Source organism: Caulobacter sp. GW821-FHT05F04, from assembly GCF_059419665.1.
On record NZ_JBWKSF010000004.1, the window covers coordinates 106884 to 333580 of the forward strand.

The following is a 226697-nucleotide window of genomic DNA, read 5'->3' on the forward strand; positions in this document are numbered from 1 at the left end:
CCAGGTGGTGATGCTCTCGCCGACCAGCGGCAGGGCGCCGAACAGGTTGGTGATCACGACGGCGCCGTGGAACGACATCTGGCCCCAGGGCAGGACGTAGCCCATGAAGGCGGTCGCCATCATCAGCAGGTAGATCACGCAGCCCAGCAGCCACAGCACTTCACGCGGCGCCTTGTAGGAGCCGTAGTAGAGGCCGCGGAGCATGTGGATGTAGACGGCGATGAAGAACATCGACGCGCCGTTGGCGTGCATGTAGCGGATCAGCCAGCCGTAGTTCACGTCGCGCATGATGTGCTCGACCGACGCGAAGGCGCCCGAGGCGCTCGGCGTGTAGTGCATCACCAGGATGATGCCGGTGATCAGCTGGGAGGCCAGGCACAGCGACAGGATGCCGCCGAAGGTCCACCAGTAGTTCAGGTTCCGCGGCGTGGGATAGTCGACGAACGAGTCATAGCCCAGGCGGATGATCGGCAGACGAGCGTCGAGCCAGCGCTCGATACCGGTCTTGGGTTGATAGGTCGAATGTCCGCTCATCTCGCTTAACCGATCTTGACCTTGGTGTCGGTGAGGAAGGCGTATTCCGGAACCACCAGGTTCAGGGGCGCGGGGCCCTTACGGATACGACCCGAGGTGTCATAGACCGAGCCGTGGCACGGGCAGAACCAGCCGCCGTACTCGCCGCCGCCGAAGGTCGGGACGCAGCCGAGGTGGGTGCAGTTGCCGCCGACGATCAGCCACTGGGCCTTGCCCGGCTTGACGCGCGAGGCGTCCGTGGCCGGGTCCTTCATCGACGCGTTGTCGTCAGCGACGGCCTTGGCGATCTCGGCCTTGGTGCGATTGCGCACGAAGAGCGGCTTGCCGCGCCACTTGATGACGACCTGCTGGCCCTCGGCGACCTTGGTCAGGTCGAACTCGGTCGAGGCCAGGGCCCGCGTGTCGGCGGACGGGTTCATCTGGTCGATGAACGGCCACACCAGAGTCGCTGCGCCGCCGGCGGCGGCCGCGATCGCGGCGATGTGAATGAAGTCGCGCCGGGAGGGATCGCTCCCGTGTTCCGGCTCGGTCGTTGCGCCCACGGCGGTGTCGGCCACCTACGTCACCCTCTAATTCCGCCGGTCCGCGAAAAGCGGTCCGACTTGGAGAAGCGCCTTTCAGCGCCATATCTTGCTCGACCCGCAAGCGGATCTCCGCCACAAGGCAGCGGTCGGATCGTCGTATCGGACGCGCGGACCGAGTCCGCAAGCCCTTTCGATTCCCGGCAAAGCCCCTGCTGCCCTTGTGGTTGGTTCGCTTATTATGCGTATCGCACTTTTTCAACCAGGCATTCCCCAAAACGTCGGTGCGGCCATCCGGCTCTCGGCCTGTTTCGGGGTCGGGCTCGACGTGATCGAGCCCTGTAGTTTTCCCTTGGATGACAAGAGCTTGAAGCGCGCGGCGCTGGATTATGGGCCGCTGACGCACCTCACGCGCCACGACAGCTGGGAGGCTTTCCTTAAGGCGCCGGAGCGCGTTGACGGGCGCCTGCTGCTCTTCACGACCAAGGGCGCCACGCCCTTCCACAGGTTTTCGTTCGAACCCGGAGACACGCTGCTGTTCGGCAACGAGAGTCGCGGCGCGCCCGAGGACGTCCACGCGGCGGCGCAGGGCCGCATCGTCATCCCGATCCGGGCGGAGACGCGCTCGATGAACCTGGCGACGACGGCGGCGATGGCGCTGGGCGAGGCCCTACGGCAGACGAGCGGGTTTCCGGGAGATCAGTGATCCCCGAAATCCACGTCCCGCCGCGCGGCGACGATCGTCACGATGAAGCCGGCCAGCACATCCAGCAGCACCATCAGGGTGATCAGGAAGAAGGTCGAGGTCGCGAAGGCCGGAAAGAGCAGGAACTCGACCAGGCACAGAATGAACAGCACCATCGACAGCGAGTGGTTGATGATCGCGATCTTGCGGCTGGTCGTCGATTTCAGCAGTTCGACGAACAGCACCACCAGCGAAGCGGCCAGCAGCAGGTCGCCCAGGCTGACGCCCCACTCGGCGCGCGAGGTCATGTGGATGGTGAACAGCCGGTCGGTCATGCGGACGCTGGCGTCCGCGGCCTTGAAGCCGCCCGTCAGGGTCAGGGCGATCAGATTGTAGATGATGACCGGCAAGGCCAGCAGCGGAACCGCAGCGAACATCGAACTTCCCCCTACGGCGGATGCAAGCCGCCGTCTTGGTTAAGGCGTAGCCGGAATCTGGCCGGGGGTGAAGCGGCCTCGCCCGCTAAGCTTAAGCTTCGTCCACGCCTTGGGGATCGCGGGCCCGCGACTGCAGCCACATCACGCCCAGCAGGTCGGAGATCGAGGCCTTGAGGCGGCCGAAGTTGGTGTATTTCGACACCCCGCTCTCGCGGTGACGATGGTTCACCGGCTGGAAGCTCACCTCATAGCCCTCGCGCAGCATCAGGGCCGGGATGTAGCGGTGGATGTGATCGAAGTACGGCAGGCGCAGGAAGGCCTCGCGACGGAAGGCCTTCAGCCCGCAGCCGGTGTCGTTGGCGGTGTCCTTCAGGAGACGCTTGCGCACGCCGTTGCCGAACTTGGAGGCGAAGCGCTTGGCGCTCGAGTCCTGGCGCTTGACCCGCTCGCCGCCGACCAGGGCCAGGGTCTGGGGACCAGCCTGCAGGGTCTTGGCCAGGCGCGGGGCGTCGGCCGGATCGTTCTGGCCGTCGCCGTCCAGGGTGACGATGATCGGACCGCGCGCGGCCAGGATGCCGGTGCGCACGGCGCGGCTCTGGCCGGAGTTCTTGCGATGGCCCAGCACCCGCAGTTGCGGGATCTCGGCCTTCAGCGCGACCAGGCGGGCCTTGGTGTCGTCGCGGCTGGCGTCGTCGACGAAGATCATCTCGTAGTTTTCGCCGGCGAAAGCGGTCGCAATCTCGTGCGCCAGCTTCGGAGCGGCCTCGCCTTCGTCGAAGACAGGCACGACGACGGAAAAATCGGGGGTGGCGTTCATCGGCTTCTAATAGCGGAAAAATTCGTCAAGGCCTTTCCTTTTCAAAAGCCTACCTTTGAAAAGGACAAAAAGGCCTTGATTCAAAAGGTTAGAGCGCGATTGCCGCCGAAACCGGCCTCCACTTTCGGCTATCGCGCTCTTGCGAAAGGATCGTGCTAAACGTGGCCGCATGACGCTTGAATCTCGCCTGGATGACTGGAGCCGCGGGTGGCGTGGCCCTGTGTTCGCCGCGCTTGTCGCCCTGATCGCCGGCCTGCCCGGCCTGTTCGCCATGCCGCCGCTGGACCGAGACGAGTCCCGCTTCGCCCAGGCCACCTCCCAGATGCTGGAGACGGGCGACTACGTGGTCATCAAGTTTCAGGACCAGCCGCGCTTCAAGAAGCCTGTCGGCATCCACTGGCTGCAGGCGCTCAGCGTCAAGGCGTTCTCGGACGCGGAGGACCGACGCATCTGGGCCTATCGCATCCCGTCCCTGCTGGGGGCGATGCTGGCGGCGGCGGCCTGCGCCTGGGGCGCGGCGGCGCTGTTCGACCCGCGCACCGGCCTGCTGGCCGGCTCGATCCTGGGGGCGACCTTCCTGCTGTCGTCCGAGGCGTTCATCGCCAAGACCGACGCGGCCCTGTGCGGAACCACCACCCTGGCCATGGCCGCCCTGGCCCGCGTCTACGCCGCCCAGTTGAGGGGCGAGAAGGCCGGAAAATGGACCAAGCTGGCCTTCTGGCTGGGCCTGTCGATCGCGGCGCTGATCAAGGGTCCGGTCGGCCTGCTGGTGGCGATCTTCGCCCTGGTCGGCCTGGCCCTTTGGGACCGCAAGGCGGCCTGGATGAAGGACCTGGGCTGGACCTGGGGCCTGATCCTGTTCGCGGCCATCTGTCTGCCGTGGGCGATGATGATCACCGTCGCGACCGACGGCGCCTTCTGGGGCGCGGCCGTAGGGGGCGATCTGGCGCCCAAGCTGGCCGGCGGCCAGGAGGGTCACGCAGGTCCGTTCGGCTACCACGCCCTGCTGGCCCCGTTGCTGTCGTTCCCGGCCACCCTGCTGCTGCCGGCCGGCCTGGCCGTGGCCTGGATCAAGCGCGACGAGCCGGGCGTGCGCTTCGCCGTCTGCTGGCTGGTCCCGACCTGGCTGATGTTCGAGATCCTGCCGACCAAGCTGGTTCACTATGAACTGCCGGCCTATGGCGCCCTGGCCATGCTGATGGCCGCCGCCGTGCGCGAGCCGCTGGGCAATCTGGTCCGCTGGATCGGCGGCGGGCTGTCGGTGCTGATGGGCGCGCTGCTGGCCGCTGTCGCCCTCTATGGCCAGATGCAATTCGGCGCGGGCGGAGATCTGGCCTGGACGGCGGTGGCCGCCGGCCTCGCTCTCGCCGCCGGGATCGCCGGCGCGGTGCTGCTCCTGCGCCGCCACTCGGCCCGCGCCCTGGTCACGGCAGGGGTGTTGGGCATTGGCGCGCACGTCGCCCTGACCGCCGGTCTGATCCCACGCCTGGAGCCGCTGTTCCTGTCCAAGGACGTCGCCGACGCCCTGGACCGCACGAAGCTGTCGCCCCGCTCGGGCGCGGCCGGCCCGGTGGCCGTGACCGGCTATGCCGAGCCCAGCCTGATCTTCCAACTGGGCACGGCCACCGAACTGACCAACGGCGAGGGCGCGGCCCAGGCGGTCGTCGAAGGCCGCCCCGCCGTGGTCGAGGGGCGCGAGGAGAAACCCTTCCGCGACACCCTGGCCGGCCTTGGCCTGACTCCCCATCCCGTCGCCACGGTCGAGGGGCTGAACTATTCCGACGGCGACCAGGAACGCCTGACCATCTACCGCGGCGAGCCCCAGGCTCCTGCTCCTGAAGACGAGGTCCAACCGTGAGCCGCTTCATCCAGATCGTCGAGGTCGGGCCGCGCGACGGCCTGCAAAACGAGAAGCTGTCCCTGTCGGTCGACGAGAAGCTGGACCTGATCCGCAAACTGGAGGCCGCCGGCGCCAAGCGCACCGAGGTGGTGTCGTTCGTGAATCCCAACCGCGTGCCGCAGATGGCGGGCGCGGAAGAGATCATGGCGGCTCTGCCGGCCGACCTCGAGCACTCGCGGATCGGCCTGGTGCTGAACATGCGCGGCTGGGAGCGCTGTGTCGCCGCCCAGTGCGACGAGGCCAATGTCGTGGTCTGCGCCTCCGACGGCTTCGGTCTGGCCAACCAGGGCGCGACGGTGCGCCAGCAAATCGATGCGCTGGCCGCCATCGCCGAGCGCCAGGCGGTCGAGGGCGGCCCGCCGATCACCGCGACCATCTCGGTGGCCTTCGGCTGCCCGTTCGACGGCGAGGTGTCCGAAGACCAGGTCGTGGCCATCGTCCGCGAGGCCGCCGCCCTGGGCGTAGCCGAGATCGCCATCGCCGACACCATCGGCGTCGCCGATCCCTGGACCGTCCGCAAGCGCATCGAGGCCGCGCGCGCCGCCGCGCCGGACACGCGCCTGCGGATGCACTTCCACGACACCCGCAACACGGGCCTGGCGAACGCCTATGCCAGCGTCGAGGCTGGGATCGACGTGCTGGACGCCTCGGTCGGCGGCCTGGGCGGCTGTCCGTTCGCGCCGAACGCCACGGGCAATATCGGAACCGAGGATCTGGTCTACATGCTGGAACGGGCCGGCTTCGAGACGGGTTACGATCTGGCGGCCCTGATCGAGATCGGCCGCGAGATCAGCGCCAAGCTGGGCAAGGCCCCCGCCTCGTCCCTGGCCCGCGCCGGAGGCTTCCCCGCATGATCCGCCTCGCCGCCCTGCTGACCCTGGGCCTGGCCGCCTGCGCCGCCGCGCCCGTCGACGACGGTCCCGCCGCCCGCTGCGACGTGACGATCAAGTTCGGCAGCTACGGCATGGGGATCGATCAGTCGCTGGCCGCGACGGTTGCCGGCAGGGTCAAGACCGACCCCGACATCGCCCGCTCCGAACGCAAGCCCTGGGGCCGCGAGGGCGAGTTCGACCAGTGCCTGACGGTGAAGACGGGCCGCGACGCGACGGCGGCGTACCACCGCTACAAGGCTCTGCTGCCGGCGAAGAGTCTGAAAGCTCCGACGTCGATCGAGGGGCCGGATGGGCTGCGGTTCGAGACGATCGGACCGATGTAAAGAACGCCCCTGCTTAGAGAGAGGCGTTCGAACCCTAGATCGGCCGTCCCGTCAGCTTCCACAGCAGCGGCCGGCACACGGACATCAGCATGATCGCCGGGGCCAGCAGCACCGCCGCCGCGAACAGCTGCAGGCTGTCGGCGCGCTTGATGAAGTAGCGGGTCAGGCCGACGCCCTTGTGGAACTCGACCTTCAGCGGGTGTTCCTGGCTGGTGTGGCCCAGGTGGATGACCTGAGCGTCGGGCTGGAACAGCACCTGGCCGCCCGAGCGGCGCGCGCGCCAGCACAGGTCGATGTCCTCGACGTGCAGGAAGTAGCCCTCGTCGAAGCCGCCCAGAGCCTCGAAGTCGCCGCGGCGCATGGCGAAGCATGCGCCCGAGATGGTCGGCATTGGCACGGGCGCGCACGGCAGCGGCTCGTTCTCGCGATGAATCTCGAAGCTGGCCAGCTGCGGATGACGACGCGTGAACTGGCCAAAGCTGAGCACGGTGGTCATCGGCGTGACCTCGCCGCGGCGGCCGCCGCGCTGCTCGGAGCCGTCGACGTTCAGCACCCGCGCGCCGACCACGGTCGGGGTCGGCTGGCCCTTGAAGGCCGTCACGAGGGCGGACACGCAGCCCGCCTGCAGATTGGCGTCGGGATTCAGGAAGACGATGTACTCGCCGCCCGCCGTCGAGGCGCCCATGTTGGCGCCGCGGGCGAAACCGATATTGCCGTGGCCCTGCTTGAGCACGACGCGCGGCTCGGTCAGGGCCAGCGAACGCAGCATGTCCTCGTCGCGCCCGTCTGACCCGTTGTCGACGATGACGAACTCATCGACCAGCGGCTCGGCCAGGACATGCCTGATGCTCTGGGCCAGCGCCTCTCCCGTCCGATAGACGACCATGACTACGGATACGTTCGGACGGGCCGGACGCGCACCAACGGCAAGGGTCGAGACGGACGGGAGGATGCTATTCATCAGGCGGTCGCAGCCTCTGGAGCGGGTTTGGCGAGCCCCAATCTGGCGGCTTCTTGGACGCGGGCGATGTCGGGCGGGGTGGCGTCGGCCTTCAGCACGCGGAGGGCTTCCTCCAGCGGCAGGATATTCTGACCTTCACCGCCAAGGCGACGAAGGGCCAGTTGACCCGTCTCGGCTTCCTTACGACCCACCACTGCGATCACGGGCACCTTGGCGAGGCTGTGCTCGCGAATCTTGTAATTGATCTTCTCATTACGCAGATCCACTTCCGCGCGCATCCCCAAGCTGGTCAATTTCTCGACGACCTCACGGGCATAGTCATCGGCGTCGGATGTGATCGTGGCCACGACAACCTGCGTCGGCGCGAGCCAAACAGGCAGGGCGCCCGCGAAGTTTTCCAACAAGATGCCGATGAAACGCTCGAAGGACCCCAAGATTGCCCGGTGAAGCATCACCGGACGCTTCTTCGAACCATCCTCCGAAACGTATTCGGCGTCCAATCGTTCCGGCAAAACAAAATCAAGTTGCAGCGTGCCGCACTGCCAGACACGGCCAATGGCGTCCTTCAACGAGAACTCTAGTTTCGGGCCGTAGAAGGCGCCTTCACCTGGTTGCAGCACCAAGGTCTCGCCCGCTGCCTCGGCGGCGGCCGACAGGGCCGCCTCGGCCTTGTCCCAGACCTCGTCCGAGCCGGCGCGCAAGTCCGGACGCGTCGAGAACTTGGTGTCGGCCAGCGTCATGCCCAGGTCGCTATAGACGCTGCGCAACAGTTCGATGAAGCGGGCGCTTTCCTCCGTGACCTGCTCTTCGCGGCAGAAGATGTGGGCGTCGTCCTGCGTGAAGGCGCGCACGCGCATGATGCCGTGCATGGCGCCCGAAGGCTCGTAACGGTGGCAGGCCCCGAACTCGGCCATGCGCAGCGGCAACTCGCGATAAGACTTCTGCCCGACGTTGAAGATCTGGATGTGGCCGGGACAGTTCATCGGCTTGACCGCCAGGATCTCGCCCTCGGCGCTCTCGCACATGAACATCGCGTGGCCGAACTTCTCGGCGTGGCCCGACTTCTCCCACAGGCTCTTGTCGAGGATCTGCGGCGTCTTCACTTCCTTGTAGCCGGCCGCGTCGAGGCGACGGCGCATATAGTCCTCGAGCACGCGGTACAGGGCCCAGCCCTTGGCGTGCCAGAACACCATGCCCTTGCCCTCTTCCTGGATATGGAAGAGGTCCATCGTCTTGCCCAGCTTGCGGTGATCGCGGCGCTCGGCTTCCTCGATGCGCTTCAGATAGGCTTCGAGGTCGGCTTCCGACGCCCAGGCCGTGCCATAGATGCGCTGCAGCTGAGCGTTGTTCTGGTCGCCGCGCCAATAGGCGCCGGCCAGCTTCGTCAGCTTGAAGGCCTTGCCGACGTGTTTCGTCGACGGCAGGTGGGGGCCCCGGCACAGGTCCTTCCACTTGTCGCCCTGGTGATAGACCGTGATCGTGTCGCTGGCCGGCAGGTCGCGGATGATCTGGGCCTTGTAGCTTTCGCCCATGGCCTCGAAGTCGGCGATGGCGGCGTCGCGATCGACCTCTTCACGACGGATCTTCTCGTCGCGATCGACGATCTCCTTCATGCGCTTTTCGATCGTTTCCAGATCGTCCAGGCTGAACGGCTCGTCGCGCGCGAAGTCGTAGTAGAAGCCGTCCTCGACGTTCGGGCCGATCGTGACCTGCGTGCCGGGGAACAGCTCCTGCACCGCCTCGGCCAGCACGTGGGCCGTGTCGTGGCGAATGGTGTCGAGGACCTCGGGCGCCTCGCGCGTCAGGATCTCGAACTTGCGCTCACCCGCCAACAGGTCGGGCGTCAGCGGGCGGTCGAGGTCAAGCACCTGGCCGTCCAGCTTGATCAGCAGGGCCTTCTTTTCCAGCGACTTGGAGATGGCGGCGGCGACGTCGCGCCCGCTCGAGCCATCGGGGTACTGACGGACGGAGCCGTCGGGAAAAACCAGATCGATCATTCTTCACATATCCACTTGCGTGGCTGGCGTCCCGGCGGCGGCGGGTCATACCCCGAGCCACCTAACGGATTGCAGCGGCAAATCCGTCGCAACGCCAACCAGGACCCCTTGAGCGGGCCATGATCCTTGAGGGCGGCGGCCGCATACTCCGAACAGCTCGGCGCGAAGCGGCACTGCCGCCCGATGAGGGGCGAGAGCGTCAACTTGTAGGCGCGAAGGCCAAGGTCGACGATGCGGTCGTAGAAGGTCATGCCGGCGCGCGACTTTGTTGCAGTGCGGTTACACACTCCCCGGAGAGAGGGATCAAGCCGCGCCGGCGGTGCTAGTTCGCGTTTCGGAGACAGCTGTGGCCTTCCGGACAGCCTCGACGGTCGCCTCGAACGCCAGCAGCGTCGAGGCGTGACGGGCGGGATAGTCCTTGACCGGCTCCAGCACAGCGAGCTCCGCGAACCGGCCCGCGGGAGGCGAACCGTTCATCTTCAGCATAGCGGCAAGAGAGTCGCGCGCCAACTCGATGTCGGAAAGTTCCGCACCGATGACATTCGCGCCCAGGATCGCGGCGGCGGCCTGGCCCAGGGCGCAGGCCGAGACCTCCTGGGCGTAGTCGACCACCTTGCCGTCCTCGACCACCACGTCGACGACGATCCGGCTGCCGCACAGCTTGGCGTGCTTCTCGGCGCTGGCGTCGGGCGCGGGCAGGCGTCCGGCTCGCGGCATGTTGGCCACGAGCGTCAGGATTCTGGCGCTGTAGAGGTCGTCGATCATTGGAAACTCAAGATGGGGTCTTCTGGCGCTCGGACCAGATGGCCTCGGCGCGATCACGGACGGCTTCGCCCATCTGCGTGAAAGCGGCCCGCAGTTTGCGGCGCTCCTCGCGGCTGACGAACCGCAGCAGCAAGCCCATGAACAGCTCGCCGTTCGAGAAGGTCGAGTTGCTCGGACCCATGCTCTCGATCTCGAGATAGCGGATGGCCGTGACGAACCCGCCGATCCGGCTGGAGCGCCAATGCAACTGCTCGTACGGCACCCAGTCCTGGACCACCGGCGTGATCACCGTGGCCGGCTGGCCGGGCAGGTGCTGCTCCAGGGTGAGATTCGTACCGATCTTCAGCTGCCCCTCGGCCTTGCGGTAGAGCGGGTTCCATGTCTCCCAGGACTCGAATTCCGAGACGATCTCCCAGACGATCTCGGCGGGGGCCTGGACCCCGATACGGTGCTCTACGGCGCGCTTCATCGGCTCGCTAACCCTTAGTCCTTCATTCGCCAGGTGGCGCCCGACGGGCCGTCCATCACCACCACACCCAGGGCGTCGATCTCGGCGCGGATGGCGTCGGCGGCGGCCCAGTCCTTGGCGGCGCGGGCGGCCAGACGCTTGGCCAGCAGGTCTTCGACCTGAGCTTTCAGCTCGTCGGAGGCGTCGCCCTCGAACCAGCTGTCCGGGTCGGCCTGCAGGAAGCCCAGCAGGGCGCCGGCTTCGATCAGGCGAGCCTTGTTGGCGGCGATGGCGACCGTGTCACCGGCCGTCACGGCCTTCTCGATCAGGCTGGAGACCTCGAAGAAGGCGGACGTGGCCAGCGGCGTGTTGAGGTCGTCCATCAGGGCGGCGACCACCTCTTCCGGGGCTTCCATGGCCTGGTCCAGCGGCACGTCCTTGGCGCGGCGCAGGGCGCCGTACAGGCGGTCCAGCGACTTCTTGGACTGTTCCAGCAGCTCCGGCGTCCAGTCCAGCGGCTGGCGATAGTGGGCCGAGAGCAGCGCCCAGCGGATCACCTCGCCCGGGACGTTCTTCAGCAGCTCGTGCGGAATGACGACATTCCCCAGGCTCTTGGACATCTTCTCGCCGGCCATGTCGAGAAAGCCGTTGTGCATCCAGTAGTTGGCCAGCACCGGCGTCTTGTGGGCGCAACGGCTCTGGGCGACCTCGTTCTCGTGGTGCGGGAAGGCCAGGTCGATGCCGCCGGCGTGGATGTCGATGGTGTCGCCCAGCGTCTTCTCGATCATGGCCGAGCACTCGATGTGCCAGCCCGGACGGCCCGCGCCCCAGGGGCTTTGCCACTCGGGCTCGTTCTCCTTGGACGGCTTCCACAGCACGAAGTCGGCCGGGTGGCGCTTGTACGGCGCGACCTCGACGCGGGCGCCGGCGATCATCTCGTCCAGCGGACGGCCCGACAACTGGCCGTAGTCGGGGAAGCTCTGGGTGTCGAACAGCACGTGGCCGTCGGCGGCGTACGCCGAGCCGTTGTCGACCAGTTTGCCGATCATCTCGACGATCGCGCCGATATGGTCGGTGGCGCGCGGCTCCAGGTTCGGACGCAGCGCGCCCAGGGCGTCGGCGTCGGCGTGATAGGCGGCCAGGTAGCGCTCGGTGATCACCGAGATATCGACGCCTTCCTCGGCGGCCTTCTTGTTTATCTTGTCGTCCACGTCCGTGACGTTGCGGGCATAGACCACCGCGTCCTCGCCATAGAGGCTGCGCAGGACGCGATAGAGCACGTCGAACACCACCACGGGACGGAAATTGCCGATGTGGGCGTGGTTCCAGACCGTCGGACCGCACACGTACATCGTCACCCGCTGGGGATCGGCGGGAACGAAGTCGCGCTTCTCGCGCGCCAGGGTGTCATGGATCTTCAGGGTCATTGGGTCGCGGCAACCTAACGTAACGGAGGTGTTGCCCCCGAAAGGGGCCGGCCCCATATATCTTCCTGATACGGTAAGGGCCATGTCGCGATGCGTCTAAATCGCTCCCCGCGCCGTATATGAAACGGGTGGCACGCGTAATTCCGGAGCGACAGGCGCTTCGGCGCAACTCAGCCCGTGGAAAGACCTCTGAAAAACATGGACGCTTTGTCCCGCGAGCGAACCCTGATCGGCTCTGAAACCGGTCTTGATCTTGAACCCGCCCAGCGCCCGACCCGAGACGAGGCCATGGCCGCCGTCCGGACCCTGCTGGCCTGGGCCGGCGACAATCCGGACCGTGAAGGCCTGCTCGATACGCCCCAGCGCGTGGTCGACGCCTATGGCGAGTGGTTCGCCGGCTATCACGGCGATCCGGCCAAGGAGCTTTCGCGCACCTTCGAGGACGTCCAGGGCTACGACGACATGGTCATGCTGCGCGGCATCGACGTGCAGAGCCACTGCGAGCACCACATGGCGCCGTTCCTGGGCAAGGCCTGGGTGGCGTACATGCCGACCGGCAAGGTCGTCGGCCTGTCCAAGCTGGCCCGTCTGGTCGAGATTTTCGCCAAGCGTCTCCAGACCCAGGAGACCATGACCATGCAGGTCGCCGACGCGATCGAGGACCACCTCTCGGCCGCCGGTGTCGCCGTGCTGATCGACGCCGAGCACCAGTGCATGAGCACCCGCGGCGTCCACCACCATGACGTCTCGACGATCACCACCCAGTTCCGCGGCGTGTTCAAGACCGACAAGGTCCTGCAGCAGCGGTTCATGGACCTGGTGACGCGGAAGTAAAAAACGAGACCTCCTCCCCCGTTCAGGGGAGGAGATCCGTTAAGTCTAGGCCGCGCGCCAGATCCCCTCGCGCAGCCGCGCCACGCAGGCGTCCACCGGGCGGTGGACCAGCGTCACCAGCACGAAGCTGATCAGCATCAGAAGATACCAGGCGCCCATCTTCTCGATCGGCACCAGATGCCAGCCCTGGGCCTGGTTGGGATAGATCCAGGCTCCGGCGAAGGTGCCCAGGTTCTCGGCGAACCAGATGAACAGCGACACCAGGACAAGGCCCATCAGCATCGGCATGCGGCGGGCGATGTGGTCCGGCGTGAACACGAACCAGGTCCGGCCGAACAGGATCGCCGACAGGGCGAACAGCCCCATCCGGAAGTCGACGATGTAGTGGTGGCTGAAGAAGTTGGCGTAGATCAGCACCGCCAGGATGTGGGTGCTCCAGAACGGCGGATAACGCACGAAGGTGATGTCGAAGAGCCGCCAGATCCGCGCGATGTAGCTGCCGACGCAGGCGTACATGAAGCCGGTGAACAGCGGCACGCCGCCGATCCTCAAGAGGCTGGGCTCGGGATAGATCCACGAGCCGTGGGCGGTCTTGAACAGCTCCATGATCGTGCCGACGACGTGGAACATGAAGATGACCAGCGCCTCGTCCCAGCGCTCCAGCTTCAGGGCCAGCAGCATCGCCTGGATGGCGACGGCGGCGATCACCAGAAAGTCGTAGCGCGCCAGCGGCGCGTGCTCCGGCCAGAACAGATGGGTTCCCACCATCAGCGCCAGCATCAGGCCGCCGAACAGGCAGGCCCAGGCCTGCTTCAGCCCGAACAGCAGGAACTCGTAGGCATAGCCGTTCCAGCGCGACTGGCGCGCCCACGGCCTCGCTTTCACGTCCAGCGCCGCCACGCCGGCCTTGATGCGGTCTTTCAGGTTCATCGCGTCCCCCGGAGCGCGACGCCGCGCTCCAGCTTTCCAAAAAGCCTGCTCAGGCAGGCTTTGCGGGGCGGGAAACTAGCGCACGGCCTCGCCCTGCGCCATATGTGGCGCCATGAGCACCGACCTGTTCCCCCAAGCCCACAGCAAGCACGATCTGGAGCGCGGAACCGCTCTGGCCCCACGCTTCAACGCCGACGGCCTGGTCGTGGCGGTGGCCCAGCACGCCGACAGCGGCGAGATCCTGATGCTGGCCTGGATGAACGCCGAGGCGCTGAAGCTGACGGTCGAGACCCGCATCGCCCACTATTTCAGCCGCTCGCGGGGCGAGCTCTGGAAGAAGGGCGAGACCAGCGGCCAGTTGCAGGACGTCGTCGAGCTGCGGGTCGACTGCGACCAGGATGCGGTGCTGCTGAAGGTGCGCCCGCGCGGCGACGGCGGCGCCTGCCACGTCGGCTTCCGCTCGTGCTTCTATCGCGTGCTGGAAGACGGCAAGCTGATCGAGCGGGAAACACCGATCCATGACCACGCCTGAGGCCCTGATCGCCTTCACCCTGGCCGCGGGCCTGCTGACCCTGACGCCGGGCCTCGACACCGCGCTGGTGATCCGCACCGCCGCCGCCGAGGGGCCGCGCCGCGCGACCGGGGCGGCGATCGGGATCGGCCTGGGCTGCTTTATCTGGGGGGCGGCGGCCTCGTTCGGGGTCGGCGCCCTGCTGACCGCCTCGCAAGCCGCCTATACGGTCCTCAAGTGGGTCGGCGCCGCCTATCTGGCCTGGACCGGGATCCGCATGATCCTCAAGCCTCGCGACCAGTTCGAGCCCGGCGAGATGAAGGCCATCGACGCCGGCCCGATCGCGGCCCTGCGGCGCGGGCTCTTGACCAACCTGCTCAACCCCAAGGTCGGGATCTTCTACGTGTCGTTCCTGCCGCAGTTCATCCCGGCCGGCGTCGACCCGGCGCGGTTCGGCCTGCTGCTGGCGGGCATCCACGTGGCGCTGGGCCTGCTGTGGTTCGCCGCCCTGATCGCCGCGACAGTGCCGATCGCCGGTCTGCTGCGCGCGCAGGTGGTGGTGCGTTGGCTGGACCGGGTGACCGGCGGCGTGTTCGTGGCGTTCGGCCTGCGCCTGGCGCTGGAGCGGCGGTAGGTGATTGCTCCTCCCCCTTCATGGGGGAGGAGCCGGCGGAGCCGACGGAGGGGGCCGCGCAGGCGCCCTGCGGGTCGGCCCCCATCCACCACTGCGTGGTCCCCCTTCCCCATAAAGGGGAAGGAGAAGCTCATCACGCTTCCTTCAGCGCCTCGACGCCGCCGCCAGCGGCGGGCGTCACGACGAAGCGCTTGAGCACGCTGGTCTCGTATTTCGGCTCCAGGATGGTCGAGACCGCCACCAGGTCGCCCGTCGCCTTGCCGTGTTCCAGGGTCAGCAACACGAAGCCCTTGGCGCTGGCGTGACTGTAGCGGACTTCCTTGTTGCGCTGGACGAAGGCTTCGCCGATGGGGGCGCCGGGCATCAGGTCGCCATAGCCGGGCGAGGTGATCGAGGTCGCGCCGAACTCGACGGCCACCCGCTTGTCGCCGCCGTCGTTCCACAGCTCGTTGGCCCAGAACATGTGGCTGTCGCCGGCCAGAACGATCGGCCGGGCCTGGGCGGCGGTGAAGATGTCGTAGACCCGCTGGCGATCGGCCGGATAACCGTCCCAGGCGTCCAGGTTCGACGGAATCTCGTAGGCCGACATCGCCACCGACTGGGCGACGCGCTTCCTGGCGTAGTCGGGCAGTTGGGCGACCAGGGCCCCGAACTTCTCCTCGCCCATCGTCTTCTGCAGGTTGGGCGTGGCGACGCGGGCCATGACCACCTGGTTGCCCAGCACCTGCCAGGCCGTGCCGGCCTTGACCGAGGCGCCGACCTGACCGGCCAGCCATCGCTCCTGATCCTGGCCCATCATCCGGCGCGAGGGATCCTTCCACTTGGCGACGAAGGCGGCGACATCGGGCTTGCCGTCGACGACCGGCAGGTCGGTCTCGTAGTCGAGCTGCTGGCTGCGCGCGGTCAGGCGCGTCTCGGTCATCAGCAAGGTGACGACGTCGCCGAACTGGAAGCCGCGCCAGGCCGCTTCGGGCAAGGCGCCCGCCGAAGGCTCACGGATCGGCATCCATTCATAGTAAGCCTTCAGGGCGGCGGCCTTGCGGGTCGCCCAGTCACCCTCGGTCTTGGGGGTATGGTTCTCGGCCCCGCCGATCCAGCTGTCGTTGGCGGTCTCGTGGTCGTCCCAGACGACGATCCACGGCGCGCGGGCGTGGGCCGCCTGCAGCATCGGGTCGGTCTTGTAGATACGGTGCCGGCGCCGATAGTCGTCCAGGGTAACGATCTCGTGCGGCGGGTCGGGCATGCGCGTCTTGGCGGTCGGCGAGTTCATGCCGTAGTCGCCGGGCGCGGCGCCGTACTCGTAGATGTAGTCGCCCAGGTGCAGCACCGCGTCGACGCGCGGTAGCTTGGCGATCGCGTCATAGGCGTTGAAATAGCCGTTCGGATAGAGGCTGCACGAGGCCACCGCCAGGACCACGTCCTTGGTCGCGCCGGTCGGCAGCGTGCGGGTGCGGCCGACCACCGCCTCGCCGACCGGTTGGCCCGCGCGGCTGGCGCGGAAGCGGTAGTGGTACTCGGTCCCCGGCTTCAGCCCGGTCACGTCGACCTTGACCGTGTGGTCGCGTCCGGCGTCGGTGGTGGCGTGACCCTGACGGACGATGGTCTTGAAGGCCGGATCGCTCGCCACGTCCCAGCGCACGCCGACCGGCAGCTTGGCGCCCGGCGCGGTCACCCGCGTCCACAGGATCACGCGGTCCTGCAGCGGATCGCCCGAGGCCACGCCGTGGTCGAAGCTGACCGGGCCATCGTGCAGGCCCTTGACGGTGGCGGCCGCGGCCTCGCCGGCGGCGGCGCCCGACAGGCCCAGCAGGCCCAGAACCTTACGACGATCGATCTGCATGGGACGGCCCTCCGGTCAGCGTACGAAACAATGGAAAACGGGGAGCTGTCGAGCTCCCCCTCAAATCCGATCTTCCCGGCGAAAGCCGGGACCCAGATCCCAAGGTGTTTGGGCTGATTGGAAGAGCGTTGAGCTCCTGGAACCTGCCCCAGCACTCCTCCATCTGGGCCCCGGCTTTCGCCGGGGAAACGGTGGTAAGGTTAGTGACGGAACGTGACGCCAACACCCATGAAGCGCGGCTTGCCGGCGATGAAGGTCGGGATGCCGAAGCTGTCGCCGGTGTTGCCGGCGTCCTTCAGGTACTTCTGGTCGGTGAGGTTCTCGACGAAGGCCTCGACCTTCCAGCGGTCGTCGGCGGCGCCGAAGCCGACGCGAACGTTCAGCAGGCCGTAGGCGTTCTGGTACTCGTCGACCCGGGTGTCGGGGAACAGGCCCGCCGACTGCAGGTCCGAGCGGTCGTTGTCGTCGTCGAAGAACATCTTCGAGCGCCAGGTATAGGTCGGGGTGAAGGTCAGCTTGCCGCCCAAGGCCTCGTGGCTGAACGCCGCGCCCACCGAGAAGGTGCTGTCCGGCGACAGGCGGAAGTGGTTGCCCTCGCGCAGGCCGGTCTTCAGGCGGGCGTGGTTGTAGCCGTAGGTCGCGAACAGGGTCCAGTAATCGTCGGCCTGGACGCGGGCCTCGCCCTCGAAGCCGTAGGCCTTGGCCTTACCGGCGTTCAGGGTCACGACCTGCGCGCCCTGGCGGAAGCTGGTGGCGAAGTTGTCGTAGTCGTAGTGGAACACCGCGCCCGAGAGGAACACGCGGCCGCCGGCCAGCTTGGCCTTGGCGCCGCCCTCGACGCTGTTGACCTCTTCGGCGTCGACCACGTTGAAGCGGGCCGAACCCAGGGGCGTAGCGGGGGCGCTGGTCGAGATCACGTCCGGGCGACGGCCGCGGGCGTAGGACGCGTAGAAGCTCAGGTCGTCCGAAGCCGCATAGCGACCGACCAGGCGCCAGGTCAGGCCGCTGTCGTCGATCTTCTTGCTGAAGCGGTCGCCGTTGTTCGCCGTCGGCTGGGTGATCAGGCCGACCATCGGCAGGGCCGGATTGTTCACCGCGTTCGGCTGGGCGGCCAGGAACAGGTTGGTCGGGGTCGGGGCGGCCAGCAGGACGCCCAGGATCGAACGGCCGTTGTCGACGCTCGAGGTGTAGGCGGCCTCGCGGTCTTCGCTGGTGTAGCGGATGCCGGCCGTGATCTCGAACTTGTCGGTCAGCTTGAACGTGCCATCGGCATAGACGTCGTAGGCGGTGTTCTCGCTGTAGTTGGCGAAGGTCTCGCGGTGGATCGGCTTCAGGTTCGAGACGATCCCCGGCGCGATGGCGCTCGGAATGCCGAAGCCCAGCTGCAGCACCTGCGCCAGATAGGCCGGGTTGGTCAGCACGGCCAGAGGCTGCGGGTTCGGACGGCTGATGCCCAGGGGCGTGTTCCCGGCCAGCAGCGCGAGCACCAGACGCTCGTCATACTGTCCAGGAATCCGCCACGAGCCGGTCTCGTGGAAGTAGTTGCCGCCGACGAAGCCCGAGAAACGGCCGCCGTCGTCATAGCGCAGGCGCAGTTCCTGGCTCTGCTGACGGCCCTTGGCGTCCTCGGCGAAGGTCAGGATCGGCAGGCTCGTGCCGTCCGGATCGAACACTTCGTTCGAGTGGAAGGCGCGCGTGGCCGTGATCGACGACAGGGTCAGGCTGTCGCTGAGCTTGTACTCGGCCAGGGCGGTCAGGCCGTAGACCTTGCGGTCCAGGCCCAGCGGCTTGCCGCCTTCGAAGCCGGCGCCCGGCGACAGGGTCGTGGCCGAGGCCACGCCGGTGTCGCCCAGCACCGCGCCGGTGACCGGGTTGGTCGGGTTGAAGGTGTGGCTCTTGAACGAGGTGCCGGTGGTGTCGTCGACCTGGTAGTTGCCGATCAGGTCGAGTTTCAGATTGCCCGGCTCCAGGTGATAGGCGACGCGCACGGCCTGGGTGTCGGTCGAGTTGTAGGGGTCGCCGCCGGCCGCGTCATCGACATAGCCGTCGACCTGGCGGGTGCGGGCGGCGATGCGCAGCGCGCTGCCGTCGCCGAACGCGAAATTGACCATGGCGTCGCCGGTGAAATAGCCGCCGGTGCCGCCCTCGGCCTTCAGCGCCCAATCGGTCTTGGCCGGGTTGGCCTTGTTCTGCACCAGGTTCACCGCCCCGATCAGGGCGCCGCGGCCGAACAGGGTCGACTGCGGGCCCTTGGCGACTTCGACCCGCTCCATGTCGAACAGCTCGACATACGAGCCGCGCGAGCGCGAGATCGACACGCCGTCCTGATAGATCGACACCCGCGCCTCGTCGGCGGACGAGCCGGAGTCGGAGGTGATGCCGCGCATCACGAAGCCGGAGTTGTTGTTCGACTGGTTCTGAACCAGGAAGCCGGGGGTGAAGGCCGACAGCTCCTCGAACGACTTGACGCCGATGGCTTCAAGGAACTTGCCCGAATAGGCGGTGACCGCGATCGGCACCTCCACCGGGTCCTGGGCGCGCTTCTGGGCGGTGATGACCAGTTCGCCCAGCTGGGTGGCCTGATCGTTGTTGGCCGGCGCCGGCGCCTCATCGGCGGCCATGGCCGGAGCGGCGATGGCCAGGGCCAGGAGGCTGGCGGTCAACAGCGTGGTGGTGCGGAAAGCGTGCATCGATTATCCCCTCGGCGCCATACTAGACCTGGGCCGTAGGCATGGGCCATGTCGGCTACGCGACGAGCGTGTGACGGAGCGATGAAACCCCGGTGGATAGAGTCGAAGACCAGCTGGATGACGACGCCCTGGACGCCGATGCTCCCGAAGCGGGCGCCGGCGAGACGCTGACCGCCGAGTTGCCCGACAGCCTGGCCGGCCAGCGCCTGGACAAGGTGTTGGCCCCGCTGTTCCCCGACCTGTCGCGCGCCCGCCTGCAGGCCCTGATCGGCGAAGGCCGCCTCTCCCTGGACGGCCAGCCGATCACCGACGCCTCGCGCAAGGCCAGGGCCGGGACCTACGTGCTGTCGGTGCCGCCGCCCGCCCCGGCCGATCCTGAGCCGCAGGCCCTTCCGCTCTCCATCCTCTACGAGGACGAGCACCTGATCGTGGTCGACAAGGCCGCCGGCATGGCCGTGCATCCGGCGCCCGGCACGCCGGACGGCACCCTGGTCAACGCCCTGCTGCACCATTGCGGCGACAGCCTGTCGGGCATCGGCGGCGTGGCGCGGCCGGGCATCGTCCACCGCCTCGACAAGGACACCTCCGGCGTCATGGTCGCCGCCAAGAGCGACGTGGCGCACCAGGGCCTGTCGAAGCTGTTCGCCACCCACGACATCGACCGGCTTTACGTCGCCCTGACGCGGGGCGCGCCGTCGCCGGCCCACGGCACGATCGACACCCTGCTGGGCCGCTCGCTCGGCGACCGCAAGAAGATGGCCGTGCTGAAGTCCGGCGGTCGCCGGGCGATCACCCACTACCGGGTGGAGGCCGCGTTCGGGCTACAAGACAAACCGCTGGCCGCCCGCGTAGCGTGCCGCCTGGAAACCGGCCGCACCCATCAGATCCGCGTCCACATGGCCAGCAAGGGTTCGCCGTGCCTGGGCGATCCCGTCTATGGCGCCAGCCAGGCGGCGGAACCGGTCCGCGAGCAGGTCGCGGCGGCGGGCCTGAAGCGCCAGGCCCTGCACGCGGCGGTGCTGGGCTTCGTCCATCCCGTGACCGGTCAGACCCTGCGCTTCGAGACGCCCCTGCCCCCTGACATGGCCGCGCTGGAGGCGGGACTGGAAACGCTCTGACCCCGGCCCATATTCACAAGGCGGGTTAAACTTGCGCCCTGGCAACAAAAGCGCCCTAATTGCGCTGGCTTACCGGTCTAGTTCTTGGGCGGTCCAGTTTATCGGCCGGGTCATGTTGGAGCGTCCCATGCGGCATCATCTCGCGATTATCGCCCTGACCGCCGCGAGCTTGAGCGCCGCCGTTCTCGCGGGCCCTGCTTTCGCGAGCGAGGACGACGAGGTCATCGCCACCGCCCAGGCCAAGCCCTCGGCCCAGGCCCTGACCGCCACGGCTCCGGCCGCTCCGGCGGCGCCGGCGCCGGTCAGGCAGCTGACTACCCAGGAACAGATCGCCGCCTTCATCGCCGCCAATCCCGGCCCCGAGGTCGACGACGGCCCGCGCGGCCTGCTGCCCGCCGACCGCGACGAGAACGGCAAGCGCAAGGTTCATGGCGAGATGGGCGTATCCGTCGGCACCGGCGGCTATCGCAGCGTCTACGCCTCGGGCCTGTTCCCGGTCGGCGAGAACACCACGGTCGGGGTCGCCGTCTCCAAGACCGACTTCGGCAAGCATGGCGGCGGCTGGTACGATCCCTACTATGGCGGCGGCTATGGTCCCGGTTATGGCTACGGCGGCGGCTATGGCTACGGCCCAGGATATGGCCGCACGCGCGGCGGCGAGAGCCAGTCGGTCGCCCTGTCGATCATGACGGGCAACCGCCGCGGCGGCTCCGACACCCCGGACGGCTGCGCGCCCGGCTTCCGCGATGGGAGCCGCTATGTCGAGCCGCTTTGGGTCGAGGGCATGCGCGACGGAAGCCATCCCTGCGCCGCCGCCGACAGGCGCTGAGCGGGCAGGCGCCAAACGGCCTAGAAACCGTCGAAAGCCTTATCGCCGTTCGCGGATGTTTAACGGCTTGGCCGCCATGGTGCCGGCCTCGGGCGTCTGAGGCAGATTGATGCAGCCGGAAATCATCGCATACCACCATCCCGCGACGGGGACGGTGACCTATCTGATCGTCGATCCCGCCACCTATCTCTGCGCCATTGTCGATCCGGTCCTGGACTTCGATCCCGTCACCGAGGCGGTGGACGCCAGCTTCATCAACCGGATCATCGCCGAAATCCGCGCCCGCGACCTGGGCCCGACCTGGATCCTGGAGACCGGCCTTCACGCCGGCCACCTGTCGGCCGCCGGTCATCTGAAATACGAAACCGGCGCGTCGATCTGCATCGGCGCCAAGGTCGTCGACAGCCTCAAGCGCCTGGCTCCCAAGTTCGGCGAGACCATGGTCGACCTGGACGGCTGGGACTTCGACAAGCTGGCCCAGGACGGCGACAGCTTCCCGATGGGCGGCGTGGAGTTCACGCCGATCGCCCTGACCGGCCGTCTGCCTGGCGCGGTCGCCTATCTGATGGGCGACGTGCTGTTCACCGGCGACCTGATGCTGGCCCCCGCCGAGGGCGCCGGCCGCTGCGACATCCCCGGCGCCGACGCCGGCAAGGCCTGGGACGACGCCCGCAAGTTCCTCAAGCTGCCGCCGCGCACCCGCATCCTGCCCGGCGTCTGCGCCGGCGAGGTCCGCGAGTCGACCGTGGCCGAGGAAAAGGCCGCCAATATCCAGCTGAACGACAAGATCGACCGGCTCGACTTCATCGCCCTGCGCACCGCCGCCGACGCCATCCTGCCCGACCCGGTGCTGGCCTCGGCCGCCCTGCGCGTGGCCATCCGCTCGGGCAAGCTGCCGTCCGAACCGGAAAGCGGCCCGCGCTTCCCGCCGGTGGATATCTCCAAGCTCTAGGCTTTCGTTTCGTGACGGACCCGCGCGGAAAAACCATCGCCGTTTTCCGCTGCACTCAGATGATTCCGCGACCGAAAGGCAGAGAGCCTGTCCGCTTCGGATGTCCCATCCGAAACGGATAAACAGGCTCTCTTTCAAGAGTTTGGCGCATGGTGGCCGCCGAAACCGGCAACCACTTTCGGCTGTCATGCTCCAGGCGGAAAAAAGCTGGGAAGAAGGGCTTGCGTCCCAGCGGCGACGCCGCTAGGTATCGCGCCCTCGACCTCGGGCGGTTCCAAAAACCGCTCGGAACGGCGGCCTGGAGAGGTGGCAGAGTGGTCGAATGTACCGCACTCGAAATGCGGCGTGCCTGGAAGGGCACCGTGGGTTCGAATCCCACCCTCTCCGCCAGCCACCATCGTTTCCGCATAAAATACAGCACGCTCTTCGGAGCGCCCGTTGCGTTGGCCAAAATTTGGTGCGCGCGGATGATTTCGTCATCTGCGACCCGCCCAGCGGAGACGCTGGAAAGTCGGGCTAGGGACCGCCGCCGTGAGCGGAGCAAGGGCCCGCTGGAGTCGGACGCCTGACCGCGTGAAAAGGCTCTATGCGAACTGGTCGGCTCGACAGCCTGAATGTCCAGTTTCTGGAGGTGCGCCGATGGAAGGCGTCAGTTCAAGGTCATGCACGGGCATCAGCACAGGTCCGCCCCAGATCCCGGTAAATTCGCGCGCCTGTGCTCTATCTGCCATCCCAGCCGGCGATTTAATTGAGGTCGATCTTGGCGCAGACAAGCTTCAGGTCGAGGTAGTCCTCCAGTCCATATCGCGACCCCTCCCGTCCCATGCCGGACTCCTTGACGCCGCCGAATGGTGCGATCTCGGTCGAGATCAGACCGGTATTCAGGCCCACCATGCCGCACTCCAGGGCTTCGCTTAGTCGGACGCCTCGCGACATGTCCTTGGTGAAGACGTAGGCGGCGAGCCCGGTCGAGGTGTCGTTTGCCATTCGGACGGCCTCGCTCTCCGTCTCGAACCGCGTGATCGCCGCCAGCGGCCCGAACGTCTCCTCGCGGTTCACCAGGGCGTCCAGCCGCACGCCGACGAGCACGGTCGGCTGGAAGAACAACGCACCCACGGCCGCCGACTGGCCGCCGGTCAGGATGCGCGCGCCGCCTTCAACCGCATCGGCGATGTGAGCGCGGACCTTGGCGACGGCGCGCACATCGATGAGGGGCCCCTGGTCGAATTCACCTGTCAGGCCGGCGCCAAGGCGGAGCCCGCCGACACGCTCGGCCAGGGCGGAGGCAAAGCGATCGTGGATGCCCGCCTGGACGAAAAACCGGTTGGCGCAGACACAGGTCTGGCCCGTATTGCGGAACTTCGAGGCGACCGCGCCCTCCACCGCAGCCTCGATATCGGCGTCGTCGAAGACGATGAAAGGCGCATTGCCGCCGAGTTCCAGCGACACCCGTTTGACCGTCGCCATGCATCGTGCAGCGAGCATCTTCCCGACCGCCGTCGATCCCGTGAAGGTGAACTTGCGGACGCGAGGGTCGCCGGTCAGCACCTCGCCGATCGGGGCGGCCTCGCCCGTGATCACGTTGAACACGCCGGGCGGGACGCCCGCTTCCTCGGCGAGCTTCGCAAGCGCGAGCGCCGACAGGGGGGTGAGCTCCGAAGGCTTGAGAACCATCGCGCAGCCAACCGCCAGGGCCGGCCCGGCCTTTCGCGTGATCATCGCCAGAGGGAAGTTCCAGGGCGTGATCGCCGCCACCACCCCCACGGGCCGCCGCAGCACCGTGAGCCTTTTGTCCGCGGCGTGCGGGGTCAGGACATCGCCGTTCACGCGACGCGCCTCCTCGGCGAACCATTCGAGGAAGCCCGCGGCGTAGGCGACCTCGCCTCGGGCCTCCGCCAACGGCTTGCCCTGCTCGCCGGTCATGATCCGGGCCAGATCCTCGGCGTGCGCCAGCATGAGTTGGGACCAGCGGCGAAGGACCTCGCCGCGCGCCTTGCCGGTGAGCGCCTGCCAGCCGGGCATCGCATCCCGGGCGGCGGTCACGGCGTCCATCGCTTCAGCTGCGCCGAGGTTGGGGACGTCGCCGACGACCAAGCCGTCCGCGGGGTTCTCGACCAGGATTCGGCTCTCGGCTCCAACCCACGCGCCGCCGATGAACGCCTCGCTACGGACCAGGTCGGCACGCTGCAGACCAGGAATTCGGCTGACATTCCGCACGTTCACACTCACCCCCATGTCCTGGAACATCTCCACCGTCCGGATGCTCTCCCCGGCGTGCATCGCCGCGAGGTCACTCGGCGGCGAGGCGCGTCGGCCGGATCGGCGGCTTGGGAGCCTCCAAGCCGGTCTCGGCCAGGCAGTTACGGCGCAAGGTCTCCAAGTCGGGACCGTAGTTGAACACGCCCTGCTCGGCGGGACGCGCGGCGTGCATCCGGGATCTGAGCGCGGAGGTCGCGCTCGCGTCCAGTCCGCCGTCCGCGATCACCACGCCATAGCGGCGGGCGCCCTCGACTGTGACGAGGCCTTGCGTCACTTCCAGCGCCACAAGGGACGGATCGCGATCCAGGGGATCGCCCCAGCCGCCACCACCCCAGGTGATGAAATGTAGGCGGTCGCCGGCCTCGACCGGCACGTCCTCGACCTTGTTGCCGACGACGGTAGTCGTACCATCGGCCTTTTCCAGGAGCTTGCGCGCGCGAGCTCCCGGTTCGCCGCCGTTCACGCCCCAGGGCGGGATGAACCAGCGATCATCGTGGATGGCGATCGTGCCGGGCTCCAGGAACCGGTAGGTCATGTGGATGCCGTTGCCGCCTCGATGAAGACCGGGGCCGCCGGAGTCGGCCACGGTCTCGTAGCGTTCGATGACGAGCGGGAAGTAGCGCTCCAGGAACTCGTTGGGCACGTTGGTGAAGCCCGGCCAGAGCGAGTGGCCGTCCGGGCCGTCGCCGATGGGCCGGCCGGGGATGCCGCCGAACCCGATCTGGAAGAGCTGGAACCACTGCCCCTTGGCGTCGAAGCCCGAATAGAAGAGGTGCGGCGAGGACGAGAAGCCCGCCGCGGTCAGGAACTCGGGCGTCTTCTGGCCGAGCAGCCCTCCCAGAATGTCGAAGATGCGGCCGAGCGCGTGAGTGCGGCCTGAAAGCGCCGCGGGGAAGGCGGGCTTCAGCAGCGAGCCTTCCGGGATATGCACCTCGATCAGGTCGTAGAAGCCGTCATTGAACAGGATCTGCGGGTCGAAGACCATGATCATGTAGATGCCGAAGAACATGCGCAGCATGTTCTCGTTGAGGAAGAAGTTGATCGAGGCCTGGCTCTGGGGATCGGTGCCGGAGAAGTCGAGCACGACCTTCTCGCCCACGCGCTGCATGGTGCAACGGATCTTGTAGGGGCCATAGCCGAGGCCGTCGTCGCAGACATAATCCTCGAAGCTGACCGTCTCCTCGCTGACCGAGGTCAGGATCAGCTGCTTCATGGCTCGGTAGTTGCGGGCCAGCAGCTCTTCGGTGGCGGATACATAGACGTCGTCGCCGAAACGCTCGGCGAGTTCGATCACGCGGCGCGAGGCCACGCGGCAGGCCGCGATCAGGGCGTTGAGATCCGCCGCGCACCAATCGGGTTTGCGGGTCTGGTGCATGACCAGACGGATCAGGTCCTCGTTATAGACCCCGGCCTTCCAGATCTTCACCGGCGGGATGCGCACGCCCTCCTCGAAGATGGAGCGGGCGTCGATGGGCATGGAGCCCACCACCTTGCCACCGATGTCGGACTGGTGGCCGAACATCGACGTGTAGGCGATCAGCCGGCCGTCCTTGAACACCGGCAGCAGCACCAGCCAGTCGTTGGAATGACTGATCGCGCCGCCGACCGAATAGGGGTCGGAGAGGAAGATCATGTCTCCGTCCTCGACCGTGCCCTCGAAGCCTTCGAGAAACGGGCCGATGTAGGAGCCGAACTGGCCCACGACCATGCGACCCTTGTGATCGGCGATCAGGGGGAAAGCGTCGCCTTGCTCGCGAATGCCGGGCGACATGGCCGTGCGCACCAGCGTGGCGTCCATCTCGACACGGGCGTTGCGCAGGGCGTTCTCGATGACCTCAAGGGTCACCGGGTCGATGGCGATCTTTTCGAACGGCGTCGAATTGCTCTGGATGATCGTGGCGGGCATGGTCTGCTCCTCAAGCCAGAGTGATCAGGATGTTGCCGATGGCGTCGACCGTGCCGACGCAGCCGAGCTCGATCAGGGTGGTGGAGTCCATCTCGGTGACGATCGCCGGCCCCGGAATCACGTCGCCTTTGCAGAGCTTGGCGCGCTCATAGATCACGGCCGGGTGCATCCGCCCGTCGATCCAGAGCTCATGGTCGCGGATCTTGGCGGCGATGGGGTCGCCAGTGCCCTGAGGCGGCTCGGCCGCCGGAAGATCGAGAGCGGTCCCCAGCGCCACGGCCCGCAGGTTCACCAGTTCGTGCGGGGTATCCATCTTGAAGGTGAAGAGTCGCTGGTGCTCCTCATCGAACCTCGAGGTCACGCCGGCGAGGCCATCGCGCCGCAAGGTCTCCGGATCAATGGCGAGCGGCACCTCGAAGGCCTGCCCCTCGTAGCGGACGTCGATCTCGAAGAGCGCGGTGATCTCGGCCTCGGGCAGGCCGTCCGCCATGAGTTCTTCACGGGTCTGACGCGCCATCTCCTCGAGCAGGGCGATGACTTCTTCCGCCGTGGTCTGGTCGAATCGCCGCGAGAACGAGCGGGCGGTCTCGGTGCGCATCCGGGTGGTCGCGTCGCCAAGCGCGCAGAGCACCCCCGGGGAAACCGGCGAGATCGCCGGCCAGCTGCCCATCAGGCGGGCCACGGCGTTGACGTGCAAGGGACCCGCGCCGCCAAAGCCCATGAGGGCGAAATCGCGCGGATCGTAGCCCTGCTGGACCGAGATCATGCGCAGAGCGCCGAACATGTTCTCGTTGACGATGTCGATGATGCCGCGCGCGGCCTCGTAGAGCCCGATGCCAAGCGCGTCGGCGATCGTCTGCACGGCGCGGACCGAGCCTTCGCGGTCGAGCTTGAAGGTCCCGCCGAGCAGCGCTTCGGGCAAATAGCCCAGAACAACATTGGCGTCGGTCACGGTCGGAAGGGTCCCGCCCTTGCCATAGGCCACCGGGCCCGGCACGGCGCCGGCCGACTGCGGGCCGACGCGAAGGGCCTTGGTCAGCTCGGGAACATAGGCGATGGAGCCGCCGCCGGCGCCGACGGTCTTCACGTCCAGAGCCGAGGCGCGGACCGAGAGGTGGCCGACCTCCGTCGTGCGGACGCGGCGCGCGTCCAGGTTCTCGATCAGGGCGACGTCCGTCGACGTCCCGCCGACATCCAGGGTGAGGATGTTGTGGATGCCAGCCTTCTTGCCGACCCAGAGCGCGCCGGTGACACCGCCCGCTGGGCCCGACATCAGGAGCGAGACCGGATGGTGCTCGGACTTCTCCGACGACATCAGGCCGCCGTCCGAGCGCAGCAGGGAGAGCTTTCCGGCCACGCCCGCGTCGCGCAGCTTCGTGCGCAGATTGCGGACATAGCGTCCGACGATGGGCCGGACGCTGGCGTTCGCCACCGTGGTGAGCGTGCGTTCGTATTCCTGCATCTCGGGCAGGACCTCGTGGCTCAGCGAGACCGGGACATCGCCCATGATCTCGGCCGCCAGCTCGCCGACGCGCCTTTCGTGGGCGCCGTTCAGGTAGGCGTTCATCAGGGAGACCGTGATCGCTTCCACGCCCTGGGCCTTGAGGCCTTCGAGCACCGTTCGTATTTCGGCGTCGTCGATGGGTTCGAGCTCGACGCCCTGGGCGTCCATGCGGCCGCCGATCTCGAAGGTGTCAACGAGGGCCGCGAGCGGCGAGGGTTTGTTCCACACCACCCAGCCAGCCAGGCCGCCCGGTACGAAGCTGCGGGCGATCTGCATGATCTGACGGTAGCCTCGGGTGACGATCAGGCCGACGCGCGCGCCCTTGCCTTCCAGAACCGCGTTGGTGGCAACGGTCGTGCCGTGCAGGAACACCTCGATGTCGGCCGGCGCGACGCCCGCGGCCTCGCAGATGGCGGTCACGCCATTCAGGATTCCGATGGAGCTGTCGGCGGGCGTGGACGGCGTCTTGTGCCGCCAGAACGCGCCAGTCCGCTCCTCAAGCAACAGCAGGTCCGTGAAGGTCCCGCCGACATCAACACCCAATCGATACGCCATTCTGATCTGCTCCCGAGGGCGGGGTCGCCCCTGCCCCTTCGATCTGTCGGTTCGACGCCTCAGAGCGCCTTGAGATAGAGGTCCACGGCGTCCTGGTGACTGACGTCGCGGGGGTTGTTCACGAGTAGGCGCGAGACCTTCATGGCGTCGGTCGCCATGCGCTCGATGTCCTGGCGCTGGACGCCGACCTGGGTCAGGCTCTGTTCCATGGGCATGTCGGCGACCAGCTGGGCCATGGCGGCGACGAAGCCCGCGGCGGCGGACTCGGTGGTGGCGCCTACGGCTCGCGGAGCGACCACGCGGCACAGTTCGGCGTAATGCGCCTGGGCGGCCTGTTGATTGAAAGCCAGCACCGGCGACAGCACCAGCGCGTTGCTCAGGCCATGCGGCACGTGGAAAAGGCCGCCGATGGGATAGGCGAGCGCATGGACCGCCCCCACCGGCGCGTTGGCGAAGGCCATGCCGGCCAGCAGCGAGCCCTGCAGCATGGCGCGGCGGGCGTCGACATCGCGCCCGTCGGCCACGGCGGCGCGGATCGAGCCCGACAGCAGTTCCAGCGCCTTCAGCGCCAGGCTGTCGGAGACCGGATTCTTCTTGATGCGGCTGGTATAGCCCTCGATGGCGTGGACCATGGCGTCGATGCCGGTCATCGCCGTGATGCGGGGCGGAAGGCCGAACGTCAGGGTCGCGTCCAGGACCGCGATGTCGGGATAGAGCAGACGGGAAACGACGCCGACCTTCTGGTCGTCCGGCGTGGTGACGATGGCGATGGAGGTGACTTCCGAGCCGGTGCCCGCGGTGGTCGGAACCTGGATCAGCGGCAGGCGCGGGCCGCGCGCCCGTTCCACGCCATAGGCCTGCGTCAGGGTCTGGCCGCCGGGGCCCGCCAGCAGGGCGACCAGCTTGGCGGTGTCCATCGAGCTGCCGCCGCCGAGACCTATCACGCCGTCGGTGTCGCGAGCCCTGGCGAACCGCGCGGCGGCCTCGATCGAGGCTTCTGGCGGGTCGGCGAGCACATCGCGGAACAGCTCGACGGGCAAACCCGCAGCCTTGAAGCTGTCAAGCGCGTCGTCCAGGACGCCAAGCTCAAACAGTCCGCGGTCGGTGACGATCAGTGGCCGCTTGATCCCGAGCTCGGCGGCGAGCTGGCCGAGCCTGCCGCTGACGCCGTCCTCACAGAGGATGCGTGGGGTGGTCTCGAAGGTGAAGCCGGTCACGCCTGTCCCCCCCACTTGCGTTCGAAGGCCCAGACCTCCTCGAAGCCGATCAGGCCGCAGAACTCCTTGAAGTCGAACATCGGGGTCGCCGGGTCGGCGCTGACGCCCGTGGTCTGCAGTTTGACGAGCGCCGCCTCCATCGCGGCGGCGCCGACCAGACTCGTCATCGAGGGGTAGATGGCGAAGGCGTAGCCAATGTCCTTCAGCACCTGGGCCGGCAGGATCGGGGTGACACCTCCATCGGCCATGTTCGCCATCATCGGCGCGTCGATGGTCTCGCAGGCCCGGCGCATCTCCTCTTCGCTTTGAGGCGCCTCGAAGAAGATGACGTCGGCGCCGGCCTTCCGGTAGGCCTCGGCCCGCTTCAGGGCCTTGTCCATGCCCTCGCTAGCCCGCGCGTCGGTGCGGGCGATGATCAGACAGTTCTGCTTGTCCTCGCGGGCATCCACGGCGACCCGGATCTTGTCGACCATGTCCTCGAGCGAGATCACCCGCTTGAAGGGGGTGTGGCCGCACTTCTTGGGAAATTCCTGATCTTCCAGCTGGATCGCCGTGACGCCGGCGGCCTCGTAGCCGCGCACGGTGTGATGCACGTTGAGCAGGCCGCCGTAGCCCGTGTCGGCGTCGGCGATGACCGCGCCGTTCGACGAACGGACCACGGTCGCCATGCGGTCGAGCATCTGGCTGTAGGTGGCGATGCCCGCGTCGGGCAGACCATAGGCCGAGGCCGTCAGCCAGTAGCCCGTGCCATAGACCACCTCGAAGCCAACCTTCCGGCAGATGGCGGCGGTAATCATGTCCTGCACGCCCGGCGCGACAAAGAATTCCTTACGGTCGAGCTTCCGCCGGATGATGGGATCGGCCATCTGACAACCTTGCAACGGCGCCGCGCGAAGTCCGCGACGTCCCGAGACTTAGGCCAGTGGCCGGAATTCGCGCGGACGGAGGCGAGACTATCCGCGATGCGGACAGCCCCGATGCGCGCGCGCCGCGATCACTCGTCCGCATAGAGCCAGGAGCAGCGCTTTCTCTGCGCGTCTTCGAAGGCGGCGATGGATTGGCCCCGCGTCCGCGAGATCGTGGCGACTTCGTCCCAACCGTTCAGCAGAGCCTCCCGCCGCCAGCCGTCCACCCGGAAGGCGATGACCCCGCCGTCGGCGGTGCGGATCTCTTGGTGTTCAAGGTCCGCGTCCAGCGTTTCTCTCGCCGCGGCGCGGGCCGTCAGATCGGCGCGCTGTTCGGGCGTGACCACCACGGGCAGCAGGCCGTTCTTGAAGCAGTTCGAATAGAAGATGTCGCCGAAGCTGTCGGCGATGACGCACCTCACACCGAGATCGGCCAGGGCCCAGACCGCATGTTCGCGGCTGGAGCCGCAGCCGAAGTTCGATCCGGCGACGATGATCTGGGCGCCCCGGAAGGCGGGCTGATTGAGCGGGAAGTCGGCCTTCTCGGTCTTGCCGTCATCCTCGTAGCGCCGCTCGAAGAAGGCGTATCGGCCCAGGCCGGTCTTGCTGGTCAGCAGCAGGTAGCGGGCCGGGAAGATGATGTCGGTGTCGATATCGCGCTCGAGCAGGGGCGCGGCGATCGAGGCGATGCTGACGAACGGCTCCATGGTCAGCCGATCTCGCGCACGTCGACGATATGCCCGGCGATCGCCGCAGCCGCGACCATCATCGGGCTCATCAGGTGCGTGCGCGCGCCCGGGCCTTGCCGGCCCTCGAAGTTGCGATTGGAGGTCGAGGCGCTGCGCTGGCCCGGCGCGAGGCGGTCGTTGTTCATGGCCACGCAAAGCGAGCAGCCGGCGTCGCGCCATTCGAAGCCGGCTTGGCGGAAGATGAGGTCCAGCCCCTCGGCCTCGGCCTGGCGCTTGATCGTGCTTGAGCCCGGGACGACCAGGGCTGTGACGTGCTGAGCCACGCGCTTTCCCGCCACGATCTCGGCGGCCGCCCGAAGGTCCTCGAGGCGGCTGTTCGTGCACGATCCGATGAAGGCGTAGTCGATGGAAATGTCCTGCAGCGCGGTATCGGGCGTCAGGCCCATATAGGCGAGCGACTTCAGGACGCCTTCTCGCTCCGGCTCGCTGGCGGCGCTGTCAGGATTGGGGGTCCGGCCCGTGACCGGCAGCACCATGTCCGGGCTGACGCCCCAGGTGACTTGCGGCGCCAGCGCGCCGGCGTCGATCTCCAGCACCCGGTCGAAGCGCGCGCCCGCGTCACTGGAAAGCGTGCGCCAATAGGCGACGGCCTCGTCCCAGAGGTGGCCCTTGGGCGCGAAGGGACGACCTTCAACGAAGGCGAAGGTGGTCTCGTCGGGCGCGACCATGCCGATCCGGGAGCCCGCCTCGATCGTCATGTTGCAAAGGGTCATGCGCGCGGCCATCGACATGGCCGAGATGGCGGAGCCCATGTACTCGATCGCATAGCCGGACGCGCCGCCCGCGCCGATGCGGCCCACCGCGGCCATGGCCAGGTCCTTGGCCGAGACGCCCGGACCGAACGCTCCGGTGGTCCTCAGCGCCATATTGCGCGACTTGGACTGGCGAAGCGTCTGGGTGGCCAGCACACATTCGATCTCGGAGGTGCCGACGCCGAAGGCCAGCGTCCCGAAGGCGCCATGCGTGGCCGTGTGGCTGTCGCCGCAGACCAGCGTCATGCCCGGCTGAGTGAACCCCTGCTCGGGCCCGACGACGTGGACGATCCCCTGGCGTGGGCTCTTGGAGCCATAGAGGGTGATCCCGTGCGCGTTCGCATTGTTCTCCAGCAGTGCGATCTGGGAGCGCGCGAGAGGATCGGCGACTGGCTTGTCGCGATCCTTGGTCGGGATGGCGTGGTCGACCGTGGCGAGTTGCGCCATGGGCCGACGAACGCTCGCGCCGCGCGCTTCCAGGCCGGCGAAGGCCACGGGGCTGGAGACCTCATGGAGGATCTGGCGGTCGATATAGAGCAGGCAGACGCCATCTCCCTCGTCGGCCACGACGTGGTCGTCCCAGAGCTTGTCGTAGAGCGTCCTTGCCAGCGCCGACATTCAGGTCTCTCCCATCAGCGCGATCGCCTCGCGCTCGGTGACCACCTCGCCGTACTTGGCCCGCAGGTCGAACAGGTTGGCCTCGTGCGGCGCGCGGTGACGGTCGCCGCAGGCGTCGCTGACGACGAAGGGCGCGAACCCATGCTGCATGGCGTCCAATGCCGTGGCGCGGACGCAGCCGGACGTGGAAAATCCGGTGATGAGCAGGCAGTCGACCTTCATGGTCGTCAGGGTTGCCGCGAGCGACATGCCGAAAAACGCCGAGGCGTACTGCTTTGAGACGACGGTTTCGGTCGGCAGCGGCTGAAGGCTGGCCGGGAAGGCGCCCGCGGCCGAACCACGGTCAAACAGCTTCAGCGCCGGAACCTTACGGTAGAACAGGCCGCCGTCGGCCCCGCCCGGCTGGTAGACGACGTTGGTGAAGATGACCGGCACGCCCGCGCCGCGAGCCGCGGCGACCAACCGTTCATTGCTGGCCAGCGCTGTCTCGAAGGCCGGGTCGTGGAGCGGCGATCCAGGCGCCAGATAGGCGACGACCACGTCGACGATCAGCAGCGCGGGACGCTCGCCGAAAGGCAAGGCGCCGTCGAAGGCGACGGCGTAGTTCGCATCTAGGTCGTCATGCCCGGTCATGGCCGCCGCCCGTCCGATCAGAACGGCAGGTCGGCGGCGGAGACCACCTGGGCCTGGCGGGGGAACACCTTGTCCATGAGCGTCTCGTGGATCTGCGGATCGGCGTCGGCGCAGCCGTCGCGGACCACCAGCAGGCGATAGTCCTGGTCGGCGGCGGCGCGGACCGTGGACAGCACCACCCCGCCCGTGGCCACGCCCAGCAGGACCAGGGTGTCGATGTCCCGCGCGTTGAGGATCGGCTGCAGTTCGGTGCCGTAGAAGGCGCCGACGCGGTGCTTGACCACCACGAACTCGGTGTCGAGCGGCGCCAAGCGCGGGTCGATTTCGCTGGCCGGATCGGTCAGCTGCATGCGGCCGGCCTTCTTGATCGCGCTGAACATCTGGTTGCGGTCGCTGACTTCCGGATGCCCAGGGCGAAACGCGACGCGGATGAAGATCACGGGAAGGTTGGCGGCCCGCGCGCGCGCCAGCACGTCGGCCGCGGTGGCGACCAGTTCATTGTTGTTGGGCAGGGCGCCGATGATGCCCGGCTGGAAGTCCATGAACAGGACGGCGGTCCTGGGGCTAAGCTCTGACATTGATTTCCTGAATATTTTTAAGTCACGGTTGCCGGCGGTCGCCCCGCGCCCCTATGCGGTCGTCGATTCGACGTCCTCGATGACGGCCGCATAGGACTGGGCGTTCATCCGCCGCTCCAGAGCCTCCCGCTCCTGGTGGACGGCGCGCAGGACGATATCGAGGAACCGGGCGCGCCAGTGGTCGCGCGCGGCGCGGGCGGCGTCGTCGGGCGCGTAGGCGTCCAGAGCCGCTCGACTCACGGGCTGGTTGGTCTCCAGCAGACGCTCCAGGCTGTCGATGCGATCGCGCATGACAGCGACCTCACCCGCCAGCGCCATCGTCATCGAGAGCACCTTGTCGATGCCGGGGTCGGCGAAATAGCGCGGCCGCTCCCCCTTAGCGCCTTGTTGCAAGTTCATAGAAAAACTCCCGAGATCTAATGGACGCGGCGTCTATTTCTGGACGCCCCAGATGTACCAGGCCCCGCCGCCGCCAAAGTCGCCGCCCTGGAACACCTTGGTGCGCTGGGCGTCGGCGGATTCGTAGGCGCTGGGCTGCAGGCCCTCGAACGCCTTGGCGCCTTCGAAGCCGGTTTCCTCGGCCATGTCGGCCGGAACGATTTCGTGGCTGGCGCCCCAGAAGGGCTCGTTATTGTTGCGGGTGTCCCAGTCGAGCATGAAGGCGTCGAAGGGCTCCAGTTGGCGGTAGGGCGGGGTCTCGGTGTGGGCCACGACCCCGCCGGGCGACAACAGGCGGTTGGTCTCGCGCATGATGTTGCGGATCGCCACGTGGCTGGTCTCGTGCACCAGGATGTGGCTGACGATCAGGTCGAAATAGCCGTCCGGGAAGTTCATCTTCTCGGCGTTCTGCTGACTGTAGTGGACGGGCTTGCCCAGCGACTCGGCGCGGGCATGCGCGTAGCGAAGCATCGGCGCGCCGACGTCGACGCCGTAGACTTCGGCGTCCGGGTAGGCGTCGACGTACGAGAGGGTCGAGTGACCCACGCCGCAGCCCATGTCGAGGATCCGGCGCGGCTTCAGGTCGGGGAACCTGGCCTTGACGAAGTTGGCGGTGCTGTCGCCGATGTCGGAGTTCAGCGGCCCCATGCGGCCCATCACATAGACATAGACCGCGCGGTCGTAGACGGCGCCGTTGGCGATGTCCTCCTCGGCGAACTCGGTGTGGTAGCCGCCCGGCATGCAGTGGATGTCGACCAGACGGTGATAGCGCGGCGCCTCGAGCGTCGGATCCAGGGTCAGCGAGCCCTTCGAGCCCGAGGCGTTCCTGAAGGCGTCGATCAGGGACGGCAGCTGGCGTTCGACCGGGACCTGCGCCGCCTTCCACATCATTTCCTGACTGTTGCGCTGCATCGCGCTCCAGAACTGGTAGTAGGGTTCGCCCGCCATGGCGTGTTGGACTTCGCGATAAGTCTCCGGCTCGCGGCCCTTGGCCTGCTTAAATTGCGGCTGGGCGCGCACCTGATAGGCCGCCTTGATGCCGAGGCTGACCGTCGACGCCAGGTGGAATTTCAACGACTTCACGAACTCTTGCCGCGAATATTCCTCCGACGTGGTTTCGGGCAAAACCGCGTGAGCAAACTGTTCGGTCAGTTCTCCGGTCACAGCCATATTCGTCACTCCAACATCAGTCATTGCGGAAGGCCAACGGCGTGTGGGCTTGAGGAAGCAAGGCCTGCGACTTGATGAGCCCACGCCGGCGATTTAGCGACGACCGCTCGACGCCGAGCAATGCCGGACCGCGAAACTGTCCGGACCTCGGATAAATCTGCGAACGACATTGTGGTTAGGGGCCGCGCGAACAGGCTGCCTGGCATGGCGCCTCGGGGGCGCTCCACGGCGCGCGCGCCCTTCAAAGCCAGGATGGAGACCGGAGAATGGCTCACAGCGAATCCCATGATTCAGCGACAAGACGGGTCGACGCCGAGGACAGGATGTCCCGCGGCCCGCTCACCATGGTGTGGTTCTCGCTTTGCAGCGCGATCTTCTACCTGCTGCTGGGCGCGACCCTGGCCACGACCTTTGGAACGCGCGACGCCCTGATCGGGACGTTTCTCGGCGTCGTGGCCCTGAGCGGTCTGGGCTACATCTTCTCGCGCTTCGCGATCCGAAGCGGCGAGAGCTGTTACCTGCTTTCGCGCAGGATATTTGGAACGCTGGGAGCCTCCCTCGCCACCCTGATCTTCGCGGTGATCGCCATCTACTACGCGGTGTTCGAGAGCGCGGTGGTGGCGGCCGCGGCGGTCAAGGTGTTCAGCGCGATCAATTACTTACAGGCCTGCGCGATCATCGCCGTCTACAGCGTCGCGCTGGCGGTCGGCAGCATCCAGAAGTGGCTGGACAAGCTGAACGCCGTCCTGCTGCCGATCTACGTCATCGGCCTGATCGCCGTCGTGGCCATGTCGATCCATCGCTTCGGCTACTCGCATGCCTGGCTGAACATCCCGGCCGCCAATCCCACGCCGGCGGGCTGGTGGTACTGCTTCATCGCCGTGTTCGGCATGCAGCTGCTGATGATGATCACGCTGGACATCGGCCGGTTCGGCAAGATCGAGGACATCGAGCACCACTCCAGGATCACCTTCGGCTTCCCGTTCTATGTGGTCACCTTCCTCGTAAACATTAGCGTCGGCATCTATCTGGCCGCCAGCGCCAACATGGCCGTGGTTTCCGAGACGGCGGTGATCGACGTCTGCCTGACGGTGCTGGGCGGGCCGCTGGGCCTGCTGTTCATCTGGGTGACCCAGACCCGGATCAACACCGCGAACTTCTTCCTCTCGTCGAGCAATCTGCAGGCCTTCCTCCGCGACGCCTTGCGCCTACGCGCGCCCCGGCTGATCTGCACGCTGCTGGTGGGCGCGGTCGTGTTCGCCTTCACCGCGGCGAGCGAAGTGCTGAAGTACATACTGATCGCCGTGAACTATCAGGCGGTGATCCTGACGGCGTGGGTGGGCGTGGCCCTGGCCTACATCACCTCAAGCGCGATCTCGCCGACGGACACGCCCGAGGCCGTGGAAACCCGGACCTTCATCCCGCGAGGCCTCGTCGCCTGGTTCGCCGGCGCGGCCGTCGGCCTGACGATGATGGCTAGCGGCGGGATAGTCGCCAGCTTCTCTTCGCCGGTGACGCTCGCGATCACCTTCGGCCTCTATCGCCTGCTGGGCCGGGCCGGGAGCCAGGCCCAGTTGGTCAGCGAACGCACCTGACAAGGAAAACCCCCGAGCGCGCGCGGGCTCGGGGGTTTTGGAAGAACGCTTAAAGGCGTCGCCAGCCTCAGGTCACCCGGCCAGGCGCGGGCGGTTGCTGCAGCTCCAGCACGATGCCGTCCGGGTCGAGGAACTTCACGGCCTTACCGTCCGAATAGTGCTGCCCCTCCTCCACCGCCACGGTGATCACGTCGCTAAGGAAGATGACGCCGCGCTCCTTCAACCTGGCGACCGCCCCCTCGATGTCGTCGACCTCGAAGCCGATACGGGCGATGCCGCGGCCGCGCGAGGAGGCGTCGGTCGGCTCGCCCAGCGGCTGCAGAACCTCGATCAGCTCGAAGATCTTGCCCTTAGGACCAACGCCGATGAGCGCGATGTTGAGCCTCATGTCGGTGTCGGGCATGCCGCACACCTTGCCGAGATAAGTTCCGCCCCAGGCGTCCGAACGGCTGACGAGCGCCAGACCGAGAACGTCGCGATAGAAGTCGATCGAGCGATCGATGTCGCTCACGAACAGGGTCGTGTGATGCAGGTCGGTGATCATGGCTCAGCTCTTCGACTCGTCGTCTTCGGAACGCACCCAGCTGGCGCGGAAGCGGCTCTGCCGGCCTCGGCCCGCGGGCGCGCGAGGCACCTCGGCGTCGGGCTCGTCGCCGCCCCAGCGAACGCCCTGCGGCGAGGCGCGATAGGCCTGGTAAGCGGCCGACGCCTCCTGTTCGGCCGCATAGGGATGCTCGTTCCAGGGGATGTGGGCGGCCGGTTCGTCCCAGGGAGTCTCGGCGATGTAGCGCTCGCAAAAACAGCGTCCTTGCGGGTACTCGCGCGTCGGCCATGGATAGCCCATGGGACCGTCGGTGTGGCACAGGATGAGGGCGCCGCTGCGCGAGACGAAAGGCGCGTGGTACCATTCCTGCGGGTGGGAGACGACGCTGCCGGCGCCCATCTGGCCTTCGTTGACCAGCAGGATGTCGCCGCTCAGAACGATAATCTCCTCCCAGCATTCGTGGTGAACGTGCTCTAGGTCCGCGATCGCCTGCGGCGAGATGTACTGGAAGCGCAGGAACCCGCCGGGTCCGCCGTCGAAGCCCTCGCCGCTCGGGCCCGGCACGGCGTCAGGCGCGCGCAGGGACTTGTGCATCACCCCGTGCGACCCCGGCACGCTGTTCACCCACTCGATCTTGTCGGTCTGGATCACGCGGTTGCGCGTCACCGGGTACGCGTAGGCCGGCATGTTCGGGTTCCAGAACGCCAGGACCAGGGCGCCGGAGACGGTGCTGATCTCCCCGCCGCCGCAGAGTTGCGGGGCGTGGATGTAACCGCTGACGCCGACCGACGACCCGTTCAGCGCCAGGTCGCCCCGCAGCACGAAGAACTCCAGCGAGGCCGCCTTGCCGTCCGTGCGGGTGCGAAAGCCCGACGGCAGTTCGCAGACATAGGTGCGCGAGCCGCTGTGGGCGTCCATGCTCATGAGCGAGCCGCGCATGCCTGCGATGAGGTCGGGCGCGTCGAGCGCTTCGCGCTCGAGCGACAGGAAGTTGTAGAAGGCCGGCTCGTCGCGGCGATAGTGCGCCGACCTGCTCATTGGCCGCCCTCGGCCCGGCGCACGCTATCGGCCAGCGCCACCGGATAGCCCGGGTTGGGGATGCAGATGCAGAGGTGGCGAAACGGCTTGTCGCCCAACACCTTCCACTTGATATGCGCCCCGCGCGGCAAGAGGTAGATGCAGCCGGGCTTGGCGACGACCGTGCCGGTGATCGTCATCATCGGCGCCAGGTGATAGGTGACCTCGCACTCGCCCGAAGTCACATAGTGCAGTTCGTCGTGGAACATCGCCCAGCTGATGTCGTGGCCCGGCAGGAACTCCTCGAAATTCACCTGGGTGGCGGGTTCGTCGATGCCGACATTGATCGCCTTGTTCATCACCCCGTCGAGCATGGGGAACGAGAACAGCGGCGCCTTTTCCAGGTCGCTTTCGTCGACCTGATACATGCGAAAGCGCGAGTAGGCGATGGCGCTCGAGGCCGTGTAGCCGAGCGTGTTTTCCGGCGCGTCGTCTTGTTTGGACATCTCAATGCTCCTCGGGAAACGGGAGCGTTGAGACTAGGTCGGCCGGGCTGGCGGGCGGCGCGGAAAGGGGCGGCTGATCACCTGCCGGAGACGAGCCGCGATCCACCCAGGTCGATGCCGAACTCCATCAGGTAGGCCGACGAAACGGTCACGGGGCCCAGCAGCGCCGCGGCGCCTCCGGCCAGGGTCAAGTCGGCGTTCGCCTCGCGGATGCGATGGATCACGTCTTCATTGTGCCACTCGAGGGTGACGTCGGGCTGATCGGCGAATTGGCGCACGCCGTAGACGCGCAGGAACTTGCGCAGCGGGGTCGTTTCAAGATCGACCTCCTCGCCCGGACGAACGACCATCTCGATCTCGCGGCGACCGCCGCGCGCCACCCAGCCGCCGACCGGCGCGCGTGACGGCCACACGAGGCGGGCGACGCCCGCGGGCACGCGGCCGATCTCGATATGGGCGTGCTCGCCGACCCAGCCGCTCAGGTGCGCGTGCCGCACGATCTGGCGCGAGTTGAAGTAGGCGGCGGCGAACCAGGTGCCTTCTCCAGCCGGCCCATCGCACGGGATGGCGATGTTGGCCTCCAGGAACGAGCGCTCACGGACCGTGCTGGTCTCGCTGTAGAGCGAGCACCACACGAGATAGATGAAGGCTCGGTCGGCGATGGCCGTCAGGGGCGCGGGCAGCAGCTTCGCCGCGCGGCCCGGTTCCAGCTCGCAGACCGCGGCGAGCGAGGTCTGGCCGCAGGCGCGTTTGATCAGAGGCTGGCTCACAGGCGTTCTCCGCCCTCAAGACCGTAGACGACGCCGAACGACCAGGCCTCGCCTCTTACCGCGCCCGACCAGCCCATGCCTTCGCCGAAGGTGGCGCTGCCCACGCCCGTCCAGAGGTCGGCGGTTCGTGGATCAAGGGCGGGTACGAACCACAGGCCGCGATCGATGGAGTCGCCGGGCGTCGTCACGTCGCCATAGCGGATCCTGTTGACCCAGCGCAGCAGACCGGCGGGCGTCCTGGCCTCCGGCCGTTCGAGGGTGATGTCGAGGTCGACGATGGGCCGGCCGCCGATGGTCCGGGCCGTCGCCGCGCAATGCCGGCCGGGCGCGCCGCCCTCGTAGTTTGGGCAGGCCGCGTGAAACCGGGTCATCTCGACGTCGGCGACGGCCACGCCCCGGTCGCTCTTGGCGCCCGAGAGCATGAGGTAGGGATAGTGGAACGCCGTCGCCGGCTCGCCCCTCGCCTCGCAGCCATAGCCGATCGCGACCTCTGTCCAGAGCGCCCTCTGAGGCTCAAGCGGCTCCTTGGCCCAGAGGTCGAGGTCGATGGAGTCGGCGAACAGCAGGACCGCCGGGCCCGTGCGCGGACAGGTCGGATCGACGATCAGCGCCTCGAGACCTTCCGGAGGCTCGAAAAGCAGCACAAGCAAGTCCTGGCCAATCTGCATCGTTATGCCTCGCTCGACAGGTGACGCCTAAGCCTGGCCCAGCCAGACCGATCGACCAACGGCGTCGCGATAGGCCTTGATGGTCAGCAGCACGATGATCCCGGCCACGACCGTCGCGACGGTGTTGACCGCCATCAGGCCCAGGCCGACGCCCTTCGGTCCGTGGAAGAAGGTGTCGGACAAGAAACCGACCGCGAAGGCGCCGCCGCCGAGTGAGACCAGGCCGGTGACGAGAGTAAAGAGGCCCGTGACCTGGCCCCGCAACTCATTGGGCGTGATCTCGTTGAGCCCCGCCAGCGCCGCGACGTAGGACCAGGTCCCGGGGATCGTGACCAGGATGAAGCCGAGATAGGCCAGCGGCGCCGTCGGCCCCACGCACATCAGCGCCCCGCAGGTCAGCACGACCACCGCCTGGAACGCGATCACCAGCAGGGGGCCGTCCCGGCGGCCACGCTTGCGCAGCCAATTCAGCACCCACCCGGCGCTCAGGCTGCTGAAGACACCGATCGGCAGAAAGCCGACCCCGAAGGCGACGCTGACTTCGCTGGCGCTCCAGCCATAGCGCCGGATGAAATGCGTCGGCAGCCAGGCGAGCTGGGCATAGACCGTGATCATGATCAGGGCCGCTCCGCTGATCACCGCCAGATACGAGAGACGGTTCTTCATGAGGGTCGCCTTCAGGGACACCGTAGCCCCGGTTGCGACCTCGCCCTTTTCCCGACGAACGGGCTCGCGCACCGTCGCCAGGGCCAGAATGGCCAGCAGCAGGCCGGGCACGCCCACGAGGACGAACACGATCTCCCAGTTCTTCATCCCCGCGAGGACCGTCCAGCCTAGTCCCTTCACGAACCCGGAAAGGTGCAGCGCCACGGCGCCCAGAAGATAGGCCAGGCCGATGCCGAGCGTGCTGCCCAGCATGAAGACGCTGAAGGCGCGCCCCCGGCGCTCGGGTGGGAAATAGTCGGCGATCAGCGACGCCGCGGAGGGCGAAACGCTGGCCTCGCCGATCCCCACGAACACGCGGGCGATGAAGAAGCTCATGAAATCGCGAGCGTAGGCGCACAGGATGGTGGCCACGCTCCACACGCAGATGCCCGCGGCCAGCAGCGTGCGCCGGCTGTAGCGGTCGACGAACCAGCCGAGCGGTATGGCGAACAGGCTGTAGGAGACGCCGAAGGCCGCGCCTTGCAGCAGGCCCATCTGGGTGTCCGTCAGACCGAGATCGGTCTGGATCGGGATGACCAGGATGCCGATGGCGATGCGGTCCAGGATCGCGAACGCGTAGGCGAACGCCAGGATGGCGACCACGTACCAGGCGCGGACGGGCGAGGGCCAGGGCGCCGCGCCGTGGGGGGCGCTCTCGGTGGTCATCACGCGTTCCCGCCGATGAGTTCCGGGTTCGGCAGGATCACGACCTTGCCGTCGCGCGCCGAGCCGCTCTCCATCTCGTGGCGCATGGCGTCCTTGAAATCATGGAGCGGATAGGTCGCCGCGATCTTGGCGACGAGCGCGCCGTCGGCGGACCAGTTGGCGAGGGCTGTCATCATCTTTTGCTTGTCGTCAGCCGACAGGTCCGCCTCGAAATACGGGGTGCAGAACCCTCGCAACGTCAGGTCTCGCATCAGGAAGAGATCGCCAGCCACCTGGCAAGGTTGACCCGACATCATGCCATAGACCGCGAGCACGCCGCCGATATCGAGGCTCTCGGCCATGCGGTTCGTCGCCGTTCCGGCCACCGCGTCGATCCCATAGCGAATCTTCGCGCCGCCGGTGGCGGCCGAGACGCGGTCCCGCAGGTCGTCGCCGTCGAGCAGCACCTGGTCGGCGCCCAGCGCCAGCAGGTCGGGAATGAGTTCTTCACGCCGGACGACATTGACGGTCTTCAGGCCCAATTGCTTGGCGATGCTGATGTTGAACCGGCCGCAACTGGAGTTCGCCGCGTTCTGAAGGACCCACTCGCCGGGCTTCAGGTCCATCACCCGCGTCATCATCACATAGCTGGTCGCGCCATTGATCGGCATCAGCGACATCTGCACGGGATCGCCGTGATTGACGGCCTTGGTCAGCTTCTCGGTCTTGACCTTGACGTACTGGCTGAAGGTGCCGCCGCGGCGGGGAAGAAAGACGCGATCCCCGATCTCGAAGCCGCCGTCGACGCCGATTTGGGCAATGCGCCCACAGGCTTCGATGCCGGCCATGGCCGGCGGCGGGGGCGCCCACTGGGGCAGGCGCCCTTCCATGTAGAAGAGGTCCGCCATGTGGATCGGCGAAGCCTCGATCTGCACGATCGCCTCGTCGGCCTGAGGGTCACCGAGATCGATCGTGTCGAGTTCCGCGACCTCGAGAGGGGCGCCGTTGCGCTTATAAACGACCGCCAAGGTTTTCATTGGGAAACTCGCGAACTCTAAGGAAGCACGGTTGGGTTCAGCCCCGGGGCGCCCGCCAGCGGGCGTCCCTGGGGCTAGAGGACTAGTAGTTGAACTTGATCCGAGCCATCACAATGCGTGGGTCGGCGGGATAGCCGGCCACGGACGGCGAGGTTGCGTTGGCGACTTGCAGGACGGCGGCATAGTACTTCTTGTTCGCCAGGTTCTTCCCCTCGACCGAAAAGGTCCAACGGCCATCCGGCGTCTGGTAGGCGAACGAACCATTGAGCAAGCCTTGCGCGCCGGTCTTTTCAAGGTCGACGGTGTTCGACACGTTATTCCAGTAGCCGGACATGTAGGTCCAGCCGCCGTTGAGACGGATCGTGCCCCGGATGTCCAGTTCAGGCGTGTAGGTGAAGCCGGCCGAGGCCTGGGTCGGGATCAGCGCCTTGATCTCCCGATCCTGGCAATTGACGATCTTGGTGAAGGCGTCACTGCAAGAGAACGGCGCGGTGTACTTGCCGTTCTGGTGCGAGAAGGACCCGTAGAGCTCAAGTTCGCCGTTGGGCCGATAGTTGGCCTCGAGCTCGATCCCCTGGACACGCGCGCCCGTCGCGTTCGACGTGAACGTGTTGACCGTTCCCGGGAAATAGACTGGCAGCTGCAGGCCATTGTATTCGGCCCGGAACAGCGCTCCGTTCAAGCGGAAGCGGTTGTCGGGCGTCTGGTACTTGAAGCCGGCTTCGTAGCTTTTGACCTTTTCCGGATCATAGGCGATCGGGCCGCCCTCGACGCTCGTGCCCGTATTGGTGTTCGGCGCGATGGCGTTGTAGCCGCCGCTCTTGAACCCCTTGGTGAAGGACACGTAGGTCATGAACGACGGCTGGATCTGCCATTCCAGACCGATCTTCGGCGTCCAGGCCTTCCAGTCCTGCTTCGCCGCTTGGCCGTAAGGCCGTTGCGTGTAGTAGGCCTGCGTGAACTTGGTCTGCTCGTAGGTGTAGCGAAGCCCGCCCGTCAGACCGACCGTGTCGGTGATCTTAAAGGTCCCCTGAGCATAGGCCGCCGCGGCGTCCGTCTTGCGATACAGGTTCTTGGGCGGCGAGGTTATGGGCTCGAAGTCGTTGGCGTTCTCGTTGAAGTAGTAGACCCCGACCACGCCCTTGAACCGCTCGGTGTCGTAGCTGGCGTTGAACTCCTGGCTCCACGTCTTGTCGTGAATATCGAAGTCGATCAGGATCGGGACCGTGTTCGTCACCATCACCAGCGGAATGATCAGCCGGTTATCCAGGCGGCGATAGCTGCTGATGGAGTTCAGGGTCCAGTCACCGGCTTCGTAGCTGGCCTGCACTCCGACGCCCCAGGACGTCAGGTTGCCGTAGTGCCTGCCAGTGATCTCGGTGGTGAAGGGATCGCGGTCGGGCTTGGCGAGCGGAAAGGTGACGCCGGGGTAGTTGGTGAGGTTAACGCCCGTCAGGGCGTGGGACTTGTCCTTCGTATAGTCAGCGGTCGCCGTGATGGTGAACCTGTCGGTGGGCGTGTAATGCAGCTTTCCGCGCGTCGAGATGAGGTTGCGGTTGTTCAGCTTGTCCCCGGTGATCGTATTCTCCACGAGCCCGTCGCGGCGGCGATAAAGGCCGCTGATCGAGGCGGTGAGATTTTGCGCCAACGGACCCGCGACGTAGGCGCGGGCGTCAAGGGTGTTGAAGCTGCCGTAGGCGATGTCGCCGGACGCCTCCAGCGCCGCGCCGGGCGTCTTGGTGATGATGTTGATTGCGCCGCCCGAGGCGTTGCGGCCGTAGAGGGTGCCCTGCGGCCCCCGCAGCACTTCCACCCGATCCACGTCGGAGAAGTCGAACAGCGCGCCATTGGTGCGCGGCATGTAGACGCCGTCCACATAGATCGCCACCGCCGGATCGGCCAGGATGCCGGAGTTGTCCTGACCAGCGCCGCGAATGTAGATCCGGGCGGCGTTGGACACGGCGGTCGGCGGCGAAATCAAGGTGTTGGGAATGCTGGTGCTGAGGTCGCGAACACTCGAGATCTGACGCCTCTCGAGGCCTTGGGCGGTCAGGGCGGTCACGGCCACGGGCGAGCGCTGAAGGTTCTCGGATGTACGCTGCGCGGTGACGATGATTTCTTCCAGGGCGCTATGATCATCTGACTGATCCTGAGCCCAGGCTCCAGACGCCGTAAGCAGCGCCCCCGCCGAAACCGACACGAAGATTGCCAAACCAGTACAAACCGAGTATTTACACCCATTGATCTTAGCCATGATCCTACAATCCCCTTATATCTGGCTTATATTGATGCGTTTTTATTGATCCGTAACTTAAAACACGAGATGTATATGGCGTACGCCAGCGCCAACTAATGATCTCATCACGCAGAATATGTGCGGGTTTTTGGATTGGAACCTGAGATGAGGTAAATGATCGTCTATCGGATACGCCCCGGATCCATAGACAGAAATCGCAAGAACCACGCCCGCGAGACGAAGCTCAATGAGTGTAAAAGCCCCAAAGAATCCACAACCTCTCCTTGCTTTAAGCTCGCCGGAGCACTCAAGGCATCTAGATTCCGGGTACGATTTTCCTTGCCTTAGCCTTTGGCGTCCGGGGCGGGGCGAACCGGGCTCGAGCCTTCGCTGACCGCGAACATGTCGGCGGCCTCGGCGGCCGTGACCGCCGCGAAGCCACTCGCGCCGGCTAGGCAGGTGAGCATCCGGCGCAGGGACGCGATCCGGAACGGCTGGCCGGCGACATAGGGCGTCAGGGTGAATCCGAGCATCCGACCGCCGAAACGCTCAGCGTCCTTCGAAAGATAGGCCTGCGCGGCCAGAACCTGGTCGACCCATTGGTCCTCGGTCTGACGTCGGTCGCTCAGAAGCGTGCGATCGTCCAGTTCGTTGGAGATCGGCAACGATAGGATCGCGCCCGACGGCGTCGTCATCGGCAACGGAACCTCGTCGGGCTCCCAATCCAGGCAGACCTCGAAGCCCGCGCCGGCAAGCAGTTCCAGCGTGGAGAACGACTGCTGGCGCGCCGGGCTCATCCATGTCCTGGGCGCAAGCCCCGCCCGGGCGAAGGCAGCCTTGGTCTCCTCGATCCAGGCCTTCTCGGTCTCGCGGTCCAGGCCGCCCCAGTGGATGTGGTCGGTGTCGACCCCGTAGGCGGCGATCTCGTGGCCGTCCTGCAGGATCGCCTCGATGAGCGGCCTCACCCTCGGCAGCAACACGGCGTTGATCGGAAAGGTCGCCTTGAGGCCGTGCGTCCTCAGGGCGTCGAGGATGCGGAAGACTCCGACGCGGTTGCCGTAGTCGCGGGTCGTGTAGTGGCGCAGGTCCGGATAGGGCGTGACCATCGCGCCCGGGTGTTTGAACGGCTTGCCCGATGGATTGAGCATATGGTGCTCGATCGGCACGACGATGACGCCCAGCACCGAAGATCCACCCGGCCAGGCGACCCTCGGCCGCGCGCTCGCCGGCCGCCAGTCGTACAGCGACTGGTCCATGCCGTAGGCGCGGTGCGGATAGTTCAGATAGTCGTCAGGCATCGGCATGGGTCAGCCCTCCGCTGGGCCGAAGCCGGTCCCGCCGGTCGCCAGGCCCCTGGCCTGGATGTCGGCGACCGTCTGGTCCCAATACTGCTCACGATAGGCTTGGGCGATCTCGGCGGCGGTCGCGAACCAGACGTCGGAGCCGTGGCCGGCGATGTGGCTCAGCGCCTCTTCGAACGCGCCAATACGGTGCGGCTGGCTGACCAGATAGGCATGCAGCGGAATGCACATCACCGTGCCGCTGCGCTCGCCCTCCTCCAGCAGTTGGTCGAAGTGCCGCTTTAGCACCTCGGCGTAGCGCCAGGGATCCATGGTGAGCGCGCCATAGGCGATGACGTCGTTGACCTCCAGCGAATAGGGCATCGAGATCAGGCGCCCGCCTTTGGTCTTCAGCGGCTGCGGCTGGTCATCCTGGAAGAGATCGCAGGTGTACCAGAAGTCGTATTCCGCCAGCAGGTCGAAGGTCCGCTCGGTATGGGTGAGCGCCGGCGCCAGATAGCCCCGGATCCGCTGCCCGGTAGCGTTCTGGATCGAGCGGATCGAGTCCTCGATGATGGCCCGCTCCTGAACCTCGTCCATGCCATAGGCGTAGCGGGTGTTGTAGATGCCGTGGGAGAAGAACTCCCAGTTGCGCGCAACACAGGCCTCGATGATTTCCGGATGATGGTCGATGAGCGCGGTCGACAGGGAGATCGAGCCGCGCAGGCCAAATCGGTCCATCAGATCCATCAGCCGCCAGTGTCCGACGCGGTTGCCCCAGTCGCGCTGGGAGTAGCCTACGACATCGGGCGATGGCTTGGGCCAGCCCGGTCGCGATGGATTCTTCGGCGGATCGAACTCGTAGAACTCGATGTTGGGTGCGATCCAGAACGCCAGCTTCTTGCCGCCTGGCCACACGATCTTGGGACGGTCCCGGTAAGGCCAGTAGTCGTAAAGGTTCGGATCGGCGCGCATGGAAATCAGCGCTCCGCGGCCGCGCGATAGAGTTCCAACTTGAGGCCGGGATCGTAGCGATCTCCGAGGGCGGCCATCTCATCGATGCCCAGACGCTCGTTCAGCCCCTTGAAGTCGAGCATGCTGCGCAGCATCGGTTGGGTGGAGCCGCTCTCGCGCAGACTCTTCAGGAAGACCTCGGCCTGATGCACCAGATTGCGCACCAGGGCGCCCGGCGAGATGACCAGCTTGAAGCCCATTTCGGAGAGTTGGTCCAGGGTGAAGGGCGGCGTGGCCCCCCCCTCCACCATGTTGGCGATCAGCGGCACGCCGGGCAGCGCCTTCACGATGGCCCTCATCTCCGCCTCGGTGCGCGGCGCCTCGACGAAAATGACGTCGGCTCCCGTCTCGCGGTAGCGCACCGCCCGTGCGATCGCCTCCTCGAAGCCGATCACGGAGATGGCGTCGGTCCGCGCGATCACCAGGGTCTCGGAGGACTCGCGCGCGTCGAGCACCGCAGCCAGCTTGCCGCACATCTCGTCCGCGGAGATCACCGTCTTACCGGCCAAATGGCCGCAACGTTTGGGGAAGGACTGGTCCTCGATCTGCATCGCCGAGGCCCCGGCGCGTTCCAGCAGTTTGATCGTGCGGCGGGCGCTGATCGAACCGCCGAAGCCGGTATCGGCGTCGACGATGATCGGCAGGGACACCCGTTCGCGAATCCGCGCCGTTACGTCGACCACGTGGTCGAGGCTGACGAGCCCGATGTCGGGCCTACCCAGTTGGGTGTAGGAGATCGCCGCGCCCGAAAGATAGACCGCCTCGAATCCGGCACGCTCGATCATCAGGGCCGAAAGCGGGTCGTAGGCCCCGGGGGCGAGCAGGGCTTCACTCCCGGCCAGCCTCTGCGACAGGGTTTTATTCATCGTCGGACTCCGGCGCCGCCAGACGGCGCTTTAGGTGCGGCAATAGCCCGCCGTCGCGGATCATCGCCATGATATGGCTGGGGAGAGGCTCGAGCTCGTAGGTCTTGCCTGTCGTTAGGTTATCGACGGCGCCTTCCTCCAGGCGGATCTCCAACTGATCGCCTGGCGAGATTTCCGCCGCCTGTTCGAACACCACCGCCGGGACGCCGAGATTGATGGCGTTGCGGAAGAAGATTCGCGCGAATGACGTCGCCAGCACCGCCGAGACGCCGAGCAGCTTGAGCGACACCGCCGCCTGCTCCCGCGAGGAGCCCATCCCGAAATTGGCGCCGGCGACCACCACGTCGCCCGGACGCACGGTGGCGGCGAAGGACGGGTCGAGCGCCTCCAGGCAATGGCGGGCGAGGTCCTCGGCGCTCGATTTCATGTAGGCGCCGGGCGCCAGGAGGTCGGTGTCGACGTTGTCGCCGAAAACGAAGGCGCGACCCATTACGCCGCTCCCTGTTCGAGAAGCGCGCGCGGATCGCTGATCGCGCCGGCGACCGCGGCGGCGGCCACCGAATAGGGCGAACCCAGGAAGACCTTCGCGCCCGACGAGCCCATGCGGCCCTGGAAGTTGCGATTGGTCGAGGAGATGCAGACCTCGCCCTGAGCTAGCACGCCGGCCCCGTATCCCGCGCAGGCGCCGCAGCCGGACGGCATCAGCGTGGCGCCCGCTTCCATCAGCACGGAGAGCGTACCGTCGGCGGCGGCCAGGGTGGTGGTCTTCGATGAGGCCGGCGCCACGAGCAGCCGCACGCCGGGCGCGATCCTGCGGCCCTTGAGCACGGCCGCGGCCATGCGCAGGTCTTCGATCTTCGCCCCCACGCAGGCCCCGATATAGGCCTGGTCGATCTTCTGGCCGGCCAGTTGGCCGACGTCGAAGGTGTTGGCCGGCGAATGCGGCGCGGCGATCTGCGGGGCGAGCGCCGAGGCGTCGAAGACGTGGGTCTCGGCAAACACGGCGCCGGGATCGGAGGCGAGCGCCAGGGCGGCGGCTTCGTCCTCCACCGGACGCCCGCGCTCGCGCAGATAGGCGAAGGTGACAGCGTCGGGCGCGACGACGCCCGTCTCGGCCCCGAGCTCGGCGGCCATGTTCGACAGCACCATCCGTTCCGGCATGCCCATGGCCTCGACGGCGCTCCCGGCGTATTCGATGGCGCGGAAGGCGTTGTCGAGGCCGAGCGCCTTGCAGAGGCTCAGCATGACGTCCTTGGCCGAGAGTCCGCGCGGCAAATGGCCGTTCAGGATCACGCGCACTGTCTCGGGGCATTGCAGCCAGGTCTCGCCGGTGGCCACGACGCCCGCCATGTCGGTCGCGCCATAACCGGCCGCATAGGCCCCGAAGGCGCCGGCCGTCGGCGTGTGACTGTCGCCGCCCGCGATAAACGCTCCGGGGCGGATTAGGCCATGATCGGGCAGCACAAGGTGGCTGATGCCGACCATGTCGAAGAAATTGCGCACGCCATAGTCGCGGACAAACTCACGGGTGACGCGCAGAATCTCTGCGGTCTCGGCGTCGACGGCGGGAACATAGTGGTCGGCGACGATGACCACCTTGTCGGGGTCCCAGAGCCCGACGCCCAGCTCTTCGAGCATCGGACGCCAGCGGCGCGGGCCGGAGGAGTCGTGAGCGAAGGCCAGGTCGACCTTGGCGGTCACCATCTGACCAGGCCTGACGCTGCTCAGGCCGGCGGCGCGCGCGATGATCTTCTCGACCATCGTCATCGCGGCCGGGCTCGCCGCATCCCCGATCGCACCAGACAATAGCCTCTCCCCGCTCCTTCGCATCACGAGGTCCATACTAGGCGGCGGCGCGGACCCGCATGGGGCGAAGCTATAGCCTTATCCGCTGTGCGACCAAGGCGGTCTCTGAACTGGCGATCCGGCCGGGCTAGGCGGAGTTGGAGCGTGAGCACAAACTGACAGCGGCCGATCCCAAAGTCCGGCCAGAGGAGCATCCATGTCCGCCGCCCTTGGGCAAAGCCAGAAGACGTTTCGCTGGGAAGATCCACTCGACCTCGCCGCGCGGCTCACCGACGAAGAACGGATGATCTGGGAGACAGCGCGGCAGTACGCCCGCGAAAAGCTCATGCCCCGAGTCGTCGACGCCTATGCCGACGAGCGCTTCGATCGCGAGATTCTCAGGGAGATGGGCGCGCTCGGTTTCCTCGGCCCGACCCTGCCCGAGGAGTACGGCGGCGCCGGCGTCAGCCACGTCGCCTACGGGCTCATCGCTCGCGAAATCGAGGCCGCTGACTCCGGCTATCGGTCGGCGATGAGCGTGCAATCCTCACTGGTCATGTATCCGATCCATGCGTTCGGCTCCGAGGCGCAGAAGCGGAAGTTCCTGCCGGCCATGGCGGCGGGCGAGGTGGTGGGGTGCTTCGGCTTGACCGAACCCGACGGCGGCTCCGATCCGGCCTCCATGCGCACGGTCGCCAAGAAGGTCGACGGCGGCTACGTGCTCAATGGCGCGAAGATGTGGATCACCAACAGCCCCATCTGCGACGTGGCCATCGTTTGGGCCAAGCTCGACGGCGTGATCCGCGGCTTCCTGGTCGAGCGGAGCGCCGAGGGCTTCAATACGCCGACGATCCGCAACAAGCTGTCCTTGCGCGCCTCCGTCACCGGAGAGATCGCGCTGGCCGACGTGTTCGTACCCGAGAACATGATCCTGCCGGGCGTGTCGGGCCTGCGGGGGCCGTTCTCCTGCCTCAACAAGGCGCGCTACGGCATCGCCTGGGGCGCGATGGGCGCGGCCGAGTTCTGCCTCCATGCCAGCCGCGACTATGTCGCGAGCCGCTCGCTGTTCGGGCGCTCGCTCGCGTCGCGTCAGCTCGTCCAGAAGAAGCTAGCCGACATACAGACCGAGATCGCGCTCGGCTTCGAGGGAGCCCTTGCGCTGGGCCGGCTGCTTGACGAGGGTGCCTGGGTTCCCGAGGCGATCTCGATGATGAAGCGCAACAACTGCGGCAAGGCGCTCGACATCGCCCGTGTCGCCCGCGACATGCACGGCGGCAACGGGATTTCCGGCGAGTATCATGTCATGCGGCACGCCGCGAACCTCGAGACGGTGAACACCTACGAGGGTGCCCACGACGTCCACGCCCTGATCCTGGGCCGCGCCATCACCGGCGAGAGCGCCTTCTAGGGGCGCAAGCAAGGAGTTGAACCAATGACGGATCTTGCCTTCGAACCGACCATGGTGTGCGAGCACAAAACCGCGCGCGAACTTTACGAAGCCGTGAAGGCCAACCCCGCCCGAGCGCGGTTCGGCTTCGGCCAAAAGCTGGCGATCATGAACATCGACTTCCAGCAGGCCTATACGCGGCCTGATCTGTTTCCAAAGAGCGCTTACGTCACCGACCCGAGACAGATCGAACACACCAACCGCATATCGGCCCTCGCGCGGTCGAAGGGCATGCCGGTGATCTGGAGCCACGTCGCCTATAAGCCCGACGCGGGCGACGCGGGCGTCTGGGGCACGCGAACCGATACGCCAGATTCTCTGCAGAACATCAAATACGAGAGCGAACGCCATCTGTTCGATCCGCGGGTGGAGATCGACGAAGCGCGCGACCTCGTGTTCACCAAGCGGATGCCGTCGGCCTTCTTTGAAACGCCGCTGGCCAGCTACCTCGTCTGGCACAGGGTCGACACCGTCGTGATCACCGGCGGCTCGACCTCGGGCTGTGTGCGGGCGACGGCGGTGGACTCGCTCTCCCACGGCTACCGCACCATCGTTCCCGAGCAGTGCGTCGCCGACAAGCACGAGAGCTACCACTTCGCCAACCTGACCGACCTTCAGCTCAAATACGCCGATGTGGTTGATGTCGATGAGGTCGAAGCCTGGCTTTCCGCGCGGTAGTCAGATCGCGCCCTTCGACGCTAGGCCGTCGAGCGCGTCTTCCGAAAACCCCAGGCGTTCGGAAAGGACGGCGCGAGTGTCGGCGCCGAGGGCGGGCGGCGCCAGGCGATACTCCAGCGGCGTCCGTGAAAGCCTGATCGGCGAGGCCACGGTGCGGATCGGCGCATCGAGGTCGTCGCGAGTCTGCTCGACCACTGCGTTGCGCGCGATCGCCTGAGGTTCGGCGAAGGCCTGGGCGACCGAATTAATCGGGCCGCAGGGCACGCCGGCGCGATCGAGCAGCTTCGCCCATTCCGTCGTCGTGCGCCTGCGCAGGTGCGGCCGCAGGACATCGACGAGCTCGGATCTGTTCCTGACGCGCAAGGCGTTGGTCTGGAACCTCCGATCGGTCGCCAGCCCGTCGTCGCACAAGGCCGCGAAGGCGCGAAACTGAGCATCGTTACCGATCGCCAGCACCAAGGCGCCGTCGGCGGTTTCGAACACCTGGTAGGGAACCAGATTGGGGTGCGCATTGCCCAGCCGCCCGGGCGATCGCCCTGAAACAAGATAGTTCGACGCTTGGTTGGCGAGCATGCTCAACTGGACATCGAACAGGGCCAGATCGATGTGCTGACCCTGCCCGGTTGCGCGCACGTGCAATAGGGCCGCCAGGATCGCGGTCGCCGCGTACATGCCGGTGAACAGGTCGACGACGGCGACGCCGGTCTTCATGGGCTCGTCGCCCGGCGCGCCGGCGGGTTGGCCCGTGATGGACATCAACCCCCCCATGGCCTGGATCATGGCGTCGTAGCCGGCCCGGCCCGCCTCGGGGCCCGTCTGGCCAAAGCCGGTGATCGAACAGTAGATCAGCCGGGGATTCAGTTTGGCGAGACTGGCGTAGTCGAGCCCATGACGGCCCAGATCGCCCACCTTGAAGTTTTCGACGAAGATGTCGGCCCGCGTCGCCAGCGCGCGGACGATGTCACGGCCTTCTTGGGTCGCCAGGTTCGCGGTGACCGACCTCTTGTTGCGGTTGGCCGCCGTGAAATAGGCCGCGTCGCCGCCCCCGCCGTCCTTGTCGTCGCCGTCAAGGAACGGCGGTCCCCATGCGCGGGTGTCATCTCCGGCTCCGGGCCGCTCGATCTTGATCACCTCGGCGCCGAGATCGGCGAGGGTCTGGGTCGCCCACGGCCCCGCGAGCACGCGCGTGAGATCCAGCACCATTACGCCCGCAAGAGGTCCCAAAAGCCCGCTCCCCGAATTCTGCTGAAGACATTAGAGTCAAGAGGCAAGCCGACGAGGGCGCTCGCGTGCATTACCCGAACGGCGGATAGCCAGGCTCGGACCGCATCATTTCACGACGCCGATAGGCCGAAGCCGGCGCGGGGGCGCGAGATTGCTCAGCGCCCGCCCCGCCGCTTGCGACATGGCGTTGAGCACGGCGGCCGGGCTCAACGCCATCGCATAGCCCAGATCTTCCAACACCGCGGCCGTCACACCGTCGTCCTGGTCGAACCCGAAATCGTAGATCATCGGGACGCGGCCGGCGAAGTGCGCCGCCACCCGCTGCACTGACACCCGATCCACCAGAATCATGTCTGCGCCGGCTTCGAGATAGGCTTCCAGCCGGTCAAACGCCGCAGCCAGGCCTTCGACGCCCGCAGCCTGGGTGCGGACGATAATCAAGGCGTCCACGCGGGTGTCGACAGCCGCCTTGAGCTTGCCGATCATGTCCGCCGGCCGAACGACGACCTCGCCGGCCCCCTCCTGCACGCTGCCGGGGCTGACGGCGTCCGAGATGTGGATCGCCGAGGCGCCCGCGCGCTCGAACAGCTTTACCGTCCGGATCACATTGAGCGCGTTGCCGTAGCCGGCCTGGACGTCGACGATCAAAGGCAGATCGACGACTTCACGGATGGACCGCGTGAGATCGACCACCTCTCCGAACGCGACCTGATCCTCGTCGGGACGACCGTACCGGGCCATGGCCACCGTACGGGGCGAGAGAGAAAGCGCGGCGGCCCCGGCTTCGGCGGCCACGCGGGCGCTGAAGGCATCCCAACAGCCAGGCACCGCCAGCAGATCGCCGCCCCCTCGCGCGCGCGCGGCCACCAGGGCTTCGAAGTTCGACACGTGAGCCTTTATGGCCATGCTCGTCAGTTCCCTCGCAAGTCCAACGGGAAATAGCTGTGTGAGCATAGGGAGAGCCTTCGAAACCGTCACGCGATGGCGTGTCAAAGCCTGCGGCGGGCGCCTGCGACTTAGTCGGCTTAGCCGCCAGTCGGTCTCTTGAGCGAGCAAAACCTCTTGCTCGATTGTGTTGAAGTTTTAATTTTATCGCCAGGCGGATAAATGTGCCTAAGCGGTACGCGAGCGTGGATTCCGGCACAAAGTTTCGAAGGTGTTCTGGGGAGAGTTCACCAAATGGAAAAAGGCGTTCCAATTCGGTCCGTTACGCGAAGCTTAGCCGTCCTGCGGGCGATCAACCGCGCCGGCTCCTTGTCGATGATGGATATCGCCGTTCAGTCGAAGGTGCCCTATCCGACCGCCTGCCGAATTGTGCAGACTTTGTTGCACGAGGGCATGATCGAACGGGAACCCGCCCGAAAGCACTATCGCCCCACGGCGCTCGTTCAGACGCTAGCCAGCGGCTACCAGGACTTCAGCCGGGTCACCTCGATCGCGCGCCCCCATATCGTTGCGCTTACCAAGAAACACCTTTGGCCGATGTTGATCGCCACCCGCGTCGGGCAATCCATGATGGTGCGCGACAGTACCCATGCCCTGACATCGCTGAGCTTCAACAACTATCATCCTGGAGACACCTTTCCTCTGCTTGAGTGCGCTTCCGGGCGCGCCTACATGGCGTTCGCCACCGATGAGGAGAGGGCTGGCATTCTGGAGAGCATCGACGAGGTCGGGCCTGGAATTGATCCGCATACCCTCTCGCTTTTCCAGTCGGGTATCCTGTTCGAAGAGATCCGCGAGGCGGGCTATGCGACGCGCGCCAGGAACCGCTTCACCTCCACGCCTGGCAAGACCTCCTCGGTCGCTGCGCCCATCTTCGAAGACGGCGTGGTCTGTGGCGCATTGACGCTGGTGTTCTTCTCTTCCGCGATCAAGATGGACGAGGCTGTCGGCCGTTACGCCGACGATCTGGTCGCCGCCGCCCGGATGATCAGCGCTGAACTGCGGGACGTTCAAGGCCGCGCGGCCGCCTGAAGCCATACGATAGGCCGCGCCGGCGCGGCCGTTCAGCTCACCCGCGCTCAGGATTGCGCCACCGATGACGCCAACGGTCATCGCCTGCGCGAGCCGCCAGTTCTGAACGGTGGCGAGCCGCGCGCGCGGCGCTCGTCCGACCCGACAGGATCGTTCAAGCGCGGGCTCGCACGAATGTCGAAACTCGCGGCCGTCCCCCGATCCGCCGCAGGAGCGCGACCGTGTCCGAGTACCTGACCATCACCGTCCCCGATGGCGACTTCCAGGCCCTGGTGGTGCGCCCCAGCACGGCGCCCGCGCCGGCTATCGTCCTCATTCAGGAGATCTTCGGCGTCAATGACGGCATCCGGCAGATCGCCGGCGAGCTGGCCGCCCAGGGCTATATCGTCGTCGCTCCCGACCTGTTCTGGCGCTTCGAACCCGGCCTGGCGATGTCGGAGGCCTCGCCCGAGAACTCGGAGAAGGCGTTCGGCTTCTACAATCGCTTCGACTTCGACAAGGGCGTCGAGGACGTGGTCGCCACCATCAAGGCCGCGCGGACGCTGGACGGCGCCAACGGCAAGGTCGGCGTGACCGGCTACTGCCTGGGCGGACTGATGACGTTCCGGGCCATGGCGGCCAGCGACGCGGATGTGGGCGTCGTCTACTACGGCGGCGGGACCGACAACTACGTGGCCGAGGGCGCGCGGATCAAGAAGCCGCTGCTGATGCACCTGGCCGGCGACGACGAATATATCGGCAAGGAGGCCCAGGCGAAGATCCACGACGCCCTGGACGGGCACCCGCGCATCCAGATCCACACCTATCCCGGTCGCAACCACGCCTTCGCGCGGCCCGGCGGCGACCACTATGACGACGCCGACGCCAAGCTCGCCAACGCCCGCTCGGCGGCCTTCTTCAAGGCCCACCTGTTCTAGCTAGGGCAACTGGCGGCGGACAGCTTCGCCGACGCGCTCGGCGTCGGGACCCAGCACGACGTGGACAACCTTGTCGCCAACCCGGATCACGCCGCGCGCGCCCAGGGCCTTCAGAGCCGGCTCGCTGACCGCGCCCTGGTCGGCGACGACCAGGCGCAGGCGGCTGGAGCAGGTCCCGACACTTTTCAGGTTCGCGGGCCCGCCCAGAGCGCTCAGCAGCTTCTCGGCCTTGCGGTCGTCGTCGATGCTGGGCGGCGCCAAGGGCGCGGGCTTGGCGGCGGCGACGGGCTTGGCGAGCGCGGCAGCCCCCCCGATACCTCGGCCTAGGGCGGCGCGGATCTCGCCGGCGACGCCGTCGGCGATCGGGCCCAGCACGACCTGCAGCGCCTTGTCGGACGGCCGCACCACACCGCGCGCGCCGAGCGCCTTCAGGGCCGGTTCGCTGACCGCGCCCTGGTCGACGACGATCAGGCGCAGGCGAGTGGTGCAGGCGTCGACGCTGGTCAGGTTGTCCGCGCCGCCCAAGGCCGCCACGAAGTCCGCGCCCCGGCCGCCGCCGGTGGTGACGGTCTCGACGGCGACGGCCTCCTCGTCCTCGCGCCCCGGAGTCTTGAGGTCGAAGCGGAGGATCGCGAAGCGGAAGACGCCATAATAGATCGCGCCATAGACCAGGCCGACCGGGATCAGCAGCAGCGGGTGCGTGGCCTTGTTGAAGTTCAGCACATAGTCGAACAGGCCCGCCGAGAAGCCGAAGCCCAGCTTCACGTCGAGAATGTTCATCAGGGCCATCGACAGGCCTGTCAGCACCGCGTGGATCGCGAACAGCGCCGGGGCCAGGAACATGAAGCTGAACTCGATCGGTTCGGTCACCCCGGTCAGGAACGAGGTCAGGGCCAGCGAGCCCAGCATGCCGGCGACGGCCTTGCGCCGCTCGGGCTTGGCGGTGTGCAGCATGGCCAGGCACGCGGCCGGCAGGCCGAACATCATCACCGGGAAGAAGCCGCTCATGAACGCGCCGGCGGTCTTGTCGCCGGCGGCGAAGCGGTTGAGGTCGCCAGTGACGCCATTGAAGTCGCCCAGGATGAACCAGACCACGTTGTTGAGGATATGGTGCAGGCCCGTGACGATCAGCAGGCGGTTGAACAGGCCGAAGACGAACAGGCCGACATTGCCCGACGCCGTGACCAGATGGCTCAGCCCGTCGACGCCGGCCTCCAGAGCGCCCCAGCACGAGCCGAAGATCAGGGCCAGGATCACGCCCGCCAGGCCGGCCACGATCGGCACGAACCGACGGCCGCCGAAAAAGGCCAGGTACTCCGGCAGCTTGATGTCACTGTAGCGGTTGTAGAGCCAGCCGCTGATCACGCCCGACAGGATGCCGACGGGGATCGACAGCTTGCCGATCTCCTTGGCCTTCCAGGCCGCCACCGTTAGGTCCTTGGCTTCGGCGACCACCTTGGCCGTGACCTCGGGCGGAACGACCAGCAGGGCGTCGACGCCCTTGGTGGCGATCACGTAGCAGACAACGCCGGCCAGGCCCGCCGCGCCGTGGTTCTCCCTGGCCAGGCCGACGGCGACGCCGATGGCGAAGATCAGGCCCAGGCTGCCGAAGATCGCGCCGCCGGCGGCGCTGAAGACGTTGGCGATGTTCAGCGAGACGCCGTGGGTCATGACGGCCAGGCCTGGCGCGCCCAGCAGGTCGGTCTGGCCGATGCGCAGCAGCAGCGCCGCCACCGGCAGCACCGCGATCGGCAGCATCAGGGCCCGGCCCAGGGGCTGAAGAATCTCGAGCGGAGACTTCATCGGGTTCAGGCTCCGAAGGATTTCACGAGGGCGCGGACCGCCTCGGACGAGGTCTGGTCCAGGGCCTGGGCCGCGAGGCTGCGGCAAGCTTCAAGAGAAAGGCCACGGACCCGGGCCTTCACCTCGGGCGCGATCGAGGCCGTGGTCGAAAGCTCGGTCACGCCCAGGCCCAGCAGGATCGGGGTGGCGGCGACGTCGGAGGCCAGCCCGCCGCAGACGCCGACCCAGCGATGATGCTTGGCCGCGCCCTTGCAGGTCTGGTCGATCATCCGCAGCACCGCCGGATGCAGGGCGTCGATGCGGGCGGCCAGCTCGGGATTGCCCCGGTCCATGGCCAGCACATACTGGGTCAGGTCGTTGGTGCCGATCGACAGGAAGTCGGCCTCGGCGGCGAGCAGGTCGGCGGTCACGGCCGCGGCCGGGGTCTCGATCATCACCCCCAGCTCGACCTTGTCGGTGACGCCCATCTCGCGCTTGGCCTCGTCCAGCATGGCGCGGACGGCGCGCAGCTCGTCCAGGCTGGCGATCATCGGGACCATGATCTTGCACTGACCGAGTGGCCGAACGCGCAAGATGGCCCGCAGCTGAGTCTTCAGCAGATGCGGCCGCCAAAGACTGACGCGGACGCCGCGCAGGCCCAGGGCGGGATTCTCCTCGGCCGGGATCGGCAGATAGGGCGCGGCCTTGTCGCCGCCGACATCCAGGGTGCGGATGATCAGCGGCTTGCCGTCCAGGGCCGAGGCGATGGCCTGGTACTGGCGGGCCTGCTCGTCCTCGTCGGGCGGGGTGTCGCGGTCGAGAAACAGGAACTCGGTGCGCAGCAGGCCGCAGCCTTCCGCGCCATTGGCCACGGCGGCCAGGGCGTCGTTCAGCGAGCCGGTATTCGCGAACACCTCGATGCGGACGCCGTCCCGGGTGACACAAGGGTCGTGGGCGGCGGCCCGGGCGGCGGCGCGGCGTTCCTGGCGCTGGGCCAAGGCGGTCTGGGCCGCTTCCAGGGCCGGCGCGTCGGGCGCGACCCGCAGGGTCCCGCTGTCGGCGTCGAGGATCAGCGTCGCGCCGTCCTTGACCTTGAGCAGCGCGCCGCCCAGGGCGACCATCGCCGGGATGCCCATGGCGGCGGCCAGGATGGCGACGTGCGAGGTCGGACCGCCGCGCGCGGTGGCGAAGCCGGCCACAGCGGCGGGATCGACGCCCATCAGCTGCGAGGGCAGCAGTTCGTCGGCCAGCAGGATCGAGCCGGGCGGCAGGACCGCGCCCTCGTCCTCTTCGCCGGCCCCTTCCAAAACAAGGAGGGCGCGCAGCACCTGGCGTTCCAGATCCACGAGGTCGTCGACGCGTTCGGCCAGGCGGCGGTCGCCCAGACCGCGCAGGGCCTCGACATAGCCGCCGACTGCCTTGCGCCAGGCAAAGCCGGCGCTCTTGCCCTCCCCGATCAGGCGGCGAGCCCCGGCGGAGAGTTCGGGATCATCCAGGAAGGCCAGGTGGGCACCGAGAATGGCCTTGCGGGCCTTGTCCCCCTTGGCGGCATTGGCTTCGATCCTGGCGCGGACGGTGTCGAGGGCGGCGGCCAGGCCGGCCTCTTCATGGGCGACGCCCTCGCCGGCTTCGCGCACGACGATGTCGGTCGAAGCCAACCGAACGGCCTTGCCGATGGCCAGTCCCGGCGCGGCCAGCACGCCCTTCAGCACGCCGTCACGCGGCAGTTCGGCGGGCGCCACAGGCGCCTCGATCACAACGGGCGCCGCGCTCTCGGCCGGAGCCGGTCCGCCCTCGCCCATGCCGCCGCCGATCAGCTCGGCCACCGCCTGGATCGCCGCCTCGGCGTCGTGGCCCGAAGCCACCACTTGGATGGTGTCGCCGTGGCGGATGGCCAGGGACATGACACCGACCGGGCTCTTGGCGCTGGCGCGGCGGTTGACCGCCACGAGGGCGACCTCGGCCTCGAACTTGCGGGCGGTCTCGGCGATGCGAGCGGCCGGACGGGCGTGGACGCCGTGGACAAGGGGAACAATGACCGCGCGCGCGACCTCGCCGTCGCTCACCAGGCCGGCGGCGGCGTTTCCGCCGATCGGCGCCAGCTCCATCAGGAAGTCGCCGACCGACACCTCGCGATCCTGGTCGCGGCGGACGATCTCGAAGGCGTCCGGATTGGTGATCACCACCGGGGTGATCAGGCTTCGGGCGCGCTGGGCCAGGAGGTCGATGTCGAAGCCCAGCAGCTTGTCGCCGGCCTTCACGCCCTGGCCTTCCTTGACGAAGACGCTGAAGCCTTCGCCGTTCAGGGCCACGGTCTCCAGGCCCACGTGCATCAGGATCTCGGCCCCGTTGGCGGCGCGCAGGGTCACGGCGTGGCGGGCGCGGTGGACGGTGGCGACCACCGCGTCGCAGGGCGCGTGCAGGGTCGAGCCGAACGGATCGATGGCCAGGCCGTCGCCCAGCATCCGCTCGGCGAACACCGCGTCGGGAGTCTCGTCGAGCGGCGCGATCCAGCCCTTGAGCGGCGCGGAGAGTACGAGGTTGGACACGGGGCGCTACTCTGTCTGGAACGCTTATTGGGACTTCAGGGTCACGCGCTCGATCACCCAGAAGGGATCGAGGGTCTTCGAGGTGAAGGTCAGGCACAAGTCCGTCTGGCCCGCGCGGGCCGGCAAGCGGGCGGTGACCGTCGACAGGCCCGGATTCCTGGCGGCGTCGCCCAGCGGGATGGCGGCGATGCGCTCGCCCGTACAGCCTAACCGCACCTCCAGCTCTCCGCCTGGCGTGGCGGGCGGGTGGAGCGGAATGTTGTCGCGGTCCTTGCCGACCTGGAAGTTGAACGGGATCTGGGTGATCCGCGCGGTCAGCACCGCGCCCTTGTCCAGCCTGGCGCCTTCCCAGATCCAGCAGGGGTTGAAGATGTCGACATACATCATCGGCCGCTTGTCGAAGGCGGCGGGCGCGTCGTCGATCAGCGTCAAGGGCACCTTCTCGGTGCAGGCCTTCAGCTGGCCACTGACGCGAGTGTCCAGCAGGGCCGGCGTGATGGTCCAGGACCGCGCGCGGCCCAGGGCCTGGCCTTCGACGAAGGTCTGGGCCTTCACCGTCGCGCCGCTGGTCAGCGCCAGGGCGCCCGCATAGACGCTGGAGGCCGCCGTCGGGGCCTTGCCGTCGGTGGTGTAGCGGATCTCGCCGACGCCCAAGCCGGTCGAGAGGGCCAACTGGGTCTTGCCGTCCACGCCTTCCGACGGCGAGCCTTGCGGCTCGAACGGCACGGTGTTGGCGGCGACGCCCAGGATCTTCAGACGCGCCATCTCGGCCGGCAACCGGCGGGCGAAGTCGTCCCAGTTCGCGTCCGCTTCAGACGACCAGCCGCGCTCGGCCAGGGCCACGGCGCGCGGGAAGGCCATCAGCTCCATGCGGGTGTCGGTCTGCATGTGCTCGGTCCAGACATTGGCCTGGACGCCCAGGATGTGCTCGCGCTCGTCCGGGGTCAGCTGGGCCGGGGCCGGATCGAAGGCGTAGACGTCCTTCAGGCTGGAGACGTGGCCGCGACCGGTCGGCTCTTCAGGCGACTGGCTCTGGCGGTTGTCGAGATAGAGCACCGGATGCGGCGACAGCACCGTGTCATGGCCCTGCTTGGCGGCGGCGATGGCGCCGTCGATGCCGCGCCACGACATGACCGTGGCGTTGGGGGCGAGACCCCCTTCCAGGATCTCGTCCCAGCCGATCAGGCGGCGGCCGCGCTTGTTCAGCGACTTGCCGACCCGCTGGATGAACCAGCTCTGCAGTTCATGTTCGTCCTTGAGCCCCAGTTCCTTGATCTTGGCCTGGACCTTCGGGCTGGCCTTCCACTGGTCCTTGACCGCCTCGTCGCCGCCAACGTGGATGAAGGTCGACGGGAAGATGTCCATCACCTCGTTCAGCACGCCGTCGAGAAAGGCGAAGGTCGCGTCGTCGGTGTTGTAGAGCCAGGGGAACACGCCCCAATCCCCCATCCGCGAGGCGTCCGGCGCGGCCGTGCCGAGCGAGGGGTAGGCGACGATCGGCGCCAGGGCGTGGCCCGGGGTCTCGATCTCCGGCACCACGGTGATGTTGCGGGCGGCGGCGTAGGCCACCAGCTCGCGGGCCTGATCCTGGGTGTAGAAGCCCCCGTACTTCGGATAGCCGCGCGCCGCGCCCGGATCGGTGCGCCAGGCGCCGATCTCCGTCAGCTTCGGATACTTCTTGATCTCCAGCCGCCAGCCCTGGTCGTCGACCAGGTGCCAGTGGAAGGTATTGAGCTTGTGGGCCGCCATGGCGTCGATGACCGCCTTCAGGGTGTCCAGCGACTGGACGTGGCGGGCGCTGTCGACCATCAGGCCGCGCCAGGCGAAGCGCGGGGCGTCCTCGATCGACGCGGCGGGCACGGCGACCGGCCCCTTGGCCGCGTCCGGCGTCGCCAGCTGCCACAGCGACATGGCGCCGTAGAACAGGCCCGCGCGCTTGGCGGCGGCGATGGTCACGGCGTTGGGCGAGATGTCCAGTTTGTAGGTCTCGCCCGCGGGTCCTTCGCGGGTCAGGACGATGGCGGCTTCACCGGCGGCGGGCGGCCCCTCGACCACGCCGGGCTTGAAGCCGCGAGAGCGCTGGATCAGGTCGGCGAGTTGGGTGGCGACACCCTTGGCCTCGACATCACCCTTGGCCACGTGGATGCGGGTGGCGGCGGAAAGCTTGAAGGCCCCTTCGGCGCGGACCGCCTTGGCAGGCGCGGGGGTCAGGGTCAGGCCGGCGGAGTCGGCCATGGCGCTCGTCGCGAGCGCGGCGGCCAGAACAACCGCCGAAACGGCGATGGTGCGCAGCGGAGTCTTGGTCACGCGGCCTCGCAGGGAAACAGGCGGCAAAAAGCGGGCGGGACAGCGAGACTGCCCCGCCCCAGCTCCATGCTTGCAGTCAGGAGGGGTTGGATCAATGCGCCGTGGCTGGCGGAGGCCCCGTGAGGAGCCTCCGCCGCCGAGCGTCCTAGAAGGCGACGTTCAGCGTGGCCTGCAGCTTGCGGCCGGTGCGGTAGACGCCGCGCGGCAGGGCCGTGGTGTTGGCGTAGGCGTAGTACTCGCTGTCCAGCAGGTTCTGGCCCGAGACCGACATGGTGATGTTCTGGTTGATCGCGTAGCCGACCGTCGCATCCAGAGTCTTGGACGCCTTGACGAACATGTCGTCGCCGCGGTCGACGCCCGTGAAGTACTTCGAGCGCCAGTTGAACGTCGCCCGGGCCGAGAACGGACCATGTTCGTAGAAGGGGCTGACGTTGATCTGGTTCTTCGAATTGTACGGCAGCGGCGCGCCGCCCTGGCCGGAGCCGTCGGCGTAGGTGTAGTTGGCCAGCAGGCCGAAGCCGTAGGCGAAGTTCTGCTGGTAGGCGACCGCCAGGCCCTTCACTTCGGCCGAGCCCGCGTTGAACGGACGGCTGATCTGATAGGTCGTGACCTTGCCTTGCGACTGGTTGAAGTACGATTCCGGCTGCGTGCGGGTCAGGATGTAGTTCGAGATGTCCTTGTAGAACACTTCGGCCGACAGGATCGCTTGCGGCTGGAAGTACCACTCGGCCGAGGCGTTGACGTTGCTCGACTTGTAGGGCTCCAGGCTCGGATTGCCGCCGCCGCCCGTCAGGATGCCGTCCGACAGCCAGAAGTAGTTGGTCATGTCGGCGTAGTTCGGGCGGGCGATCACCTGGGCGGCCGCGAAGCGGAACACCAGGTCCTCGCGGGCGTCGACGATGATGTTCACGCTGGGCAGGACGTTGTCGTAGCTCTTCTTCGTCGTCGCCCAGGTCCAGTCGGCGGCGGCGTTGCAGGCCGCGCCGGGCTTGCAGACATAGCCGGCGCTGTTGACCGAGGTCTTCACGTAGCGGACGCCAAAGTTGCCGCGGACGTTGTCGGCCTTGAAATTGGCCTGGGCGTACAGCGCGTCGATGTTCTCCTCGATGTTCCAGTTGCCGGCCGTGAACTCGGCGGCGGCGAAGATCGACGGCTTGGGCATCGAAGCGCCTGGAGCCAGCCACTTGCCGCTGTCGACGTACGACACCATCGACCGGCCATCGATGCGGAAGCGGTTCGCCATCTGCTCGCCAACGCCGTCGAAGCCCTTCAGGTAGTTGCTGGGCACGGTCGACGGGTCGAACAGCGAGGCCGGGGCGGCGACACCGGTGATGGCGATGCCCGAATACTGCTGACCGGTCAGGTGCTCACGACGCTTGTAGCCGACCTGGACGCGCTGGATGACGCCGTCGAAGTCCTTGCCCAGGTCGAGCTGGGCGTACTTCTCTTCGTCGCTGGTCGGCTTGCTGACCAGGTTGCCGCTCCAGCCCGGATCGGTCGCGAAGGCCGACGGATTGCCCATGACGTTGGTCGTGTAGGTCAGGCTGCCGGGGCTCTTGGGCGCGCCGGAGATGTCGACGGTGTAGTTGGCCCAGTTCAGGAACTCGAGGAAGACTTGGCGCTTGGTGCCGCCGTCGGCGGTGGACTTGCCGATCTCGCCCGACAGATCCCAGCCGTCGGCCTTGTACTGGCCCTTCAGGTGGTAGGTGTCGGACTTCAGCTCGGCTTCGCGGTACTGCACGTCCAGCACGCTCAGCGCGTTGTTGAACGAGGCCTTGGTGACGACGCCGTTATTGACGGTCAGGCCCGTCAGGGCGCCCAGGCTGTTCCAGGTGTTGCCCTGGAAGGCGTACATCGACTGGTTGGTGTTGTCGTAGTCGGCCTTGATCTTCATCCAGTTGAAGTCGAACGACAGAGCGTCGGTCGGCTTCCACTGCAGGGCCGTGGTGTAGGTGGTGCGGGTGCGGTCCTGCTCGAAGTACGAGGCGCCGAAGGCGTTCGGGCTGCGGGCCGTCAGGTTCGAGGTCAGGGTCGTGGCGCACGAGCCGGTGCAGCCCTTGGTCCGCGAGTCCACCGGGTTGTCCGGATTGCCGCCGGCCCACTGATTGGCGGCCATGGTGCCGTAGCTTTCGACGCCGTCGCGACGCAGCTGGTCCTTGGCGCGCTGGACCGAGAAGCTGGCTCCGAAGGTCTGGGCGTCGTTCTTCCAGCTCAGCAGCAGCGAGCCCTGGGCGTCGCCCTTCTTGGAGCGGTCGGTGTAGAGATAGCTCACCGCGCCGGCGACGAGGCCGGCCTTCAGGTCCAGCGGCTTGCGGGTGTTGACGATGACCGTGCCGCCGATGCTGCCTTCGTCGATGCGCGCCTCGGGCGACTTGAAGACCTCGACCTTGCCGACGATCTGCGGCGCCAGAAGGGCGTAGTTGAACGTGCGGCCCGGAGAATCCAGGATGAACCAGTCGGCGGACGCCACGGTCTGGCCGTTGAGCAGGGTGCGGTTCAGCGCCGGGTCGGTGCCCAGGATGCTGACCTTCTCGCCTTGACCGAAGGCGCGGTCGACGGTGACGCCGGGCACGATGGTCAGGGCTTCGGCGACGTTGGAGCTTGGAAACTTGCCCACGTCCTCGGCGGTGACGACGTCGACGATGGCGTTGGCGCGGCGCTTGGACTCGATGGACTGCAGCAGCGAGGCGCGGATGCCGGTGACGACCACCTCTTCCACGGCGGTGTTGTCTTGCGCCAGGGCAGGCGCCGCGGCCATGACGGACATGGCGCTCACCGATACGGCCAGCACGGATTTGCGGAAATTAGACATAACTCGGCTTCTCCCCATTTTTGCCGGGCCTACTGGACCGGAGCCGAACCCCAAGCCCAATATGATACCAATTTTCCGGGAGGTTCCGCAGAAAGTGGTACTTCTCAGGCCTCAGGAGAGAACTGTGACGGAAATTTTGCGGATGACAAGGCCAAAAAGAAACCAATTGCAGACCACGTTCTTATTGGTATGAAAATGGTCATATGCTATCGAGAACGGGTATCGGGGCGCCGTCGGTTTGCGCGACGACTGGCGAGGGAGGCTGTAAATGACGTTTGCTGAACGGATCGGGCGGCTCGACGCTAGGAACGATCACGCTCCGCTCTACAAGCAACTGCAGCGCGCCCTCCGCGAGGCCATCCAGACGAAGGTGCTGGCGCCTGACGACGCCCTGCCCGCCGAGCGTGATCTGGCCGACGAATTCAGCATCTCGCGCATCACCGTCCGCAAGGCGCTGGACGGTCTGGTCAGCGAGGGCCTGCTGACGCGCCGCCAGGGCGCGGGCACCTTCGTCGCCGCGCGCGTGGAAAAGAGCTTCTCCAAGCTCACCTCGTTCACCGAGGACATGATCTCGCGCGGGCGCGTGCCGCGCAGCGAATGGATCAGCCGCGCCGAGGGCCACGTCACGCCCGAGGAGTCGCTGACCCTGGGCCTGTCGCCCGGCACGCCGGTCTATCGTTTCGCCCGCATCCGCTTCGCCGACGGCGCGCCGATGGCCGTGGAGTACACCACCATCGCCGCCTTCGCCCTGCCCTCCACCGAGGTGGTCGGCGTCTCGCTGTACGAGGCGCTGGAGAGCACCGGCCACCGGCCCGTGCGGGCACTGCAGCGCCTGCGCGCGGTGCTGTTCCAGGCCGAGCAGGCCGACCTGCTGGGCGTGCCCGTCAAGGACGCCGGCCTGCTGATCGAGCGGCGCGGCTTCCTGCGCGACGGCCGGGCGGTGGAAGTCACGCAATCCTACTATCGCGGCGATGCGTACGATTTCGTCGCGGAACTGAATGCACTGTCGTGAGCGCCAGTCCCGAGTGTCTTGAGTCTGAGGAGCAGAGCTTGGAGGCGACCGTCTTGACCCGTCCTGAGACCCCCGCGCCCACACGGCCGGCACCCCAGAATCTCGCGCCAGAGTCCACGCGCATGTTCCTGGAAGCCGGCCAGGCCTCGGAAGTCGCCGCGATCCAGCTGGCCGCCAACGCCAGCAAGATCGAGGCCCTGGCCGAGCGTCTGCGCGCCAACCCGCCGCGCGTCGTCGTCACCTGCGCCCGGGGCAGCAGCGACCACGCCGCGACCTTCGCCCGCTACCTGATCGAGACCAAGGCCGGGGTGCTGACCTCGTCGGCCGGTCTGTCGGTCAGCTCGGTCTATGACGCCTCGCCCAACCTGGAAGGCGCGCTGGTTCTGGCCATTTCGCAGTCGGGCAAGAGCCCTGACCTGCTGGCGGCCGTGAAGGCGGCCAAGGCCGCCGGCGCCTATGCGGTGGCCCTGGTCAATGTCGTCGACTCGCCTCTGGCCGAACTGGCCGACGAGGTGATCCCGCTGCATGCCGGCCCCGAGCTCAGCGTCGCGGCCACCAAGTCCTATATCGCCGCCCTCGTGGCCATCACCCAGCTGATCGCCGCCTGGACCCAGGACGATGAGCTGACGCAGGCGCTGGCGACCCTGCCGGCCGCCCTGGCCGAGGCCTGGACCCTGGACTGGTCGCCAGCCGTCGAACGCCTGAAGCTGGCCCGGAATCTCTACGTCCTGGGCCGCGGCGTCGGTTTCGCGGTCGCCCTAGAGGCCGCCCTGAAGTTCAAGGAGACCTGCGGCCTGCACGCCGAGGCCTTCAGCGCCGCCGAGGTTCTGCACGGCCCAATGGCGCTGGTGAAGGCGGGCTTCCCGGCCCTGGTCTTCGCCCAGAACGACGAGAGTCGAGCGAGCGTCGACGAGATGGCCGAAGGCCTGCGCGAGCGCGGCGCCGACGTGCTGCTGGCGGCCCCCGGCGAGGATGGCGCGGACGTCCTGCCGACGCTGTCGAACCACCCGGTGCTCGAGCCGATCCTGATGATCCAGAGCTTCTACCGAATGGCCAATGCGCTTTCGGTCGCGCGCGGCTACGATCCCGACAGCCCGCCCCACCTCAACAAGGTCACTGAAACCGTCTGATGCTGGCTGCACTTGTAAATGGCCGCGTCCTGACGGAAGCCGGCGTCGTCGATGGCAAGGCCGTTCTGATCGAGAGCGGCATGATCGCGGGCGTCGTCGACACCGGCGCGGTTCCGGCCGGCGCTCAAGCCCACGACCTGTCCGGCGGCCTGCTGGTTCCTGGCTATATCGACACCCAGGTCAATGGCGGCGGCGGCGTGCTGTTCAACGACTCGCCTACGTCCGAAGCCATAGCCGCGATCGGCGCGGCCCACAGGGCCTATGGTACGACCGGCTTCCTGCCGACCCTGATCAGCGACGACCTCTCGGTGGTCGACCAGGCCATGCGGGCGACCGAGCAAGCCATCACGCAAGGCGTGCCCGGCGTGCTAGGCGTCCACATCGAGGGTCCGTTCCTCAGCCCCAAGCGCAAGGGCATCCACGACGAGGGCAAGTTCCGCGTCATCGACGAAGAAGCCCTGGCGCTGCTGACCTCGCTGAAGGTCGGCAAGACTCTGGTCACCCTGGCCCCAGAGCGCACCACGCCCGAAATGATCCAGCGCCTGGCCGACGCCGGCGTGCGCGTCGCCGCCGGCCACACCAATGCGCTCCACAAGACCATGCGCCAGGCCCTGGACCACGGCCTGACCGGCTTCACGCACCTGTTCAACGCCATGTCGCCGCTGACCAGCCGCGAGCCGGGCGCGGTGGGCGCGGCTCTGGAGAGCCAGACGGCGTGGGCCGGCATCATCGTCGACGGCCGCCACGTCGACCCGGTGACCCTGAAGATCGCCCTGCGCACCCGGCCTCTCGACCGCTTCATGCTGGTGACCGACGCCATGCCGACGGTGGGCATGACCGACAAGCGCTTCGTCCTGCAGGGCCGCGAGATCGTGGTGCGCGACGGCGTCTGCGTCGACGAGAACGGCACCCTGGCGGGCTCCGACCTCGACATGGCCGGCGCGGTGCGCAACGCCGTCGCGCTGCTGGGCGTCAGCCTGGAGGACGCCGTGATGATGGCCTCGGCCGCCCCCGCGGCGTTCCTGGGCCTGGGGACCCAGCGCGGCCGGATCGCCCAGGGCTTCGCGGCCGACTTCTGCCTGCTCGACGACGCGCTCAACGTCACGGCGACCTGGATCGACGGGGTCGCCGGGTAGCCTCTCTTGGCCGGCCATCCCGCAACGAAAAAGGCCGCCGGTCACCCGGCGGCCTTTCCCGTTCACGCCTCGCGGCGTGACTACATCTTGTAACGGACCCCGAACATGATGGTCCGGCCGAAGTGGTTGTATTCGTAGTTCCGGTCGGCCGCGAGGTCGGTGAAGCGGTCGCGGTACTCGTCCGTCAGGTTCACGCCTTCCAGCGAAACCTCGAAGTTGTCGTTGAGGCGATAGCGCATCGAGGCGTCGACATTGACCGAGCTGTTGTAGCCCTCGAACACATTGCCGGTGTCGCTGGCCGCGTCGATATAGCCACTGCGATAGGCGACCGAGGCGCGAGCGCTGAACTTGTCGGCCTCGTAGTAGAGCGTCGCGTTGAAGGCGCGCTTCGACAGGTCGAACAGGCTCGACGACTCATCACGCGCAACGAGTTGCGGGAAGGAAAGCTGTGCGTTCGTCGTCGGATTCCGAGGGTCGGCGACGGTGGCTGCGCCATTGACCCGATAGTTGACGTTGGAATCGACCAAGGTCACGTTGGCGATGCCGCCGAACTTCGACCAGAAGCCGGGCAGGAACGAGAAGGGTCCCTGGATCGCGAACTCTACGCCCTTCAGCGAAGCGCCCTTCCCGTCGATCGTCGTGCCAATCGTCCAGGGCCGCGCTTCGGGATTGGCGGCGGCGGGCGAGCTGGCCAGGATCAGCGACAGCGGCAAGCCGGTCGACGCGTAGGTGCCCTGGACGGACGTCGAGAGCGGGAAGCTCGCGATGTCCTTCTTGAACAGCGCGACCGAGAAGATCGACTCGCGGGCGAAATACCATTCCACCGCGGCGTCATAGGCCTTGGCGCGATAGGGCTTCAGCTGAGGATTGCCGGTGGTGATGCGGTAGTTGAAACCGTCCACCGACCCGCCGGGCGTCAGGGCGCCGAGGTTGGGACGCGTCATCACCTTGGCGGCCGAGGCGCGGACGATGACCTTGTCCATCGGATAGAGCACCAAGTTGGCCGCGGGCAGCCAGTCCTTATAGGTGCGATCGACGGTCAGGTTCTGGCCGCTGTTGAGGCCGGTCGAGGACTGCTCGGTCTTCACGTACCGCACGCCGGCGTTCAGCGCGTAGTCGAGGTCGCCGATCCGGCTCTTCACGTCCATCTGGACGAAGGCGCCGGTGTCCTTCTCGGTCACGGCGCGGGTATTGCCGGCCTGCTGGATCAGAGGGCGGTTGTAGAGATTGACCAGGGCCGTCGCCGCATCGAGGTTCGGAGCCGCCCAGCTGGTCGTCGTGCCGGCCGGCGCCTCCGCGCCGCTCAGGGTGAAGTTCGTGGTCAGCGCCGAGGTGACCGGCGCGCCGTAGGTCCCGGCCGCGCAGGTGAAGGCGGCGCAGTAGGTCGAGTCGCGCGCGCCCTCGCGCAGGTTCAGGTCGAACTGGCGGAACGACGCGCCGCCCTTTAGCGTGATCGAGTCGCTCATCGCCCAGTCGCCGTTCAGGCCGAAGGTCTTGAACTTATTGGTGTTGTTCGACGGACGGTCGCGGAATTCCGCGAACTGGAAATTCGTCGGATCGCTGATGCTGGCGCCGAACGCCAGCACCGGCTTCTTCATGTTGGTATAGTCATAGCTGTAGCCGGTGGCGTCCCGGTCGTCGAAGATGATCGTCGTCTCATACGGGATGTCGGCGTCCGACTTCGAGAAGCCGGCCAGACCCTGGATCTTGAACTTGTCCGAGAACTCGTGGGTCAGGTTCGCGCCGAGTTGGTAGAAGGTGGTGTCCAGCTTGCGCTCATAGTGCTCCAGGCGCACCCAGGCGTTGTCGAACGTGCCCTTGATCATGTTGTTGTTGCTGTCCAGCGTGTAGTCGCGGACGTTGATCGAGCGCTCGTTGGAGCGGAACAGGACCTCGGCCCACTTCTCGTTGCGGGTGGCCTTGTACTTCGAATACAGGCCGTCGACCGACAACTTGGTGCGGTCGGTCGGCGCATACTGGAAGCTGCCGGTCAGCCCCAGGCGCTCACGATCATGGGTGACCTGGCCGTAGCGCGGAATACGGGGGTGGAAGGCCAGCGCCGCTTCGTTACAGGCCGCGCTCGGAACGTAGGAGCCGCCGCTGTTTTGCGTGGTGAAGCAGTTGGTCGAACCCACGCGGTTGAAGCGGGCCTGGGCCCAGCGCACGGTGTTGTTGGTCGACTCAATCTGTTCCTGCTGGGAATAGGCGGCCGAGATCGACGCGCCCCACACGCCGCTCGGGTGACGATAGTTGACCAGGCCGGCCAGGCGCGGACCGAGATCCTTGCTCAGGCTGTTGTATTGACCCTGCGCGCTGAGCGCGAGCGTGAAGCCGTCCTTGCCGGCCAGCGGGTTGCCGGTGTTCAGGTCGACGACCGCGCCCAGGGAGCCTTCGTCGAGCGAAGCCTCGGCGGTCTTGTGGACGACCAGCGAGCTGAACAGCTCTGAAGCGAAGACGTTGAAGTCGAAGCCGCGCTCGCGGTTGGCGCTGGCGCCGTCCGAGGTGGTGGCGACCGCTTCCATGCCGTTGACCCGCACGCGGGTGAAGCGCGAGCCCAGGCCGCGCACGGTGATGGCGCGGCCTTCGCCGCCGTCGCGAACGATCGAGATGCCGGGAACGCGCTGCAGCGACTCGGCGAGGTTCTGATCGGGGAACTTTGCGATGTCCTCGGCGACGATGACGTCGACCGACGAGACCGAGTCGCGCTTGGCGTTGAGCGCCGCATCCAGCGATTTGCGGAAGCCGGTGACCACGATAGCCTCGACTTGATCATCGGCAGGGGCCGGAGCGGGCGCTTCCTGGGCCGACGCGGCGCCGGCGAAAACCATCGCCAGGGCCAGGGCGCTAGCGGACACGCCGTAGTGCAGGGCGCGCACGCGCCCCGTGGTATTCTTGGACATAGAACCTCCTCCCGATGAGACCATTTGGAGACGGCGTCGCCGCCGCCCTAGGCCTTCGTTTCAGCTCCGCGTCCTTCCCACGAAGCCGCACCCCGGCCTTAGATCTTGGTTTTTGCTACCGGTGTCATAGACAGACACTCGTTTCTGACACCGGTATCAGAGGACTAACAAAGCGATTGGCGGCCGACAAGGCCACAAAGCGGACACAACTCACGAGACCTAGCGCCGTTGCGTTTCCGACACATGGCGGCGGCGGGTCAGGCCGGGTCAGACCTCGTCGGGACGGTGGTGACTGACCTGATAGAGGCCTTCCAGCATCGCCGCGCGCTGATCCGCCGGCAGCTGGGCGCCCATGGCCCGCAGCAGCTTCAAGGCATTGAGGTGGACGTCGACCGCATCCCAGCGCCAGACCTCGGCTTCCGCCAGGCTGTCGGCCAGGGTGCACAGGGACACCGCCGCCTTGTCGACTCCGCTGTCGGAGACGAAATGACCAACGTCGATGATCCGTGAGCTGAGCAGGTAAAGCGCATCGAACGGCTCGCTCTCGCGGTCTTCGGCGGCCTTGCCGAAGCGACGCTCGATCTCGGCCAGCGTTTCGTCCAACGCGGCCAGCGAGGCCTCGCGCAGGCTCTCGACTCCCGCCTCGGCGGCGATGACGGCGTCCTGGGCCAGGATGCCGCCCCGCTCCTTGATCATGCTGGCGAGGCGGTTGGGGGGACGGAATTTACGGACGGTCATATCTGCACCTTCGCTGGGCGCATCAGGTTGGCGATTTCGTCATCCGACATGTTGGGCGTCTGCGCATCGCCCACCTCGGCCGGGAGGTCATCCTTCCGCCGTCCATCCGTCCCTGGCGGGGGTCCCTCGTGCTTGAAACGGCGATCAGGTCCTATGTAGCTGTCGCATTCGATGAACTGCCGCTCCTCGCGAGCGACCCAGACGATACGCTCCAGCAGCACCTTGGGCGTGATCGGCTTGGCCACGACGTAGTTCGACCCCGCGTCGCGCAGCTTGAAGATCTGCGAGGTGCGGGTGTGGCCGGTGACCAGGATGACCGGGACGTAGCGGTTGGTCTCGCCAGCGTCCTTGCGCAGCCATTCGATGAACTCGATGCCGTCGGTGACGGGCATCTGCACGTCGCTGATGATCAGGTCGAAGGTCTTGGTTCGGATCAAGGTCTGCGCGTCCGCGACACTCTCGGCCCGGAGCAGCTGTTTGACGCCAAAGCCCGAGACCACCTGCGACAATATGTCCAACGAGGGACCGTTGTCATCCAAGACCAGAACCGTGGCCTTTTCGAGATTGATCCGCGTCGAGGGAAGGAGCGGGTCGGCCATCGCGCGCCTAGAAGAAGTCGAGCTCGCCGGGGTCGGCGCGTTCGCCCTGCCGCTCCTCGGCGCGCAGCCTCACGACCATGTCGGACAGACCCAGCCCCCTCAGCAGCGGCTCGATCGAGACGTTCCATTCGCCGGAGGCGTGCTGGCCGATGCGCTCGAGCACCTCGGACAGGCCGTGCAGGCGCTGGCTCAGCTCGTCCAGCGACTGCAGACGCGTCAGATTCTCCAGCGTCGCCCCGCCCCTGGCGAGGTCGCCGGCCAGGTGTTCGCAGTCCCGGCACAGGGTCGCGGCCGAAGCCAGTTCCACCGCCAGACGACGCGACAGCTCTCCGACCGGCAGGTGCTCGGTCGGTGCGGTCGTCGGCGTCTGAAGCGGCAGCGCGGTCATCAGGCTCAGAACAGATCCACGTCGCCGCTGGCCACCGACGGCATCGGCGGCGGAACGGGACGGCGGACATCCTGCGGCGCGTTGTCGACGGCCACCAGACGCTGGCGCACCCGACCCGAGGTCGGCCAGAACTCGACGCGACGGGCCGAGACCCCGCCAGTGCTGGACGAGACGATCGGGATGCCTTCGTCGCGCAGGAAGCGTTCGGCGAAGGCGGCGTTGCTGGCGCCGACGTCCGAGAGGCCGTCGAACAGCTTGGCCCCGCCGAAGATCTTGGCTTCCATCCGCTCGCGGCGGGCGCCCTTCTTCAGCAGATCGTTGATCAGCACTTCCATGGCGTAGGCGCCGTAGCGGACAGCGTCGCCGCCGGTGCGGCCATCGCCCGAATCCGGCAGCAGGAAGTGGTTCATGCCACCGACACCGGCTTGCGGATCGCGGATGCATGCGGCGATGCACGAGCCCAGCACGGTGGTCATCACCACCTGCGGGTCGCCCGTCACATGGCTTTCGCCCTGGGTCACATGAACCTTGACCGCCCGTTCCGGGTCGTCGTGATGGGAGAATTGCGTCATGTCAGCTGCCCGAACACCTGTTCGATCTTCTCTTTCAAGCCTTGAACCGTAAACGGCTTGACGCAGTAGTTGTTGACGCCGAACTGCACGGCGCGCTGGACCAGTTCGCGGTCGGCGCGGCCCGTCAGCATGACGAAGGCGGTCTGGCGGATCGGCGGGTGCGAGCGCACCGCGCGCAACAGCGCCAGGCCATCCATCTTCGGCATGTTGAAGTCCGAGATGACGAGGTTGGCGGGCTTGGCCAGGAGGTTCTTGAGAGCCTCCTCGCCATCCGGCGCCTCACGGATGTCCTTGAAGCCGATCTGCTGCAACGCATTGCGGATCAGAGCCCGCATGGTGAGCTGGTCGTCGACCACGAGTACGGAGATGGTGCTAGCTTGCGGCATGGTTCATCGCCTCGCGGAGGCCAGATCGAGGATGGATTGGCCCATGTGGGACAGGGAGACCTGCTTCTCCACAGCGCCAATTTCGAAAGCGGAGCGCGGCATGCCGTAGACGACGCACGAAGCTTCGTCCTGGCCCAGCGTCTTGGCGCCGGCCTTGCGCATGGCCAGAAGGCCCTGGGCGCCGTCGCGGCCCATGCCGGTCAGGATAGCCCCGACCGCCTTGTCGCCGACGGCGTTGGCCACCGAGTTGAACAACACGTCCACCGACGGGCGGTGGCCGCTGACCGGGTCGCCCTGGACCAGGCGGCAACGCAGGCCGGCCGAGCGAACGACCGTGAGATGCGCCGCGCCGCCGGGAGCGACATAGACCTTGCCAGGCTCCAGCAGGGCGCCGTCGACAGCCTCCTGCACCTTGGCCCCGCTGGCGCGATCCAGGCGCGCGGCGAAGCTGGCGGTGAAGGTCGCCGGCATGTGCTGAGTGATGACCGTCGGCGGGCAGGTCTCGGGGAACAGCGTCAGGATCGACAGCAGGGCTTCCACCCCGCCGGTCGACGAACCGATCGCCACGATGTCGCCCGACGGCACGAAGTCCTTGCGCCGCACGGGCGCGGCCGCCGGGGCCGCGCCGGCGTTGGTGCGAACCGAGGCGCGGGCGGCGATCTTCACCTTGGTGACGATCTCGGCCAGGGCTTCCTGGGTGCCGGTGGCGTCGGCGGGCTTGCCCACGCAGTCCACCGCGCCCAGTTCCAGGGCCCGCAGCGTCATCTCGGCGCCGGCCTGGGTCAGGGTCGAGACCATGACCACCGGCATCGGCCGCAGGCGCATGATCTTCTCGAGGAACTCGATGCCGTTCATGTTCGGCATCTCGATGTCGAGCGTGACGACGTCGGGGTTCAGGGCCTTGATCATGCCCCGCGCCTCGAACGGGTCGCCGGCGCCGCCGACCACCTCGATCTCCGGGTCGCGGGAGAGGGCCGCCGTGATCAGGCTCCGCATGGTGGCGGAGTCGTCGACGACAAGAACGCGAATCTTCGGCATCAGCGGCCCACCTTCCTATAGGCGGTCAGGCCGCAGCTTTCGAACGCGGTGACATTGGAGCCCACACGCTCGGAATGGCCGACATAGAGACGGCCGCCAGGCGCGACGAGCGGCGCGAAGCGGCTCCAAACACGTTCTTGGGTAGGTTCATCGAAATAGATCACGACATTCCGGCAGAAGATGGCGTCAAATGGCCCCTTCATAGGCCATGACGGACCGTTGAGATTTAGTTCCCGGAACGCGACCAGGCTGCGGGCCGCGTCGCAAACGCGCCAGGCGCGCCGATCCGAGGCGTCGCGCTCGAAGAACTGGCTGCGCGCCGAGGCTGGAATCCCTTCCAGCAGCGATTCGTCGTAGACGGCCTCGCGGCCGATCGCCAGCACGTTGGTGTCGATGTCCGTGCCCAGGATCCGGATGTCCAGATCGGCCGCGTTCGGCCATACCGACAGCACCGTGAAGGCCATCGAATAGGGCTCCTGGCCCGACGAGCTGGCGGCCGACCACAGACGCAGCCGCCCCCCGGCGCGCACCTTGTCGACGACAGGTTCCAGCACGTTGGCGCGCAGGTCGTCGAAGTGATGCGGCTCGCGGAAGAAACGCGTGACGTTGGTCGTCAGCGCGCGGAGCATCTCCTGGCTCTCGTCTTGGCCCTTGTCGCTGGCGACGAAGGCGCAGTACTCGGTGAACGTCCGCAGACCCAGGGTCCGCAAGCGCTTGGCCAGGCGCGAATAGACCAGCGTCGCCTTGCTGTCGGGCAAGCTGATGCCGGCCAGATCGTACAGCAGCGCGGCGATGCGCTTGAAATCCTGATTGGTGAACGCGAACTCGCCATCGACGATGGCTTCGCGGCGCTCTGAGGTGGAAGCGAAATTCGTCATCAGGCGGCCAGGGCCTCCCGTTCGGGCAGGATGCGGTCCAAGGAGATCTCGCTGATCATGCGGCCCTCGATCGAGATGATGCCGCGGACGAAGTTGCGGACGGTGTCGCAGGCCATGTCCGGGGTCGGCTGGATCATGTCGTCGTTGATCGACAGGATGTCAGACACCGCGTCGACCAGCAGGCCGACGGTGCGGTCGCCCGCCTTGACCACGATGAAGACGCTGCGGACGGTCGGCTCGATCACCGGCATGCCCAGGCGGCAGGCCAGGTCCATGATCGGCAGCACCGCGCCGCGCAGATTGATCACGCCGCGCATGAAGCCGGGCGACTGCGGGAGCACCGTGGCCGGGCTCCAGCCGCGGATCTCGCGGACCGCCATGATGTCGACGCAGTACTCCTGGTCGCCCACGCGGAAGGAAATCAGTTCCCGGCGGTCAATGCCTATGGCGGTGGCATGGTCGGTCATGACTTACTCCGCCGCGATGAGGGTGGGTTCTGTGGGGCGAGGCGCGCCGCCTTCACGGCGGCGCATGGCGATCGTCGCGTCGACGTCCAGGATCAGGGCCACGCGGCCGTCGCCCAGGATGGTCGCGGCGGCGACGCCCTCGACCTGCTGGTAGTTCTGCTCCAGCGACTTGATGACGACCTGGCGCTGGCCATGGATGGCGTCGGCCACCAGGGCCGCGCGCGAGCCGTCCTCGCCCTCGACCAGCAGCACGACGCCGTCGGTCGGGTTGGGGCTATGGTCGCGGTAGCCGAGCGTCAGGCCGACGTCGATCAGCGGCACGAAGCTGTCGCGGACGGCCAGCACCGAGCCGACCGGGCCCAGCGGGCGAACTTCTTCCGGCTTCGGACGCAGGCTCTCGACGATGGCGGCCAGCGGCACGACCAGGGTCTCGCCGGCGACGTCGACCACCATGCCGTCCAGAACGGCCAGGGTCAGCGGCAGGCTCAGCGTGAAGGTCGACCCCTGGCCGGGGCGCGAGGTGATCGAGATGCGGCCGCCCAGAGCCTGGACCGAGCGCTTGACCACGTCCATGCCGACGCCGCGGCCCGACACGTCCGAAATCTTGTCGGCGGTCGAGAAGCCCGGGAGGAAGATCAGGTTGTCAATCTCTTCGTCGGTCAAGGTCACGTCGGGGGCGATCAGGCCCTTCTTGACGGCGATCGACAGCACCCGCTCGCGATTGATGCCCTTGCCGTCGTCCGAGACCTCGATGACGATCCGGCCGCTGCGGTGCAGCGCGGCCAGGCGCACGACGCCTTCGGCGTTCTTGCCGGCCGCCTTGCGCTCCTCGGGGCTTTCCAGCCCGTGGTCGATGGCGTTGCGCAGCATGTGGGTGATCGGGTCGGACAGACGCTCGATGACCGTCTTGTCGACCTCGGTGTTTTCGCCGTCCATGACCAGACGGGCCTGCTTGCCCGTCATGTTGGCGACTTCGCGGACCAGGCGCGGCATGCGCTGGAACACCGACTTCACCGGCTGGGCGCGGATGGCCATGACGCTGTCCTGGATCTCGCGGGTGAGCTGTTCCAGCTCATCCAGACCCATGGCTAGGTTGGAGGACGGAGCGATGCCATATTCGCCGACGCGTTGCGCCAGCATGGCCTGGTTGATGACCAGTTCGCCGACGAGATCGATCAGGCGGTCGATGCGCTCGGGATCGACGCGGATGACTGACTGGCCCGGACCCGGGACCTCGACCTGGGTGGCCTTCGGCGTCGGGGCGGCCGGCTTGGCGGCCTCGACCACCGGCGCGGGGGGCGGCGCGACGGGCGCGACCTCGGCGACGGGCGCCAAAGCCGCTTCGGGGGCTTGAATTTCGATGGCGGCCGGAGCGGCGGGCTCGACGGCCATTTCGGGGATGGTCTCGGCGACCGTCAGCAGCGAGGCCAGGGCGTCCTCGACCGCGGCTTCGCCACGGGTGATTTCCAGGTCGCAGTCACCGTCGACGAACTCGAAGACTTCGCGGATCGCGGTCTCGTCGTCCTCGGTTTCGAGGCGGACGCTCCAGGTCACGAAGGCGGCTTCCGGATCCAGATCTTCCAGCGCCGGCAGGGCGCGATCGTCCAGCGTCGCCTTGATCGGACCCAGGCGGTTGAGCTCGCGCAGCAGCAGCGCCGTCTCGTTGGCCTTGCGGTAGAGGTCCGACTTCGGACGGATCGACACCGTCCAGACGTTGGCGGGGATCAGATCGGCGTCGGCGGCCTGCGCCTCGACCGAGATGGTCTGGGGCACGAAGACGAAGCCAAGGTCGTCGTCATCCATGGCGTCTTCGGCGGCGACGACAGAAACAGTGGTGGGCGGGGCCGGAGCGGCCTCCTCGACCGGCGCCGGGGCGGCGGCGGCCGGCGCCGGAGCCGGAGCGGCGTTCGGGTCGGTCCAGGTTTCCAGCTCGGCGGCCATGGCGGCCGAGGCGGCCATGTCGACATCACCCAGGCCGCGCGCGGCGCTGACGTGGTCGGCCAGGATGTCGGAGGCGCGCAGCATGACGGCGGCCAGATCGACCGTGTTAGGCACCGAGCCGGCGCGCACGGCGTCCAGCAGGGTCTCGAACACGTGGGCGAAGCGCACCAACGGCTCGAGGCCGAAGGCGCCGGCGCCGCCCTTGATCGAGTGGACGGCGCGGAACACGGCGTTGACCGTTTCGCTGTCGCCGGCCCCTTCCTGCATGGCCAGGAGACCGCCCTCGAGGTCGGCGAGAAGCTCCTCGCATTCCTGGAAGAAGGTAACCTTGATGGCCTCTAGCTCGTCCATGTCCCGTACGTCCTAATTCGCGTCTAGCAACGGGTAGTCAAAATTCGGCACGCGGTACTTGAGCCTGACTCAGGCGGCCCCGGACCTAGGCGGCGACGCGGCGGATGGCGTCGACCAGCTTTTCCGGGTTGAACGGCTTGACGATCCAGCCCGTCGCGCCGGCTTCGCGAGCCCGCTGCTTCTTGGCCGGGTCGCTTTCCGTGGTCAGGACCAGGATCGGGATGGCGCGATAGTCGTCATCGACCCGCACCGCCTCGATGAAGCCGAAGCCGTCCAGCTTGGGCATGTTGATGTCCGTGATGATCACGTCGGGGCGATGGGCGGAGAGAACCTCCAGGCCATGTTCGCCGTCGACCGCTTCGACCACGTTGAAGCCGGCGCCAGCTAGAGCCATGCGCAGCATGTCCCGCATGGTGCGGGAGTCGTCGACCGTGAGAATCGTACGGGTCACGATTCAGCTCCTTGGAATTCCGCCGAGAGGAGCACCCTTTCGGCGCCGAAAAGACGGGTGGTTTCGACAAAGGCCTCGGAAGGCCCCTTGATGGAAAAGGCTTGACCGTCCTGGTCCCACGCCTTGCGGGCGGCCAGCAGAACCTGCAGGCACAGACCGCCGAGGCGACGGACCTGATCGGCTTCCACGATGATCGCCGCGCCGCGGCGTTCCAGGAAGGCGGCCTTCAGAGGGGCCGCGGCCTTCAGATCCAGGGTTTCAGGCAGCGCGATCGCGGCGGCCATTAGAATTCCTCCCAACCATCCGTAGTGGGGGCCTGGGCGACAGCCGCCGAACCATTGCTCCGGCCCGGACGGGCGAAGGTGTTCAGGCGGGCCTGCTGCTCGGCCACCGGGTTGCGCGCCGGAGCGTGCTGGGCCGCATCGGCCATGGCCGGGCGGGTGTAGTTCGAAGCGCCGTTCCCCACTTGGAAGCGGGCCATCAGGCGGACCAGTTCACCGGTCTCGCCTTTCAGCGAGTGCGTCGCGGCGGTCGATTGCTCGACCATGGCGGCGTTCTGCTGCGTGACCTGATCCATCTGGTTCACGGCCGTGTTGACTTCGTTCAGACCAGTCGCCTGCTCCGCGGCCGAAGCCGCGATTTCGGTGACCAGGGCGTCGATCTCGCCGACCTTCGCCACGATCCGTTGCAGCGCCTCGCCCGTCTGGCCGACCAGGCTGACGCCTTGGCTGACCTGCTGGGTCGAGCTGGAGATCAAGGCCTTGATCTCCTTGGCCGCTTCGGCCGAGCGCTGGGCCAGGGCCCGGACTTCCTGGGCGACGACCGCGAAGCCGCGGCCCGCTTCGCCCGCCCGCGCGGCTTCGACGCCGGCGTTCAGGGCCAGGAGGTTGGTCTGGAAGGCGATCTCGTCGATCACGCCGATAATCTGGCTGATCTGCTTGGACGAGTTTTCGATCTCGCCCATGGCCGACACTGCCTGATGCACGACTTGGCCGCTATGCGTCGCTTCGCCACGCGTCGTTGAGACCACGTCCGAAGCCTGGCGGGCGCCCGAGGCCGTGCGGCGCACGGTGGCGGTCAGCTCGTCCAGCGCGGCGGCGGTCTCTTCCAGGCTGGCGGCCTGTTGTTCGGTGCGGCGCGACAGGTCGTCCGAGGCGTGGGCGATCTCGTCGGCGCCGGTGCGCAGGCCGTCGGTCGAGGCGGCGATGACTTTCATCGTCTCCTGCAGCGAGCCCATGGCGCCGTTGAAGTCGTCCTTCAGCTTGCGGTAGTCGCCAGGGAAGTCGGCGGTCACGCGGAAGGTCAGGTCGCCCGAGGCCAGCTTCTCCAGGCCCTGGGCCAGGTTGCTGACGACGGTCGAGGCTTCCTGGGCGGCGGCCGCCGCGGCGGCTTCCTTGGCGCGGCGTTCGTCGGCCGTGAGGGCGGCGGACTTTTCCTGCTCGGCGCGCAATGTGTCGAGGTGCAGTTGGTTGTCGCGGAAGACCTTCAGCGCCGTGACGATGGCGCCCAGTTCGTCGCCGCGCGTCAGCTTCTCGAGGTCGATGCTGTTGTCGCCTTTCGACAGCTTGTCGGTGGCGCCGGCGATGTCGTTGATCGACTTGCGGGTCGTCATGACGGTGAACCACGCCAGACCGCCGACGGCGGCCAGGGTGATCAGCGACATCACGATCGTGATGCTCATCGCGGCGGTCGCCTCGGCCTGGCGCTTGGCGCTCTCGGCTTCGACGCGCTTGTTGGCGGCGCCGACGACCTGGTCGAGCGTGCCTGTCATCTTGGCGTACTGTTCTTCGAACGGGGCGATGAAGCCCACGGCCATGTTGAAGTCGACGCCGATCATGCCGCTGACCGTGTCGATGGCGCTGCGGCACTCATCGAGTTGCTTGATCAGTTCGGCGATCTTGGGTTGTTCGGCCGCCGGCAGCTTGGCCTTGAGGGCGGCCAGTTCCTTCTTGATCGAGTCGGTCTCGGTCAACACGGCGGCCATGCGAGCGTCGTTCTTGCCGACGTCGATGTTGCCAGCCTTGTGGGTCATGACGGTGTAGAGCTCACCGTTGACGTTTGAAATACGCTTGGAGATCTTCTGGATCTCCAAGTTTTCGCGCATGTCGCTTTCAACGACCTGTTTCAGAGCGGCCGACTGGCTCTTCTGAACAACAATGGCGCCACCCGCCATCAGGGCCAGCATCAGCAAAGCGAATGCCGGCGCGAAGCCGATCTTTATAATCAACGGTAAATCGACGAGACGAATCCGTTTCATCGCGAGGTTCCCTCCAACCGGCGCGCCGTGCCCACGGACCGCCAACATGAGAGGGGATAATCCCCATAGAGTCCTAACAGACTCTGACTTGGTTAAAGCCAATTCGACATAATAGTTCGAGGTGGTGTCGGACGGGTCGTTTCGTCGCAGGCTCCCACGCGCGGAATCTATAAAGACGGGAGCACCTAGCGGGCGTCGCGCGGCACCCCTCTGATGGTTACCTGACAGTAAACTTCCAATATTCTTCGCCGACTCAGATTCTCTTAACTTGAACCTGCGAAAAAGCCCCTGCGTCCGGTTGGCGCAGCGTCCACAGGACGGGACATATTTACTAGGAGCAGCGGGATGAAATATCCGATCGCTATTGCCGCGGGAATCGCTGGCAGCTTTTTCGTCGCTCAGGCCGCTTCGGCCGCCGGTGGCTTCGAAGACCAAATGGGCCGTTGCCTGCAGCAGTTCGCGAACACCCGCGACGCCGCTCAGGTGATGCTGGAATGCACCGCCGACGCCGGCAAGCTGTCGGACTGCAAGGTCGTCGACAACAGCGCCGCCGGCAAGGGTTTCGACAAGGCCGCCATGTGCATCGCCGAAAAGCTCCCCATGGGCGCCAAGACGGGCACCGTGAAGGTCCCGTTCCGCTTCCCGGGCGGCGCGTAAGCATCAATCCCTTCCGGGGAACACATAGCGCCCTCGCCGACACCGTCGGCGGGGGCGTTCTGCTGTTCGCAGGTCAAGATTCGCACCTGACCCGCTCCTTTACTCAAAACTCTTCCCATTTTTCTTTGAGCGCCGCGGCCGCATTGCCCCGCGCCGCTGGGGCGGAGACGGCCGGCTGGCGGCCGGGGCGGCTGAGAGGGCGGGCGACAGGCGGAGCGCGCGTCGGCGTGGGCGTCGCCGGCGCGGCGGCCTTCTGGCGCGCCGAGATCGAGAACGTCGCCACCTGCTTGACCAACTCCAGCGTCTGACCCTTGAGGGAATGGGTCGCGGCCGTCGTCTGCTCCACCATGGCGGCGTTCTGCTGAGTGACCTGGTCCATCTGATTGACGGCCGTGTTCACCTCGTTAAGCCCCTGAGCCTGCTCCTGGGCCGAGCTGGCGATCTCCACGATCAGGGCGTCGATTTCGGCCACCTTGTCGACGATGCCGCGAAGGGCCTCGCCCGTCTGGCCGACCAGACCCACGCCGCGATCGACCTGGGCGGTCGAGCTGGCGATCAAGGTCTTGATCTCCTTGGCCGCGTCGGCGGATCGCTGGGCCAAGGCGCGGACCTCCTGCGCCACGACGGCGAAGCCGCGACCGGCCTCGCCCGCGCGCGCCGCCTCGACTCCGGCGTTGAGCGCCAACAGGTTGGTCTGGAAGGCGATCTCGTCGATCACCCCGATGATGTTGCCGATCGAGCGCGAGCTGGTTTCGATCTCGCCCATGGCGGCCACGGCCTGGTCGACGACGATGCCGGACTTCTCGGCCTCGGCCTTGGCGCCGATCACCACGTCCTGCGCCTGCTTGGCGCCGGCCGCCGAGCGACGGACGGTCGAGGTGATCTCGTCCAGAGCCGCCGCCGTCTCTTCCAGGCTGGCGGCCTGTTGTTCGGTGCGCCGCGACAGGTCGTCAGCGGCTTCGCCGATCTCGTCGGCGCCCGAGCGGATTCCGTCGGTGGCGTCGGCCACGCGGCTCATCGCCCGCTCCAGGATGCCGACGGCGTTGTTGAAGTCGTCCTTCAGCTTCTGGAACTCCGGCGCTACCTCGGCCGACAGGCGGCCGACCAGGTCGCCCTGAGCCAGGCGGTCGAGCGCGTCGCCCAGCGCCTGGACCACCGCGTTCTGGCTGGCCTCGTTGGCCAGGCGCACCGCCTCCAGGCGCTGGCGCTCGGCCTCGATGGTCTCCAGATAGATCGAGATGGCGAAATCCATGTCCAGCATGACCGCCTTCATCAGCGCGCTCACCGCGTCGCCGGCCTTTGTCGGGTCGCCCTTGGCCATGAAGCCCTTGGGCCACTGGTCGTTGATCGTGGCGCGGATCAGATGCTCGCTGACCACCGCGTAACCGCCGATGTACCAGCGCGGCTCCAGGCCGATGCGGGCGTGGGTCTGGCCGATAGCGCGCACGGCCTTGACGTAGGTGTCATCGAACTCGGCCCGTGCGATCACGTCCCAGTGCGCCTGCTGGCGGCTCGAGGCGGACTGAATGTGGCCCTCGTCGCCGAAGAACTTGCGGGTCTCGGGCGTCGCGCGGACATTGGCGTAGAAGGCGTCCAGGGCGGGGCCGATATTGGCGCGGACGACGGGCTGAAGCGCGCGGAGGGAGGCCCGCGCCCTATCGTCCAGACCCATGAACGCCGCTCGTTCGCTGATCGCGTGATCTTGGCTCATGGTCGTCCCCGTTTCGTAATCCGGAGACAACCTCGTCCAGTATACTTAATGCCGGCTTAAATATTCTCCGTATGCGAAGCGGCAGGATGACGCACGACACTCAAAGGTCGTGAACACACCTTTGAGTAGCAGCGCCTTCAAAGACATTTGCGTGCACTGGAAAAAGCCGCCTCCCCGCGGCGTGGCGCCACGGCTCTACCAAAAATCAGGCGCGACATCCCGCCGCAGCCCTACCCGCCGCGCTTCAAGGTCTCGCGGGCGATGACCAACTGCTGGATCTGGCTGGTGCCCTCGTAGATGCGGAAGATCCGGACGTCGCGGTACAGCCGTTCGATTCCGTAGTCGGCGACATAGCCCGCGCCGCCGAACACCTGCACGGCCCGGTCGGCCACCCGGCCGACCATCTCCGAGGCGAAGAGTTTCGAGGCCGCCGCCTCCAGGGTGACGCCGACGCCGGTGTCGCGCTTGCGGGCCGTCTCGAGGACCAGGGCCCGGGCCGCCAGGGCTTCGGTCTTGCTGTCGGCGATCATCGCCTGGATCAGCTGGAAGCTGGCGATCGGCTGGCCGAACTGCTTGCGCTCGCTGGCATAGGCCACGCAGTCGGCGATCAGCCGCTCGGCCACGCCCACGCAGACGGCGGCGATGTGCAGGCGGCCGCGGTCCAGCACCTGCATGGCGACCTTGAAGCCCTCGCCTTCCTCGCCGAGCCGGTTCCAGGCCGGGACGCGGACGTTGTCGAAAGTGACGTCGTGAATGTGCGCGCCCTGCTGGCCCATCTTCTTCTCGGGCTTGCTGACCGAAAGGCCTGGCAAGTCGCGCGGAACCAGGAAGGCCGAAACCCCGCCCCCGCCCTTCACGTCGGGATTGGTGCGGGCCATCACCGTGAACAGCGAGGCCTTGCCGGCGTTGGTGATGTAGCGCTTGGCGCCGTTCAGGACGTAGCCGTCGCCGTCCAGCGTGGCGCGGGTCTGCACCGCGGCGCTGTCGGAGCCGGCTTCCGGCTCGGTCAAGGCGAAGGAGGTGATGATCTCGCCCGACGCGATGCCCGGCAGCCACTTGGCCTTCTGGTCGTCGGTTCCGAACATCACCAGGCCCTGGCTGCCGATGCCGACATTGGTGCCGAACACCGAGCGGAACGCCGGCGAGGCGCGGCCCAGCTCGACGGCCACCAGCGCCTCTTCCTCCATGTTGAGGCCTAGGCCGCCGAATTCTTCGGGGATCGACAGGCCGAAGAGACCCAGGCCCTTCATTTCCTCGACGACGTCGGCGGGCACCGCGTCGTCCTCGGCGACCTTGGCCTCGATCGGGCGCAGGCGCTCGGCCACGAAGCGAGCCACCGTCTCGATCAGCTGCTCGCGGGTTTCCAGATCGAGGGCCATGCGCTTCTCTCCCATGCGTCAAACGCTTGTTTTGACGCGGACTGTAGCGATGGCCCTCGAGATTGGAAATCCCTTACCGCGCGGCCTTTTCAGCCTGGGCCAGCACGCTCTTGCGCATGCCGTAGGCCAAGTAGACCACCGCCCCGATGATGTGGGCGAACAGGAAGTAGATCTGGGTCTTGGCCGGCAGGCTGTAGAACAGATAGAGGCACCCCAGGATGCCGGCCGGGGCCACGATCTGCCAGGCCGGGGTCGAGAACACGCGCGGGCGGTTCGGCTCGCGACGGCGCAGCACGATCACCGACAGGCCCACGGCGATGAACGCCGCCAGGGTGCCGGCATTGGCCAGCTCGGCGATGTCCTTCAGCGACAGGAAGCCCGACAGCACCGCCGACAGGGCGCCGGTCAGCAGGGTCATGACCACCGGCGTGCCGGTCTTGGCGTTGACCTTCGACAGGGCGCGCGGCAGCAGGCCGTCGCGGGCCATGACGAAGAAGATCCGGCTCTGGCCGTACATGAAGGCCAGGATCACGGTCGGCAGGGCCACGACGGCGGCCAGGGCCACCAGCTGGGCCATCTTGCCGTGCTGCAGGCTCTCCAGGATGAAGACCAGCGGCGCCTCGCTCTTGGAGAAGATCTCGGTGCGCGACGCGCCGATCGAGGCGGCGGCGACGATCATGTAGATGGCCGTGCACGCGGCCATCGAGCCGACGATGCCGATGGTCAGGTCGCGCTTGGGGTTCTTGGTCTCCTCGGCGGCGGTCGAGACCGCGTCGAAGCCGTAGAAGGCGAAGAAGATCAGGCTGGCGGCGGCCATGACGCCAATCTTGGCCGAGTCCGGCGCGGCCCCGGCGGGCACATGGGCCGAGAAGCCGTTGGGCATGAACGGGGTGAAGTGGCTGGCGTCGAAGGCCGGCAGGCACAGGACCACGAAGATGACCAGAGCGATGATCTTCACGAAGACCAGGACCATGTTGACCGTGGCGCTCTCGCGGGTGCCCAGGGCCAGCAGGCCCGCCACCGCCATCGAGATGATCACGGCCGGCAGGTTGACGACGCCGCCGGCGTGCGGTCCGGCCAGCAGGTAGTCGGGAAAGCCCGCCATCTTGAACAGGCCATGGGCGTGGGCCGACCAGCCGACGGCGACCGCCGCGCAGACCAGGGTGTATTCGAGGATCAGGCTCCAGCCGACGAACCAGGCGACCGGCTCGCCCATGGCCGCGTAGCTGTAGGTGTAGGCGCTGCCCGCCGCCGGCATCAGGGTCGACAGCTCGGCGTAGCACAGCGCGGCGCAGGCGCAGACCGCCCCGGCGATCAGGAACGACAGGATCACGCCCGGCCCGGCCAGGCCCGCGCCGACACCGGTCAGGGTGTAGATGCCGGTGCCGACGATGGCCCCGACGCCCAGAGCGACCAGGTGGTACCAGCTGAGGGTCTTCTTCAGCTGATGGCTGTCCGCGTGGCCCGCGGTGATGGTGTCGATCGCCTTGCGACGCGTCCAGATGCTCAAAATCAGGTCCCTCCGACTCTTGGCCGGGACCATGGAGCGGGTTTCGTGCTCCGCCAAGGCCTGATCTTTAGAAGAATATTCTCGTCAGGGCGTAGGCCAGGACGGCGACGGCGACGGTGACCGTCGCCAGCATGACCGCCAGCTTCGGCTCGACCTCCAGCAAGGCCTTGGGCCCCAGCTTGGCCGAAATGGCCCCGACGCCGGCCAGCAGCAGGAAGCCGGAGCAGGCCGCCATGGTCGTGACCAGGGCGGGCGGGATCAGGCCCAGGCCCCGGCAGGCGGCAAGAGCCGCGAAGCCTAAAACAAAAAGCGGCGGCGCCTTGAGACCGCCGACCACGCCGCCTTCCCGGGTGCGGGTCAGCATCAGGCCGATCAGGATGACCGCCGGGCCCAGCCAGACGATGCGGGCCAGCTTGGCCAGGGCGGCGGTGCTGGCCGTCTCGGGCGAAACCGAAGCCCCGGCGCCGGCCACCTGGGCGACGTCGTGGATCGAGAGGCCGAAGAACACGCCCGACTGGTGGGCGCTCAGGCCCAGGGCGTGGGCGATCGGCGGATAGGCCAGCATGGCCACGGTCGACAGCAGGTTGACGCCGACGATGACCAGCGCCGTCGTGCGCTGGTTGGCCGGACTGGCCGGCGCGGCCTGTGACGCCGCCAGAGCGGCCGAGGCCCCGCAGATCGAGCAGGCGGCGGCCGCGATCAGGGCCTCGGCGAACGGCAGGCCCAGCGCGGTCCCCGCCAGCGCCCCGACGCCCAGCCCGCCCAGCACCACCGCGCCGCTGGCGACGATGGCCGGACCGCCCAGGGCGGCGAACTCGCTCCAGCTGATCTGGGCGCCCATCATGGCCACGCCGAGCCGCAGGCCGGGCTTGGCGAAGACGTCGAGCCCCGCGCCCAGCTGGGCCTGCAGGCCCAGGGCGCCGAGCATCATGCCCAGCACCACCGCGACCAGCGGCGCCGGGGCGTGCAGGTTCGTGGCCAGCAGCTTGGCCAGGATCGCCAGCAGCAGGCCGGCGACCAGGCCGGGCCCCAGCTTGCCGGCGCTCAGGCGCAGGGCGGCGGTCGTCATCCGCGGACGGTCTCGCCGGAGATCTGGCCCGAGATCGGCGCTTGAGCCGCGAAATGCGCGTCGGCCTTGGCGCAGCGGCTGGACAGCCGCTCGTTCAGCCGGCGCACCGTCTGGCTGCCGGTGCGCTCGAAGGCGAACGGCAGCAGACCGTGGACGAGGCAGGCCAGGCCCGCGCCCAGCAGGGTGAAGCCGAAGCTCCAGGCCACACCCATGTGCTGGCCATAGCTTTCGCCGACCGACTTGGGATGACGCGTGAAGGACAGGTCCATGGGAGCCCCGTTGCTGTGCCGAGGCGACCTAGGATGGCGAGGATTCGAAGAAAGACATGGTTTGAAAGGTTACCCGTTCCACGATACGGAGAATTTCATTCTCCAAAACAGGGGATCGCGAGATGATTGATCTCGATCAAGTCGACCGACGCCTCCTGGCCATCCTGCAGGAGGACGCCACCGTCGCCATCGCCGAGCTGGCCGAGCGGGTCGGCCTGAGCCAGACCCCGTGCTGGAAGCGGATCAAGCGCCTGCAGGACGCCGGCGTCATCACCGCCCGCGTCGCCCTGCTGGACCGCGCGGCCCTGGACCTCGCCCTGACCGTCTTCGTGGCGGTCAAGACCGGCCGCCACGACGAGGCCTGGCTGACCCAGTTCGCGGCCGGCGCCAGTTCCCTGCCCGAGGTCGTCGAGTTCTACCGGATGAGCGGCGAGGTCGACTATCTGCTCAAGGTCGTGGTCAAGGACATCGCCGCCTATGACCGCTTCTACAAGCGCCTGATCGCCACCGCCCCGCTGACCGACGTCTCGTCCAGCTTCGCCATGGAGCAGATCAAGTTCACGACGGCGCTGCCGATCTGCCCGAGCTAGGCTCACGGCTTCGCCGCTTCACGCGGCGCGGCCGCTGAAGGCGTGTGGGGAGGCGACGGAGCGGCCGGGCGAACCCGGAGACCGTGAGGGTTTGTTTGCGTTTCGGCTCGCTTGACCGCTCCGCCAGGCTGTTCTTGCCCGTGAGGATGGGGGGCGTGAGCGTCTTTCAGCTCGGGACCCCACTAGCCCCCGGACGGGCGCGGACCAAGTCGATCGGCTACATCCGTCTCGACCCCGACGATCCACGATAGGCGGCTTGTACGATCACCACCCTGTCGCTCCGCTGTCGGCTTTGGCCCCGGACGGCTCCGTCACCCGTACGCGCTCCTAAAGAGTAAGCCGCACGACCTGACGACACCGCCGGGAACCGCCAGCGGCCCCGCTCAACCTACCCCCGCCGCCGTATTGGGCCGGATCCAAACGCCCTCCCCCGCGACGGGGACAGCTCTGAGTATCGGGGCGGATTCAACGCCGATGACGCAGGGGCGCGAAAAAGTGAGAAGTTGTTGATTTCGTGGGGTTCTATGTCGCCAACACCGGGGATACAGCGCCCTCAATCCCCGCGAGGGCGCATTTTGAAACCCTCTCTCTTTGAGAGAGGGAGGGGCCCACGCCCGCGGCGTGGGAGGGTGAGAGGTTACACCCTCTCCGGACAAGGCGCTGACGAAACGCGCGGCGGAACGGTCCAGGCTTCCCCGGCCACCAGTGAAACCTCTCACCCTCCCACCGCTACGCGGCGGGCCCCTCCCTCTCTCCATGAGAGAGGGTTTCCGGTGCGCGCCCTCTTCCCGTCCAAGACGCCTTCCGCCCCGGAAGAGCGCCCGCCTTACATCTCACGGCGAGACGATCGCAGGGCTGTCCAGGTCACTCAAGGCCGACGCTCCGCGTCGCCGCGCGCGGTCGCCAGAGGCGAGCCTTGACTGACCTGGACAGCCCTGCACGCTGCAGCCTCCAAGAGATTTAAGGCGGGCTCCCGGCGCGGGGCGTCGGGTCGCGACGTATTGGATAATTTCCTCAGCTAGCCGAGGCGAGCCGAGCAGAGATTGCAGGCAAAGATTGACTGCACCCACCTCTAACGCATCCTATATCGTAGGGGGTGCCATGGCTTTTCGGATCGTGACCAACAACGCAGTTGTCGCGGAGTTTATCCGCGACATCCAAGCGGCAGCCGACACTGACAAAGAGGCACTAGGGTTTCTGCCTGCTGCTGCATATAGAGAAGCGGTCCATAAGGGCGAAATAACTGTCGCTCTCCATGATGCTACACATGGCCCACAATATGCTGGACATATCTGGGTCAGTGGCACCTACCCGCACGCGCGTGTCGTCCAGCTTTTCGTTTCCAGAGAATTTAGAGGTCAGAAACTCTCCACTCGCCTACTGCGCTCCATTGTTCAGACTGCTGAAGCGCTTGGCTATTTGACCATCAAAGCTAACGTCGCGGCCGATCTAGACGCTAACAAGATCTATCAGCATCACGGTTTTGAGACTGTACGGACAAAGCCCGGCGGACGAGCACGCAGTCGCCAGATAAATATTAGAGTTAAAGACTTAGCAACACCCACGCTATTTAATTTTCATCCGGCCTCAAACACCTTCATTTCCGACACAGATACTACACCAGATTCCCAACCGCTATACCTTCTTGATTTGAATGTATTCTTTGATGCGACGCGCAAGCGGCGGGCGACGCCAGCTGCCCAGAGAATTCTCGCTGCGGCGTTCAACAGTGGGGTACGTCTTGCCGTCACGACGGAGTTCATCAAGGAACTACAGCGAACATCAATTGGTAAAGATGACCCAGTCCTAAGTTTTGCTAAGCAGCTACCGTCAGTTCTGGGACCATCAAAGGCGGAGATTGAAAGTCTCGCAGCGCGTTTATCAGAAATAGTTTTTCCGGAGAAAACCCGAGACGGCAAGCTTTCAAAAAATGATACGTCGGATCTCAATCATCTTTCTGAAGCAATATTGGTCGGCGCTGTCGGCTTCATAACCGGTGAGCGTGCGATTGTACGAGCACATGCATCACTTCTGGAACACTATAGACTTAGTGTATGGTCCACCGAAGACTTCGCTACCCTGGTGACACCCGCATTTTCAGATTTGCCGGGGACCAGCCATGCCGAACATGACCTCTCATTCAAAGAAGAAATGCTCTCGAACGAGACGAGGGCGTTTCTTATCGCTCATGGAGCGTCAGAAGAAGCGATTGGCGCCTTCAGCCGCCGAGATGCAGCCGACAAGCGCTTTCGCTACATAGCCGCTAGAGAATCAACCTCGCTCGTAGCGTTTGCAGCTTACAGATCGTCTGTCGGGCCGAACGATCAAGCAGGCCTCTTACTCGTCGCTGACCCGCGCCATTCCGCGACCCCAACTGCCGTTGATTTTCTAGTAGAGCACGCAGTGCGCGCGTCGGTTCAATCTCGACCTTCACGCATTGAACTGCCGCACATCAGTGGTCAGTCGGTGGTACGAAAAGGTGCCGTAGCAAATGGTTTTCTCGCCTCAGGATCGCGGGCTGATAGTCCCCTAAGAAAAATCTCAATTGGAACAGTGATCATACCCTCGCGATGGGCGGCCATGCGTGGTCGAGTTGAGAACAGTACTGGAATAACTCTTCCAATCGATTGTCCAAAATTCGAGAATGACGAACAAGAGATATCAATCGCGCTCGATGGTAGAGATGCGACTGTCTCGCTGGCTGCCCTTGAATCGATGTTGGCACCGGGCCTGCTTCTACTGCCAGATCGTCCAGTTGCCATTGTGCCAATTAGGCGCGTCTGGGCCGAGGATCTCGTTGGCGGAGCTCAATTGGCGTTACTGCCAAGGCCGGAAGCCGCGTTCAGATCTCGGCGTGTCTACTTTGCTTCGGTTGCCAATCAGCACAACCTCGTAAGAGGGCGGCCCATCATTCTCTATGAATCGGGAAAGAAGGGAGGAAGCGGAACGGCGATAGCTGTGGCGCGGGTATCAAAAGCCGAGGTGCTTTCGAAGGCTCACGCCCCAGAAGCTCTCCTTCGAGCAGCCGTCGTACGCGGCGCTCAACTAAATAAGCTTGTTAAGGGTGCGACCGTTCTTGCCGTATGGTTCGATAATATCATGCGCTTCGAGAATCCGGTGTCATTCAAACGCATGGAGGCCTTCGGCATGGACGACAAAACTAAGCTTGTTAAAAGCCACATGTTGAAGTTCGAAACTGCGGTGCAAATTCTTGATGCCGGAACCCCCAATGCGCGATGAAGATCCGATCATGCTCTCCGTTTCGCCGGGGTATGCGCGGTCAATCCTCGCTGGCGTCAAAGGCGTCGAGCTGCGTCGACGCGCCCCTCGGATTAGTCGCGGCACTAGGGCCTGGCTCTATTCGACGCTCCCGGTCGGCCAAGTGGTAGCAGTGCTTACCATCGATGAGGTTGTTGAAGCTCCGATCGCCGAACTGTGGTGTCGCTACGGTCCTCACGCCGCGATTAAGAAGGAAGACTTCGACGCCTATTTCGCAGGTCTCTCCCACGGGGCAGCACTCATCATTCGTGATGTTCAGGCACTCAAGGAGCCGGTCTCATTGAACGAAATGCGCGAGGGCGGGGCTTTTCAGCCGCCACAGTTTTATCGCCGCGTTCGCGCTGGCGCTCCCGAAGCGCGTCTATCGAAAAGCGAGCTGCATCCAGTAATGCGGCTAGCTGTCGGCTAGCCCCCCCCTACTCCGGCCACAAATCCTGCACATCGCCCTTGCGGTTCAGCATGTGCGTGGCCCGCTTGATCAGCATCAGCAGGCGCTCTTTCCGGCCGTCCTTGTCGTAGGTCAGGGTCGTGCGCGCCAGGCCCTCCAGCATGAAGCGCGCCAGGTCGCGGCTGGCCTGGAAGCGGGGGCCGGCGCCGGCGTGGAGGATCTTCAGGAAGTGGTCGCCGGCCTGGGCGCGGTCGAACTCGGCCTGGGCGGGGGCCAGCAGGGCGTGGATGGCCGGGTCGGTGCGGCCGGCGTCCTCCAGCTCGCCGAAGGCCAGGAACGGCACGCTGTGCAGCAGGTCCCAGTAGCTGTCGATCGCGTGCTCGGTGACGTCGGCCCCGGCGGGCAGGTTCTCGGCGGCGGCGCGGAATAGGGTCGAGCGCTCGGCCTGGATGTGGGCCACGGCGGCCTCGACCAGGGCCTCGCGGGTGGGGAAGTGATAGAGCATCGCCCCGCGCGTCAGGCCGGCGGCGTCGGCGATCACCGGGTTGGTGGCGGCGTGGTAGCCGATCTCGGCGATCAGGCGCATCGCCTGGTCCAGAATCCGCGCGCGGGTCTTCTGGGATTTCGGCGTGTCCTTGGCGAGGCGGGCGGCGTCCATGCCGGTGATCTAGTCGCCGCGATGCTGCACCGCAACAGGCTTGCCGCGCTCCGGCAACCCCAAGCGGCGAAAGGGATTGCTTATCGGTCCAGAATTTTGACAATCACGTCGAAACTGCGCATTTCGCGGGCAGACGGCGGACCGCCGCGAGGGCGCGGCGCCTTAACGCGCGGTAAATCCGCCGCGGCCCCATTTCATCAAAGCGACATGCAATCAGCTTAATCGCCTGCCGTTGGCCGCCATCTTCCGATCCGGGGACGGAGTGATCTCGCGGCGCCACACGGGGGTTCGACCATGAGCGCCGACGTCGCCGTTCGCCGCTACCGCTCCATCTTCATCAGCGACCTGCACCTGGGCACGCGCGGCTGCCAGGCCGAGCTGCTGCTGGACTTCATCCGCCACGTCGAGTGCGACAAGCTGTATCTGGTCGGCGACATCATCGACGGCTGGAAGCTGCGCAGCGGCTGGTACTGGCCCCAGGCCCACAACGACGTGGTCCAGAAGATCCTGCGGATGGCGCGAAAGGGGACGGAGGTGATCTACGTCCCCGGCAATCACGACGACCGGATCCGCGATTTCTGCGGCGTCCACTTCGGCGGGGTGATCGTGGCCCGCGACGTGATCCACGAGGCCGCCGACGGCAAACGCTATCTGGTTGTCCACGGCGACGAGTTCGACGGCATCGTCCAGCACGCCAAGTGGCTCGCCTTCCTCGGGGATTGGTCCTATAGAACCATCCTCATGCTGAACACTCTGGTGAATCGCCTGCGGCGTCGCCTGGGGTTCGGCTATTGGAGTCTGTCGGCGTTTCTGAAGGTCAAGGTGAAGAACGCGTTGCAGTTCATCGAGAACTTCGAGGCCGCCGTGGCCGACGAAGCGCGACGTCGGGGGGTGGACGGCGTGATCTGTGGTCACATCCACAAGGCCGAGATGCGCGACATCGACGGCGTCCGCTACATCAACGACGGCGACTGGGTCGAAAGCTGCACGGCCCTGGCCGAGCACGCCGACGGCCATCTCGAGATCCTGGAATGGGCCAAGCTGCGCTCGTGGTCGGTGATCGACCGCGCCCGTTCGATCGCGCCTCAAGCCGCTGAAGCCGCCGACGAGCCGTTGCCGGAGCCCGCCGCCGCCTGATGCGAATTCTGCTTGCGACCGACGCTTGGGAGCCTCAAGTCAACGGGGTGGTCCGGACCCTGACCCGGGTGGTCGAGGAACTGCGCGCCATGGGCCACGAGGTCGATGTCGTCAGCCCCGAACAGTTCCCGACCTTCCCGCTGCCGACCTATCCCGAGATCAAGCTGGCGATCGGCGCCTACGAGCCGGTGCAGGAGCGCTTCAAGCAGTTCGAGCCCGAGGCGATCCACATCGCCACCGAGGGTCCGATCGGCCTGGCCGCGCGCCGCATCTGCCTGGAGTGGAAGCTGCCGTTCACGACCAGCTATCACACCAAGTTCCCGGAATATGTCTCGGCCCGCCTGCCGCTGCCGCTGGCGGCCGGCTACACCTACATGCGCTGGTTCCACAAGCCGTCGGGCCGCCTGATGGTGGCCACCCCGACCATGCGCGACGAGCTGGCCAAGCACGGCTTCCGCAACCTGTCGCCCTGGTCGCGCGGGGTGGACACCGACATCTTCAAGCCGCGCGTCGAGGGCGATCCCGACCCGTTCGAGGGCCTGCCGCGCCCGATCTTCCTCAATGTCGGCCGGGTGGCCGTCGAGAAGAACATCGAGGCCTTCGCCAGCCTGGACCTGCCGGGCACCAAGGTCGTCATCGGCGACGGCCCGCAGCGCGAGGAGCTGGCCGAGAAATATCCCGAGGTGAAGTTCCTGGGCGCCAAGTTCGGCGACGAGCTAGCCCGCTATTTCGGCGGGGCGGACGTGTTCTGCTTCCCGTCCCTGACCGACACCTTCGGCCTGGTGATCCTGGAGGCCATGGCCGCCGGCGTGCCGGTGGCGGCCTTCTCGGCCCCGGGCCCGGTCGACATCATCCCCGGCTCCAACGCCGGCGTGCTGGCGCCCGGCCAGACCGACGGCCTCAAGGAAGCCTGCCTGGCCTGCCTGGACCTGGACCGCGCGGTGGTCCGCAAGTTCGCCGAGAAGTTCTCGTGGCGCTCGTGCGCCGAGGAGTTCTTCCGCAACCTGCAGCCTTATCCGGAGCCGGAGAAGACCCGCTTCTGGCGGCGGCTGCGGCGCCTGGCGCGGTTGCGCAAGAAGACGGCCGCCTAGAGCAGCCGTCCCTGCAGCCACAGGATGGCCGGATAGGTCGCCAGCCAGGTCCAGAAGAACCGGTTGAGGCCGAACAGGCAGGCATTGGCCAGGTGGAAGGTCGCCGCGATCGCCAGGCCGGCGATCAGGGCGGGCTTCCACAGCAGGGTCAGCGGGAAGGCCAGCTCGAAGCCCATCACCGCCCAGGACATGACCCGCAGCAACTGGGGCCGCTCGGCGAAGCGGCGCAGATTCTGGGAGACTGGATAGGCGGAAAACTGAAAAACGTCGCGCAGCGCCCGGCCCGAGCGCCAGTCGGGATTGACGATCTTGACCCCGCCCGAGATGAAATAGCTGAGCATCAGCTGCGCCCCGAGATAGCCGAACGACAGGTCCTTGAGGGCCGGCGTGGGCAGCAGGCGGGTCAGGACCAGGCACCACAGCGCCAGGAGGCCCATGCGGTCGCTGCCGCCGTTATAGGGGCCCTGGAAGCGCTCGAGGATGAGCAGCGACACCAACGCCAGCCCGACCAGCGGCCAGGGCGCGGCGATCCCGCCGGCCACGAAGACGCAGAGCAGGATCCGGATGGCGAACAGCGGCCGCTCGCCGGGCAGGCCGCGCAGGTGCTCAAGGCTCTGCTGGATCAGGGCCAGCGCCAGCAGGATCTCGGTCAGGCGGACGGCGGTCTCCAGGCTCATCGGACGTCGATGTCCTTGAGCAGCCGAGGCGCGGGCTGGACCATCACCTCCTCGGTCAGCGCCTCGCCCTCGCGGCTGACGAAGACCAGGCGAAAGCACAGCCACGGCCGCGCGGGATCCTGGGGCTCGACGGCCAGGTCGGCGGCGATGCGCTTGAACAGTTCGGCCTCGCTATGGGCCGGCGTGCGGTCCTCGGCCAGTCGCTCGGCGCAGCTCATCACGAACAGGGTCTGGTTCCAGCGCGGATTCCAGACCAGGCGCTTGACCATGGTCGCCAGCGACACGTGCTCGGGCCGGGGCCGGAACGCGCGCCAGACGCCGGTCGCATCACCGGGCGAGGCCAGCAGGGCGTATTCGACGCGCGGCGCCGGCGCGATCACGTCGAAGAAGTTCCACGACGGGATCAGGGCGGGGAGGAGGAGCTTGAGGGGATCAGGCAGGATCGGGATCGTCGGGCTCCTAGCCCGCGGGGCGCGGCTGTGCCGCGCGGATCTTCTGGAGCAGGTCCTTCAACTGTTCCTCCGACAGGGCGCCCCGGATCAGGTAGCCGTTTATCACCAGGCCCGGCGTGCCTTGCAGCGTCAGCAGGGCGGCCTCGCGTTCATTGCGCGCGAGGATGGCGTCGATATCGCGGCCGTGGGCCTTCAGGTCATTCGCGAGCCTGGCCCAGTCGACGCCGGCCTGCTTGGCGACGGTGTCGACCATGCCCTTGTCGCTCAGCCGCGTGGGCGAGAGCATGAAGGCGCGATGCACCGCGTCGTACCGGCCTTGATAGGTCGCCGCCAGCGCCACGCGCGCCGCGTGCTCGGACACGTCGCCGAAGATCGGCCATTCCTTGTGGACCACGGCCAGGCGCCGGTCCGCCTTCAGGGCGTTGGCCAGCACCGGCTCCATGCGCTTGCAGTAGCCGCAGTTGTAGTCGGCGTACATCACGATGATGACGTCCGGATCCGTCGCCCCGGCGCGCGGCGCGCCCGGCTCGCGCAGGAGGTCCTTGAACCCGTACTCGGCGGCGCCGGCCGGCGCGGAAAAGGCGAAAGCGACGAGAGCGGCGGCCAAGGCGATGGCGTGACGGAAAAGCATAGGTAACTCCGGGGAAACGGTCGGTCGGCCGACCTACCCCTCCAGCCCGTCCTTCTTGCGCTTGGTGTGCTTGAGGATGACCTTGTCGATCCGCGAGCCGTCCATGTCGACGATCTCCAGGTCGAAGGCGCCGAGTTCGAGATGTTCGCCCTCGACCGGCAGGCGGCCCAGGCGGTCGAGGATCAGGCCGGCCACGGTGTGGTAGCCGCCCTCGGCCTCGAAGTTCTCGCCCAGGTGATCGTTCAGCTCCTGGATGTCGAGACGGGCGTCGATCAGCCAGCTGCCGTCCTCGCGACGGATGAAGCGTTTCTCGTCGTCCTCGTGGTCCTCGGGGAAGTCGCCGGCGATCATTTCCAGCAGGTCCAGGGGCGTGATCGCGCCCTGCAGCGAGCCGAACTCGTCGACGACCAGGGCCATATGCAGGCTGGTCTGTTTGAAGACCGCCAGGGCCTTGAGCAGCGACATGGTCTCCGGGATGGCGATCGGCTGCTGGACGTGGGCCTTGAGGTCGAGGGGTTCGTTCGACAGGCAGGCGTCCAGCAGGTCCTTCTTCAGCACCACGCCGACCCCGCCGTCGAGATCGTCGTCGGTGGCCACCAGGATGCGCGAGTGGGCGCTGGCGCGAATCTCGGTCAGCACCTGCTCGGGGCTGTCGGCCAGCGACACCCAGAACAGGTCGCGGCGCGGGGTCATGGCCACGCGGACGGGGCGGTCGCCCAGGCGCAGCACCTCATTGATCATCGCCCGCTCCTCGGGCTCGATCAGGCCGGCGTCGGCGCCCTCGGCCAGGACGGCTTCCATCTCCTCGGTGGTGACGCCGTTGTTGCGCTCGTCGCGCACGCCCATCAGCTTCAGCACGGCGGCCGTGGACACGGTCAGCAGGGTCACGAACGGGCGCAGCACCATGGCCACGATGGCCAGGAACGGCGACATGCGGCGGGCGATCACGTCCGGGAACATCAGGGCCAGGCGCTTGGGCACCAGTTCGCCCAGGATCACCGACACATAGGTCAGGCCGATGACCACGACCGTGGTGGCCAAGCCTTCTGAATATTTGGCGATCGGCGGGAAGCCTTCCAGCCAGTGGTCCAGCGCGCTGGCGATGGTGGCCTGGCCGTAGGCGCCGGCGAAGATGCCGATCAGGGTGATGCCGACCTGGACCGCCGACAGGAACCGCGTGGGGTGCTCGGCCATCTCCAGGGCCAGCTTCGCGCCCCGATCCCCCCGCTCGGCGAAGCCTTGCAGACGCGCCTTGCGGGCCGAGACGACGGCCAGTTCGGACATGGAAAAGACCCCGTTCAACAGAACGAGGAGGAAGACGACGGCGAGCGCGACGAGGATCATGGCCCTGCAGGGTCAAGGACGCGGGCCCGGACGGCGACCGCGGCGCGGGCATGGGGAGGCCCGGCGCGGTCCACTATACAAAGAAAAACGCCGCGGCCCATAGAGCCGCGGCGTCTAGCTCGGTCTAAGTGACCAACTGCCCGCTTACGAAGCCGGACGGTTCATCGTGGTCTTGTTGGCCACGACGGCCTTCTGGGCATCGTGCTGGCCCGGAGGCAGCGGGATCAGACCACGGCCTTGCAGATAGCCGCCACGGCCCGTCGCGGCGTCCGAGGTGAACTCCTTCAGGAAGTCTTCCAGGCCCGGGGTGACGCCGATGTTGGCCTTCTTCACGTAGATGAAGAGGGTGCGCGACAGCGGGTACGAGCCGTCCGAGATGGTCTGAGCCGAGGGACGCACGCCGTTGACGCTGGCACCCTTGATCTTGTCCATGTTCTCTTCGAGGTACGACCAGCCGAAGACGCCCAGCGAGCCCGGGGTCTTGGTCAGGGTGCCGACGATGGCGTTGTCGTTCTCGCCGGCGTCGATCCAGCCGTCGTTACGCAGCGGGTCGACCTGGGCCTTGAACTTCTTCTCGTTGTCCGAGCGGATCGCGTCCAGGGTCGGATACTTGCGGGCGCCGGCCTCGATGGCCAGTTCGACGAAGGCGTCGCGGGTGCCCGAGGTCGGCGGCGGGCCGTACACCTGGATGCGGTTGCCCGGCAGGCCACCGGCCACGTCATCCCAGTTCTTGTTCGGGTTCGGGATGAACTGGCCGTTCTTATAGACGAGCTTCGAGAGACCCATGTAGAGGTTCTCGGTCTTGAAGTTGTAGTCGGCGCCATCCTTGTCGGTGGCGACGACGATGCCGTCGAAGCCGATCTTGATCGCGATGATGTCCTTGACGCCCTTGGCGGCGCAGGCGTCGAACTCGGCCTTCTTCATCGGACGCGAGGCGTTGGCGATGTCCGGGAAGCCTTCACCATTGCCCGAGCAGAACAGCTTGATGCCGCCGCCGGTGCCGAGGCTTTCGATCTTCGGAGCCTTCTTGCCCGACTTCTTGGCGTAGTTCTCGGCGGCGCGGGTGGCGAACGGGAACACGGTCGACGAACCGGCGGCCCACACATAGTCGCGGGCGGCGTGGGCGGGGGCGGCGGCCAGACCCGACAGGGCGACGGCGGCGGCCGCGCAGGACAGGAGCTTCTTCATGGTCAGTTCCTAAAGGAATGAAGCAAGGAGATCGGGCGGACCCGGGAGGATCCGCCCGCGAACAGGTCGGTCTTAGAAGTCCAGCTGAGCGCGCAGCTGGAACTGCTTCACGTCGTAGTCCTGGTTCAGGCCGATGTTGTCCGACTTGCCGTCGGTGTAGTTGGCCTGGAAGCGGACGTACGAGACCGGGTAGTAGTTCACGCCCAGGGTCCAGCCCGTGTACTTGCCGGCTTGCGACACGGCCGGCTTGACGTTCAGGGTGTCGTAGGCGTCGCCCAGGTCGGCGTAGTCGTAGCGCACGGCCAGTTCCAGGCCGCCCGTGCCGCCGGCCGTGACCGGGTTCAGGATCTTCGGACGCTTCACTTCACCGGCGGCGGCGTCGTAGTTGCGCATCTCACCGGTCGGCCAGAAGCTGACGAAGGCGTAGCCCACCTTCACCTTCGGATCCTTGCCGACCGCGGCGCCGCCCACGCGGGTGACGTCGATGTTCGAATACTCGCCCTGGACCGAGAACGGACCGTGGATGTACATGCCCTCGACGGCCAGGGTCTTGTCCCGGTTGCCGATGCCGCCCGTGGTGTAGAACGTGGCGCCGTTGCTGTAGGCGGTCGTCGTGCGGCCGGTGTAGGCGAAGGCGTTCTCGTCGCCGCGGTTGCGGTAGCGATACGACAGGGCGACGTGCAGCTTGTCGGTGTCGGTGTTGATCGGGGCGAAGTGACCGCGCGCCGTCAGGCCGAAGCGCTCCTTGCTGTCGGCGCCGGCGATCGCGACGTCGCTGGAATTGATGCTGTTGCCTTGGACGGCGAACGTGGCCGAATAGTTGAAGCCCTGGTACTTGGCGACCGCGCTGAGCAGGTAGCTGTCGACGCCGAAGTCACCGTAGGGACCACGGTCCATGAAGGTGGTGAAGCGGGTCGAGGTCAGGTTTTCGAGACCGGCGGCCTTGATGTTGCCGAACAGCAGCGAAACTTGTTCGCTCGGCTTGTACTCGATGACGACGTCGTCCCACGAGGCCGCGCCGCCGTTCACCCAGCCGCCTTCGGCCTTGTAGGCGAAGTAGTTGTTCAGCTTGCCTTCGACGCCCAGGAACACCTGACGACCGCGCCAGTTGCTGGTCTTGTAGTCGCCGCCGGGGCCATCACGGCTGACGTCCTGGTTGACGTAGTCGAGCAGGATGCGACCGCGAAACTTGAACATCGTGTCGTCGTTCGAGAATTGCGGAGCGCCGCTCCACTTGTAAGCCATATCCTGGGCTTGGGCCGCGACGCCCGGGCTCAGAGCAAGCGCGACGCCCAGCGCCGAACCGGCGACCAGCGAGGTCTTGATGCTCATTGTGATTTTCCCCTTGAAGTGCCCTTGCTCTCTCGCCCGATGAAGGACGGGATCAGGACAATCGCGGGCTTACCGGGGCCACATGACAGTTCCGCCGCCAATTTGTGACAGAGACGCAACAACTGTTGTTCAATTGTTAAACTGTGTCACCTCAGCAACATGGCGAAATCACGGGAACAAAGAGGAAGATCCGTCCACCAACGAAGCGGGCGCGGCCTGAAAAGCCGGATCCGGCCTGCTTCTTCGGGGCGTTCGGAAGGGCGGCTCGTCGCTGAGCCGCCCTTCGTGATGTCGGCCAGGGTCAGGGCGCCGTTGACGATGAAGCTGCTGTCGCTCTTCACGGCGACGTTCTGGACCAGGCGTTCCACTGGTTGGTGAACGGCGCGCCCGCCGATTTCTTGGCGGGTTCCTTGAAGCAGGACAGGCTCTACAGCAGCCGCGTACGGATCACTTGCGACAGCAGGTCGATGATCGACACCGCCACGACGATGACCAGCACGATGCAGCCGGTCTGGTCGAACTGGAAGGCGTTGATCGAGTCGAACAGGATCTGGCCGATGCCGCCCGCGCCGATGATGCCCAGCACGGTGGCCGCGCGGGCGCTCGATTCAAAGCGGTACAGGGCATAGCTGGTCCACAGCGGCGCCACCTGAGGGATCACGCCCCAGACGATCTCCTGCAGCTTCACCGCGCCCGTGGCGCGCACGCCCTCGACCGGGGCCTTGTCGATCGACTCGACGGCCTCGGCGAACAGCTTGGCCAGCACGCCGCCGGTGTTGAACATGATCGACATCACGCCGGCGAACGGCCCCAGGCCCACGGCGGTGATGAAGATCAGGGCCACGACCAGGTCGGGGATCGAGCGGATCAGGTCCAGCAGGCGACGAACCGGCTGCTGGATCCAGACCGGGGCGATGTTGCGCGCGCCCAGCAGGCCCAGCGGGATGGCCGCGACGATCGCCAGGGCCGTGCCCCACAGCGCCATCTGGATGGTCTGCCACATCTTGCCGATGAACAGGCCCCACTCCATCGACATGAAGAGCTTGGGATCGGTGAACGGCTTGAAGAACAGCTTGGCGAAGGCGCTGGTCCGCTCGGTGTCGGTGAACAGCTGCGGGAACTTGTCGATCTCGGCCGGCTTGAAGCTGACGATCAGCAGCAGGATCACCCCGCCCCATAGCAGGGTGTCGAAGGCCATGGCCGAGGCCGAGCGCTTGGGCGGCGCCGGGATGCCGCCTGCACTCGGATGGGGCGCGCTGATAGCGGCGTCGCTCATCGAGGACCTCAGTTGGCCGGCGTCGCGGCGAGGCCCGCCTTGCCCTCGGCCGCGACGCGTTCGGCCTTGACGCCCTCCAGCGTCTTCTGGGCCGCGGCGATCTTGGCCTGGTCGCCGGACTCGCGGGCCAGGCCCAGCTGCTCGGTGGCTTCCATTTCGCGCACCACCAGCAGGTGGGTGTCATCCGCCGGCTTGAACCCGCCGATCGACAGCTTCTTCAGATAGCCGCGCTGCTGCTGGGCGGCCGGCGTGTCGCCCTGGGCGTAGGTCAGGAAGAACTGGCGCAGCTTTTCCTTCACGACCGGATCGAGATCCTTGCGCCAGACGATCGGGTCTTCCGGCAGGGTCGGCGATTCCCAGATCACGCGGATCCGGTCGGTGACGCCCTCGCCGCGCGCCCTGGAGAGATTGATGGCGGTCGAGTTGTTGGTCGCCGCGTCCAGCTTGCCGTTGGCCACCGCGAACAGGTTGGCCTGGTGGTTGGCGCTGATCACGGTCTTGAAGCACTCCTCGGGCTTCTTGTTGGCCGGGATGAACACATAGGTCATCGGCGCCAGAGTGCCCGAGGTCGACTTCTTGTCGCCGATGCCGAAGTTCAGCGACTTGTCGCACTTCAGCAGGTCCTGGATCGTCTGGATCTTGCTGGCGGCCGGGACGATGATCACCGACTTGTAGCCGTCGGTGCCCGACGGATCGAACGTGCGGGCGAAGACCTCGCCGTTCGAGCGGCGCACGGCTTCCAGGCCCGACTGGTTCGAGAACCAGCCCACATCCGTCTGCTTGGCGCCCATGGCCACGATCAGCGACGAGTAGTTGGACGAGAAGAACGGCTTCACCTTGAGGCCGGTCTGCTTCTCCATGTCGGCCAGGATCGGCTTCCAGTAGCCTTCCATGTTCTGGGCGGACTCGGTCGACAGGATCGAGAAGGTGATCGTGTCCTTGGCGGCCGGAGTGTCGGACTTCTGGCCGCACGAGGCCAGGGCCAGGGCCGAGAAACCGGCGGCGATCACGAGAGCCGAGCGGCGGCTGATCATTGGGGAGCTCCTTCCCAGAATACGTCCTCGAATTCCGGGCCGTAGATATCGATGAGTTTTTCACGCTTCAGGCCGGAGGCCGGGCCGTCATAGACCTTCTGGCCGGCCTTCAGGGCCACGACCCGGTCGCAGTAGCGCAGGGCGTAGTCCACCTGGTGCAGGGTGACGACAACGGTCAGGCCGTCGCTTTGATTGAGATCACGCAGGATCTCCATGACCTTGCGCGCCGAGACGGGATCCAGCGAGGCGACCGGCTCGTCGGCGAGAATGATCTTGGCCTTCTGGACCAGCGCCCGGGCGATGGCGCCGCGCTGCTGCTGGCCGCCCGACAGGGTGTTGGCGCGCTGACCGGCGTAGTCGGCCACGCCGACGCGGGCGAGCGCGGCCATCGCCGCCTCGCGAGTCTCGCGCGGCCAGGCGCCGAACAGGCCCTGGAGGAACGGGATGCGCCCCAGCGAGCCCAGCGCCACGTTGCTGAACAGCGACAGGCGGCCGACCAGGTTGAACTGCTGGGCGATGAAGCCGATGCGGATGCGCGCCTTGCGCACCTCGCCCGACACGCGGCCCTTGGCCTGCACCGGACCGCCGAAAGCCTCGATCTGGCCGCCCTCTTCGCCTTCTCTAGGGGCATCGATGGTCTGCAGGCCGTCGATGGAGCGAAGGAGCGTGGATTTCCCCGAGCCCGAAGGCCCGATAAGCGCGATCATCTCGCCCCGAATGACGTCGAGGGAGACGGTGTCCAGCGCGCGGCGAGACCCGAAGGTCTTGGAGGCGGCGCGGATCGAGAGAACAGGGTCCGACGTCATGGTCGGGGCGAATCCTTAACGTGGTTTCGGTGCTTGGGAAATGCGTTCTCCGGTTTGGGGCAGGTAAGCAATGGATTTGTGACGGCCCGTGGATCAATCCGTCCCGAAACGGGGCCGCAAAAGGGACTTTACATCCCCGACCATTGCCCCTATTTCGCTCGCTCCGGCGGACCCGAAGTCCTCATAAGCGCTGCTAACGCCGGCCTGGGTTTAACTTCTGCAGGGGTCTACGTGAATTGCACACGTACCATACTCCCCTGGACCTGGTCCGTGAGCGGTCACCGGAACGTCCTGTCGCACTCGTGCGACCGAACGCGGTGTCGGTAGCGGCGCGCTGGTTCCAGTCCGAATTTAAAGGCGACGTCTTTTACGCGGTGAAGGCCAACCCTTCGCCGTGGGTGATCCGCGAGCTGGCTCAGTCCGGCGTGCGGTCGTTCGACGTCGCGTCGCTGAACGAGATCGAACTCGTGGCCAACGAGGCCCCGGGCTCGCGCATGGCCTTCATGCATCCGGTCAAGAGCCGGGTGGCCATCTCGGCCGCCTATTTCGACCACGGCGTGAAGACCTTCTCGTTCGACACCCACGAAGAGCTGGCCAAGATCCTGGACGCCACCGGCCAGGCCAAGGACCTCAACCTGATCGTCCGCATGGGCGTGCAGGCCGAGGGCGCGGCCTACAGCCTGTCGGGCAAGTTCGGCGTCGAGCCGCACAACGCCCCGGGCCTGCTGCTGGCCGCGCGCCGCGCGACCCAGGACCTGATGGGCCTCAGCTTCCACGTCGGCAGCCAGTGCATGCGGCCCACCGCCTATCAGGCGTCGATGGCCCAGGCCTCGCGCGCCCTGGTCCGCGCCGGCGTGCTGGCCGATGTCGTCGATGTCGGCGGCGGCTTCCCGTCGATCTATCCGGGCATGGTTCCGCCGGATCTCTCCGAGTACCTGGCGGCCATCGACCGCGGCTTCGCCGAGATGATGGTCCACGAGAGCACCAAGCTCTGGTGCGAGCCGGGCCGCGCCCTGGTGGCCGAAGCCTCGTCGCTGCTGGTCAAGGTCGAGCTGAAGAAGGGCGACGCGCTGTATCTGAACGATGGGTCGTATGGCTCGCTGTTCGACGCCGCGCACATGAAGTGGCCCTTCCCGGTCAAGCTGTACCGCAAGAACGGCGAAGTCGTGGAAGAGGGCCTCAAGCCCTTCCGCTTCTACGGCCCGACCTGCGACAGCGTCGACTACATGCCCGGCCCGTTCTACCTGCCGGAAAGCGTCGACGAGGGCGACTATATCGAGATCGGCATGCTGGGCGCCTATGGCGTGGCCATGTCGACCCGCTTCAACGGCTTCGGCGAGACCGAGACCGCGGAGGTTCAGGACGCGCCGATGGCCTCGATGTACGGCCTGGCCAAGCGCTCGATCCCGGCGGTCCGCCAGGAGAACGAAGAGCGCAAGATCGTCCGCTTCTCCCGCCCCAAGGGCGCGGCCGGCAAGCGCAAGCGCCGTCGCTAGGCGCGGACGCCGCAACGATCCGGAGGCCAGGGCTTGTCCCTGGCCTCTTTCGTTTCGGCCTGACTTTTCAGCCTGGGATTGCGGCTGGACTTTTCCACGCGCGTCCGACACACGAACCGCTCGAATCCGGCGGAGCAGGCATGACCACGATTTCGGAATCCGAGCACGCGACCGACGCCCCATCGGGCCGCCAGCCGCGTCCGGTCATCATCCTGGCCACCCTGCTGCTGACCGCTCTGCTGCTGGTGGGCTCGACCCTGGTCCGGGGCGCGGGCCCCAGCGACAGCGTGGTCTACAACACCGTCTGGGTTCACGAGTTCATCGAGGCCCTGCGCCGGGGCGACCTGCCGCCGCGCTGGCTGCCCGGCGCCTTCCAGGGCCTGGGCGCGCCGTCGTTCTACTACTACCCGCCGATGGCCTTCTACGTGGCCGCCGCGGTCGACTTCGTCACCCTGCACAAGCTGAACGCCCTGCAGGTGACGGCCTGGGCGAACTTCCTGCTGCTGCTGGCCTCGGGCGGCGGCATGTTCGCCTGGCTGCGCGGCCGCGCCGGCGACCGCTGGGCCCTGATCGGCGCGGTCGCCTACATGCTGGCGCCCTATCACACGATCGACTTCTACTTCCGGGGCGCCTTCGCCGAGGTCACCGCCTATGCCGTCCTGCCCTGGCTGCTGCTGGGGCTGGAGCGCGCCGCCTCGCACGGCCGGGGGATCGCGCTCCTGGCCCTGAGCTACGCGGCCCTGATCCTGTCGCACCTGCCTAGCGCCCTGCTGGTCACACTGATCATCATTCCGGCGGTCGTCGGCTGGCGGGTGTGGACCGCCGCGCCGGCCGACCGGATCGCCGTCGCCGCGCGCTGCCTGGCCGGCGGCGTGCTGGGCCTGGCCCTGGCGGCCGTCTATCTGGGCCCGGCCCTGCTGATGCAGAAGGACGCCCAGCTGGTCTGGCTGTGGGGCGGCGACACCGACGGCTGGAGCCTGCTGGCCTTCAGCCGCTGGCCGGCCGGCGGCTTCATGACCAAGATCGCCCTGTCCAGCTGGTGCGCCGGCGCGGCCGGCCTGGCCGCCCTGCTGGCGGCGATCGACGCCCCGCGGCGCCGCACGGCCGTTCCGGCGATGCTGTTCGGCGCGGTGGCGGTGCTGGCCACCGTCCTCCACGCCCTGCCCTGGGTGTGGAAGGTCCAGCCGCTGTCGCAGGTGCAGTTCGCCTATCGCATCATCGTGGTCAGCGAGGCCGCCGCCGTGGCCGCCGTCTGTCTGGCCGCCGTGTCCGGCCGCCCCCGTCGCCTGGCGGCGCTGATGGTGGTCCCGGCCGTGCTGGCGGGTTGGCTGCTGGTCCTGGCCTGGCCCGGCCTGCGCGCCGTCACCACCATTCCCGTCGACCCGGGGGGCGAGACCCTGATCGCCGCCGGCCGCGCGCCCAACGAGCACCTGCCCGCCGGCTACGCCGTCTATCCCGCCTTCGACGACCACGACCTGCTGAACGCCTTCCCCGCCGCGCCGCTGGTGGCGTTGGCGGACGGCGGCGGCAAGGTGCTGGCCGCCAGCGGCTTCCCGGACGGCAGCGTGGCCATGGACCTCGACCTGCCGGCCCCGACCACCGTGACGGTCAAGCGCTTCTACTTCCCCAGCTGGCGCGCCGAGCGCGTCGACGGCCGCCAGAAGACGCCGCTCCAGGCCCAGCCGATCGGCGCGACGCGTTTCGTGTCGTTCCAGGCCCAGGCCGGCCGCCACGTCTATCGCATCCGCCAGGTCGCGACGCCGATCGAGCGCGCCAGCAACGCCGTGACCCTGGCCGCGCTGCTGGTCGTCGCCGGCCTGCTGGCCGCGCCGGCCGTGACGCGTCGGCGACGTGAGCGGCAGGAAAAGACGGAAACCGCGATTGGGACTCGATAATCGTCGCAAACCTTCTATATAGCGCGCCCTTGCAACCAATCCCCTCGCCGGTCGCTCCGTCCCGGCGTGCTCGCGGGTCACGACGGGCGCTCACCTTCAGAGGACCCTCTGTCATGAACGCTCCCGTTCCCAACAACACCAAGGCCGAACTGCTGCAGAACGTCGTCGAGCACATCGACATCACGTCGTTCGACGCCCGTCCGATCATCGACTCCATGCGCAAGATGTCGTTCTCGAGCCGCGACACCGCGCGCGCCGCCGACATCTTCAACATGGCCCTGGAAGACAAGGGCTGCTCGCCCTGGCTGATCCTGGCCGGTTCGACCTCGGCCGGCGGCTGCATGCACGTCTACCGCGACATGGTGAAGAACGGCATGATCGACGCCGTGGTCGCCACCGGCGCCTCGATCGTCGACATGGACTTCTTCGAGGCCCTGGGCTTCAAGCACTATCAGGCCGCCGGCCCGGTCGACGACAACGTGCTGCGCGACAACTACATCGACCGCATCTACGACACCTATATCGACGAAGAAGAGCTGCAGAACTGCGATCACACGATCCTGGAGATCTGCAACCGCCTGGAGCCGCGCGCCTATTCCTCGCGCGAGTTCATCTGGGAAATGGGCAAGTGGCTGTCGGAAGGCAACGCCAAGAAGCAAGGCTCGCTGATCCAGACCGCCTATGAAGAAGGCGTGCCGATCTTCTGCCCGGCCTTCGTCGACAGCTCGGCGGGCTTTGGCCTGGTCAAGCACCAGAAGGAGCGCATCGCCGCCAAGCAGCCCTATCTGATGATCGACGCGGTCGCGGACTTCCGCGAACTGACCGACATCAAGATCGCGGCCGGCACCACGGGCCTGTTCATGGTCGGCGGCGGCGTGCCCAAGAACTTCGCCCAGGACACCGTCGTCTGCGCCGAGATCCTCGGCGTCGAGGCCGACATGCACAAGTACGCCGTCCAGATCACGGTCGCCGACGTCCGCGACGGCGCCTGCTCGTCGTCGACGCTGAAGGAAGCCGCTTCGTGGGGCAAGGTGAACACCACCTACGAACAGATGGTCTTCGCCGAAGCCACCACGGTGGTGCCGCTGATCGCCTCGGACGCCTATCACCGCGAAGCCTGGAAGGGCCGCGAAAAGCCGCGCTGGAACAAGCTGTTCGGCAAGTGAGCTTGAACGACTCTCACTGAAAATGCAGGGTCCCCGGAATTGCTCCGGGGGCCCTTTTTCATATGCGCGTTCTGGTCCTTGCCGCCGCCCTGCTCGTTACCGGCTGCGCCACGCTCGGCGGCGACACCGCCCCGGCGGGCCGCTACCTGGCCAAGGCCCAGTTCGACGCGCGCGACCACCTGGCCCCGCCGCCCGCCAAGGGCTCGCCGGCGGCGGCAAGAGACCGCCAGATCTTCCTGGCCACCCGCAAGCTGGAAGGCACGCCGCGCTGGTCGATCGCGAAGGCCGACAATGTCGAGGAACGGGTCCTGGAAGGCTATGCCTGCGCGCTGGGCTACACCCCGACCCGTGAGAGCAATCCCAAGCTGGCCGCCATGCTGCTGCGGGTGAGCCACGACGTCCGCAAGGCGGTGTCGGGACCCAAGCTCAAGTATCGGCGGCCCCGTCCCTACCTGTCCGAGAACGGTCCGATCTGCGTGAAGCGCGGCCTGGGCCTGGCGATCGCCCCCGACTATCCGTCCGGCCACGCGACCTGGGGCTGGACCGTCGGCCTGCTGCTGGCCGAGGCCGCGCCCGACCGCTCGCAGGCGATCCTGGCTCGCGCCAAGGCCTTCGGCGAAAGCCGCATCGTCTGCGGCGTCCACAACGCCAGTTCGGTCGAGGCCGGGCAGGCGAACGCCGAGACCCTGTTCGCCGCGCTCTGGAGCTCGGAGGCGTTCAAGGCCGACCTCGCGGGGGTGCGCGCGGAACTGGACGCCGCCCGCGCCAAGGGCTCGCCGCCCGAACCCGCGCGCTGCACGGCCGAGGCCAACCTGCTGAGCGCGCCGCTGTACTGAGGCGCGTCACGCCGTCACGGTTGCGCGCGCGCGCGCGGCCCTCTACCTGTTGGCCATGGCTCACGGCTCTCCTTGCGGACACGATCACCATAATCACGGCGTCGCCGGCGCGAGCCTCGCGGCCGAGCTTGAGGCGGCCGAGGCCCGTTGCGTGGCCGCCGAGCAGCGCCTGACCCCGCCCCGTCGCCGGGTGCTGGAGCTGCTGCTGGAAGCCGGCCAGCCGGTGAAGGCCTATGACCTGATCTCGACCTTCGGGGGCGACGGCCCGCCGGCCAAGCCGCCGACGGTCTATCGCGCCCTCGACTTCCTGGAAAAGCAGGGCTTCGCTCACCGGATCGAGAGCCTCAACGCCTATGTCGCCTGCCGCAAGGAGGCCGACGGCCACGCCGCCGCCTTCCTGATCTGCGACTGCTGCGGCGCGACCCGCGAGATCGAGCCCCAGGCCAGCGCCGAGATCATCGCCGCCGGGGTCACGGCCGGCTACGCCCTGACCGCCGTGACCATCGAGGCCCACGGCCTCTGCGCCGATTGCCGGACCTGACGAAACACCGCTAGGCTCGAACGGCTGTTCAACACCGTGCGAGAGACGCCATGACGACCGTTGAGACCCTCCCCGGCGTCGAGATCTGGCGGGGAGGCGTCAACACCTGGGACTGCGACGAGATGGGGCACATGAACGTGCGCCACTACGTGGTCCGCGCCCAGGAGGGCCTGATCGGCCTGGCCGCCGAGCTGGGCATGCCCCAGGCCTTCTCGCCCCACGCCAACGCCACGCTGCTGGTCAAGGAGCACCACATCCGCTTCCTGCGCGAAGCTCACGCCGGCGCGCCGCTGACCATGCTGGGCGGGGTGATCGAGATGGGCGAGACCGAGGCCAGGCTCCTCCAGCTTCTGATCCACCCGGCCTCGGGCGAACTGGCCGCGACCTTCCAGACCACCGTGGTCCACGCCACTCCGCGCGAAGGCCAGCCCTTCCCCTGGCCCAAGATCGCCCATCAGCGCGCCGAGGCGCTGAAGGTCGAGCTTCCCGAGAAGGCCCGCGCGCGCAGCATCGACCTGTCGCCGTTCGCCCCGACCGCCAGCCTGGAGCGCGCCGACGCCCTGGGCCTCACCCGGATCGGCCTGGGCGGCCTGCTACCATCCGATTGCGACGTGTACGGACGAATGCGCGCCGAGCAGTTCATCGGCCGGGTCTCCGACGGCATCGGCGCGTTCATCCACCCGTTCCGCGACGTCGTGGTCGACCATGCCGAGCCCAAGCCCACGCGCTATGGGGGCGCGGTCCTGGAATACCGGATCGCCTACCTGGCCTGGCCCCGGCCCGGCGACCGCGTCGAGATCCGCTCGGGCCTGATCGGCACGGACGCACGCACCATGCGCATGGCTCACTGGATGCTGGACCCGGCGACGGGACAGCCCTGGGGCACGTCCGAGGCGGTGGCGATCACCTTCGACCTGGACGCCCGCAAGGTGGTGCCGGTGACCGACGCGGCGCGGGTGGCGTTGAGCAAGCATGAGGTGGAGGGGTTGGCGCTGTAGGGTGGCCCGCCCTCGTCCTTCGACAAGCTCAGGATGAGGGCTAGTTCAGCGTCGCATTAGAAACCTCATCCTGAGCCTGCTGAAGGACGAGGTTTCGGCCCCTATCCCGTCGCCATGTCGAACAGCGCGTCCCGCACCACGTCCGGGCGCTCCATCGGCAGGAAGTGGCTGGTCCCCGCCACGACCTCGATCTTCACGTTCCGGCCCCGCCGCGCGAAGCCGTCGCCGGCCATGCAGGTCGAGTGCTTCTCGGCCTTGAGGATTCGCACCGGAACCTTGACCCGCCGCACCGCCCGCCACGGGTCATGGGCCTGGGCCGCGTAGTTCGAGGCTTCCCACGCCGGGGCGCAGGCCAGTTCGACCTTGCCGTCCTGGCGCTGGACGAAGCCACCGGCGACATAGTCGGCCAGCATGGTCTCCGGCCAGGTCTTGAAAGCCCCTCGGCCCTTGTAGCCGGCGAACACCTGCTCGCGGTCGTCGAACACGGCCCGGCGGCGCAGGGCCGACTGGACCAGGGGCATGTGCTTCCAGAGGCGGCCCGAGGTCCAGGGCGCCTTGGCGTAGAGGGTGGCCAGCCACGGCATGATCACCGGGTCCAGCAGGACCAGGCCCTTGACCCGGTTCGGACGCTCGGCGGCGGCCAGCAGGCTGACCGTGCCGCCCATCGAGTGGCCGGCCAGCACCACCGGCGGGCCGTCCAGGACATCGAGCAGCCCGGTCAGGTCGTCGCGCAGGTCGCGCCAGGAGCGGCGGCCCTCGGGATTGGCGGGCAGGGTGGTGTCGCCGTGACCGCGCTGGTCGATGGCCAGGATCCGCAGGCCCGCGCCCAGCGGCGACAGCAGCACGCGATAGGTCTGGGCGTTGAAGCCGTTGGCGTGGACGAACACCACGTCGATCGGCTTGTCCTGTGGACCGAACTCCAGGGCCGCGATCTCGCCGCCGGGTACGGCCACGGAGCGCTTGCGAGGTTCGCGAAAGACGGCCGCGTCCATCGGCGTGGCTCCCTTGGAGTTACGAGCGTTAAGGTAGGCTGGCGGAGACCCCGCGTCCATGGAGCCTTGCGATATGAATAAACTCGCCACCATCGGCTACGAAACCGACACGCAGGGCGGCATGATCGCGCGGCTGAAGGCGGCCGATGTCGAGCTGGTCGTCGACGTCCGCGCCGTGGCCAGCTCGCGCAAGGCGGGCTTCTCAAAGACCCTGCTGGGGAGCAGCCTCAAGGACCAGGGCGTCGACTACCTGCACTTGAGGCCGCTGGGCACGCCCAAGCCCGGCCGCGAGGCGGCTCGGGCCGGACGCACCGACGAGATGCGCGCCATCTTCAACGCCCACCTGGAGGAGCCGGAGGCCGTGCTGGCCCTGGCCCAGGCGACCGAACTGGCGAAGACGAAACGGATCGCCCTGCTCTGCTACGAGGACGATCCGAACTGCTGCCACCGGCGGATCGTGGCGGAGCGCATCCGCGAGCAGCTGAAGTGCGAGGTCATCGACCTCTGAACTTCAACGCCCCTTCCCTTGTCATCCCGGCCGCAGCGAAGCGGAGAGCCGGGACCCAGGGGGTGCGTGAACGCCGCGCCGGCCGCCCCTGGGTCCCGGACAGCCTCTACGAGGCTTCCGGGATGACAAGGTTTTGACGTTGTTTCGACCTTACGCCTGGGTCACCTGCCACTCGCCGCGCGCGTCCTTGCAGGCGCTGTAGCGCTGGCTGGACGCGCGCTGACCGCCGCCCGACACCGAGGCGTCGATCACGCGGCAGCTGGCGACCTGCTGGCCGTACGGACGCACCAGCGATGCGGCGGCATAGCCGACGCCGTAGCCGCCGCGGCCGACCAGCACCCAGCCGCCCGTCGGGACCACGCCCAGGGCGTCGAAGCTCTCGCCCGCCGCGATCTTGCCGACCACCTTGGCCTTGGTCGACGGACCCGCGCGCAGGTTGGCCGTGGAACTGGCGACATAGGCGCCGCCGGCGGCTTCAAAGCTGGGCAGGCTCTGGACGCCGGCCGAATAGCGCAGGTCGCGGCCGTCGATCGGCGGACCGTAGCTGGACGAGACCACCGCGATGCGGCCCGAATTGCCGGTGCGGCTGTTGGACCAGGTCTGGGCGACGCCGGTCTCCAGCGCCTTCTTGGTCGCCTGCTCGGCCAGGGCCGCGTCGGTCGACTGCATGCGGCAGCCGATATAGCCGCCCGCGGCCGCGCCGGCGGCGGCGCCGACCAGCGTGCCCAGGGTCTTGTTCTTGCCGCCGAGCTTGTTGCCCAGCAGGGCGCCGGCCGCCGCGCCGATCAGGGCGCCACCTTCCTGCTTGCCGCCCGAGCCTTCGCAGGCGAACAGGCCGCTGAGGCCGCGCGACTGGGCCAGAACCGGGACGGGGGCCGCCACCAGGCTGGACGCCGTGGCGGCGATGGCCAGGGCGGTGAACATTTTGCGGGTCGTCATGGCGAGATCCTCTTCCGTCAGGTCAGTGTTGTCGTCGTCTCCCGCCCGGTCGATAGTGTGATCAACGACACGAAACGTTTCTTCGGGAGAGAGCCGGGCATGAGTGGCCACGATCATGACGAGTATAGCTGTTTCAAGGTCGAGATCGAGGCCGGCGTCGCGCACATCCAATTGAAGCGCCCCGAAGCCATGAACACCATGACACGGCCCTTCTGGAACGAGCTTCCCGCGATTGTAAAAGATATTGATGACAACGCGCGCGCCCGCTGCATCGTCATCTCCTCGACCGGCAAGCACTTCAGCGCCGGCATGGACCTTTCGGTGTTCACGGACGACGAGGGCGTCACCGCCCGCCACGACGCCGACCGCTGGGTGGCCGCCGAGAGCTTCCGCCGTTTCGTGCATGTGCTGCAGGACAGCTTCAGCTGCCTGGACAGGGCCCGGATGCCGGTGATCATCGCCATCCAGGGCGGCTGCATCGGCGGGGCGGTCGATTTCGTCAGCGCCTGCGACATCCGCTACGCCAGCGCCGACGCCTTCTTCCAGATCCAGGAGATCAACATCGGCATGACCGCCGACGTCGGCACCTTCCCGCGCCTGTGCAAGCTGATCCCCGAGGGCTGGGTGCGCGAGCTGGCCTATACCGGCCGCCGCCTGCCGGCCCAGCGCGCCCGTGACATCGGCCTCGTCAACGAGGTGCTCGATACGCACGAGGAGGTCGTCGCCCACGCCCTGGCCACCGCTCGCGAGATCGCCGGCAAGTCGCCGCTCGCCGTGGCCGGCAGCAAGGTGATGATCAACTACGCCCGCGACCACTCGATCGCCGACAGCCTGGACTACATCGCCACCTGGCAGACCGGCATGTTCTCCGGTCCGCACATGGCCGAGGCCTTCACGGCCAAGGCCCAGAAGCGTGACGCGGTCTATCCGGACCTGCTGCCGCTGAAGAAGAAGATGTAGGACTACACCGTCATCCCGCGCTCTATGCGCGGGATGACGGAGCTTATCGAGCCCCTACCCCGCGTACGTAAACACCATCGGCGTATCCGCCGCCGGCAGGCAGCTACGGTCCACCGGCCTGGTCGGGTCCTGGAAGAAGCTCCGGATCATCTTGCGCGTACAGGGGCTGGCGCGGCTGACCCCGTGGGTGGCGTTGGTGACGATCACGACCTGCGAGCCCTCGTAGCCCTTGGCGGCGGCCTTGGTCAGTTCGGGCGGGCAGCCGGGGTCGATCTCGGCGGCCAGGAACAGGGTCGGGATGGCGGTCTTGACCGGCTCCTGCTCGGCCTTGGAGATCGGGCCGACGTCGATCGCCTTGCAGACATCATGGATGCGCTGCATCGACGCCACCATCAGGCGGGCGACCGGATCGTTCCGCGTGCCGTCAGCGACGGCGGCGCGGCTCTCGAACGGGATCTCCTCCTTGCACAGGTGGGTCATGAACTGGCCCTCGCTGTAGTAGTCGCGGCTCTCGACGAAGTCGGCGACCGGCGCGACGTCGCCCTGGATGATCTTCCAAAGGTCGCGCGGCAGCACGCCGGCGGTGAAGTAGCTGGCGTCCATCAGCCAGCCGCCCAGGTCGTCGGCGGCGTAGGTCTTGCCGTTGATCGTCTGGGGGCCGGCCAGCCAGCGCTCGGCCACCACGGCCAGCTTGGCCTTCAGGTCCGGATAGCGCCTGGCGCATTCGGCCACGACCGCGCACTTGGCCATGACGATGTCGATCGAGCTGGAGACCATGGCCGGACCGCCGACGGTCCAGTCGGCCTCGGGCGGCCAGGGCGAGTCCTGGACCACCGCGCGCACGCCTTGCGGCGCATGGGCCTGGATGGCGGCCTCGATGCGCGTGCCGTACGAGCCGCCAAACAGGTCGATCTGCTTGAAGCCCAAGAGCTCGCGGAGGTCCTGGACGTCCTTGGCCACCTCGACGGCGTTGTAGCGCGCGATGTTCACGCCCTTGGCCTGGAAGGCCTTCAGGCAGGCGACAATGCCTTGCGCGTCCTGGTCGGTCGGCGGGCCGGCGTCGGTCAGGTACGCGCCCGGGCAGTCGAGATTGGGGACGGACAGGCCGCCGCCGCGCTGGTCGATGAACACCCAGTCCTGGTCGAGCGCGACGAACTCGCGCGAGGCCTTGCTGCTCAGCAGGCGCGGCAGGCCCTTCAGGGCCGAGCCGCCCGGCCCGCCGTGCAGATAGATCACCGGCGGCAGGCCGGCCTTGGGCTCGCTGGCGTGGACGACGGCGAAGGCGACCTTGATGCGGCGGCTCCTGGGATCGCCGCGCGTCTCGTCGACGATCAGGTCGCCGCAGTCGACCTTCAGGCCGCTGGCCTTGTAGTCGCCGACGCAGGCGGTCTTCTCGACCTTGGGCGCGGCGGCGTGGGCGCTCGCGCCCAGCCAGGTCAAGGCCAGAGCGCCGGCGGCGGCGATCCAGGACAAACGCGACATGAAGGCTCCTGCGACTTTTCGTGCATCAACACCAAGGTTAATGCTCGCCGCAAGGCTTCAATGCGCGGCCGCCCGCTAGAACCTGTAGGAAACCGTCAGCACCGCCGAGGGCTGGGTCGGGTCGAAAACGATCGGGCTCTTCTTGGCGTCGCCGGTCAGCTTGGTGATCGAGCCGGTCGCGCCCAGACTGACCCGGTCGGTCAGGCGATAGCTGGCGGTCAGCGAAGCCGAGACGTCCTTGATCCCGCCGCCGGGGCGATAGGCCGGCAGGCCCGAGGCCGTCGCCTGGCTGGCGCTGACGCCGAAATAGCTGCGCGTATAGGCGCCGTCGGCCCAGGTGGTCGAAACGCTGGGGATCACGGTCAGCCGGTCGGACGGCCGCAGCGGCATGGCCAGGATCGCGTCGACCAGGGCGCCGTCGAGGCCGCCCGACAGCACCTTGGTCGCGCCCAGGCTGGCCATGACCCTGCCGGCCTTCACGTCGGCGGAGATCCGCGCTCCGGCGCCGCCCGACGCCCGGCCGATGCCGGCTGGCGCGTCGCGACGGCGGTAGCCTGGCACGAAGGTCACCCCGGCCCCGACATCCACCGCGTCGCCGTCGATCAGGTTGGCGCCGATCCCCCGGCGCGAACTGGCGAAGAAGCGGCCGTACTTCAGATCGATCAACGGGAACGGCAGAACGCGGTAGTCCTCGGCGCCCTGGTAGGCCGGCGCGTAGATCAACGCGCCGCCGACGATCGTCCGGTCGGGCGCGCGATCCTGGGCGCTGACCTCGGTGGCGAGGCCCGCGGCGGTGAGCACGCAGAGCAGAGCGATTGGCGTCAGAGCGTGGGTCATACTTGCCTCCATATTCAGAATACCATGTCCGATCATCGACACAGGTACGGCCGCAACGCGGAGGCAGATGTTTAGGCGCCGCGAAAGCCGGGCGGCAGCTCGGCGTCGGTCAGGTCCGCGCCGTCGAGGCGGGCGCGGCTGAAGTCGGCCTCAAGGAACCGGGCCCGAGGCGCGCTGACGCCCTTCAGATTGGCCCCGCGCAGCACGGCGCGGGTCAGGTCGGTGCGGATGACCCGGTCCTCGGCGATCTTCAGCGGGCCGAGCTTGGCGCCGGTGAGATCCGCGCGGGTCAGCTGGGCGTCGACCAGACGCGCGCCGCGCAGATCGGCTCCGCGCAGCTTGGCGCCCCGCAGGTCCGCGCCGGCCAGGTTCGCCCCCTGCAGGTGGGCGCCGTCCAGGTCCATGCCGAAGAACACCGCTCTGGGCGCGAACAGGCCGGACAGACGGCGATCCTTCAGGCGGCGCAGGGGACGGAAATCGACCTCGGCGGCCTTGGCCGCCTTGCCTTCGCGGCCGTCGGACTTGCAGAACAGCTCGTGGGATTCCAGCACCTCGTTGAGGGGCAGGTCGTCGACATAGATGATCGGCGGCGGGGCCCGCAGCACCTCGGTCATGTCGGCGTCGGTCAGGTCCGCGCCGCTGACGTCGACGCCCACCATGATGGCCCGGCGCAGCGAGACCTTGGACATCTCGGCATTGTGCAGATTGGCGCCCGACAGGTCCGCGCCGTCCATGACCGCATTGGTCAGCTTGGCGCCCTGCAGGGTGACGTTCGAGAGGTCGGCGTCGGTGAAATCGGCCTGGCGCGCGAAGGCGCCCGACATCTGCGCTCCATTGAGGTTGGCGCCCTGCAGCATGGCGTAGTCCAGCTCGCCCGGCCGCTTGGAATGCTCCAGGATCCGCAGGCCCTTCTCGTCGTCCTGCACGGCGGTGACGCCCTCGCGCAGATCGCAGCTGGACAGATTGGCCCCGCCCAGATTGGCCCCGCGCAGGCAGGCCCCGCGCATGTCGCAGCGGGAAAGATCGGCGTCGCGCAGGTCGGAGTCGCGCAGGTCGGTCCCATACAGCGTGGCGCGGGTCAGCTTGGCGCGGCGCAACGAAGCCCCGCCCAGCAACGCCCCGGTCAGGTCGGCCTCCGAGAGATCGACCCCGTCCAGCTCGTAGTTGTTCAGGTTGACGTACTGCAGCACCGCCCGGCGGCCCTTGGGCAGCCCCTTCATGTAGCGCGCATGGGCCTCCAGCACCTCGCGCACCGCGGAGGCGTGCAGGTTGCGGATCAGGCTCGGTCGTGACGACGCGACGGCGGGCATGGGGCGAAGAGCGCTCTCTGGCGGATACGCGGGGAACTGGGAACCGTCGCCCAAACTGCCAGATCAGCTTTAAGCCATCGTTTAGAGCGCGGTAAATTGTCGCGGCGCTGCGCGGACTCTACAGCCACTTCTTCCGGCGGAACCACAGCAGCGGCGCGGCGGCGGCAAAGATCATCATGCCGATGGCCATCGGATAGCCCTCCATCCACTTCAGCTCGGGCATGTGCTCGAAGTTCATGCCGTAGATCCCGGCCACCAGGGTCGGGGGCAGGAACATCACCGAGAACACCGAGAACACCTTGAAGATCGAGTTCTGTTCGATGTTGATCAGGCCCAGGGCCGCGTCGAGCAGGAAGGTGATGTTGCTGGCCACGTAGCTGGAGTGGTCGGTGATCGACTGGACGTCGCGCTGCAGCGATTTCAGGTGATCGCGCAGCTCCTTGGAGCCTTCGAACTGGTCGGCCAGGGCCGCGAAGCTGAGCAGGCGGGCCAGGCTGACCAGGCTGTCGCGCGCCTTGGAATTGACGTTCTGGGCCCGGCCCAAACGGTTGAGGATGCTCTCGAACGCCGCGCCGCGCGGGCGGCTGAAGATGGCCCGCGACTGCACCTCGACCTCGGCGGCGGTGCGCTCGAGGATGTCGGCGGTGCGGTCGACGATGGCGTCCAGCAGGCCCAGGAAGGTCTGCAGGCCGTTGGGGCACAGGCTGGGCTGGCGCTCGGCCTGGGCGGCGAACACCGAGAAGGCCTTGGGCTCGACATAGCGGATGGTGATCAGGCGCGCGCCGGCCAGCACGAAGGTGACGGGGGCGGCGGTCGGCAGGTCGCCGTCGGCGTTGACCAGCACCGTGGCGGTCATGAACGTGCCGCCGTCCTCCTGGTAGAGGCGCGAGGAGGCCTCGATCTCGGCCATCTCCTCGCGCGTGGGCAGCAAGAGGCCGATCGACTGCTCGACGGCGACTTCCTCGGCGCGGGTGGGGTCGACCAGCTCGATCCAGACGGCGTCGGCCGGCACCCGCCAGTCGGGCGACAGACCGCCGGACTCGAAGCCCGGAGCGCCGTGACGGAGGATTCTAAGCATGACGCCGCCTCTAATGCCGGTCGGGTGTGCCCCGGCCGGCGCTCTAGGTCAACGCGCTCCCGATCAGCGCGGGGCGTTCTGCTTGTTGCTCGTGTCGCTCGACGAACCACCGCCGGCGGCGGCCTCGATCAGGGCGGCGATACGATCGGTCGAATCGGCGGCCTGGCCAATGATGTCCAGCGGCGAAGAGCGAACCGAGTTGGCGACCTGGTTGGCGGCCTGCTTGGCGGCCGAGACCACGGCGTTCTGGGCCATGGCGATCTTGGCGGTGGCCATGGCGATCTTGGTCGCCTGGGCGTCCTGATAGATGAAGCCGTTGGTCGGATAGACGCTGGTGCCGAGGTCGCGGATCGGGTCGTACCAGACCTTGACCTGCGTCCAGTCGCCGTTGGGCGAGACGTCGACGACGGTGACGTCCTTTTCGATCTGGCCGCGATCGCCTTCGATGATCGACCAGTTGGCGTGGGTGACCTGGATGACCCGGTCGGTGAGCACCTGGCTGACGAAGGCCACGTGGCCGAGGTTCATGCGGGCGGTAGGCTTGAAGGAGAGAACCGAGCCGATCTTCGGGACCGAGCCCGTGTCGTACTTGCCGGCGGCTTGCGACCACCACGTGCGGGCGTCGCCGAAGATCTGGATACCCGACATCAGACGGGCGAACGGTACGCACTGCCAGTAGCCGTCAGCATTGGCCGCTACCGGCGCAAAGCTGATCATGGCGGCAGCGAGCAGGGAACCCAGAAGGGCCCTGGTCCGTTTCGTCATGCTGTGGGTACTCCCCCGCGTCACTGGGCTAAGGGATAACCCTGCCAGAGACTGGTGAAAAGAGTGTTTATGCCGCGCCCGCGAGCGCCAAGCGGCGCTGTTTGCGGTTCGCGGCCAGAGACTTCATCCACTCCCGGCACGGGCTCTCTATGAAATGGTAGGAGATCGCCGACAGCGGGATCAGCGCGCCGACAATCAAGATCCAGACCAGGGGCGGCATCTTGTCACCATCGATATTGAAAATCTTGGTCGCCGCATTGATCGCCAGGATCTTCCACGGGATGCAGATCATGTAGGTCGAGTAGCTGATCTCGCCAAGATAGACGAACACTGACTGTCCAGCAAACTCGTAACCGGTCTTTGCGACGGTCGCGAGCATGAAAATAAGCCCCCCCAGAAGCATCACGATCACCAGATCGGGTGCGGAAAACTGGATCGCCGCGAACGTGGCCATGCCCAATAAAGCGGCGCCATAGCCGCCGAGTCGGGCGGGGAATCGGTCCGAACGCCACAGCGCGTGCAGGGCGCAGCCGAAGGCGAAGCACGGCACGATGCGCAAAGCGCCCCATTCGATGGTGGCGTCGGTCAGCGGAAAGCCGGCCAGGGCCTGGAAGGCCGGATAGAGCCCGGCGATCACCGCCAGGGCGCCCAGCACGGCGACCACGGGCCGCTCGCGCAGCTTCCAGGCCGCGAAGGCGAAGGCCGGAAAGCTCAGATAGGCGAACCACTCGGCCGAGATCGACCACGAGGCGTGGTTCCAACCGGCCACCGGCGCGAAGCCCCAGGCATGGACCAGCAGCAGGTTCGCCGGCAGCGATTTCCAGGACAGGATGTTCGGATCGACGTTCAGGCCCGCCATGGTCCCGACGAACGCCATGACGCCGACGCCGACCAGGGTGGCCAGGTGCAGCGGATAGACCCGCGCCAGCCGGTTCCACAGGAAGTCGCCATAGCGGAACCGTCCCTCCCCGAAGCCGCGCAGATAGACGTGACACAGGATGAAGCCCGACAGGATGAAGAAAGCCTCGACCCCCAGATAGCCCTTCCGCGCGATCGCCGGCGTGAAAGCGACGTCCAGCTTGGGCCAATAGTGGAACAGCACCACCCAGAAGGCGGCGAAGAACCGCAGCGCGGTCAGGGGCTTTATATTCGCGGCGTCCTGCATCGACGACGTCCCTTAAGGACCTGCCCTTCCGCCCCCACGGGGTGGAAAGATCAGCGTTACCCGCCTATCTCGCTGTGTTACATGTATGCATACGCGAAACGACGGCCTGGCCGATAACCTTAGAGAGGACCGATGAACGAACTCCTTAACCTGGTCGCCGACCCGGCCGCCTGGGCCGCGCTGGTGACCCTGGTGGTCATGGAAGTGGTTCTGGGGATCGACAACCTCGTCTTCATTTCGATCCTATCGAACAAGCTGCCGCCCGAGCACCGCACGCGGGTCCGCCGCATCGGCATCTCGCTGGCGCTGATCATGCGCCTGGTCCTGCTGTCGACCATCGCCTTCATCGTCGGCCTGACCGCGCCGGTCTTCGACCTGGGGATCACCGGTCCCGTCGGCTCGCACGGCGAGCCCGGTTTCGAGACCGCTTTCTCATGGCGCGACCTGATCCTGATCGCCGGCGGCGTGTTCCTGATCTGGAAGGCGACCAAGGAGATCCACCACAGCGTCGATCCGGACAGGAGCGACGACGTGCTGGAGAAGGACAAAGTCACCGTCGTGATCTCCAACGTCGGCGCGGCGATCTTCCAGATCATCCTGTTGGACCTGGTGTTCTCGATCGACTCGATCCTGACCGCCGTCGGCATGACCGATCACCTGCCGATCATGATCACCGCCGTGATCATCGCCGTGGCCGCGATGCTGCTGGCCGCCGACCCGCTGGGCAACTTCATCAACGACAACCCGACCGTGGTCATGCTGGCCCTGGGCTTCCTGCTGATGATCGGCACCGTGCTGATCGCCGAAGGCTTCGGCGCCCACGTGCCGAAGGGCTACATCTATACGGCCATGGCCTTCTCGGCCGGGGTCGAGGGCCTGAACATGCTGTCGCGCAAGCGCGGGGCGAAGAAGGACCACTAGGCGGCGCCCGCCTCCTCTACTTCCCGCCTCGGGAGCGTGATAGGTCGGCCACCCCGGCTTATCACGCTCTCAGGGCCCGATGACCTCGCAGACCTTCGTCCCCCAGGCCTTCTCTGACGCCGAGCGCCGCCTGACCCTGACGGCGCTGATGATCGTGTTCCTGCTGAGCGCGCTGGACCAGACCATCGTCTCCACGGCCATGCCGCGGATCATCTCCGAGCTGAACGGCCTCAATCTCTATTCGTGGGTGACGACGGCCTATCTGCTGACCTCGACGGTGATGGTGCCGATCTGGGGCAAGCTGGGCGACATCTTCGGCCGCAAGCCCGTGCTGATCACCGGTATCTCGATCTTCCTGGCCGGCTCGTGGCTGTCGGGCCTGGCGGGCGAGTTCGGGACCATCCTGGGCATGCCGGGCATGGTGCAGCTGATCGTGTTCCGCGCCCTGCAGGGCATCGGCGGCGGCGCGCTGTTCACCACCGCCTTCGCCATCATCGCCGACCTCTATCCGCCGCGCGAACGGGGCAAGTTCGCTGGCGTCTTCGGCTCGGTGTTCGGTCTGGCCAGCGTGCTGGGGCCGATCATCGGCGGCTATTTCACCGACCATGGCACGGTGCAGATCGGGACCCATACGGTCGCCGGCTGGCGCTGGGTGTTCTACGTCAACCTGCCGCTGTCCCTGCTGTCGCTGTTCATGGTCATCGTGAAGATGCCGCCGCTGGAGCATCGCCGGGCCGGCAAGATCGACTTCCTGGGCGCGGCCCTGCTGATCGCCGCCTTCGTGCCGCTGCTGCTGGCGCTCAGCCTGGGCGGCCACAGCTTCGCCTGGCGCTCGCCGCGGAGCCTCTCCCTCTTCGCCCTGGCCGCCGTGTCGCTGGCCGCCTTCGTGATCGCCGAGACCAAGGTCTCCAACCCGATCCTGCCGATGCACCTGTTCCAGAACAAGGTGTTCACCACGGCCAACCTGGCCGGCTTCCTGATCTCCATGGCCTTCATGGGCGTGGTGATGTTCCTGCCGCTGTTCCTGCAGCTGGGCCGGGGCGTGCCGGCCACGGTCAGCGGCATGACCATGCTGCCGCTGATGGCCGGCCTGATCGTCAGCAGCACCATCGCGGGCCAACTGGTCTCCAGGACCGGCCAGTACAAGCCCTACATGCTAGGCGGCGCGGTCATCCTGCTGGTCGCGGTGTTCCTGCTGCACGACCTGTCGAGGATCCACAGCCTGCCGCTGCTGTGCGGACTGCTGGCCTGCGTCGGCTTGGGCCTGGGTCCCGGCCAGAGTCTGTTCAATATCGCCACCCAGAACGCCGTCGACCCGCGCGACATCGGCGTGGCCACCAGCTCCAACCAGTTCTTCCGCCAGATCGGCTCGACCGTCGGCGCGGCCCTGGCCGGGACCATGCTGACCGCGCGCCTGGCCGGCCTGCCCGGCGGGGGCCTCGACCTCGGCAAGCTGGAAGGCATGGCGGTGAAGGCCGCCGCCAGCGGTCAGGCGGCCCACGCCGATCCGGTGCTGCAAGGCGCGCTGATCAACGCCGTCAGCGGGGTGATGGTCGCGGCGCTGTTCGTGGTCCTGGCGGGCCTGGTGACGATCCTGTTCATCCCCGCCCTGCCCCTGCGCTCGCACCAGCCGGCGTCGGGCGCGCCGACACTGGATAAAGCCGAGCCGACGAACAGCTAGAGAAAGCCGCCTACAGGAACGAGTAAGGATCGATATCGATCACCACGCGCACCGAGTTCGGGACCTTGGCCCGCGCGCGCCAGGCGGCCATGAACCCCTGCAGGTCGACATTGCGCTCGGCCCTGACCAGGAACCGCTTGCGGCGGCGACCGCGCACCAGGGCCAGCGGCGCGTCGGCGGGGCCGAACACCTCGACCCCCTCGGCGTTGGGGATCACCGCGGCCAGGGCCTCGACATAGGCGTCCAGGGCCGCGGCGTCCGGGCCCGAGGCGATCACCGCCGCCAGGCGGCCGTAGGGCGGCAGGCCGGCGTCCTGACGCATCGCCATCTCGGCCTCGACGAAGGCGTCGCGGTCCTGGGCCTTCAGGGCCTGCATCACCGCGTGCTCGGGCGAGTAGGTCTGCAGCAGCGCCCGCCCCGGCTTCTCGTGACGCCCGGCCCGACCCGCCGCCTGGGCCAGCAGCTGGAAGGTCCGCTCCCCGGCCCGCAGGTCGCCGCCCCGTAGGGAGAGGTCCGCGTCGACCACGCCCACCAGGGTCAGGTTCGGGAAGTTGTGACCCTTGGCCGCCGCCTGGGTGGCCACCAGAATGTCGATCTCGCCCGCCGCCATGGTCGCCACCAGGGTCTTGGCCGCCTCGGCGTCCATCACCGTGTCGGACGAGAACACCGCGATCCGCGCGTCGGGGAAGATGTGCCGCGCCTCCTCCTCGACCCGCTCGACGCCGGGACCGATCGACACCAGCGAGTCCTTGGCCCCGCAGTGCGGGCAGGCCTCGGGCTTCTTCATCGAGAAGCCGGTCAGGTGGCAGACCAGCCGCCCGGTGTAGCGGTGCTCGACCAGCCAGCTGTCGGTGTCGGGCGACTTCATCTTCTCGCCGCAGGCCTTGCACAGGACGAGCGGCGCATAGCCCCGCCGGTTCAGGAACAGCATGGCCTGCTCGCCGCGCTGCAGCGTCACGGCCATGGCCTTGATCAGCGGCGGCGACAGCCAGCGCCCGGGCTCCGGCGGCGTCTGGCGCATGTCGATCAGGTCGATATCGGGCAGTTGGGCCGCCCCGTGGCGCGCCGACAGCCGCAGCCAGCGGTAACGGCCGGCCTGGGCGTTGAACAGGCTTTCCAGCGACGGCGTCGCCGAGGCCAGCAGCACGCTGGCGCCCTCGATCTTGGCGCGGGCCACGGCCAGGTCGCGGGCCTGGTAGATGAAGCCCTCTTCCTGCTTGAACGAGCTGTCGTGCTCCTCGTCGACCACGATCAGGCGCAGCTTGCGGAACGGCAGGAACAGGGCCGAGCGGGCCCCGACCACGATGCGGGCGTTACCGCTGGCCACCGCCTCCCAGACCTGTCGGCGGCGCGGCGGCGACACGCCGGAGTGCCACTCGGCCGGCAGGGCGCCGAAGCGCTGCTCGAAGCGAGCCAGCACGGCCTGGGTCAGGGCGATCTCGGGCAGCAGCACCAGGATCTGGGCCTCGGGATCCTCCAGCGCCGCCGCGACGGCCTCCAGATAGACCTCGGTCTTGCCCGAACCGGTGACCCCGTCCAGCAGCGCCGCCTGGAAGCCGCCGGCGTCCAGCATCTCTTTCATCACCGCGACGCAGGCGGCCTGGCCGGGGTTCAACGTTCGCGGCGGCAGGGAGAGGTCCGGCTGCGGCAGGCCGCGCTCGGGTTCCACATAGTCGACCGCGAGCACGCCCTCGTCGACGAGGCCCTTCACGACGCCCGCCGAGACGCCGGCGGCCGAGGCCAGCGCCGTACCGGAGAGCTTCACGCCCTCGGCGGCGGCCAGCACCTTCAGGCGCGCCGGCGTCATGCGGGCGGGCTGGGCGCCGGACAGGACCAGCACCTTGTCGGGCTTGGGCGGCGGATGGCGCAGGCCGCGCAGGGCCATGGCCAGCGGCCAGCCGGGCAGGTCGACCGAATAGCGCGCCGCCCACTCGACGAAGGCCAGCACGCCCGGCGGCAGCGGCGGATCGTCGACCCGCCCCTGAATCAGCTTCAGCGGCCGATTGCCGCCCGTCCCGTCGCGCAGGGCGACCACCACGCCGCGAATCACGCGCGGGCCCAAGGGCACGGCCACATGGTCGCCGATGCTCAGATCGAGTCCGTCCGGCTCGGCGTAGTCGAAGGCCTCCGGCAACGGCATCGGCAGCAGAACGGAAGCGATACGGGACATGGCGTGATGCTTCTGCCGTGAAACCGTCCCCAGGTCGAGAGCGGCCGTCGAGTCGTCATCAAGCGGACATTAACCGTCTTGCCCGCTTCATCTGGACGGAGTGCTTTTTACCGGTGGGGACGACGATGAGCGACGCGACGAACGCCAGCAGGAAAACGGTCGACGCCGAGAGCGTCCGCGACTTCCTGCGCGTCCAGCCGGAATTCCTGCGCCACGACGAAGACCTGCTGGGCGAGCTGGGCCTGCGGGTCGACGCCGCCAATGTCGTCGACTTCGGTCCGCGCGCCCTGGCCCGGGCCGCCGCCGCCCACAGGCGCGAGGCCACCGTCCGCCAGGCGATCGAGGCCAACGCCCGCGCCAACTATTCGGCCCAGGCCCAGACCCACGCCGCGGTCATCGACCTGCTGGACGCCCGCAACCACTCCGATCTCGCCCGCCGCGTCGACGAGATGACCCAGCTGCGCTTCGGCCTGGCCGCCGGCGTCATCGCCCTGGAAGGCCCGCATCGCGTGCCGGCCGGCTGGCATGTCCTGGCCGAGGGTCAGGTCGACATGATCCTGGGCGAGGCGCCGATCGCCCGCATGGGCTTCTTCGCCCCGGCCCTGCCGCTGTTCGGCGACAAGGCCGAGACCATCCGCAGCATGGCCCTGGTCCGCATGGCGATCTGGGAGCCCCGCCGCGAGGCCCTGGTCGCGTTCGGCTCGACCGACCCGGAAGGCTTCACCCCCGACATGGGCACGGAGCTGGTCAACTTCCTGGCCCGCGTGGTCGAGCGCACCGCCGAACGCTGGCCCGTGTTGTGACCTCGGGCGTCGGGAGCGCTCGCCAGGCCTACGCCGCCTGGCTGGACTACCTGACGCTGGAGCGCCGGGCCTCGCCGCGCACGGTGCGCGCCTATGGCGACAACGTCCTGGCCTATCTGAACTTCCTGGAGCGCCATCGGGGTGAGGCGGTCAGCCTGTCGGCCATGGGCGAGATCTCGGCCGCCGACCTGCGCGGTTATCTGGCCTTCCGCCGCCAAGGTGAAGACGCTCTGGCTCCGCGTTCGATTTCGCAGGCCCTGTCGTCGATCCGCGCCTTTCATCGCTATCTGGACCAGCGCCACGGCGTGGCCAACGCCGCCGTCGAGCTGGTGCGCGGCCCGCGCCTGAAGATCGGCCTGCCCCGGCCCGTCTCCGAGGACCAGGCCCGCGACCTTATCACGCAGGCCGCCGACGACACCGAGCGCGATCCCTGGGAGACCGTCCGTGACGAGGCGGTTCTGACCCTGCTGTGGGGCTGCGGCCTGCGGATCAGCGAGGCGCTTTCGCTGACTTTCGCACAGGCTCCGCTGGGGCAGGCCATCCGCATCACCGGCAAGGGCGGCAAGACCCGGATCGTGCCGGTGCTGGACGCCGTCCGCACCGCCGTCGACGTCTATCTGGACGAGCTGCCGTTCGTGCTGACCGCCGACGAGCCGCTGTTCCGGGCCAAGCGCGGCGGGCCGCTGTCGCCGCGCCACGTCCAGGCCCTGGTCCAGACCCTGCGCGGACGTCTTGGCCTCTCCGACAGAGTGACGCCGCACGCCTTCCGCCACGCCTTCGCCACCCACCTGCTGGGCGCGGGCGCGGACCTGCGGGCCATCCAGGACCTGCTGGGCCACGCCTCGCTGTCGACGACGCAGCGCTACACCCAGGTCGACGCCGCCGGCCTGCTGGCCGCCTACGCGGCCGCCCATCCGAAGGCCTGAGCGTCCGCGACAAGTGCGGCGGAACGTCGCGAAAAGCGATCCGGGTTTAGCATTAACCGCGATTTTACGGGACTGACGGCCTTCTAGACGTGAAACCGCGCGCTCCCCCGGGCGAGAGCCGTACCGCCATGAGGCTCCGATGAAGTTCGACGATCTGAAGATCTCCACCAAGGTGGCCCTGCCCGCCGTCATCCTGACCCTGATCGCCCTGGTGATCGTGGGCCTTGGCGCCATCCAGGCCCGCAAGATCGAGGCCAACACCAAGATCCTGGTGGAACAGCGCGCGCCCGCCGAACTGAGCATCGCGCGGTTCAGCCGTCGCGTCGCGACGATGGGCTACTCGGCCTATCGCACGATCGCCTATGAAGGCGGCTCGATCGAGGGCAAGACCGCCAGCGCGGATCTGGACGCGGCCTACAAGGAAGCCACCGCGTTGCTGGCTGGCGTGAAGCAAGCCGAGCCCGACACGGCCAAGGCCGTTGACGGCTACAAGGCGCGCCTCGACAAGATCTACGCCAGCGCCCGCAGCGGCGCGGACCTCGGACAGCAGGACATGGACGACGCGGCCAAGATGGTGATGGTCGAGATCGACCCGCAGATCACCAAGCTGACCGCGGACGTCAACGCCTACACCAACGCCCACACCGCCGAGACCAAGAAGATGGTCGAGAAGGCTTCCAAGGAAGCCGCCGCCGGCACCGTGTTCTCGATCCTGTTCGGCCTGATCGCCGCCGGCGCCGCTCTTGCGCTGGCGCTGTGGATCGGCGCCAAGAAGATCGCCGCCCCGTTGGCCGCCACCGCCAAGACCATGGAAGTGCTGGCCCAGGGCAGCGTCGACGTCGACGTCAAGGGCGCCGAGCGCAAGGACGAGGTCGGCGCCATGGCCCGCTCTGTCCAGGTGTTCAAGGACAACGCCGTGGCCCTGCGCACCGCCGAGGCCGCCCAGCACCGCGCCAACGCGGAGACGGAAGCCGAGCGCCGCCGCAACCTGGAGATCGCCGAGGCCGCCGCCAAGGAGCAGGCCTTCGTCATGGAAGCCATCGCTGGCGGCCTGGCCCGCCTGTCGGACGGCGACCTGACCTACCGCCTCGATCAGCAGTTCCCCGAGGCCTACAAGCGGCTGCAGAACGACTTCAACGGCGCCATCGCCCAGCTGGAAGAGGCCATGGGCACCATCGTCCACGCCGCCAACGGCATCGGCGCGGGCTCGGACGAGATCGCCTCGGCCGCCGACGACCTGTCGCGCCGCAGCGAGCAGCAGGCCGCCAGCCTGGAAGAAACCGCCGCCGCCCTCGACGAGATCACCGCCACGGTGAAGCGCTCGTCGGCCGGCGCCCAGGAAGCCTCCAAGGTGGTCGGCTCGACCCGTTCGGACGCCGAGCGCTCCAGCATCGTGGTCCGCAACGCCGTCGAGGCCATGAACCAGATCGAGAAGTCCTCGCAATCGATCAGCCAGATCATCGGGGTGATCGACGAGATCGCCTTCCAGACCAACCTCCTGGCCCTGAACGCCGGCGTCGAAGCCGCCCGCGCGGGTGAAGCCGGCCGCGGCTTCGCGGTCGTCGCCCAGGAAGTTCGCGCCCTGGCCCAGCGCTCGGCCGACGCCGCCAAGGAGATCAAGACCCTGATCTCGACCTCATCGCAGCAGGTCAACCAAGGCGTCTCTATGGTCGGCCAGACCGGCGAGGCCCTGCAGGCCATCGTCGGCAAGGTCGGCGAGATCGACGCCCTGGTCAGCGAGATCGCGGCCTCGGGCCAGGAACAGGCCACCGGCCTCAACCAGGTCAACGCCGCCGTCAACCAGATGGACCAGACCGTCCAGCAGAACGCCGCCATGGTCGAGCAGTCGACCGCCGCCTCGCACGCCCTGAAGGGCGAGGCCGGCAATCTGATGCAGATGATCAGCCGCTTCCGCGTCAATGGCGCGGTGGCGAACACCGCCAGCAGCTCGGCTCGCCCGACGCACCGCCCGGCCGCCCCGGCGCCGCGCGCGGCGGCTCCGGCCCCGAGCCGAGGCCCGGCCCTGGCCAGCACGGCCAGCCGTCCCGGAGTCAACCCGGTCGCCTCCGTCCAGGCCAAGCTGGCCAAGGCCGTCGGCGCCAGCGAGGACTGGGAAGAGTTCTGATCCCGCGCCCGCGCGGCACACCAGGTTCAGTAAGCGTAAGCGCCCGCCCCTCGGGCGTTCCTCCCCTCGAAAACGCGTACAGCCCCGCCGGTCCGCCGGCGGGGTTTTTTCTTGAGGGCGCCCTCGAATCTAACGCGCGGGCGTCCGCTGGGCGATCAGGACGGGCACGGGGCAGCCGTCGACCAAGCGAACCACGGCGCGCTCGGCATGGGCCTTGGGCATCTTCGACAGCGGCTGGACCTCCGGGGTGTCGGGATGGCCGGCGTTGGTCAGTCCGTCGCGATCACAGCTCGTCATCTGTGGGTTGCGCACGAAGTCCGGCCGGGACCGTCGCGGCGGCTTCATCTTGGATGACGGCGATGCGAAGCGTCTGGCGCCCGCCTCATCGGCGGCCTTCGGGCCAGCGGCTTGGGGAGCCGCATCCTCAACTGATCCACGCGCGGGTCCGTATCGGACGGCTTTGGCCGAAATAGATAATCCGTATGGCCGGCCACAGGGGCGGCCTCCGGTATAACCACGGCAGTGGCCACAGCTGGCGCGGCCTGCAGCAGGACGGCGAGGGTCATCACGGACAAAAGCATGGCGGGGCTCCGTTGCCGAAACCCCGCCACTCTACGTCCGATTGACGGACGCGGTCATCAACTATCGTAAAGGGCTGTTACGCCTGCCTGGTCAGGCCTGCATCGTCCAGCCTTCGACGCCCATGGCGGCCTGGCGGATCGCCTCCGAACGGGTCGGGTGCGGGTGGCAGGTGCGGGCGATGTCTTCCGAGGCGCCGCCGAACTCCATGGTCACGCAGACCTCGGCGATCATGTCGCCGACATTGGGGCCGACGGCGTGGGCGCCCAGGATGCGGTCGGTCTTGGCGTCGGCCAGGATCTTCACGAAGCCGTCGGTCTCGTGGTTGATCTTGGCGCGGCTGTTGGCCAGGAACGGGAACTTGCCGACCTTGTAGGCGATCCCGGCGGCCTTCAGGTCTTCCTCGGTCTTGCCGACCGTGGCGACTTCGGGGCTCGTATAGATGACGCCCGGGATGATGTCGTAGTTGACGTGGCCGGCCTTGCCCGCGATCAGCTCGATGCAGGCCACGCCCTCGTCCTCGGCCTTGTGGGCCAGCATCGGACCCGAGGTCACGTCGCCGACCACCCAGATGCCGGCGACGCCGGTCTTGAAGTGGTCGTTGGCGATCATGCCGCGCTTGTCCGGCGTGATGCCGACCGTTTCCAGGCCCAGGCCTTGGGTGAACGGACGGCGGCCGATGGCGACCAGCACATAGTCGGCCTCGATCGTCGCGGCCGCGCCGCCGGCGACCGGCTCGTGGGTCAGCTTGACGCCCTTGGCCGAGGCGACGGCGCCCGTGACCTTGGCGCCCAGCGAGAACTTGAAGCCTTGCTTGGTCAGGATCTTCTGGAAGGCGTTGGCCACTTCGGTGTCCGTGCCCGGCAGGATGCGGTCCAGGTACTCGACGACGGTGACTTCGGCGCCCAGGCGCTTCCACACCGAGCCCAACTCCAGGCCGATGACGCCGGCGCCGACGACGATCAGCGACTTGGGCACTTCCGGCAACGACAGGGCGCCAGTCGAGTCGACGATACGCTTGTTATCGATCGTCACGCCCGGCAGCGGGGTCGGCTCCGAGCCGGTGGCGATGACGATGTTCTTGGTCTCGAGCACGGTTTCCGAGCCGTCCTCGGCCTTCACGACCACCTTGCCAGCGCCGTCGATGCGGCCCCAGCCCTTCACGTAGTCGACCTTGTTCTTCTTCATCAGGAACTCGACGCCCTTGGTCAGGGCTTCGACGCTCTCGGCCTTCTGGGCCATCATCTGCGGCAGGTTCAGCTTCGGCTTGACCTCGATGCCCAGCTTGGCGAACTCGGGACCGGTCGCGGCGGCGTACATTTCCGAGGCGTGCAGCAGCGCCTTCGAGGGCATGCAGCCGACGTTCAGGCAGGTGCCGCCCAGCTTGCCGCGCGACTCGACGATCGCGGTCTTCAAGCCGAGCTGACCCGCGCGGATCGCGGCGTTGTAGCCGCCGGGACCGCCACCGATGATGACGACGTCGTATTGAGCCATGGGTCTATCGCCTCGAGGACGCGCCGGAGAACGGCGCCGGACAAATATGGGGCCTCGCCGGCCAATTGTCAGACCTCTGGAGGCGCGTGTTCCTTAGAGGCATGCGGCCCAAAACGGAACCCGCTTTCGACGCCCGCGGCCTTGAAAACCAAGGAGAATGGCCGACTTGTCCAAACCCGGCGCGACGACCCGCCGCGGGGACCGCCACAAGCTTGACATCAGCTCGCCTGGAGAGCGCCACGGCTCGGTGGCGTCATACCAGCATGACCCTTCGCGCCCGTCTCATCGCCGCCCTCGCCACCGTCACGCTCAGCGCCGCGGCGCCCCTCGCCGCCTCGGCGTCTGGCTTGGACCAGATCCCGGTCGCCAGCGGCAAGGCCGGCGACACGCTGGCGGTGTTCTATTCGGGCGACGGCGGCTGGGCGGCCCTGGATCAGGGCGTGACCCAATATCTGGCCGACAACGGCGTGCCGACGCTGGGCGTCAATTCGCTGAGCTATTTCACCACCAAGCGCTCGCCCGCCGGCGCCGCCGCCGACCTGGCCCAGGCCCTGCGATCGTACGAGCGCCTGTGGGGCCGCTCGAAGGTGACGCTGATCGGCTATTCGTTCGGGGCCGACGCCCTGCCGGCGATCATCCCGCAACTGCCCGCCGACGTCCGCGGCCACATCGGCCATCTGGTGCTGATCGGCGCGGGCCCGCACGGCGACCTGCAGTTCCACCCCGCCAGTTGGCTCAACATCGCCACGCCGGACTCGTTTCCGGTCAGCCCGGCCATCGCCGCGCTGAACGGCCTGAAGATCACCTGCGTCTACGGCGACCAGGAAAAGGCCGATATCTGCGCCAGCCTGCCCGACGCCGAGGTCACCAAGGTCCGCCTGCGCGGCGACCACCACTTCAACCGCGACTACGCCACGCTCGGCGCGGCGGTGCTGAAGGCCAGCCGCTAGAGCGGCGCGGGCAGTCCATACTTCGCCGCAAGCCACCGCGTGATCGGGCGGGCGTCGCTGAGGAAACTCAGGCCGTTGGCCGACTGGATCTCGCCGTGCGGGCCGGCGTCGGGCGAGGCCTCGCCAAGGATCAGGGTGGGGGCGTTCTGGTGCTCTTCGCCCAGGCGCTCGACCAGGGCCGGGCGCGGGCGAGGGTAGTCGACGCGGACAATGTCGAGGACGTCGCGCAGTCGCGGATAGGCGGCCAGGTAACCTTCCATCATCGCGCAGTCTGGGCAGAAGCGTTGCTGGCCCTCTTTGTCGAAGCCCATCGGCAGCAGATAGAGGGTGTCCTTGGCCATGACGGTCTCCCGGAAAGCAAAACGGCCCCGACGCATAGCGCGCGGGGCCTCTTTGAGTAGCGCGCACCAGGCGGCGAAACCGCACACACTTTCGCCTGGCGCGCTTGAAGCGAAGAAGCCCGCCGGTAAGGGCGGGCTTCTCAAAGTCTCTTAGAGGTCCAGCAGCAGGCGCTGCGGGTCTTCCAGGGCTTCCTTGACCTTGACCAGGAAGGTCACGGCGCCGGCGCCGTCGACGACCCGGTGGTCGTAGGACAGGGCCAGGTACATCATCGGACGGACCTCGATCTTGCCGCCCACGACCATGGCGCGTTCCTTGATCGCGTGCATGCCGAGGATGCCCGACTGCGGCGCGTTCAAGATCGGCGTCGACATCAGCGAACCGTAGATGCCGCCGTTGGTGATCGTGAAGGTGCCGCCCTGCATGTCCTCGATGGACAGCTGGCCGTCGCGGGCCTTCTTGCCCAGGACGCCGATGGCCTTTTCGATCTCGGCCAGGTTCAGCGCGTCGGCGTCACGGACGACCGGAACCACCAGACCCTTGTCGGTGCCGACGGCGACGCCGATGTCGTAGTGGTTCTTGTAGACGATGTCCGTGCCGTCGATCTCGGCGTTGACGTCCGGGATCGCCTTCAGCGCGGCCACCACGGCCTTGGTGAAGAAGGACATGAAGCCCAGCTTCACGCCGTGGCGCTTTTCGAAGATGTCCTTGTATTGGGCGCGCAGGGCCATCACCGCGCTCATGTCGACCTCGTTGAAGGTCGTCAGCATGGCGGCGGTGTTCTGGGCTTCCTTCAGGCGACGGGCGATCGTCTGACGCAGGCGCGTCATCTTCACGCGTTCTTCGCGCTCGTGCAGGGCGCGTGGCGCGGCCGGAGCGGCGGCCGGGGCCGGAGCCGCGGCGCGGGCTTCCAGAGCGGCCAGGGCGTCGCCCTTGGTCACGCGACCGTCCTTGCCGGTGCCCGCGACCTTCGACAGGTCAAGGCCCGCCTCGGCGGCGATCCGGGCCGGCGCCGGGCTGACCGGGGCGGCGGTCGGGGCGGCGGCGACCGGAGCGGGCGCCGGAGCCGGGGTCGGCGCGGGGGCCGGAGCCGGAGCGGCGGCCTTCGGAGCCGGGGCGGCGGCCGGAGCGGCCGACGCGGTCGCGCCTTCGGTCACCACGCCCAGGACCGTGCCCGGAACGACCGTCGCGCCTTCTTCGGCGCCGATGGCCGACAGCACGCCGTCGGCGGGCGAGGCCACTTCGAGGCTGACCTTGTCGGTTTCCAGCTCGACGAGGATCTCGTCCTTCTTCACGGCCTCCCCGGCCTTCTTGGTCCAGCGGGCGACCGTCGCTTCCGTGACGGATTCGCCGAGGGCGGGGGTCATGATGTCGGCCATGGGGCTTTCCAGGTCTCTCTTGTTTGGTCCGGCGAAATTAAAGACGAAGTCCGACGCTTAAGCGAAGGCCTCGTTGAGGAACGTCTCGAGTTCTTTCAGGTGGCGGCTCATCAGGCCCGCGGCGGTGGACGCCGAGGCCGGGCGACCCACATAGCGGGCGCGCTTGGCCTTGATGTCCAGCTTGTCGAGCGTCAGCTCCAGCCACGGATCGACGAAGGTCCAGCCGCCCATGTTCTTGGGCTCTTCCTGGCACCAGACCAGGTCGGCGTTCTTGAAGCGGCTCAGCACGTTCATCAGCGACCGCATCGGCCACGGATAGAACTGCTCCAGACGCAGCAGATAGACGTCGTCGCGGCCGGTCTTGGCGCGATGGTCCACGAGGTCGAAATAGACCTTGCCCGAGCAGATGACGACACGCTTGATCTGGTCGTCGCTCTTCAGCGTGACGCCGCCGACGTCGCAGCCGGCTTCCGCGCCGTCCACCATCACGCGGTGGAAGGCCGAACCTTCGGCGAAGTCGTCCAGGTTCGAGACGGCGCGCTTGTGGCGCAGCAGGCTCTTGGGGGCCATCACGATCAGCGGCTTGCGGAACTCGCGGTTCATCTGGCGACGCAGGGCGTGGAAGTAGTTGGCCGGCGTCGTGCAGTTGACGACCTGCATGTTGTCTTCCGCGCACGACTGCAGGAAGCGCTCCAGGCGGGCCGAGCTGTGCTCGGGGCCTTGGCCTTCATAGCCGTGCGGCAGCAGCATGACGAGGCCGCTCATCCGCAGCCACTTGCGTTCGCCCGAGCTGATGAACTGGTCGATGACGACCTGGGCGCCGTTCACGAAGTCGCCGAACTGGCCTTCCCACAGGGTCAGGGTGTTCGGGTCGGCCAGCGAGAAGCCGTATTCGAAGCCCAGCACCGCCTCTTCCGACAGGGCCGAGTCGATCACTTCATAGTGGGCCTGGCCGGCGCGGATGTTGTTCAGCGGCGTGTAGTGCTCCTCGGTCGTCTGGTCGATGACGTCCGAGTGGCGCTGGGTGAAGGTGCCGCGCACCGAGTCCTGGCCCGACAGGCGGACCGGGAAGCCCTCGTCGAGCAGGGTGGCGAAGGCCAGGTGCTCGGCGGTGCCCCAATCGATGCCCTCGCCCTTCTCGATCGCTTCACGGCGATTGTCGATGGCGCGCTTGACGGTCTTGTGGGCGTTGATGCGATCCGGGATCGTGGTGATCTGGCGGCCGATTTCCAGCAGGCGGGTCTTGGGGAAGGCGGTCTTGCCGCGACGCTCTTCGTCGCCCGGCAGCGCCAGGCCCTTCCACTTGCCGTCCAGCCAGTCGGCCTTGTTGGCCTTGTAGGTCTTGCCGGCGTCGAACTCGGCGTCGAGGAACTTCTCGAACTCGCTGACCCAGGCGTCCGACTCGGCTTGGCTGATCACGCCTTCGCCGATCAGGCGGTTGGCGTAGAGCTCGCGGGTCGGCGGGTGGCCCTTGATCTTGGCGTACATGATCGGCGACGTCATGGTCGGATCGTCGCCTTCGTTGTGACCGAAGCGACGGTAGCAGACCATGTCGATGACCACGTCCTTGCCGAACTTCTGGCGGTACTCGGTCGAGACCTTGGCGGCGAAGACGACGGCTTCCGGATCATCGCCGTTCACGTGGAAGATCGGGGCTTCGACCATCAGCGCCATGTCGCTGGGATAAGGCGAGCTGCGCGAGTAGCGCGGGCTGGTCGTGAAGCCGATCTGGTTGTTGACGATGAAGTGGATGGTGCCGCCCGTGCGGTAGCCCTTCAGGCCCGACAGGGTGAAGCACTCGGCCACCACGCCCTGGCCGGCGAAGGCCGCGTCGCCGTGCAGCAGCAGCGGCAACACGTGGCCACGACCGGCGTCCGGCTGTTCGCGCAGGGTGAAGGCCTGCTTGGCGCGGGCCTTGCCGATCACGACCGGGTTGACGATTTCCAGGTGCGACGGGTTGGCGGTCAGCGACAGGTGGACCTTGTTGTCGTCGAACTCACGGTCCGACGAGGCGCCCATGTGATACTTCACGTCGCCCGAGCCCTCGACGTCCGAGGGGACCGACGAGCCGCCTTGGAACTCGTGGAAGATGACGTGGTAGGGCTTGCCCATCACGGCGGCCAGCACGTTCAGGCGACCGCGGTGCGGCATGCCCAGGACGATGTCCTTCACGCCCAGGGCGCCGCCGCGCTTGATGATCTGCTCCATGGCCGGGACCATGGATTCGCCGCCGTCCAGGCCGAAGCGCTTGGTGCCGGGGAAGCGCTTGTGCAGGAACTTCTCGAAACCCTCGGTCTCGATCAGCTTCTTCAGGATGGCGACCTTGCCCTCCTTGGAGAACACGATCTCCTTGTCGCGGCCCTCGATGCGCTCCTGCAGCCAGGCCTTCTCGTGCGGATCCGAGATGTGCATGTACTGCACGCCGACATTGCCGCAGTAGGTGCGGCGCAGGATCTCGAGCATCTCGCGGATGGTCGAGGTTTCCATGCCCATGACGAAGTCGAGGAAGATCGGCCGGTCGTAGTCGGCGTCCGAGAAGCCGTAGGTGGCCGGATCCAGTTCCGGGGCGGGCTTCGGCGGCTCCAGGCCCAGCGGGTCGAGATTGGCGGCCAGGTGACCGCGCATCCGGTAGGCCCGGATCATCATGATGGCGCGTAGGCTGTCCAGCGTGGCGGCGCGGACGGCCTCGGCGGAGGCGCCGGGGGCCTTGCCCTCGACGGCCTTGGCGATCTTGGCTTCGACGGCGGGGGCGACGCTGGCCCACTGGCCGTCCAGGGCCGACAGCCAGTCGGGACGGACGGACGGCACCTTCTTGGGCGTCCAGGTCGGGTCCTGCGCGGCGCGCTTAACCTGGTCGGCCTGCTCGGCGAGGCTGGCGAAGAAGGCGTTCCACGAAGGTTCGACCGATCCAGGGTTCTCCGCCCACTGGGCGTAGAGATCCTCCACGAACGCCGCGTTGGCGCCGTAGAGGAAGCTGGTCTCGGTCAAGACCTGGTTGATGATGCCTGCGTCGTCCGCCATCGTTCTTCGCCTTAGATCCGGATGCTCTACGGGAGCGCTACCGCATAGCCCGTAAATATAGTCTCTCAATCGCCCGGGCGCCCGTCGAACGGCGGGGCCCAGGTGATTTTTTCGGATCGTCGACTGGCGGTCGCAAAAAACCTGGGCCCCGCGCGAGGCGGGGTTTCGGTGTCTAGTTAGCCCTTCAGGACTTCCAGCAGGGTCTCGCCCAGCTTGGCCGGCGAAGGCGAGACGCGGATGCCCGCTTCTTCCATCGCCGCGATCTTGTCCTCGGCGCCGCCCTTGCCGCCCGAAACGATGGCGCCGGCGTGACCCATGTGACGGCCGGGAGGGGCCGTGCGACCGGCGATGAAGCCGACCATGGGCTTGCTGCGGCCGCGCTTGGCTTCGTCCTTCAGGAACTGGGCCGCTTCTTCCTCGGCCGCGCCGCCGATTTCACCGATCATGACGATCGACTTGGTGGCTTCGTCGGCCAGGAACAGTTCCAGCACGTCGATGAACTCGGTGCCCTTGACCGGGTCGCCGCCGATGCCGACGGCCGTGGTCTGGCCCAGGCCCGCATTGGTGGTCTGGAACACGGCTTCATAGGTCAGGGTGCCCGAACGCGACACGACGCCGACCGAGCCCGCCGAGAAGATGCCGCCCGGCATGATGCCGATCTTGCACTGGTTCGGCGTCAGGACGCCCGGGCAGTTCGGGCCGATCAGGCGCGAACGCGAGCCTTGCAGCGCCTTCTTGACCTTGACCATGTCCAGCACCGGGATGCCTTCGGTGATGCAGATGATCAGCGGGATCTCGGCTTCGATGGCTTCCAGGATCGAGTCGGCCGCGAAGGGCGGCGGGACGTAGATCACCGAGGCGTCGGCGCCGGTGGCTTCCTTGGCTTCGCCGACCGTGTCGAACACCGGCAGGCCGATGTGGGTCTGGCCGCCCTTGCCCGGCGTGACGCCGCCGACCATCTTGGTGCCGTAGGCGATGGCCTGTTCGGAGTGGAACGTGCCCTGGGCGCCGGTGATGCCCTGGCAGATGACCTTGGTTTCAGAACCGATGAGGATCGACATTTAGCGAGCACCCTTCACGGCCGCGACGATCTTTTCGGCGCCGTCAGACAGGTCGTTGGCGGCGATGACGTTCAGGCCGCTTTCCGAGATGATTTTCTTACCGAGTTCGACGTTGGTGCCTTCCAGGCGGACAACGAGCGGAACCTGCAGGCCGACTTCCTTCACGGCGGCGATGACGCCTTCCGCGATGATGTCGCAGCGCATGATGCCGCCGAAGATGTTGACCAGGATGCCCTTCACGGCCGGATCGGCGGTGATGATCTTGAAGGCCGCGGTGACCTTCTCCTTGCTGGCGCCGCCGCCGACATCCAGGAAGTTGGCCGGCTCGGCGCCGTACAGCTTGATGATGTCCATGGTGGCCATGGCCAGGCCCGCGCCGTTGACCATGCAGCCGATTTCGCCGTCCAGGGCGATATAGGCCAGGTCGTACTTGCTGGCTTCGATTTCCTTGGGGTCTTCTTCGCTCTCGTCGCGCAGCGCTTTGATGTCCGGGTGACGGAACAGGCTGTTGCCGTCGAACGACAGCTTGGCGTCCAGGACGCGCAGGTGATCATCCGCCGTCACGATCAGCGGGTTGATCTCCAGCATGGCCATGTCCTTGGCCATGAACGCCGTATAGAGCTGGGTCAGCAGCGAAGCCGCTTCCTTGGCCAGACCGCCGGTCAGGCCCAGGGCCTTGGCCAGGGCGCGCTGGTGGGTCGGCCACACGCCCGTCGCCGGGTCGATGGTGAAGGTGTGGATCTTCTCGGGGGTCGAGTGAGCGACGTCCTCGATGTCCATGCCGCCTTCGGTCGAGGCGACCACCGAGACCTTGCTCGAGGCGCGGTCGACGAGAAGCGACAGGTAGAATTCCTTGGCGATCGCCGCGCCTTCTTCGATGTAGAGGCGGTTGACCTGCTTGCCCTTGGGGCCGGTCTGGTGGGTCACCAGCACGCGGCCGAGCATTTCCTGGGCGTTCGTGCGGACCTCTTCGACCGACTTGACGACGCGGACGCCGCCCTTGGCGTCGGGGCCCAGGCCCTCGAACTTGCCCTTGCCGCGGCCACCGGCGTGGATCTGGCTCTTCACGACGAAGACCGGCGTGCCGAGCTTTTCGGCGGCGGCGGCGGCTTCATCCGGAGTGAAGGCGGCGAAGCCGCGCGGCACGGGAGCGCCGAACTCGGCGAGTACGGCTTTGGCTTGATGTTCGTGGATGTTCATGAGGGCCCGGTCTCGACGACGGCTTTCTGAAATGTGGCCGGGTTATAGGAGCGCTATTTCGCAGGCGCAACCGCACGAAGACGATAAGGTGAGGGCTTGCGTGCTTATCTTGTCCGACGAGACACCCGCGCCGGGCATCTGGGCGCTCAGGGCACGGGAAGCCCTTGACCCCGCGTAGCTGTTACCGGTCACAAAATCTCGCGCCGGAACAGTTGTCCCCCGGTGTCATGGATCGCGTCAGCCGTTGGCGCCCAGATCAAGGCGAGATCATCGCGGGATCACCGCTGGCGGCCGGGGTCCTTGAAGAAGATCAGGATCAGCGACAGCACCGCGACCGCGTCACGATCCTTCGAGCCCTTGGGCGGCAGGTAGGCGGTCGGCTGCATGGCGGCCAGGTCCACCCCGCCGATGTCGACCCCGTCGCGACTGAACACGTAGCCGATCGTCGCCCCGCCGCCGATCGGCAGGCCGCCGACCTGTTCCGTGCGCGCCCGGATGTTCAGGCCGCCGAAGCGCAGCTCGGCGGCGCGCTGCGGCTGCTGGAGGTTCTTGAGAAGGCCGCCGCCCTTGGCGCTGGCCAGGGCGAAGGTCGCGTCGGCCCCCGCGCCGGGGCCCGAGAGCGTGCAGAAGAACTGCAGCTTGTCGCGGTCGAAGGTGATCCAGCCCAGGCCCAGCCGGCTCTGGCCGCCGCCGCAGGCCACCTCGACCGGGCCCAGGCCCGGGCCGTTGACCGTCATCTCGACGCTGGCCTTGCCGCCCTCGAAGACGCCGGTCACCGAGCTCTTGCTGCTCTTGACCGTGGCGTCGCCGTCGTACTCGCCCAGCTGGAAGCCGGGCCGGAACAGGCTGGGCCCCTTCTTGCCCGACAACTTGACCTTCTCGGTCCCGGCCGGCGGCGCGGCCTGGGCCGGGGCGGTCGCCGCGAGCGCGACAGCGAGTGAAAGGGCGATAGCGAAAGACTTCATGGCAAGTTCCCCCCGAGCGCCGGCTAGGCGACCCGGCGCAGCTTGCCACAGATCGGCGTTATCTCAACCTCTGGGCGCGGCGGGAATCGGCGCGGGAGGCTTCGCGCCCGGCCGGGCCACGGCGTACATCTCCCAGGCGATCTGCTTCATCAGGGCCTGGCGGTCGTCGCCGACCTGGTAGAGGTCGCCGTGCGTCTTGTCCTTCAGGTAGCGGAAGTCGGTCTTGGCCCCGAGCCCCTTCATCACCGCTTCCAGCCTGCGGGCTGAACCGTCCAGATAGAAGGTGTCGGCCGTGCCGACGATTAGGCGGACCTTGCCGTCCAGGTCGGGCTTCAGCGCCGGCCAGTTCGCCTTCAGCCGCGCGGCGATGTCGTAGTGCTGGCTCCAGTAGGCGACGACGGCGGGATCGACCGCGCCGGTCGCCCGGTCGAACATCGGCAGCGGCCGGCCAGCCGGACCGCGCGGCGAGAACACCCAGTCGAACGAGCCGAACTGGCCGCCGTACTCGCCTAGAACCTCTTCCAGCGCGACCATGTCCTTCAGCGTCGCCAGCACCTTGTCGTGGTCGCGGGCGATGGGACGCAAGGAGCCGTCCGGCTTGTAGTAGACGTTGGCGTTGGGGGCGTAGAGGTCCACGCCCGTGAAGTCGTGGAAATCGCTGGGGTCCGGCGAGGTCGACCAGGTTCCGCCGAACACCTTCGGATAGCGGGTCTGCAGCCACAGGGTCGCCCAGCCGCCCGAGGAGTGGCCGTTGAGGAAACGACTCGTAGGCTTGGCGTCCATGCGCCAGTGCTTTTCCAGGTCCGGGATCAGCTCCTCGGTCAGGGCCTTGCCCCAGGGACCGTTGTTGAGGCTGTCGGCGAACTCGTGGGTGCCGGTGGCGCTGCTCTCGTCCAGATAGACCCAGATCATCGGCGGGGCCTCGCCCTTGGCCATCAGGTCGTACATGCGGGTCGCCTGGCTGACCAGGTGCTCGTTCGAGCCGCCAAAGCCGTGGGTGTAGTAGGCCGTCGGATAGCGATCCTTGCCGGTCTCGTAGCCGGGCGGGGTCAGGATCCAGCCCTTCATGGTGATCGGCCGGCCGAAGAAGCCGCTGAGCGCCGGGCTGACGAAGTTCACCGGCGCGATGTGCGGCTTGGCCGCGGCGAGGCGCGCCGCGGCGTCCTTGGGCGCACTGGCCGGCAGGTTGAAGGGATCGTAGGCCGGCTCGACCTTGTCCAGGACGAGCCTGGTCCCGGCGGCCAGCGGCAGGGTCACGGTGGTGACCGGACTGACCAGGTCGCCGCCGCCCCGGCCGCCGTAGTTGTAGCTGTGGTTCTGGTCGAGCACGGCCTGGACCGCGTACTCGCCCGGCGGCAGCTTGGAGAACACTTGCGGGGCGGCGACGCCGTCCAGGTCGATCTCGACCGTGGCGCCGGCCCCGACCGTGCCGACCTCGCGCGCGGCGACCTGGCCCTGGCCTTCGAACGGATTGGCCTCGACGCTCTCGATCACGCCGTCCCTGGCGCCGGCCTTGGCCGTGGCCAGGGGCTGGGCGAAGACCAGCAGGCGGCCCGAGACCGGTCCCTGGATCTGGGCTCCCACCTGGACCTGCAGGATCGGATGGCCGTCGGCCGCCCAGGCCTGAGCGCCACTCACCGCCAGCAGCATCGCCGCCGTTACGATCCCACCCCTGATCATCGCCCGCATGGTCGCTCCCCCCAAAACTTGGCCCCAAAAAACTGGGCGAGAGATTGGCCATGCCGGCGCAAGGCTGGCAAGCCTAGCCGTTCGCGCCCACGGACGCCGACCCGCGCCGCTCCAGCTTGCCCCAGCCGACCCGGCCGCCGCGAATGGCCATGACCACCGACTTGACCACGACATAGTACATCAGCTGGCGATAGCCGAACCGCTGCACCGGCAGGAAGGGCAGGTCGGCCCAGGGCGCGCGCTTCTCCAGGGCCATGCCCAGGGCGCCGGCCGAAAGGTCGACGGCGATGAAGATCGCCCAGTAGGTCAGGCCCAGCAGCATGTCGTCCGGGCGCCATTCCACGGGGTGGGCGACCGCGCCATAGAGACCGCTGATCAGACTCCAGATGACGGCGAAGTCGACCAGCGGCGCGGCCACGGCCAGGATGATCTGGAACAGCCAGATCTGCGGCAGGGCCACGAAGCCCAGCACCGGAGTCTTGGTGCTGAACATCGCCTTGCGGTGCTTCCACACGCACTGCAGCGTGCCGAACGACCAGCGGAAGCGCTGCTTCAGCAGGCCGCCGACGGTGTCCGGGGCCTCGGTATAGGCGCGGGCCTCGGGATCGAAGGCGACCTTCCAGCCGGCGCGCTGGCAGGCGATGGTCAGGTCCTGGTCCTCGGCCAGGGTGTCGGACGGATAGCCGCCCAGCGCGTCGAGCACGCTCTTGCGCCACGCCCCGACGGCGCCGGGCACCACGGTGACCGCGCCCAGGGCCGACAGCGCCCGGCGCTCCAGATTCTGGGCGGTGACATATTCCAGCGCCTGCCAGCGGGTGACGATATTGACCCGGTTGCCGACGATGGCGTTGCCGGCCACCGCGCCGATGTCCGGATCCTGGAACCAGCGGGCCAGGCGGCCGATGGTCTCGGGCGGGAACAGGGTGTCGGCGTCCAGGGCGACGACATATTCGCCCTTGGCCACGGCCAGGCCGCGATTGACCGCCCGCGCCTTGCCGCCGTTCTCGAACGACAGCAGCGTCACGCGCGGATCATCGGCGAAATGGTCGCGCACCTCCTGAGCCGTGCGGTCCTTGGAGCCGTCGTCGAGAACCAGCACTTCGAGGTTCTTCCAGTCGCTCTCCAGGATCCGCGCCACCGAGGCGGCGATCACCTTCTCCTCGTTGAAGCAGGGGATCAGCACCGAGACCAGCGGACCGTTCTGGCTATCGAGATCGGCCGGCTCCTCGTGGGTCCAGAAGCGGTGGACCAGGGCGAGACTGGCCAGGAACACCAGCCGCGCGACGCCCAGGAAGATCGCCGTGATGAACAGCCAGGTCATCGTGGCCTGGGCCCAGCGGAAGAAGTCGAAGCCCAGGCGGTCCAGGAACAGATCGGCCGCCGTGCGCGAGGTTGGCGGCATCACCTGTTGCGCGTTCATGCCGGCCAGTTCGCCGATGGTGACCAGGCGGTAGCCGCGGGCCCGGATCTGGTCGATCAGCCCCGGCAGGGCCGCCACGGTGCGGCTGCGGTCGCCGCCGGCGTCGTGCAGCAGCACCACCTGGCCCGGACGATCGCCCGGGTTGTCGAGGCGCTCCAGCGTGCGGTCGATGATCGTCTGCGGGCTGGGCTTCTGCCAGTCGTCCGGGTCGATGCGCAGGCCCACGGTCATGTAGCCCAGGGTCTGGGCGATCACGAGCGGGGCCACTTCGTGCGGGGTCGAGGGCTCGGCGTCGCCGAAGAACGGCGGGCGGAAGAGACGCATCGAGCGGCCGGTCAGCACCTCGAACAGGCGCTGGGTGGCGTTCAGCTCGACCTGCACCTGCGGCAGCGGCGTCTCGGCGATGTTGGGGTGGGTCCAGCTGTGGCCGCCGACATTGTGTCCCTCGGCCACCTCGCGCTCCACCAGGTCGGGACGGCGCTGCATGTTCTGGCCGATCACGAAGAAGGTCGCGGGCGCGTTCTTCTGCTTGAGGATGTCCAGGATCTTCGGCGTCCAGCGGCCATCGGGGCCGTCGTCGAAGGTCAGGGCCACCAGACCTTTCTTCTGGCCATAGCGCTCGATCACATAGCTGCTGGGAATGACGTCGTAGCTCTCGCCCGAAACCAGGCCGGTGTCGGGATCGAACTCCAGGCTGCGCTTGCCGGGCGTGGGCAACTGGGCCACGCGCAGCACCTCGCCGCCGCCGTCGAAGTCGACGCCCTGGCCGTTGGCCAGGGTGGTGAGGCCGCTGGCCGAGGCCTTGCCGTAGGGTTTGCCCAGTAGCGACCAGACGCCCGGATCCTCCATGCCCATCCGCCACAGGCCGTAGCCGCGCGGCTTCCAGGCGTCGGACACCTTGATCTGGTTGAACAGGGTGACGGCGTCCAGGAACCAGACGACGTGCTCGTCGCCGTTGTCGTCGGTGTACTGATAGGTGGGGTTCAGGGCGTTATCGTCCATGCGGATCGTCGCCCCGGCGTCCTGGGCGTTGCGCATGGCCTCGTGGAACGTGGTCGGCGCGCCGGACGACCGCGAGCCGTCCTTGTTCAGCGTCCAGTCATAGCCGTAGGCGCCCAGGGCCAGCACCACGCGGTTTGGGTCGAGACGGGCGAAGCGCTTTTCCAGCTCGGTCTCGTACCAGTCCTGGCCGGCGTTGGGGCCGGGATCGCCGAGCGCGTAGTGCTCGTCATAGGCCATCAGCACCAGGGTGTCGGAGGCCTGCTCCAGACGCTTCAGAGGCCAGCCTTCCCCGTCGAACGGGGCGGTGACCCAGACCTCGCGGCCGGTCGCCGCCAGGGCGGCGCGGGCCTCGTTCAGGAACAGCGGATAGGCGTTGAGGCCCTTGGCGGAGAGCGCCTCGAAGTCGAAGACGTAACCGCCGTAGCCATGCTGGTCGGCCAGGACCTTCAGATTGTTGATCAGCTTGGCGCGGGCGGCCGGGTCGGTCAGCAGCGCATCGGCCAGCGGACCGTCGAAGGCGGCGTTGGCCGAGTTGTGGACCAGCGGCAGGACGGCCGGTTTATTCGGCGCATTGGCGATCCGCGCCACGCCCTCGGCGTCGTCGACCAGGCTGATGTCGCCCTTGGCGCCGTTGATCGCCACCCACTGCGGCGAGACCACGTCCAGCTTGTCGATGTTGCGACGCAGGGACTCGCGGCTGTCCTCGTCCCAGGCGACGTAGAAGCCGACCGACAGCGGATGGGCGGCGTCGCTGGGCCCGGCCTCGCCTTTCACGGCGGGAGGCCGGGGCACGCGGCGCCACGACTTCACGACCTTGGTCTTGCGCGGGGTTTCCTGGTGCAGCGACGTCAGGACGTGCGGGTCCTTCAGCGGCGCCTTGGGCAGCCGCGGGGCGAAGGCCAGGGTGGCGACGAAGCCGGCCACGATCGCGGCGACCAGCGAGATGACGACGCCGAGCACCAGCTTGGCCCGGCGCTCCCGCTTGCCGGAGGGGTCGTGAAAGATGTGGCGGTCTTCGGGAGTCATGCTGGCGCTCTGGTTTCGCGCCCTTTGATACCCGAAATTGACCGAACCGTGGCGCTATACCGTGATGCGGCTAGCGACCGCGCCCTACTCCACCCAATCCCGGTCCAGGCGGCGCGAGGCCAGGAAGAACAGCAGGGCCGCCAGCAGGTAGAAGCCCATGCCGGTATAGATCGCCCAGCGCAGGGATTCCGCCCCGAAGGTCGGCTTCAGGAAGTCGGCCATGGCGCCGAAATAATAGACCCCGACGGCGATGCCCAGCAGGTTGTTGATCAGCAGGAACAGGGCCGAAGCCGTCGTCCGCATGGGCGCGGGCGCCAGGTGCTGCACGGCCGCCGTGACGGGACCCAGCCAGGCCAGGTTCAGGCCCGTGGGGACCAGGAAGATCACGAAGGCCAGGGCCAGGGACGCGGTCCCGCCCAAACCGCCGACCAGCGATCCGCTGTTCATGGCCAGCAGGAAGCAGGGGACCGAGATCAGGAAGGCCACGGCCGGGGTCAGCGGGTAGCCGGCCTTGGACTTGGCGCCCAGGCGGTCGGCCATCACGCCGCCCATCCAGATGCCGACCACGCCGCCCAGGAAGGCGATGCCCGAATAGTACCAGGCGGTCTGGGACAGGGTCAGGCCCAGGCTGCGCATGAAGAACGACGGCAGCCAGGCGGCGACGCCATAGCCGCAGACCGACGACGCCGCCGCGCCCAGGGCCAGCAGCCAGAAGCTGGGCTTGGCCGCCAGCAGACGGGCCACCTCGCCCAGCGGCGCGGCCGGAGCCGGCGCGACCGGCGGCGCGTTCGGCGCGCGATCGGCGCCGCCGCGCGGCGGGTCGCGGACGACGAGGCGGAAGATCGGGGCCAGCACCACCCCCATCGCGCCGACGACGATGAAGGCCGTGCGCCAGCCGTAGTGCACGGCCAGCAGACCGCCGACCAGGGTTCCGGCCGCCGTGCCCAGCGGGATGCCGAACGCGTAGGCCGCCAGGGCCCGGGCGCGCTGGTGCTTGGGGAAATAGTCCGAGATCAGCGAATAGGCCGGAGCCACGCCGCCCGCCTCGCCGATGCCCACGCCCATACGGGCCAGGAAGAGATGCGAGAAACTGCCGACCACGCCGCACAGGGCAGTGAAGCCGCTCCACAGGGTCAGGGCGGCCGTCATGATCCAGACGCGGCTGAAGCGGTCCGCCAGCCAGGCGATCGGGATGGCCAGGGTCGTGTAGAGCAGGGCGAAGGCCAGGCCGCCCATCAGGCCGAACTGGGCGTCGGTCAGGCCGAACTCGTCCTTGATCGGCTTGGCCAGGATGCCGAGGATCTGCCGGTCCAGGAAGTTGAAGGTGTAGGCCAGGATCAGCATCGCCAGGACCACGTAGCGATAGCCCGAGCCCTGCTGCGTCTTCGCTTCCGTCTGCTGCTGCTCGCTCATCGCCGCCCCTACGCCACTGCCTGTGTCTACATAAAGAAAGGGCGGGACTTGTTGCAGCAAGTCCCGCCCGAGCTAAGTCGCCTAGATAATTAGAACGCCACCTCGATCGAGCCGGCGACGGTGCGCGGCGGGCCGTAGAAGCCGATCACCGAGTTGTTGTAGGTCGGCGCCCCGAAGTTGTAGCCGCCGGTGCGGTACTTCTCGTTGGTCAGGTTCTTGCCGGTCAGGGCCAGCTTGTACTTGCCGCCCGGAGCGGTCCAGATCGCCGTCAGGTCCACCAGGGTGAAGGCCTTCTGGTCGAGGGCCGGCAGCGGCTGTTCGAACTGCTGGTACTTGTCGCGGTAGCTGACCATCGGGGTGATGGCGATGTCGCCGCCGGCCAGGTCCGCGCGCCAGGTCAGGCTGACATTGCCCGTCCATTGCGGCGTGTTCTGGAAGCCGTAGAGGTCGGCGACGTTGATCACCTGGCCGGTGGCCAGGACCGTCGACGGGTTCAACGGGTTCGGCGCGCCGGCCGGCACGAAGCGGCTGAAGGTGTCGTACTTGGCGTGGATGTAGCCGAGCGCGACATTGCCGGTCAGGTGCTGGTTGAACTTGGCGCTGGCTTCGAACTCGGCGCCGTACAGGGTCGAGGCGCCGGCGTTGTCGACCGAGCTGGCGATGCCCGAGGGCACCACGACCTGGGTCGTGACCTGCTGGTTGGTATATTTCGACAGGAAGATCGCCGACGAGAACGAGACGCGGCGATCCAGGGCGTAGCCCTTCAGGCCGGCTTCGTAGGTCTTCACGACTTCGGGCAGGTAGCCCTGGGTCGTCTGCGGGGTGATGAACGCGTCGCCGCGCATGTCCCAGCCGCCCGACTTGTAGCCCTTCGAGAACGAAGCGTAGGTGTTCAGGTCGTCGCTGAGCTCGTACGAGACCGAGATGCGGGGCGTGAACTGCTCGAACGTGCGGGCGGCGTCATAGTTGGTGCGCACCTGCAGGATCGGACGGTTCGTGCCGCCCTGGTACGGCGACGGCGTGGCGCCGAGATAGAAGAAGCGGAACACGTTGGCGCGCTTGTGGTCGCGGGTGGCGCGGGCGCCCAGCGAAACCTTCAGGCGGTCGGTCAGGTTGGCGCTGAAGTCGAAGAACGCCGCGAAGCTCTGGGTGTTGACCTTGCCGCCGTCGGCGATCGAGACGCCCAGGTTGCCGGCGATGGTGTCGAACTCGCCCGAAGCCTGGCTGTTCATGTAGTACAGGCCAAAGACGCCCTGAACGTTCTCGTCCGCATAGACGGCCTGCAGTTCCTGCGAGAACGAACGGTCGTCATAGGTGGCCGGCACGTCCAGGGTCGGCAGCGGGGTGCCGTCGAAGTCGATCAGGGTCTGGGTATGACCCTTGCGGTTGGCGGTGATCGACTTGAACGTCAGGTTCTGGGTGGCGTCCCACTGGCCGGTCAGCGACAGGCCTTCGGTCTTGACGCGGTTCTTGTCGCCCAGGCCGGCTTGCGTGTCGTAGATGCCGAGGATCGGATAGGCGCCGACGGTCGGCAGGGTCTCGCGGTGACCATGACGCGGGTTCGACTTGTCCACGACCTTGTCATAGGCCAGGCGGAAGAACAGGTCCTCGGTCGGCTTGTACTCGGCGCTCAGGCGGTAGGCCTGGACGTCCTTGTCGTATTGGTCGGCGCCCGTGGTCAGGTTCTTGCCATAGCCGTCGCGCTTGTAGAGGGCGTAGGCGCCGCCGACCGACAGGCCGCCGCCGACCGGCGTCTGGCCGGAGACCATCAAGTCGGTCTGGTTGTAGCTGCCATAGGTCGCGCGGACCTTGGCGCCGGCCTCGTCGCCCAGGCGCCTGGTCACGTACTTGATGGCGCCGCCGATGGTGTTGCGGCCGTACAGCGTGCCCTGCGGGCCGCGCAGCACTTCGATGCGCTCGATGTCGAAGATGTCCAGAACCGCGCCCTGCGGGCGATAGATGTAGACGTCGTCGACATAGAGGCCGACGCCGGGCTCATAGCCCCACAGCGGATCCTGCTGGCCGACGCCGCGGATGTAGCTGATCAGGGTCGAGTTCGAGCCACGGGCGGTTTGCACCGTGATGTTCGGGGTCGTCTGCGAGAGCACGGTGATGTCCGTGCCGCCCGAGCGTTCCAGCTTCTCGGCCGAGAAGGCCGACACGGCCACCGGCACGTCCTTGAGGTTTTCCTCGCGACGACGGGCGGTGACGACCACCTCGTCGACCGAGACGTTGCCGCTTGCCGCCGGAGCCTCTTGCGCCGACGCGACGCCCGCGATCGTGCTCCACGCCGCGCCAGCCAACAGCGCGGCCTTCCACATCGAAGTCATGGGGTTCCCTCCCTTGCGTTCCGCCCGTCCGAGCCGGATCCGTCTTATGCGGACGCGTGCTCGGGGTTCGCCATTTCATCGAACAGCGAATTGCAGGCACCATCACCCGAACCGGCGCCGGACGCCAGTACTTTTTCATCAGGTGATGAAAAAAGGATCGGGGACGGATGATGCCTCCCCGCACGTGGGGGAGGATCTTGCTAGAGGGCCTTGGCGATCACCGCCTCGAAGCCGGCCGCGCAGTACGAGAACAGGCGCCGGCGAACCGCTTCCAGGTCGCTGGAACGGCACTCGCCTTCCGACAGCGAGTCGATGCGTCCCGTCTCGGACAGCGACAGCATCATCGAGCCGGTCAGGAACTGGTAGCACCAGTAAAGGTCGCGATAGGCCGCCTCCGGCCGGACGATCTTCAGCGTCTCGACCAACTGGTGAACGACCGGATCGAAGAAGCGGGTCATGGTCTCGCCGCCCCAGGCCGGGGTGTTGTTCACCTGGGCGACCAGGACGAAGTAGCTCTTCCAGCCGGCCCCGCCCTCTCGCGAGATGCGCAGCAGCGGATCGATGAACGCCTCGATCACCCCCTCGACCGTCATGGACCCCGCGTCGTGCGCCGCCACATAGGCGTTCATCGACGCCTCGCGGGCCTGGTTCAGGATCTCGGCGCGGCGCAGGAACACCGCGTCGAACAGCTCGCGCTTGGCGCCGAAATAATAGTGGATCAGCGCCGTGTCGACGCCGGCCTCGGCCGCCACCTGGCGCGTCGTCACCCCGTGGAAGCCGTGACGGGCGAACAGCCCCTCGGCGGCGTCGAGGATGGTTTCCTTGAGATCCAGTCCCTTGGCCTTGGACGGACGGCCCCGCCCGCTGGCGCGGGTCTTGGTTGCGGTCATGAAAGTCGAGGTCCGCCGTGGTTGCGCTCCGTCCTCGGATAGGCGCATCCCGGCGGACCTGGCAAGGGACCCTTGTTATCCAAGCTTGCTCTCTAGGCCTGGGCGAACACCCCGTGGAAGGTCACCGGCAAGGCCACGGGCGCCCGCCAGAGGGTCAGCCCAGGAACACGGTCCAGAGCAGGCGGCCGGGGATGAAGGCGAAGAGGCCGGCCAGCAGCAGGCCGCCGGTGAACATGCCGGTCATGGCCCGGCGGTGGGCGGCGACCCTGCCGCGCTTGACGGCGTAGACGGCGCCCGGCAGGCCGACGATGGTCCAGCCCGACAGCAGGTGGATGAAGCTGAAGGCGCCGTGGTTGAGCTCGCGGATGAACAGCGAACTGACCGCCGTGGTCCCCATGGCCAGCACCCAGGTCCAGCCCAGCAGCTTGTGCAGGCCCGTGCCCTTCACCCGCATCATCAGCGCGACGCCGATGACCAGGGCGGTCAGGGCCGAGAGCAGGTGCAGCCTGATGACGGCGGGCGCTGCCGCGATCCGCGACAGGTCGGGCGCGTGGGGATGAAACGGAATGCGCGCGGCATAGCCCGCGAGGTCGGTGAACATGCCAGTAGCCGCGACGCCGACCACGCCAACCGCCAGCACGACGCCCACGGCGGCGTTTCTCAGGGTGTCGTTGCGAAGCGCCGCCAGAGCGATTGACTTGCCGTTCTCATCCATCTTCCTTCACTCCCGGTTCGGTCCGGCGGGTTCGTCTCGCCGTCGAAAGCCTTGTTGGAGTGGGCGTTCTCTTGTCTCAATCGCCGTTGCGCCAATCGCCGCCGTCCCTTCGTGAGCGGCTGGAGGACGCCGTTCACGCTTCGCGAATGGCGCTGACTTCACGCGAGGCGGTGCGCGGCTATCTGGTGTCGGGCGGGGCCGGCGTGTTCCTGGCGCTGATCGGCGCCCTGGGCTCGGGCCAGGCGCCGCTGCTCACGCGACTGGTCTACTGGGTCGGACTGTGCGTCGCCGGCGCGGTCGTGGGCACGGGCGTCACCCAGGTGATCGGCCGCGACGGCCGCGCAGACGGCGCCCCCTGGCTTTACGGAGCCCTGACCGTCATCGCCATCACCCTGCCGTTCACGGCCTTTGTGTGGTTCGTCAGCGAGAGCGTGTTCCAGCGCGGGATCCGGATGGAGACCCTGCCCCGCTACCTGGTCCCGGTGTTCATCGTCACCGCGGCGATGACGGCCCTGAACTTCCTGGTCCAGCGCGACCCCGCCCAGACCCACGCGGCGCCGACGGGCGCCCCGGCCCCGCGCTTCCTGGACCGCCTGCCGGCCAAGCTGCGCGGCGCCGAGCTGTTCGCCGTCGAAGCCGAGGACCATTATCTGCGCCTGCACACCTCGCGCGGCCAGGACCTGATCCTGATGCGCCTGTCCGACGCCGTGGCCGAACTGGAGGGCATCGAGGGGGCCCAGACCCACCGCTCGTGGTGGGTGGCCAAGGCGGCGGTCGAGGTCGCCCGGCGCGGCGACGGCCGGGCGACCCTGCGACTGAAGGGCGACGTCGAGGCGCCCGTCAGCCGCGCCTACGCCAAGGCCCTGCGCGAAGCCGGCTGGTTCTGATCAGCCCGCCTTCGCCTAGCCGAAGTGGATGTCGACGCCGCCCGCACCAGTCCCGACGGTCAGGCCGGTGACGCCCACCAGACGGATCAGGCCGTCGCCGGTGTTGACCCCGACCGTGGCGTCCTGGTGGTAGATGTAGGTGTCGCCGTTCCACTCGAAGACACCCGTGCCGTTGGCCGACACCTGGCTGGAAGCGTTGATCAGCGCCTGTTCCAGGGTGGTGGCGGAGCCGGCGCTGATGCCGGTGGTCACCGCCGGGATCACCGTCCCCAGATCGACGTGGTCCACGCCCTTCTCGAAGTCGGTGAGGGTGGCGAAGGTCGTCACCTTGTTGTTCGCGACGCTAAGGTTCGAGAAGCGCGGCGCGGAGACGCCGTTCTCGTACAGCTTGAAGACGTCCGAGCCCGCGCCCAGGGTGAAGGTCGATACGGACGCCCCAAGCAGGTCGGCGGCCACGCTGTCATTGTAGGCCGACAGCACGACGGTATTCGGGACGCCGCCCGAGCCGCCGATCCCAAGGACGTCGATCCCCGCCGAGCTGGAGGCGTCCAGGTTGTGGGTCGTGAGGTTGTAGCCGCCCTCGCTGCCGATGAAGTTGGCGGTCAGGTGGCCGGTCCCGACAACGACGACCTTGCCGTTGGAGTAAGGCCCGTCGACGGTCTGGGAGTTGATGAGGGCCAGCGTGCTGTCGCTCTGGACGTGCACGACCAGCGCCCCGTCATTGCCGGTGACCACCAGCTGGGTCGGCGTGGCGTTGCTGCTGGTGACGTTGTTCAGATAGGCGTTCACGACAGGGGCCCCGACCTGCGCCGAGGACATGCCGGTGATCACCAGGTCGACGTGGTAGTTGACCTTCAGCGTGCCGCCGGTGACCCCGTCCATCTTCAGCGCCACGTTCTGGGCGAGGTTGTCGATCCGCGTCGAGATCGACGACTTCAGGGTGACGTCCTGCAGGCCTGTGTAGTTCGTGGCCACCAGCGGCATGACCGTGGTCGCGCCCAGGGTCGGCGAGGTGAATGACAGCTTGAAGTTCTCGAGCACCAGGTGCTCGACATTGGTGATCTGGGTCTTGTCGAACAGGTCGGTGTCGGCGCCCATCACCAGGGTGTCGTCGCCCGCCCCGCCGTCAATGATCGCGCCGTTGATCATCTTGCCGACGGTGATCAGGTCGTTGCCGGCGCCGCCGCTGATCTTGCCGTTCGGCGCGCCGCCCAGAACGTCGACCGCGGCGTTCAGCTGACCGACGCTGATCGTGTCGTTGCCGTCGCCGCCGTCGATATAGCCGCCGACCGCGCCCGAGAAGGTGACGGTGTCGTGGCCGCCGCTGACGAGGATCGCGCCGCTGTTGGTCGTTCCCGTGACCGTGTCGTTGTTGGTCGTCGAGCGCAGGGCCGCATTGGTCGCGTCGGGCGAGACGCTCTGGGTGTCGGTCACCGCGATGGTCGCGCCGGCCGCGTAGGTCGGCTGCTCGCCATAGGTCCCCACCAGGCTGGTGTTGAAGCTCGCCTGGCCATCATTGGCGAGGTCGGCCAGGAAGGCGTCGTTGGCCTTGGCGTAGACGCCGATATGCTCGTTGGCGGCCACGGCCAGCAGGAAGCCGACCAGGGCGCCCTTGGTCCCCAGGCCGTTCGCGCCGTCGCCGCCGTAGTAGGCGAAGTACTCCGCGCGGGTGAAGGTCCCGCCCAGGCCGTTGGGCACCTGGGCGGTCAGGATGGTGTCGATCAGCCCCGCCGCCGGGGCGAAGCCGAAGATCTCGCCATAGGCCTTGGTCGCCGCGGCGGCCAGGTCCAGCGCGCCATAGGCGGCGGTGAAGGCGTCCTTGCCCGCGCCGTTCTTCCCCAGATTGACCGCGAAGTTGATGAAGCGGTTCTCGGCCGAGAACGACTGGTAGTAGGCCGAGTTGAGGTTGTTGGGGTTCCCGCCGTTCGGCGAGATCAGATAGTCCAGGCCAAGCGCCGTCGGCGTCGCCCCGGTGAAGAAGTTGTACGAGAGATTGGCCACCGTGGTGGACGCGGTCACCAGCTTGCCGATCTCGGTGCGCGCGTCGGCCAGGCTCAGGGTCGAGGCGTCGACGCGCCCGGCCAGGGTCTGCAGAGTGGTCAGGTCCGCCGCGGGGATGTTGGCGAACGGGAGACGCGAGACGTCGCTGTAAGCGGATTTCAGAACTTGAAGCGTAGCCATGACTCAACCTCCGGCACTTGTCGCCAGGATTGGTATTGAGTTTGCTGTACACATGCAAGCGGAGCCGTGAAAAATAGTTCGCCCCGGTCGCGCGATGGCCGGGGCGAACTTTCGGTGTCAGGCTTTCCAGCCGCCGCCCAGGGCCTTGTAGATGGCCACGACGTCGGTGTTGACGCCGGTCTCCGCGACGCTGAGGCTGTCCTCGGCGGCCAGCAGGGTGCGCTCGGCGTCCAGCAGCACCAGGAAGTCGATGCCGCCCTCCTTGTACTGGATCCGGGCCAGCTCGGCCGCGCGGCGCGAGGCGGCGGCCTGGCTGGTCAGGCTGACCAGTTGGGCCTGCTGCTGGCGGTAGGAGACGAGGGCGTTCTCCAGGTCCTCCAGCGCCCGCAGCACGGTCTGGTCGTAATTGGCCAGGGCCGCGTCGTCGCGGGCCCGCGCCGCCCGCAGGCGGGCATGGGCGCTGCCCAGGTCCAGGGCCGGCCAGCTGACGCTGGGGGCCACCGACCAGGCCTTGCTGGCCCCGGCGCCGAAGCCGGCCGAGGTTCCCGACAGGAAGCCGACGAAGCCGGTCACCGAGACGCGCGGGAAGAGGTCGGCCGTGGCCACCCCAACCTGGGCGGTCTGCGACGCCAGGCGACGCTCGGCCGCCTGCACGTCCGGACGGCGGCGCAGCAGATCGCCGGCGTCGCCGATCGGCAGGGCGGTAATCAACGGACGGGTGTCGACATCGCGCGGGACCAGCAGGGCGTCCAGCGCGCCGGGGCGCTGACCCGTCAGGACCGCCAGGCGGTAGTTGGCGCGCTTCTCGGCCGTGATCAGGCCCGGGATCGCCGCTTCGGTGGCGTTCAGGCGCGCTTGCGCCGAGGCCACGTCGATCGGGCTGCCGGCCCCGGCGTCGAACCGCACCTTGGTCAGGCGCAGGGTCTCGCGCTGGGTCTCGAGGTTGCGGTTGGCGACCTTCAGCCGGGCCTGGGCGCCGCGCAGTTCGAGATAGTTCCGAGCCACCTCGGCCGCGACCGTGACCTGGGCGTCGCGCAAGTCGGCCTGGGCCGCGCCGGCTTCCGCCCCCGCAGCCTCGACGCCGCGACGGACGCGCCCGAAGAGGTCGATCTCCCAGCCGGCGTCGAAGCCGGCCTGGTAGGTCTGGCTCTCGACGCGCTGGCCGTTCGAGCCGGGCTGCTGCTGGTTGCTCTTCACATAGGTCCCGTCGGCGGTGACGTGCGGCAGCAGGTCAAGCTTCTGTTCGGTGAACAGGGCCCGGGCCTCGGCCACGCGGGCCACGGCGATCTTCAGGTCCAGATTGGCCGAGAAGGCCTGGCCGACCAGCTGGTCCAACACCGGATCGCCGAACGCCTTCCACCATTCGGCTTCCGGATTGGCGACGGTGAAGACGGCCGGGTCGGCGTTCTGGAAGGCGGCCGGCGGGGTCGCCGGCGCCTTGTAGTTCGGCCCCACCGCGCAAGCGGCGGCCGTCAGGGAAATGCCGGCGATCAGCGCGGCGCGCAGGGTGTTAGCGAAGACGGACATCAGTGAGCCTCCACGGCCGGAGCCGTCGGATTCACCGCCTTGCTCGCGGCCCGGCGGGCCGTGTTGCGGCGGATGACGTAGTAGAAGATCGGCGTCAGGATCAGGCCGAAGAGCGTGACGCCGAGCATGCCGGAGAACACCGCCACGCCCATCGCCTTGCGCATCTCCGAACCGGCGCCGTGCGAGACGACCAGCGGCCACACGCCCATGATGAAGGCGATCGAGGTCATCAGGATCGGCCGCAGCCGCAGGCGACAGGCTTCCAGCACCGCTTGCAGCGGCGTGTCGCCATGTTCCTCGCGCTCCTTGGCGAACTCGACGATCAGGATGGCGTTCTTACAGGCCAGCCCCACCAGCACGATCAGCCCGATCTGGGTGAAGATGTTGTTGTCGCCGTGGGTCAGCAGGACGCCGGCCAGGGCGGACAGCAGGGTCATCGGCACGATCAGGATGACGACCAGCGGCAGGCTCCAGCTTTCGTACTGGGCGACCAGCACCAGGAAGGCCAAGAGCACGCACAGCGGGAAGATGTAGACCGCCGAATTGCCGGCCAGGATCTGCTGGTAGGTCAGCTCGGTCCACTCGTAGCCCATGCCGTTGGGCAGTTCCTTCTTGGCCAGGTCTTCCAGCGCCTTCTGGGCCTGGCCCGAGGAGTAGCCGGGGGCCGGGCCGCCATTGATCTCGGCCGTGAGCACGCCGTTGTAGTGGCTCTCGCGATCGGGACCCGTGGCTTCCTTGAAGCTGACGAAGCTGCCCAGCGGGATCATCTGACCCGACCCGTTGCGGGTCTGCAGGCGCAGCATCTGCTCGGGCTGCAGGCGGAAGCTCTGGTCGGCCTGGACGTTGACCTCGTAGGTGCGGCCAAAGCGGTTGAAGTCGTTGACGTACAGCGAGCCCAGATAGACCTGCATGGTCTCGAACAGGTCGGTCAGCGACACGCCCGAGGCGCGGGCCTTTTCGCGGTCGATATTGGCTTCGATCTTCGGCACGCTGACCTGATAGGTCGAGAACACCCCGACCAGGGCCGGATCCTTGCGGGCCTTGTCGATCAGGTTCTGGGTCTGCTTGTTCAGCTCGTCAGGACCCAGGCCCGCCTTGTCGACGATCTGCATGCGGAAGCCGCCGATCGTGCCAAGACCTTGCACCGAAGGCGGCGGGAAGACCGCGATCTGGGCGTCGGGGATGGCGCCGAACTTGGCGTTCAGCTCGCCGACGATGGCGTTGGCCGACATCGACTTGTCCTTGCGGTCCTTGAAGTCGGCCAGCGGGAAGAACACCGCGCCGGAGTTGGGGCTGTTGATGAAGCCGTTTGCCGACAGGCCGGGGAAGGCCACCGAGTGCTTGATGCCCGGCACCTTCATGGCGATGTCGCCCATCTGGCGGATGACGGCCTCGGTGCGGTCCAGCGACGCGGCGTCGGGCAGTTGCACCACGGCGACGACATAGGCCTTGTCCTGCTGCGGCACGAAGCCGCCCGGGGTCTTGGCGAAGGCGCCGAACGTCAGCAGCAGCAGCACGCCGTAGATGATCAGGCCGGCGGTCGACTTGCCCAGGCTCTTGGCCACGCCGTTGACGTAGCCGTTCGAAGCCCTGGCGAAGAAGCGGTTGAACGGGTTGAACAACCAGCCCAGCGCCGCGTCGATCATCTTCTGGAAGCGGTCCTTCGGCGCGTCGTGGCTCTTGAGGAGCACGGCGGCCAGGGCCGGCGACAGGGTCAGGGAATTGAAGGCCGAGATCACCGTCGAGATGGCGATGGTCAGGGCGAACTGACGGTAGAACTGGCCCGACAGGCCAGTGATGAAGGCGGTCGGGATGAACACCGCGCACAGCACCAGGGCCGTGGAGATGATCGGTCCGGTGACCTCGCTCATGGCCTTGCGGGTGGCCGCGGCCGGCTCGAGGCCGTTGGAGATGTTCCGCTCGACGTTCTCGACCACGACGATGGCGTCGTCGACGACGATGCCGATGGCCAGGACCAGACCGAACAGGGTCAGGGCGTTGAGGCCGAAGCCCAGCATCAGCAGCACCGCGAAGGTACCGACCAGCGAGACGGGCACGGCGATCAGCGGAATGACCGAGGCGCGCCAGCCCTGCAGGAACAGCACCACCACCAGGACCACCAGGATGATGGCCTCGATCAGGGTGTGGACCACCGAGTCGATGCTTTCCTGCACGAAGGCGGTCGTGTCGTAGATGATCTCGTAGTCGACGCCTTCGGGGAACTCCTTCTTCAGCTCCTTCATCGTCTTCTTGATGTCGGCGGCCATCTGCAGGGCGTTCGAACCCGGACGCTGGAAGATCGGCATGGCGACGGCCGACTTGTTGTCGAGCAACGAGCGAAGGGCGTAGTTGTTGGCGCCCAGCTCCACGCGGGCCACCTCGCCCAGGCGGGTGATCTCGCCGTTCTCACCCGAGCGGATGATCACGTCGCGGAACTGCTCCTCGTCGGTCAGGCGGCCGGGGGCGTTGATCGACAGCTGGAAGTCGGCGCCCGTGTTGGTGGGCGGCGCGCCCAGCTGGCCGGCGGCGACCTGGACGTTCTGCTCACGCAGCGCCTTGACCACGTCGCCGGCCGTCATGTTCAGCGAGGCCAGCTTTTCCGGATCCAGCCACACGCGCATCGAGTACGCGCCCGCGCCGAAGATCTGCACGTCGCCCACGCCGTCGACGCGCTTGAGGCGGTCGCGAACGTTCAGCTGCGCGTAGTTGCTCAGATAGAGCATGTCGTAGCGGTTGTTCGGCGAGATCATGTGCACGACCAGGGTCAGGTCGGGCGAGGCCTTGTCGGTGGTCACGCCGATGCGCTGCACCTCCTGGGGCAGCTTCGGCAGGGCCTGGGCGACGCGGTTCTGAACCTGCACCTGGGCCTTGTCGAGATCGGTCCCGAGGGCGAAGGTGACGGTCAGGATCATCGCGCCGTCCGAGGCCGACTGCGACGACTGGTAGATCATGCCCTCGACGCCGTTGATCGCCTGCTCCAGCGGAGCGGCGACGGTCTGGCCGATGACGGAGGGGTTGGCGCCCGGATAGGCGGCGCGCACGACCACGGTCGGCGGCACCACTTCGGGATATTCGCTGATCGGCAGCTGGGGCAGGGCCACCAGGCCGGCGATGAAGATGATGATGGAGAGCACGGCCGCGAAACGCGGTCGGCTCACGAAGAATTTCGAGAAGTTCATGGCGGTCGATCCGGGGAGGAGCCGATGGGGTAAGCGTCGGGCATGCAGGGCCCCTCCCCGCCATCCGGCGAGCGACAGGAACCGAGAAAACCCTGGAAAAAGACGCCCGACTCGTCACGCGAGCCGGGCGTTACGCTTCAGGTTCGAACCTAGTTCTGGCCGGCGGAGCGACTGACCGCGAGTTGGCGGCCGCCGACTTCCAGCTGCGAGAGGTCGGCCAGGTCGGTCTTGACCTTGACCGGCGCGACGGTGTCGCCCGGCTTGACCTTCTGCAGGCCGCCGACGACCACCCGGTCGCCGGGCTTCAGACCCGAGCGGATGATGCGCAGGTTACCGGCCAGCGGACCGACCTCGACCGGGCGGTACTCGGCCTTGTTGTTTCCGTTCACCACCACGACGAAGCGCTTGCCCAGGTCGGTCGCGATGGCGCGATCGGGGGCGAGGGCGACGACCTGGCTCTCGGCGCTGACCAGGCGGATCCGGGCGAACAGCCCCGGCGTGAAGCGGCCGTCGGCATTGGCGAAGATCGCCCGGCCGTTGATGGTGCCGCTCTTGGCGTCCAGGGCGTTGTCGATGAACGACAGCTTGCCCTCGTGCGGATAACCGTCCTCGGTGATCAGGCCCATATAGACTGGGCTGCCCTTGCCGCGTTCGGCCGAGGCGTACTTCAGGAAGGTCTGCTCGTCGGCGTTGAACTCGGCGTAGATCGGGGTGTCGGACACCACGGTCGTCATCAGCGAGGACTGGGTGACCAGGTTGCCGCGGGTGATGATGGTCTTGGAGATCCGGCCGTCGATCGGCGAGGTCACCTTGGTCCATTCCAGGTTCAGGCGGGCGGTCTGGTAGGCCGCCTGGGCCGCCGAGACATTGGCCTGGGCCGCGCGCTCTTCCGAGGCGAGGCGGTCGAATTCGCTCTGGGCCAGGGCGTTCTGATCGATCAGGCGACGGCCGCGTTCGCGGTTGATGCTGGCCAGGTCCAGCTGGGCCTTGGCGCGCGACACCTCGGCGGCGGCGCGGTCGGCTTCGGCCTTGTAGGGGCGCGGGTCGATCTGGAAGAGCACCTGGCCCTTACGGACGCGAGCGCCCTCGGCGAACTGCGCGCCGTCGACATAGCCGCTGACGCGCGGACGGATCTCGACGGTGTCGATCGGCTCGAGGCGGCCGGTGAAGTCGTCCCACTGGCGGAGCGACTTGAAGGCGACGTCGGCGACGGTGACCTGAACGGGGGGCGGGGCGGCGGCCTCCTGCTTGGCCTGAGCCGAGCAAGCGGCCAGCACGGCCACGGCGGCCAGGCCGGCGAAAGACGTGATGACGGGTTGAATACGCATGGGGGAGGACCCTGTCGGGAGGTGAAGCGGGGAGGCGGAAGGGGAGGTTCTTGTTGTCATTCCCAGACTCTCGTCACTCGAAGACGGGCCGCCGGGCGGAGCGTCGGGTGCTCGAGGACCAGGTGTCGCCCAGGGCGCGCACCGTTGGCCCATGGGGGGATTGTCCGATCCATCGCCGGTTGGGACCGGCCTGAGATTTAAATAGACCCAGCAAACCCTTAGCCGGCTTGGCCTGGGGCGCGTCGACGTAAACGTTTGTTTGCGAGGGCATTGGCGCGCGCTCCTTTTTTGGGGTTTAAGGGAGGAAATGTCGCAGGGGCTGTTACTTGACCCGGGCGACCGGAAGGACGATTTAGGATGCGACGAGACCGTTCGGTATCATCGACAAGCCGAGAGATACTGACCGGTAACTCGCACGTCAAGGAGAGCACTGCCAAAATGGCGACGAGAAATTCTGGGGACGTTGTCGGGGGCGACACGGAAACCGCTGTGGGGGCAACCCCAAGCGTGGCCGTATCCAAGCGCCCCGCGCGGGACCGGATCTTCGAGACCGCCCGCGAGCTGTTCTATCAGCACGGCATCCGCGCGGTCGGCGTCGAGACCATCGCGTCCGAGGCCGATGCGACCAAGATGACGCTCTATCGCAACTTCCCGTCCAAGGACGAGCTGGTCGCTGAGGTCCTGCGCGAGCAGGAGCGCGACTACTGGGCCTGGTGGGAAGAGGTGACGTCGTGCTGCTGCACCGACCCGCGCGCCCAACTGGAAGCGATCTTCGACGCCTTCGAGACCAAGGCCTGCAACGCCGACATCCATGGCTGCCCGCTGTCGAACGCCGCCATCGAGCTGCACGAGGAAAACCACCCGGCCCAGGTGGTTTCGGTCAACTACAAGAAAGAGCTGTACCGCCGGATCAACGCCCTGACCCGGGCCGCGGGAGCCAAGGACGACGACCTCGCGGACTCTCTGATGCTGCTGATGGAAGGCGCCTCGGGGGCTCGCGTGACGCTCGGCGCCGGCGGTCCGGTTAAGGCCGTGGCGCGCTCGGCCAAGGCGCTGATCAAGTTCCACCTCGACGGCCGCTGAGCGCAAGGCGCGTCCGATTTCGGTCGCCTGGAGCGCGGCGGCGAAGCCGCGCGCCGTCTATGACCGGGTGCGCAGCAGGATCTTCGAGCGTGCTTCCAGCCCCAGCAGGGTGAACAGCACCAGGAAGGCAAAGGCCAGCAGCATCAGCGACAGCTGGTGCGCCCTCCCCCACTCCATGCCCTCGACCAGGCGATAGATCTCGGTCGAGAGCACGCTGGTCTCGCCCGGGATATTGCCGCCCAGCATCATCACCACCCCGAACTCACCGACCGTGTGGGCGAAGACCAGGATGGCGGCGGCGACATAGCCCGGGATCGACAGCGGCAAGGCCACCCGCCAGAAGCGCTGCCAAGACGAGGCGCCGAGGGTGGCGGCGGCCTCCAGCGGCTCGTCGCCGATCGCCAGGAACGCGTTGCGCAGCGGCTGCACCGCGAACGGCAGCGAATAGATCAGCGAGCCGATCACCAGCCCTTCGAAGGTGAAGGCCAGGGTGCGGACCCCGAACGGCTGGAACAGCGCCATCAACGGGCTTTTCGGCCCCAGGGCGATCAGCAGATAGAAACCCAGCACGGTCGGCGGCAGCACGATCGGCAGGGCGACCAGCGCCGTTACGGGCGCGCGCAGGGCCGAGCGGCCGCGCGCCAGCCACCAGGACAGCGGCGTGGCCAGGGCCAGCAGCAGGATCGTGGTGATCCCCGCCAGCTTGCCCGTCAGCCACAGGACCTCCGTCATCCCTAGCGGACCTCGTAGCCGTAGCGCTTGATGATCGCCCTGGCCTCGCCGCTCTTCAGGAACGTCAGGAAGGCCTTGGCCGCCTCGCTGTCCGCGCCGGTCTTCAGCAGCACGGCCTGCTGGTCGATCGGCGTGTGGTCGGCGGTCGGCACGACCCAGCGCGAACCGCCCGGCTCGTTGATCACCTGCGACAGGGCCACGAAGCCCAGCTCGGCCGCGCCCGTCTGGACGTATTGGAAGGCCTGGGTGATCGACGCGCCCTGCACGATCTTCGGCTTCAGCGCGTCATAGAGTTTCAGCTTGGTCAGGGTCTCCACCGCCGCCTGACCGTAGGGCGCGGTCTTGGGATCGGCGATCGACAGCTTCTCGAACTTGCTGGTCTTGAGCACCGCGCCCCCCTTTGTATTTGGGCCGTCCACCAGGCCCGGGGTCTTGCTGAACAGCACCAGGCGGCCGGTGGCGTAGGTGAAGCGCGATCCCGGAACCGCAAGGCCCTCGGTCTCGGCCTTTTGCGGGCGCTCGGCGTCGGCCGACAGGAACACCTCGTAAGGCGCGCCGTTGGCGATCTGGGTGTAGAACTGGCCCGACGCGCCGAAGCTCAGGCTCGCGTCATGGCCGGTTCTGGCCTTGAACTTCGCGGCGATCTCCTTGGCGGCCTCGGTGAAGTTGGCCGCCACGGCCACCTTGGTCTCGCCGGCGAAAGCGGTCCCGCCCAGGACCACGGACAGAAGCGCGGCGATCAGCATCGGACGGCGGGCGATCATCTGGTAATCCTAGCCTCTCAACGGTGTTTTCGGGCTGCGGTTATGTAGCTCCTGTACATAACGGTGAAACAGTGGCCCGCGAAGACGATTTCAGCGCCTCCCTGATCTTGAGGCGCGGCGGCCTGGCCCGCGTGGGGCTGGACCGCATCGCCCTGCTGGAAGCCGTCGCCGGCCTGGGTTCGATCAGCGCCGCCGCCAGGCAGGTCGGGCTCTCCTACAAGGGCGCCTGGGACGGGATCCAGGCGCTGAACAACCTCTTCGACGCCCCCCTGGTCAGCGCCGCGCCCGGCGGCAAGAGCGGCGGGACGGCCGAGGTCACGCCGCGTGGGCAAGCGGTGATCCGCGCCTTCCGCGCCGCCGAGCGCGAGGTGAGCGCGGCCTTCGCGCGGCTGGAGGCGGATCTGTCCGGCGACGCCGAACTGCTGTGGAGCCTGGGTCTGCGCACCAGCGCCCGCAACGCCTTGCGCGGCGAGGTGATGGCGGTCAAGGGCGACGGCGTCACGGCGACCGTGACCCTGGCGCTGGGCGAAGGCCTCGTCCTGCGCGCCTCGATCACCCAACGCAGCGTCGAGGACCTGGGCCTCGCACCCGGCCAGGCGGTGATCGCCCTGATCAAGTCCAGCTTCGTGCGGATCGGAGCCGATCCTCTGGGAGGCGACGGCGACAACCGCCTGCCCGGCGAGATCGTCGACCGCGAGGCCGGCGACGCCTCGGCCGAGGTGACGATCGCCCTGGCGGCCGGGAAGAGCCTGACGGCCACCTTGAAGCCGGAGGATGCGGCCTGGGGATTGGCGGTCGGCGCCAAGGTCGAGGCGCGGATCGCGGCGGCGGATGTGATCCTGGCGATCGACTGAGGGGCCGAAACCTCGCGGGCCCGCTAGCCCTTCAGCGCGTCGTTCGCCCCGTCGACGAACTTGCGCAGCAGCCGCGCCAGGTCCTTGAGCTCCTGGTCGCTCCACGCCGCCATCATCGGCCCGACCAGCCGCTGGCGCGCCGCGTCCAGCCTGTCGACCACTTCCGCGCCCTTCTCCGTGACCACCGCCTCGCGCACGCGCTTGTCGGTCGCGCCGGGGCGGCGCTCGACCAGGCCCAGGCTCTCCAGCTTGGCGACCTGGCGGCTGACCACCGAGTGGTCGCGGCCGGCGAGGTCCGCCAGCTCGACCACGCCGATCGGCCCTTTCCGACCAATGCGCCCGAGCAAGGGGAAAAGCGCCCGGTCCAGCGACACGCCGGCCTCGCGCAACAGCAGATCATCGGCCTGAGGCCGGTTCAGAAAGCCGGCGAGGTCCATCATCGCCAGGTGAATGTCGCGAAGCTCGGGATTCATAACGTGCATTTTGCACGTTTTTAATTGACGCCGTCCAGCCTCGGATTTATGTGCTTTTTGCACGCAAAATATGTGCATAACGCACACGACAGGAGATGCGATGACCCTCGCCCAATCCACTCCCGAAGACACGGACGTCCTGATCGCCGGCGCGGGTCCGGCCGGCCTGACCCTGGCCATCGACCTGGCCCGCCGGGGCGTCGCCTTCCGCCTGATCGACAAGGCCGAGCGCCCGTTCCAGGGCTCCCGCGGCAAGGGTATCCAACCCCGCAGCCTGGAGGTGTTCGAGGATCTCGGCGTCCTGGCGCCCATGCTGGCCACGGGCGGCCCCTATCCGCCGGTGCGGAACTACGCTCCGGACGGCGGCTTCGAGGAAACCGTCATCGTCGAAGGCGCGAGCCCCTCCCCGGCCGAGCCCCACGCCACGCCGCTGATGCTGCCGCAGTTCCTGACCGAGACCATCCTGCGCCAGCGCCTCGCCCAACTGGGTCACTCGCCGGAATACGCCGCCGAACTGGCCGGAATCGACCAGGACGCCGAGGGCGTCACCGCGACCCTGGCGGATGGCCGAACGATCCGCGCCCGCTGGCTGGTCGGCGCCGACGGCGGCCGCAGCTTCGTGCGCCACGCGCTGGCCATCGACTTCCCAGGCAAGACCCTGCCGGGCCTGGCCATGGTCGCCGACACCCGGCTGACGGGCCTGTCGCGCGAAGCCTGGCACGTGTTTGGCGACCGCCACACGGGCCAGGTCTCGTTCTGTCCGCTGGCGGGGACCGACCTCTTCCAGATCCAGGGCCACGCGCCGGCCACCGGCGAGGCGGGTCTGACGGTCGAGGGCCTGAACACCTTGATCCGCGAACGGACGGGCCGCGACGACATCGTGGTCCACGACATGTTCTGGGCCTCGGTCTATGGCCTCAACGCCCGCCTAGCCGATCGCTACCGCGTCGGGCGCGTGCTGCTGGCCGGCGACGCGGCCCACATCCATCCCCCGACTGGCGGCCAGGGCCTGAACACCAGCATCCAGGACGCCTATAACCTGGGCTGGAAGCTGGCCGCCGTGCTGGACGGCGCGCCGGAAGGTTTGATTGACAGCTACGAGGCCGAGCGCCGCCCGATCGCCGCCGACGTGCTGGGCCTCTCCACCGATCTCCTGGCCAAGGCCCTGACGCGCCAGGGCATGAGGCGTGGCCGTGAGGCCCGTCAGCTTGACCTCGGCTACGAAGGCTCGACGCTGTCGCTGGACCTGGGCGTCGAGGCGAAGGTCGCGCCGGGCGATCGCGCACCGGACGCGCCCTGCCAGGGTCGGCGCGTGTTCGAGGTGCTTGCGGGGCCGCACTGGACGCTCCTGGGCAAGAGCGCGATCGCGCCGCGCCCCGGCCTCGTCGTCGCGGACCTGACGGACACCGATGGCTGGTTCGCCGACGCCTACGGCCTGCCGCCCGGCGGTTTCGTGCTCGTGCGCCCCGATGGCTACATCGCCACGATCGGCCAGGCGGGGGACGAGGCGGCGGTCGAGGCCTATCTCCCCCAGGTCGGCGTCTAGCCCAAGCAATCGGCCAGGCCGTCGCGGCGCACCGCGCCCGAGGCCTTGCCGATCTTCTGGGTCCGCTTGGCCACGTACTTGCCCGGCTTGATCACCCGCCACTTCAGCGGGCTGGGCAGGATGGCCGCCAGCCGCGAGGCCTGGGCCTGGGTCAGCTTGTCGGCGTCGACGCCGAAATAGCGCTGCGAGGCGGCCTGGGCGCCATAGATGCCCGAGCCGAACTCGATGGAGTTCAGATAGACCTCCATGATCCGCTCCTTGCCCCACAGCAGCTCGATCAGCACCGTGAACCAGGCCTCCAGCCCCTTGCGGACGTAGGAGCGCCCCGGCCACAGGAAGACGTTCTTGGCCGTCTGCTGGCTGATGGTCGAGCCGCCCCGGATCTTCTTGCCGGCCTCGTTATTGGCATAGGCCTTCTGCAGAGCGTTGAAGTCGAAGCCGTGGTGCTCGCAGAACCGGGCGTCCTCGGCGGCGATCAGGGCGCGCGGCAGCGCCGGCGCGACCTTGTCGATCGGCCTCCAGCGGTGATCCAGTCCCCGCCCCTCGACGGCGCGGATGACCATCAGCGGCGTCACCGGCGGCGGGATGAAGCGATAGAGAATCACCGTCACCACCGGCCCGGCCACCAGCACGATGAACAGAGCCAGCGCGATATTCCGCAACAGCCGCCGCACGAACGTCCCCCAAGAAGCGTAACCGAGAAGTCTACTTGTCTTGACCTTGCGGACGGATGCTAACCAGACGCATCGCCGCTGTCGCGCGGCATAAATGCACACGGGTTAAGGGAGCCTTCGATGGACGTGATCGACGCCGTCAACCGCCGCATGTCGGTGCGCGCCTTCAAGCCCGATCCGGTCGACGGGGCCCTGGTCCGCGAACTGCTGGAAGCCGCCGCCCGCGCGCCGTCCGGCGGCAACCTTCAGCCCTGGCGCGTCCAGGCCGTGGCCGGCGCGCCGCTGGAGAAGCTGAAGGCGACCATGCTGGCCCGCGTGGCCGCGCCCGATCCGACCGAGTACGACGTCTATCCGGCCAATCTGTGGGAGCCGCTGCGGACGCGCCGCTTCCAGGTCGGCGAGGACATGTACGGCGCGCTGGGCATCCCGCGCGAGGACAAGATCCAGCGCCTGCAATGGTTCTCGACCAACGGCCAGGGCTTCGGCGCGCCCGTGCAGCTGTTCTTCTCGATCGACCGCCGCTGTGGCCCGCCGCAGTGGAGCGACGTCGGCATGCTGATGCAGACCTTCATGCTGCTGGCGGTCGAACGGGGCCTGGACACCTGCCCGCAGGAGTTCTGGTCGCACTACAACAGGATCGTCGACGACCATGTCGGCCTGCCGGAAGGCCATATGCTGTTCTCCGGCATGGCCCTGGGCTATCGCGACGAAGCCGCGCCGGTGAACAACTTCCGCTCGCGGCGCGCGCCGTTCGAGGAGTGGGCGGAGTTGAAGGGGTTTTGAAGTAGGCGCCGCGCTGTCCTCGCCCTTCGACAAGCTCAGGGTGAGGAGGTTGGATGCACCAGCGCCAGAAACACCTCACCCTGAGCTTGTCGAAGGGCGAGGACGTCGGCGGTGAGCCTACCCCGCGAACTGGCGCGGGCCGCTCAGGTCCGGGATCTCCAGCACGCCGGCCTCGCCGCTCTCGTCGCCCCAGGCGAAGAACCGGCCGTCGGCGCTGGTCGACAAGGCGCTGATCGAAGCGCCCTTCTCGGCCTTCAGGGTCTCGATGCGGCCGTTGCGCATGTGGGCGGCCCAGATCTTGCCGTTGTCCTGGGCGGCCAGGCAGACCGGCTGGGCGTCGATCCCCGCCACCCGGACGACCATCGAATCGCGGGAGAAGCCGATCTCGGCGGCTTCCTTGCCCATGGGGCCGTTGGCGCCGGCGAACGGCCAGATGACCGCGCCCGAGGCGCCGGCCGTGGCCAGCAGGTTACCCTTGTCGAAGAAGGCCACGCTCTTGATCTTGGACGGGTAGCCGCCCATCCGCATGTCCTTGCCGTCCGACAGCCGCCAGCCGTGCAGCTGGTTCTCCTGCATCGACGAGATCAGGAACTTGCCGTCCGGGCTGAAGGCCACGGCGATATGGCTGCCGGCCCACTTCAACACGGTCGGCTTCTGGTCGGCGATGCGGGCGTACCACAGCTGGGCCCCGCCGTAGGTGGCGCTGGCCAGGCGGCGGCCCTTGGGCTCGAAGGCCAGGCCCGACACCGTCTTCTCGTGTGTGAAAGTCCGGGCGAAGGCCGGGTCGGCGGCGTCGCGGACGTGGACCTCCTTGCCGGCCGTGAAGGCGATCAGGCCCGAGGCGGCGCTGGTCGCCACATGCTCGATCCACCGGTTCTTCACCTCGGCGATCAAGGTGGCGACCACCTCGCCCCCCTCGATTCGGCTCCAGACCACCTTGCCGTCGTCGCCGCCGGTGACGACGCCGACGCCGCTGGGATGGACGGCCGCGGCCAGGACGGCCCCGCCCATCGCGCCGCCATGGGCCTCGACCGTGACGAATCCCTCCTCGGTCTGGAGGCGGACAGTGCCGTCGCCCAGGGCGAACATGGCGCGGCCCGAGCGGTCGAACAGGGCTTCGGTGACGAAGGCGTCAAAAGAAAAGATCATGCGCGCGAGATAAGACACACGAGCCTCGACGACCAGACTCTTTCAGAAAGCCCGCCGTTGCGGCGCATTTCGCGCCTCGGGCGAAGCGGCGCCCGCGAAGCTGCACGTTCGAACGGCGTTCGGTCAAAAAGAGTCGAAAAGGGGGTTGCTATTGCGATGCGTCGTCGGGCTTTACTTCCGCGCCCGTCTACGCCAGACGTGGCGAGGTAACGACATTTCAGGCGCGCCCGTGTCGGCGCGGCCTTCTGGGAGACAGTCAGGCTATGGCGGCTAAACTTGCTGGCGGCGGCGGTGGCCGTTATTCGCTGGGCCAGAATTCCGAAATCAACGTCACGCCCTTCGTGGACATCCTTCTGGTTCTGCTGATCATCTTCATGGTCGCCGTGCCGATGGCCGTGACCTCCATCAAGATCGACCTGCCTCCGGCGGTTCCGCCGCCCCCGAACGCTCCGAAGCCGAAGGAACCCGTCTTCATCTCGATCCAGAAGTCGGGCGCGATCTTCATCGCCGAGAAGCAAACCAGCCTCGACGGCCTGGAAGCCGATCTGAACGCCAAGTTCGCCGCGACCGGCCAAACCGGCCCGAAGGACGAGCAGCGCGTCATGATCCGCGCCGACGCCGACGTGCTGTACGCCGACTTCATGGGCGTGCTGAACCAACTCCAGACCTCGGGCTGGTTCAAGGTCGGCCTGATCAACGAAGACCTTCACTAGGCTCTTCGGCGACAGCCAAGAACACGAAAGCCCCGGAGCGCGCGCTCCGGGGCTTTTTGTTTGCTCCAAGCTCTACCTTGGCGCGATCCTTGCTTGTCCTTTCGCCGTCCCTTAACGGCGGAGCCCAGACGGATGACGACGATCGGCGGCGGCGCGCTCACTCAGCAGCTGTATCAGAAGCTTTTCGACAAGCTGGACACCGATACCGACCAGACCTTGAGCTTCGACGAGCTCAAGGCGGCGGACTCGGGCCGATCCGGCGATGCGTTCGCCACGATGATGCGGGGCCTGGACGCCGACCAGGACGGCAAGATCGGCCGGGCGGAAATGGCTGCCGCCCCTTCGGCGGGCGCCCTGGCGTCCAGTTCCGGCTCCGAGGCGGTCGCCAGTCTCTTCGCCCGCGCCGATATCGATGGCGACGGCAAGCTGTCCGACGATGAGATGGAGGCCGAGAAGGCCCTGCGCCGGGCCGACACCCTGGACAACGGCTTCCTGTCCGGCCCGGTGTTCCTGGCGCGCGACGCCGACGGCGATGGTTTGCGCTCGCGGGACGAGATGGTCGCGGCGATGCCGCAGAGGCTGCCGGCGAGCGCGCTGCGGGTCGATGTCGAGCCCGCGCAATGGAGCCAGATCCGCTCCGGCCCCGATGGCGAGACCGTGGCGGCGCCCCCGGCCCGCACGGACGAGGACAGGCAGAAGCTCCTTGATCAGTTCGCCGCCGACCAGGCCGAGCGCGAGTCGGGCCCGGCCGGGACGATCAAGTATCTGACGCGCGAGATCGGCGGCCTGCGCGACAAGGCGGCGGCGGACTTCGCCGCCTCGCCGATGACGCAGACCCTGTCGAGCCGGCTCTTGGCCCAGATCCTGGGCGGCCTGGCCGCCTAGGAAGTCTAGGCCGCCGTCGCCTCGAAGCCCTTGCGCAGCTCGGCCTCGTCCAGGTCGCGGCCAATGAACACCATGCGGCTGTAGCGCTTGTCCTTGTCGGTCCACTCGCGCTGGAAGTCGCCTTCCAGGATCATGTGGACGGCCTGGAACACGAGACGCTTGTTCTCACCCTTCACGTCGATGATGCCCTTGGCGCGCAGGATGTCCGGGCCGCGCTTGGCCAGCAGGTCGTTGAGCCAGGCGGTGATCTTCTGGCCGTCGACGGGCTTGTCCAGGGTCAGGGAGATCCCCTTGACGCCATCGTCGTGGATGGCGCTGGCGTGGCCGTGGTCATGGCCGTGGTGGTGACCATGACCGCAGTGTTCGTCATGGACGTGCCCATGGTCGTGCCCGTGGTCATGATGGTGGTGATCATGGCCGCAGTGCTCGTCGTGGACGTGGCCGGCCTCGCCGTGGGCCGGGTTCAGGAACGACGGCTCCAGCTCGGTGATCCGCTCCAGGTCGAAGCTGTGCTTGCCCAGGATGGCGTCCAGCGGGACGTTCGAGCGCTGGGCGCGGTGGATCGGGGCCAGCGGGTTGATGCGGCGGATACGGGCCTCGACGTGGCGCAGATCGTCCTCCGACACCAGGTCGGTCTTGTTCAGCACGATCTGGTCGGCGAAGGCGATCTGCTCGACGGCTTCCTTGCTATCGCCCAGGCGCAGCATGATGTGCTTGGCGTCGACCACGGCGGTGACCGAATCGAGGGCCGTGCGCGCCTTGACGTCGTCGTCGACGAAGAAGGTCTGGGCCACCGGCCCCGGATCGGCCAGGCCCGTCGTCTCGACGATGATGGCGTCGAAGCCGCCCTTCCTCTTCATCAGGCCCTGGAGGACGCGGATCAGGTCGCCGCGCACCGTGCAGCAGACGCAGCCGTTGTTCATCTCGAACACTTCCTCGTCGGCCCCGACCACCAGGTCGTTGTCGATGCCGACCTCGCCGAACTCGTTGACGATCACGGCGTAGCGCTTGCCGTGCTCCTCGGTGAGGATGCGGTTGAGCAGGGTGGTCTTGCCGGCGCCGAGATAGCCGGTCAGCACGGTGACGGGGATCTTGCCGGGAGCGGGAGCGGTCTGGGTCATGGCCGCTATTTAGGAGGCCGGGACGCGGAGCGAAAGCCGCTTACGTCTTGAAGAACGCAACGGCGAGGCCGACCAGGACCAGGGCCACGCCCAGGATGGTCTCCTCGTAGCGCTCGACCCATTGCAGGCCCAGGCGCTTGAAGCCGGCCAGGGACAGGCTGGTGAAGATCAGCATGCCGGCCGAGGTGGCGGCCAGCAGCACCGCGCTCAGCACCAGGAAGGCCTGCCAGCCGTGCTGCATCCCGGCCAGGTAGTAGGGCAGGAACGCCTCGCAGGGCGAGAGGGTCAGCAGGGTGACCAGGGCGATGATCGCGGCGCGGTCGGAGGCGTAGACGCGTCTGCCCGCTTCCGGCAGCGCGTGGTTGTGGCGCCCGCGCGCTATATAGAAGAGGCCCACGGCGACCATCAGGCCGCCGACGACCCAATGGAAAAAGCCGCCCAGCTTGGGCTCCAGCGCCAGGCCGGCGACCACCAGGCCCAGGCCGAGGGCGATCGTCAGGCCCACGTGGCCGAGGCCCGCCAGCAGGGTCACGCCCAGGGTTCGGCTCGTGGACCATTTCTGGGCGCGGCCGACCAGCACGAACGGCAGCCAGTGCGTCGGCAGAGCCGCATGCAGGAAGGCCACGGCGAAACCGGTCACGGCGATGGAGGTGAAAAAGGTCGAGTTCACGTCACGGCATATAGCGCGTTATAAAGTAACGTCCCAGGGGGCGTGTCCTTCTAATCGCACTTAAGCGCCGTGTCGTCGGATTCCGGCCCAACGGCGTTGACTCCCGCCCTTCTGGCTGTATAAGTCGCGCCCTCTTCGCCCGCCGGGTTTCCGAGCGGGCGTTCCCTATTTTGCGAACGCACGTTTTTAAGGCGCTAACCTATGTACGCGGTGATCAAAACCGGCGGCAAGCAGTACCGGGTTCAAGCCGGCGACCTGCTGGTTGTCGAAAAGCTCGAAGGTGAACCCGGCGCTGCCGTGGCCTTCGGTGAAGTCCTGATGCTTGGCGAAGGCGAGGCCGTGACGGTCGGCGCCCCTACCGTGGACGGCGCTGTCGTCTCCGGCACCCTGCTCGAAACCCGCAAGGGCGAGAAGGTGAAGATCTTCAAGAAGATCCGTCGCCAGGGCTATCGCCGCACCCGCGGTCACCGCCAGTTCGAATCCGTCGTGCGCGTCACGTCGGTCGTCGGCGCTGGCCTGGAAGCCAAGTGGGAAGGCGCTATCGACCTGACCCCGAAGGTCATCCTGAACGCCCGCGCCCGCGGCCTCGGCGACGCCGCCGTCCCGGCGACGATCCCGACCGGCTCGACCGAAGCGGCTCCGGCCGCTCCGAAGAAGGCCGCCAAGGCTCCGAAGGCTGTTGACGTCGCCGCCGAGCCGGCCGCCGAAGCCGCCCCGAAAAAGAAGGCCGCCCCTAAGAAGGCCGCCGCCACCACGGAGGAAGGCGAAGCCTAAGGGCGACGCCTTCTAAAGGTAGGAGAGCAAGATGGCTCACAAGAAATCAGGCGGCTCGTCCAGCAACGGTCGCGACTCAGAGTCGAAGCGCCTTGGCGTGAAGAAGTTCGGCGGCGAGAAGGTTCTCGCCGGCAACATCCTCGTGCGTCAACGCGGCACGAAGTTCTATCCGGGCACGAATGTCGGCATCGGCAAGGACCACACCCTCTTTGCCCTCGTGCAAGGCGCCGTGGGCTTCGTGACCAAGAAGCATAACCGTACGTACGTGACGGTGACCCCGGCCGCTCAACCGGCCGAGTAAGCACGAACCAGAGTTTCTTCGGATCGTGCTTCTCAAACAGAAGACGATCCGGACAGACGATCTCTAGCGGGGAGTCCGGAACGCCGGGCTCCCCGCTTTTGTTTTGTCTCGCCGCCATGAAATCGAAAGCTTCGCCATGGCGGCGTCACGGTCCCGGATCAAAGAGGGCCGGAAACTCTGGGAGGCGCCGATGTGCGTCATCGAAGAAAGACCCGTCATCGAGACCCAGCGGCTGACGCTGCGCGCGCCGGCCAAGGCCGACGTCGAGCGCGTGGCGGCCTTCTGCGTCGATCACGACGTCGCGCGCATGACCACCCGCATGCCCGCGCCCTATACCCGCGGCCACGCCGAGGATTTCGTGGCCCGCTGCGGAACCCAAGATCGGTCTCGCGACAACACCTTCGCCATCGAACTGGCCGACGAGGGCCTGATCGGCGTCATCGGCCTGTTCACCACGCCGGAGGATCGGGTCGAGCTGGGCTACTGGATCGGCCGCCCCTACTGGGGTCGAGGCTACGCCACCGAGGCCACGCGCGGCGCGCTGGACTGGGCCCGCTCGGCCTGGAGGAAGCGCTATGTCGTGGCCGGCCACTTCGCCGATAATGACGCGTCGGGCCGCGTGCTGGTCAAGGCCGGCTTCCTGTACACCGGCGTCGTCGAGCACAAGCCCTCGATCGCGCGCGGCGAGCCGGCGGCGACGCGGATGATGGTGTGGCTGGCCTAGGAATCCAGAGAATCTGCTCCCCCTCTGGGGGAGGAGAAATCTTTAGGCGCCTTAAGCCGCCCGGTGCGTGTGGATCACCTTCTGCGGGCCTTCGCGGAAGCGCTTCTCGGCCGTGATGATCCGCTCGCACAGCGCGTCCAGGTCCGACAGCAGCGAATAGGTCGCGTAGATGGGGATCTCCATCAGCGCCACCTGCGCGCGCGGCATGAACTCGGTGTACTTCTTCCACGAGATATGGGCGTCCCGCGCGCTCGTCGCGCGCTGGCCCAGCGGATTCCACAGGTCCAGGTCCATCAGCTCATCGCGGCACTGCTTCATGACCGGCAGGGCGATGTAGAGGAACAGGAAGGTCGGGGTGGCGGCGCGGCCGAACTGCGGCTGCACCTGCAGGTGCCAGATCCGATAGGCCTCGAAGAAGCCGGCCTTACGGACCGGATCCGGCGGCAACCAGGTGGCCTGCTCGTTGATCAGTTCGTTGGCGGTGCTGGACCGCTTGACCAGTTCGTCGGCGGACGCACCGGCCGGCATGGCCTTGGACAGGGCCGAAACCGGAATGGCCAGCTTGCGGGCGACGTCGGTGAAGGCCACGTGCCTGCCGGCCATCGGCGTGAACTGGCCGAACGACGGCGCGCCGGGCATGCTCGCGCGCTTGGTGGCGGCGGTCTTGTGCATCAGCAGCTGTTCTTCACGCTGCTGTTCCGCCCGCAGGCGGTCGAATTCGATCTCGTGGGCGGCCTGTTCCTCGGCCGTCATCCACTTGGCGCGGCCGGGACCATAGGTGCGCTCGTAGCGATTCAGCAGGACCAGACTGTGGTCGCCGGACGGCCTTAGGCCCACCTCGGCCAGGAACGTCTTGAACTCGCGCCACTGCGGCGCGACGCCGGTGCCCCGGGCGATCAAGATGTTGCGGTGAACCGACGCCTCGGCGCTATACTTACGGTGAAGGTCCTGCGTCGACAAATCGCGCAGATCCCTCGCCAGTATCGCCTTGCTGTCTTCTGCCGTAGCCAAAGGTCAGCCTCCAGTTCCGTCGCATGAAGCGCCGGTTACGCTGCCAAGACACTTTGTCGCATTTTGTGTTTTAACATTTCGTCACGATGACGAATAGCGGTCACGCTTTTCGACGCGGACAAGCGTCACAGTTCGAAGAGCCGATGTGGTGGGCCGGCGTGAGAGCCTTAGGCCCCTTTGGGCTCGACGCGCGGGACGCCTTGGGACTAAAGAGCGCCATGAAATTCTTGGACCAATGCAAGATCTACATCCGCTCGGGTAACGGCGGCGGCGGATCGGTGTCGTTCCGCCGCGAGAAGTACATCGAGTACGGCGGCCCGGACGGCGGCGACGGCGGTCGCGGCGGCGACGTGTGGATCGAGGCCGTCGAAGGCCTCAACACCCTGATCGACTATCGCTACCAGCAGCACTTCAAGGCCGGCACGGGCGTGCACGGCATGGGTCGCGCGCGTCACGGCGCCGCCGGCGACGACGTGCTGCTGAAGGTTCCCGTCGGCACGGAGATCCTCGAAGAGGACAAGGAGACCCTGATCGCCGACCTGGACCACGCGGGCGCGCGCCTGCTGCTGGCCAAAGGCGGCAACGGCGGCTGGGGCAATCTGCACTTCAAGGGCCCGGTCAACCAGGCGCCGAAATACGCCAACCCCGGCCAGGAGGGCGAGGAGCGCTGGATCTGGCTGCGGTTGAAGCTGATCGCCGACGTCGGCCTGGTCGGCCTGCCCAACGCCGGCAAGTCGACCTTCCTGGCCGCCGCCAGCGCCGCCAAGCCGAAGATCGCCGACTATCCCTTCACCACCCTGACCCCGAACCTCGGCGTCGTGGACCTGTCGAGCAGCGAACGCTTCGTGTTGGCCGACATCCCTGGCCTGATCGAGGGCGCGTCGGAAGGCGCGGGCCTGGGCACCCGCTTCCTGGGCCACGTCGAGCGCTCGGCCGTGCTGATCCACCTGATCGACGCCACCCAGGACGACATCGCCGGCGCCTGGACCACGATCCGCGGCGAGCTGGAAGCCTATGGCGACGAGCTGGCCGACAAGTCCGAGATCCTGGCCCTGAACAAGATCGACGCCCTCGACGAGGAGACCCTCGCCGAGAAGATCGCCGAGCTGGAAGCGGTCGCGGGCGTCAAGCCGCGCCTGGTGTCGGGCGTCTCGGGCCAGGGCGTCACCGAGCTGCTGCGCGCGGCCTATCGCCAGGTCCGCATCCGTCGCGGCGATCTCGAGGAAGAGATCAACGAGGACGAAGACCACATCGAGGAGACCCCCGGGGGCTGGACGCCGTGAGCCAGGCCGCCAGGGCGTTTTCCAACGCCCGCCGCATCGTGTTCAAGGTCGGCTCCGCCCTGCTGGTCGACGCCGAGACGGGCCGAGCCGACAGCGCCTGGCTGGAGGCGTTCTGCGCCGACGCGGCCGCCCTGCGCGACGCCGGCAGGCAGGTGCTGGTGGTCTCGTCGGGCGCTGTCGCCCTGGGCCGCCGTCGCCTGGGCCTGACCAGCCGAAAGACCACCCTGCCCGAGAAGCAGGCCGCCGCCGCCGCCGGCCAGTCCCTGCTGATGCGCGCCTGGGAGGAAGCCTTCGAGCCGCATGGCATCGGCGTCGCCCAGATCCTGCTGACCCGCGACGACACCGAGATGCGCCGCCGCTGGCTGAACGCTCGCGCCACCACCGAGACCCTGATGGGCCTGGGCGTGGTGCCGGTGGTCAACGAGAACGATACGGTCGTCACCGAAGAGATCCGCTACGGCGACAACGACCGCCTGGCCGCCCGCGTAGCCCAGATGGCCGGCGCCGACCTGCTGGTGCTGCTGTCGGACATCGACGGCCTCTACACCGCCGACCCGCGCAAGAATCCCGCCGCCGCGCACATCCCGCTGGTCAGCGAGATCACGCCAGAGATCGCTGGCATGGCCGAGGGCGCGAACGCCGCGGCGGGGGTCGGCACCGGCGGCATGGCCACCAAGATCGCCGCCGCCCGCATCGCCCGAGCCGCCGGCTGCGCCACGCTCATTACCCTGGGCTCGCGCCCGCGTCCGCTGGCCGCCATCGCCGACGGTGAGAAGGCCACGCTGATCGAGGCCAACGCCTCGCCGGCCGCCGCCTACAAGGCCTGGATCGCCGGTTCGCTGGCCCCTCAGGGCTGGGTGACGGTCGACGCCGGCGCGGCTGCCGCCCTCGCCTCGGGCAAGAGCCTGCTTTCGGCCGGGGTCCGCGCCATCGAAGGCCCGTTCGAGAAGGGCGACGCCGTCCGCGTCCGCGACGAGACCGGCCGCGAGGTCGCCCGCGGCCTGGTCCGCTATGACAGCGCCGACGCCCACCGCATCGCCGGCCTGCGCTCCGACGCCATCGAGGCCGAACTCGGATTTACCGAAGGCCCGATGATCCACGCCGACGACCTGGCCGTAGCCAACTAGACCGCACGCACGAGTATCCTCATGGCCTACCGATCCCTCCGCGAATTCATCGATGTCCTGGAGGCCAAGGGCGAACTGGTGCGCGTCACCGAGCCGGTCTCCAGCGTGCTGGAGATGACCGAGATCCAGACGCGCCTCTTGGCCACGGGCGGCCCGGCGGTGCTGTTCGAGCACGTGCTGCTGCCCGACGGCTCGCGCTCGTCGATGCCCGCTCTCGCCAACCTGTTCGGCACGGTCAAGCGCGTGGCCATGGGCGTGACCCTCGGCGGCGAGCCGCGCGAGACGGCCGGCGAGTTGCGCGAGGTCGGCGAACTGCTCGCCTTCCTGCGCCAGCCCGCGCCGCCGAAGGGGCTGAAGGACGCCCTGGACATGCTGCCCCTGGCCAAGACCGTGATGGCCATGCGGCCGGGCACGGTGAAGAAGGCCCCGGTGCAGGAGGTCGTCCTGACCGGCGACCAGATCGACCTGACCCGGCTGCCGGTCCAGACCTGCTGGCCCGGCGAGCCGGCGCCGCTGATCACCTGGCCGCTGGTCGTCACCAAGGGTCCGGGCAAGGATCGCGAGGACGACTTCAACCTCGGCATCTATCGCATGCAGGTGCTGGGCAAGGACCGCTGCATCATGCGCTGGCTGGCCCATCGCGGCGGGGCCCAGCATTACGCCCGCCACAAGAAGGCGGGAAACAAGGACCCCCTGCCCGCCTGCGCCGTGCTGGGCGCGGATCCCGGCACCATCCTGGCCGCCGTGACGCCGGTGCCCGACACCCTGTCGGAGTACCAGTTCGCCGGCCTGCTGCGCGGCGCCAAGGTCGACCTCGTCCCGGCCAAGACCGTGCCGCTGATGGTCCCGGCCCACGCCGAGATCGTCATCGAGGGCCATGTCCTGCTCGACGACTACGAGGACGAGGGCCCCTACGGCGACCACACCGGCTACTACAACAGCGTCGAGAAGTTCCCGGTCTTCCAGGTCAGCGCGATCACCATGCGCAAGGACCCGATCTATCTCACCACCTTCACCGGCCGGCCGCCGGACGAGCCCTCGGTGCTGGGCGAGGCGCTGAACGAGGTGTTCATCCCGCTGATCCGCCAGCAGTTTCCCGAGATCGTCGACTTCTGGCTGCCGCCCGAGGGCTGCAGCTATCGCATCGCCGTGGTGTCGATGAAGAAGGCCTATCCCGGCCACGCCAAGCGCGTGATGCTGGGCGTGTGGAGCTATCTGCGCCAGTTCATGTACACCAAGTGGGTGATCGTCGTGGACCACGACATCAACGCGCGCGACTGGAAGGACGTGATGTGGGCGATCAGCACCAAGATGGACCCCGCGCGGGACATCACGGTGATCGAGCACACCCCGATCGACTATCTGGACTTCGCGTCCCCTGAGAGCGGCCTCGGCTCCAAGATCGGCCTCGACGCCACCGACAAGTGGCCGCCGGAGACCAAGCGCGAATGGGGCCAGGAGATCCGCATGGACCAGGCCGTGGTCGACGCCGTCAGCGAGAAGTGGGCGCGGCTGGGCCTGCCCGGCGACGGGACGCCGATCTGGAAAAAATAGGCCTGGCGTGTTATTACTTCGTTCTAACGGAGAAGATCATGTCCTCGGCTATCCGCAAGATCGGTAACTCGGCGGGCGTCATCCTGCCCAAGCCGGTGCTGGAGACGCTCGGCGCCAAGCTGGGCGACCGCATCGAGTTCGTGGCGGAGGACGGTCGTGTCTTCCTGTCGCCCGTGACCGCGGATCCTCGAGCCGGCTGGGAAGAGGACTCAAAGCGTCTGGGCGCCCTGGGCTTGACCGAAGAAGATCGTGAATGGCTGGAGGCGCCGCTCACTAGCGAAGCGGACAAGGACTGGGAATGGTGAAGCGCGGCGAGGTCTGGCTGACCCGCCTCGATCCCACCGAGGGCAGTGAGATCCGCAAGACCCGTCCATGCGTGATCGTCTCGCCAGACCGCTTGAGCCACCACGACATCTTCATCGTCGCGCCGATGAGTTCGGGCGACGCGAAGGCTCGTTTCCGCATCGAGGTCGTCTTCCAGGAAAGGGCCGGGCGGATTTTGCCCGATCAGATCAGATCGGTGGCGCGAAGCCGCCTCATCAAGCGGCTGGGCCGGCTGGACGGCTCCACGCTGGACCAGGTCCTTGGCGTCTTGCGCTTGATGTTCGAACCGGACTGACTAAGCCCTTGCCGTCGACTGGCTGTCGGACAAGGACGATAGCCATGCGGAATCCTGCTTCTCACGGCGATCGCCGCCCTGTCATCGAGTCCCGTCATGTCTCAAACGCCGCCCGCCAAAGCCCCTTGGGATCAACCCTTCCTGCCGCCGGCCCCGCATTGGCAGGGCGCCAGCCAGGCGCTGATCCGCGACAAGGCCGATCCTTGGGTGACGGCGTTCGAGGCCGACGCCGAGCATGACTTCTCGCCCAACTACGCCGACACCCGCGCCTGGTTCGATCGCCTGGACAAGGCCAGCCAGCTGATCCGGGTCGAGGATTTCGGCGTCTCGCCGCAGGGCCGCGCGATCTTCGCGGTGATCGCCAGCAAGGACGGCGAGACGCTGGATCCGAAGAAGCCGCTGCTGCTGGTCCAGTGCGGCATCCACCCCGGCGAGATCGACGGCAAGGACGCCGGCATGATGCTGCTGCGGGACATGGCGTTCCACGGCAAGGACGCGCTTCTGGACAAGGTCAATCTGGTCCTGATCCCGATCCTGTCGGTCGACGGCCATGAGCGGGCCAGCGCCTATTCGCGCCCCAACCAGCGCGGGCCGCGCATCCAGGGCTGGCGCAACACCGCGACCAACCAGAACCTCAACCGCGACTTCATGAAGCTGGACCAGCCGGAGATGCAGGCGCTGAAGCGTCTGCAGGCCAAGTATCGGGCCGATCTCTATGTCGACGTCCACGTGACCGACGGCCTGGACTACCAGTACGACGTCACCTACGGCTTCAACGGCGAGAACGGCGTCTGGAACCGCTCGCCGGCCATCGCCCAGTGGCTGGACGACGTGCTCAAGCCGGTCATGAACGCTAGCCTGGAGGCCGAGGGCCACATCCCGGGCGAGCTGGTGTTCGGCGTCGACGACCAGGATCCCAAGGCCGGCTTCAACGACGGGGGCCTGGGTGAGCGCTTCTCCAACGGCTGGGGCGCGGCGGCCCACGTCCCGACCATCCTGATCGAGAACCACAGCCTCAAGCCCCACGCCCAGCGCGTACTGGGAACCTATGTCTTCATCGAAACGGCCCTGAAGCTGCTCGCGGAGAAGGGCTCCGATCTGCGCGCCGCCATCGCCGCCGACAGCGCCCTGCGGCCAGCCGAGATCCAGGCCAACTTCGTCTCCGACGACAAGCCCAGCTACACGCGTCACTTCAAGGGCATCAAGTACGAGACCTATGACAGCCCCGCCTCGGGCCGGAAGGAAATCCGCTGGCTGGGCGAAGCCGATCCCGAGATCTGGCAAACGCCCTTCTACGGCTCGCACTCGACGCTGAGCCTGAAGCGTCCGGTCGCCTACTACGTGCCTAGCTACCGCGCCGACCTCATCGAGCGGCTGAGGCTGCACGGCGTGACGCTGGAGACGCTGCCGACCGACAAGGTCGTGAACGTCGAGATGATCCGCCTGGTCGATCCCAAGCTGGCCGACCGCGCCAACGAGGGTCACGTCCAGATCAGCGTCGACAAGATCACCACCCAGACCCGCGACTGGACGTTCCCCAAGGGCTCGGTCCGCGTCCCCACCGACCAGCCGCTGGGCGATCTGGTCGTGCTGCTGCTGGAACCGCGGTCCAGCGAGAGCTTCTTCGCCTGGGGCATGGTCCCGGAGGTGCTGAGCCGGGTCGAGTACATCGAGTCCTACGCCATCGCGCCGCTGGCCGAGAAGATGCTGGCCGCCGATCCCGCGCTGAAGGCCGAGTTCGAGGCCAAGCTGGCCGCCGAGCCAAAGTTCGCCGCCGATCCGGACGCGCGCCTGGCCTGGTTCTACGAGCGCACGCCCTTCTATGATGACCACTACCTGCTGTACCCGATCGCCCGCGAAGTCGCGCGATAGGCGGGTCGACTTGCCGACCATGGGCGGAAGGCCTCATATGGCGCCTTCGCCGAGCCTGTCCGCGCGAAGGCGCGGATAAACAGGCTCGGTTTATGTCAAAGAGCGTCATAACCGCCGAAACCGGGACCACTTTCGGCGATGACGCTCTGGCGGCGGATTCGTCACTAGGGCTTGAATACCGATGGATACGATTGCTTCGGGCCACGCCGCCGCGTTGTGGGCCGGCCTGCACCTTTTCCTGCTGCTGATCCTGTCGCTGCTGGTCGTGCGCCTGCGCCAGAAGCACAAGGTGGCCCTGGGCGACGAGGGCATCCCGGAGCTGGCCCGCGCCATCCGCGCCTTCGGCAACGCCACTGAATACGTGCCGACCGGCGTCGCGGCCCTGGCCGTGCTGGCCGTGGCCGGCGCCTCGCCGCTGGCCATCCATGTGGTCGGCTTCATCCTGTTCGCCGGCCGCACGATCCACGCCTTCGGCCTGTCCACCAACGGCGGCGCCTCGATCGGGCGCTCTGTCGGCATGGTGGCGACCTGGCTGGCCTACATCTTCGCGGGCGTGGCCCTGCTGCTGTCGGCGATCGGGTAGCGGACCGAACCCGCCTCCCCCGTTGCACCGGGGAGGCGATAAAGTCCATAAGACCGCATGGACGATAATCTGCTGCATGACGTGGTCGCCGCCGCGCGCAAGGCCGGGGCGGACGCCGCCGAAGCCGTCTTCGCCGAGCGCCAGTCGCTCTCCGTCTCGGTCCGCCTGGGCGAGCTGGAAGAGGTCGAGCGCGAAGAGGCCCGCGACCTTGGCCTGCGCGTCTTCATCGGTAGCCGCAGCGCCACCGTCTCCGGCTCCGACATCTCGGCCGAGGCGCGCGCCAAGCTGATCGAGCGCGCCGTCGCCATGGCCCGCCTGGCCCCGGAAGATCCCTATGCCAGCCTGGCGCAGCACGATCGCCTGGCCAAGGGTCCGTTCCCCGAGCTGGACCTGATCGACCCCTACGAGCCCACCGCCGAGACCCTGGAGACCCAGGCCCGTATCGCCGAGGCGCACGCCCGCGAGGTCAAGGGCGTGACCAATTCCGACGGCGGCTCGGCCACATGGTCGTCGTCGAAATGGGCGCTGGTGACCACCGCCGGCTTCCACGGGACCCATGCGGCCACCGGACACTCCATCTCGGCCTCGGCCATCGCCGGCGAGGGCGCGGGCATGGAACGCGGCGGCGAGGGCCGCTCGGCCCGTCACTTCGGCGACCTGCCGGCCGCCGGCGACATCGGCATGGAGGCGGGCCGCCAGGCCGTGGCGCGCCTCAACCCGCGCAAGATCGCCTCGACGGTCGCGCCGGTGATCTTCGAAAACCGGCTGGCGATGAGCCTGATCGGCCCGCTGCTGGGCGCGATCTCCGGCCCCTCGGTCGCGCGGGGCGCCTCGTTCCTGAAGGACAAGCTGGGCCAGCGGATCTTCGCCCGGGGCGTCAACCTGCTGGAAGACCCGCACCGCGCGCGCGGCCTGGGCTCGGCCCCGTTCGACGACGAGGGCGTGGCCACGCAGGCCCGCGCCCTGATCGACGACGGCGTGCTGACCACCTGGCTGCTCAACACCAGCTCGGCCAAGCAGCTGGGCCTCGTCACCACCGGCCACGCCTCGCGCGGCCTCGCGGGTCCCTCCAGCGTCTCGACCCACAATCTGACGCTCCAGCCGGGCGCGCGGGATCTGGAGGGCCTGATGAAGGACGCCGGAACCGGCCTGCTGGTGACCTCGATGTTCGGGCCCTCGCTGAACGGCAATACCGGCGATTGGTCGGTGGGCTGCTCGGGCGTCTGGTTCGAGAACGGCGAGAGCACCGGCCCAGTCACCGAGATCACCGTGGCCGGCAACTTGATCGACATCTACGCCCGCCTCGTACCTGGCTCGGATCTGCAGTTCCGCGGCGCCAGCAACAGTCCGTCGATCCTGGTCGACGCGCTGGCGATCGCGGGCAAATGAACGACCTGGACCTGATCCTCCGAGCCGCCAGGGAGGCCGGCGAGCTGGCGCTCTCAGCGCGCGAGGGCGGTCTGAAGATCTGGTCCAAGGAGGGCGGCTCGCCGGTCACCGACGCGGACCTCGCCGTCGACACCCTGCTGAAGACCGGGCTCGGCGCCGAACGCCCGGGCTACGGCTGGCTGTCGGAGGAGACGGTCGACGATCCGGCCCGCCTGACCACCACCCGCCAGTTCGTCGTCGACCCGATCGACGGCACCGCCGCTTTCATGAAAGGCAAGCCGTGGTTCGCGGTGTCGATCGCCGTGGTCGAGAATGGCCAGCCCGTGGCCGGCGTCGTCCACGCCCCGGCCCTGAATGAAACCTACGCCGCCACGGTCGACGGTCCGGCGACCCTGAACGGCGTGATCATCGAACCCAGCGTCACCCAGCGCCTGGAAGGCTCGGCCATGCTCGGCGACGCCAAGATGTTCGCCCACCCGGCCTGGCGCGAGCCCTGGCCGGACATGCGCATCGAGAGCCGCAATTCGATCGCCTACCGCATGTGCCTGGTCGCCGCCGGGACCTTCGACGCGGCCATCGCCCTGTCGCCCAAGAGCGAATGGGACGTCGCCGCCGCCGACCTGATCTGCCGCCGCGCCGGCGCGTGGCTCAGCGACCACAAGGGCCGGGATTTCGCCTATAATCGCCCCGTTCCGCTAGTTCCGAGCCTGGTTTGCGCCAATCGGACGCTTGCGCCATTGATCCTGTCGCGCGTCGGGCATATCGAGCTGCCATAAAACCAATTCCTCGCAGGAACTTGCTCCAGATGCCCGATAAGCAGCTTCTTCATATCGTCATTGGTGGCGAACTCTCGGACGTGGCTGGTGTCGAATTCCGCGACCTGTCCAAGGTCGAGTTCGTCGGCGCCTATCCCAGCTACGAAGACGCCCACAAGGCCTGGAAAGCCAAGGCCCAGGCGACCGTGGACAACGCCCACGCCCGCTATTTCATCATCCACGCCCACAAGCTGCTGGATCCGAGCGAGGGCTAAGGCCTCGCGTCTCCACCCCCCCCTCTGGGGGAGGTGGCCCGCAGGGCCGGAGGGGGCAGCGCGGCAGAGGCCGGTTAAGCCCCCTCAGTCGCTCCGCGACAGCTCCCCCAGAGGGGGAGCATCTACTCCCGCCGCAAGATCCTGTCCGTCAGCACCTTCCCCAGCATCCCGGCCCGGAAGGTCTTCTTCATCGCGACGGGATCGTAGTCGTCGCTCTCGACCCACGCGCTGAACGACAGCCCCTTGGGTTCGCCCCGCTCGAGATACTGCTCGAACACATAGTCCAGCACGCCGGTGTTGCCGTGCTTGATGTGCAGGTAGCGTGGCCCCAGCTGCTTCATCGCCTCGCGGATCGGCAGGCCCAGGCGATAGTGGGCGTAGAACACGCTCATGATCCCCGCCCGGTCCGCGCCCGACTTGCAGTGCATCAGGGCCGGATATTCGATCGTCTCGAACAGTTCCTTGGCCCCGCGCACCCGCTCGCGGATGGGAACCTCGCGCGAGGTGATGGTGAAGTCGACGAAGTTCAGGCCCAGGCGCTCGCAGGCGTCCTTCTCCAGGGCGTAGAAGCTGCCGTCGAAGCCGCCGCGCAGGTTGACGATCGTCTTGATGCCCTGCTTCTTCCACCAGGCCAGCTGGAACGGCCACGGCTGGTTGGCGCGGACCAGCTCGGGGCTGATCCAGTGGGCGTTCGAAAAGCCCAGCCGCAGATAGGCGTGATCGTTCCACAGATAGTGGAGATAGGTCTTGAACCGGCCCCAGGGCGTGGCGAGGTCGAACTTGGCCAAGGCGGCGCGATCCTTCGGAAATTCCGAGCCTAGGTAAGGGTATCGGCCCCGAAAGGCAAAAGCCGCCCTCATGGCGTCGCTTTTCGTGGGCAGTGCGTCCGCCACGTCCTTGACAGCTCCGCCCACAAATCCGACCCCTCCGCCATGACCTCACCGGATGCTCAGCCCTCGAACCGCGCCCTGATGGGCCGGATGTGGCGCGAGTTCCTGAAACCCCGCTGGAAGGGCCTGGCGGTTTCGGCCGTCAGCGCCGCGATCGTGGCGGCCCTGTCGGTCAAGCTGGCCAAGATCATCGAGCCGGCCATCGACCAGCTGATCACCCATCCGCGCGCCGGCGCGATCTGGACCATTCCGCTGACCATCGCCGGCCTGGCCCTGGCGCGCGGCGTGTTCCAGGTCATCCAGGCCAATGTCATCAACCGCATCGGCAACGGCGTGGTCGGCGACATGCAGGTGCGCCTGTTCGGCCGCCTGGTGCGCTCGGACCTGCAGCGCCTGCGCGGCGCCCACTCCGGCTCGTACGTGGCCTCGGTGCTGTACGACGCCGGCCTGATCCGCGAGGCGGCGACCACCGGCGTGGTCAACTATGTCCGCGAAGCCCTGACCGTGATCGGCGCGCTGCTGGCGATGTTCAGCCTCGAGCCGATCCTGGCCGCCGGCGTGCTGGTCGTCGCGCCGCTGGCCAGCCTGATCATCCGGAGCTTCTCGAAGCGCACCACCAAGGCCGCCAAGGGCGCCATGGGCGAGACCTCCAACCTCTCGACCGCGATCATGGAGAGCCTGGACGGGGTCAAGATCGTCAAGATGGAGAACCGCGAGGCCTATGAGGAGGCGCGGGTCGCCGCCGTGGTCGCGCGTCGCCAGCGCCACCTGATGAAGGGCAGCAACGCCCGCGCCATGGCCGCCCCGGCCACCGAGACCTTCACCACCTTCATCGTGGCCGTGGTCTTCGCCTATGCCGGCTGGCGCGCGACGACCGGCGCATTGACCCTCGGCCCTTTCGCCCTGGCGCCGCTGACGGCCGGCGTCTTCTTCGCCTTCATGACCAGCCTCTTGATGGCCGCCCAGTCGCTGCGCCAGGTGGCCAACCTGCAGACCGTGTTCGCCGAGGGCCTGACCGCCGGCCGCCGCCTGTTCGCCGCCCTCGACGTCGCCCCGGCCATCGTCGACCCCGCCGACGCCCGGGCCCTGCCGGCCGGCGACAGCGCCATCGCCTTCGACCACGTCAGCTTCGCCTATGGCGAGGACGCCCCGGCCCTGTCGGACGTCTCGATCACCGCGCGGAAGGGCGAGACCGTGGCCCTGGTCGGCCCCTCGGGCGGCGGCAAGAGCTCGATCCTCAACCTGATCCCGCGCTTCTACGACGTGACGGCGGGCGCGGTGACCATCGACGGCCACGACGTCCGGTCGGTGACCCTGGCCTCCTTGCGCGACCGCATCGCCCTGGTCACCCAGGAGCCGTTCCTGTTCGATGACAGCATCCGCGCCAACATCGCCTATGCCCGTCCCGGCGCCAGCCAGCTGGAGATCGAGGCCGCCGCGCGCCAGGCCGCCGCTCACGACTTCATCCTGGAGCTGCCCGAGGGCTACGACACCGTCGTCGGCGAGGCCGGGGCGCGGCTGTCGGGCGGTCAGCGCCAGCGCATCGCCATCGCCCGCGCCTTCCTCAAGGACGCCCCGATCCTGCTGCTGGACGAGGCCACCAGCGCGCTCGACACCGAGAGCGAGGCCCAGGTCCAGGCGGCGCTGGAGCGGCTGATGGCCGGCCGCACCACGATCCTGATCGCCCACCGCCTGTCGACCGTGAAGAACGCCGACCGCCTCTACGTCATCGAGAAGGGGCGTGTCGTCGAGACCGGGACCCACGCCGAGCTGGTCCGCGCCGGCGGTCTCTACGCGCGCCTCGCCAAGGCTCAGGACCTCGACCACGCTTCGGAGGCCCCCGCCTTGGAGAAGGACGCTTGAGACCTCTGCGTTCGCCGTTCGTGATCTGGCTCCTGTCCTCGCTGTTCGCCGGCTATTCCAAGCTGGTCTACGCCACCTTGCGGATGACCGAGGAGGGCCGCGAGCAGGCCGAGGCGGTCTGGGCGCAAGGCCGCGAGACCGGCGTCGGCGCGATCCTGTGCTTCTGGCACTCGCGCATCCCGATGTCGCCGCTCAGCTGGCCGCAGGCGCCCGCCCAGCGCCAGGACATGCGCGCCCTGATCTCGCGCTCCAACGACGGCGAGTTCATCGCCCGCACGGTCGAGAAACTGGGCTTCCCGGCCATTCGTGGCTCGTCGGCCAAGAAGACCGACTTGGCCAAGAACAAGAACGGCGAGCAGGCCTTCCGCGACATGGTCCAGTGGGTCCGGGGCGGCGGCGGGATCGCCATCACCCCCGACGGCCCGCGCGGCCCGGCCGAGCACATGGAGAAGGGCACGCCCTCCCTGGCCCGCATCACCGGCGCGCCGGTGATCTTCGTGGGTCTGGCCGCGAAGCCCTGCCTCCGCCTGGGCTCGTGGGACCAGACCGTGATTCCCCTGCCCTTCGCCAAGGCCGCCATGGTCTGGGACGGCCCGACCAGCGCCGGGCGCGCCGACGATGTCGACCAGTTGGTCGAAAGCTGGGCCGCGCGCCTGTCGGCCGTCACCCGCCGCGCCGAACATTTGGTGCAAGATTGATCCGGCTCGTCCTTGGTGGGATGTAGGACCCATGCCGCACGATCACTCCGGACACACCCACGACCACGGTCATGATCATGATCACCACGATCATGCGCACGCTCACGGCCATGGGCACGACCATGGGCATCATGGGCACAGCCACGCGCCGAAGGATTTCGGCCGCGCCTTCGCGATCGGCACGGCGCTGAATCTGGGCTTCGTGCTGGTCGAGGCCGGCGCCGGCCTGATCACCCATTCGCTGGCTCTGCTGGCCGACGCCGGCCACAACCTGTCGGACGTGCTGGGCCTGCTGCTGGCCTGGGGCGCGGCGGTGCTGGCCAAGCGCGCGCCCAGCGCCCGCCGCACCTACGGCCTGCGCAAGGGCACCATCCTGGCCTCGCTGGGCAACGCCGCCCTGCTGCTGCTGGCTGTCGGCGCGATCGCCTGGGAGGCCATCCGCCGCTTCGCCACGCCCGAGCCGATCCAGACCGGCCCGGTGATGATCGTCGCCGCCATCGGCATCGTCATCAACACCGCCACGGCCCTGATGTTCATGAAGGGGAGCAAGGAAGACCTGAACGTCCGGGGGGCCTTCCTGCATATGGCCGCCGACGCGGGCGTCTCGGCCGGGGTGGTGGTCGCGGCCTTCGCCATGGGCCTGACCGGCTGGCTGTGGCTGGACCCCGTGGTCAGCCTGGCCATCGTCGCGGTAATCGTGCTGGGCACCTGGGGCCTGCTGCGCGACTCGCTGGACATGGCCCTGGACGCCGCGCCGCGCGGGATCGACACCGGCAAGGTCCGCGCCTGGCTGGCCTCGCGCCCCGGCGTCAGCGAGGTTCACGACCTACACATCTGGGCGATGAGCACGACCGAGACGGCTCTCACGGCTCATGTTGTCCGTCCGCTGGACGGCGACCACGACCAGTTCCTGCACGATGCGTGCGCGGAACTCGCCAGCCAGTTCAAGATCGGCCACGTGACCATCCAGGTCGAGTCCAGCGCCGGCGCCCACGCCTGCGCCCTGGCGCCCGCCGATGTCGTTTAGGGGCGTGGTGTGATCCGGCCGTCCGCCCTGGCGCTCTACCGAGCCGCCACGGGCCTTCTCGAACCGCTCGCGCCCTCGCTGCTGGCCAGTCGGGCGCGCAAGGGCAAGGAAGATCCGGCGCGGATCACCGAGCGCCTTGCCAAGGCCCCGACCCCGCGTCCCGACGGCCCGCTGGTCTGGCTGCACGGCGCCAGCGTCGGCGAGAGCCTGTCGATCCTGCCGCTCGTCGAACGCCTGCGCGCCGAGCGTCCGGACGTCGCGGTGCTGGTCACCTCGGGCACCACCACCTCGGCGGCCCTGCTGGCCAGGCGCCTGCCGCCCGGCGCGATCCATCAGTACGTCCCGATCGACGCCCCCAGCGCGGCGCGGCGGTTCATCGCCCGCTGGAAGCCCAGCCTCGCGATCTTCGTCGAGAGCGAGCTGTGGCCGAACCTGCTGCTGGAGGCCAAGGCCGCCGGGACGCGCCTCGCTTTGGTCTCGGCCAAGCTGTCCGACCGCAGCTTCGCCAGCTGGCAAAGGCGTCCCGACGCGGCCCGCCTGTTGCTGTCGAACTTCGACCTGATCCTGGCCCAGGACGCGCGCGCCCACGAACGCTTCGAGACCCTGGGCGGCAAGGTGACCGGCGAGGCCGACCTGAAATTCGGCGCCGCGCCGCTGCCGGCGGATGAGGCCACCCTGGTCGCCGAACGCGCGCGCTTCCCGCGTCCGCCCCTGCTGATCGCCAGCACCCATCCGGGCGAGGATGAGATCGCGCTGGACGCCATCGCCGCTTTGCCCGACAGGCCGCCCGTCGTCCTGGCCCCACGCCATGTCGAGCGTGGTCAGGCGATCGTCGCGTTGGCCAAGGCCCGGGGCCTCACCGCCAGCCTGCGCGGTCATCCCAGCGGCACCGCCGACATCCTCGTCGCCGACACCCTGGGCGAGATGGGCCTGTGGTTCCGCCTGGCCGGAACCTCGGTCATCGCCGGCAGCCTGGTCCCCGACATCGGCGGCCACAACCCGCTGGAGGCCGCGCGGCTGGGCTGCCCGGCCATCAGCGGCCCGTTTGTCGACAACTGGACCTCGGCCTTCGCGGGCCTGGACGCGGCCCGCGGCGTGGTCATGACCTCGCCGGAAGGCCTGGGCGACGCGATCGCCGCCGATCTCGCCGATCCTATCGCCGCCCAGGCCCGCGCCGCCCGCGCCCGCGCCTTCGTCGACGCCCGCGACGCCGAGGCCCGCGCCGGCCTTTCCCGCATCCTCGAGCTGGTCCCCAAGATAGCCTCATGAAACTCGGCACGCCCCGCTGGTGGTATGTGAAGAGCGGCGGCCCCGCCCCGCTGACCCGCGCCCTGCTGACCCCGCTGTCGTGGCTCTGGGCCGACGCCACGCGGCGCAGGATAGCCCGCACGACGCCCGCCATCGTCGGCGCGCCGGTGATCTGCGTCGGCAATGTCACCATGGGCGGGGCGGGCAAGACGCCGATCGTCCGCGAGCTGCTGCTGATCCTGACCCGCCGGGGCGTCGCGGCCCACGGCCTGTCGCGCGGCTATGGCGGCAAGTCCAAGGGCCCGACCCGCGTCGATACGGCGCGCCACACCGCCAAGGACGTCGGCGACGAGCCGCTGATGCTGGCCCAGGACTTTCCGATGTGGGTGTCGGTCGACCGCGTCGCCGGCGCCAAGGCGGCGGTGCGCTGCGGGGCCCAGGCCATCGTCATGGACGACGGCCACCAGAACCCGACCGTCAAGAAGGCCCTGTCCCTGGTCGTCGTCGACGGCGAGACGCGCGGCGGCGAGTGGCCGTTCGGCGACGGCCGCGTCTTCCCCGCCGGGCCCATGCGCGAGCCGCTGAAGGTGGGCCTGTCGCGCGCCGACGCGGTGATCGTGCTGCTGCCGCTCGATGTCGCCCAGCCCGACTTCGACCTGCTGGTCCAGTTCGGCGACATGCCGGTGCTGGTCGCCCGCCTGGAGGCCGCCGCCCCCGTGCCCAAGGGCCCGCAGGTCGGCTTCGCCGGCATCGGCAAGCCCTGGAAGGTCGAGAAGGCCCTGACCGCCGCCGGCTGCCAGTTGGTCGACTTCGCGCCGTTCCCCGACCACGGCGAGTACGACGAGGCGACGCTGAAGATGCTGGAGAGCCGCGCTCAGGCCTATGGCGCGGGCCTGGTGACCACCGAGAAGGACTGGGTCCGCCTGCCGGCCAAGTGGCGCGAGAAGGTCACGCCGTGGCCGGTCCGCGCCCGCTTCGACGACGAGGCGGCGTTAGAGGACCTGCTGGCGAAGGCGGGGCTCTAGCCTACTTGTAGACCACCCCGCCCTTGATCACCGACGTCACGTCCCGCAGCACCGTCACGTCGCTCAGGGGGTCGCCCTTCACCGCGATCAGGTCCGCCGCCTTGCCGGGGGCCAGACTGCCGATTTCGCTGCTCAGCGAGAAGTGGTCGGCCGCGTTGACCGTCGCCGTCTGGATGGCTTCCAGCGGGGTCAGGCCCGCCTTGACCAGCAGGGCGAACTCGCCGGCGTTGTCGCCGTGGGCGCTGACGCCGGTGTCGGTGCCGAACGCGATCTTGACCCCGCCATCGTGGGCGCGGCGGGCCATGGCCAGCATCTTCGGACCGGCCTCCAGGGCCTTGGCCGTCTGGTTGGGCGTGAGGAAGTTGTTCGGGCTCGAGGCGATCCGGTAGACGAAGTCGCCAGCCATCAGGGTGGGGATCAGATAGGCGCCGTTCTTCTTGAACAGGGCGATGCTGTCATTGTCGAGATAGGTGCCGTGCTCGATCGAGTCGCCGCCGGCCCGCAGGAAGCTGTTGATCCCGTCGAGGCCATGGGCGTGGGCGGTGACCTTGCGGCCCATGCGGTGGGCGGCGTCGACGATGGCCTTCAGCTCGTCGTCGGAGAACTGCTGGGAAAGGCCCGCGGCGGTGTTGGACAGGACGCCGCCGGTGGCGGTGATCTTGATGATGTCGGCGCCCAGCCAGACCTGCTCGCGCGTGGCGCGACGGCAGTCGTCGGCGCCCGAGCACACCGAGGTCGGCCGCAGCACGTGCATGACCTCCTCGCTATAGCCGTTGACGTCGGCGTGGCCGCCGTGGATCGACACGGCCGAGCCGGCGGCGATGATCCGGGGACCGGCCACGTCGCCGCGCTTGATGCCGTCGCGCAGGGCGAAGATCGCCTTGTTGTCGGCCCCGAGGTCCGCGACCGTGGTGAAGCCGGCCATCAGGGTCTTGCGGGCGAAGCCGGCCCCGACCATGGCCTCGTCGGCCGGGCCGCGCGTCACCGCGTTGAGGCGCGAATTGGGGCTCTGCTCGTGGGTCAGGTGGACGTGGCTGTCGATCAGACCCGGCAGGACGAAGCTGTCCTTCAGGTCGACGACCTTGCCGCCGGGCTCGGCGACATAGCCGTCGACGATCTTGGTGACCTTGCCGTTCTCCAGCACCAGGGTCTTGGCCGTCTCGACCTTGCCGGTGGCCGGATCAGCCAGCAGCTTGCCGGCCTGGACGAACACGGTCTCGGCATACGCGACGCCGGAGAGCACCCCGGCCAGAGCCAGGGCGCAGACGCCCGTCAGCAGTTTCTTCATCGGTCGCTAGGCCCCCGCCTTCTGCGCGAACGACCAGGCCCCCTTGGCCAGGATCGGCACGCGCGCCTCCATCAGCTGCGCATGGGCGCTGGCGGCGGTGCCGTCACGGACGCGGCCGACGATGCCCTGGCAGATGCCGGCCAGTCTGAAGAGGTTGTAGCTGAAATACCAGTCCAGCTCGGGCAGGCCGTCGCGGCCGGTGGCCTTGCAGTAGCGCTCGACCGCCTCGGGAATGGTCGGGATGCCGTAGGCCGTCAGGTCCTCGACGCCGGAAAGGCCGCCGCGCTGGTCGGACGGCATCACCCAGTTCATCAGGAAATAGCTGAAATCGGCCAGGGGGTTGCCCAGGGTCGACAGCTCCCAGTCCAGCACGGCGATGACGCGCGGCTCGGTGGGATGCAGGATCATGTTGTCGAGGCGGTAGTCGCCGTGGACGATCGAGGTCTTGTCGTCGATCGGGCAGCTCTTGGGCAGCCAGTCGATCAGCTGATCCATCTCGTCGATCTTGGTCGTCTCGCTGGCCCGGTACTGCTTGGTCCAGCGGTCGATCTGGCGGGCGAAATAGTTGCCGGGCTTGCCGTAGTCGGCCAGACCCACGGCCTCGTAGTCGACATTGTGCAGGGCCGCCAGGGTGTCGATCTGCGCCTCGTAGATCGCCCGCCGCTCGGCGGGTTGGTAGTCCGGCAGGGTCCCGTCCCACAGGATCCTGCCCTCGACGTTCTCCATCACGTAGAAGATCGTGCCGATGACGTCCTCGTCCATGCACAGGGCATAGGCCTTGGCGACCGGGAAGTTGGCCTTGTTCAGGCCCGAGATCACCTTGTACTCGCGGTCGACGGCATGGGCGCTGGGCAGCAGCTTGCCCGGCGGCTTGCGGCGCAGGACGTATTTCTTGCCCGGCGTGACCAGCTGGTAGGTCGGGTTCGACTGGCCGCCCTTGAACTGGCGGACCTCCAGAGGACCGGCATAGCCCTCGACATTGGCCTCCAGCCAGGCCGCCAGCTTGGCCTCGTCGATCGCGTGGCGCGGGTCGACCGGCTTGGTGCCCGAGTTCAGGTCCTGGGCGGACTGTTCGGCGGCTTCGGCCATGGCGGTTCTCCCCAACGCTTGTTTGAACGGGGAGTTTAGAGCGCCATGCCGTCGACGCAACCCACCACTAGTGTGTCTTCAGCGCTCGCCAGCCGATGTCGCTGCGATAGAAGCCGCCTTCCAGCGAGATCGTCCCCAACGCCGCATAGGCCACGTCGCGGGCCTCGCTCAGGGTCGCGCCCAGGGCGCAGACGTTCAGCACCCGACCGCCCGAAGCGCGCAGGTTCCCCTCGGCGTCGCGGGTCGTGCCGGCGTGGAAGACCACGGCCTCGCCGCCGAAGTCCCCCTCGGCGCCCTGGATCAGGCCGCCGGTCTTGGGGGCGTCGGGATAACCCTCGGCGGCCAGCACCACGCAGATCGCCGCCTCGTCACGCCATTTTGGCGGCTCGGCGCTAGCCAGCTCGCCCTTGGCCGCGGCCAGCAGGATCGGGACGATGTCGCTGTCCAGGCGCAGCATCAGGGTCTGGCACTCCGGATCGCCGAAGCGGGCGTTGTATTCCACGAGCTTCGGCCCCGTGGGCGTCAGCATCAGACCGGCATAGAGCACGCCGACGTAAGGGTTGCCCTCGGCGGCCATGCCCTCGACGGTCGGGACGATCAGCTCGCGCCAGGCCTGGTCGATCAGGGCGTCGGTCAGGACGGGCGGCGGGGAATAGGTGCCCATGCCGCCGGTGTTGGGGCCCTCGTCGCCGTCATAGGCGCGCTTGTGGTCCTGGGCCGCGCCGAAGAAGACCGAAGTCTCGCCATCGCAGATCGCGAACAGCGAGGCCTCCTCGCCGTGCATGAATTCCTCGATCACCACCCGCGCGCCGGCCGAGCCGAAGCGGCCGCCCAGCATGTCGAGCACGGCGGCGTCGGCCTGATCCCTCGTCGCGGCGATGACAACGCCCTTGCCGGCCGCCAGGCCGTCGGCCTTGATCACGAACGGCGCTTCCAGAGTGTCGAGGAAGGCGCCGGCCGAGGCCGCGTCCTCGAACACGCCATAGGCCGCCGTCGGCAGGCCATGGCGTTGGCAGAAGTCCTTGGTGAAGGCCTTGGAGGTCTCCAGCTGGGCCGCGCGCTGGCTGGCGCCGAAGCAGGGGATGCCGACCCCGGCGAGCTTGTCGGCCAGGCCAACCTCCAGCGCCGATTCCGGGCCGACCACCACGAGGTCCGCGCCGATCTCGCGAGCCAGGGCGACGAGGGCGTCGGCGTCGGTCGCCTTGACGTTCCGAAGTTCAGCGACGGCTTCGACGCCGGGGTTGCCTGGGGCGGCGACGAGGCGGCCGCACAGCGGCGACTGGGCGATCTTCCAGGCCAGGGCGTGCTCGCGCCCGCCGGACCCGACGAGGAGGATGGTCAGCTTTTCCATGAGCGCGGGGTGTGGCGCGCGCGGCCCGGCGGGTCAAGGCCGAACGGCGCGCGCCTCGCGCTCAGGCATAGTCGCGGAAATCGGCGTCGGCCTCGTCCGGTCCGCCCTGGGTCAGATCCAGGGCGAAGCCGGCGACGCGGGCCTGCTGGGTCGCGACCGCGCGGGCCGGGGCCTTGCGGGCCGGCGCGGCCGGACGCTTGACGGCGGCGCGGACCGGCGTCCGGCGTCCGCGCTCTTCGTCGCCCGTGCGGAAGTAGGCGATCGAGGCCTGCAGTTCATCGGCCTGAGCGGCGAGCTCTTCCGAGGTGGCCGACATCTCTTCCGAGGCGCTGGCGTTCTGCTGGGTGACCTTGTCCAGTTGCTGAATGGCCTCGTTGATCTGCGAGGAGCCGATGTCCTGCTCGCGGCAGGCGGCGCTGATCTCGGCGACCAGTTCGGCCGTCTTGCGGATGTTCGGCACCAGGCTGGTCAGCATCTCGCCGGCCGACTGGGCGGCCTTGACGGTGTCGGACGACACGGCGCTGATCTCGGAGGCCGCCGTCTGGCTGCGTTCGGCCAGCTTGCGCACTTCCGAAGCCACGACCGCGAAGCCACGGCCGTGTTCGCCGGCGCGGGCGGCTTCCACCGCCGCGTTCAAGGCCAGCAGGTCGGTCTGGCGGGCGATCTCCTGCACGATGGTGATCTTCTCGGCGATCGTCTGCATCGCGTCGACGGCCTTGCTGACGGCGGCGCCCGAAGTCTCCGCGTCGATCGCCGACTGGCGGGCGATCTTCTCGGTCTGGGTGGCGTTGTCGGCGTTCTGCTTGATGTTGGCCGACATCTCTTCCATCGAGGCCGAGGCCTGTTCGGCGGCGGAAGCCTGCTCGGTGGCGCCCTGGCTCATCTGCTCAGAGGTCGCCGAAAGCTCCTGGCTGCCGGCCGAGACGTTCTCCGAGGCCGTGATCGCGTCGCCGACCACCCCGCGCAGGCGCTCGATCATCCGTTCCAGCGCCAGGCCCATGACGTCCTTGTCCGACAGCGGCTTGACCTGGACGGTGAGATCGCCGTCGGCGACCTTGTCGGCGATGCCCGCGCTTTGGCGCAGATTGACGACCATGCCGCGCAGGGAATGACCTAGCACATCCCGATCCGACAGCGGCCTGACATCGGCCGACAGGTCGCCCGACGCCACCTGGTCGGCCAGCGCGGCCGTGGCGCGCAGATTCGAGGTCATCTGGTTGATGGTTTCGACGAGGTCCCTGATCTCGTCATTGGTCTTGACCGTCACGTTCTGGTCGAGGTCGCCGAGGGCGACCGCCTTGGCCAGGCTATCGATCTTCCCAAAGCCGTGCGCGATGGTGCGGGCGATCCACACGGCGGCGATCACGCCCAGCAGGATCGATGCGAGAACCACCGCGATCAAGGTGTTGCGCGATGTCGCGTAGGCGGTGTCGGCAGCGACTTGCGCCGCGGCAAGACGCGCCTCCTGCGTCTTGACCAACTCATCAACGGTCTGGGTGATGCTATTGGTGATCTTGCGCTGGGTAGTGTGCATCTGCTCGATGGCGAGGTCGCGATGTCCAGCCAGGATCTCGCCACGCAGGGACTCGTCGCTCTCGGCGAACTGCGCCCAGTCACGCGCCAGCGTCTCCCACTTGGGCTTGCCCTCGGCGCTGGCGTGGCCAAGCCCCGCCTCCAGAAGAGTCCGGACGGCTTCCCTGTGGGCGTCGGCCTTGGCGTTCTGGCCGCGCAGTTCCTCGGCGTCGCTCGCGAGGGCCATGTTCTTCTGGGCGCGGACGAGTTGCAATAGCGCGATACTCACTGACTGGCTCCGCCGCAGCTGCTCGACCGGCCCTTCGACCATCGCCTTCTGGCCCGCGTTCAACACCCCCAGTTCGCTCACGCCGAACAGCGTCGCGCCCGCCATCATCAGAATGAGCGCCCCGATGGTCAGGGCAAGTTTGAGCTTGATCGTCATACGCATGGAAGACTCCGGCCAGCTTCGGGCCTTGGCTGAGGAAATGGAAAAGCGGCGGAAGGAATCTCTATTCTTCTTCGTAGCGACATGAAGACAATCCCCATGATATTCATGTCCAATTTTTAGGCGCAAAAAATTCAACAACTCGGCCACTAAATTCCGAACATGTTCTTCGATAATTTTCTATGCCTAGGCAGTCTTACTCACGGCCTATCGACGACAAACTTTCGCATCGTCCCGGATAGACCCAAAGCACGCGATAATTACTTCTCGAAGTTCAGTCGCGCGCGGTTAACGGGCCATGAATCCAACAACCCAGGGGCAGCGACATTCTGCCTCACCACCTTCAAGTGAAGTCGCGGCTTCGTTGCGAAAACACGCCAGGCTGCCCGCCGCGGCGCCGCGTCGGGCGCGGCCCAGCCAAAACAAAAAACCGCGCGCCAGGATATGGCGCGCGGTCTCTTGGTCTCTCGATCTCAGGCGACGGCCGCCAATGGACCGTCAGGCGGCGTCCAGGTCCAGGGAGTAACCCGCCGAACGGACCGTGCGGATCGGGTCGCCGTCCGACGTGCCGTTCAGCGCCTTGCGAAGGCGGCCGATATGGACGTCGACCGTGCGGGCCTCGACATAGACATCCGAGCCCCAGACGGCGTCCAGCAGCTGTTCGCGGCTGAACACCCGGCCCGGGTGCTGCATCAGATAGTCCAGCAGGCGGAACTCGGTCGGGCCGAGATGGATCTCCTTGCCGCTTCGCTTCACGCGGTGGGCGACCCGGTCGATGACGATGTCGCCGACCGTGATGCGGTCATCGGCCAGACCCGGACGGATCCGGCGCAGCACCGCGCGGACACGGGCGGTCAGCTCGACCATCGAGAACGGCTTGACCACGTAGTCGTCAGCGCCGGTGTCGAGGCCGCGGATGCGGTCGCTCTCCTCGCCGCGCGCCGTCAGCATGATGATCGGCACGTTGCGGGTCTCCGACCGGCCCCGCAGGCGGCGGCAGACCTCGATGCCCGAGACCTTGGGCAGCATCCAGTCGAGGATGACCAGGTCCGGGGCCCGCTCGTTGGCCATGATCAGGGCTTCCTCGCCATCTCCGGCCACGCCGACGCGATAGCCTTCCTTGTCGAGGTTGTAGTGCAGGAGCGTGGCCAGGGCGTCTTCGTCCTCGACCACCAGAACATACGGAGTCACTTCAGGCCGCCTCTAGGGTTATTGCGACAGCACATCCAGCTTCGGGCGCTGCGAGATCAGCTCGTCGCCCGTCAGCTCGAAGTGGATGATTTCGGCGATGTTGGTGGCGTGGTCACCGATGCGCTCGAGGTTCTTGGCCACGAACAGCAGGTGGGCGCAGGCGTTGATCGTGCGCGGGTCGCCCATCATGTAGGTGAGCAGTTCACGGAAGATCGAGTTGTAGTGCTCGTCGACTTCCTCGTCGCGGCTCCACACGCCGATGGCGCGCTGCAGGTCCGAGCTCGTATAGGCGTCCAGAACGTCCTTCAGGCGGCTCTGCACCAGGCGGCCCATGCGCTCGATCGAGCGGGTCAGGGCGGTCATCGGGTCGGCCTCGGTCAGGATCAGCGCGCGCTTGCCGATGTTCTTGGCCATGTCGCCGCAGCGCTCGAGGCTCATCGAGATCTTCAGGGCCGCGACGGCGTGGCGCAGGTCCACGGCCATCGGCTGGCGCAGGGCGATCAGCTTGAAGGCCTTGCGCTCGATCTCGGCCTGGAGGATGTCCAGGCGCTCGTCGCCAGCGACCACGGCCTGGGCCAGAGGCCCGTCGCGACGGGCGATGGCGGCGATGCAGTCGGCCACCTGGGCCTCGACCAGGCCGCCCATGCGGGTGACCTCGGCCGTGAGGTGGGCCAGCTCTTCGCCGTACGACTTGACGGTATGTTCAGTCATCTGTGTCGCTCCCGCGCGCCTGGTTAGCCGAAGCGGCCGGTGATGTAGTCCTGGGTGCGGCTGTCGCGAGGATTGGTGAACATCTCCTCGGTCGGACCGCTCTCCACCAGCTTGCCGAGGTGGAAGAAGGCCGTGCGTTGCGAGACGCGGGCGGCCTGGGCCATCGAGTGGGTGACGATGACGATGCAGAACTGGCTGCGCAGCTCGTCGATCAGCTCCTCGATCTTGGCGGTGGCGATCGGATCGAGCGCCGAGCAGGGCTCGTCCATCAGGATCACCTCGGGCGACACGGCGATGGCGCGGGCGATCACCAGGCGCTGCTGCTGGCCGCCCGACAAACCCGTGCCCGGCTGGTGCAGACGGTCGGCGACCTCGTTCCACAGGCCGGCCTTCTTCAGGCTGCTCTCGACGATCGCCTCCAGCTCGGCCTTGCCGGTGGCCAGGCCATGGATCTTCGGGCCGTAGGCGACGTTCTCGAAGATCGTCTTCGGGAACGGGTTCGGCTTCTGGAACACCATGCCGACGCGCGAGCGCAGGACCACGGGGTCGACGCTCTTGGCGTTGACGTCCGAACCGTCGATCTCGATCACGCCTTCGACGCGGGCCGAGGGGATGGTGTCGTTCATGCGGTTGATGCAGCGCAGGAAGGTCGACTTGCCGCAGCCCGACGGGCCGATGAAGGCGGTGACCGACTTGGCCGGAATGTCGATGTTGACGTCGAACAGCGCCTGCTTCTCGCCGTAGAAGACCTTGACGTCGCGCGCCTTGATCTTGGCCTCGCCGACCGAGGCGGCGGCCTGGGCGTGCGGGACGGTGGTGTGGATCACCGGCGTGTGGGCGTTGTCGTCGGGGCTTTGGACGGTCATGGCGTGTCCGCGGAGAAGGGGCGAAGCGTTGGGGTTCAGGATCAGGGTCATGTGAAACCTACCAGCGGCGTTCGAAGCGGCGGCGCAGGATGACGGCCGCGGCGTTCATGACGATCATGAAGACGAGCAGGACGATGATGGCGGCGGCCGTGCGTTCATGGAAGGCCCGCTCGGAAGCGTTCTCCCAGATGAACACCTGGACCGGCAGCACGGTGGCCGCGCCGGTGAAGCCTTCCGGCACGCCGGGCACGAACGAGACCATGCCGATCATCAGCAGCGGGGCCGTCTCGCCCAGGGCGTGAGCCAGCGACAGGATGGCGCCGGTCATCACGCCGGGCATGGCCAGCGGCAGCACGTGGTGGAAGACCGTCTGGGTCTTCGACGCGCCGACGCCGAGGGCGGCTTCGCGGATCGAGGGCGGCACGGCCTTCAGCGCCGAGCGGGTGGCGATGATCACGGTGGGCAGAGCCATCAGGGCCAGCACGAGACCGCCGACCAAGGGCGAACTGCGCGGCACGTGCAGCCAGTTGATGAACAGCGCCAGGCCCAGCAGGCCGTAGACGATCGACGGCACGGCCGCGAGGTTGTTGATGTTGACCTCGATGATGTCCGTCCAGCGGTTCTTCGGGGCGAACTCTTCCAGATAGGTGGCCGCCATCACGCCGACCGGCACGGCGATCAGAGCGGTGATGATCAGCATCATGGCCGAGCCGACCACCGCGCCCAGCACGCCGGCCTGCTCGGGCTCGGTCGAGTCGGAATGGGTGAAGAAGGCGAAGTTGAAGCCCGACTTCACCGAGCCGTCCTTCTCGAGCTTGTCCAGCCAGTCCAGCTGCTGGTTGTCGAGCTTACGGTCGCCCTCGGCGGTCGAGCGCTTGATCTCGCCCTTGAAATAGAGGTCGGCGTCGGCCTTCAACGGGCCGGTGACGGTGACCGTCTTGCCGATCAGCGACTGGTCGGCCTTCAGCTTGTTCAGCAGCTGGAAGCCGAAGTCGCGCGACAGCAGATCCTGGACCTTGCTCGACGTGGTGCCCAGGTCGTCGTCCTGCACGCCCAGCTTCTTCATCATCGCCTCGGCGACGATGTAGTCGTAGTTGACGCCCGAGAGGTCCGAGCGGTCGATACGATCCGGGTTCAGGTAGACCGGCACGCTGAGCGTATGGGTCTCGAAGGTCGTGTAGCCCTGGGCCACGATGCGGCCGACCAGCACCACCAAGAAGATCAGCGCGACGATGATCGCGGCCAGACCCTGGGCCTTGAAGGTGCGTTCGGCGGCGTGGCGCTTCTTCAGCCGGGCTTGCATGGCTGTCGAGGCGGCGGAGCGCGGGGCGGCCGCGCCGAGGGTCGCGTCAGTCATATTGTTCCCGGTACTTCTGGACGATGCGCAGGGCGACGATGTTCAGGCAGAGCGTCACCACGAACAGGGTGAGGCCCAGGCCGAAGGCCGACAGCGTCTTGGGGCTGTCGAATTCCTGGTCGCCGGTCAGCAGGGTGACGATCTGGACGGTGACCGTGGTCACGGTGTCGAGCGGGTTGACCGTCATCTTGGCCTGCAGGCCGGCGGCCATGGTCACGATCATGGTCTCGCCGACGGCGCGGGACACGGCCAGCAGCATGGCGGCCATGATGCCCGGCAGGGCGGCCGGCAGGACGACCTTCTTGACCGTCTCCGACTTGGTGGCGCCCATCGCGTAGCTGCCGTCGCGCAGCGACTGCGGCACGGCGTTGATGATGTCGTCCGACAGCGAGGAGACGAACGGGATCAGCATGATCCCCATCACCACCCCGGCCACCAGGGCCATCTGGTTCTGGACTTCCATCAGGTAGGTGGCGAGCGGGCCGGGCGGCAGGGCCGCGCCGATGGCGTTGAAGCCGGCGCGGAACAGCGGGCCCACCGTCAGGGCGGCGAAGAAGCCGTAGACCACGGTCGGGACGCCCGCCAGTATCTCCAGCAGCGGCTTGACCACGCCGCGCACGGTGCGGCTGGCGTATTCCGAGAGGTAGATCGCCGAATAGAGGCCGACCGGAGCCGCCACCAGCATGGCGATGAACATGATCAGGAAGGTGCCGGCGAACAGCGGCACGGCCCCGAAGGCGCCCGCCGAGGCGACCTGGTCGGCGCGCATGGCGATCTGTGGGCTCCACTCGGTGCCGAACAGGAACGACAGCGGATTGACGCTTTGGAAGAAGCGCCAGCTTTCCCAGACCAGCGAGAGGACGATGCCCAGGGTGGTCAGGACGGCCGCGACCGAGCAGCCGATCAGCAGGATGCTGGTCCAGCCCTCGACCCGGTTGCGGGCCCGGAAATCGGGGTTGATGCGCGGGAAGGCCAGCAGGAAACCCGCCAGGGCCAGCACGCCGGCGCCAGCCAGCATGCCGACGTTCAGGAGCGTCCCGATGCGCTTGGCTTCGGCGACCTTGGCGTCCAGCGCCACCTTCAGCTCGCCTTCGTAGGCGACTTCCGACGGGGCCTGCTTGGCGGCGATCGCGTGGGCGTCGCTGAAGAAGACGTTCTGACGGTCCGGATCCAGGGCCGAGACGGCGGCCGGGCGCGTGGTCTTCAGCATCGCGTCCTCGACGCGGCCGCCGAAGGCGGTCCCCAGCAGCAGCAGCAACGCGGCGGGAACGCCGGCCCACAGGGCCGCGTAGGTCCCGTAGTAGTCCGGCAGGGAGTGGAGGACGCGGGCGCGGCCTCCCGCGGCGGCCACGGCGCGACGACGTCCGGCGGCGAAAGCCAGGCCGGAAAACAGCGTCAGGACGATGAGCGAGAGCCAGGTCAGCATGCGTGAGGCTAATCTTGCGCGAAGTGTGTCGAAGGCCCCGCACGATCGCGCGCCTTCCCCCGCCCCGATCTATGCCGGGCAGGCGCTGAGCTTATGCGACGGATATGTGACAGTTTGACGACAGCGCCCGGTTCGCCGCGCGCGTTTCTTCGGCCGGAGGATCGACGAGCAGCCCCGCGCGACCTGTCGCGGCGGTTGGCCAGCCGGGGCGAAGGCCTCAGGTTCCCCTTTATAAACCGGTCACCTGGCGGATCCGAAGACTGCGGCGCCCGGCTGGGGGTCAGGCCTCGGTGGTCACGGGCGGAGGCGGCGCGATCTCGGCCCCGGCCTTGGCCATCGGCAGGTAGACCCCGAACGTGGCGCCCTCGCCCTGGACGCTCTCGACCGTCAGCCCGCCGCGATGGCGGTTCATGATGTGCTTGACGATCGCCAGGCCCAGACCGGTGCCCGAGCGGTCGCCGCTCTTCTGGCCCTCGACCCTGTAGAAGCGCTCGGTCAGGCGCGGCAGGTGCTCGCGCGCCAGGCCGGGCCCCCGGTCGGTGACGCGCAGCACGGCGTAGCGCTCGGTCGTGTCGTGGTCCGGGGTCAGCAGCGACATCCGCGCGGCGGCCGGGTCACGGGCGGCGGCGGCGGCCTCGGCGGACAGGCCGGGGAAGATCTCGACCCGCACCGTCCCGCCCTTGGGCGTGTATTTGATGGCGTTGTCGATCAGGTTCTGGATCACCTGGATGATCTGGTCGCGATCGCCGTCGACCACCGCGCCGCCGCGCGGCGGCAGGACGGGATCGAAGGCGACCTGCTTGTCGCGGGCCTGCGGAGCCAGGGCGTCGATCACGTCGACCGCCGCCATGGCCAGGTCCACCCGGCCCAGTGGGGCGATGTGCTCGTTCAGCTCGATCCGCGACAGGCTCATCAGGTCGTCGATCAGGCGCGACATGCGCTCGGCCTGGGCCAGCATGATCCCCAGGAACTTGTCGCGGGCGCCCGGATCGTCCTTGGCGTGGCCCCGCAGGGTCTCGATGAAGCCCGACAGCGAGGCCAGCGGCGTGCGCAGTTCGTGGCTGGCGTTGGCCAGGAAATCGGCGCGGGTGCGTTCGCTGCGGCGGGCGTCGGTCTCGTCGCGCAGGGCCAGCAGGGCCAGGCGCGAGCGGCCGTTGGTCTCGCGCAACGGCCGGGTGTGGGCCAGCCAGGCCCGACCTTGCGTTCCGCCGGTCTCGAACTCGGCCACGCCCTCGACGCCGCCGAACAGCGCCTCATCCACGGCCTCCAGCACGCGCGGATTGCGCACGGCGGTGATCAGCAGCCCGCCCTGGTGCTGGATCTTGAACAACTCGCGCGCGGCGGCGTTGGCGAACAGGAAGCGGCGACCGGTCAGGTCGTCGGCCTCCTCGGCGGCGATGACCATCAGGGGGTCGGGCAGCCGGTCGAGAATGGCCACGAACGGCGGCGTCTCCTCGACGGCGGCGGCCGGCGCCAGCGCCGCGCCCATGATCGGGCGGGCCCGTCCGCGACTCGAGCGCCGCGACAGGAAGACGCCGGCCGCTCCGGCGACCGCGGCCGCCAGCAGGGCCGGGGCCGGTTGGGCCAGTCCCGTGACGGCCAGGCCCAGAATGGCGCCGGGCCCGATCATCAAGGGCCAGAACGCGCTCGTCGCGGCGCTGTCTTGTCCGTCCGGGGGCGTCTGCGCCAGCGGCATGGGAAGGCTCTTCGATTCAAGCGAGAGGCGATTCGTCGATCCAGATATGGCGCCCCGCCATGCCATGCGATAGACGGTTGGCGCCTTAGTACGTGTCGCGAGCGGGACTCACCGCAATTTCGCCGCATCATGACATGAATTAGTGGCGCCGGTTTCCATGGGGTGTCGTTCGTAATGCAGCGCAAGGTCCTGGTCGCGACGGTCGCGGCCGCTCCTCTCTTGGCCATGGGTTTCGCCGCGTTGGCTGAAACCACGGTCACCACCGCGCGGACGACGCCGATCGCCACCAGCACGGCTGCGGGCGCGACGACCGCCGACGACATCAAGATCACCGCCGACGGCTCGATCAAGCCGACCACCGCGGGCGCGATCGTCACCCTGGACAGCAACAACAAGGTGACCAACGCCGGCACCCTGCAGACCAAGGGCGTCAACGACAGCGTCGGCGTGCTGGTCATCGGCGGCAGGACGGGCTCGCTGACCAACTCGCTGGCGATCACGCTGGACGAGGACTACACGCCGACCGACAGCGATTCGGATGGCGACCTCGACGGCCCCTTCGCCCAGGGCAACAACCGCTTCGGCATCCGGCTGACCAACGCCGGAACCTTCACCGGCGACATCATCAACGACGCCGCCGGCACGATCACGATCAAGGGTAACAACTCGGCCGGCATCCTGCTGGAAGGCCCGGTGCTGGGTAACGTCACCCACCTGGGCGCGATCAGCGTCATCGGCGACAACAGCTACGGCGCGCGGATCGCCGCGCCGGTCACCGGCAAGGTGACCCTGGGGGGCTCGACCACCGTCCAGGGCGCGAACGCGGTGGCCCAGGCCATCGACGCCAACATCAACGGGGCCCTGGTCCTGCAGGGCAGCGCCAGCGCGACCGGCTATCGCTACACTTCGCGCCCGACGACGACCGACGCCCTGGGCAAGCTGGACGCCGATGACCTGCTGCAGGGCGGTCCGGCCGTCCGCATCGCCGGCGACGTGACCGGCGGCGTGCTGCTGCAAGGCTCCAACTACTCTTCCAAGGTCGGCACGGACGGCAACACCGTCACGACGACGACCACCTCCAGCAACACCGGCTCGTCCAGCATCAGCGCCTTCGGCGCGGCGCCGGCCCTGCAGATCGGCTCGGCCACGCAGAACGTCACCCTGGGCGCGGTCGGCGCCGGCGACCTGGCCTACGGCCTGGTGGCCAAGGGGGCGATCGCCGCGGCGGGCGTCTATGACAAGGTCACCGCCACCGGCGTCTCGATCGGCGCGGGCGGCGGCAAGACCACCACCCTCGCCAACGGTCTGCGCAACGACGGCACCGTCACGGCCACGACCTACGAAGCCGACGCCACCGGCCTGATCCTGAACTCCGGCGCCAGCGTCGGGGAAATCCTGAACCGCGGCTCGATCACGGCCACCGCGGGCTCGTTCGCCAGCTCGGGCGTGACGGCCACGGCGCGAGCCGTGGTGCTGGGCGCGGGCTCGAACACCACCGCCATCAACAACCGCGGCGCCCTGGTCGCCACGCGGACCGGCGAGACCGGCGACGCGGTCGCCATCCTCGACCAGGCCGGCGCGCTGAAGACCATCACCAACACCGGCTCGATCCGCGCCACCCTGACGGCGCCGGCCTACAAGGCCAACGGCACGGCCGCGACCGTGACGACCAGCGGCCAGGCGATCGCCCTGGACCTGCGCGCCAACAATTCGGGCGTGACCTTCACCCAGAAGGGCCCGACCGACTACGCCTCGACCTCGACCTTCCCCAGCACCGACACCGTCACCAGCGCCGACGCCACCAGCACCACCTCGGCGCCGGTGACCGTCGGCGACGTGCTGTTCGGCGGCGGCAATGACACCCTGAACCTGTGGAGCGGCACCCTGGTGGGCGCCATGTCGTTCGGGACCGGCCAGGATCGCCTGTCGATCGACGGCGGCGGCGTGGCCCTGGGCAAGCTGACCGACAGCGACGGCAGGCTCGACATCGCCGTCGCCAACGGCAGCCTGGGCATCGTCAACACCGACACCATCAACGTCAGCAGCCTGACGGTCGGCGCCAAGGGCAAGATCCTGTTCTCGGCCGATCCGGCCGCCGGCCAGAACACCAAGCTGGTGGTCTCGGGCGCGACCAACATCGCCTCCGGCGCCGAGCTGGGCATCCGCCTGGCCAATCTGGTCAAGCAGCCCACCACCTTCACGGTGATCCAGGGCAGCAACGTCAATGTCGGCTCGATCGGCAACGGCCTGCTGGCCCAAGCGCCGTTCATGTACGTGGCTACCAGCCGCGCCGACACCAACAACGTCTATATCGACGTCCGCCAGAAGACGGCCGCCGAGATCGGCCTGAACCGGTCCGAGACCTCGGCCTATGACGCCGTCTACCAGGCGCTGGGCAAGGATTCGGCCCTGGCCGGGACGTTCCTGAACCAGACGACGCGAGACGCCTATCGCGACCTCTACGACCAGATGCTGCCCGACCAGGGCGAGGGCCTGTTCGCGGCTCTGCAGTCGGTCAACCAGCAGGTCTCGCAGGCCACCATGTTCCGCCCCGATCCGGGCGACCGCTATGGTCCGGACAGCATCTGGGTCCAGGAAATCACCTCGCTGACCCGTCGCGACACCGGCCAGACCCTGGGTTCGGACACCCAGGCGTTCGGCTTCGTCGCCGGCTATGAGGCCATGGGCGACGCCGGCGGCGCGCTGGGCCTGACCCTGGCCTATACCAGCCTCGAGGAACACGACACCGTCGCCAAGGTCGGCGAGCAGACCACCGCCTCGTTCGTCCAGACCGGCGCCTACTGGCGTCGTTCGGTCGGCGGCTGGCGGATGAACGCCGGCGGCGGCCTGGGCTACGGCTTCTTCAAGGGCGACCGCCGCTTCATCTCGCCGGACGGCAACGCCGATGGGGTCGCCGACCTGATCCTGAAGAACACCGCCGACTGGAAGGGCCTGACGGCCAACGCCTTCGCGGGCGTGGCCTACGAGCAGAAGTTCGGCCGCTTCTTCGCCCGTCCGGAAGGCCGCTTGGACTATGTCTGGCTGCGCGAAGGCAAGCGCGCCGAAAGCGGCGGCGGCGATGGCTTCGACCTGACCGTCGCCAAGCGCACCTCCAGCAACCTTTCGGGCGAGCTGGGCGTGGTGGTCGGCGCCGACTTCGGCAAGAATGTCTGGTGGCGCCCGGAAGTGCGGGTCGGCTATCGCCAGACCCTGGCCGGTTCGGTCGGCGACACGGTCGCGGCCTTCAAGGGCGGCAACCCCTTCACCCTGGCCGCGCTGAACGACAAGGACGGCGCGGTGACCGCCGGCTTCGCCCTGCGGGCCGGCACGGCGATGTCCTACGTGGGCATCGAAGGCGGCGTCGAAGCCACCAAGAAGCAGAAGCGCTACAACCTGCGCCTCGCTGGCCGGGCGATGTTCTAGGGTCCAGCGGCCCCTCAACCTTCTCCGCAAAAAATGTCACAGGCCGTCGCGGGAAACCGCGACGGCCTTTTCCGTGAACGGAACATTTACGGGTTTAAATGTCTGATAAGGCTGAAGATTCGCAGCGTATTTCGCGACACTTTGCCGCGCCTACAGAAAAACTCACGGCCGGTTTTCCTAAATCTCGATTCCGCAACTAGGGATAATCGTCTTCCCTAGCTCGGCAGGTCGGCCCGCCCAGCGGCGCCGAAAGGGGACAGACACGATGACCAAGACCTGTATCGCATTTCGCGTGGCGTTGATCGCCGGCGCGTCTCTGCTGGCCACCGCCGGCGCCGCATCCGCCCAGGACACCGCGCCGCGCTCGCCCGCCGAAGCCGAGGCTCGCATCGCCGCGCTCGAAGCCCAGCTGGCCACGCTGGCCCAGCAGGTCGCCGACCTGAAGGCCGCCACCGCCGCCAGCCTCAAGGACGTTCGCGCCGCCCAGAGCGCCACCACCGTCAGCATCGCCGCCGGCAAGCCGACCATCGCCTCCGGGGATGGCGCCTTCAGCGCCACGATCCACGCGGTGATGCAGCTCGACGCCGCCCAGTACTATCAGGACAAGGGCCTGCCCGCCGTGCTGGGCAACGCCCGCGACCTGAACAGCGGCACGAACTTCCGCCGCGCCCGCATCGGCGTCGACGGCAAGTTCTACAAGAACTTCGAATACAACGCCCTGCTGGACTTCGGCGGCGCCGGCACGGATGGCCAGGGCACGCTGCAGGAGTTGTGGGTCCAGTACAACTACGCCCCGTTCAAGGTTCGCGTCGGCGCCTTCGCCCCGAACGTCGGCCTGGAGGACGCGGCCTCGACCAACGGCTCGCTGTTCGCCGAACGCCCGTCGGGCTCGGAGCTGGCGCGCGGCCTGGCCGGCGCCGACAAGCGCATCGCCTTGCAGGGCCAGGCCCTGGGTGATCGCTGGCTGCTGTCGGGCGCGATCACCGGCGCCAAGGCCGGCGACGGCCAGACCTTCGACGAGCAGCTGGGCTATCTGGGCCGCGTCGCCTTCGTGCCGTTCAAGGGCCTCGACTGGCTGGTCCATGTCGGCGCCAACGCCAGCAAGGTGGTCACTCCGGCCCAGACCGCCGTCGGCGGCGCCTATCCCGTCGCCGTCAGCGACCGTCCGGAGCTGCGCGTCGACGGGACACAGCTGATCACCACCGGCGCGATCGACTCGACCGGCGCCCGCCACTACGGCTTCGAGGCCGCAGCCCAGAAGAAGAACGTCCTGATCCAGGGCGAATATTTCGACATCGCCATCGACCGCCGCAACCCGGCGGCCGGCGTCACCGATCCGAAGCTCAAGGCCTGGTACGTCGAAGGCTCGTGGGTGCTGACCGGCGAGGCCCGCAGGTACAACGCCAACACCTTCGCGTTCGACGCCTCGGCCATCGCGCACCCGTTCGACCTGAAGAAGCGCCAGTGGGGCGCCTGGGAACTGGCGGCGCGCTATTCAGTCGCCGACCTGAACTATCACGAGCAGGCCGTTCTGGCCGCCGACCGGGTCCGCGGCGGCGAGCAGAAGATCACCACCGTCGGGATCAACTGGTTCCCCAACCCGGTGACCAAGTTCTCGTTGGGCTATTACGATGTCTCGATCGATCGCCTGGACCCAGCCGGCGGCGCGGTTCCGCTGAGCCAGGACTACCAGGTGGTCAACTTGCGCAGCCAATACGCGTTCTAAAGTCGTCGGCGCGGCGTTGTGGGCGCCGCGCCGGCTCCACAGATCCTTGGAAGACCTCCAGAAAGGACCGTCTCGATGAGCGACTTCACCCAGGTTCCGACCCGCCGAGATCTTCTGGCCGGCGCCGGCGCGGGCGCGGCGGTCCTTGCCGTGGGCGGTTCGGCTTTCGCCCAGGCCAAGCCCGTCACCCTGCTGAACGTCAGCTACGATCCGACGCGCGAGCTCTACAAGGACATCAACGCCGCCTACGCCAAGTACTGGAAAGAGAGAGTCGGCCAGACCCTGGCGATCAACCAGAGCCACGGCGGTTCGGGCAAGCAGGCCCGCTCGGTGATCGACGGCCTGCAGGCCGACGTCGTCACCCTGGCCCTGGCCTATGACATCGACGAGATCGCCGCCAGGGCCAGGCTGCTGCCCGCTAACTGGCAGTCGCGCCTGCCGCAGAACTCCACGCCCTACACCTCGACCATCGTGTTCCTGGTCCGCAAGGGCAATCCCTGGAAGATCAAGGACTGGGGCGACCTGGTGAAGCCGGGCATCGACGTGATCACCCCCAACCCGAAGACCTCGGGCGGCGCGCGCTGGAACTACCTGGCCGCCTGGGCCTGGGCCCTCAAGCAGCCGGGCGGCAATCCCGCCAAGGCCGAGGCCTTCGTGAAGACCCTGTTCGAGCATGTGCCCGTGCTGGACACCGGCGCCCGCGGCGCCACCACCAGCTTCACCCAGCGCGGCCTGGGCGACGTGCTGCTGGCCTGGGAAAACGAGGCCTACCTCGCCCAGGACGAGCTGCCGGGCAAGTTCGACATCGTCTATCCCAGCCTGTCGATCCTGGCCGAACCCCCGGTCGCCCTGATCGACAAGAACGTCGATCGCCACAAGACCCGCACCGTCGCCGAAGGCTATCTGAACTTCCTCTATAGCCCGCTGGCCCAGGAGCTGATCGCCAAGAACTACTACCGTCCGCGCAACGCCGACGTGGCGGCCAAGTACGCGGCCCGCTTCAAGAAGATCCCGCTGGTCACGATCGATGACACCTTCGGCGGCTGGAAGAAGGCCCAGGCCACCCACTTCAACGACGGCGGCGTGTTCGACCGCATCTATCAGCCGAAATAACACCTTCCAACGGCCTGCCCGCTCCGGGAAGCGCGGGTCGGCCTTCGGATCGGCGGAGATCCAGCCATGGGATCTCCGCCGTCTACCTTTCCCGTCTAGGTCTATGTTGGGAACTCGACACGATCAGGTACGTTGAGCGTCCACGGGGTGGCGGGAGCTTAGCCTTACGCATGAACGACATTTCGGAACCGGCGCGCGACACCGATCAGGCCGCGGCCCGTCGTCCCGAGGACTTCGAAGCGATCATCGAGGCGCGCACCCGCGAGCTGACCGAGGCGCTGGAGCAGAAGACCGCCCTGCTCCACGAGGTGGACCACCGGGTCAAGAACAACCTGCAACTGATCTCCAGCCTGCTGCTGCTGCAGAACCGCCGGGTGACCGACCCCGCGCTGAAGGCCTCGCTGCGCGGCATGCTGGGCCGGGTCAACGCCATCGCCACCGTCCACCGCCGCCTGTTCCAGAGCGAGGACGTCGAGCGCTTCGACGTCTCGGCCTTCATCCGCGACATGGTCGCCGACCTCATGGGCTCGGCCAGCCGCGACGACATCCGCATCGAGCTGGATCTGGAGCGTGTCGAGATCCCCGCCGCCAAGGCCGCGCCGTTCGCCCTGGTGGTCAACGAACTGCTGACCAACGCTCTGCGACACGGTTTCCCCGAAGGACGTGGCGGCCGGATCTTCGTCGGCGTTCGCCGCCAGGAGGGCGAATTTCGGATCGAAATCGCCGACGACGGCGTTGGGTTCGGTAAGGACACCACGCCACCCGGCTTCGGCCTCACCATTGTTCAGCTGCTGTGTCAGCAGCTGAAAGCCAAGAGTGAGACCACCGATGCGGAACCTGGCGCCCGCGTAGTCGTTCTGCTGCCCGTGAATGGGGCGCGCTAAAAGGACAGGTTTCAGTATGACCGGGCGTGCGCTCGATGTGTTGATCGTGGAGGACGAGATGCTCCTCGCGATCGAGCTCGAACATCTTGTCGAGGAGGTGGGCTGCCACTCGCTCGGCTGCGCCATGAGCTCCGACGAAGCCGTCGATCTCGCCGAGAAGCTGCACCCCGACCTCGCGCTCGTGGACGTCCACCTCAGCGACGGCCCGACCGGCGTCGAGGTGGCCCGCAAGATCTCGAGCGACTGCGGCGGCGTGGCCCTGTTCATGACCGCCAACGTCAAGCGCCTGCCCGACGACTACGCCGGAGCCTGCGGCGTGATCGGCAAGCCCTATTCCGAGCACGGCGTCCGGACCGCCCTGTCGTACCTGACCTACTGCCTGCAGGAAGGCCATGCCCCCGGGCCCGTCCCGGTAGGCCTGACTCTGGCCCCGGCCTACGCCCAGCTTTGGGGTCTCGGCGACCTGCCCCGGATCGCCTGATGGCGGCGCCCCCGGTCGCCGCGGTCGTCGGCACGGCCGCCGCCCTGCTGTCGATCACCAGCTTCGCCCCGCAGATCGTCAAGATCTGGAAGGAAAAGGACGCCTCGTCCGTTTCGCTGCGCACCTACATCGTCACGGTGACGGGCTTCGCGTGCTGGATCGTCTACGGGAGCCTGGTCAAGGCCTGGCCGGTGATCGCCTCCAACGCCGCCTGCCTGCTGATGTCCGGCGCGGTGCTGGTCATGAAGTGGCGGTTCGACCACAAGGCCTGAGGCCCCCCTTTTTGATGACAGGGGGGGCGGGGTCCGCTATCGAGGCGCGCCTATTTCCGCATCCCAACTTGCTTGAGGGACAGTCGCCTTGACCGAAGCCGCCGAGGAAGCCGGCTGGGCCACCGCCAAGACCCTGGCCGAGGCCCTGCCCTACATCCAAATCTACGACCGCGAGACGGTGGTGATCAAATACGGCGGCCACGCCATGGGCCAGGAAGACGTGGCCAAGGTCTTCGCCGCCGACGCGGTGCTGCTGAAGCTGCTGGGCGTCCATCCGGTGGTGGTGCACGGCGGCGGTCCGCAGATCAGCCGCATGCTGGACAAAGCCGGCGTCAAGTCGACCTTCGTGGACGGCCTGCGCGTCACCGACGAGGCCACCATGGAAGTGGCCGAGATGGTCCTGTCGGGCGCGATCAACAAGGAGATCGCCAACTGGATCACCCTGGCCGGCGCCGAGGCCGACGTGCGCGGCGTGGGCCTGTCGGGCAAGGACGCCCGGATGATCACCGCCGAGAAGGTGACCCGCACCAAGCGCGATCCCGACAGCAACATCGAGCAGGTCGTCGACCTGGGCTTCGTGGGCGAGCCGACCAAGATCGATCCGCACATCATCCAGGCGCTGCTGACCTCGGAAACCGACTACATCCCGGTGATCGCCCCGATCGGCGTCTCGACCGAGGGCCAGACCTACAACATCAACGCCGACACCGTCGCCGGCGCCCTGGCGGGCGCGCTGAAGGCCAAGCGGATGCTGATGCTGACCGACATCGCCGGCGTGCTGGACGGTGAGGGCAACCTCATCCGTCAGATGACGATCAACGAGGCGCGCGGCCTGATCGAGAGCGGCGTGGCCAGCGGCGGCATGATCCCCAAGCTGGAAAACGCCATCCACGCCGTGGAATCGGGCGTCGAGGCCGTCGTCATCCTGGACGGCCGCCGCCCGCACGCCATGCTGGTCGAGCTGTTCAGCGAACACGGCGCGGGCACGCTCATCTCGCGATGAGCGCCGACCTTGCCCACGTCGACACCTGGCTGTTCGACCTCGACAACACCCTGTACCCGCTGGAAAGCGAGTTCATGGGCCTGATCGAGGTCAAGATGACCGACTTCGTGGAGCGCATGACAGGCCTTCCGCGCGAGGAGGCCCGGGCGCTGCAAAAGCGGTACTTCACCGAGCACGGCACCACGCTGTCCGGGCTGATGATCAATCACGGCATCGAGCCCAAGGCGTTCCTGGACGAGGTGCACGACGTCTCGATGGATCGGCTGGTCCCGGACCCAGCCCTGCGCCAGGCGATCGCCCGGTTGCCGGGGCGGCGACTGATCTTCACCAACGGCTCGCTGGGCCACGCCGAGCGCGTGCTGGGTCATTTGAACCTGCACGACCTGTTCGACGACCTGTTCGCGATCGAGACGGCCGACTACCTGCCCAAGCCCGCCCTGGCGACCTTCGACAAGATCACCAAGCTGCACGCCGTGCGCCCGCCCCAGGCGGCCTTCTTCGAGGACAGCGAGAAGAACCTGGTCCCGGCCGCCCGGATGGGCATGACCACCATCCTGGTCGGGCCGCACGCCAAGGACTCGACCTCGGAACACGTCCATTTCCGCACCCATGACCTCGCCGCGTTCCTGAACGCGGCCCGCCTGCAAGGAAGCCCGCAATGACCGCCGTGAGCCCCCCTTCCATTTCTTTGGCCGACCTCCAGACCGAGATCGAAGCCGCCTGGGAAGTCCGCGCCGAGGTCTCGGCCGACACCGCCGGCCCGGTCCGCACCGCCGTCGAGGAAGCCCTGCTGCTGCTCGACAGCGGCAAGGTTCGCGTCTCGGAGAAGGTCGACGGCGCGTGGGTGACCCACCAGTGGCTGAAGAAGGCCGTGCTGCTGTCGTTCCGCCTGAACCCCAACACCGTCATGCGGGCCGGCACGCTGGGCGGCGCGGTCGGTCCGTGGTGGGACAAGGTGGCCAACAAGTTCGACGGCTGGGACGCCCCGCAGTTCGAGGCCGGCGGCTTCCGCGCGGTTCCGGGCGCCATCGTCCGTCGCGGCGCCCACATCGGCAAGAACGTCATCCTGATGCCGTCGTTCGTGAACATCGGCGGCTATGTCGACGAAGGCACGATGGTCGACACGTGGGTCACGGTCGGCTCGTGCGCCCAGATCGGCAAGAACGTCCACCTGTCGGGCGGCGTCGGCATTGGCGGCGTGCTGGAGCCCCTGCAGGCCAACCCGACCATCATCGAGGACAACTGCTTCATCGGCGCCCGCTCGGAAGTCGTCGAGGGCGTGGTCGTCGGCGAAGGCTCGGTCCTGTCGATGGGCGTGTTCATCAGCGCCTCGACCAAGATCGTCGACCGCAAGACCGGCCAGATCCACATCGGCAAGGTCCCGCCCTACAGCGTCGTGGTCCCCGGCAACCTGCCCGACCCGAACGGCGGCCCGGGCCTCTACTGCGCCGTGATCGTCAAGACGGTCGACGCCCAGACGCGCTCGAAGACCAGCATCAACGACCTGCTGCGGGATTGAGTTTATCGGAGACGTCCTCGCCCTTCGACAAGCTCGGGGTGAGGACGACTTCCAGCGCCGGGTGTCAGTAGAAGCCTCACCCTGAGCCTGTCGAAGGGCGAGGTTTCGGCATCCTATCGCGTCGCCTCGTTGAGCTGCTTCTTGCTCTCGGCGGCGCCCTTCTTGGCGTCGTGCTTGAGCTCCGCGCCGGCTTCCTTGGCCTTATCGCCGGCCTTTTCGCCGAGCTCCTGGGCCTTGTCGGTGGCGTCGCCGGCGGCTTCCTTCAGCTCCGCGCCGGTTTCCTTGGCGCTTTCCTTGATCGCCGTACCGGCTTCCTTGACGTCCGGGTCGTTGGCGATGTTGTGAGCGGCGTCCTTGATGTCGGAAGCGGCGGCTTTCGCGCCTTCCTTCACCTCGGTGGCGTGTTCCTGCGAACAGGCCGCGAGGGTCAGGGCCGCGCCGGCGGCGGCGATCAGCATCAGCTTGGAACGCATGGTCGGGCTCCCAATGGAGGTTCAGTAAGTCGGCTGCATAACGAAGCCCCAAGGCCAAGGTTCCGTCTCGGCCCCCTTGCTCTGGGCTTTGCGTGAAGCCGCTTAGACCGCTAAACCCCCGCCATGCGCATCGCCTTCCTCGGCACCCCGGACTTCGCCGTCACGTGCCTCGCCGAACTCGTCGCCTCGGGCCACGAGATCGCCTGTGTCTATTCCCAGCCCCCGGCCCCGCGCGGGCGCGGCCATGAGCTGAAGCCCTCGCCGGTCCACGCCTTCGCCGAGGGCCTGGGCCTGCCGGTCCGCACGCCGGTCTCGATGAAGACGGCCGAGGAGATCGAGGCCTTCCAGGCCCTGGCGCTGGACGCCGCCGTCGTGGTCGCCTTCGGCCAGATCCTGGTCAAGGCCGTGCTCGACGCGCCGACATACGGCTGCTTCAACCTGCACGCCAGCCTGTTGCCGCGCTGGCGCGGCGCTGCCCCCATCCAGCGGGCGATCATGGCCGGCGATCAGGTCACCGGCGTCCAGGTCATGCGGATGAGCGAGGGCCTCGACGAAGGTCCGATCCTGATGTCCGAGCAGGTGCGGATCGACAAGCTCGAGACCGCCGGCTCGCTGCACGACAAGCTGGCCGCCGTCGGCGCCCGCCTGCTGCCGGTGGCCCTGGCCGCCGTCGAGCGCGGCGGCGCGATCGAGACCCCGCAGGCCCAGGAGGGCGTCACCTACGCCAAGAAGATCAAGGCGGCCGAGGCCCGCATCGACTGGACCCGCCCCGCCGCCGAGGTCGACGCCCATATCCGCGGCCTCTCGCCGTTCCCCGGCGCCTGGTTCGAGGCGCCGTCGGACAAGGGAGCCGTCCGCGTCAAGGCCCTGCTGTCACGCCAGGAAGACCAGGACGGCGCTCCGGGCGTGGCCCTGGACGACGGCCTGCTCATCGCCTGTGGTGAAGGCGCCGTCCGCCTGCTCAAGGCCCAGCGCGAAGGCAAGGGCGTCCAGGACGCCGAGACGTTCACGCGCGGCTTCCCGATCCCCGCCGGAACCGTGCTGGCCTGATGCCCCGCTACCGCCTCCTCGTCGAGTATGACGGCCGGCCCTACAACGGCTTCCAGGCCCAGGCCGTGCTGCCGTCGGTGCAGGGCGCGATCGAGACGGCGGTGAAGGCCTTCAGCGGCCAGGACGTGCGCATCGCCGCCGCCGGCCGCACCGACACCGGGGTCCACGCCACCGGCCAGGTGGTGCATGTCGACCTCGAGAAGGACTGGCCGGCCCAGACCGTGTTCAACGCCCTCAACGCCCACCTGACCCACGAGGCGGTGTCGATCCTCTCGGCCGAACGCGCCGAAGAGGGCTGGCACGCCCGCTTCTCGGCCAATGAGCGTCGCTACCTCTACCGGATCCTCAACCGCCGCGCCCCGCCGGCGCTCGACAAGGGCAAGGTCTGGCACGTGAAGAAGGACCTGGACGCCGACGCCATGCACGCGGCCGCCCAGCATCTGGTCGGCCTGCACGACTTCACGACCTTCCGCGACATGCACTGCCAGGCCAAGAGCCCGGTGAAGACGCTCGACGTCGCCCGCGTGCGCCTGGCCGGCGAGGAGATCCATCTGGACTTCGAGGCCCGCAGCTTCCTGCACCGGCAGGTGCGGTCGATGACCGGGACCCTGGTCGAGGTCGGCGCCGGGCGCTGGACGCCGGACGACGTCAAGGCGGCGCTGGAGGCCAGGGATCGCCGCGAATGCGGACCCGTGGCCCCGGCCGATGGGCTGTATCTGGTGGGTGTGGGCTACGGCGCCTAAGCGGCCTTCGCGCCCAGCGCCCGCATCCTGGCCAGCCATCGCGCCCGGCCGGCCGGTCCGATCGACTCGACCCCGCCGATGATCGAGCTGCGGATGGGGCGCACGCCGGCCAGCATCAGGATGCCTTTCTCGATCGCCTTCACGCCATGGGCGCCGAAGACAAGGCGAAACACCGGGCCGGGCATGCCCATGGTGACGACCAGACGCGCCGAGCGGCCCTTGAGCTTGGAGATCCAGCCCCGCTCGCCGATGGCGAAGCCGAAGCCGCCGCGAAACACCTGCTCCAGGAGGGCCTTCAGCTTGGCCGGAACGCCGCCCAGCCACAGGGGAAACAGCAGCACGATATGCTCGGCCCGCTCGATGTCCTGTTGCAGGGCGCGAATTTCGGCCGGCGGCGGTCCCTGTTCGAACTCCGACTGGCCGAGCAGGTAGGGGACATCCATCGACCCCAGGTCGACGCGTTTCACGGTGTGGCCGGCCTTCACCGCAGCGTCGGCATAGGCGCTCGCCAAGGCGCCGCCGAAACGGTCGGGGCTGGGGTCAGGGTGCCCGACCAGGATGAGAATACGCCGGCTCATGACGATCAGGGTGGCCCAGGCGCGAACCGGCGCCCTTGAGCCGCGTCAAAGTCTCTACAGCACCGAGCAGTTGGTGATCTGGCTGAACGCTTCCAACGCCGCCGTGCCGACGACCGACGTGCCGAACCGATCCAGCTCCGGCGACCATACCGCCACCGTCGCCTTGCCCGGGATCACCGCGACGATGCCGCCGCCCACGCCGCTCTTGGCCGGCAGGCCGACGCGGTAGGCGAAGTTGCCGACGCTGTCATAGATGCCGCAGGTCAGCAGCAGCGAATTGAGCCGCCGGGTCAGGCGCTCGGGGAACACCGTCTCCTGGGCCACCGGCGAGAAGCCGCCCGCCGCCAGGGGCAGGAAGGCCCGGGCCAGCTGGCGACAACTCATGGTCAGGGCGCACTGGCGGCAATAGGCGGCCACCACGCCCTCGGGCTCGTGGGTCAGGGTGCCCTTGCCGCGCATCAGGCTGGCGATAGCCCGGTTCTGCCAGGCATGGGCCAGCTCCGAGGCCGCCACCGCCCCGTCGATCTCCAGCCGCTCGTCGCACAGGAAGCCGGCGAAGTCCCGGACCAGCGCGGCCGGATCGCGCGTGACGTCCAACAGCACATCGGTGATCGCCAGGGCGCCCGCATTGATGAACGGGTTGCGCGGCGCCCCGCCCTCGGCCTCCAGCAGGGAGAGGTGGTTGAACGGCGTGCCCGAAGGCTCCTTGCCCACGCGGGTCCAGGTCTCGTCGCCCAGGCGGTTGAGCGCCAGCCCCAACGCGAAGACCTTGGTGATGCTCTGGACCGAAAAGCCCTCGTCGGCGTCGCCGATCACGTGCTCGCCGCCGTCGACGGTGCGCACGGCCATGCCGAACTTCGTCCCCGGCACGTTGGCGAGCTCGGGAATATAGTCGGCGGCGCGGCCCTTGCCGAAGTGCGGCTTCACCAGCACCGCCACCTCGGCCAGCACGTCGGGGATCGAGAGCGCCTTCATGTCGACGCGCCGGCTCTTAAGCGAAGGCCGCGAAGTAGCGGTTGATCAGCGCCTCGTAGGCGCCCGCCAGCTGGCGGATCTCCTCGACCGGGACCCGCTCGTCGACCTGGTGCATGGTCGAGCCCACGAGGCCGAACTCGACCACCGGGCACAGGGCGCGGATGAAGCGGGCGTCGCTGGTGCCGCCGGTGGTCGACAGCTCCGGTACGCGGCCGGTGGCGTCGCCGACGGCGGCCACGATCACGTCGGTGAAGGCGCCCGGCGCGGTCAGGAAGGCCTCGCCGCTAATCTTGCACAGCGCTTCCACGCGGCCCGAGAAGCCTTCCGCCGCCTCGCGGCACTCGGCCTCGATCCAGGCGGCCAGATCCTTGCCCTGGTGGGCCGGGTTGAAGCGGATGTTCACCCGCGCCTTGGCCGAGGCGGGGATGACGTTGGTGGCCGTGTTGCCGACATCGACCGTGGTCACTTCCAGGTTCGAGGGCTGGAAGCCCGTATAGCCCTCGTCCAGCACCCGGCTCTGCAGGCGCGACAGGATGTCGACCATCACCGGGATCGGATTGGCGGCGCGATGCGGATAGGCCACGTGGCCCTGCACGCCGTCCACGGCGATCCAGGCGTTGATGCTGCCGCGCCGGCCAATCTTGACCATGTCGCCCAGCAGGTTGGCGCTGGTCGGCTCGCCGACGATGCAGTGGTCGATCATCTCGCCCTCGGCGGCCAGGGCCTCGACCACCTTGACGGTGCCGTCCTCGGCCACGCCCTCCTCGTCGCCGGTGATCAGGAAGCTGATCGAGCCCGCGTGCTCGGGGACCTTGGCCACGGCGGCGACGAAGGCGGCGATGGCTGACTTCATGTCGACCGCGCCACGGCCGTACAGCACCCCGTCCTTGATCTCGGCTTCGAAGGGACCGGCGGTCCAGGCCGCGTCGTCGCCGACCGGCACCACGTCGGTGTGGCCGGCGAAGCAGAGGTTCGGCCGCGCCGTTCCGCGCCGGGCGTAGAGGTTCTCGATCTCGCCGAACGTCATCCGCCGGCAGGTGAAGCCCAGCGCCTCCAGCTGACGCTGCAACGTGTCCATGGCGCCCGCGTCGGCCGGGGTGACCGAAGGGCGGCGGATCAGGGCTTGAGCAAGCTCTACGGCGTCGATGCTGACGGAAACGGGCGCGGGGCTGGTCATGGTGCGGGGTTTAGGCTTCCCTCCGGCGGGACGCAAACCCGACAAACTTCTTCCAAGGTCCCCGATGCCCAAGATCGATATCGCCTCGGCCCCGACCCGCGTCGGCACGGCCTACCCCACGCCCTTCAACGCGCCCTGCCTGTCGCGCCACCGCACCAAGCTGGGCGACGCGGTCGGGCTCGACCAGTTCGGCGTCAACCTCCTGCGCCTGCCGCCCGGCGCCTGGTCCAGCCAGCGCCACTGGCACACGGCCGAGGACGAGTTCACCTGGGTGGTCGAAGGCGAGGTCGTGCTGGTCGACAACGACGGCGAGACGGTGCTGCGGGCCGGCGACTGCGCGGGCTTCAAGGCCGGGGTGGCGAACGGCCACCACTTCCAGAACCGCTCGGACAGGGACGTGCTGCTGCTGGAGATCGGCTCGCGACGGCCGGATACGGATGGCTGCGACTATCCCGATATCGACCTGGTTCTGCGGGAGGGGGAGGATGTCTACCGTCACCGCGACGGGACGCCGTATGAGACGGATCAGGGGCGGAAACGGTAGCCTCTTGAAACCTTCACCGCGCCGACGGTGTATTCATCGGCAAGTTGTCGTCGCCGGGAATGTTCATGACACGATCACACTGGGCCGCCTGCCTGGGCATGGCCTTGGCGCTGGCGAGCGGTCCCGTCCTGGCCCAGGACATCTTTATCGGCACGGTCGGCTTCGAGAAGGCGCAGGTCGTTCTGACCCGCTGCGATCTGGGGGGTAACCGCTACATCCTGCGCGACCGGCCCGGAGAGCGTGAGAAGCCGGTCGCCGATCTGCGCGAGCGCCTGAAGACACTGAAGGCCCCCGTCTATGTCGAGGTGCTGGGACAGTATGTCGAGCAGGGCGAGGACAACGCCCTCGACGTGATCGCCCTGGAAAACCTCCAGGCCGGCAAGTCCTGCCATCTGGCGGATGTGTTCAACCGCCCCTAGAGCCGGTCTCGTTAGATGGGACCATCTAACGCCAAAGGCTCTAGGCCGCCCGGCGCGCCTTCTTCACCTTGGTAATGGCGCGGTCGCGGCGCAGGCGCGAGAGGTGGTCGATGAACAGCACGCCTTCCAGGTGGTCCATCTCGTGCTGGATGCAGACGGCGAACAGGCCCTCGGCCTCCTCGACGACGGTCTCGCCCTGGTAGTTCATGTAGCGGATGGTGACCTTGGCCGGACGCTCGACCTCGTCGAAATATTCCGGCACCGACAGGCAGCCTTCCTCGTAGCCGAGGGTGTCTTCCGAGGTCGACAGGATCTCGGGATTGACGAAGTAGCGCGGAGCCGGCTCCTCGCCCTCGCGGGCCAGGTCCATGGTGATGACGCGCACGGGCTCGCCCACCTGCACGGCGGCCAGGCCGATGCCCGGGGCGTCGTACATGGTCTCCAGCATGTCATCCATCAGGGCGCGCAGCTCGTCGGTGACGGTCTCCACCGGGGCGGAAATCTTCTTCAGCGTCGCCAGATCGGCGGCGTTATCGACGGTGAGGATGCGACGGATAGCCATGGTCCCCCTCAGGTAGTGGGGTCATTTCCGAGCGTCAAGGTGGGAGATTGTCCCACGGCGCCCTGAGCGGCCAACTTGGTCAGGGGCCGAACGCTCTGCTCCACCAGCGCCGGTTCGGCGATATCCTTGCCCTCGTGGTCGACCGACAGCTCCTCGAAGCGGCGGGCCTGGGTCAGGACCTGGCTCTCCAGCGAGCCGACGAACTGGTTGTACTTGCCGACCGCGCTTTCCAGCGCCTTGCCCACGGCCCCGGCGTGGGCGCCCATGACCGAGACGCGCTTGTACAGCTCGCGGCCGACCTCGACGATGCGGGCGGCGTTCTTGGCCTGGTCCTCGGCGCGCCAGCCGTAGGCCACGGCCTTGCATAGAGCGAACAGGGTGGTCGGGGTGACCAGCACCACCCGGCGGTCCATGGCCTCGGTCATCAGCTCGGGCAGGCGGTCGAGCGCGGCGGCCAGGAAGCCATCGCCGGGTACGAACATGGCCACGAAGTCGGGCGAGCCTTCACCGGCGAACTGGTCCCAATAGGCCTTCGCCGACAGCCCCTGCATGTGGGCGCGGACGCTGGCGGCGTGGCGGGCCAGGGCGCTTTCACGCAGATGCTCCTCGGTCGCCTCCTGGGCCTCGAGGAAGGCGTTCAGCGAGCACTTGGCGTCGATGACGAACACCCCGCCGCCCGGCATCTTGACCTTCACGTCGGGCCGGCGTCGGCCTTCGTCGCTGTCGACGCTGAACTGCTCCTCGAAGTCGAAGCGGTTGGTGAGGCCCGCGGCCTCGAGAACGTTGCGGAGAGTCTGCTCGCCCCAACGGCCCTGGACCCCGGCGCCGCGGCGCAGGGCGGCCGACAGCTTGCGCGCCTCGAACTGGGTGGCGGTCGAGGCCTCCAGCAGCGCGGCGATCTGAGCTTTCAGGCCGCCGGTCTCTTCCGCCCGCGCCTTCTCGACGGCGGTGACCTGGGCCTCGAACTTGGCCAGGGTCTCGGCCACCGGCTTCAGCTGGGCCTCGAGGCGCTGCTGGCTCAGCAGTTCCCGGCTCTTGAAATTCTCCTCGGTGCGCTTGATCAGCGCCTCGGCCACCGAGTTGGCGGTCATGGTCGCCTGCTTGTCGGCCTGGGCGCGGATCAGCTCGGCCTGGGTGGCGGCCTGGTCCTCGAGGAGGCGCGCGCGCTCGCCGGCCTGGACGAGCTGCTCGTTCAACTGCCAGGCCTTCGCCTCGGCCTTCGCCGCGCGGGTCATGGCCCAGATGGCGACCGCGCAGGCGACGACGGCCACGACCAGCAGGACGATGGCCAGGATCAGGAACGGATCTGAAAAGTTCATGCTCCGTTCTTAGCGGGAGTCGGCCCAAAACGGAAGGCGGCCGGGCTCTTCGCCCGGCCGCCGCCTGGATCAGTCGTCGCCGTCGGCGAGATCGGCGATCATGCCGCTGATCGGTTCGCCGCCGAAGCCGGTGACGTTGTGGCCGCGGTCGACCACGCCGACCTTGGCCGGGTGCGGCGCTTCGGCTTCGGTTTCCGGAGCCTTGTCCTCGGGCGTGCTCATGTAATCAGTCCCTCCACTGGCGCGCGCCGGCGACCGGCCGAACGCGACGATGCGGAGCTTGGCGCGGGAAGGCCAAGCTGTCAGCCGGATTCCAGGGCGATCCCCAGGATTTCGCTCAAGCTGGACGTCTGGCGCGCAAGGCTTGGGCGATCGTGCCGTCGTCGAGCCAGTCGAGGTCGCCGCCGACCGGCACGCCCCGCGCCAGCATGGTGACCGGCACATTGGTGCGGGCCAGGCGGTCGGCGATGTAGTGGGCGGTCGTCTGGCCGTCGACCGTGGCCGGCAGGGCCAGGATCACCTCGGCCACCTCGCCGTCGGCCACGCGGGCCGCCAGCTCGGCGATGCGCAGCGAGTCCGGCCCGACCCCGTCCAACGCCGACAGCAGTCCGCCCAGCACGTGGTAGCGGCCCTTGAACGAGCCACCGCGCTCCATGGCCCAGATCGAACCGACCTCCTCGACCACGCACAGCAGGCGGCCGTCGCGCGAGCCATCCGAGCAGATGGCGCAGGGATCGGTGACGTCCAGCGAGCCGCAGACCGAGCACGCGCGGACCTTGGCCTGGGCGTCGACCATGGCGGCCGCCAGCGGCGCCAGCAGCGTGTCGCGCTTCTTCAGCAGGGCCAGGGCCGCCCGCCGGCCCGAGCGCGGACCCAGCCCCGGCAGCTTGGACAGCAGGGCGATCAGGCGCTCGATCTCGGGTCCGGCGGAGGCGGCCATCAGGTCCTTTGCGAAGGCGGTGCTTCACCCACGCCCTTCGACAGGCTCAGGGTGAGGGTGATTGTCGAGTCGGTGGATATCCTCATCCTGAGCGTGTCGAAGGACGAGGATATCGGTTCCGCCAACCTAGAACTTCATCCCGGGCATGCCGCCCATCAGACCCGCCATCGGACCGGCGGCCTCCTGCATCATCTGGGCCTGCTTGGCGTCGAGCTTCTTCTTGGCGTCGGCGTGGGCGGCGACGATCAGGTCGGCGATGACCTCGCCCTCGCCCGGCTCGATCAGGCTCTCGTCCAGCACCACCTTGGCCAGTTCGCCTGTGCCCTTGAGGGTGACGGTGACCATGCCGCCGCCCGAGGTCCCCTCGACGGTGCTCTCGGCCAGACGCGCCTGGGCGTCCGCCAGTTTCTGCTGCATGGCCTGGGCCTGCTTCATCAGGCCGCCGAGGTCTTTCATCTCAGAACTCCAAATTCAAAACAGCGGGCCGTTCAGCCCTCTTCTTCGTCCGGCTCCAGAGGCGGGACCTCGGGGGTGAGGAGCTTGCGGATCTCGACGATCTCCGCGCCGGGGAAGGCCGACAGCACCGAGGCGACGAACGGATCCTTCTTGATCTCCGCCAGCGCCTCGCGCTCCTCGCGCTTCTGGCGCTCCATCAGGCTCTCGGCCCCGCCGCCGCCCTCGGCGGCCACCAGCCAGGGCTGGCCGGTCGCCTCCTTCAGGAAGCGGACCAGGCGGCCGGCCAGGTTGCCGGGCGCGCCGGGCGCGGCCTCGAAGGTGATGGCGCCGGGCCGGAAATTGATCGGGCGGACATACTGCTCGACGTCCAGACGCAGGCCGATGTCGCGCCGCGCGGCGATCAGGGCCATGACATCGTCGAACGAAGCCACCACCGGCATGGCCAGGGCCCCGGGCGCGGCCATGGTCATGGGCGCATGGGCGGCCGAGCTCGCGCCGCCGGCCGAGCCGCCGCCCATCGAGCCCCCTCCGCCCGGACCGCCGCCAATTCCACCGGGCGGCGCGCCGTCGCGCAGAGCCTTCAGCGCCTCCTCCGGACCGGGGAGGTCGGCGGCGTAGCACAGGCGGATCAGGGCCATCTCGGCCGCGGCCATGGCGTCGGGCGCGCGGCGCACCTCCTCGTGGGCCTTCAGCAGCATCTGCCACAGGCGCGACAGCGTGCCGGCCGAGGTGTGGGCGCCGATGGCGGCCAGGCGCGCGGCCTGCTCCTTGGGCATCGACAGGGCGTCCGGCCCCAGGGCCTTGGCCACCGCCGCGCCGTGGCAGTGGTCCAGCACGTCCAGCATCACCACCGTCGGATCGGCCCCGAAGCCCCAGAGGGCGCGGAAGCCCTCCAGCGCGTCCTTGGTCTTGCCGGCCATGACGTTTTCAAAGAGGGCGATGGTCTGGCCGCGATCGGCCAGGCCCAGCATGTCGCGGACGATGGTGGCGGTGACCGTGGCCCCGCGATCGCTCTGCACGATGGCCTGGTCCAGCAGCGACAGGCCGTCGCGCACCGAGCCCTCGGCCGCGCGGGCGATCAGGGCCAGGGCGTCCATCTCGATCCGCGCGCCTTCCTTGGCCGAGATCTTGTCGAAGTGCTTGACCAGCACGTCCGGCTCGACCCGACGCAGGTCGAAGCGCTGGGTGCGGGAGAGGATCGTCACCGGCACCTTGCGGATCTCGGTGGTGGCGAAGATGAACTTGGCGTGCGGCGGCGGCTCTTCCAGCGTCTTCAGCAGGGCGTTGAACGCCGCCGTCGACAGCATGTGCACTTCGTCGATGATGTAGACCTTGTAGCGCGCCTCGACCGGGGCGTAGCGCACCCCGTCCAGAAGCTCGCGCATCTCGTCGACCTTGGTGCGGCTGGCGGCGTCCAGCTCCAGCACGTCCATGTGCCGGCCCTCGATGATGGCGCGGCAGTGGTAGCCCTCGGTGGTCAGGTCGACCGAGGGTCCCTTGACGGTGTCGGTCTCGTAGTTGAGCGCCCGGGCCAGCAGGCGCGCGGTCGTGGTCTTGCCGACGCCCCGCACGCCGGTGAGCATGAAGGCGTGGGCGATGCGGCCCGTGGAGAAGGCGTTGGCCAGGGTGCGGACCATGGCCTCCTGGCCGATCAGGTCCTCGAAGGTGCGCGGGCGGTACTTCCGCGCCAGCACGGTATAGGCGTCGCCCTTCTCGCTCTCGGGCGGAGACTCGACGACGGGGCGCGCCTCCGCGACCGGCGCGGGCGCGGGCGCGGGCGCGGGCGCTTCGCCGAAGATGTCGGCGGTGTTCTCGTCGCGCTCGGCGGGCGCTTCGTCCCACGGCGCGGAATCAGGCGAGAGATCGTCGAGGTCGGCCATGGGCTGAGTGTAGTGGGGCGAAGGGCGCGGCAAAAGGCCCGGTCCGAGCGGACCAGCCATCTGCTGACAGATTTCGCTGATTTAGGGAAAGGTGGAGACCGGACAGCGACCCAGAGCTGATCTCGTTGTGGCTGCTGCCTCTCGGCCCTGACCAAGTTGGCGAGGACTCCGTCCGCGCCGATCTCCGAGGCCTATATCGCGACTCATCGCGACGGATGCAAGCCGCATGACGCATTCGCGACGTCGTGACGAGCGTTCATACTCGCGCTAGAGACGACACATGGCCCTGTCGATCATCACCAACACCTTCGCCGGCAACCCTCTGAACCGCGACAGCGAGCGGCGGGGGGACGAAGCCTGGCTGGCCGAAAGGCTGGCCGACCCCGAGTCGCTGGCCGTGGCGCTGTGGAACGGCAAGCCGCTGGTCGAGGACGTTCTTGGCGAGGACGGCAAGCCGACCGGTGTCCAGATCGCCTATCTGCGCGCCGACATGGCCCAGGACCTGGCCGGCGGGAACGAGAGGCTGCTGTATCTGGGCCTGTGGAAGGACATCGCCGTCTTCGCGGTCGATATCGACACCACCGCCGACCCCGCCGAGGGCCCGCTGCAGGGCCTGGGCCGGTTCGAGGAGCTGCGCGGCGCGGCCGCGACCCTGCCCCCGGCCGACGCCGGCATCCTGGCCACCGCCAAGTCGATGTTTGAATGGCGTCGCCGCCATCGCTGGTGCAGCAACTGCGGCCAGAAGAGCGAGGTCGCCGACGGCGGCTGGAAGCGCATCTGCCCCGCCTGCGATGCCGAGCACTTCCCCCGCACCGACCCGGTGGCGATCATGCTGGCGGTCCATGACGGCAAGTGCCTTCTGGGCCGCCAGGCGGCCTGGCCCAAGGGCATGTTCTCGGCCCTGGCCGGCTTCCTGGAGCCCGGCGAGACCATCGAGGAGGCCTGCGCCCGCGAGCTGAAGGAGGAGGCCGGTCTGACCGCCACCGCCGTCCGCTACCATTCCAGCCAGCCCTGGCCGTGGCCGGGCTCGCTGATGATCGGCCTGATCGCCGAGGTCGACAGCGCCGAAGCCGCGCCCGACCAGACCGAGCTGGAAGAGGTGCGCTGGTTCAGCAAGGACGAGGCCGTCCGGCTGATCAAGGGCGAGATCGAGGGCGTGTTCTGCCCGCCGTCGCTGG

Annotated in this window: 205 protein-coding genes, 1 tRNA gene, 1 other RNA gene and 2 pseudogenes (2 of these 209 cut by a window edge); 80 read left to right on the forward strand and 129 right to left on the reverse strand. The window is 67.7% G+C overall.

Translation table 11 applies throughout. The features are described from left to right. Together AC07R7_RS12100 and petA are read right to left on the reverse strand one after the other, a co-directional pair. Positions 1-534 carry the 5' end (the start) of a cytochrome b gene (locus AC07R7_RS12100; RefSeq protein ID WP_492886994.1) on the reverse strand. It extends 753 nt beyond the left edge of the window, so the window shows 534 of its 1287 coding nt (coding positions 1-534); the start codon lies at positions 532-534; the stop codon falls past the left edge of the window. A 5-nt stretch (positions 535-539) separates the two neighbouring features. Further along, positions 540-1091: a ubiquinol-cytochrome c reductase iron-sulfur subunit gene (gene petA, locus AC07R7_RS12105; RefSeq protein WP_492886995.1), complete on the reverse strand. Its 552-nt coding sequence runs from the start codon at positions 1089-1091 to the stop codon at positions 540-542. Positions 1092-1296: 205 nt separating this feature from the next. Here petA and AC07R7_RS12110 point away from each other — a divergent pair, with 205 nt between their 5' ends. Continuing rightward, complete coding sequence (locus AC07R7_RS12110; protein WP_492886996.1) at positions 1297-1761, forward strand: tRNA (cytidine(34)-2'-O)-methyltransferase; 465 nt, start codon at positions 1297-1299, stop codon at positions 1759-1761. Here the strand turns inward: AC07R7_RS12110 and AC07R7_RS12115 are convergent. Then, the gene (locus AC07R7_RS12115) at positions 1755-2177 is read right to left on the reverse strand and encodes a hypothetical protein (RefSeq protein ID WP_492836730.1); all 423 of its coding nucleotides are present in this window, start codon (positions 2175-2177) and stop codon (positions 1755-1757) included. The two genes, AC07R7_RS12110 and AC07R7_RS12115, sit on opposite strands and share 7 nt — an antisense overlap. 91 nt (positions 2178-2268) lie before the next feature. After that, positions 2269-2994, reverse strand: a complete 726-nt coding sequence (locus AC07R7_RS12120) for a glycosyltransferase family 2 protein (RefSeq protein ID WP_494635322.1) — start codon at positions 2992-2994, stop codon at positions 2269-2271. A gap of 169 nt (positions 2995-3163) precedes the next feature. On the opposite strand from AC07R7_RS12120, the gene AC07R7_RS12125 reads away from it, so the two are divergent. The 3 genes from AC07R7_RS12125 to AC07R7_RS12135 are packed head-to-tail and all read left to right on the forward strand — an operon-like array spanning position 3164 to position 6110. Further along, positions 3164-4852: an ArnT family glycosyltransferase gene (locus tag AC07R7_RS12125; protein WP_494635323.1), complete on the forward strand. Its 1689-nt coding sequence runs from the start codon at positions 3164-3166 to the stop codon at positions 4850-4852. Beyond that, positions 4849-5748 (forward strand): hydroxymethylglutaryl-CoA lyase, encoded by a 900-nt coding sequence (locus AC07R7_RS12130; protein WP_494635324.1) that lies wholly within the window; start codon positions 4849-4851, stop codon positions 5746-5748. The genes AC07R7_RS12125 and AC07R7_RS12130 overlap by 4 nt, the downstream gene beginning before the upstream one ends. Further along, a complete protein-coding gene (locus AC07R7_RS12135) occupies positions 5745-6110 on the forward strand; it encodes a hypothetical protein (protein ID WP_492887000.1) in 366 nt (121 codons plus the stop codon). Before AC07R7_RS12130 ends, AC07R7_RS12135 begins: the two co-directional genes overlap by 4 nt. A gap of 34 nt (positions 6111-6144) precedes the next feature. On the opposite strand, the gene AC07R7_RS12140 is transcribed toward AC07R7_RS12135, so the two are convergent. From AC07R7_RS12140 to cysS, 6 genes are read right to left on the reverse strand one after another with little or no spacing between them, the layout of a single operon-like run. Next, complete coding sequence (locus AC07R7_RS12140) at positions 6145-7071, reverse strand: glycosyltransferase family 2 protein (RefSeq protein ID WP_492887001.1); 927 nt, start codon at positions 7069-7071, stop codon at positions 6145-6147. Then, positions 7071-9068, reverse strand: coding sequence for a threonine--tRNA ligase (thrS, locus tag AC07R7_RS12145; protein WP_492887002.1), 1998 nt, complete (start codon positions 9066-9068; stop codon positions 7071-7073). Before thrS ends, AC07R7_RS12140 begins: the two co-directional genes overlap by 1 nt. Next, positions 9065-9319 (reverse strand): membrane protein insertion efficiency factor YidD, encoded by a 255-nt coding sequence (gene yidD, locus AC07R7_RS12150; RefSeq protein WP_492836717.1) that lies wholly within the window; start codon positions 9317-9319, stop codon positions 9065-9067. The genes thrS and yidD overlap by 4 nt, the downstream gene beginning before the upstream one ends. A 52-nt stretch (positions 9320-9371) precedes the next feature. Further along, positions 9372-9833, reverse strand: coding sequence for an iron-sulfur cluster assembly scaffold protein (locus AC07R7_RS12155; protein WP_492836715.1), 462 nt, complete (start codon positions 9831-9833; stop codon positions 9372-9374). Between the two features lie 7 nt (positions 9834-9840). Then, entirely contained in the window at positions 9841-10302 is a 462-nt protein-coding gene (locus AC07R7_RS12160) for an SRPBCC family protein (RefSeq protein WP_492836713.1), read from the reverse strand. 14 nt (positions 10303-10316) lie between these two features. Next, positions 10317-11708 (reverse strand): cysteine--tRNA ligase, encoded by a 1392-nt coding sequence (gene cysS / locus AC07R7_RS12165; protein WP_492887004.1) that lies wholly within the window; start codon positions 11706-11708, stop codon positions 10317-10319. A 198-nt stretch (positions 11709-11906) separates the two neighbouring features. Here cysS and folE point away from each other — a divergent pair, with 198 nt between their 5' ends. Then, complete coding sequence (folE, locus tag AC07R7_RS12170; RefSeq protein ID WP_492836709.1) at positions 11907-12542, forward strand: GTP cyclohydrolase I FolE; 636 nt, start codon at positions 11907-11909, stop codon at positions 12540-12542. 45 nt (positions 12543-12587) lie between these two features. Here the strand turns inward: folE and AC07R7_RS12175 are convergent, their stop codons facing one another. Continuing rightward, positions 12588-13472, reverse strand: a complete 885-nt coding sequence (locus AC07R7_RS12175; protein WP_492887005.1) for a DUF817 domain-containing protein — start codon at positions 13470-13472, stop codon at positions 12588-12590. A 112-nt stretch (positions 13473-13584) separates the two neighbouring features. Between AC07R7_RS12175 and hisI the strand changes: the two genes are divergently transcribed. Beyond that, on the forward strand, positions 13585-14004 hold the full coding sequence (gene hisI, locus AC07R7_RS12180) for a phosphoribosyl-AMP cyclohydrolase (RefSeq protein WP_494635325.1): 420 nt from the start codon (positions 13585-13587) through the stop codon (positions 14002-14004). Continuing rightward, on the forward strand, positions 13991-14617 hold the full coding sequence (locus AC07R7_RS12185; protein ID WP_494635326.1) for a LysE family translocator: 627 nt from the start codon (positions 13991-13993) through the stop codon (positions 14615-14617). The genes hisI and AC07R7_RS12185 overlap by 14 nt, the downstream gene beginning before the upstream one ends. Positions 14618-14750: 133 nt before the next feature. Here AC07R7_RS12185 and AC07R7_RS12190 read toward each other — a convergent pair whose 3' ends face one another. Then, positions 14751-16457, reverse strand: coding sequence for an alkaline phosphatase D family protein (locus tag AC07R7_RS12190; protein ID WP_494635327.1), 1707 nt, complete (start codon positions 16455-16457; stop codon positions 14751-14753). Positions 16458-16657: 200 nt separating this feature from the next. Then, positions 16658-19147 (reverse strand): TonB-dependent receptor, encoded by a 2490-nt coding sequence (locus AC07R7_RS12195; protein ID WP_494635328.1) that lies wholly within the window; start codon positions 19145-19147, stop codon positions 16658-16660. A 92-nt stretch (positions 19148-19239) separates the two neighbouring features. On the opposite strand from AC07R7_RS12195, the gene AC07R7_RS12200 reads away from it, so the two are divergent. The 4 genes from AC07R7_RS12200 to AC07R7_RS12215 all read left to right on the forward strand — a co-directional run bounded on the left by AC07R7_RS12200 (position 19240) and on the right by AC07R7_RS12215 (position 22436). Continuing rightward, positions 19240-20265, forward strand: a complete 1026-nt coding sequence (locus tag AC07R7_RS12200; protein ID WP_494635329.1) for an RluA family pseudouridine synthase — start codon at positions 19240-19242, stop codon at positions 20263-20265. Between the two features lie 127 nt (positions 20266-20392). After that, positions 20393-21094 carry a hypothetical protein gene (locus AC07R7_RS12205; protein ID WP_494635330.1) on the forward strand — a complete coding sequence of 234 codons (702 nt, stop codon included), beginning with the start codon at positions 20393-20395 and terminating at the stop codon, positions 21092-21094. Between the two features lie 106 nt (positions 21095-21200). Then, a complete protein-coding gene (locus tag AC07R7_RS12210) occupies positions 21201-22046 on the forward strand; it encodes an MBL fold metallo-hydrolase (RefSeq protein WP_492887012.1) in 846 nt (281 codons plus the stop codon). 300 nt (positions 22047-22346) lie between these two features. After that, a tRNA-Ser gene (locus AC07R7_RS12215) sits at positions 22347-22436 on the forward strand. A gap of 354 nt (positions 22437-22790) precedes the next feature. Here the strand turns inward: AC07R7_RS12215 and AC07R7_RS12220 are convergent. The 11 genes from AC07R7_RS12220 to AC07R7_RS12270 all read right to left on the reverse strand — a co-directional run bounded on the left by AC07R7_RS12220 (position 22791) and on the right by AC07R7_RS12270 (position 35330). After that, positions 22791-24293, reverse strand: coding sequence for an NAD-dependent succinate-semialdehyde dehydrogenase (locus AC07R7_RS12220; RefSeq protein WP_494635331.1), 1503 nt, complete (start codon positions 24291-24293; stop codon positions 22791-22793). A 43-nt stretch (positions 24294-24336) separates the two neighbouring features. Then, on the reverse strand, positions 24337-26211 hold the full coding sequence (locus tag AC07R7_RS12225; RefSeq protein WP_494635332.1) for a hydantoinase B/oxoprolinase family protein: 1875 nt from the start codon (positions 26209-26211) through the stop codon (positions 24337-24339). A gap of 10 nt (positions 26212-26221) precedes the next feature. Further along, positions 26222-28270, reverse strand: coding sequence for a hydantoinase/oxoprolinase family protein (locus tag AC07R7_RS12230; protein ID WP_494635333.1), 2049 nt, complete (start codon positions 28268-28270; stop codon positions 26222-26224). A gap of 59 nt (positions 28271-28329) precedes the next feature. Continuing rightward, entirely contained in the window at positions 28330-29487 is a 1158-nt protein-coding gene (locus AC07R7_RS12235; protein ID WP_494635335.1) for an iron-containing alcohol dehydrogenase, read from the reverse strand. Further along, positions 29484-30353 carry an isocitrate lyase/PEP mutase family protein gene (locus AC07R7_RS12240; RefSeq protein ID WP_492887017.1) on the reverse strand — a complete coding sequence of 290 codons (870 nt, stop codon included), beginning with the start codon at positions 30351-30353 and terminating at the stop codon, positions 29484-29486. The genes AC07R7_RS12235 and AC07R7_RS12240 overlap by 4 nt, the downstream gene beginning before the upstream one ends. Before the next feature lie 128 nt (positions 30354-30481). Further along, positions 30482-31099, reverse strand: a complete 618-nt coding sequence (gene leuD / locus AC07R7_RS12245; RefSeq protein ID WP_494635336.1) for a 3-isopropylmalate dehydratase small subunit — start codon at positions 31097-31099, stop codon at positions 30482-30484. 2 nt (positions 31100-31101) lie between these two features. Continuing rightward, positions 31102-32511 carry a 3-isopropylmalate dehydratase large subunit gene (gene leuC, locus AC07R7_RS12250; protein ID WP_494635337.1) on the reverse strand — a complete coding sequence of 470 codons (1410 nt, stop codon included), beginning with the start codon at positions 32509-32511 and terminating at the stop codon, positions 31102-31104. Then, on the reverse strand, positions 32512-33144 hold the full coding sequence (locus AC07R7_RS12255; RefSeq protein ID WP_494635338.1) for an isochorismatase family protein: 633 nt from the start codon (positions 33142-33144) through the stop codon (positions 32512-32514). It abuts the gene before it with no gap. A 17-nt stretch (positions 33145-33161) separates the two neighbouring features. Then, positions 33162-33722, reverse strand: a complete 561-nt coding sequence (locus AC07R7_RS12260; protein ID WP_494635339.1) for a cysteine hydrolase family protein — start codon at positions 33720-33722, stop codon at positions 33162-33164. A gap of 51 nt (positions 33723-33773) precedes the next feature. After that, the gene (locus AC07R7_RS12265) at positions 33774-34121 is read right to left on the reverse strand and encodes a hypothetical protein (protein ID WP_492887022.1); all 348 of its coding nucleotides are present in this window, start codon (positions 34119-34121) and stop codon (positions 33774-33776) included. Between the two features lie 33 nt (positions 34122-34154). Next, entirely contained in the window at positions 34155-35330 is a 1176-nt protein-coding gene (locus AC07R7_RS12270; RefSeq protein WP_492887023.1) for a class I SAM-dependent methyltransferase, read from the reverse strand. 323 nt (positions 35331-35653) lie between these two features. Between AC07R7_RS12270 and AC07R7_RS12275 the strand changes: the two genes are divergently transcribed. Further along, positions 35654-36925, forward strand: coding sequence for a purine-cytosine permease family protein (locus AC07R7_RS12275; RefSeq protein WP_492887024.1), 1272 nt, complete (start codon positions 35654-35656; stop codon positions 36923-36925). A 67-nt stretch (positions 36926-36992) separates the two neighbouring features. Here the strand turns inward: AC07R7_RS12275 and AC07R7_RS12280 are convergent, their stop codons facing one another. From AC07R7_RS12280 to AC07R7_RS12340, 13 genes are all read right to left on the reverse strand, one after another. Next, complete coding sequence (locus AC07R7_RS12280) at positions 36993-37469, reverse strand: VOC family protein (RefSeq protein ID WP_492887025.1); 477 nt, start codon at positions 37467-37469, stop codon at positions 36993-36995. Positions 37470-37472: 3 nt separating this feature from the next. Then, on the reverse strand, positions 37473-38507 hold the full coding sequence (locus AC07R7_RS12285) for a cupin domain-containing protein (protein ID WP_492887026.1): 1035 nt from the start codon (positions 38505-38507) through the stop codon (positions 37473-37475). Next, complete coding sequence (locus AC07R7_RS12290) at positions 38504-38992, reverse strand: cupin domain-containing protein (RefSeq protein WP_492887027.1); 489 nt, start codon at positions 38990-38992, stop codon at positions 38504-38506. Before AC07R7_RS12290 ends, AC07R7_RS12285 begins: the two co-directional genes overlap by 4 nt. 77 nt (positions 38993-39069) lie before the next feature. Then, on the reverse strand, positions 39070-39762 hold the full coding sequence (locus AC07R7_RS12295; RefSeq protein ID WP_492887028.1) for an acetoacetate decarboxylase family protein: 693 nt from the start codon (positions 39760-39762) through the stop codon (positions 39070-39072). Continuing rightward, positions 39759-40430 (reverse strand): hypothetical protein, encoded by a 672-nt coding sequence (locus tag AC07R7_RS12300; RefSeq protein WP_492887029.1) that lies wholly within the window; start codon positions 40428-40430, stop codon positions 39759-39761. The genes AC07R7_RS12295 and AC07R7_RS12300 overlap by 4 nt, the downstream gene beginning before the upstream one ends. A 27-nt stretch (positions 40431-40457) precedes the next feature. Continuing rightward, positions 40458-41801 carry an MFS transporter gene (locus tag AC07R7_RS12305; protein ID WP_492887030.1) on the reverse strand — a complete coding sequence of 448 codons (1344 nt, stop codon included), beginning with the start codon at positions 41799-41801 and terminating at the stop codon, positions 40458-40460. Then, positions 41801-42817, reverse strand: a complete 1017-nt coding sequence (locus AC07R7_RS12310; RefSeq protein WP_492887031.1) for a zinc-dependent alcohol dehydrogenase family protein — start codon at positions 42815-42817, stop codon at positions 41801-41803. The genes AC07R7_RS12305 and AC07R7_RS12310 overlap by 1 nt, the downstream gene beginning before the upstream one ends. Positions 42818-42899: 82 nt before the next feature. Continuing rightward, positions 42900-45017 (reverse strand): TonB-dependent receptor, encoded by a 2118-nt coding sequence (locus tag AC07R7_RS12315; protein ID WP_492887032.1) that lies wholly within the window; start codon positions 45015-45017, stop codon positions 42900-42902. 380 nt (positions 45018-45397) lie between these two features. After that, positions 45398-46357 (reverse strand): polysaccharide deacetylase family protein, encoded by a 960-nt coding sequence (locus AC07R7_RS12320; protein WP_494635340.1) that lies wholly within the window; start codon positions 46355-46357, stop codon positions 45398-45400. 3 nt (positions 46358-46360) lie between these two features. Continuing rightward, entirely contained in the window at positions 46361-47308 is a 948-nt protein-coding gene (locus tag AC07R7_RS12325) for a polysaccharide deacetylase family protein (RefSeq protein WP_492887034.1), read from the reverse strand. A 5-nt stretch (positions 47309-47313) separates the two neighbouring features. Further along, a complete protein-coding gene (locus tag AC07R7_RS12330) occupies positions 47314-48213 on the reverse strand; it encodes an isocitrate lyase/PEP mutase family protein (protein ID WP_492887035.1) in 900 nt (299 codons plus the stop codon). Continuing rightward, entirely contained in the window at positions 48206-48703 is a 498-nt protein-coding gene (locus tag AC07R7_RS12335; protein WP_492887036.1) for a LeuD/DmdB family oxidoreductase small subunit, read from the reverse strand. Before AC07R7_RS12335 ends, AC07R7_RS12330 begins: the two co-directional genes overlap by 8 nt. Continuing rightward, positions 48703-50019, reverse strand: a complete 1317-nt coding sequence (locus AC07R7_RS12340; protein ID WP_492887037.1) for an aconitase/3-isopropylmalate dehydratase large subunit family protein — start codon at positions 50017-50019, stop codon at positions 48703-48705. The genes AC07R7_RS12335 and AC07R7_RS12340 overlap by 1 nt, the downstream gene beginning before the upstream one ends. A gap of 196 nt (positions 50020-50215) precedes the next feature. Between AC07R7_RS12340 and AC07R7_RS12345 the strand changes: the two genes are divergently transcribed. Both AC07R7_RS12345 and AC07R7_RS12350 read left to right on the forward strand, forming a co-directional pair. Beyond that, complete coding sequence (locus AC07R7_RS12345; protein WP_494635341.1) at positions 50216-51406, forward strand: acyl-CoA dehydrogenase; 1191 nt, start codon at positions 50216-50218, stop codon at positions 51404-51406. Between the two features lie 24 nt (positions 51407-51430). After that, positions 51431-52123, forward strand: a complete 693-nt coding sequence (locus tag AC07R7_RS12350; protein WP_494635342.1) for an isochorismatase family protein — start codon at positions 51431-51433, stop codon at positions 52121-52123. Here the strand turns inward: AC07R7_RS12350 and AC07R7_RS12355 are convergent, their stop codons facing one another. Continuing rightward, on the reverse strand, positions 52124-53326 hold the full coding sequence (locus AC07R7_RS12355; RefSeq protein WP_494635343.1) for a CaiB/BaiF CoA transferase family protein: 1203 nt from the start codon (positions 53324-53326) through the stop codon (positions 52124-52126). Between the two features lie 126 nt (positions 53327-53452). Beyond that, positions 53453-54253 (reverse strand): isocitrate lyase/PEP mutase family protein, encoded by an 801-nt coding sequence (locus tag AC07R7_RS12360; protein ID WP_494635344.1) that lies wholly within the window; start codon positions 54251-54253, stop codon positions 53453-53455. A gap of 273 nt (positions 54254-54526) precedes the next feature. Between AC07R7_RS12360 and AC07R7_RS12365 the strand changes: the two genes are divergently transcribed. Continuing rightward, positions 54527-55324, forward strand: a complete 798-nt coding sequence (locus AC07R7_RS12365) for an IclR family transcriptional regulator domain-containing protein (protein ID WP_492887042.1) — start codon at positions 54527-54529, stop codon at positions 55322-55324. A gap of 221 nt (positions 55325-55545) precedes the next feature. Then, positions 55546-56241, forward strand: coding sequence for a dienelactone hydrolase family protein (locus AC07R7_RS12370; RefSeq protein ID WP_494635345.1), 696 nt, complete (start codon positions 55546-55548; stop codon positions 56239-56241). Here AC07R7_RS12370 and nagE read toward each other — a convergent pair whose 3' ends face one another. The 4 genes from nagE to AC07R7_RS12390 all read right to left on the reverse strand — a co-directional run bounded on the left by nagE (position 56242) and on the right by AC07R7_RS12390 (position 65691). Further along, the gene (gene nagE / locus AC07R7_RS12375) at positions 56242-58044 is read right to left on the reverse strand and encodes an N-acetylglucosamine-specific PTS transporter subunit IIBC (protein WP_494635346.1); all 1803 of its coding nucleotides are present in this window, start codon (positions 58042-58044) and stop codon (positions 56242-56244) included. A 5-nt stretch (positions 58045-58049) separates the two neighbouring features. Beyond that, the gene (gene ptsP, locus AC07R7_RS12380; protein ID WP_494635347.1) at positions 58050-60572 is read right to left on the reverse strand and encodes a phosphoenolpyruvate--protein phosphotransferase; all 2523 of its coding nucleotides are present in this window, start codon (positions 60570-60572) and stop codon (positions 58050-58052) included. A 24-nt stretch (positions 60573-60596) separates the two neighbouring features. Continuing rightward, positions 60597-62879: a family 20 glycosylhydrolase gene (locus AC07R7_RS12385; protein WP_494635348.1), complete on the reverse strand. Its 2283-nt coding sequence runs from the start codon at positions 62877-62879 to the stop codon at positions 60597-60599. 145 nt (positions 62880-63024) lie between these two features. Then, on the reverse strand, positions 63025-65691 hold the full coding sequence (locus AC07R7_RS12390; RefSeq protein WP_494635349.1) for a TonB-dependent receptor: 2667 nt from the start codon (positions 65689-65691) through the stop codon (positions 63025-63027). A 124-nt stretch (positions 65692-65815) separates the two neighbouring features. Between AC07R7_RS12390 and AC07R7_RS12395 the strand changes: the two genes are divergently transcribed. The 4 genes from AC07R7_RS12395 (at position 65816) to nagA (ending at position 68969) form a co-directional block, all read left to right on the forward strand. Then, complete coding sequence (locus tag AC07R7_RS12395) at positions 65816-65884, forward strand: hypothetical protein (RefSeq protein WP_476064238.1); 69 nt, start codon at positions 65816-65818, stop codon at positions 65882-65884. A 75-nt stretch (positions 65885-65959) separates the two neighbouring features. After that, positions 65960-66703, forward strand: a complete 744-nt coding sequence (locus AC07R7_RS12400) for a GntR family transcriptional regulator (RefSeq protein WP_492887048.1) — start codon at positions 65960-65962, stop codon at positions 66701-66703. Between the two features lie 38 nt (positions 66704-66741). Then, positions 66742-67833 carry an SIS domain-containing protein gene (locus tag AC07R7_RS12405; protein ID WP_494635350.1) on the forward strand — a complete coding sequence of 364 codons (1092 nt, stop codon included), beginning with the start codon at positions 66742-66744 and terminating at the stop codon, positions 67831-67833. Beyond that, positions 67833-68969 carry an N-acetylglucosamine-6-phosphate deacetylase gene (gene nagA / locus AC07R7_RS12410; protein WP_494635351.1) on the forward strand — a complete coding sequence of 379 codons (1137 nt, stop codon included), beginning with the start codon at positions 67833-67835 and terminating at the stop codon, positions 68967-68969. The genes AC07R7_RS12405 and nagA overlap by 1 nt, the downstream gene beginning before the upstream one ends. 80 nt (positions 68970-69049) lie before the next feature. On the opposite strand, the gene AC07R7_RS12415 is transcribed toward nagA, so the two are convergent. From AC07R7_RS12415 to AC07R7_RS12475, 13 genes are all read right to left on the reverse strand, one after another. Next, positions 69050-71869 (reverse strand): TonB-dependent receptor, encoded by a 2820-nt coding sequence (locus AC07R7_RS12415; RefSeq protein WP_494635352.1) that lies wholly within the window; start codon positions 71867-71869, stop codon positions 69050-69052. A gap of 267 nt (positions 71870-72136) precedes the next feature. Next, the gene (locus tag AC07R7_RS12420; protein WP_492836624.1) at positions 72137-72607 is read right to left on the reverse strand and encodes a chemotaxis protein CheE; all 471 of its coding nucleotides are present in this window, start codon (positions 72605-72607) and stop codon (positions 72137-72139) included. Continuing rightward, on the reverse strand, positions 72604-73206 hold the full coding sequence (locus tag AC07R7_RS12425) for a response regulator (protein WP_492887052.1): 603 nt from the start codon (positions 73204-73206) through the stop codon (positions 72604-72606). Before AC07R7_RS12425 ends, AC07R7_RS12420 begins: the two co-directional genes overlap by 4 nt. A gap of 7 nt (positions 73207-73213) precedes the next feature. Beyond that, on the reverse strand, positions 73214-73594 hold the full coding sequence (locus tag AC07R7_RS12430; protein WP_492836620.1) for a DUF8776 family protein: 381 nt from the start codon (positions 73592-73594) through the stop codon (positions 73214-73216). Between the two features lie 5 nt (positions 73595-73599). Continuing rightward, positions 73600-74166 carry a chemotaxis protein CheD gene (locus AC07R7_RS12435; protein ID WP_492836618.1) on the reverse strand — a complete coding sequence of 189 codons (567 nt, stop codon included), beginning with the start codon at positions 74164-74166 and terminating at the stop codon, positions 73600-73602. After that, positions 74163-74552: a response regulator gene (locus AC07R7_RS12440; protein WP_010918325.1), complete on the reverse strand. Its 390-nt coding sequence runs from the start codon at positions 74550-74552 to the stop codon at positions 74163-74165. The genes AC07R7_RS12435 and AC07R7_RS12440 overlap by 4 nt, the downstream gene beginning before the upstream one ends. Positions 74553-74555: 3 nt before the next feature. Next, positions 74556-75590 carry a protein-glutamate methylesterase/protein-glutamine glutaminase gene (locus AC07R7_RS12445; protein ID WP_492887053.1) on the reverse strand — a complete coding sequence of 345 codons (1035 nt, stop codon included), beginning with the start codon at positions 75588-75590 and terminating at the stop codon, positions 74556-74558. Continuing rightward, on the reverse strand, positions 75590-76468 hold the full coding sequence (locus AC07R7_RS12450) for a CheR family methyltransferase (RefSeq protein WP_492887054.1): 879 nt from the start codon (positions 76466-76468) through the stop codon (positions 75590-75592). Before AC07R7_RS12450 ends, AC07R7_RS12445 begins: the two co-directional genes overlap by 1 nt. Then, the gene (locus AC07R7_RS12455) at positions 76468-76935 is read right to left on the reverse strand and encodes a chemotaxis protein CheW (RefSeq protein ID WP_492836611.1); all 468 of its coding nucleotides are present in this window, start codon (positions 76933-76935) and stop codon (positions 76468-76470) included. Before AC07R7_RS12455 ends, AC07R7_RS12450 begins: the two co-directional genes overlap by 1 nt. A gap of 3 nt (positions 76936-76938) precedes the next feature. Next, positions 76939-79227, reverse strand: coding sequence for a chemotaxis protein CheA (locus tag AC07R7_RS12460; RefSeq protein ID WP_494635353.1), 2289 nt, complete (start codon positions 79225-79227; stop codon positions 76939-76941). Positions 79228-79312: 85 nt separating this feature from the next. Continuing rightward, positions 79313-79678 carry a response regulator gene (locus AC07R7_RS12465; protein WP_062095129.1) on the reverse strand — a complete coding sequence of 122 codons (366 nt, stop codon included), beginning with the start codon at positions 79676-79678 and terminating at the stop codon, positions 79313-79315. Continuing rightward, the gene (locus AC07R7_RS12470; protein WP_492887057.1) at positions 79675-79962 is read right to left on the reverse strand and encodes an STAS domain-containing protein; all 288 of its coding nucleotides are present in this window, start codon (positions 79960-79962) and stop codon (positions 79675-79677) included. The genes AC07R7_RS12465 and AC07R7_RS12470 overlap by 4 nt, the downstream gene beginning before the upstream one ends. Next, entirely contained in the window at positions 79962-81983 is a 2022-nt protein-coding gene (locus AC07R7_RS12475) for a methyl-accepting chemotaxis protein (protein WP_494635354.1), read from the reverse strand. The genes AC07R7_RS12470 and AC07R7_RS12475 overlap by 1 nt, the downstream gene beginning before the upstream one ends. Before the next feature lie 297 nt (positions 81984-82280). On the opposite strand from AC07R7_RS12475, the gene AC07R7_RS12480 reads away from it, so the two are divergent. Further along, positions 82281-82592, forward strand: a complete 312-nt coding sequence (locus tag AC07R7_RS12480; RefSeq protein WP_099444777.1) for a hypothetical protein — start codon at positions 82281-82283, stop codon at positions 82590-82592. Between the two features lie 103 nt (positions 82593-82695). Here AC07R7_RS12480 and AC07R7_RS12485 read toward each other — a convergent pair whose 3' ends face one another. The 5 genes from AC07R7_RS12485 to AC07R7_RS12505 form a co-directional block, all read right to left on the reverse strand. Then, entirely contained in the window at positions 82696-84303 is a 1608-nt protein-coding gene (locus AC07R7_RS12485; protein WP_494635355.1) for a methyl-accepting chemotaxis protein, read from the reverse strand. Positions 84304-84533: 230 nt separating this feature from the next. Continuing rightward, complete coding sequence (locus AC07R7_RS12490) at positions 84534-85682, reverse strand: acyl-CoA dehydrogenase family protein (RefSeq protein ID WP_494635356.1); 1149 nt, start codon at positions 85680-85682, stop codon at positions 84534-84536. A 73-nt stretch (positions 85683-85755) separates the two neighbouring features. After that, entirely contained in the window at positions 85756-87225 is a 1470-nt protein-coding gene (locus AC07R7_RS12495; protein WP_494635597.1) for an amino acid permease, read from the reverse strand. 34 nt (positions 87226-87259) lie between these two features. After that, the gene (locus tag AC07R7_RS12500; RefSeq protein ID WP_494635357.1) at positions 87260-88261 is read right to left on the reverse strand and encodes a putative sulfate exporter family transporter; all 1002 of its coding nucleotides are present in this window, start codon (positions 88259-88261) and stop codon (positions 87260-87262) included. Continuing rightward, positions 88258-88530: a DUF6356 family protein gene (locus tag AC07R7_RS12505; protein WP_494635358.1), complete on the reverse strand. Its 273-nt coding sequence runs from the start codon at positions 88528-88530 to the stop codon at positions 88258-88260. The genes AC07R7_RS12500 and AC07R7_RS12505 overlap by 4 nt, the downstream gene beginning before the upstream one ends. A gap of 122 nt (positions 88531-88652) precedes the next feature. Here AC07R7_RS12505 and AC07R7_RS12510 point away from each other — a divergent pair, with 122 nt between their 5' ends. The 3 genes from AC07R7_RS12510 to AC07R7_RS12520 all read left to right on the forward strand — a co-directional run bounded on the left by AC07R7_RS12510 (position 88653) and on the right by AC07R7_RS12520 (position 92808). Beyond that, complete coding sequence (locus tag AC07R7_RS12510) at positions 88653-89120, forward strand: Lrp/AsnC family transcriptional regulator (protein ID WP_494635359.1); 468 nt, start codon at positions 88653-88655, stop codon at positions 89118-89120. A gap of 1101 nt (positions 89121-90221) precedes the next feature. Beyond that, positions 90222-92360: a GNAT family N-acetyltransferase gene (locus AC07R7_RS12515; RefSeq protein WP_494635360.1), complete on the forward strand. Its 2139-nt coding sequence runs from the start codon at positions 90222-90224 to the stop codon at positions 92358-92360. Continuing rightward, complete coding sequence (locus tag AC07R7_RS12520) at positions 92350-92808, forward strand: ASCH domain-containing protein (protein ID WP_494635361.1); 459 nt, start codon at positions 92350-92352, stop codon at positions 92806-92808. Before AC07R7_RS12515 ends, AC07R7_RS12520 begins: the two co-directional genes overlap by 11 nt. Before the next feature lie 7 nt (positions 92809-92815). On the opposite strand, the gene AC07R7_RS12525 is transcribed toward AC07R7_RS12520, so the two are convergent. Continuing rightward, the gene (locus tag AC07R7_RS12525; protein WP_492836591.1) at positions 92816-93445 is read right to left on the reverse strand and encodes a TetR/AcrR family transcriptional regulator; all 630 of its coding nucleotides are present in this window, start codon (positions 93443-93445) and stop codon (positions 92816-92818) included. A 294-nt stretch (positions 93446-93739) separates the two neighbouring features. Between AC07R7_RS12525 and AC07R7_RS12530 the strand changes: the two genes are divergently transcribed. Both AC07R7_RS12530 and AC07R7_RS12535 read left to right on the forward strand, forming a co-directional pair. After that, positions 93740-94582 (forward strand): UDP-2,3-diacylglucosamine diphosphatase, encoded by an 843-nt coding sequence (locus AC07R7_RS12530; protein WP_492836589.1) that lies wholly within the window; start codon positions 93740-93742, stop codon positions 94580-94582. After that, on the forward strand, positions 94582-95673 hold the full coding sequence (locus AC07R7_RS12535) for a glycosyltransferase family 4 protein (RefSeq protein ID WP_494635362.1): 1092 nt from the start codon (positions 94582-94584) through the stop codon (positions 95671-95673). Before AC07R7_RS12530 ends, AC07R7_RS12535 begins: the two co-directional genes overlap by 1 nt. Here the strand turns inward: AC07R7_RS12535 and AC07R7_RS12540 are convergent. The 10 genes from AC07R7_RS12540 to phnC all read right to left on the reverse strand — a co-directional run bounded on the left by AC07R7_RS12540 (position 95670) and on the right by phnC (position 104413). Next, on the reverse strand, positions 95670-96449 hold the full coding sequence (locus AC07R7_RS12540) for an HTTM domain-containing protein (protein WP_494635598.1): 780 nt from the start codon (positions 96447-96449) through the stop codon (positions 95670-95672). The two genes, AC07R7_RS12535 and AC07R7_RS12540, sit on opposite strands and share 4 nt — an antisense overlap. After that, positions 96347-96799, reverse strand: coding sequence for a hypothetical protein (locus AC07R7_RS12545; RefSeq protein ID WP_494635599.1), 453 nt, complete (start codon positions 96797-96799; stop codon positions 96347-96349). Before AC07R7_RS12545 ends, AC07R7_RS12540 begins: the two co-directional genes overlap by 103 nt. 10 nt (positions 96800-96809) lie before the next feature. Beyond that, entirely contained in the window at positions 96810-97433 is a 624-nt protein-coding gene (locus tag AC07R7_RS12550; protein ID WP_494635363.1) for a DsbA family protein, read from the reverse strand. A 33-nt stretch (positions 97434-97466) separates the two neighbouring features. Beyond that, positions 97467-98777: a hemolysin family protein gene (locus AC07R7_RS12555; protein ID WP_494635364.1), complete on the reverse strand. Its 1311-nt coding sequence runs from the start codon at positions 98775-98777 to the stop codon at positions 97467-97469. Positions 98778-98921: 144 nt separating this feature from the next. Next, positions 98922-99965 carry a substrate-binding domain-containing protein gene (locus tag AC07R7_RS12560; protein ID WP_494635365.1) on the reverse strand — a complete coding sequence of 348 codons (1044 nt, stop codon included), beginning with the start codon at positions 99963-99965 and terminating at the stop codon, positions 98922-98924. A 72-nt stretch (positions 99966-100037) separates the two neighbouring features. Continuing rightward, positions 100038-101297: an OprO/OprP family phosphate-selective porin gene (locus tag AC07R7_RS12565; RefSeq protein WP_494635366.1), complete on the reverse strand. Its 1260-nt coding sequence runs from the start codon at positions 101295-101297 to the stop codon at positions 100038-100040. A 146-nt stretch (positions 101298-101443) separates the two neighbouring features. Next, entirely contained in the window at positions 101444-101665 is a 222-nt protein-coding gene (locus AC07R7_RS12570; RefSeq protein ID WP_494635367.1) for a hypothetical protein, read from the reverse strand. Positions 101666-101724: 59 nt separating this feature from the next. Further along, positions 101725-102573, reverse strand: a complete 849-nt coding sequence (gene phnE, locus AC07R7_RS12575) for a phosphonate ABC transporter, permease protein PhnE (RefSeq protein ID WP_492887072.1) — start codon at positions 102571-102573, stop codon at positions 101725-101727. An 8-nt stretch (positions 102574-102581) separates the two neighbouring features. Continuing rightward, positions 102582-103607, reverse strand: coding sequence for a phosphate/phosphite/phosphonate ABC transporter substrate-binding protein (gene phnD, locus AC07R7_RS12580; protein ID WP_494635368.1), 1026 nt, complete (start codon positions 103605-103607; stop codon positions 102582-102584). Beyond that, positions 103604-104413, reverse strand: a complete 810-nt coding sequence (gene phnC / locus AC07R7_RS12585; protein WP_494635369.1) for a phosphonate ABC transporter ATP-binding protein — start codon at positions 104411-104413, stop codon at positions 103604-103606. Before phnC ends, phnD begins: the two co-directional genes overlap by 4 nt. Before the next feature lie 236 nt (positions 104414-104649). Between phnC and AC07R7_RS12590 the strand changes: the two genes are divergently transcribed. The 6 genes from AC07R7_RS12590 (at position 104650) to AC07R7_RS12615 (ending at position 111345) form a co-directional block, all read left to right on the forward strand. After that, a complete protein-coding gene (locus AC07R7_RS12590; RefSeq protein ID WP_494635370.1) occupies positions 104650-105909 on the forward strand; it encodes a type III PLP-dependent enzyme in 1260 nt (419 codons plus the stop codon). A 140-nt stretch (positions 105910-106049) separates the two neighbouring features. Continuing rightward, positions 106050-107804, forward strand: coding sequence for a 6-pyruvoyl-tetrahydropterin synthase-related protein (locus tag AC07R7_RS12595; protein WP_494635371.1), 1755 nt, complete (start codon positions 106050-106052; stop codon positions 107802-107804). A 113-nt stretch (positions 107805-107917) separates the two neighbouring features. Continuing rightward, positions 107918-108970, forward strand: a complete 1053-nt coding sequence (locus AC07R7_RS12600) for a 1,9-bis(guanidino)-5-aza-nonane synthase (RefSeq protein WP_494635372.1) — start codon at positions 107918-107920, stop codon at positions 108968-108970. A 62-nt stretch (positions 108971-109032) separates the two neighbouring features. Next, positions 109033-109806 carry an acid phosphatase gene (locus AC07R7_RS12605; RefSeq protein WP_494635373.1) on the forward strand — a complete coding sequence of 258 codons (774 nt, stop codon included), beginning with the start codon at positions 109033-109035 and terminating at the stop codon, positions 109804-109806. 55 nt (positions 109807-109861) lie between these two features. Continuing rightward, a complete protein-coding gene (locus tag AC07R7_RS12610; RefSeq protein ID WP_492887078.1) occupies positions 109862-110347 on the forward strand; it encodes a transcriptional repressor in 486 nt (161 codons plus the stop codon). A 50-nt stretch (positions 110348-110397) separates the two neighbouring features. After that, on the forward strand, positions 110398-111345 hold the full coding sequence (locus AC07R7_RS12615) for a thioesterase family protein (RefSeq protein ID WP_494635374.1): 948 nt from the start codon (positions 110398-110400) through the stop codon (positions 111343-111345). A gap of 101 nt (positions 111346-111446) precedes the next feature. On the opposite strand, the gene AC07R7_RS12620 is transcribed toward AC07R7_RS12615, so the two are convergent. Beyond that, complete coding sequence (locus AC07R7_RS12620; protein WP_492887080.1) at positions 111447-112337, reverse strand: alpha/beta fold hydrolase; 891 nt, start codon at positions 112335-112337, stop codon at positions 111447-111449. 73 nt (positions 112338-112410) lie between these two features. Between AC07R7_RS12620 and AC07R7_RS12625 the strand changes: the two genes are divergently transcribed. After that, positions 112411-112845: a DUF488 domain-containing protein gene (locus AC07R7_RS12625; RefSeq protein WP_494635375.1), complete on the forward strand. Its 435-nt coding sequence runs from the start codon at positions 112411-112413 to the stop codon at positions 112843-112845. Positions 112846-112995: 150 nt separating this feature from the next. Here AC07R7_RS12625 and AC07R7_RS12630 read toward each other — a convergent pair whose 3' ends face one another. Further along, entirely contained in the window at positions 112996-113784 is a 789-nt protein-coding gene (locus tag AC07R7_RS12630) for an SH3 domain-containing protein (protein WP_492887082.1), read from the reverse strand. A gap of 99 nt (positions 113785-113883) precedes the next feature. Here AC07R7_RS12630 and AC07R7_RS12635 point away from each other — a divergent pair, with 99 nt between their 5' ends. Further along, the gene (locus AC07R7_RS12635) at positions 113884-114744 is read left to right on the forward strand and encodes a crotonase/enoyl-CoA hydratase family protein (RefSeq protein ID WP_494635376.1); all 861 of its coding nucleotides are present in this window, start codon (positions 113884-113886) and stop codon (positions 114742-114744) included. Between the two features lie 54 nt (positions 114745-114798). Here the strand turns inward: AC07R7_RS12635 and AC07R7_RS12640 are convergent, their stop codons facing one another. The 6 genes from AC07R7_RS12640 to AC07R7_RS12665 all read right to left on the reverse strand — a co-directional run bounded on the left by AC07R7_RS12640 (position 114799) and on the right by AC07R7_RS12665 (position 121381). Then, positions 114799-116226 carry an alpha/beta hydrolase gene (locus tag AC07R7_RS12640; RefSeq protein ID WP_494635377.1) on the reverse strand — a complete coding sequence of 476 codons (1428 nt, stop codon included), beginning with the start codon at positions 116224-116226 and terminating at the stop codon, positions 114799-114801. Positions 116227-116301: 75 nt separating this feature from the next. Next, on the reverse strand, positions 116302-117075 hold the full coding sequence (locus tag AC07R7_RS12645) for a MipA/OmpV family protein (protein ID WP_494635378.1): 774 nt from the start codon (positions 117073-117075) through the stop codon (positions 116302-116304). 59 nt (positions 117076-117134) lie between these two features. After that, positions 117135-118373 (reverse strand): pentapeptide repeat-containing protein, encoded by a 1239-nt coding sequence (locus tag AC07R7_RS12650; protein WP_494635379.1) that lies wholly within the window; start codon positions 118371-118373, stop codon positions 117135-117137. Positions 118374-118491: 118 nt separating this feature from the next. Continuing rightward, positions 118492-119451, reverse strand: a complete 960-nt coding sequence (locus AC07R7_RS12655) for a magnesium transporter CorA family protein (RefSeq protein WP_492836548.1) — start codon at positions 119449-119451, stop codon at positions 118492-118494. A gap of 63 nt (positions 119452-119514) precedes the next feature. After that, the gene (locus AC07R7_RS12660; protein WP_494635380.1) at positions 119515-120216 is read right to left on the reverse strand and encodes a CHAP domain-containing protein; all 702 of its coding nucleotides are present in this window, start codon (positions 120214-120216) and stop codon (positions 119515-119517) included. Between the two features lie 67 nt (positions 120217-120283). Continuing rightward, a complete protein-coding gene (locus AC07R7_RS12665; protein WP_494635381.1) occupies positions 120284-121381 on the reverse strand; it encodes an acyltransferase family protein in 1098 nt (365 codons plus the stop codon). Positions 121382-121513: 132 nt separating this feature from the next. Between AC07R7_RS12665 and AC07R7_RS12670 the strand changes: the two genes are divergently transcribed. Together AC07R7_RS12670 and AC07R7_RS12675 are read left to right on the forward strand one after the other, a co-directional pair. Beyond that, positions 121514-122302 carry a TerC family protein gene (locus AC07R7_RS12670; protein ID WP_492887089.1) on the forward strand — a complete coding sequence of 263 codons (789 nt, stop codon included), beginning with the start codon at positions 121514-121516 and terminating at the stop codon, positions 122300-122302. A gap of 79 nt (positions 122303-122381) precedes the next feature. Next, entirely contained in the window at positions 122382-123983 is a 1602-nt protein-coding gene (locus tag AC07R7_RS12675) for an MDR family MFS transporter (RefSeq protein ID WP_494635382.1), read from the forward strand. 10 nt (positions 123984-123993) lie between these two features. Here the strand turns inward: AC07R7_RS12675 and AC07R7_RS12680 are convergent, their stop codons facing one another. Next, on the reverse strand, positions 123994-126186 hold the full coding sequence (locus AC07R7_RS12680) for a primosomal protein N' (protein ID WP_492836920.1): 2193 nt from the start codon (positions 126184-126186) through the stop codon (positions 123994-123996). A 92-nt stretch (positions 126187-126278) separates the two neighbouring features. On the opposite strand from AC07R7_RS12680, the gene AC07R7_RS12685 reads away from it, so the two are divergent. The 3 genes from AC07R7_RS12685 to AC07R7_RS12695 all read left to right on the forward strand — a co-directional run bounded on the left by AC07R7_RS12685 (position 126279) and on the right by AC07R7_RS12695 (position 130007). Continuing rightward, a complete protein-coding gene (locus AC07R7_RS12685) occupies positions 126279-126956 on the forward strand; it encodes a DUF484 family protein (RefSeq protein ID WP_492887092.1) in 678 nt (225 codons plus the stop codon). Further along, positions 126953-127882 (forward strand): tyrosine recombinase XerC, encoded by a 930-nt coding sequence (locus AC07R7_RS12690; protein WP_494635383.1) that lies wholly within the window; start codon positions 126953-126955, stop codon positions 127880-127882. Before AC07R7_RS12685 ends, AC07R7_RS12690 begins: the two co-directional genes overlap by 4 nt. Before the next feature lie 139 nt (positions 127883-128021). After that, positions 128022-130007, forward strand: coding sequence for a methyl-accepting chemotaxis protein (locus AC07R7_RS12695; RefSeq protein ID WP_494635384.1), 1986 nt, complete (start codon positions 128022-128024; stop codon positions 130005-130007). 129 nt (positions 130008-130136) lie between these two features. Here AC07R7_RS12695 and AC07R7_RS12700 read toward each other — a convergent pair whose 3' ends face one another. Further along, on the reverse strand, positions 130137-130304 hold the full coding sequence (locus tag AC07R7_RS12700; RefSeq protein ID WP_494635385.1) for a hypothetical protein: 168 nt from the start codon (positions 130302-130304) through the stop codon (positions 130137-130139). Between the two features lie 375 nt (positions 130305-130679). Further along, the gene (lpdA, locus tag AC07R7_RS12705) at positions 130680-132080 is read right to left on the reverse strand and encodes a dihydrolipoyl dehydrogenase (protein WP_494635386.1); all 1401 of its coding nucleotides are present in this window, start codon (positions 132078-132080) and stop codon (positions 130680-130682) included. Between the two features lie 263 nt (positions 132081-132343). Here lpdA and AC07R7_RS12710 point away from each other — a divergent pair, with 263 nt between their 5' ends. Then, entirely contained in the window at positions 132344-133030 is a 687-nt protein-coding gene (locus AC07R7_RS12710; protein ID WP_494635387.1) for an AcvB/VirJ family lysyl-phosphatidylglycerol hydrolase, read from the forward strand. Here AC07R7_RS12710 and AC07R7_RS12715 read toward each other — a convergent pair. The 12 genes from AC07R7_RS12715 to AC07R7_RS12770 form a co-directional block, all read right to left on the reverse strand. Further along, entirely contained in the window at positions 133027-133371 is a 345-nt protein-coding gene (locus tag AC07R7_RS12715) for a DUF3088 family protein (RefSeq protein WP_494635388.1), read from the reverse strand. The two genes, AC07R7_RS12710 and AC07R7_RS12715, sit on opposite strands and share 4 nt — an antisense overlap. A gap of 150 nt (positions 133372-133521) precedes the next feature. Next, positions 133522-134748, reverse strand: a complete 1227-nt coding sequence (gene odhB / locus AC07R7_RS12720) for a 2-oxoglutarate dehydrogenase complex dihydrolipoyllysine-residue succinyltransferase (protein ID WP_494635389.1) — start codon at positions 134746-134748, stop codon at positions 133522-133524. Between the two features lie 57 nt (positions 134749-134805). Next, positions 134806-137769, reverse strand: coding sequence for a 2-oxoglutarate dehydrogenase E1 component (locus AC07R7_RS12725; protein WP_494635390.1), 2964 nt, complete (start codon positions 137767-137769; stop codon positions 134806-134808). A 176-nt stretch (positions 137770-137945) separates the two neighbouring features. Further along, positions 137946-138830, reverse strand: coding sequence for a succinate--CoA ligase subunit alpha (gene sucD / locus AC07R7_RS12730; protein WP_492836516.1), 885 nt, complete (start codon positions 138828-138830; stop codon positions 137946-137948). Next, positions 138831-140030, reverse strand: coding sequence for an ADP-forming succinate--CoA ligase subunit beta (sucC, locus tag AC07R7_RS12735; RefSeq protein ID WP_492887101.1), 1200 nt, complete (start codon positions 140028-140030; stop codon positions 138831-138833). Between the two features lie 278 nt (positions 140031-140308). Beyond that, entirely contained in the window at positions 140309-140995 is a 687-nt protein-coding gene (locus tag AC07R7_RS12740; protein WP_494635391.1) for a hypothetical protein, read from the reverse strand. A gap of 63 nt (positions 140996-141058) precedes the next feature. Continuing rightward, the gene (locus AC07R7_RS12745) at positions 141059-142684 is read right to left on the reverse strand and encodes an alpha/beta hydrolase (RefSeq protein ID WP_494635392.1); all 1626 of its coding nucleotides are present in this window, start codon (positions 142682-142684) and stop codon (positions 141059-141061) included. A gap of 73 nt (positions 142685-142757) precedes the next feature. Continuing rightward, positions 142758-146132, reverse strand: coding sequence for a glycosyltransferase (locus AC07R7_RS12750; RefSeq protein ID WP_494635393.1), 3375 nt, complete (start codon positions 146130-146132; stop codon positions 142758-142760). Positions 146133-146216: 84 nt separating this feature from the next. Continuing rightward, entirely contained in the window at positions 146217-147545 is a 1329-nt protein-coding gene (locus AC07R7_RS12755) for a spinster family MFS transporter (protein WP_494635394.1), read from the reverse strand. An 89-nt stretch (positions 147546-147634) separates the two neighbouring features. Then, on the reverse strand, positions 147635-149875 hold the full coding sequence (locus AC07R7_RS12760; protein ID WP_494635395.1) for a TonB-dependent receptor: 2241 nt from the start codon (positions 149873-149875) through the stop codon (positions 147635-147637). Between the two features lie 200 nt (positions 149876-150075). Beyond that, on the reverse strand, positions 150076-150765 hold the full coding sequence (locus tag AC07R7_RS12765; RefSeq protein ID WP_494635396.1) for a TetR/AcrR family transcriptional regulator: 690 nt from the start codon (positions 150763-150765) through the stop codon (positions 150076-150078). Between the two features lie 154 nt (positions 150766-150919). Then, positions 150920-151480 carry a DUF2306 domain-containing protein gene (locus tag AC07R7_RS12770; protein WP_494635397.1) on the reverse strand — a complete coding sequence of 187 codons (561 nt, stop codon included), beginning with the start codon at positions 151478-151480 and terminating at the stop codon, positions 150920-150922. A 146-nt stretch (positions 151481-151626) separates the two neighbouring features. Here AC07R7_RS12770 and AC07R7_RS12775 point away from each other — a divergent pair, with 146 nt between their 5' ends. After that, a complete protein-coding gene (locus AC07R7_RS12775; protein WP_494635398.1) occupies positions 151627-152367 on the forward strand; it encodes a LytTR family DNA-binding domain-containing protein in 741 nt (246 codons plus the stop codon). Between the two features lie 15 nt (positions 152368-152382). Here the strand turns inward: AC07R7_RS12775 and AC07R7_RS12780 are convergent, their stop codons facing one another. From AC07R7_RS12780 to AC07R7_RS12795, 4 genes are all read right to left on the reverse strand, one after another. Beyond that, a complete protein-coding gene (locus AC07R7_RS12780; protein ID WP_494635399.1) occupies positions 152383-154548 on the reverse strand; it encodes a hypothetical protein in 2166 nt (721 codons plus the stop codon). A 117-nt stretch (positions 154549-154665) separates the two neighbouring features. Then, on the reverse strand, positions 154666-156075 hold the full coding sequence (locus AC07R7_RS12785; RefSeq protein ID WP_494635400.1) for an efflux transporter outer membrane subunit: 1410 nt from the start codon (positions 156073-156075) through the stop codon (positions 154666-154668). Further along, positions 156075-159254 carry an efflux RND transporter permease subunit gene (locus AC07R7_RS12790; RefSeq protein WP_494635401.1) on the reverse strand — a complete coding sequence of 1060 codons (3180 nt, stop codon included), beginning with the start codon at positions 159252-159254 and terminating at the stop codon, positions 156075-156077. The genes AC07R7_RS12785 and AC07R7_RS12790 overlap by 1 nt, the downstream gene beginning before the upstream one ends. Positions 159255-159403: 149 nt before the next feature. Next, the gene (locus AC07R7_RS12795; protein ID WP_494635402.1) at positions 159404-160582 is read right to left on the reverse strand and encodes an efflux RND transporter periplasmic adaptor subunit; all 1179 of its coding nucleotides are present in this window, start codon (positions 160580-160582) and stop codon (positions 159404-159406) included. Between the two features lie 438 nt (positions 160583-161020). Between AC07R7_RS12795 and AC07R7_RS12800 the strand changes: the two genes are divergently transcribed. Then, entirely contained in the window at positions 161021-161665 is a 645-nt protein-coding gene (locus AC07R7_RS12800; RefSeq protein ID WP_492887114.1) for a TetR/AcrR family transcriptional regulator, read from the forward strand. 57 nt (positions 161666-161722) lie between these two features. Here the strand turns inward: AC07R7_RS12800 and modB are convergent, their stop codons facing one another. After that, the gene (gene modB / locus AC07R7_RS12805; RefSeq protein WP_494635403.1) at positions 161723-162397 is read right to left on the reverse strand and encodes a molybdate ABC transporter permease subunit; all 675 of its coding nucleotides are present in this window, start codon (positions 162395-162397) and stop codon (positions 161723-161725) included. Positions 162398-162399: 2 nt separating this feature from the next. Next, positions 162400-163161 (reverse strand): molybdate ABC transporter substrate-binding protein, encoded by a 762-nt coding sequence (modA, locus tag AC07R7_RS12810; RefSeq protein WP_494635404.1) that lies wholly within the window; start codon positions 163159-163161, stop codon positions 162400-162402. A gap of 71 nt (positions 163162-163232) precedes the next feature. On the opposite strand from modA, the gene AC07R7_RS12815 reads away from it, so the two are divergent. Next, entirely contained in the window at positions 163233-164015 is a 783-nt protein-coding gene (locus AC07R7_RS12815) for a TOBE domain-containing protein (protein ID WP_494635405.1), read from the forward strand. Positions 164016-164038: 23 nt separating this feature from the next. Here the strand turns inward: AC07R7_RS12815 and AC07R7_RS12820 are convergent, their stop codons facing one another. Further along, positions 164039-164488 (reverse strand): MarR family winged helix-turn-helix transcriptional regulator, encoded by a 450-nt coding sequence (locus tag AC07R7_RS12820; protein WP_494635406.1) that lies wholly within the window; start codon positions 164486-164488, stop codon positions 164039-164041. A 100-nt stretch (positions 164489-164588) separates the two neighbouring features. Between AC07R7_RS12820 and AC07R7_RS12825 the strand changes: the two genes are divergently transcribed. Beyond that, positions 164589-166034: an FAD-dependent oxidoreductase gene (locus tag AC07R7_RS12825; protein WP_494635407.1), complete on the forward strand. Its 1446-nt coding sequence runs from the start codon at positions 164589-164591 to the stop codon at positions 166032-166034. Here AC07R7_RS12825 and mtgA read toward each other — a convergent pair. Next, a complete protein-coding gene (gene mtgA, locus AC07R7_RS12830; protein WP_492836478.1) occupies positions 166031-166708 on the reverse strand; it encodes a monofunctional biosynthetic peptidoglycan transglycosylase in 678 nt (225 codons plus the stop codon). The genes AC07R7_RS12825 and mtgA overlap by 4 nt on opposite strands. Before the next feature lie 120 nt (positions 166709-166828). Here mtgA and AC07R7_RS12835 point away from each other — a divergent pair, with 120 nt between their 5' ends. After that, entirely contained in the window at positions 166829-167491 is a 663-nt protein-coding gene (locus AC07R7_RS12835) for a nitroreductase (RefSeq protein ID WP_494635408.1), read from the forward strand. A gap of 117 nt (positions 167492-167608) precedes the next feature. Here the strand turns inward: AC07R7_RS12835 and AC07R7_RS12840 are convergent, their stop codons facing one another. Then, positions 167609-168640 carry a WD40 repeat domain-containing protein gene (locus tag AC07R7_RS12840; protein WP_494635409.1) on the reverse strand — a complete coding sequence of 344 codons (1032 nt, stop codon included), beginning with the start codon at positions 168638-168640 and terminating at the stop codon, positions 167609-167611. Between the two features lie 263 nt (positions 168641-168903). On the opposite strand from AC07R7_RS12840, the gene AC07R7_RS12845 reads away from it, so the two are divergent. Both AC07R7_RS12845 and AC07R7_RS12850 read left to right on the forward strand, forming a co-directional pair. Beyond that, the gene (locus AC07R7_RS12845) at positions 168904-169353 is read left to right on the forward strand and encodes a biopolymer transporter ExbD (protein ID WP_125156952.1); all 450 of its coding nucleotides are present in this window, start codon (positions 168904-168906) and stop codon (positions 169351-169353) included. A gap of 132 nt (positions 169354-169485) precedes the next feature. After that, positions 169486-170238 carry a hypothetical protein gene (locus AC07R7_RS12850; RefSeq protein WP_494635410.1) on the forward strand — a complete coding sequence of 251 codons (753 nt, stop codon included), beginning with the start codon at positions 169486-169488 and terminating at the stop codon, positions 170236-170238. A 5-nt stretch (positions 170239-170243) separates the two neighbouring features. On the opposite strand, the gene AC07R7_RS12855 is transcribed toward AC07R7_RS12850, so the two are convergent. Next, positions 170244-171359, reverse strand: a complete 1116-nt coding sequence (locus tag AC07R7_RS12855) for a CobW family GTP-binding protein (protein ID WP_494635411.1) — start codon at positions 171357-171359, stop codon at positions 170244-170246. A 40-nt stretch (positions 171360-171399) separates the two neighbouring features. Further along, complete coding sequence (locus AC07R7_RS12860; RefSeq protein ID WP_492887123.1) at positions 171400-172029, reverse strand: hypothetical protein; 630 nt, start codon at positions 172027-172029, stop codon at positions 171400-171402. 201 nt (positions 172030-172230) lie between these two features. On the opposite strand from AC07R7_RS12860, the gene rplU reads away from it, so the two are divergent. The 3 genes from rplU (at position 172231) to AC07R7_RS12875 (ending at position 173828) form a co-directional block, all read left to right on the forward strand. Continuing rightward, complete coding sequence (gene rplU / locus AC07R7_RS12865; protein ID WP_492102102.1) at positions 172231-172803, forward strand: 50S ribosomal protein L21; 573 nt, start codon at positions 172231-172233, stop codon at positions 172801-172803. 31 nt (positions 172804-172834) lie between these two features. Further along, entirely contained in the window at positions 172835-173104 is a 270-nt protein-coding gene (gene rpmA / locus AC07R7_RS12870; RefSeq protein ID WP_096052697.1) for a 50S ribosomal protein L27, read from the forward strand. A 190-nt stretch (positions 173105-173294) separates the two neighbouring features. Next, the gene (locus tag AC07R7_RS12875) at positions 173295-173828 is read left to right on the forward strand and encodes a GNAT family N-acetyltransferase (RefSeq protein ID WP_492836465.1); all 534 of its coding nucleotides are present in this window, start codon (positions 173295-173297) and stop codon (positions 173826-173828) included. Positions 173829-173879: 51 nt separating this feature from the next. Here the strand turns inward: AC07R7_RS12875 and AC07R7_RS12880 are convergent, their stop codons facing one another. Further along, positions 173880-174839 carry a hypothetical protein gene (locus AC07R7_RS12880; protein ID WP_492836463.1) on the reverse strand — a complete coding sequence of 320 codons (960 nt, stop codon included), beginning with the start codon at positions 174837-174839 and terminating at the stop codon, positions 173880-173882. A gap of 218 nt (positions 174840-175057) precedes the next feature. Here AC07R7_RS12880 and obgE point away from each other — a divergent pair, with 218 nt between their 5' ends. The 10 genes from obgE to AC07R7_RS12930 all read left to right on the forward strand — a co-directional run bounded on the left by obgE (position 175058) and on the right by AC07R7_RS12930 (position 184296). After that, positions 175058-176122, forward strand: coding sequence for a GTPase ObgE (gene obgE / locus AC07R7_RS12885; protein ID WP_492887125.1), 1065 nt, complete (start codon positions 175058-175060; stop codon positions 176120-176122). Beyond that, the gene (proB, locus tag AC07R7_RS12890; protein ID WP_494635412.1) at positions 176119-177249 is read left to right on the forward strand and encodes a glutamate 5-kinase; all 1131 of its coding nucleotides are present in this window, start codon (positions 176119-176121) and stop codon (positions 177247-177249) included. Before obgE ends, proB begins: the two co-directional genes overlap by 4 nt. A gap of 21 nt (positions 177250-177270) precedes the next feature. Next, a complete protein-coding gene (locus AC07R7_RS12895) occupies positions 177271-178803 on the forward strand; it encodes a UbiD family decarboxylase (RefSeq protein WP_494635413.1) in 1533 nt (510 codons plus the stop codon). A gap of 38 nt (positions 178804-178841) precedes the next feature. After that, entirely contained in the window at positions 178842-179108 is a 267-nt protein-coding gene (locus tag AC07R7_RS12900) for an AbrB/MazE/SpoVT family DNA-binding domain-containing protein (protein ID WP_492102107.1), read from the forward strand. Then, entirely contained in the window at positions 179105-179422 is a 318-nt protein-coding gene (locus tag AC07R7_RS12905) for a type II toxin-antitoxin system PemK/MazF family toxin (RefSeq protein WP_494635414.1), read from the forward strand. The genes AC07R7_RS12900 and AC07R7_RS12905 overlap by 4 nt, the downstream gene beginning before the upstream one ends. A 96-nt stretch (positions 179423-179518) precedes the next feature. After that, positions 179519-181294 (forward strand): M14 family metallopeptidase, encoded by a 1776-nt coding sequence (locus AC07R7_RS12910; protein WP_494635415.1) that lies wholly within the window; start codon positions 179519-179521, stop codon positions 181292-181294. A 181-nt stretch (positions 181295-181475) separates the two neighbouring features. Beyond that, positions 181476-181877, forward strand: coding sequence for an MAPEG family protein (locus AC07R7_RS12915; protein WP_494635416.1), 402 nt, complete (start codon positions 181476-181478; stop codon positions 181875-181877). Between the two features lie 57 nt (positions 181878-181934). Next, positions 181935-183266 (forward strand): TldD/PmbA family protein, encoded by a 1332-nt coding sequence (locus tag AC07R7_RS12920; protein WP_492887130.1) that lies wholly within the window; start codon positions 181935-181937, stop codon positions 183264-183266. Continuing rightward, the gene (locus AC07R7_RS12925) at positions 183263-184042 is read left to right on the forward strand and encodes a 3'(2'),5'-bisphosphate nucleotidase CysQ (protein ID WP_494635417.1); all 780 of its coding nucleotides are present in this window, start codon (positions 183263-183265) and stop codon (positions 184040-184042) included. Before AC07R7_RS12920 ends, AC07R7_RS12925 begins: the two co-directional genes overlap by 4 nt. Positions 184043-184062: 20 nt before the next feature. Beyond that, positions 184063-184296: a DUF4170 domain-containing protein gene (locus tag AC07R7_RS12930; RefSeq protein WP_492836443.1), complete on the forward strand. Its 234-nt coding sequence runs from the start codon at positions 184063-184065 to the stop codon at positions 184294-184296. 122 nt (positions 184297-184418) lie between these two features. On the opposite strand, the gene AC07R7_RS12935 is transcribed toward AC07R7_RS12930, so the two are convergent. Next, complete coding sequence (locus tag AC07R7_RS12935) at positions 184419-185084, reverse strand: fused DSP-PTPase phosphatase/NAD kinase-like protein (RefSeq protein WP_494635418.1); 666 nt, start codon at positions 185082-185084, stop codon at positions 184419-184421. Positions 185085-185228: 144 nt separating this feature from the next. On the opposite strand from AC07R7_RS12935, the gene AC07R7_RS12940 reads away from it, so the two are divergent. The 5 genes from AC07R7_RS12940 to lpxK are packed head-to-tail and all read left to right on the forward strand — an operon-like array spanning position 185229 to position 191047. Continuing rightward, positions 185229-187049 (forward strand): ABC transporter ATP-binding protein, encoded by a 1821-nt coding sequence (locus AC07R7_RS12940; RefSeq protein WP_494635419.1) that lies wholly within the window; start codon positions 185229-185231, stop codon positions 187047-187049. After that, the gene (locus AC07R7_RS12945) at positions 187046-187747 is read left to right on the forward strand and encodes a lysophospholipid acyltransferase family protein (RefSeq protein ID WP_492887134.1); all 702 of its coding nucleotides are present in this window, start codon (positions 187046-187048) and stop codon (positions 187745-187747) included. Before AC07R7_RS12940 ends, AC07R7_RS12945 begins: the two co-directional genes overlap by 4 nt. A 31-nt stretch (positions 187748-187778) precedes the next feature. Further along, on the forward strand, positions 187779-188774 hold the full coding sequence (locus tag AC07R7_RS12950) for a cation diffusion facilitator family transporter (RefSeq protein WP_494635420.1): 996 nt from the start codon (positions 187779-187781) through the stop codon (positions 188772-188774). Positions 188775-188783: 9 nt separating this feature from the next. Continuing rightward, positions 188784-190043 (forward strand): 3-deoxy-D-manno-octulosonic acid transferase, encoded by a 1260-nt coding sequence (locus AC07R7_RS12955; RefSeq protein ID WP_494635421.1) that lies wholly within the window; start codon positions 188784-188786, stop codon positions 190041-190043. After that, positions 190040-191047: a tetraacyldisaccharide 4'-kinase gene (lpxK, locus tag AC07R7_RS12960; protein ID WP_494635422.1), complete on the forward strand. Its 1008-nt coding sequence runs from the start codon at positions 190040-190042 to the stop codon at positions 191045-191047. Before AC07R7_RS12955 ends, lpxK begins: the two co-directional genes overlap by 4 nt. Position 191048: 1 nt before the next feature. On the opposite strand, the gene AC07R7_RS12965 is transcribed toward lpxK, so the two are convergent. The 10 genes from AC07R7_RS12965 to AC07R7_RS13010 form a co-directional block, all read right to left on the reverse strand. Continuing rightward, a complete protein-coding gene (locus AC07R7_RS12965; RefSeq protein WP_494635423.1) occupies positions 191049-192335 on the reverse strand; it encodes a metal-dependent hydrolase family protein in 1287 nt (428 codons plus the stop codon). Positions 192336-192341: 6 nt separating this feature from the next. After that, positions 192342-193424 carry a phosphotransferase family protein gene (locus AC07R7_RS12970; RefSeq protein ID WP_494635424.1) on the reverse strand — a complete coding sequence of 361 codons (1083 nt, stop codon included), beginning with the start codon at positions 193422-193424 and terminating at the stop codon, positions 192342-192344. A 67-nt stretch (positions 193425-193491) separates the two neighbouring features. Then, positions 193492-194775 (reverse strand): phosphoribosylamine--glycine ligase, encoded by a 1284-nt coding sequence (gene purD / locus AC07R7_RS12975; protein WP_494635425.1) that lies wholly within the window; start codon positions 194773-194775, stop codon positions 193492-193494. A 61-nt stretch (positions 194776-194836) separates the two neighbouring features. Further along, positions 194837-196738: a HAMP domain-containing methyl-accepting chemotaxis protein gene (locus AC07R7_RS12980; protein ID WP_494635426.1), complete on the reverse strand. Its 1902-nt coding sequence runs from the start codon at positions 196736-196738 to the stop codon at positions 194837-194839. Between the two features lie 495 nt (positions 196739-197233). Continuing rightward, the gene (gene phoB / locus AC07R7_RS12985) at positions 197234-197926 is read right to left on the reverse strand and encodes a phosphate regulon transcriptional regulator PhoB (RefSeq protein WP_492836421.1); all 693 of its coding nucleotides are present in this window, start codon (positions 197924-197926) and stop codon (positions 197234-197236) included. An 18-nt stretch (positions 197927-197944) separates the two neighbouring features. Beyond that, positions 197945-198637 (reverse strand): phosphate signaling complex protein PhoU, encoded by a 693-nt coding sequence (phoU, locus tag AC07R7_RS12990; protein WP_492887142.1) that lies wholly within the window; start codon positions 198635-198637, stop codon positions 197945-197947. Between the two features lie 23 nt (positions 198638-198660). Beyond that, the gene (gene pstB, locus AC07R7_RS12995; RefSeq protein ID WP_492887227.1) at positions 198661-199503 is read right to left on the reverse strand and encodes a phosphate ABC transporter ATP-binding protein PstB; all 843 of its coding nucleotides are present in this window, start codon (positions 199501-199503) and stop codon (positions 198661-198663) included. Between the two features lie 58 nt (positions 199504-199561). Further along, a complete protein-coding gene (gene pstA / locus AC07R7_RS13000) occupies positions 199562-200860 on the reverse strand; it encodes a phosphate ABC transporter permease PstA (RefSeq protein ID WP_492887143.1) in 1299 nt (432 codons plus the stop codon). Beyond that, positions 200853-202286: a phosphate ABC transporter permease subunit PstC gene (gene pstC, locus AC07R7_RS13005; RefSeq protein WP_492887144.1), complete on the reverse strand. Its 1434-nt coding sequence runs from the start codon at positions 202284-202286 to the stop codon at positions 200853-200855. Before pstC ends, pstA begins: the two co-directional genes overlap by 8 nt. Before the next feature lie 280 nt (positions 202287-202566). Next, a complete protein-coding gene (locus AC07R7_RS13010; RefSeq protein ID WP_494635427.1) occupies positions 202567-203982 on the reverse strand; it encodes a sensor histidine kinase in 1416 nt (471 codons plus the stop codon). Positions 203983-204144: 162 nt separating this feature from the next. On the opposite strand from AC07R7_RS13010, the gene AC07R7_RS13015 reads away from it, so the two are divergent. From AC07R7_RS13015 to dapD, 9 genes and pseudogenes are all read left to right on the forward strand, one after another. After that, positions 204145-207405: an autotransporter outer membrane beta-barrel domain-containing protein gene (locus AC07R7_RS13015; protein ID WP_494635428.1), complete on the forward strand. Its 3261-nt coding sequence runs from the start codon at positions 204145-204147 to the stop codon at positions 207403-207405. Between the two features lie 265 nt (positions 207406-207670). Continuing rightward, positions 207671-209131: an OprO/OprP family phosphate-selective porin gene (locus AC07R7_RS13020; protein ID WP_494635429.1), complete on the forward strand. Its 1461-nt coding sequence runs from the start codon at positions 207671-207673 to the stop codon at positions 209129-209131. A gap of 75 nt (positions 209132-209206) precedes the next feature. Next, a complete protein-coding gene (locus tag AC07R7_RS13025; RefSeq protein WP_494635430.1) occupies positions 209207-210244 on the forward strand; it encodes a sulfate ABC transporter substrate-binding protein in 1038 nt (345 codons plus the stop codon). Positions 210245-210492: 248 nt separating this feature from the next. Continuing rightward, positions 210493-211128: pseudogene (gene lovK, locus AC07R7_RS13030) on the forward strand (photosensory histidine protein kinase LovK); the annotation flags it as partial. Between the two features lie 16 nt (positions 211129-211144). Continuing rightward, the gene (locus AC07R7_RS13035; RefSeq protein WP_492887149.1) at positions 211145-211609 is read left to right on the forward strand and encodes a response regulator; all 465 of its coding nucleotides are present in this window, start codon (positions 211145-211147) and stop codon (positions 211607-211609) included. Then, positions 211609-211881: a SemiSWEET family sugar transporter gene (locus tag AC07R7_RS13040; protein ID WP_494635431.1), complete on the forward strand. Its 273-nt coding sequence runs from the start codon at positions 211609-211611 to the stop codon at positions 211879-211881. Before AC07R7_RS13035 ends, AC07R7_RS13040 begins: the two co-directional genes overlap by 1 nt. An 88-nt stretch (positions 211882-211969) precedes the next feature. Beyond that, positions 211970-212884, forward strand: a complete 915-nt coding sequence (gene argB, locus AC07R7_RS13045; protein WP_494635432.1) for an acetylglutamate kinase — start codon at positions 211970-211972, stop codon at positions 212882-212884. Further along, positions 212881-213546 (forward strand): pyrimidine 5'-nucleotidase, encoded by a 666-nt coding sequence (locus AC07R7_RS13050; RefSeq protein ID WP_494635433.1) that lies wholly within the window; start codon positions 212881-212883, stop codon positions 213544-213546. The genes argB and AC07R7_RS13050 overlap by 4 nt, the downstream gene beginning before the upstream one ends. Continuing rightward, the gene (dapD, locus tag AC07R7_RS13055; protein WP_494635434.1) at positions 213543-214403 is read left to right on the forward strand and encodes a 2,3,4,5-tetrahydropyridine-2,6-dicarboxylate N-succinyltransferase; all 861 of its coding nucleotides are present in this window, start codon (positions 213543-213545) and stop codon (positions 214401-214403) included. Before AC07R7_RS13050 ends, dapD begins: the two co-directional genes overlap by 4 nt. A 113-nt stretch (positions 214404-214516) precedes the next feature. Here the strand turns inward: dapD and AC07R7_RS13060 are convergent, their stop codons facing one another. Then, the gene (locus AC07R7_RS13060; protein ID WP_494635435.1) at positions 214517-214876 is read right to left on the reverse strand and encodes a cell surface protein; all 360 of its coding nucleotides are present in this window, start codon (positions 214874-214876) and stop codon (positions 214517-214519) included. Between the two features lie 123 nt (positions 214877-214999). Between AC07R7_RS13060 and fmt the strand changes: the two genes are divergently transcribed. Together fmt and truA are read left to right on the forward strand one after the other, a co-directional pair. After that, a complete protein-coding gene (fmt, locus tag AC07R7_RS13065; RefSeq protein ID WP_494635436.1) occupies positions 215000-215926 on the forward strand; it encodes a methionyl-tRNA formyltransferase in 927 nt (308 codons plus the stop codon). Further along, complete coding sequence (gene truA / locus AC07R7_RS13070) at positions 215926-216669, forward strand: tRNA pseudouridine(38-40) synthase TruA (protein ID WP_494635437.1); 744 nt, start codon at positions 215926-215928, stop codon at positions 216667-216669. The genes fmt and truA overlap by 1 nt, the downstream gene beginning before the upstream one ends. Here the strand turns inward: truA and AC07R7_RS13075 are convergent. Genes AC07R7_RS13075 through dapE form a run of 3 tightly spaced genes read right to left on the reverse strand, consistent with a single transcriptional unit; the run spans position 216666 to position 219399 of the window. Continuing rightward, complete coding sequence (locus AC07R7_RS13075) at positions 216666-217247, reverse strand: NAD(P)H-dependent oxidoreductase (protein WP_494635438.1); 582 nt, start codon at positions 217245-217247, stop codon at positions 216666-216668. The two genes, truA and AC07R7_RS13075, sit on opposite strands and share 4 nt — an antisense overlap. Positions 217248-217301: 54 nt before the next feature. Continuing rightward, positions 217302-218222, reverse strand: coding sequence for a glutaminase (locus tag AC07R7_RS13080; protein WP_494635439.1), 921 nt, complete (start codon positions 218220-218222; stop codon positions 217302-217304). Positions 218223-218238: 16 nt separating this feature from the next. Beyond that, positions 218239-219399 carry a succinyl-diaminopimelate desuccinylase gene (dapE, locus tag AC07R7_RS13085; protein WP_494635440.1) on the reverse strand — a complete coding sequence of 387 codons (1161 nt, stop codon included), beginning with the start codon at positions 219397-219399 and terminating at the stop codon, positions 218239-218241. A gap of 64 nt (positions 219400-219463) precedes the next feature. Between dapE and AC07R7_RS13090 the strand changes: the two genes are divergently transcribed. Next, entirely contained in the window at positions 219464-219943 is a 480-nt protein-coding gene (locus AC07R7_RS13090) for a cupin domain-containing protein (RefSeq protein ID WP_494635441.1), read from the forward strand. Between the two features lie 65 nt (positions 219944-220008). After that, on the forward strand, positions 220009-220362 hold the full coding sequence (locus AC07R7_RS13095) for a hypothetical protein (protein ID WP_494635442.1): 354 nt from the start codon (positions 220009-220011) through the stop codon (positions 220360-220362). A gap of 40 nt (positions 220363-220402) precedes the next feature. Here the strand turns inward: AC07R7_RS13095 and def are convergent, their stop codons facing one another. From def to recR, 4 genes are all read right to left on the reverse strand, one after another. Next, positions 220403-220924, reverse strand: a complete 522-nt coding sequence (gene def, locus AC07R7_RS13100) for a peptide deformylase (RefSeq protein ID WP_492887163.1) — start codon at positions 220922-220924, stop codon at positions 220403-220405. A gap of 8 nt (positions 220925-220932) precedes the next feature. Next, positions 220933-222243 carry a DNA recombination protein RmuC gene (locus AC07R7_RS13105; protein WP_494635443.1) on the reverse strand — a complete coding sequence of 437 codons (1311 nt, stop codon included), beginning with the start codon at positions 222241-222243 and terminating at the stop codon, positions 220933-220935. Between the two features lie 69 nt (positions 222244-222312). Further along, positions 222313-222465 (reverse strand): hypothetical protein, encoded by a 153-nt coding sequence (locus AC07R7_RS13110; protein WP_492836373.1) that lies wholly within the window; start codon positions 222463-222465, stop codon positions 222313-222315. 115 nt (positions 222466-222580) lie between these two features. Further along, positions 222581-223183 (reverse strand): recombination mediator RecR, encoded by a 603-nt coding sequence (gene recR, locus AC07R7_RS13115; protein ID WP_494635444.1) that lies wholly within the window; start codon positions 223181-223183, stop codon positions 222581-222583. 8 nt (positions 223184-223191) lie between these two features. Here recR and AC07R7_RS13120 point away from each other — a divergent pair. Then, positions 223192-223296 (forward strand): annotated as a pseudogene (locus tag AC07R7_RS13120) (hypothetical protein); the annotation flags it as partial. Between the two features lie 13 nt (positions 223297-223309). Here the strand turns inward: AC07R7_RS13120 and AC07R7_RS13125 are convergent. From AC07R7_RS13125 to ffs, 3 genes are all read right to left on the reverse strand, one after another. Beyond that, positions 223310-223639 carry a YbaB/EbfC family nucleoid-associated protein gene (locus AC07R7_RS13125; protein ID WP_125157003.1) on the reverse strand — a complete coding sequence of 110 codons (330 nt, stop codon included), beginning with the start codon at positions 223637-223639 and terminating at the stop codon, positions 223310-223312. Between the two features lie 32 nt (positions 223640-223671). Beyond that, positions 223672-225519, reverse strand: coding sequence for a DNA polymerase III subunit gamma/tau (locus tag AC07R7_RS13130; protein ID WP_494635600.1), 1848 nt, complete (start codon positions 225517-225519; stop codon positions 223672-223674). Between the two features lie 89 nt (positions 225520-225608). Further along, positions 225609-225706: signal recognition particle sRNA small type (gene ffs / locus AC07R7_RS13135), an RNA gene on the reverse strand. Positions 225707-225799: 93 nt separating this feature from the next. Here ffs and nudC point away from each other — a divergent pair. Beyond that, on the forward strand, positions 225800-226697 hold the 5' portion of the coding sequence (gene nudC / locus AC07R7_RS13140) for an NAD(+) diphosphatase (RefSeq protein ID WP_494635445.1). It continues 41 nt past the right edge of the window; only the first 898 of its 939 coding nucleotides appear in the window; the start codon lies at positions 225800-225802; the stop codon falls past the right edge of the window.

Bases quoted from the DNA above. Each gene is read 5' to 3' on its own strand.
- AC07R7_RS12460 (WP_494635353.1), bottom strand. From the start codon at position 79,227: ATGGACGAGCTAGAGGCCATCAAGGTTACCTTCTTCCAGGAATGCGAG.
- AC07R7_RS12265 (WP_492887022.1), bottom strand. From the start codon at position 34,121: ATGAACTTGCAACAAGGCGCTAAGGGGGAGCGGCCGCGCTATTTCGCC.
- AC07R7_RS12785 (WP_494635400.1), bottom strand. From the start codon at position 156,075: ATGTCCGTCTTCGCTAACACCCTGCGCGCCGCGCTGATCGCCGGCATT.
- AC07R7_RS12205 (WP_494635330.1), top strand. From the start codon at position 20,393: ATGCGGCATCATCTCGCGATTATCGCCCTGACCGCCGCGAGCTTGAGC.
- AC07R7_RS12445 (WP_492887053.1), bottom strand. From the start codon at position 75,590: ATGCCGAAGATTCGCGTTCTTGTCGTCGACGACTCCGCCACCATGCGG.
- pstA (WP_492887143.1), bottom strand. From the start codon at position 200,860: ATGACTGACGCGACCCTCGGCGCGGCCGCCCCGCGCTCCGCCGCCTCG.
- def (WP_492887163.1), bottom strand. From the start codon at position 220,924: ATGGCTATCCGTCGCATCCTCACCGTCGATAACGCCGCCGATCTGGCG.
- AC07R7_RS12660 (WP_494635380.1), bottom strand. From the start codon at position 120,216: ATGACGAAACGGACCAGGGCCCTTCTGGGTTCCCTGCTCGCTGCCGCC.
- AC07R7_RS12500 (WP_494635357.1), bottom strand. From the start codon at position 88,261: ATGACGACCGCCGCCCTGCGCCTGAGCGCCGGCAAGCTGGGGCCCGGC.
- AC07R7_RS12840 (WP_494635409.1), bottom strand. From the start codon at position 168,640: ATGATCTTTTCTTTTGACGCCTTCGTCACCGAAGCCCTGTTCGACCGC.
- AC07R7_RS13105 (WP_494635443.1), bottom strand. From the start codon at position 222,243: ATGAACTTTTCAGATCCGTTCCTGATCCTGGCCATCGTCCTGCTGGTC.
- AC07R7_RS12270 (WP_492887023.1), bottom strand. From the start codon at position 35,330: ATGGCTGTGACCGGAGAACTGACCGAACAGTTTGCTCACGCGGTTTTG.
- AC07R7_RS13025 (WP_494635430.1), top strand. From the start codon at position 209,207: ATGAGCGACTTCACCCAGGTTCCGACCCGCCGAGATCTTCTGGCCGGC.
- truA (WP_494635437.1), top strand. From the start codon at position 215,926: ATGCCCCGCTACCGCCTCCTCGTCGAGTATGACGGCCGGCCCTACAAC.
- AC07R7_RS12845 (WP_125156952.1), top strand. From the start codon at position 168,904: ATGGCGGCTAAACTTGCTGGCGGCGGCGGTGGCCGTTATTCGCTGGGC.
- AC07R7_RS13090 (WP_494635441.1), top strand. From the start codon at position 219,464: ATGCCCAAGATCGATATCGCCTCGGCCCCGACCCGCGTCGGCACGGCC.
- AC07R7_RS12155 (WP_492836715.1), bottom strand. From the start codon at position 9,833: ATGATCGACGACCTCTACAGCGCCAGAATCCTGACGCTCGTGGCCAAC.
- dapD (WP_494635434.1), top strand. From the start codon at position 213,543: ATGACCGCCGTGAGCCCCCCTTCCATTTCTTTGGCCGACCTCCAGACC.
- AC07R7_RS12355 (WP_494635343.1), bottom strand. From the start codon at position 53,326: ATGGTGCTGGATCTCACGCGCGTGCTCGCGGGGCCGTGGGCGACCCAG.
- AC07R7_RS12605 (WP_494635373.1), top strand. From the start codon at position 109,033: ATGCGCGTTCTGGTCCTTGCCGCCGCCCTGCTCGTTACCGGCTGCGCC.
- AC07R7_RS12565 (WP_494635366.1), bottom strand. From the start codon at position 101,297: ATGAGCATCAAGACCTCGCTGGTCGCCGGTTCGGCGCTGGGCGTCGCG.
- AC07R7_RS12835 (WP_494635408.1), top strand. From the start codon at position 166,829: ATGGACGTGATCGACGCCGTCAACCGCCGCATGTCGGTGCGCGCCTTC.
- AC07R7_RS12135 (WP_492887000.1), top strand. From the start codon at position 5,745: ATGATCCGCCTCGCCGCCCTGCTGACCCTGGGCCTGGCCGCCTGCGCC.
- AC07R7_RS12110 (WP_492886996.1), top strand. From the start codon at position 1,297: ATGCGTATCGCACTTTTTCAACCAGGCATTCCCCAAAACGTCGGTGCG.
- hisI (WP_494635325.1), top strand. From the start codon at position 13,585: ATGAGCACCGACCTGTTCCCCCAAGCCCACAGCAAGCACGATCTGGAG.
- AC07R7_RS12875 (WP_492836465.1), top strand. From the start codon at position 173,295: ATGTGCGTCATCGAAGAAAGACCCGTCATCGAGACCCAGCGGCTGACG.
- AC07R7_RS12225 (WP_494635332.1), bottom strand. From the start codon at position 26,211: ATGCCCGCCACGATCATCCAGAGCAATTCGACGCCGTTCGAAAAGATC.
- AC07R7_RS12520 (WP_494635361.1), top strand. From the start codon at position 92,350: ATGCGCGATGAAGATCCGATCATGCTCTCCGTTTCGCCGGGGTATGCG.
- AC07R7_RS12420 (WP_492836624.1), bottom strand. From the start codon at position 72,607: ATGACCGTCCGTAAATTCCGTCCCCCCAACCGCCTCGCCAGCATGATC.
- AC07R7_RS12455 (WP_492836611.1), bottom strand. From the start codon at position 76,935: ATGACCGACCATGCCACCGCCATAGGCATTGACCGCCGGGAACTGATT.
- AC07R7_RS12550 (WP_494635363.1), bottom strand. From the start codon at position 97,433: ATGCTTTTCCGTCACGCCATCGCCTTGGCCGCCGCTCTCGTCGCTTTC.
- sucD (WP_492836516.1), bottom strand. From the start codon at position 138,830: ATGTCGATCCTCATCGGTTCTGAAACCAAGGTCATCTGCCAGGGCATC.
- AC07R7_RS12305 (WP_492887030.1), bottom strand. From the start codon at position 41,801: ATGACCACCGAGAGCGCCCCCCACGGCGCGGCGCCCTGGCCCTCGCCC.
- AC07R7_RS12950 (WP_494635420.1), top strand. From the start codon at position 187,779: ATGCCGCACGATCACTCCGGACACACCCACGACCACGGTCATGATCAT.
- AC07R7_RS12290 (WP_492887027.1), bottom strand. From the start codon at position 38,992: ATGTCCAAACAAGACGACGCGCCGGAAAACACGCTCGGCTACACGGCC.
- leuD (WP_494635336.1), bottom strand. From the start codon at position 31,099: ATGGAGCCGTTCGTCAGCATCGCCTCGATCGCCGCGCCCCTGCTCGAG.
- AC07R7_RS13020 (WP_494635429.1), top strand. From the start codon at position 207,671: ATGACCAAGACCTGTATCGCATTTCGCGTGGCGTTGATCGCCGGCGCG.
- AC07R7_RS12630 (WP_492887082.1), bottom strand. From the start codon at position 113,784: ATGACGACCCGCAAAATGTTCACCGCCCTGGCCATCGCCGCCACGGCG.
- AC07R7_RS12430 (WP_492836620.1), bottom strand. From the start codon at position 73,594: ATGACCGCGCTGCCGCTTCAGACGCCGACGACCGCACCGACCGAGCAC.
- recR (WP_494635444.1), bottom strand. From the start codon at position 223,183: ATGGCCGCCTCCGCCGGACCCGAGATCGAGCGCCTGATCGCCCTGCTG.
- AC07R7_RS12850 (WP_494635410.1), top strand. From the start codon at position 169,486: ATGACGACGATCGGCGGCGGCGCGCTCACTCAGCAGCTGTATCAGAAG.
- AC07R7_RS12725 (WP_494635390.1), bottom strand. From the start codon at position 137,769: ATGGCGGACGACGCAGGCATCATCAACCAGGTCTTGACCGAGACCAGC.
- AC07R7_RS12915 (WP_494635416.1), top strand. From the start codon at position 181,476: ATGGATACGATTGCTTCGGGCCACGCCGCCGCGTTGTGGGCCGGCCTG.
- phnD (WP_494635368.1), bottom strand. From the start codon at position 103,607: ATGATCAGCCGCCGCTCGGCTCTCGTGATCGCCGCCGGTTTCTCGGCC.
- AC07R7_RS12140 (WP_492887001.1), bottom strand. From the start codon at position 7,071: ATGAATAGCATCCTCCCGTCCGTCTCGACCCTTGCCGTTGGTGCGCGT.
- AC07R7_RS12115 (WP_492836730.1), bottom strand. From the start codon at position 2,177: ATGTTCGCTGCGGTTCCGCTGCTGGCCTTGCCGGTCATCATCTACAAT.
- AC07R7_RS12535 (WP_494635362.1), top strand. From the start codon at position 94,582: ATGCGAATTCTGCTTGCGACCGACGCTTGGGAGCCTCAAGTCAACGGG.
- AC07R7_RS12695 (WP_494635384.1), top strand. From the start codon at position 128,022: ATGAAGTTCGACGATCTGAAGATCTCCACCAAGGTGGCCCTGCCCGCC.
- AC07R7_RS12160 (WP_492836713.1), bottom strand. From the start codon at position 10,302: ATGAAGCGCGCCGTAGAGCACCGTATCGGGGTCCAGGCCCCCGCCGAG.
- AC07R7_RS12675 (WP_494635382.1), top strand. From the start codon at position 122,382: ATGACCTCGCAGACCTTCGTCCCCCAGGCCTTCTCTGACGCCGAGCGC.
- AC07R7_RS12555 (WP_494635364.1), bottom strand. From the start codon at position 98,777: ATGATCCTCGTCGCGCTCGCCGTCGTCTTCCTCCTCGTTCTGTTGAAC.
- AC07R7_RS13125 (WP_125157003.1), bottom strand. From the start codon at position 223,639: ATGAAAGACCTCGGCGGCCTGATGAAGCAGGCCCAGGCCATGCAGCAG.
- AC07R7_RS12335 (WP_492887036.1), bottom strand. From the start codon at position 48,703: ATGGGTCGCGCCTTCGTTTTCGGCGACAACGTCGACACCGACCTCCTG.
- AC07R7_RS12825 (WP_494635407.1), top strand. From the start codon at position 164,589: ATGACCCTCGCCCAATCCACTCCCGAAGACACGGACGTCCTGATCGCC.
- AC07R7_RS12490 (WP_494635356.1), bottom strand. From the start codon at position 85,682: ATGGCCCTCGATCTGGAAACCCGCGAGCAGCTGATCGAGACGGTGGCT.
- AC07R7_RS13075 (WP_494635438.1), bottom strand. From the start codon at position 217,247: ATGAGCCGGCGTATTCTCATCCTGGTCGGGCACCCTGACCCCAGCCCC.
- AC07R7_RS12300 (WP_492887029.1), bottom strand. From the start codon at position 40,430: ATGCAGATTGGCCAGGACTTGCTTGTGCTGCTTTTCGAGCCTCCGGAA.
- AC07R7_RS12770 (WP_494635397.1), bottom strand. From the start codon at position 151,480: ATGGATGAGAACGGCAAGTCAATCGCTCTGGCGGCGCTTCGCAACGAC.
- phnC (WP_494635369.1), bottom strand. From the start codon at position 104,413: ATGACGTCGGACCCTGTTCTCTCGATCCGCGCCGCCTCCAAGACCTTC.
- AC07R7_RS13110 (WP_492836373.1), bottom strand. From the start codon at position 222,465: ATGAGCACGCCCGAGGACAAGGCTCCGGAAACCGAAGCCGAAGCGCCG.
- AC07R7_RS12185 (WP_494635326.1), top strand. From the start codon at position 13,991: ATGACCACGCCTGAGGCCCTGATCGCCTTCACCCTGGCCGCGGGCCTG.
- AC07R7_RS12525 (WP_492836591.1), bottom strand. From the start codon at position 93,445: ATGGACGCCGCCCGCCTCGCCAAGGACACGCCGAAATCCCAGAAGACC.
- modA (WP_494635404.1), bottom strand. From the start codon at position 163,161: ATGATCGCCCGCCGTCCGATGCTGATCGCCGCGCTTCTGTCCGTGGTC.
- AC07R7_RS13095 (WP_494635442.1), top strand. From the start codon at position 220,009: ATGACACGATCACACTGGGCCGCCTGCCTGGGCATGGCCTTGGCGCTG.
- AC07R7_RS12450 (WP_492887054.1), bottom strand. From the start codon at position 76,468: ATGACGAATTTCGCTTCCACCTCAGAGCGCCGCGAAGCCATCGTCGAT.
- AC07R7_RS12120 (WP_494635322.1), bottom strand. From the start codon at position 2,994: ATGAACGCCACCCCCGATTTTTCCGTCGTCGTGCCTGTCTTCGACGAA.
- AC07R7_RS12750 (WP_494635393.1), bottom strand. From the start codon at position 146,132: ATGACTCCCGAAGACCGCCACATCTTTCACGACCCCTCCGGCAAGCGG.
- AC07R7_RS13060 (WP_494635435.1), bottom strand. From the start codon at position 214,876: ATGCGTTCCAAGCTGATGCTGATCGCCGCCGCCGGCGCGGCCCTGACC.
- AC07R7_RS12530 (WP_492836589.1), top strand. From the start codon at position 93,740: ATGAGCGCCGACGTCGCCGTTCGCCGCTACCGCTCCATCTTCATCAGC.
- AC07R7_RS12425 (WP_492887052.1), bottom strand. From the start codon at position 73,206: ATGGCCGACCCGCTCCTTCCCTCGACGCGGATCAATCTCGAAAAGGCC.
- AC07R7_RS13010 (WP_494635427.1), bottom strand. From the start codon at position 203,982: ATGCCGCTGGCGCAGACGCCCCCGGACGGACAAGACAGCGCCGCGACG.
- AC07R7_RS12900 (WP_492102107.1), top strand. From the start codon at position 178,842: ATGTCCTCGGCTATCCGCAAGATCGGTAACTCGGCGGGCGTCATCCTG.
- dapE (WP_494635440.1), bottom strand. From the start codon at position 219,399: ATGACCAGCCCCGCGCCCGTTTCCGTCAGCATCGACGCCGTAGAGCTT.
- AC07R7_RS12255 (WP_494635338.1), bottom strand. From the start codon at position 33,144: ATGACCGGGCATGACGACCTAGATGCGAACTACGCCGTCGCCTTCGAC.
- AC07R7_RS12325 (WP_492887034.1), bottom strand. From the start codon at position 47,308: ATGCGCGCCGATCCGAACCTTTACGACTACTGGCCTTACCGGGACCGT.
- AC07R7_RS12790 (WP_494635401.1), bottom strand. From the start codon at position 159,254: ATGAACTTCTCGAAATTCTTCGTGAGCCGACCGCGTTTCGCGGCCGTG.
- AC07R7_RS12650 (WP_494635379.1), bottom strand. From the start codon at position 118,373: ATGCCCGCCGTCGCGTCGTCACGACCGAGCCTGATCCGCAACCTGCAC.
- phoU (WP_492887142.1), bottom strand. From the start codon at position 198,637: ATGACTGAACATACCGTCAAGTCGTACGGCGAAGAGCTGGCCCACCTC.
- folE (WP_492836709.1), top strand. From the start codon at position 11,907: ATGGACGCTTTGTCCCGCGAGCGAACCCTGATCGGCTCTGAAACCGGT.
- AC07R7_RS12795 (WP_494635402.1), bottom strand. From the start codon at position 160,582: ATGCGTATTCAACCCGTCATCACGTCTTTCGCCGGCCTGGCCGCCGTG.
- rpmA (WP_096052697.1), top strand. From the start codon at position 172,835: ATGGCTCACAAGAAATCAGGCGGCTCGTCCAGCAACGGTCGCGACTCA.
- AC07R7_RS12765 (WP_494635396.1), bottom strand. From the start codon at position 150,765: ATGACCGCAACCAAGACCCGCGCCAGCGGGCGGGGCCGTCCGTCCAAG.
- leuC (WP_494635337.1), bottom strand. From the start codon at position 32,511: ATGTCGGCGCTGGCAAGGACGCTCTACGACAAGCTCTGGGACGACCAC.
- AC07R7_RS12970 (WP_494635424.1), bottom strand. From the start codon at position 193,424: ATGGCCGAAGCCGCCGAACAGTCCGCCCAGGACCTGAACTCGGGCACC.
- AC07R7_RS12965 (WP_494635423.1), bottom strand. From the start codon at position 192,335: ATGAAGAAACTGCTGACGGGCGTCTGCGCCCTGGCTCTGGCCGGGGTG.
- AC07R7_RS12595 (WP_494635371.1), top strand. From the start codon at position 106,050: ATGACCACGATTTCGGAATCCGAGCACGCGACCGACGCCCCATCGGGC.
- AC07R7_RS12780 (WP_494635399.1), bottom strand. From the start codon at position 154,548: ATGGCTACGCTTCAAGTTCTGAAATCCGCTTACAGCGACGTCTCGCGT.
- AC07R7_RS13035 (WP_492887149.1), top strand. From the start codon at position 211,145: ATGACCGGGCGTGCGCTCGATGTGTTGATCGTGGAGGACGAGATGCTC.
- AC07R7_RS12365 (WP_492887042.1), top strand. From the start codon at position 54,527: ATGGAAAAAGGCGTTCCAATTCGGTCCGTTACGCGAAGCTTAGCCGTC.
- AC07R7_RS12275 (WP_492887024.1), top strand. From the start codon at position 35,654: ATGTCCCGCGGCCCGCTCACCATGGTGTGGTTCTCGCTTTGCAGCGCG.
- AC07R7_RS12440 (WP_010918325.1), bottom strand. From the start codon at position 74,552: ATGCCGCAAGCTAGCACCATCTCCGTACTCGTGGTCGACGACCAGCTC.
- lpxK (WP_494635422.1), top strand. From the start codon at position 190,040: ATGAAACTCGGCACGCCCCGCTGGTGGTATGTGAAGAGCGGCGGCCCC.
- AC07R7_RS12610 (WP_492887078.1), top strand. From the start codon at position 109,862: ATGGCTCACGGCTCTCCTTGCGGACACGATCACCATAATCACGGCGTC.
- AC07R7_RS12360 (WP_494635344.1), bottom strand. From the start codon at position 54,253: ATGGCCATAAAGGCTCACGTGTCGAACTTCGAAGCCCTGGTGGCCGCG.
- AC07R7_RS12260 (WP_494635339.1), bottom strand. From the start codon at position 33,722: ATGTCAGAGCTTAGCCCCAGGACCGCCGTCCTGTTCATGGACTTCCAG.
- AC07R7_RS12715 (WP_494635388.1), bottom strand. From the start codon at position 133,371: ATGGCCAAGGACACCCTCTATCTGCTGCCGATGGGCTTCGACAAAGAG.
- AC07R7_RS13130 (WP_494635600.1), bottom strand. From the start codon at position 225,519: ATGGCCGACCTCGACGATCTCTCGCCTGATTCCGCGCCGTGGGACGAA.
- purD (WP_494635425.1), bottom strand. From the start codon at position 194,775: ATGGAAAAGCTGACCATCCTCCTCGTCGGGTCCGGCGGGCGCGAGCAC.
- modB (WP_494635403.1), bottom strand. From the start codon at position 162,397: ATGACGGAGGTCCTGTGGCTGACGGGCAAGCTGGCGGGGATCACCACG.
- obgE (WP_492887125.1), top strand. From the start codon at position 175,058: ATGAAATTCTTGGACCAATGCAAGATCTACATCCGCTCGGGTAACGGC.
- AC07R7_RS12400 (WP_492887048.1), top strand. From the start codon at position 65,960: ATGACGTTTGCTGAACGGATCGGGCGGCTCGACGCTAGGAACGATCAC.
- AC07R7_RS12700 (WP_494635385.1), bottom strand. From the start codon at position 130,304: ATGACGAGCTGTGATCGCGACGGACTGACCAACGCCGGCCATCCCGAC.
- yidD (WP_492836717.1), bottom strand. From the start codon at position 9,319: ATGACCTTCTACGACCGCATCGTCGACCTTGGCCTTCGCGCCTACAAG.
- AC07R7_RS12940 (WP_494635419.1), top strand. From the start codon at position 185,229: ATGACCTCACCGGATGCTCAGCCCTCGAACCGCGCCCTGATGGGCCGG.
- AC07R7_RS12415 (WP_494635352.1), bottom strand. From the start codon at position 71,869: ATGTCCAAGAATACCACGGGGCGCGTGCGCGCCCTGCACTACGGCGTG.
- AC07R7_RS12755 (WP_494635394.1), bottom strand. From the start codon at position 147,545: ATGAGCGAGCAGCAGCAGACGGAAGCGAAGACGCAGCAGGGCTCGGGC.
- AC07R7_RS12480 (WP_099444777.1), top strand. From the start codon at position 82,281: ATGAAATATCCGATCGCTATTGCCGCGGGAATCGCTGGCAGCTTTTTC.
- phnE (WP_492887072.1), bottom strand. From the start codon at position 102,573: ATGAGCGACGCCGCTATCAGCGCGCCCCATCCGAGTGCAGGCGGCATC.
- AC07R7_RS12600 (WP_494635372.1), top strand. From the start codon at position 107,918: ATGAACGCTCCCGTTCCCAACAACACCAAGGCCGAACTGCTGCAGAAC.
- AC07R7_RS12560 (WP_494635365.1), bottom strand. From the start codon at position 99,965: ATGAAGAAGCTCCTGTCCTGCGCGGCCGCCGCCGTCGCCCTGTCGGGT.
- nagA (WP_494635351.1), top strand. From the start codon at position 67,833: ATGCTGGCTGCACTTGTAAATGGCCGCGTCCTGACGGAAGCCGGCGTC.
- nagE (WP_494635346.1), bottom strand. From the start codon at position 58,044: ATGAAGTCTCCGCTCGAGATTCTTCAGCCCCTGGGCCGGGCCCTGATG.
- AC07R7_RS12895 (WP_494635413.1), top strand. From the start codon at position 177,271: ATGGCCTACCGATCCCTCCGCGAATTCATCGATGTCCTGGAGGCCAAG.
- AC07R7_RS13050 (WP_494635433.1), top strand. From the start codon at position 212,881: ATGAGCGCCGACCTTGCCCACGTCGACACCTGGCTGTTCGACCTCGAC.
- AC07R7_RS12640 (WP_494635377.1), bottom strand. From the start codon at position 116,226: ATGTCGCGTTTGTCCTGGATCGCCGCCGCCGGCGCTCTGGCCTTGACC.
- AC07R7_RS12665 (WP_494635381.1), bottom strand. From the start codon at position 121,381: ATGCAGGACGCCGCGAATATAAAGCCCCTGACCGCGCTGCGGTTCTTC.
- AC07R7_RS12350 (WP_494635342.1), top strand. From the start codon at position 51,431: ATGACGGATCTTGCCTTCGAACCGACCATGGTGTGCGAGCACAAAACC.
- AC07R7_RS12620 (WP_492887080.1), bottom strand. From the start codon at position 112,337: ATGGACGCGGCCGTCTTTCGCGAACCTCGCAAGCGCTCCGTGGCCGTA.
- AC07R7_RS12195 (WP_494635328.1), bottom strand. From the start codon at position 19,147: ATGCACGCTTTCCGCACCACCACGCTGTTGACCGCCAGCCTCCTGGCC.
- rplU (WP_492102102.1), top strand. From the start codon at position 172,231: ATGTACGCGGTGATCAAAACCGGCGGCAAGCAGTACCGGGTTCAAGCC.
- AC07R7_RS12800 (WP_492887114.1), top strand. From the start codon at position 161,021: ATGGCGACGAGAAATTCTGGGGACGTTGTCGGGGGCGACACGGAAACC.
- AC07R7_RS12310 (WP_492887031.1), bottom strand. From the start codon at position 42,817: ATGAAAACCTTGGCGGTCGTTTATAAGCGCAACGGCGCCCCTCTCGAG.
- thrS (WP_492887002.1), bottom strand. From the start codon at position 9,068: ATGATCGATCTGGTTTTTCCCGACGGCTCCGTCCGTCAGTACCCCGAT.
- AC07R7_RS12980 (WP_494635426.1), bottom strand. From the start codon at position 196,738: ATGCGTATGACGATCAAGCTCAAACTTGCCCTGACCATCGGGGCGCTC.
- AC07R7_RS12820 (WP_494635406.1), bottom strand. From the start codon at position 164,488: ATGAATCCCGAGCTTCGCGACATTCACCTGGCGATGATGGACCTCGCC.
- AC07R7_RS12510 (WP_494635359.1), top strand. From the start codon at position 88,653: ATGATTGATCTCGATCAAGTCGACCGACGCCTCCTGGCCATCCTGCAG.
- AC07R7_RS12470 (WP_492887057.1), bottom strand. From the start codon at position 79,962: ATGGCCGCCGCGATCGCGCTGCCTGAAACCCTGGATCTGAAGGCCGCG.
- AC07R7_RS12925 (WP_494635417.1), top strand. From the start codon at position 183,263: ATGAACGACCTGGACCTGATCCTCCGAGCCGCCAGGGAGGCCGGCGAG.
- odhB (WP_494635389.1), bottom strand. From the start codon at position 134,748: ATGGCCGACATCATGACCCCCGCCCTCGGCGAATCCGTCACGGAAGCG.
- AC07R7_RS12285 (WP_492887026.1), bottom strand. From the start codon at position 38,507: ATGAGCAGGTCGGCGCACTATCGCCGCGACGAGCCGGCCTTCTACAAC.
- sucC (WP_492887101.1), bottom strand. From the start codon at position 140,030: ATGAACATCCACGAACATCAAGCCAAAGCCGTACTCGCCGAGTTCGGC.
- AC07R7_RS12710 (WP_494635387.1), top strand. From the start codon at position 132,344: ATGACCCTTCGCGCCCGTCTCATCGCCGCCCTCGCCACCGTCACGCTC.
- AC07R7_RS12175 (WP_492887005.1), bottom strand. From the start codon at position 13,472: ATGAACCTGAAAGACCGCATCAAGGCCGGCGTGGCGGCGCTGGACGTG.
- AC07R7_RS12345 (WP_494635341.1), top strand. From the start codon at position 50,216: ATGTCCGCCGCCCTTGGGCAAAGCCAGAAGACGTTTCGCTGGGAAGAT.
- AC07R7_RS12330 (WP_492887035.1), bottom strand. From the start codon at position 48,213: ATGAATAAAACCCTGTCGCAGAGGCTGGCCGGGAGTGAAGCCCTGCTC.
- AC07R7_RS12190 (WP_494635327.1), bottom strand. From the start codon at position 16,457: ATGCAGATCGATCGTCGTAAGGTTCTGGGCCTGCTGGGCCTGTCGGGC.
- AC07R7_RS12475 (WP_494635354.1), bottom strand. From the start codon at position 81,983: ATGTTGGCGGTCCGTGGGCACGGCGCGCCGGTTGGAGGGAACCTCGCG.
- AC07R7_RS12495 (WP_494635597.1), bottom strand. From the start codon at position 87,225: ATGGTCCCGGCCAAGAGTCGGAGGGACCTGATTTTGAGCATCTGGACG.
- AC07R7_RS12635 (WP_494635376.1), top strand. From the start codon at position 113,884: ATGAGTGGCCACGATCATGACGAGTATAGCTGTTTCAAGGTCGAGATC.
- AC07R7_RS13040 (WP_494635431.1), top strand. From the start codon at position 211,609: ATGGCGGCGCCCCCGGTCGCCGCGGTCGTCGGCACGGCCGCCGCCCTG.
- lpdA (WP_494635386.1), bottom strand. From the start codon at position 132,080: ATGGCTCAATACGACGTCGTCATCATCGGTGGCGGTCCCGGCGGCTAC.
- AC07R7_RS12280 (WP_492887025.1), bottom strand. From the start codon at position 37,469: ATGATCACCGACCTGCATCACACGACCCTGTTCGTGAGCGACATCGAT.
- AC07R7_RS12220 (WP_494635331.1), bottom strand. From the start codon at position 24,293: ATGTTCCAGGACATGGGGGTGAGTGTGAACGTGCGGAATGTCAGCCGA.
- AC07R7_RS12515 (WP_494635360.1), top strand. From the start codon at position 90,222: ATGGCTTTTCGGATCGTGACCAACAACGCAGTTGTCGCGGAGTTTATC.
- AC07R7_RS12910 (WP_494635415.1), top strand. From the start codon at position 179,519: ATGTCTCAAACGCCGCCCGCCAAAGCCCCTTGGGATCAACCCTTCCTG.
- AC07R7_RS12685 (WP_492887092.1), top strand. From the start codon at position 126,279: ATGAGCGACGCGACGAACGCCAGCAGGAAAACGGTCGACGCCGAGAGC.
- AC07R7_RS12625 (WP_494635375.1), top strand. From the start codon at position 112,411: ATGAATAAACTCGCCACCATCGGCTACGAAACCGACACGCAGGGCGGC.
- AC07R7_RS12655 (WP_492836548.1), bottom strand. From the start codon at position 119,451: ATGCTTAGAATCCTCCGTCACGGCGCTCCGGGCTTCGAGTCCGGCGGT.
- AC07R7_RS12855 (WP_494635411.1), bottom strand. From the start codon at position 171,359: ATGACCCAGACCGCTCCCGCTCCCGGCAAGATCCCCGTCACCGTGCTG.
- AC07R7_RS12320 (WP_494635340.1), bottom strand. From the start codon at position 46,357: ATGCCGATGCCTGACGACTATCTGAACTATCCGCACCGCGCCTACGGC.
- AC07R7_RS12230 (WP_494635333.1), bottom strand. From the start codon at position 28,270: ATGGCGTATCGATTGGGTGTTGATGTCGGCGGGACCTTCACGGACCTG.
- AC07R7_RS12740 (WP_494635391.1), bottom strand. From the start codon at position 140,995: ATGAAGTCTTTCGCTATCGCCCTTTCACTCGCTGTCGCGCTCGCGGCG.
- pstB (WP_492887227.1), bottom strand. From the start codon at position 199,503: ATGACCGTCCAAAGCCCCGACGACAACGCCCACACGCCGGTGATCCAC.
- AC07R7_RS12760 (WP_494635395.1), bottom strand. From the start codon at position 149,875: ATGACTTCGATGTGGAAGGCCGCGCTGTTGGCTGGCGCGGCGTGGAGC.
- fmt (WP_494635436.1), top strand. From the start codon at position 215,000: ATGCGCATCGCCTTCCTCGGCACCCCGGACTTCGCCGTCACGTGCCTC.
- AC07R7_RS12775 (WP_494635398.1), top strand. From the start codon at position 151,627: ATGGCGCTGACTTCACGCGAGGCGGTGCGCGGCTATCTGGTGTCGGGC.
- AC07R7_RS12240 (WP_492887017.1), bottom strand. From the start codon at position 30,353: ATGGCCGATCCCATCATCCGGCGGAAGCTCGACCGTAAGGAATTCTTT.
- AC07R7_RS12125 (WP_494635323.1), top strand. From the start codon at position 3,164: ATGACGCTTGAATCTCGCCTGGATGACTGGAGCCGCGGGTGGCGTGGC.
- AC07R7_RS13080 (WP_494635439.1), bottom strand. From the start codon at position 218,222: ATGAAGGCGCTCTCGATCCCCGACGTGCTGGCCGAGGTGGCGGTGCTG.
- AC07R7_RS12645 (WP_494635378.1), bottom strand. From the start codon at position 117,075: ATGGAGGCAAGTATGACCCACGCTCTGACGCCAATCGCTCTGCTCTGC.
- AC07R7_RS12390 (WP_494635349.1), bottom strand. From the start codon at position 65,691: ATGTCTAATTTCCGCAAATCCGTGCTGGCCGTATCGGTGAGCGCCATG.
- AC07R7_RS12435 (WP_492836618.1), bottom strand. From the start codon at position 74,166: ATGACGCAATTCTCCCATCACGACGACCCGGAACGGGCGGTCAAGGTT.
- AC07R7_RS12745 (WP_494635392.1), bottom strand. From the start codon at position 142,684: ATGCGGGCGATGATCAGGGGTGGGATCGTAACGGCGGCGATGCTGCTG.
- AC07R7_RS12670 (WP_492887089.1), top strand. From the start codon at position 121,514: ATGAACGAACTCCTTAACCTGGTCGCCGACCCGGCCGCCTGGGCCGCG.
- AC07R7_RS12505 (WP_494635358.1), bottom strand. From the start codon at position 88,530: ATGGACCTGTCCTTCACGCGTCATCCCAAGTCGGTCGGCGAAAGCTAT.
- cysS (WP_492887004.1), bottom strand. From the start codon at position 11,708: ATGACCCTGAAGATCCATGACACCCTGGCGCGCGAGAAGCGCGACTTC.
- AC07R7_RS12920 (WP_492887130.1), top strand. From the start codon at position 181,935: ATGGACGATAATCTGCTGCATGACGTGGTCGCCGCCGCGCGCAAGGCC.
- pstC (WP_492887144.1), bottom strand. From the start codon at position 202,286: ATGCTGACCTGGCTCTCGCTCATCGTCCTGACGCTGTTTTCCGGCCTG.
- AC07R7_RS12615 (WP_494635374.1), top strand. From the start codon at position 110,398: ATGACGACCGTTGAGACCCTCCCCGGCGTCGAGATCTGGCGGGGAGGC.
- AC07R7_RS12485 (WP_494635355.1), bottom strand. From the start codon at position 84,303: ATGAGCCAAGATCACGCGATCAGCGAACGAGCGGCGTTCATGGGTCTG.